Here is a 222,922-nt window from a genome sequence, read left to right on the forward strand (position 1 = left end):
TGCCCGGGAGTCTTCGACCCCCACGTACGCAACGCCTTCAGGTCCTCCAGCTCCAACCCGAACCCACCGAGGTACAACTGCACGTACTGCGTCAACGACGAGTGCCCCGCCGACAGGATGAACCGGTCGCGCCCCAACCACCCGGTGTCCGCCGGGTCGTGGCGCAGCACCCGCTGATACAGCAGGTACGCCGCCGGCGCCAGGCTCATCGCCGTGCCCGGATGACCGTTCCCGACCTTCTCCACCGCATCCGCAGCCAGCACACGAGCGGTATCCACCGCGCGCCCATCGATCTCATCCCAACGCAAATCCGACACCCGGCTGCCTTTCCTCGAGTAGCTCTGGCGCCCGGGAAACAGGCCGGTCCGCGGCCCTCATCCGAGCGGAGAAGGGGGAAACGGCGCGGGGCGCGCGTGTGGTCTCAGCATAGCGAAGGGCGATTCCGGCCCGGCTATGTGAAGCCGCTGTGTGACGCAGTTTGTCTCGCGCCGTCGGGCCGCCGGTGTCGCCCGCATGTCGCCGCCGTGACTTTCTGCTCACCCGCGCGGCGCATCGGTTGTGAGGGCGGGGCGGCCCCTGCGCCACGGCGGGGCCGGGGGCGGCGATGGCATAGACTGAGGGGGTTCTGCAGGCGGCGATTGCGGGGGCGATGGACATCACGACCACGGCGGGCGCACCGGCGACCGCCCGGCCTCCGCGTGCCGCCTCGGGGACCTTCGGCCGCACCGTCCGCGCCTACATCGCCCTCACCAAGCCGCGCGTCCTCGAGCTGCTCCTGGTGACCACGGTTCCGGTCATGCTGCTCGCCCAGGGGGGTCTGCCCTCGCTGCCGCTCGTGCTGGCCACCGTCATCGGCGGGTCCATGAGCGCCGGTTCGGCGGCCGCGTTCAACATGTACCTCGACCGCGACATCGACGCGCACATGCAGCGGACGGTCAACCGCCCGCTCGTGACCGGCGAGGTGTCGCCGCGCGGCGCGCTGATCTTCGCGTGGACGCTCGCCGTCGTCTCGACGGTGTGGCTGTGGGTGACCACCAACTGGCTGGCGGCGACGCTGTCGGCGGCCGCGATCTTCTTCTACGTCGTCATCTACACGATGGTGCTCAAGCGCCGGACCGAGCAGAACATCGTGTGGGGCGGCATCGCGGGGTGCTTCCCCGTCCTCATCGGCTGGACGGCGGTCACCGGCTCGCTGGCCTGGCCGCCGGTGATCCTGTTCGCGCTCGTGTTCCTCTGGACGCCCCCGCACTACTGGCCGCTGTCCATGAAGTACAAGGACCAGTACGACGAGGTCGACGTCCCCATGCTGGGCGCGACCCGCGACGGGTCGCAGGTGGGCCTGCAGGTCATCCTCTACGCGTGGGCCACCGTGGCCTGCTCGCTGCTGCTGATCCCGGTGGCCGGGATGGGCATCGTCTACACCGCTTCGGCGGCGGTCTTCGGCGGCTGGTTCATCTACGAGTCGCACCGTCTGTACAACCGCGCGGTGCGGGGGACCGAGCCGCGGCCGATGCGTGTCTTCCACGCATCCATCTCGTACCTGACGCTGCTGTTCGTCGCCATCGCGGTCGACCCGCTCCTGCCGTTCTGAGCGGGCCGCCGCGCGGCCGTCAGCGGCTCGCGCCGACCGGCTCGGCCTCGTCGGCCAGCGACTCGGGCTGCGTGTAGCCCAGCTCACGGTCGTACCCGAACGCGGCATCCTCGTCACGGACGATGTCGGCCTCGGGGGTGCCGGCCGTCGTGTGCGCGCGCAGCGATGCGAGTGTGGCGACGGTGAGGGCGAGAAGGATGCCGAGGACACCGGCCCCGACCAGGATGGCGCCCAGCACTGCGACGGACTGACCCACGTACACCTCGACGCCCGTGGCGGTGCCGTCGGTGAGGGTGGCGGTCATGATGTTCAGCTTGTCGGCCAGCAGTGCACCGCCGACGCCGGCGCTGGCCAGCGAACCGGCGACCAGTCCCCAGAACGGGATGCGGGTGATCAGGCGGGGGCGGGAAGCGGTGGAGACACGGGTGGTCATGGGAGATTCCTCTCGACGGACGAAACCGGGGTCGTCCGACCCCGGCATCCCTCACGGTGCCACCGTGACTCGGGAGGTTCCTCGGATGCGCCTATGCGTCCGCTGTGGACGCCGCGGGCTCGCGGAGGCGCAGGATCACCAGCGTCATGGCGGCCGCGGCCACCGCGGCGAGCACCATGTGGGCCCCGACGGCCAGTTCCGGCAGGCCGTTGCGGGCCTGGTAGAGGCCGATGGCGATCTGCACGAGCTCGATGCCCAGCAGGGCGGTCGTCCATCGCAGCAGGCGCGCGGCGGCGGCCCCCCGGCGTCGCACCGCGATCAGCAGCAGGACGGTGAGCAGCAGCAGGGCGTAGCCCGGCCAGGCGTGCACGTGCTCGAGCAGTTCGGCGTCGAAGCCGTTGCGTCCGGCCGCGGCGTCGCCGGAGTGGGGGCCGGCTCCGGTGGTGAGCACGCCCATCGCGATGGTGAGGACCATGGCCACCGACGTGGCGTGGGCCAGCAGGGCGGTGGCGCGCGGCACCACGCGGGTGCGCGGGCCCGCCGGCTCGTCCATGAGCGCCAGGAACGCCGCCGTCACGCAGACCAGTGCGAGCGAGGCGACGTAGTGGAAGCCGACGATGAAGGGATTCAGGCCGGTGAGGACGGTGATCCCGCCCACCACGGCCTGCGCGACCACGCCCGCGACGACGACGGCGGCCAGCACGAGCAGCCGGCGACGGCGCCGGTAGCGCGCGATGACGATGACGAGGACGACGACGGCGAGGATGCCGACCAGGCCCGTCATCAGGCGGTTCCCGAACTCGATGGCGCCGTGGATGCCCATCTCGGGGGTGGCCACGAGGGACTCCGCGGTGCACGTCGGCCAGGTCGGGCAGCCCAGGCCCGAACCGGTCAGGCGCACCGCCCCGCCGGTGCCGATGATGATGACCTCGGACAGGAAGGACAGCCACGCGAACACCCGCAGCGCGCGTCCTACGCGCCCGCCCGTACCGGTCGCGGCGGCAGCGGAGCGTGCGGGAGGCGTCGTGGCGGTGTCCGCGGGCATGTGGAGTCTCCTCGGCTCGGGTTCGAGATGAAGGCCCGTGTCACAGGTCGTACGGGGCGGGAGCGGAACCTGTAGAATCGTGGGGTCGGCTGCGGGCGCTCGGAGCGTCGCGAACCACTGACAGTCTAGGCGCGAAGGTCAGCGCCGAATGAGAGGGCCCACCAGCGGCATCCCCTTCCGGTAACTCCATCGGGAGAGCAGGAATGCCGGGGCGGATGACACCGTTGCGGCCCGGAGGAGAATCCGACCATGTCTGATGTGCTGATCGACCGCCCCGAACTCGAGAGCCTCGGCGTCTACGAGTTCGGCTGGCACGATCCCGACGCCGCCGGCGCGAGTGCCCGGCGCGGCCTGAGCGAGGCCGTCGTCCGCGACATCTCGGCGCTGAAGTCCGAGCCCGAGTGGATGCTGAAGACGCGGCTGAAGGCGCTGCAGCTGTTCGGCCGCAAGCCGATGCCGACGTGGGGCGCCGACCTGTCGGCCATCGACTTCGACAACATCAAGTACTTCGTCCGCTCCACCGAGAAGCAGGCGCAGTCCTGGGAGGACCTTCCCGAGGACATCAAGAACACCTACGAGCGGCTCGGCATCCCCGAGGCCGAGCGGGCGCGGCTCGTCGCCGGCGTCGCGGCCCAGTACGAGTCCGAGGTGGTCTACCACCAGATCCGCGAGGACCTCGAGGCGCAGGGTGTCATCTTCATGGACACCGACACGGCGCTGCGCGAGCACCCGGAGTTCTTCCAGGAGTACTTCGGCACCGTCATCCCCTCGGGCGACAACAAGTTCGCGGCGCTGAACACGGCCGTGTGGTCGGGCGGCTCGTTCGTGTACGTCCCTCCGGGAGTCCACGTGGACATCCCCCTGCAGGCGTACTTCCGCATCAACACCGAGAACATGGGCCAGTTCGAGCGGACGCTGATCATCGCCGACGAGGGCTCGTACGTCCACTACATCGAGGGCTGCACGGCGCCGATCTACAAGAGCGACTCGCTGCACTCGGCGGTCGTCGAGATCATCGTCAAGAAGAACGCCCGCGTGCGGTACACGACGATCCAGAACTGGTCGAACAACGTCTACAACCTCGTGACCAAGCGCGCCGTCGCCCACGAGGGCGCGACCATGGAATGGGTCGACGGCAACATCGGCTCGAAGGTCACGATGAAGTACCCGTCGATCTTCCTCATGGGCGAGCACGCCAAGGGCGAGACGCTGTCGGTCGCCTTCGCCGGTCCCGGGCAGCACCAGGACGCCGGCGCGAAGATGATCCACATGGCGCCGTACACGCAGTCGTCGATCGTGTCGAAGTCGATCGCCCGCGGCGGCGGCCGGGCGGGCTACCGCGGCGAGGTCCGCGTGGACGCCAACGCCCACCACTCCGCGAACACCGTGCGGTGCGACGCGCTGCTGGTGGACACCATCTCCCGCTCCGACACGTACCCGGCCATCGACATCCGCGTCGACGACGTGCAGCTCGGCCACGAGGCGACGGTGTCCAAGGTCAGCGAGGAGCAGCTGTTCTACCTGCAGTCCCGGGGGCTCCCCGAGGACGAGGCGATGGCGATGATCGTCCGCGGCTTCATCGAGCCGATCGCCCGCGAGCTGCCCATGGAATACGCGATGGAACTCAACAAGCTCATCGAGATGGGCATGGAAGGCAGTGTCGGCTAGATGACGACCACCACGCAGGCACCCGTGACGGTGCCGGGCTCGACCGCGCACACCGACGGGGCCGGGGCCTTCGTCCCCGTGCAGACCCGTTCCGAGCGGCCGAGGTCGTTCGACCCGTCCGACTTCGCCGCCCCCACCGGCCGCGAGGTGGACTGGAAGCACGCCCCGGTCGCGCGGCTGGCTCCGCTGTTCGCCGACGCGCCCACCGACGACCGTCCCGGCGACCCCGCCGTCTCGTACGACGTGGTCGCCGCCGAGCAGGTCCACGTCGGCACCCTCGCCGCCGCCGCGGCGCCCCGGGGCACCGTGTTCGCGCCCGAGGATCGCGTGGCCGCGCTGGCCTGGTCGCTCACGGACGAGGCGCTGCACGTGCGGATCCCCGCCGACGCGGAGCTGTCCGAGCCCGTGCAGATCCTCATGACCGGCAACGGCGCGGACCGCCGCGCCAACGCGCACATCGTCATCGAGGCGGGTTCCCACGCGCGGGCCACCGTGCTGCTGCGCCACACCGGCTCCGCGCGCTACGCGCAGAACGTCGAGATCGTCGTGGCCGACGGCGCCCACCTCGAGGTGGTCAGCGTCCAGCAGTGGGACGACGACGCACTGCACGCGGCATCCCACCAGGCCCGCGTCGGACGCGACGCCACCCTCCGTCACATCGTCGTCACCTTCGGCGGCGGCGTGGTGCGGGTCAATCCGGCCGTGGAGCTCGCGGGCACGGGATCGCGCGGCGAGCTGTACGGCTTGAGCTACGCCGACTCCGGGCAGCACTTCGAGAGCCAGGTCTTCCTCTTCCACAAGGGCGCCGAGACGTCCGGCGACGTGCTGTACAAGGGCGCCCTGCAGGGCGCGGGCGCACGCAGCGTGTGGGTGGGCGACGTGCTCATCGGGCCGGATGCCGTGGGCACGGACTCGTACGAGGCCAACCGCAACCTGGTGCTCACCGACGGTGCGCGCGCGGACTCGATCCCGAACCTCGAGATCGAGACCGGCGACATCCGCGGAGCGGGGCACGCCAGTGCCACCGGACGCTTCGACGACGAGCAGCTGTTCTACCTGCAGGCCCGGGGCATCCCCGAGGACGAGGCGCGGCGCCTCGTGGTCCTGGGGTTCCTGTCCGAGATCGTGCAGAAGATCGGCGTCGCCGATCTGGAGGCCGAGCTCTTCGCCGCGATCGAGACCGAACTGGCCCAGGAGGTGGACCGATGACCGCACAGCGCGCCTGCGCCCTGAGCGAGCTGGAACAGGACAGCGCCCTGCGCGTCGAGATCGACGGCGTCGCGATCGCCGTCGTCCTCGACTCCAACGGCGAGGTGCACGCCATCGGCGACACCTGCACGCACGGCGATATCTCGCTGGCGGAGGGCTTCGTCGACGGCGAGACGCTGGAGTGCTGGGCGCACGGCTCGGCGTTCTCGCTGCGCACCGGTAAGCCCCTCAACCTTCCCGCGTACGAGCCCGTCCCGGTCTTCGAAGTGACCATCGACGGCGACGACGTGCTGATCGACCCGACCCTGAAGAAGGAAGTCTGAATGTCTGTCCTCGAGATCCGCGACCTCCACGTGACGGTCGAGACGGATGCCGGCACCACCCCGATCCTCAACGGCGTGACCCTCACCATCACGACGGGTCAGACCCACGCCATCATGGGGCCCAACGGCTCGGGCAAGTCCACGCTCGCGTACACGATCGCGGGACACCCCAAGTACACCGTCACCAGCGGCTCGATCACGCTGGACGGCGAGGACGTGCTGGAGATGTCCGTCGACGAGCGGGCCCGCGCGGGCCTCTTCCTCGCGATGCAGTACCCGGTCGAGATCCCCGGGGTCACCGTGACGAACTTCCTGCGCACCGCCAAGACCGCTCTGGACGGTGAGGCGCCCTCGATCCGCACGTGGACCAAGGACGTCAAGGCCTCGATGAAGAACCTGCGCATGGACCCGAAGTTCGCCCAGCGCAACGTCAACGAGGGCTTCTCGGGCGGTGAGAAGAAGCGTCACGAGATCCTGCAGCTCGAGCTGCTGCGTCCGAAGATCGCCGTTCTCGACGAGACCGACTCGGGTCTGGACGTCGACGCGCTGAAGATCGTGTCCGAGGGTGTGAACCGCGCCAAGGCCGAGACCGACCTGGGCGTCCTGCTCATCACCCACTACACCCGCATCCTGCGCTACATCCGCCCCGACTTCGTGCACGTGATGGTCGGCGGGCGCATCGTCGAAGAGGGCGGGCCGGAGCTCGCCGATCGGCTCGAGGACGAGGGCTACGACCGCTACATCGCGCCGCTGGCCGAGGCCGCGGCCGAGTCCGGCGAATAGAATCGTCAGATGACCGCTACGCTCACGCCCGAGAAGTACGACGAGGTCACCGAGGCCCTGAAGGACGTCATGGATCCCGAGCTCGGGATCAACGTCGTCGACCTCGGGCTCATCTACGACCTCGCGTGGGATGACGAGAACGACGCGCTGGTCATCCACATGACCCTCACGTCGGCCGGCTGCCCGCTGACGGACGTGCTCGAGGAGCAGACCGCGCAGGCGCTGGACGATGTCGTGGAGCGGTTCCGCATCAACTGGGTGTGGATGCCGCCGTGGGGGCCCGAGCGGATCACCGACGACGGCCGCGACATGATGCGCGCGCTCGGTTTCGCCATCTGACGCCGGGGCGGCCCATCGGCGGCGCCGGTCGTTAGGCTCGACGGGTGAGCACGATCGCCCCTCTCGACGCCCTCCCCATCGATCAGCTGCGACGCCGTTCGAGCACGAAGTGGCGGAAGTATCCCGCCGACGTGCTGCCGCTGTTCGTCGCCGAGACCGATTTCGCGCTGGCGCCGGCGATCACCGAGACGCTGGCCGGCGCGGTGGAGCGGGGGGACACCGGCTATACGCCGCCGGATCCCGGCATCCGTGATGCGTATGCGGCGTTCGCCCGCCGGCGGTTCGGCTGGGACGTCGACCCGGCCCACGTGCGCACGACGTGCGACGTGATGATGGGCGTCGTCGAGATCCTGCGGGCCGCGATCGAACCGGGGGATCGGGTCGTCGTCACGCCCCCGGTCTATCCGCCCTTCTACGACTGCATCCCCGAGGCCGGCGGGGTGGTCGAACGCGTGCCGCTGCGGCAGACGGATGCCGGCTGGCAGCTGGACCTCGACGGCATCGAGGCGGCGCTGTCCGCCGGAGCGCGCGCGGTGCTGCTGTGCAACCCGCACAATCCCACGGGCACCGCGCACGAGGCGGCGGCGCTGGCGCGCCTGGCCGAGATCGCCGAGGCGCACGGCGCGGTGGTCGTCAGCGACGAGATCCACGCGCCGCTGGTGCAGCCGGGGGTCGCGTTCACGCCGTTCCTCGCCGCGTCCGCCGCGGCCGCGCGCGTGGGCTTCGCCGTCACCAGCGCGAGCAAGGCGTTCAATCTCGCGGGCCTCAAGTGCGCGCTCATGGTGACCGCGGGCGATGCCCCGGCAGCGCTCGTGCGAGGTCTCCCCGACGAGGTGGAGTGGCGCACGGGCCTGTTCGGCGCCCTCGCCGGCGTGGCCGCGTTCGACCCGGCCAGCGACGCCTGGCTGGACGCGCTGCTGGCGCGTCTGGACGCCAACCGCCGACTGCTCGCCGACCTGCTCGCCGAGCACGTGCCCGGCGCGCGCTACGTGATCCCGGATGCCGGCTTCCTCGCGTGGGTGGACCTCGGCGGGCTCGGCTGGGGGGACAACCCCGCGGTGAAGATCCTGCGCGACGCCAAGGTCGCGCTGCACTTCGGCCCCCACTTCGGCCCCGAGGGGCGCGGGCACGTGCGCATCAACTTCGGCTGCGCGCCGGATGTCCTGCGTGAAGCGGTCGAGCGGATCGGGGCGCTCGTCGCGCGCTGAGTTCAGTTCTCGGCGCGACCGAGCCGCCAGTACCCCATGAACGCCACGGCACGGCGGTCGATGCCGTGCTCGGCCACCAGCGCGCGGCGCAGCGTCTTGATCGCCCCGGCCTCGCCGGCCAGCCACGCGTAGAGCGGGGCGCTGCGCAGCGCCGCACCGCCCTTCGCCGTCCGCGGGACCTCCCACAGGATCTCGGTGTCCACGTCGATCTCGTGCACCTGACCGCCGCGGCCCGCAGGGGCCAGCCGCGCGGCGGCGGCCCGCGTCTCGCGCACCAGGTGGGTGTGGCGCTCTTCCTCGCCGCGGGCGGCGACGCGCACGTCGAAGCCCGGGTGCGCGGGGAGGTACGCGGCGTCGCCCGGGTGCGGGACCTCGAGGACGACGACCCCGCGTGCGTCCCGCGGGAGCTGCTCGAGGATCACCGCGATGGCAGGTGCCGCCGTCTCGTCGCCCGCGAGCAGCAGGGCGTCGGTCTGGGCGGGCGGGACGAAGTCGATCCCGAGGCTGACACCGGTGTGGTGGATCGTGGGGGCCAGCAGCATCACCTCGTCGCCGACGACGGCATCCTGGATCCACGCCGACGCCGGACCCGAGACCTCGTGCGCCACCATGTCGACGTCCACCTCGCGCAGCCCGGGGCGGACGTCGCGGGTGGTGTACGTGCGGAAGGGCGGTCGCTCCTCGCCGGCGAGCTCGCGCCAGCGCGCATACCAGTCGTCACCGGTGGGCATGGCGTCGAGGCCCGCGCCCGCGGCGGGGAAGACGACCTTGATCCGCTGGTCGTAGCCGGTGTCGCCGTACTCGTGCAGATCCTCGCCGGTGAAGGTGAAGCGGCGGAAGCTCGGGGTGAGGTCCGTGATCGCGGCCACCCGTGCGCGGAAGAAGCGCAGGGCGGGGCGTGCGGCGGGTGCGGTGGCGGTGGCGGTGCTCATGCGGTGCTCCTGGCGGTGGCGGGGACGAGGTCGTGGTGGCGACCGCGCGGGAGCACGATGGGCGCCCCCGAGGTCGGGTCCTCGACGATCAGCGACTCGATGTCGAAGACCTCGCGGATGAGGTCGGCGGTCATGATCCGGGCGGGCGCCCCGGCGGCGACGACGGCGCCGCGGCGCAGCGCGATCACGTGGTCGGCGTAGCGCGCGGCCATGTTCATGTCGTGCAGCACCATCACGACGGTCGTGCCGCGGTCGTGGTTGAGGTCGGTGAGCAGGTCGAGCACCTCGACCTGGTGCGCGACGTCGAGGAACGTCGTCGGCTCGTCCAGGAGCAGGACGTCCGTCTGCTGGGCGAGGGCCATGGCGATCCACACGCGCTGGCGCTGGCCGCCGGACAGCTCGTCGACGCAGCGGTCCGCGAGATCGGCGGTGTCGGTCGCCGCGAGGGCCTGGGCCACCGCCTCGTCGTCCTGCGTGCTCCAGCGCGACAGCGCCCCCCGGTGCGGGTGCCTGCCCCGGCCCACCAGGTCGGCGACGGCGATCCCCTCGGGAGCGATCGGGGACTGGGGCAGCAGTCCCAGCATCCGCGCGATCTCTCTGGTCGGGATGCGGTGCAGCGCCCGGCCGTCGAGGACGACGTCTCCCGTGCGCGGGCGCAGCAGGCGGGCGAGGGCGCGCAGCAGCGTGGACTTGCCGCATCCGTTCGCGCCGATGATGGCGGTGATGCGGCCGGGCGGGATCTCGAGATCGAGGTCGCGGACGACCGGGTGCTGGTCGTACCCGAGCGTCAGGGAGCGGGTCGCCAGGTGCGGCGTTCCCTGCGGGGCGGTGGTCACAGCGAACCTCCGGAACGGTGGATGCGGATGAGCAGGTACACGAGATAGGGGGCGCCGAGGACACCGGTCACGACACCCACGGGATAGCGGTCGCCGAGGGCGAACTGGCCGGCCATGTCGGCGATGAGGACGAGGGCGGCGCCCACGAGGCCCGAGGGCACCAGCGCGGATCCGCCCGCGCCCACCAGTCGTGACGCGATCGGACCCGCCATGAAGGCGACGAAGGCGATCGGGCCGGTGGCGGCGGTGGCCACCGCGAGCAGGGACACCGCCGCGAGGATCAGCAGGACGCGGGTGCGGGTGACTCCGACTCCCAGTGCGGCGGCGGAGTCGTCGCCGAGCCGCAGCATCCCGAGGCTGCGGTCCTGGATGAGCATGAGGGGAACGAGGACGGCGACCGCCAGGGCCACCGGGCCCGCCATCTGCCACGTGGCGCCGTTGAGACTCCCCGTCAGCCACCGCATCGCCGCCTGCAGGTCCCACGCCGGAGCCTGGGACAGGACGTAGGTGATGACGCTGTCGAGCATCGCCGCCACCCCGATGCCCATGAGGATCAGCCGCGCACCGGCGAATCCGCCGCGGTGGGACAGGGCGTACAGGACCACCGCCGTGATCAGCGCGCCGGCGAGGGCGAGCAGCGCGACGGTGGTCTCGTCGGCGGCCAGCACCACGATGCCGAAGACGGCCGCGACTCCGGCGCCCGAGCTGACCCCGATGATGTCGGGGGAGGCGAGCGGGTTGCGGAGGATCGTCTGGAAGGTCGCCCCGGCGATGCCGAACGCGAAGCCCGCGAGGGTCCCGAGCACGGCGCGTGGCAGACGCAGTTCGCCTACGGTGAAGCTCGCCCCCGGAACGCTCTGTCCGGCCACGACCCGCAGCACGTCGCCCGGCGGGTACAGCGTGTCGCCGAGCATGAGCGCGAGCAGGAAGGCGCCCGCCACGACGGCCGAGAGCGCGCCGACGACGACCGCGCGGCGGCGCGCCCGACGGCGCCGCCCGGTGAGGAGGACCTGAGCGGCGCTCACAGCTGGGGCACCTTCCGGCGACGGACGATCCAGATGAAGACGGGCGCGCCGATGAAGGCGGTGACGATCCCGACCGCGATCTCTTCGGGCCGCGCGACGACGCGGCCGACGACGTCCGCGGCGACGAGGAGTGCCGCCCCCAGCACCGCGGCGAACGGCAGCAGCCACCGGTGGTCCGGTCCCACCAGCAGCCGGCACGCGTGGGGGACGACGAGCCCGACGAATCCGATCGGGCCCGCGACGGCCGTGGCCGCGCCCACCAGCACCACCGCGCCCGCGGCGGCGATGAGCCTGGTGCGGGCCACCCGCTCGCCGAGACCCGTGGCGACGTCGTCGCCGAGTGCGAGCGCGTTCAGGCCGCGAGCGGAGTACAGGCAGATCGCGGTGCCCGCCAGCAGCAGCGGCGACACGGCGGCCACGCGGTCCCACGTGGCGCCCCCGACCCCGCCGATCTGCCAGAAGCGGAAGGTCTCGAGGATGTCGACGCGCGGCAGCAGGATCGCGCTCACCAGCGACGAGAACGCTGCCGAGACCGCGGCGCCCGCCAGTGCCAGCTTCAGAGGCGTGGCGCCGCTGCGGCCGAGCGAGCCGACGGCGTACACGAAGGCCGCGGCCCCGGCCGCACCCGCGATGGCGGCCGCCATGGTGGGGTAGGCGCCGCTCAGGCCGAAGAAGGCGATGCCGGTGACGACCGCCAGCGCCGCACCGCCCGAGACCCCGAGGATGCCGGGGTCCGCCAGCGGATTGCGCGTGACCGCCTGCATCATCGTTCCGGCGAGCGCGAGCGCGGCGCCGACGAGGACCGCCAGTGCGGTGCGGGGGAGCCGGGCGGCCACTGCCGCCTCGGCGATCCCGCCGGTGCCGCCCGTGAGCCCGGCGAGGATCTCGGAGACGGTGACGTCGCGGACCCCGAAGGCGACCGATGCCGCGCACAGTGCGGCGAGGACCGCGACGGCCGCGGTGAGGGCCGCCGTCCGCGCCGCGGCCGAGCGACGCGGCGAGGCGTCGACCGGCGGCGGCGTGCGCAGCGCTGCGGTGCTCACCCGTCCTGGGACAGCGCGTCGGCGAGGAGCGCGACGTACTCCTCGATGCCCCACCCGATCGACAGCGGAGACGGATTGGCCGAGGCGGCCAGGGGCGTGGAGTTCTCGAGGACCGCGATGCGTCCCTCGGCGATCGCCGGGATCTGCGACAGCAGCGGGTCCGCCTGAAGCTGCTCGACGATGTCCCCGTCCGGGTCGCCGTAGGTGACGAAGACGTCGACGTCCTCGAAGCGGTCCGCCTGCTCCGCGCTCACCGTGACGTAGAACGCGTCGGTGGATGCGGACTCCTCGGCGACGACCTCGGGGAGGGGCAGGCCGAGGCCGGCGAAGAAGCCGGGCCGCGTGTCGTGGCTCGTGTAGAAGCCGATCTGGCTGAAGTCGGCGGGGTCGATGTACGAGAAGAGCAGGCGCGCGTCGGCGAGCTCCTCGTGCGAAGCGAGAGCCGCCTCGACGTCGGCGTGCAGGTCGTCGATGAGCTGCTCGCCTTCGTCGGCGAGGCCGATGGCGGTCGCGTTCATCCGGATCATGTCCTCGTACGAGGTGCCCCACGCGACGTCGGGGAAGGCCACCACGGGGGCGATCTTCGAGAGCGTGTCGTACTCCTCCTGCGTCAGACCGGAGTACGAGGCGAGGATGACATCGGGCCGGGTGTCGGCCACCGCCTCGAAGTCGATCCCGTCCGTCTCGTCGAAGAGCACCGGGGTCTCGGCATCGAGATCGGCCAGGGCGTCCTCGACCCACGGCAGGACGCCGTCGGCGTCGTCGTCGCCCCACGTCGCCTTGCTCATCCCGACCGGGACGACACCCAGAGCGAGGGGAACCTCGTGGTTCGCCCACGCCACGGTCGCGATGCGCTCGGGCTCGGCGTCGATGACGGTCTCGCCGTAGGCGTGCTCGATCGTGACGGGGAAGCCTTCGGTCGCAGCCTGCGGGGCAGCATCCGGGGTCGTGCCGGCGGCGGAGGCGCAGCCGGCGAGCAGCAGGGACGTCGTCGCCGCGAGGGCGAGGGCGACGATGGGGCGGGTGGTGGGCACGATCTCTCCTCGAAAGTAAGGTACGCCTTACCTTACTCAGGGTCCCCTAACCTGCGAAATCGGCGGCGTCGTCGAAATAGAGGTGATGGTGCAGAGCGCATCGCGGATTGAATGCCGCCGCGCACCGCGGGCACCGGTCCACCAGACGGTATTCGGAGATGCGGAGGAGGTGCCCGCAGGGTCCGCAGAGCACAGCGCGCTCCTCGGCGGCGTCGTTCGGCCACGGCCGGGCGGCGTGGTCGGCGTACTCGGCATGGCAGAGGTGACACGGGTAGAACGATCCGCAGCAGGCGAACTTGATGGCGATGACATCGAGTTCGCCGGCGTAGTGGCGGCACCGCGTGTCGGCGTCGATCACGGCGCCGAGCACACTCGGGCCGTCAGGAGTCATCGCACGCCCCGTGCGCTCAGCGCCTCGCCGAGTTGATCGGCGTGCTTCAGCGCCACGATCAGAAACGGAACCACGAACGTCTGCAGACGTGCCGGCAGCCCTCGGGCGCGCTGCGCGTCGCGCACGTCGCCGGCCAGCCGCGCCAGGACGGGCACGGTTCCCAGGGTGACCACGAGGAGCAGGGCCATCCGGCCAGGGTCGACGCCGACGCGGCGCGCGGGGCGCAGTGCTCGTTCGAACGCCGTCAGGAGCTCGCTCACCCGCGTCGTGAGCACCAGCAGGGCGGCGAGGACGAGCGAGGCGCCCACGCGAGCGGTGTTCGCGATAGCGACATCCATTCCCAGGAATACCAGCTGCCCGGCGGCGGTGATCGCCAGCACCCAGCGCACGGCGAAGAGCTGGCGGCCGAGCGTGCGCATACCGAGCACGCCGTCGGCCACCCCCGAGAAGGCATACGAGATCACGACGATCACGCCCGCTGCCGCGGCCGCCCAGGGCTCTGAGGGCAGTGCGAGGATCACGAGCACCACGAGGAGGATCAGCAGCGTCTTCCTGCCGGCCGGCATCCGATGCAGCAGGCCGTCGCCCGGCTGGTAGAGGGTCAGCATCGGAGCTCTCGCTCATATCGAGCGATGACGCCACCGGGTTCTCCCACCGCCGCGATCCGGCCGCCCGCGAACAGCACAGCGGTCTCGCAGCGACGCGCGAGGGTCAGATCGTGGGTCACCATCAGCAGTCGATGTCCGGCGTCGGCCAACAGGTGGTCGGCGATGATCCGGGCGTTGCGCGCGTCGAGATACGCGGTGGGCTCGTCGGCGACCACGAGGTCCGGCCGACGGACGAAGGCGCCGCACAGCGCGAGCAGCTGCTTCTGGCCGCCGGAGAGATCATGGGCGGCCCGCTGGGCGAGGGGCGCCAGGCCGAACCGCTCGAGAGCCTCGCTGGTCCGTGCCCGGACCTCGGGGGCGGGCAGACGTTCTCCGCGAAGCGAGAAGGCCACGTCCTCGGCCACCGTCGGCATCACGATCTGAGCGTCGGGGTTGCTGAAGACGACGGCGGTGCGTCGTCGAAGCTGAGTCATGGTCCGCGCGCCATCGAGCCCGAAGACGCGCACCACGCCGGCGGTGGGGCGGATCAATCCGCCCACGAGGCGCGCGAAAGTGGACTTGCCAGAGCCGTTCTCGCCGATGACCGCGACCGTGCGCGCGTCCAAGCTCACCGAGACGTCGCGCATGACGTCCGCCTCTCCGATGCGCACATGGACCCCATCGAGGTGGATCGTCACCCGATCACCTCCATCACCGCCGCTACCCCCATGCCACCGCCGACCGACGCGGCGGCGACGCCGATCGATCCCGCCGGGCGGTTCACCCGCACCAGGCGGCTGAAGAGCCGCACCACAGCGACGGCGCCGCTCGCACCCCATGGATGACCGAGAGCCAGCGCGCCGCCGTCCGCGCAGAGGCGCGGGTCGTCGTCGGCCACGCCGATCCGGTCGACCACAGCGAGGCTCTGCGACGCGAACGCCTCGACGATCTCGAATGCCGTCACGTCGCCGACGGTGAGACCGGCGTCAGAGAGCGCCGCGTGCACGGCCCCGGCAGCCCCGACCCCCGGGAAGGCGGGATCGCACCCGACCATGGCCGACGCGCGGACCGCGAGGCCCTTCGCCGTCCCGGCCGGGGCCACCACGACGGCTGCGGCCCCGTCACCGATGCGGGTGGCGGTGCCGGCCGTCACGGTTCCCCCCGGAAACAGCGCGGGCAGTCGCGGAAGCAGCGCGCGTGCGGCGCCGATCGCATCGTCGCGGCAGGCGCCGCCGACCGGCACCAGCTCCGCGGTGAATCTGCCGGCAGCCGCGGCGACGATGGCGCGGTCGTGACTGCGTGCGGCATAGGCGTCCTGGCGCCCGCGTGAGATGCCGTCATGGCAGGCGAGATCCTCTGCGGCGCGGACCATATCGGGGTCCGCGAATCCGGGCGGCGTGAAGGGGGCGCGCTCGTAGGCGCGACCCTCGGCTATCCGGACAGGGGCGGTCGACGGGCTCTCGACACCGCCCGCGATCCGGACTCGCCCGTCGCCCGCGCGGACTGCCGCCACGGCATCCAGGACGGCTGCCAGACCGCTGCCGCACTGGCGATCGACGGTGCCGCCGGGAACGCGGGCGTCCAGTCCGGCGGCGAGCGCGGCTGCCCGGGCGGGGTTGCCGCCGGGGCCCATGCAGTTGCCCAGCACAACGTCGGCGACCTCGATGGGAGCCGCCGTCGCACGCGCTGCGTCGTCGAGAGCCGCGCGGATCACCGCAGCTCCGAGCTCCCAGACAGGGAATGCGGCCAGTGCCCGGCCACGGGTCGCGATCGGCGTGCGGCGGGCGGCGATGATGACGGGATCACGCTCAGACGTCAAGACGCGTCACCTCCCCGTCCGCGACACGCCGGATCGCCTCGGCTCGCGCCGGCTTGCCGGACGACGTGCGCGGCACGACGCCGCTGAACCACCGTCGGGGACGGTGCGCCGGAGCGAGGGCGGCCGTGATGCGATGACGCAGGTCGTGCGGAAGTGCGCCGCCCTCCACCTCCACGAGGGCAGCGACGAGCGCGCCCACATGGGCGGCCGGCAGGCCGAACACGACTGCGTCGCGTATCCCGGGGACGGTGCGCAGCATGGCTTCGACCTCATCGGGGACGATCGTGGCCGACGCGCTCAGGATCGCGTCGTCCGCCCGACCGAGAAGTCGCAGCCGCCCGTCGATGAGCTCCGCGCGATCGCCGACCGAGGCCCAGGCGCCCTCGCGCCGCAGCGGGCCAGCCGCTCCGGCGTAGCCCGAGCTGATGAAGGGGGAGCGCACCCACAGCACCCCGTGGCGCACGTCGATGTCCACCCCGGGGAACGCACGGAGCCCATCGCCGTGATCCAGTGCGACGAAGGACAGTTCCGCGGCACCGTAGTACGAGACGACGCGGATGCCGGCGGCCTCCGCTCGACGCCGGAGTTCGGGGTCGAGGTGCGATCCGCCGACCAGCGCGGAGCGCAGGGCTGTCGGGGCCCCGGCATCGAGGATGCGCGCGAGGGTCTGCGGTGTCGCGTGCAGCGAGGTGACGCCGGCGACGTGGACGCCGCCGGCGCCGAGGGCCGGGCGCGGGCCTCCGGCCAGCCCGTGTGCGATGGAGAACAGGGTGAGGGACGCCGAGGGAGGGACGGGAAGCGCCACCGCGCCGCCGTGCGTCGCTCCGAGAATCTCAGTCACCGCGGCGAACGACTGCTCCCAGGACGATGCGGTGCGGAGGACGAGACGGGGTGCGCCGGTGCTGCCCGACGTGAGGGTCGCCCAGGCGATGTCCCTGGAGGGACGGGCTCCCCCTGCCGCCTCACGGACGGCGTCCCGCTGCGCCCGAGGCCATCGCTCATCCGCGACGAGGGGGATCTGGCCGTCGGCCCGCGCATCGCGAATCCGTTCGACCAGCTCGGGTGCGCCGCCCGGAACGAGGACGATCACGCCACGGAACGGGGGGCGCCGTCGCGGGTTCGCGCAGGGGGTGCGGGCCACGTGCGCCCGAATGCACGGGGATACCCGCGGACGAGCGTGGTGACGATCGCCGTGGCGAGGGCTGCCTTGATCAGGTCGCCGGGGACGAAGACCAGGCTGGTCAACGCGGTCTCTGCCAGGGGAAGGCGGGTGACAAGACTCTGCACCGGAATGCCGAAGGCGTACACGACGAGGATGCCGCCGGTGACGACCCCCAGCAGAGTCCGCCAGGCGGCGGGCTTGCGGCCCCCGGCGTGGACGATGAGGCCGATCACGACCGCCGCGGCGATCCAGCCGATGAGGTAGCCGGCGGAGGGGCCGAAGAAGACGCCGATGCCCCCGCGACCGCCGGCCAGCAACGGCATCCCCACGGCGACGAGCGCCAGCAGCACCGTGACCGAGAGGGCCCCCAGCCAGGGGCCGAGGATCGCGCCGGCGAGCATCACGCCCAGTGTCTGGGCCGTGATGGGGACGGCCCCGAATACGGTGAAGCCGCCTGGCAGGCCGAGGACGGCGATGATCGCGGCGAAAACGGCCACGCGTGCGATCGCCGTGGCATCGAGGGTGTGGGCGGCACGATGCCCCAGGGCGGGGGCGGGGGAGTCGCTCATTGCGGGTCCTTCATCTCACAGCATCCTGAACAGCGTTCACTAGAACGGTGTTCACTATAGTGGGATGCGTGGCGCGAGAGGGAAACGGCCGCGGGCACACTCGCGAGGACGTCGTCCGGGCCGCCTTGCGGATCCTCGACGAATACGGTCTTCCGGACCTGACGATGCGTCGACTCGCGGCCTCGCTCGACGTCCAGCCGAGCGCGCTGTACTGGCACTTCCCGAACAAGCAGAGTCTGCTCGCGACCCTGTCGGACCGGATCGTCGCGCCGGCGGCGCCGGTCGCCCGCGAGGATGAGTGGGGGGCCCGCGTGGGCGCCGAAGCCACCGCCCTCCGCTCCGCATTGCTCGCCTGGCGGGACGGCGCCGAGGTGGTCGCCAGCACGTATGCGCTGGGGTTGGGTGCGTCAACGGCGAGCGAGCGCCTGGCGCGAGCGATCGAGGCGGGCGGCTTCGACGTCGAGACCGTCGATCGGGCCGCCACGGCGTTGCTGCACTTCGTGCTCGGTCACGTCCAGCACGAGCAGCAGCGCAGGCAGTACGACCGCCTCGGGCTGGCGGAGGGGACCACCGGTGCCCGGCCGGGAGATTCCGACGACGGTGCCTTCAGGTTCGGCGTCGACCTGCTGGTCCAAGGGTTGCGAGCCCACACAGCCGGGGTGGCCGTCAGCCCCTGACGAGCGCGCTCCAGGCGCGGAACCCGCCCTCGAGACTCGCCACGCCCGCGACGCCGAGCCGTTGCAGATGCGCGGTCGCCTGCGCGGAGCGCACACCGGACGCGCAGTACACGACGATGGCCCGGTCCAGCCGGACGCCGGCGGGGGGACCTTCCGAGATCAACTCCGCGAGCGGCATGTGCACGCTGCCGGGAAGATCGCCCGCGGCAAGCTCCGTGGACTCCCTGACATCGAGGAGAACCGGGGGTGAGGTCGAGGACAGCAGGCCCTGCAGCTGCCGGGCGGACACCGTCGGCACCGCGGAGCGGGAGCGATCGGTTCCCGCCGCCTCCGCGGCGCGGGGAACCGCTGCGCCGACGGCGGGAGGCACACGCCCCGCGCGGGCCAGCGTCACCGTGCGAACAGAGCCGGTGAGCGCGTCGATCACCTGCAGGCGACCGCACAGGCTCTGGCCGATCCCGGTCAGCAGCTTCAAGGTCTCCATCGCCATCACTGAGCCGACCATGGCGCAGACCGCGCCCAGAACGCCTGCCAGCTCGCACGGCGGGGCATCGTCGTCGGAGGGGGGTTCGGGGAACACGTCGCGGTACCGGAATCCATCGCGGCTGGAGAAGACGCTGACGTGGCCGGCGAAGCGCAGGACGGCCCCCCACACCACGGGGATCCCGAGTTCCTCGGCGGCGTCGGCGACCGTGTAACGAGTGGCGAACTCGTCAGATCCGTCCACGACGACATCGGCGCCCTCCAGCAATGCCGTCGCGTTCGCGGGGACGAGCCGGACGCGCCGAGGCTCGACGGTGACGAGCGGATTGGCCGCCGCCACCGCGCGCGCGGCTGATTCGACTTTCGGCGCACCCACCTCGTGCGTCCCGTGGATCACCTGCCGGCCGAGGTTGCTCATCTCGACGACGTCGTCGTCTATCAGGCGCAGTCGGCCGACCCCGGCCGCCGCGAGGTACGAGACCACCGGCGACCCGAGGCCGCCGGCGCCGACCACGGCGACGCGCGCCTGTTTCAACCGGCGCTGCCCTTCGTACCCGAGTTCGGGCAGCACGAGCTGCCGTGCGTAGCGAGCGACCTCCTCGGATGACAGGGCCGTGTCACCGTGCGTCACAGGTCGGCCCGCCCGGCCATCGAGGAGGACGCGAACGCGCTCTCGCGGCGCGGGATCCGTCCGGCCAGGCGAGCCGCGCGACCGGCTCGGACCGCGTCGCGGAACGCGCCTGCCATGACGACCGGGTCCGCCGCCCGCATCACCGCCGTCGCAAGCAGGACGCCGTCGCAGCCCAGCTCCATCGCGAGCGCCGCGTCGCTGGCGGTGCCCACGCCGGCGTCGAGGATCACCGGCACCGCCGCTCGCGAGGCTATCAGGGCGATGTTGCGCGGATTGAGGATGCCGAGTCCGCTGCCGATCGGTGCGCCCAGCGGCATCACGGCCGCGCAGCCGATGCGTTCGAGGTGCCAGGCGAGTGCGGGATCGTCGTTGGTGTAGGCGAGCACCGTGAAGCCGTCGGCCACGAGCCGCTCCGCGGCTTCGGCCAGCTGCAGAGGGTCGGGCAGAAGGGTGTCCTCGTCGGCGATCACCTCGAGCTTGACCCACCCGGTCCCCAGTGCCTCGCGCGCGAGGTGTGCCGTCATGACGGCCTCGCGCGCAGTGAGGCAACCCGCGGTGTTGGGGAGTACACGGATGCCGGCGGCGCGGACGACGTCGTACAGCGCACCGCCATCGCGAGGATCGAATCGCCTCATCGCCACGGTGGTGATCTCGGTGCCGCTCGCGCGAAGTGCGCGGCCGAGCACGTCGAGGTCGCGGGCGCCGCCGGTGCCGACGAGCAGGCGGGATCCGATCGCCTCGCCGTCCAGCATCCAGCAGTCGTGGTGATCGGACACGTCAGCCTCCCTGCATCGCGGTGAGGACCTCCACGGCGTCGCCGTCGCTCACGAGGGTGGAATCCCAGCCGTCTCGCGGCACCACCGACCCGTTGAGTGCGACGGCAATGCCGCGGAGCCGGCTCGTCGGAAGCGGCGGAGTCCGGTCGGTCGCCGGGGTCGGATCGTCGCGCACCACGGCGGCGATCAGCCGGTCGAGGGGGAGCGGGGCGCGGTCGTCGCGCGCCGTTCCGTTCACGTGGATGGTCATGCACTCCTCTTCTCGTCTTCCCAGCGGGAGGCAGCGACGGCAGCGGGCACGCGGACGGCGTCCAGCATCTCGTCCGCCACCGTCCGCGCGATCCAGGGACTCAGCAGCACCCCGTGCCGGTAGGCGCCGAGCGCGAGGACGAGGGTCGGCAGGTCGGCGCCCTCGTCGTCGACGGCGGCGCCGAGCAGCGGCAGGTTGTCGCGGGTGGCCGGTCTCGCCCGCGCCCCGACCTCGACCACCTCGCTCTCGGCGATCGAGGGGTAGATCGTCCGCGCGTCGTTGATGAGGTCTCCCACGGCCCCGGTGAGCGGGCCTGTGGCGCCGTCCTCGCGATCCGATGCGCCGAGGACGATTCCGCCGTCGGCCCGTGGCACCAGGTAGACCTGGCGTCCCCGCACGACACCCCTCACCGTATGGCGCAGCGGAACGCTCCAGCGGCTGCTGCGCAGGCGCAGCACATCGCCGTACACGGGGCGGATGCAGGTGCCCAGCCAACCGGGCGATCCGGTCGGCGGGGTCTTGTGGCCGGTCGCCAGGACGACGGCATCCACCGTCGTCCTGCCTCCCCGAGTATCGGTCACCGCGGCGGTCCCGTCGCGCCTTCCGGCGGACGGCGCGTCGATGCCGACGATCGCGGTCCCGGTGAGCCACGCCGACCGTGAGCCCGCGCGACGGTCGAGGTCGCGCATGATCGCGGCGGCGAGGGCACGAGGATCGACGGCATGGTCTGCGGGAGCGCGGAAGGCGGCGGATACGGGCGCGATACCCGGCTCCAGGTGTCTCAACTCTGCTGCGGGCACCGGATCGAACGCGGCACCGGCCGCGACGGCGCGATCGGTCGACTCTTCGATCGCCGCCCCGTCGGCGGCATCCCAGCCCACCGCGAGAGTCGGCTCGGGGCGGTAGCCGATTCGTGCGGGATCCGTGCCGAGGAGTGCGATGTGGCTCGGGAACATCGCCGCCGCCTCACGCGCCCACCCGCGGATCCCCCCTTCCCACGGCTGGAATTCGCTCGCGGGGGCCAGCATGCCGGCTGCCGCCCACGTCGCGCCGCCCGCGGGGTGCGGGTCCCAGACGTGCACCGATGCCCCCCGCCGCGTCAGCTCGTGGGCGATCGTCAGCCCGACGATGCCGGCCCCGACGACGGCGACCTTCATGGCCCGAACGCAGACACGCGGCGCGCGGTATCGGGAGGAGAGGCTGTCACCTCAGGCCTCCACGCGAACCGAGGGCGCGTCGAGATAGACCGTTCCGCCCTGGTCGCGGAACTCCGTCGCCTTCTGCTGCAGGCCGGCGGCGATCGCCGTCTGCGCCGCCTCGTCGCCGAACCGGCCGCGGATGTCCTGGGAGATGCGCATCGAGCAGAACTTCGGCCCGCACATCGAGCAGAAGTGCGCGGTCTTGGCAGGTTCTGCCGGCAGCGTCTCGTCGTGGAACGCCTCAGCGGTGTCGGGGTCGAGCGAGAGGGCGAACTGGTCCTTCCAGCGGAACTCGAAGCGCGCCTTCGAGAGTGCGTCGTCGCGTTCTCGGGCGCGAGGGTGCCCTTTGGCGAGGTCGGCGGCATGTGCCGCGATCTTGTAGGTGATGACGCCTGTCTTGACGTCGTCGCGGTTGGGCAGCCCCAGGTGCTCCTTGGGGGTGACGTAGCAGAGCATCGCCGTTCCCCACCGGGCGATCTCGGTCGCCCCGATCGCCGACGTGATGTGGTCGTAGCCGGGTGCGATGTCGGTGACCAGCGGGCCCAGGGTGTAGAAGGGGGCGCCGTGGCAGACCTCGATCTCGCGCTCGATGTTCTCACGGACGAGGTGGAGCGGGATGTGCCCGGGCCCCTCCACCATCACTTGGACGTCGTACTCCCAGGCGCGAGCGGTGAGCTCGCCCAGGGTATCGAGTTCCGCGAACTGCGCGGCGTCGTTGGCGTCGGCGACCGAGCCGGGACGCAGACCGTCGCCCAGCGAGAAGGCGACATCGTACTGGGCGAAGATCTCGCACAGTTCGTCGAAGTGCGTGTACAGGAAGTTCTCGCGGTGATGGGCGAGACACCAGCCGGCCATGATCGAGCCGCCACGCGAGACGATCCCCGTCACGCGTGCGGCGGTGAGGGGAACATAGCGCAGCAGCACGCCGGCGTGGATGGTCATGTAGTCCACGCCCTGTTCGCACTGCTCGATGACCGTGTCGCGGAACACCTCCCACGTGAGCGCGTCCGCCTCGCCGTTGACCTTCTCGAGCGCCTGGTAGATCGGCACTGTCCCGATCGGCACGGGAGAGTTCCGGATGATCCACTCCCGCGTGGTGTGGATGTCATCCCCGGTGGACAGGTCCATGACGGTGTCGGCTCCCCACCGCGTCGCCCACTTGAGCTTTTCGACCTCCTCCTGGATCGACGAGGTGACCGCGGAGTTGCCGATGTTGGCATTGATCTTGACGAGGAACTCCCGCCCGATGATCATCGGCTCGTTCTCGGGGTGGTTGATGTTCGCGGGGATGATGGCCCGTCCGGCCGCGACCTCGCGACGGACCAGTTCGACGTCGCACCCTTCCCGCAACGCGACGAAGCGCATCTCCTCGGTGATGACCCCGCGCCGGGCGTAGTGCATCTGCGTCACCCGCCGGCCTTTCGTCGCGCGCAGCGGACGGGTCCTCCGGCCGCGCCACTCCGCGGATGCCGCGCCGCGGCGCACCGCGGAGCGTCCGTCGTCGGCGAGGTCCCGGGTCCGCCCGCCGTACTCCTCGACGTCGTCGCGGCCCCGGATCCACCCGTGGCGCAGCGGGGGGAGGCCCTCGGTGGGTTCGCACTCGGGGCCGGCGGTGCGGTAGACCTCGACATCCGCGTTGGGCGAGCCGTCGGGCGAGGGGTCGAGCCTCACGCGCGTGACCGGCACCTGGATGCCGGACTCGGCGTCGACGCGGAATGCGCTTCGATGGCGTGGGTGTACGACGGACATGACCGTCTCCTTCTTCCTTCGCTGGTGCTAGCCAGACAGGTTCGAACGGTCCAGGGGGCTACACCCTGATCTCAGCCACTGCCGTGGTTCCCGCGGGATACTGGTGAGAAGGCTAGCAGGCCCGAGTCGCGATGCACGTGGCAGCGGGCGACTTATACTTGGGGGCTGGCCATCGGCCATTCTCCGCCCCCCACCGAACGAAACGGACATTCGCTGTGCTCTCCGTGCACGACCTCGAGATCCGCGTGGGAGCCCGCGTCCTCATGTCCGACGTCTCCTTCCGGGTCACCGGCGGCGACAAGATCGGCCTCGTGGGCCGCAACGGCGCCGGCAAGACGACGCTGACCAAGGTGCTCGCGGGCGACCTGCTGCCGGCGGAGGGTCGGGTCGACCGCAGCGGCGAGCTGGGATACCTGCCCCAGGATCCCCGCGCGGGGGACCCCGAGATGCTGGCCCGCACGCGCATCCTCGATGCCCGGGGCCTCGGGACGCTGGCCCTCGGCATGAGGGAGGCGTCGCTGGCGATGGCCGACGACGACGCCGATGTGGCTGCGCGCGCGATGCGCCGCTACGGCAACCTCACCGAGCGCTTCGAGGCGCTCGGCGGCTATGCCGCCGAAGCCGAGGCCGCCTCGATCGCCCACAACCTGTCGTTGCCCGACCGCATCCTGGATCAGCCGCTGAAGACGCTGTCGGGCGGTCAGCGCCGCCGCATCGAGCTCGCACGCATCCTGTTCTCGGATGCCGACACGATGATCCTGGACGAACCCACGAACCACCTCGACGCGGACAGCGTGGTGTGGCTGCGCGAGTTCCTGAAGGGCTACAAGGGCGGCCTCATCGTCATCAGCCACGACGTGGAGCTCGTCGGCGAGACCGTCAACCGCGTGTTCTACCTCGACGCGAACCGCCAGGTCATCGACATCTACAACATGAACTGGAAGAACTACCTGCGCCAGCGGGTCGCCGACGAGGAGCGCCGCAAGAAGGAGCGCGCGAACGTCGAGAAGAAGGCCACCGCCCTGCAGCAGCAGGCCGCCCGCTTCGGAGCCAAGGCGTCCAAGGCCGCCGCCGCGCACCAGATGGTCGCGCGCGCCGAGAAGATGCTGTCGGGCCTGGACGAGGTGCGCCAGGTGGAGCGCGTGGCGAAGCTGCGCTTCCCGAAACCCGCCCCGTGCGGCAAGACCCCCATCACGGCATCCAACCTGTCGAAGTCGTACGGGTCGCTCGAGATCTTCACCGACGTCGACCTCGCCATCGACCGCGGATCGAAGGTCGTCATCCTGGGTCTCAACGGCGCGGGCAAGACGACGCTGCTGCGCATCCTCGCGGGTGTCGACGCGCCGGACACCGGGCAGGTCGAGCCCGGGCACGGCCTGAAGATCGGCTACTACGCCCAGGAGCACGAGAACCTGGACGTCGACCGCTCGGTGCTCGACAACATGATGTCCGCCGCGCCGGACATCACCGCCACCGAGGCCAGGAAGGTGCTCGGGTCGTTCCTGTTCACCGGAGACGACGTGCTCAAGCCCGCGGGGGTGCTGTCGGGCGGCGAGAAGACCCGGCTGTCCCTGGCGACCCTCGTCGTCTCGAGCGCCAACGTGCTGCTGCTGGATGAGCCGACGAACAACCTCGACCCCGCGTCGCGCGAAGAGATCCTCGGCGCCCTCGCCCACTACGAGGGCGCCGTGATCCTGGTGTCGCACGACGAAGGGGCCGTCGAGGCACTCAACCCGGAGCGTGTGCTCATCCTGCCCGACGGCGTCGAGGACATCTGGGGCCGCGACTACGCGGACCTCGTGGCGCTGGCCTGAAGCCCGTCAGCGGCCCGCGGCGTCCAGCAGGGCGTCCTCGGTCTCGGCGTCCCGGTCGCGCCGGCGCGACCGCGGTCGGCGTGTCGGCGCGGCATCCTCATCGTCCCGGCGGTGCGCCCGCTCGGTGCGGATGACGTAGCCGATGAAGACGAACCCCATGACGGCGAACAGGATCCACTGGATCGCGTACGACAGATGCGGGCCGGGGTCCTCGGACGGGCTCTCGAGCGGCTGCGGCCGGGTCCCGGGGGCCGGATCCTCGCTGACCAGCAGGCCGTAGGCGCCGAGTTCCAGCGTCTGTCGGATGTCGCCGCCGATCTCGTCGGCGACCAGCGGCAGGTTGATGGTCGGGACCTGTCCCTCGGGTGCCGACCGGCCCGAGCGCGGAACGGGCTCGCCCGGCTGCAGCCGCGCGACGACGGTGACCTCACCGGAGGGGGCCGCGGGGACGGCGTCGGGCTCGGGGCCCTCTCCGGGCGGCACCCAGCCCCGGTTGATCAGGAGGACCCGGCCGTCGCCGGTGCGGAAGGGCACGAGGACCTCGAAGGCGCTGGACCCGCCGTGCGCGCGGTTCCGCACGAGCAGCTGCTCCTCGGGCAGATACGACCCGGTCATCACGACCGGGCGCCACTGGTCGCCCGGATCGAAGCCGGATTCCAGCAGCTCCGCCACCGGCACGGCCGGCGCGTCGTAGTTCTGCGCGACGAGGTCGAGCTGGGCGGAACGCTCCTCGTTCCTGGCGAACTGCCAGTTCGCCAGGAACGCGCACGCCACGGCGAACACCGCCGCGAGCGCGAGATAGATCGCCCACCGGCCGGCGGCGGGCAGGTCCTGCATGCTGACGGCGCGCCTGCTCATCGCGGATCCGTCTCGGGGAGGGGCACCACGGTGACGGGGAAGCTCCGAGCGGCGAGATGATCGCGCAGGTGGTCGCGGTGCTCGTCGCAGGCCGCCCAGCTCTTGCGGCGATCGGGGGAGTGGATGCGCGGGTTGCGCCAATCGATCCGCCAGCGCGCGACGCGGCGGCAGCCGGCGCGCGAGCACTCCGGCGGCGGGGGCGTGTCGCTCATCCGGCCCGATCCGCCGGAGGCTTGGACGGCGACTCGCCGATGCGGATCACGCGCACGTCCGCCGCGGCGGGGGGCAGCGGTGAGGTGGGCGCGGCGGGCAGCGCCCGCTCCGGGCTGATGGCCTCGGTGCTGCGGACATCCTCGCCGACATTGGCCGAGACCACGGCGATGTAGGGCAGCAGCACCGCGGCGGCGCCGAGCACCCACGTGTGCCAGCCGTAGGGCGTGATGACGACCATGAGGATGAAGCACAGCACGCGGACGGCCATCATGACCAGATACCGGCGCGAGCGCGCGTTCGCCTCCTCGCGCGGCGAACGCGGCAGGGAGGTCGCCGATTGGGCGTTGTGCGGACTCTTCACGGTGATTCCAGGGTACGCCGCCGCGCGTGGGGCGGCGCCGCCTGGAAGCACCGGATTTCAGCTGAAAGAGGTGTCGCGGACGGTGGTGAGGAACGCCGGCAGCACGGCGAACAGCAGCAGCAGTCCGAGCACGGCGAGTCCGATGCCGACCCAGCCGAGGATCGTCCCGGCGAGCGCGAGCCCGCGTCCGCCTTCGCCGGACTGCTTGATCTGCGACAGGCCCATGTGGCCGGTGATCACCCCCACGATCGAGCCGATGAAGGGGACCACGACGAGTCCGGCGATCGAGGCGATGAGCGACACGATCGGCAGGGTGTTGGTCTTCACGGCCTGGCCGTATCCGGCGTACGCGGGCGCCTGGCCGTAGGGGGTCGGAGCCTGGTAGGACCCCGGGGCGCCGTAGGCGGGCGGAGCCTGGTAGGCCGGCGGGGCCTGCGGTGCGGCGGGCGGGGGATAGGCCGACGGCGGGGGATACGCGCTCGGTGCGGCCGGGTTCGAGGGCTCGGCGGACTGCCCGCCGGGGGTGTTGTCGCTCACGCGCTTGCCTTTCTCGCAGGATCCACCCTCAGCGTTCCAGCGGGGCGGGGCGGGTGTCAAACGGCGCGCCGATAGGCTGGAGCCGTTTCGTCACGAACCCGGGAGCACCTCTATGTCCACCCCACGCGTCGTCCTGGTCACCGGAGGCAATCGCGGCATCGGCCGTGCCATCGCCGAGCGCTTCGTCGCGGAGGGCCACCGCGTGGCCGTGACCGCGCGCTCGGGTGAAGGGCCCGAGGGCACCCTCACGGTCCGCTGCGACGTCACCGACGCCGCCGCCGTCGACGCCGCCTTCGCCGAGGTGGAGCGCGAGCTGGGTCCTGTGGAGGTCGTGGTCGCCAACGCGGGCGTCACGAAGGACACCCTGCTGCTGCGGATGACCGAGGAGGACTTCGACTCCGTCGTCGCCACCAACCTCGGCGGCGCCTTCCGCGTCGTCAAGCGGGCGAGCAAGGGGATGCTGCGGGCACGGTGGGGCCGCGTGATCCTCATCTCGAGCGTGGTCGGGCTGTACGGTTCGGCCGGCCAGATCAACTACGCAGCATCCAAGAGCGGCCTGGTCGGGTTCGCACGGTCCCTCACGCGGGAACTCGGCGGCCGGGGCATCACCGCGAACGTCGTCGCGCCGGGCTTCATCGAGACCGACATGACCGCGGCGCTCCCCGAGGACACCCAGGCCGAGTACAAGCGGAACATCCCCGCGGGGCGCTTCGCCTCGGCCGACGAGGTCGCCGGTGTCGTCACCTGGATCGCCTCGGACGACGCCGCGTACATCTCGGGTGCCGTCATCCCCGTCGACGGCGGCCTGGGCATGGGGCACTGAGGACTGCTCAGGGCAGCAGCGGAACGACCTCGGCGAGATCCACGGGCCCGATGACCACGTCCGCGCGCGAGCGGACCGCGGGCTTGGCGTTGAAGGCGACGCCCAGGCCCGCCGCGGCCATCATCTGAAGATCGTTCGCCCCGTCGCCGATCGCGATGGTCCGCGACATCGGCACGCCGTGCGCGTGCGCCCACTCCCGCAGCGCGGCGGCCTTGGCGGCCGCGTCGACGATGTCGCCCTCGACCGTGCCCGCCAGCATCCCGTCGCGCACGCGCAGCCGGTTCGCGCGCCACACGTCCACGCCCAGCGCGGGGGCGACGGTGTCGAGGATCTCGTGGAAGCCGCCCGAGACCACGCCGACGACGCCGCCGCGCGCGTGGACCGCGGCGATCAGCTCGACGACGCCGGGGGTGGGATCGATACGCGAGAGAACGCGTGAGAAGCGCTCCACCGGCACGCCCTCGAGGGCGGCCACGCGCGTGCGCAGGCTCGCGGCGAAGTCCACCTCGCCGCGCATCGCCGCCTCGGTCGCCGCGGCCACCTCTGCGCCGCGGCCGGCCTCGTCGGCGATCAGCTCGATCACCTCGTTGCGGATGAGGGTGGAATCGGCGTCCAGGACGACCAGCAGGCGCGCGGGCGAGGGCATCCCCCTACCGTACTGCGCGCCCGCCGCACGGGCGGGCGCGCAGCACGCTCAGCGCTCGACGCGGATGCCCTTGCCGACGACGGTGATCCCGGAATCGGTGACCGTGAAGCCCCGCGCGATGTCCCGCTCGCGGTCGACGCCGACGGTGGCCCCGTCGGCGAGCACGACGTGCTTGTCGAGGATCGCCCGGTGGATGCGCGCGCCGGCGCCCACGTGCACGTGATCGAACAGCACCGAGTCCGTGATGGTCGACCCGCCGCCGGCCAGCGTCCACGGGCCCACGACGCTGCGCTCGAGATGCGTGCCCGACAGCACCGACCCAAGCGACACGACCGAGTCGATGGCGTTGCCGATGCGCCCCACCGAGTCGCGGACGAACTTCGCCGGCGGGGAGTTGACCGCCTGCGAGTGGATCGGCCACTGCATGTTGTACAGGTTGAAGATCGGCAGCGTCGAGATCAGGTCGCGGTGGGCGTCGAAGAAGGAGTCGATCGTTCCCACGTCGCGCCAGTAGTACCGGTCGCGATCGGTCGAGCCGGGGACGTCGTTGCGCTTCATGTCGTACACGCCGGCCTCGCCGCGCCCGACGAAATAGGGGACGATGTCGCCGCCCATGTCGTGATTCGACGCCGGCAGCTCGCCGTCCGCCTCGACCGCCTCGATGAGGGCGTCGGTGTCGAAGATGTAGTTGCCCATCGAGGCCAGGACCTCGCCGGGCGAATCCGCAAGACCGTTCGGGCTCTGCGGCTTCTCCAGGAACTCGCGGATCCTCGAGGGGTCCTCGGGGTCGACGTCGATGACGCCGAACTGATTGGCCAGCGCCAGCGGCTGCCGGATGCCGGCGACCGTCGCGCGCGCCCCCGACTCGATGTGGGCGGCCAGCATCTGGCGGAAGTCCATGCGGTACACGTGGTCGGCGCCGATGACGATGACGATGTCGGGCTGCTCGTCGTTGATGAGGTTCAGCGACTGCAGGATCGCGTCGGCGGAGCCCGAGAACCATCGCTTGCCCAGCCGCTGCTGGGCGGGGACCGAGGCGACATAGGAGTCCAGCAGCGCCGACATCCGCCAGGTCTGCGAGACGTGGCGGTCCAGACTGTGGGACTTGTACTGCGTCAGCACGACGATCTGTCTCAGCCCCGAGTTGATCAGGTTCGAGATCGCGAAGTCGATCAGGCGGTACTGGCCCCCGAACGGGACGGCGGGCTTCGCGCGATCCGCGGTGAGCGGCATCAGTCGCTTGCCCTCGCCGCCGGCGAGGATGATTCCGAAGACCTTCGGCGCTGCAGGCATGGCACCCACCCTAGGACGCGATCGGCACTGTGTACCAGCGGCGCGTTGTACTAGCGTCAGGCGCATGCGGGTCGACATCATCTCCAAGGAGTACCCCCCCGAGGTCTACGGCGGTGCCGGCGTCCACGTGGCGGAGCTCGTCAAGGCGCTTCGCGCCACCATCGACGTCCAGGTGCGCGCTTTCGGCGCGCCGCGGGACGAGGCGGGGACGACCGCCTACGGGGTTCCGGCCGAGCTAGGGGGCGCCAACGGCGCCATCCAGACGCTCGGCACCGATCTGGCGATCGTGACGGACGTGGCCGGTGCCGACGTCGTGCACAGCCACACCTGGTACGCGAACTTCGCCGGGCATCTCGCCTCGCTGCTGCACGGCATCCCGCACATCGTCACCGCGCACAGCCTCGAGCCGCTGCGCCCCTGGAAGGCCGAGCAGCTCGGCGGCGGGTACGCGGTGTCGAGCTACATCGAGAAGACCGCCTACGAGGGCGCGGCGGCGATCGTCGCGGTGAGCGAGGGCATGCGCGCGGACATCCTGCGCAGCTATCCGGCCCTGGACGCCGACAAGGTGCGCGTGATCTACAACGGCATCGACACCGAGGCCTGGGGCCCCACCGAGGACCCCGCCTTCCTGGCTGAGGCGGGCATCGACCCGGACCGCCCCTCGATCGTGTTCGTCGGGCGGATAACCCGGCAGAAGGGGCTGCCCTACCTGCTGCGGGCGGCCGAGCAGCTGCCGCCCGAGGTGCAGCTGGTCCTGTGCGCCGGCGCGCCGGACACGCCCGAGATCATGGCCGAGGTCGAGGGCCTCGTGCGCGGTCTGCAGCAGACCCGTCAGGGTGTCGTGTGGATCGACCGGGTCCTGCCCCGGCGCGAGCTGTGCACGATCCTGACGGCGGCGACCACCTTCGTCTGCCCGTCGGTGTACGAGCCGCTCGGCATCGTGAACCTCGAGGCGATGGCGTGCGGCGCCGCGGTCGTGGGGACCGGCACCGGCGGCATCCCCGAGGTGGTCCTCGACGGCGAGACCGGGCGCATCGTGCCGATCGACCAGGTCCAGGACGGCACCGGCACCCCCACCGACCCCGACCGGTTCGTGGCCGACCTGGCGCGCGTGCTGACCGAGGTCGCCACCGATCGCGAGACCGCGCGGCGGTACGGCGAGGCCGGTCGCCGGCGCGCCATCGAGGACTTCAGCTGGACGCGGATCGCCGAGCAGACGGCCGCGCTGTACACGGAGGTGGCCGCCGCCGGCCGATAGGCTAGAGCCCATGCCGCAGGTGCTCGAGTTCTCCGACGTCGTCGTCCGCAGGAACGCCCGGGACATCGTCGACCACCTGCAGTGGTCGGTCGCCGATGACCAGCGGTGGGTGATCCTCGGACCCAACGGCGCCGGCAAGACCACGCTCCTGCAGCTGGCGGCGACGCTCATCCATCCGACCTCGGGTGTGGTGTCGGTGCTGGGCGAGCAGCTGGGCCGGACCGACGTGTTCGAGCTGCGCCCCCGCATCGGTTTCGCCTCGACGGCCATGGCGCGGCGCGTGCCGCCCGAGGAGACGGTGCTCAACGTCGTCCTGACCGCGGCCTACTCGGTGCTCGGCCGCTGGCGCGAGACGTACGAGGACATCGACGAGCGACGCGCGCTGCGGGTGCTGGCGGAGTGGAGTCTGGACCACCTGGCCGACCGCACCTTCGGCACCCTCAGCGACGGCGAGCAGAAGCGCGTCCAGATCGCGCGCGCGGTCATGACCGACCCCGAGATGCTGTTGCTGGACGAGCCCACCGCGAGCCTCGACCTGGGCGCGCGCGAGGAGCTGCTGAGCCTGCTCGGCGGGTACGCCCAGGCGCCGACGACGCCCGCGATGATCATGGTCACCCACCACGTGGAGGAGATCCCCGTGGGGTTCACGCACGTCCTGCTGCTCCGCGACGGCCGGGCCGTCGCCGCCGGTCCGCTGGCCGAGACCCTGACCGCCGAGGCCCTCACCGATACCTTCGGGGCGCCGATCGCGCTCACCGAGGACGGCGGGCGCTACGCCGCCCGCGCGGCGCGCTGAGCCGGTCCGTGCGGGTGGGCTCACGGGCCTGGTAAGATCGACCCTTGGTGCATTCGCACCGCAGACTTTGACCGTCCTGGCAAAATCCAGGACACCACTTTCAAAGGACTTCCCATGAAGACTGACATCCACCCCGAGTACAAGGCCGTCGTTTTCCGCGACCTCGGCTCCGGCGAGACCTTCCTCACGCGCTCGACCGTCTCGAGCGACAAGACGATCGAGCTCGACGGCGTCGAGTACCCCGTCATCGACGTCGAGATCTCGTCCGCCTCGCACCCGTTCTACACGGGCAAGCAGCGCATCATGGACTCGGCCGGTCGCGTCGAGAAGTTCAACCAGCGCTTCAAGAACTTCGGTTCCAAGTAAGCCGGACCGACGAAGGGCCCCGCTGCGGCGGGGCCCTTCGTCGTGCCCGGCCGCTCACCGGATCGGCCAGCTGCCGTCCACGTGGCCGTCGGGGTCGAGCCGGCCGATCCTCACGAAGTACTCCGTCAGGCTCGCCGCCTGCTCGCGCGCCCATCCGATCTGGCGGGTGTGGAGCTCGGCGGCCGTCGCCGGAAGCCACGCGGCGTAGCGCTGCGCGAGCGCCTGCGCCACCCGCCCGGCGGCCACGGCATCCGCCGACGCCGCGTGGGCCTCGTCGAGTCGCACGCGGTAGTGCTCGGCGACCACGCTGAGCGTGCGCTTGCCGCGCCGCCACCGGTCGTAGGCCTTGTCGAGCACGAGCGGATCGATCACCGCCGCGGGCGCCGCGATCGGGTCCACGCCGTGGCGGAGCGCCTCGTTCTTGAGCAGCGAGAAGTCGTAGGCCGCGTTGTAGGCCACCACGGGGATGCCGGAATCGAGCAGACCGCGAAGCGCCCCGACCACCTCGGCGACGACCGTGCCCGCCGGTCGCCCCTCGGCTCGGGCCTGCTCGGTCGTGATGCCGTGCACGGCGGTCGCCGCCTCGGGGATGGGGATGCCGGGGTCCGCCGTCCAGTCGCGAGCGTCGATGACCGAGCCGCCGGCGTCGAGGAGCCCGACGTGGGCGGTGACGATGCGGTCGCGCGCGACGTCGACGCCGGTGGTCTCGAGGTCGAAGACCCCGATGACCTGCATCCACGCCGGTGGTTCGAACAGGGCGAGCGGCTGCGGCTGCCAGGGGTCCATCCCGTCACAGTACGAACACCCGCCGACATCGCCCGGCCGACCCTCCGTAGACGGTCAGGTGCGGCGAATAGACTTCCCGGGTGCCCACGAACCCCTACGCAGACATGCTGGCGGGCATCCCCGTCGAGCGGCGCGAAGCGCAGGTCCTCGGCGGCCTGACGGCGTACTGGGTCTACGGCGACGACGACGCCACGACGACGATCGTCGCGGTGCACGGCTTCCGCGGCGAGCACCACGGCCTCGAGCCGGTGGTGGCACACCTGCCCGGCATCCGGGTCGTGATGCCCGACCTTCCCGGCTTCGGCGAGACGCCGCCGCTGCCCGGCCGGCGTCACGATCTCGAGGCCTACGCGCGGTGGCTGAGCGAGTTCGCCGCCGAGGTGGCGCCCGGCGCCGTGATCCTCGGGCACTCGTTCGGCTCCATCGTGGCCGCGGCCTCGGTGGCCGAGGGGCTGGCGACGCCCGGCCTCGTGCTCGTCAACCCCATCGGCGCCCCCGCGCTCGAGGGGCCGCGGGGCATCATGACCCGCCTGGCGATCCTCTACTACACCGTCGCCGCCCGCCTTCCCGCCCGGGCCGGGGACGCGCTCCTGCGCAATCGAGCGATCGTGCGGGTGATGAGCGAGACCATGGCGAAGACGCGCGACCGCGGGCTGCGCTCCTTCGTGCACGACCAGCACGACACGTACTTCTCCCGGTTCGCCGACCGCGACGTGCTGCACGACGCCTTCGTCACATCGGTCTCGCACGACGTGCGCGCCTTCGCCCCCCGGATCGCCGTCCCGACGCTCCTCGTGGCCGCCGTGCGGGACGACATCACCCCGATCGAGAAGGAGCGGGAGCTCGCGCGCCTGTTCGACGACGTGCGACTGGTCGAGATCCCCGACGTGGGGCACCTCATCCACTACGAGACCCCCGCACCCGCGGCGCAGGCGATCGAGGGGTTCCTCGCCGAGCTCAGCCGGCGCTGACGTCCTCGGCCGCCTTGCGCCGGCGGTAGGCGTTGACGTGCATGCGGTTGCCGCAGTTGCCGGTGTCGCAGTACCGCTTCGAGCGGTTCTTGGAGTAGTCGATGTAGACGCTCAGGCAGTCGTCGGCCGCGCACACCCGCACGCGTTCGTACTCGTCGGCGCGGATCACGTCGACGAACGCCATCGCCGCCTCGACGAGGATGCGGGTCGCGAGCGGGGCGTCGGGGGGCGTGGCGTGGATGTGCCAGTCGAAGTCGTCGTGGATGACGAGCTGGGGGAGGGCGGCGCCGTCGCGCAGCATGCCGTTGACCAGAGGGACCGCGCCGGCGCGGTCGACGAGCCAGAGCTGCCGCAGCCGCGGCCGGATGCCGCGCAGCGCGTCGAGTTCGGCCCGGTCGCGGGAGATGCGGCCGGAGTACGGGTGCGAGCGCAGGTAGCGCGTGAGGTCGTCGAGGTCGGCGAGGGTGTCGGTGCCGGCGGTGTCGGTGGCCGGCAGGGTGTTGACCAGGTCGACCGTCGCCGCCAGGGCGTCGCGGGTGTCACGAATGAAAACCATGTTGACCCCTGACACTACCAGCCGCTAATGTCACGAGTGTAAAAGCATTTTGCTCCTGACGCACCCTGCTCCTGACCAGTTCGACACCCCGGGACCGCCGTGACTGCATCCGCCCTCTCCGCACTCGCGCCGGCCCCGACGCGCCACCGCTCGACCGGTCTGATCCTCGCCGTCGCCTCGGCACTGGCGTTCTCGTCGAGCGGTCCTCTGGTCAAGCCCCTGCTCGAAGCCGGCTGGTCGCTGGGCGCCGCCCTCACCGTGCGCATGGGCGTCGCCGGGCTCATCCTCGCCCCGGCGCTGATCCGGGCGCTGCGCCACGAGCGCGGGTTCCTGCGCCGGCACGGCGCCCTCATCGCCGGCTTCGGGCTCACCGGGGTCATGGGCTGCCAGCTGTTCTTCTTCTCGGCGATGCAGCGGATGCCGGTGGCGGTGGCCCTGCTGATCCAGTACGTCGCGCCGGTGCTCATCGTCATCTGGGTGTGGGTGCGCACCCGCCGTCGCCCCTCCCGCCTCGTCCTTCTCGGCACGGTCGTCGCGATGACGGGTCTCGTCCTGGTCGTCGACATCTCGGGCGCCCGCTTCGACGCGCTCGGGACCGTGCTGGCGCTGTGCGCGGCCGTCTGCGCGGCGGCGTACTTCGTCATCTCGGAGCGCGCCGGCGACGACCTGCCGCCGCTCGCGCTGGCCGCCGGCGGACTCCTCCTCGGCGCGGTCGTCATGGTCGTCCTCGGACTCACGGGGATCCTGCCCTTCCGCGCACCCGCCGTGTCGATCGAGGTGGCCGGGGTCACCGTGCCGTGGTTCGTGCCGCTGCTGTGGGTCGCGATGGCCTCGACCGCCGTCGGCTACGCGTTCGGCGTGATGGCGGTGCCGCGCATCGGCTCGCGTCTGGCGTCCTTCGTCGGATTGTCGGAGGTGCTGTTCGCGCTCGGGTTCGCATGGCTGCTGCTGGGCGAGACGCCCGGTGCGGTGCAGTTCGTCGGCGGTGCGCTGGTGCTGGCCGGCGTCGTGGCGGTGCGTCTGGATGCCGATGTCACGGGCGCGACGGCGGCTCCCGCCGTGCCAGTTCCATGAGCGGGACGACGCGATGGGCGATGACCTCGCCCATGACCAGCGAGGTCTCGGTGCGCTCGACGCCTTCGATGGCGAGGATGCGGGCATCCGTGTCGAAGAGATGCTGCGTGTCGCGGCACGCCACCCGGATGAGCAGATCGACCTGACCGCTCAGGCCGTGCGCCTGGACGATCTCGGGCACGCGCTCGAGCTGCTCGGTGATGCGCGGTAGTTCCGCCTGGCGCACCGTGACGCTGATGAACGCCTCGATCGGGTAGCCGAGCGCCGCTGACGAGATCGCCCGCTCGTACGACAGGAAGACGCCGGAGCGGTCGAGGCGGGACATGCGCGCCTGGACGGTGTTGCGCGATAGTCCGAGCCGTTCGGCGAGGGCGACGACGGTCGCGCGGGGGTCGTCCGCGAGGGCGGTCAGCAGCTCGAGGTCGACGTGGTCGAGTGCGCTCATAGTGCTAAACGATAGCACGCTGTATACCGCGCCTGATTGTCAACATGCTCAAGCGCGAGCCGGATGCTTGAGCCACATGCCCGATCGACGTATCGTCGGCACTGTCGGCGAGGACGCCGACGATCCACCCTGGAGCGCCCCACGAAGGTGCCTCCCGGAAGAGAGGGATGACGATGGCGCACACCCTGACACCGACCGCCGATCTCGCGACCGACACCGACGACGTCGCACGGCTGGTCAGCCCCGACGGCGAGCGACTCGCCGACCCCGACCTCGACCGCTGGGTCGCCGACGTCGACGCCGACATGATGCGCGCGCTGTACCGCGACATGGCGCTGGTGCGCCGCATCGACGCCGAGGGCGTCGCGTTGCAGCGTCAGGGCCAGCTGGGCCTGTGGGCCCCCTGCCGCGGGCAGGAGGGCGTGCAGGTCGGCACCGCGCACGGCCTGCGCGCGGACGACTTCGCCTTCCCCAGCTACCGCGAGATCGGCGTGAACTTCGTGCGCGGTGCCAAACCCGCCGACTTCGTGCTGGCGTGGCGCGGCGAGGAGCACTCGACCTACAACCCCTACGACATCAACACCGCCACCCCGCAGATCATCATCGGCGCCCAGTCGCTGCACGCGGTGGGATACGCGATGGGCATCCAGCGCGACGGCACCGACCAGGTCTCCGCCGCGTACTTCGGCGACGGCGCCTCGAGCCAGGGCGACGTGAACGAGGCCATGGTCTTCGCCTCGTCGTTCCGGGCTCCCGTGGTGTTCGTGTGCACGAACAACCAGTGGGCGATCTCGGAGCCGGTCACCGTGCAGGCGAAGTTCCCGATCGCCGGCCGCGCCCCGGGCTTCGGCATCCCGAGCCTGCGCGTGGACGGCAACGACGTGCTCGCCTGCCTCGCGGCGATGCGGTGGGCGGTGCAGAACGCCCGTCGCGGGGGAGGACCGGCCTTCATCGAGGCGGTCACCTACCGCATGGGGCCCCACACGACGTCGGACGACCCCACCCGCTACCGGGACGCCGCCGAGGTCGAGCGCTGGAAGGAGCGCGACCCGCTGGCCCGTGTCGAGGCGCTGCTGCGCGCCGAGGGCGAGTTCGACGACGCCTTCGCCGCCGATGTGGCCGCCGACGCCGACCGTCTGGCCGCCGAGGTCCGCGCCTCGGCGATCGGAGCGCGGTCGCGACCGCCGATCGGCGTCCTGGACCACGTCTACGCCGAGCCCCACTCCGGCCTCGACGAGCAGCGCCGCTGGTTCGGGGCCTACCTGGACGGCTTCGCCGACGACGACAGCGTGAAGGAGCAGGGACGATGACGCAGCTGACGATGGCCAAGGCCATCAACGAGGGACTGCGCCGGGCCATGGCCGACGACCCGAAGGTGCTGGTCATGGGTGAGGACATCGGCAAGCTCGGCGGGGTGTTCCGCATCACCGACGGCCTGCTGGGCGAGTTCGGCGCGAAGCGGGTCGTCGACACCCCGCTGGCCGAATCCGGGATCATGGGCACCGCTGTCGGGCTGGCCTTCCGCGGCTACCGGCCGGTGGTCGAGATCCAGTTCGACGGATTCGTCTACCCGGCGTTCGACCAGATCGTGTGCCAGGTGGCGAAGCTGCACTACCGCACGCGAGGAAACGTGAAGATGCCGCTCACGATCCGGATCCCGTGGGCGGGCGGGGTGGGTGCCGCCGAGCACCACTCCGAATCGCCCGAGGCGTACTTCGTGCACACCTCGGGGCTGCGCGTCGTCGCGGTCTCGAACCCGCAGGACGCCTTCGTCATGCTGCGCCAGGCGATCGCGTCGGACGATCCCGTGGTCTTCTTCGAGCCCAAGCGGCTCTATCACGCCAAGGGCGAGGTCGACCTCGACCTCGATCTGGCGGATGCCGCGCCGATGGGTCTCGCCCGCGTCGCGCGGCCGGGCTCCGACGTGACGCTGCTCACCTACGGCGCGCAGGTCGTGACGGCGCTGGACGCGGCCGCGGCCGCCGAGGACGAGGGCATCTCGATCGAGGTCATCGACCTCCGGTCGATCTCGCCGGTGGACTACCGGACGGTGACCGCCTCGGTGCGCAAGACCGGTCGCGTCGTGGTCACCCACGAAGCCGCCCGCGAGGCCGGGGTCGCCGCCGAGATCGTCGCCAGCGTCACCGAGCGCTGCTTCAACTACCTCGAATCCGCCCCCGCGCGGGTGACCGGGCACGACATCCCCTACCCGCCCGCCAAGCTCGAGAAGCATCACCTGCCGGATCTGGACCGCATCCTCGATGCCGTCGACCGGGTGCTCGACAAGCCCAACAGCCTGACGGGGGTGGACCTGTGATCGAGGACTTCCGACTGCCGGACCTCGGCGAGGGCCTGCCCGAGGCGGAGCTGGTGCAGTGGCTGGTCGCCGAGGGCGACGAGGTGGCCCTGAACCAGACGATCGCCGAGGTCGAGACGGCCAAGGCGGTCGTCGAACTGCCGTCACCGTACGCGGGGACCGTGACCACGCTGCACGCCGCCGCCGGCGACGTCATCGAGGTCGGCTCGGTGCTCATCTCGTTCGATCTCGGCGGTGACGCGGCTCCGGCCTCGAGCGACGAGCACGCGGCCGCGGCGCCCGCTGCTGCGCAGTCCGCCGCTGACGCCGCAGCAGGCCACGCCGCAGACGACGCAGCAGGCGACGATGCCGACGAGAAGGCGCAGCCGAACCTCGTCGGCTACGGCGCGGCCCCCCGCGGTGCGGCACGGCCCCGACGGCGTGCGCGCGCGACGTCGGCCGCCCCCGTCTCGGGGGTCGACACCGCCGTCCTCGAGGCGGCGCCGCACGATGCCGTCCACGCACCGGACCTGCTCGAGGACGCACCGCTGGAGCGGCCGCGGTCCACGCCGCCGGTGCGTGCGCTCGCGAAGAAGCTCGGCGTCGATCTGGCCCTGGTCGAGGCGACCGGGGCGACGGGGATCATCAGCCGTGACGACGTCGAGGCCTACGCCCGGCAGGTGGGCGCCGCGCCGGTCGCCCCGGCGGAGGCGGCGGCCGAGCCCGTCGCGTCGCCGGCCCGGGGCGTGACGCGAACGCCGATCCGCGGGGTGCGCAAGCACACCGCCGAGGCGATGGTCCGGAGCGCGTTCACGGCGCCGCATGTGACGACGTTCCTCACGGTGGACGTGACCGCGACGATGGACCTGATCGCGCAGCTCAAGGCGGACCGCTCCCTGGCCGAGCACCGCATCGGCATCCTGGCCGTCGCGGCCAAGGCCGTGAGCGCGTGCCTGCTGCGCCACCCCTCGCTCAACTCCCGCTGGGACGAGGCCGCGGGCGAGATCATCGAGTACGGCTACGTGAACCTCGGGATCGCCGCCGCCACGCCGCGCGGGCTGATCGTGCCGAACATCCGCGACGCGCACGCGATGACGCTGTCAGAGCTCGCCGACGCGATCGGCGAGCTCGCCCAGACCGCCCGGTCGGGCCGGACGGCGCCGGCGGACATGTCGGGCGGCACCTTCTCGATCACGAACGTCGGCGTCTTCGGCGTCGACGCCGGCACCCCGATCCTCAACCCGGGCGAGGCGGGCATCCTCGCGCTGGGTGCCGTGCGCCGGCAGCCGTGGGAGCACCGCGGCGAGATCGCGCTGCGCGACGTGATGACCCTGGCGCTGTCGTTCGACCACCGACTCGTCGACGGCGAGCAGGGAGCCCGCTTCCTGGCCGAGGTGGGTTCGATCCTGCGCGAGCCCGGGCGGGCGATGCTGGTGCGCTGACCGCGGGGGTGTGGGGGCGGGAGCCGCCCTCACACCCCGAGGGCGGCGAGCGCCATCGACTCCAGGATCGCCCGCGCGTCGCTGTCGGCGCCGGATCGGGCGGTGTGGGGTGTGGAGTTCATCAGGCCGAAGCAGGCGTGCGCGCGCACGCGCAGATCCTCGCGGGATCGGGTGGGATGCAGGGCGGCGAGCACGTCGATCCACGTCTCGACGTATTCGCGCTGCAGGCGGCGGACTGTCCGCCGGTCCTCGTCGCGGAGACGTGTGAGATCCCGGTCCTGCACGCGGATGACGTCGGAGTCCGCCAGGGCGAAGTCGACGTGGAACACCACGAGCGCACGCAGCCGGTCGGCGTCGGCGTCGTACTCGGCCGTCACCCCGCGCCCGCCGTCCCGCAGACGCTCGCTCACGCCGATGAGCAGGGCCCCCAGGAGCGCCTGCTTGTTGGCGAAGTGGCGGTACAGGGCGGGCCCGGACACGCCGACGGCGGCGCCCAGATCCTCCAGGCTCACGCCGCTGAAACCGCGCTCGGCGAACAGTCGCGAGGCCTCTCGCAGGATCGCCGCCTGACGCTCCGCCTTGGCCCGATCGCGCTCGGTCAGCCCACTTGTCATTTCAGTTAACCCTCGCTAACCTGGATGCTCAGTTAGTGAACACTAACCACTGTGATCGCGGCGCGACAACCGCCGTGATCCGATCGTGACGTCGATGGAGATGACATGAGCGTGCTGGTCAGCGCCGCGACACGCGATCCGCGGTTCGAGCAGGCCGAGAGCGGTCAGTCCGCGCTGGCCGCGGAGCTGCGGACCCGGCGCGCGCGTGCCGCCGAGGGCGGGCCGCCGGCAGCCCGCGAGCGGCATGTCGCGCGCGGCAAGATGCTGCCGCGCGACCGCATCGACCGGCTCCTGGACGAGGGCAGCCCCTTCCTCGAGATCGCGCCGCTGGCCGCCGACGGACTCTACGACGGCGAGGCGCCGGGCGCCGGTGTCATCGCCGGCATCGGCCTCGTCCACGGCCGGCACGTCCTGGTCATCTGCAACGACGCGACCGTCAAGGGCGGGACGTACTATCCGCTCACGGTAAAGAAGCACCTGCGGGCGCAGGAGATCGCCCGCGAGAACCGGCTTCCCTGCATCTACCTCGTCGACTCCGGCGGCGCCTTCCTGCCGCTGCAGGCCGAGGTCTTCCCCGACCGCGACCACTTCGGCCGCATCTTCTTCAACCAGGCCAGGCTCTCCGCCGACCGCATCCCGCAGATCGCGGCGGTCATGGGGTCCTGCACGGCGGGCGGCGCCTACGTGCCGGCGATGAGCGACGAGACCGTCATCGTGCGCGACCAGGGCACGATCTTCCTCGGCGGCCCACCGCTGGTGAAGGCCGCCATCGGCGAGGTCGTCACGGCCGAGGAGCTCGGCGGCGGCGAGCTGCACGCGCGCCGGTCCGGCGTCGTGGACCACCTCGCCGACGACGACGAGCACGCCCTCGAGATCGTCCGCGACATCGTCGCGACCCTCCCTCCCGCCGCCGCACCGGTGTGGCAGGTCGCCGACCCGCGGCCGCCTGCGGCGGATCCGGCGGAGCTGTACGGGGTCGTCCCCGTCGACGTCAACCAGCCCTACGACGTCCGCGAGGTCATCGCCCGGCTCGTGGACGACAGCGAGCTGCACGAGTTCAAGCGCGAGTACGGCGACACCCTCGTCACCGGCTTCGCCCGCATCCACGGGCATCCGGTGGGCATCGTCGCCAACAACGGCGTCCTCTTCGGCGAGTCGGCCCAGAAGGGCGCACACTTCATCGAGCTGTGCGACCAGCGCGGCGTGCCGCTGCTGTTCCTGCAGAACATCTCGGGCTTCATGGTGGGCCGCGATGCCGAGGCGGGCGGCATCGCCAAGGACGGCGCCAAGATGGTGACCGCCGTGGCCACCACCCGGGTGCCCAAGCTCACCGTCGTCATCGGCGGGTCCTTCGGCGCCGGCAACTACTCGATGTGCGGCCGGGCGTACTCGCCGCGGTTCCTGTGGACGTGGCCGGCCAGCCGCATCTCGGTGATGGGCGGTGCGCAGGCCGCCTCGGTCCTGGCCACCGTCAAGCGAGATCAGCTCGAGGCCCGCGGCGAGGAGTGGGCGGCCGCGGACCAGGCCGAGTTCGAGGCGCCGATCCGGGCCCGCTACGAAGAGCAGGGCAGCCCCTACTACGCCACCGCGCGCCTGTGGGACGACGGCATCCTCGATCCCGCCGACACCCGCGACGTCCTGGGGCTCGCGCTCGACGTCGTCTCGCGCACCCCCCTCCCCGAACCGCGCTTCGGCGTCTTCCGGATGTGATCGCATGACCGACCTGCTCTTCCACACCGTGCTCGTGGCCAACCGGGGCGAGATCGCGCGGCGCGTCATCCGGACGCTCCGACGCCTCGGCATCCGATCGATCGCCGTCTACAGCGACGCCGACGCCGGCGAGCCGCACGTCCGCGACGCCGACGCCGCCGTGCGGATCGGCCCGGCGGCGGCGGTGTCGTCGTACCTCGATGTCGACGCCGTCGTCGCCGCCGCCGTCGCGTCGGGTGCGCAGGCCGTCCACCCCGGCTACGGGTTCCTCTCCGAGAGCCCGGCGCTCGCGCGGGCGTGCCGCGCGGCGGGCCTGGCCTTCGTCGGGCCACCGGAGGCGGCGCTCGAGGTGATGGGGGACAAGATCCGTGCGAAGGAGCACGTCGCCTCGCACGGCGTGCCGACCGTCCCCGGCTTCAGCGCGGCGGGCATGACGGATGCCGAGATCGCCGCCGCCGCGGACGCCGCCGGCTACCCGCTGCTGGTGAAGCCCTCGGCAGGGGGCGGCGGCAAGGGCATGCAGGTGGTCCGGTCGGCGAACGAGCTCGGCGACGCCCTCGCCACGGCGCGACGCGTCGCCCGCGCGTCGTTCGGAGACGACACGCTGCTGCTGGAGCGTCTCATCGAGCGTCCCCGCCACATCGAGGTGCAAGTGCTCGCCGACGCGCACGACACCGTCGTCCACCTGGGGGAGCGGGAGTGCACGCTCCAGCGCCGCCACCAGAAGGTCATCGAGGAGGCGCCGTCGCCGGTCGTCTCGGCGGCCACGCGCGACCGGCTCGGGAAGGCGGCGTGCGCCGCTGCGCGGAGCGTCGACTACCGCGGCGCCGGGACGGTGGAGTTCCTGGTGTCGGGTGCGGCGCCGGACGACTTCTTCTTCATCGAGATGAACACCCGCCTGCAGGTCGAGCACCCCGTCACCGAGATGGTCACCGGGGTCGATCTCGTCGAGGAGCAGCTGCGGGCGGCCGCCGGCCTGGCGCTGTCCGAGCGGGCGTGCGCGATCGACCGCGGCGAGACGCCGCTCCACGGTCATGCCCTCGAGGCCCGGGTGTACGCCGAGACGCCCGCCCGCGGGTTCCTCCCCGCGACGGGCGACGTGCTGGCGTGGCGGGCGCCGGCGGGCGACGGCATCCGCGTCGAAGCGGGCGTCGCCACGGGGTCCCGCGTCGGCGCCGACTACGACCCCATGATCGCCAAGATCATCGCGTGGGGGCCCGACCGCCCGACGGCGCTGGAGCGCCTGGATGCCGCACTCGCCGGCACTGTGGTGCTCGGCGTCGACACCAACATCGCCTTCCTGCGCCGCCTGCTCGCCGACGAGGGCGTCCGCGACGGCGACATGGACACCGGCCTCATCGACCGGATGCCCGAGCCCGGGCACCCGGAGCCGTCGCCCGCCGCGCTGGCCGGAGCGGCCGCCGCCGACCCGCCCGCCCCCGCTCGCCCGGGGGCGTGGGGCGACGTGGCCCCCGGCTGGCGAGCGGGGCTGCCGGCGCGCGCCGCGCAGCGGTGGTTCGCCGACGACGCCGGCGCGGTCCGGATGGCCGAGGTCCCCGCCGAGCCGCCCGCCGCCGACGTCGCGCGGGACGCCGACGGCGCCGTCTGGGTGCATGTCGACGGCGCCGCCCATCGCCTGCAGCCGCTCAGCCGCCGGCAGGTCTTCGAGCTGAAGCGCCGCGGTGCCGCCGCCTCGGCCGGCGCCGTCGATCCGGATCTGCGCGCCCCCATGCCCGGCGCCGTCGTGGCAGTCCACGTCGCCGACGGCGACCGGGTCCGCGCCGGCGACCGGGTCGTCACGATCGAGGCGATGAAGATGGAGCACCCGGTCACCGCGCCGGCCGACGGCGTCGTGCGCGTGCGCGTCGTCCCCGGCGAGCAGGTGCGCCGGGACCAGACGCTCGCCCACCTCACGCTCGACGCGCCCGCCACCGAACCCGGTGCCGCGGCGTCCGCATCCTGAACCGAGGAGAACCATGGAACGCCAGAGTCTGTCGGGTTACGAGCTGGACGACACCGAGCGCGAGCTCGCCGCGATGGTGCGCGCCTTCGCCGACGAGGTCGTCGCGCCGGTGTCCTACGAGGCGGACCGCACGAAGACGCTGCCGCTGGACGTCGTCGCGCAGATGGGGGAGCTCGGCCTGTTCGGCCTGCCCTTCCCCGAGGAGGTGGGCGGTCAGGGCGGCGACTACTTCGCGCTGTGCCTGGTGGTCGAGGCGCTCGCCCGCGTCGACCAGTCCATCGCGATCACCCTCGAAGCCGGGGTGAGCCTGGGCGCGATGCCGATCCACCGCTTCGGCACCGACGCGCAGAAGGCCGAGCTGCTGCCCGACCTGCTCGAGGGTCGCGCCCTCGCCGGCTTCGGGCTCACCGAACCCGAGGCGGGCAGCGACGCCGGGGCGACCCGGACGACGGCGCGCCTGGACGGCGACGAGTGGGTCGTCAACGGGTCGAAGCAGTTCATCACCAACTCCGGTACCGACATCACGCGCTTCGTCACGGTGACGGCGGTGACCGGCAGCGGCGCCGACGGCCGCAAGGAGATCTCGACGATCATCGTCCCGAGCGGCACCCCCGGGTTCACCGTCGGGCCCGCGTACGACAAGGTCGGCTGGCACGCCTCGGACACCCATCCTCTCTCGTTCGACGACGTCCGCGTCCCCGCGGCCAACCTGCTGGGCGAGCGCGGGCGCGGGTTCGCCAACTTCCTGCACATCCTCGACGAGGGCCGCATCGCCATCGCCGCGCTGGGGGTGGGCGCGGCGGAGGGGTGCCTCGAGGCGGCCGTCGACTACGCCGCGTCGCGATCGGTCTTCGGGGCGCCGCTGTCGGGCAGGCAGGGCATCCAGTTCATGATCGCCCGGATGCGGGCGCGCGTGCACACCGCGAGGCTCGCGTGGCATCATGCCGCCCGCCTGCGCGATGCCGGCAAGCCCTTCAAAGAGGCGGCGGCCATTGCCAAGCTCGCCGCGAGCGACGCGGCCATGGACAACGCCCGCGACGCGACGCAGATCTTCGGCGGCAACGGCTTCATGAACGAGTACCCCGTCGCCCGCCACTACCGCGACTCGAAGATCCTCGAGATCGGCGAGGGCACGTCCGAGGTGCAGCTGCTGGTGATCTCGCGGGCGCTCGGGCTCGACGGGTAGCGTGACAGCGTGAGCGACATCGTCCAGCGCGGCCGCTACGTCGAGGAGCTGACCCCCGGCGACCGCTTCCTGCACCGCCCCGGCCGGACGGCGACCGAAGCCGACAACGTGCTGTTCTCGTCCCTGACCATGAACACGCAGGCGCTGCACCTCGACGCGGCCCACGCCGAGACGCAGCCCTTCGGCCAGCGGCTCATGAATTCCATGTGGACCCTCGCGACGATGGTCGGCGCTTCTGTCTCGCAGATCACGCAGGGGACCCTCGTGGCGCAGCTGGGCCTCAGCGACATCGCGTTTCCGGCGCCGCTCTTCCACGGAGACACGCTGTACACCGAGACCGAGATCGTCCAGACCCGCCTGTCCGCCTCGCGGCCGGGGCAGGGCATCGTGACGATGCGGCACACCGGCCGCAACCAGCGCGGCGAGGTCGTCGCCACGGCGACCCGGGTCGCGCTGATGTGGTGCCGGGATGCCGCACCCGCCGATGCCGCGTCCGCGGAGGCGGCCGGATGAGCGCGCCGTTCGAGCTCGGGCCGGCGATCCTCTTCTGCCCGGCCGACCGTCCCGACCGCTACCGCACCGCGGCGGAGCGGGCCGATGCGGTCATCCTCGACCTCGAGGACGCCGTCGCCCCCGGCGCCAAGGCCGCCGCCCGCGGCGCGCTCATCGAATCCGACCTCGACCCGGCGCGCGTCATCGTGCGGGTGAACCCCGTGGGGACCCCCGAGCACGAGGCCGACCTCGCCACCCTCTCGCAGACCGACTACCGCATGATCATGCTGGCCAAGGCCGAGTCCGCAAAGGCCGCCCGGCGCATCGACGGGCGCTTCGCGGTGGTCGCGCTGTGCGAGACGGCGCGGGGCGTCCTGGCGGCCGAGAAGCTCGCGGCGCTCGACAACGTCGTCGCCCTGATGTGGGGCGCCGAGGACCTCGTGGCCTCGCTCGGCGGCTTCTCCAGCCGCACGCCGACCGGCCGCTACCGCGACGTCGCGCGGACCGCCCGCTCGCGCGTGCTGCTGGCCGCCGGCGCGCACGGCAAGGCGGCGATCGATGCCGTGCACCTCGACATCGCCGACAGGAAGGGCCTGGCGCTCGAGGCGGCCGACGCCGCGGCATCCGGATTCCACGCCACCGCGTGCATCCACCCGGGTCAGGTCGACGTGATCCGCGAGGCCTACCGGCCCGACGAGGCGTCGCTCGCCTGGGCGCGGGGCGTCCTCGCCGCAGCCGAGGGACAGCGGGGGGTGTTCGTCCACGAGGGGCGCATGGTCGACGAGCCGGTGCTGCGGCACGCCCGCGCGCTGGTGGGCCGCGCGCGGTAGCCGGTCAGACGGGGGCGACCGCCGCGTACGAGCGCAGGCTGAGCCGGTCGCGCTCGTAGAGCACCTCGTGGGCCGAGCCGTTGGCGAGCCGCTCGCCGGGCAGCGGCAGCTCGCCGCCGGTGGCGTGCCCTATCACCTCTCGGATGAGGCCCCCGTGGGCGACGACGAGGAGGGTCGCCGGCGCGGGTGCGCTCAGCCGCCGCAGGTCGCGGACCACCTGCCGCAGGGCGCCGAGCGCGCGGCGCCGCAGCGCCTCGGGCTCCTCGGCGCCGGGCACGCCGCCGTGGAAGCTCGCGCCCCAGCGGGCGGTGAACTCGTCGATCCCCATACCCTCGGCCTCGCCGTAGGCGCGCTCCCGCAGCTGCGGGTACAGCCGCGGCGACGGCAGACCCAGCTCGCCGGCGATGATCTCGGCGGTCTCGCGGGCACGCGAGAGGTCGCTGGCGACGATCCCGACGCGGCCGGCACGGTCCAGGCGCTCCCGCAGCGCGGTCGCGGCGTCCCGCGCCTGCCGGCGGCCGGTGTCGTTGAGGGGGATGTCCGTCGCCCCCTGGATGCGCCGGTCGCGGTTCCAGTCGGTCTCGCCGTGGCGGATCAGGATGAGGCTCGTCACCCTTCGAGCCTACGTCCTGCCCGGCGCCGCCTCGCCCGCTGCCGCCTCGCCCTGCCGCCGCACGGTCGCCTCACGATGCCGGCAGGGCGTCCGCCAGCATCCCGAGCACTTCGCTCGTGCCCGCGTCGATCTTGACCGTCGCCCGCGCGTCGGCGCGGGTGGTGCCGCGGTTGACGATCACCACGGGCAGGCGCCGGCGACGCGCCCGCTCCAGCAGGCGGATGCCGGAATTGACCACCAGCGAGCTGCCGGCGATCACGAGCGCCTGGCTGGCCTGCACCAGCTGCTCGGCCTCGCGGAACTTCTCGAGCGGGATGTACTCCCCGAAGAAGACGACGTCGGGCTTGAGGACGCCGTCGCACACGCTGCACGCCGGCACCACGAACCCGTCGGTGCTCCGGGGGAGGACGTCGCCGTCCGGACCGAGCGCCACGGACTCCGGCACGGCGATCCACGGGTTCTCGGTCTCGACGCGGACCGCGAGGTCGCGCCGGTCGAACACCTGGCCGCAGCGCGTGCAGAAGACCCGCCGCATGGTGCCGTGGAGCTCCACGACGCGGCGGCTGCCGGCGCGCACGTGCAGGCCGTCGACGTTCTGGGTGATGACCCCGGTGGCGAGCCCCCGCTCCTCGAGGCGCGCGAGCGCGCGGTGCCCGAGATTGGGCTCCGCCGCGGCGAAGGTGCGCCACCCCAGATGACTGCCGACCCAGTACCGGCGCCGCGCGGCGTCGCTTCCGAGGAACTGCTCGACGGTCATGGGGGTGCGCACCGGTGCGCCCTTGCCGCGATAGTCGGGGATGCCGGAGTCTGTGGACACGCCGGCGCCGGTGAGCACCGCGATCCGCCGGCCGGCGAGGGCGTCGATCGCGCGCTGGACGGCGTCGGCGACGGCCGCGTCGTGCCCGGTCGCGAGCGCGGCCGGAGGCGATCCCGTGGACATCTGCCCCCTCTCGACCCTCCGAGTGTAGGCGTCGCGCTTTTCGGGCAGGTTACGGCTGGCAGAGTGGAGCGATGACGACGTCCCCCCAGTCGGTGACCGACGCCGGCGACCCGCGGCTGGCGGACTACCGCGACCTCACCGACGTGGCCTTGCGCCGCGTGCGCGAGCCGGCCGAGGGCCTGTACATCGCCGAGTCCGCCAAGGTGCTGCAGCGGGCCCTGCGGGCCGGTCACGTGCCGCGGTCCGTGCTCGTGCAAGAGAAGTGGCTGCCCGATGCCGAGCGGCTGCTGACCGGGCGCGACGTGCCGGTGTACGTCGTCAGCGCCGAGATCGCCGAGCAGCTCACCGGCTACGCCGTGCACCGCGGCGTGCTGGCCGCAATGCACCGTCCCGTCCTGCCCGAGCCGGCCGCGATCCTGGCGGGAGCGCGGACGGTGGTGGTGCTCGACGAGATCGTGGACCACACCAACGTCGGCGCCATCTTCCGCGCGGCGGCCGGACTCGGCGCCGACGCGGTCCTCATCGGCCCGCGGTGCGCCGACCCGCTGTACCGCCGCAGCGTCCGCGTGAGCATGGGGACGGTCTTCCAGGTGCCGTGGACCCGGCTCCCCGAGTGGCCCGCCGCGCGCGACGTGCTCGCCGCGGCGGGGTTCGAGCTGGCGGCCCTCGCGCTCGCCGACGACGCGGCGTCGCTGGCGGACTACTCCGCGCGGCGTCCCGAGCGCGTGGCGCTGCTGTTCGGTGCCGAGGGCGACGGGCTCTCGCGCGCGGCGCTGGCCGCCGCCGACGTCGTCGTGACCATCCCGATGGCCGGGGACGTGGACTCCCTCAACGTCGCCGCGGCCAGTGCCGTCGTCCTGTGGGAGCTGCGGGCGCGCTAGGGATCAGTCGCCGTCGCCGTCGCCGGCAGGCGCGTCCGACGGCGTGTCGATCGTCCGCAGCAGCACGGGGGAGACGTCCGGCCGCTTGGCGGTGATGTCGTCCCCGGACGACTGGTGGCGCAGCCGCCGCAGCACCCACGGCACGAAGTACTCGCGCGCCCACACCAGGTCGTGGGCCCGGGCCTGCCGCCACGTGCGCTGCGGCAGGACCCCCGGCTGCATCGGCTGCAGATCGTTGGGGACGTTGAGGGTGCGAAGCACCATGCGTGCCACCTCGTGATGACCGAGGGCGTTGAGGTGCAGCCGGTCGTCGTCGAAGAAGCGCGCGTCCTGGATCTCTTTCAGCGCCCACTGGTCGGCGACGATGCAGTCGTGCTTCTCGGCGATCGCCCGGATGTTCTCGTTGTAGATCGCGACCTTGCCGCGGATGCCGCGGAAGACGGGGGTGAAGTTCGTGTCGATGCCGGTGAACACCACGACGGTGGCGCCCTCCGAACCCAGCCGCACGACGGCATCCTCGAACTGCTCAGCGACGGCGTCGGGGTCGGAGGACGGGCGGATGACGTCGTTGCCGCCCGCCGAGAACGTCACCAGGTCCGGCTTGAGCGCCAGCGCGGGCTCGACCTGCGTCTGGACGATCTGGCCGATCAGCTTGCCGCGGACGGCGAGGTTCGCGTACGCGAAATCGTCGACCGAGGACGAGAGCACCTCGGCCACGCGGTCGGCCCATCCGCGGTGACCGCCGGGCGACGAGGGCTCCGGGTCGCCGATGCCCTCGGTGAACGAGTCGCCGATCGCCACGTAGCGCCGCCACGGATGGGGCTGGGCGTTGGGGACGTACGGGGTGCGCGCGGATTCGCTCGTGGGCATTCTCTTCCTCGGTTCGTGACCTCTCCCCAGCCTAGCGACGAGGCGTGCGGCGGCCCGGCCGCGCGGCCGGTGGGGGAGGTTTCGCCTAGGGTGGGTTCTCGCTGTCGAACGCGGGAGGGGGGATGCCGGTGGAGCAGGCCGACGTCCATCCGGAGGCCGCCGCGGCCGGCGCGCCGCACCTCGGCAGCTTCGCCGCCGAGCATCTGTCGCCGTCGTACCCGCAGCGCGCCCCGTGGGGCACGGCGCAGCGGCTGCGCGCGTGGCAGGCCGAGGCGCTGGACCAGTACTTCGGCATGGACGGTCCCGACGGCGAGGGCGCCGGCCCCCGCGACTTCCTCGCCGCGGCGACCCCCGGGGCCGGCAAGACCACGTTCGCCCTGCGTCTGGCGACCGAGCTGCTTCGTCGCCGGGTGGTCGAGCGCATCGTCGTGGTCGCCCCCACCGAGCACCTCAAGACGCAGTGGGCCGATGCCGCCGCACGCGTGTCGATCCGGCTGGATCCCGCCTTCAGCAACCGGCACTCCGCCCCTGCGCGCCACTTCCACGGCGTCGCCGTGACCTACGCCCAGGTCGCGGTGAAGGCGTCGGTGCATCAGCGCCTCGTGCTCGACAAGCGCACGCTCGTCATCCTCGACGAGGTGCACCACGGCGGCGACGCACTCAGCTGGGGCGACGCCCTGCGCGAGGCGTACGGCCGGGCGACGCGGCGGCTGCTGCTGTCGGGCACGCCGTTCCGCAGCGACACCGCCCCCATCCCGTTCGTGGAGTACCACCCCGACGACAAGGGGATCCGCCTCTCGCGCACCGACTACAGCTACGGCTACGGGCGCGCGCTCGAGGACGGCGTTGTCCGGCCGGTGATCTTCCTGGTGTACGCCGGTCAGATGCGGTGGCGCACGAAGGCCGGCGACGAGATGGAGGCCCAGCTCGGGCAGGACAACACCAAGGACATCACGTCGCAGGCGTGGCGGACGGCGCTGGATCCGGAGGGGGAGTGGATCCCCGCGGTGCTGCGCTCGGCGGACCGCCGCCTGAGCGAGGTGCGCGAGCAGATCCCGGATGCCGGGGGGCTCGTGATCGCGACGGATCAGACCGCCGCGCGGGCGTACGCCGCGATCCTGCGCGAGATCACCGGCGAGCAGCCGACGGTGGTGCTGTCGGACGAGGCCGAGGCGTCCTCGCGCATCGAGGAGTTCTCGGCGGGCACCAGCCGCTGGATGGTGGCGGTGCGCATGGTGTCCGAGGGCGTGGATGTGCCCCGACTGGCCGTCGGCGTGTACGCGACGTCGGCGTCGACGCCGCTGTTCTTCGCCCAGGCCATCGGGCGTTTCGTCCGCGCCCGCCGCCGCGGCGAGACGGCGAGCGTGTTCCTGCCGCACGTGCCGCAGCTGCTGGCCCTTGCCGGCGAGATGGAGCGGCAGCGCGATCACGCGCTGGACCGCGAGAGCGACGGCGACGACGACGGGCTGGACGACGACCTGCTCGACGCCGCCGAGCGCGAGGAGTCGGCATCCGACGCCCTCACCGAGGAGTTCAGCTACCAGGCGCTCGGCTCGCTCGCGCACTTCGACCGCGTGCTGTACGACGGACGCGAGTTCGGGCAGCTCGCCGTGCCGGGCACCCCCGAAGAGGAGGAGTTCCTGGGACTGCCGGGTCTGCTCGAACCCGAGCACGTCCACGAGCTGCTCATGCAGCGGCAGGCCCGGCAGGGACGCCACCGGCACGCCCGCGAGGCGCGCGAGGCCGCGGGCGAGGCGCCGTCGGCGCCCGCGCCCCCGGCCGCCCTGCATCGCACGCTGAAGGAGCAGCGGCAGCTGCTGAACAGCCTCGTCGGGCTGTACGCGCGACAGTCGGGCGAGCCGCACGGGGCGATCCACGCCGAGCTGCGGCGCGTGTGCGGCGGCCCCGCGGTCTCGCACGCGACGGTCGCACAGCTGCAGTCGCGCATCGACACGCTGCGTTCGCGGGTACGGGCCTGAGGCGGGTCGTTCGGGGATCCGAAATGCTGGCAATCCGCGGATCCGACGGGTTGCGGGCGCGGGCGGAAAGTAGCGTGAAGGCGTCCCCTTCCCCGTCCGCTTCGATTCGGAGTCCCTGTGAGCGCGCCCGCCGTCCCCGTCGCCCGTGACCGCCGTCGGTGGGCGCAGCACCTCGTGAACGAGCGCGCCGAGGCGCGCGTGTACCGCGAACTCGCCGCCCGCCGCGAGGGCGAGGAGCGGGCGATCCTCACCGCCCTGGCCGACGCCGAGGGACGCCACGAGGCGCACTGGCTGGAACTGCTCGGCGGGGAGCCGGACCGGCTGCCCAGACCGGACATGCGCACGCGGCTGCTCGGCTGGATGGCCCGCCGCTTCGGCTCGATCTTCGTCCTCGCCCTCGCGCAGAACGCCGAGGGACGCTCCCCGTACGCCGACGACCCGCACGCCACGGCCGCCATGGCCGCCGACGAGCGCATCCACCAGGAGGTCGTGCGGGGCCTCGCCGCGCGCGGGCGCCGCCGCCTGTCCGGAACCTTCCGCGCCGCGGTGTTCGGCGCCAACGACGGCCTGGTCTCCAACCTCGCCCTCGTCCTCGGCATCGGCGCCACCGGCGTCGCCCCCCAGTTCGTGCTCTTCTCGGGCATCGCGGGACTGCTCGCCGGCGCGCTCTCGATGGGGGCCGGGGAGTTCGTCTCGGTCCGCTCCCAGCGGGAGCTCCTCGCGGCGACCCAGCCGAACAACGACGCCGACCACGTCCTGCCGGACCTGGACCTCGACGCCAACGAGCTCGCGCTGGTCTACCGCACGCGGGGGATGAGCGAGGCCGACGCGCACGAGCGCGCGGGCCTCGTCCTCGCCGAGGCCCGCGCCGCAGAGGGGCCCGGACCGTACCGCCGGCACGACGAGTCCGGTGACGACCACGACGTCGTGGGCGGGGCGATGGGCGCCGCCACCTCGAGCTTCCTGTTCTTCGCGTCGGGGGCGATCATCCCGGTGCTGCCGTGGCTGTTCGGGCTCTCGGGGTTCGCCGCCGTCGTCCTCGCGCTCGTCCTCGTCGGCGTCGCGCTGCTGGCCACCGGCGCCATGGTGGGCCTGCTCTCGGGCGCCGCGCCGCTGCGACGCGCGCTTCGGCAGCTGGCGATCGGGTTCGGCGCGGCCGCGATCACCTACGCCCTCGGACTCGCCTTCGGTGTCAGCGTCGCCTGAGACCGGCATCCGGAAACGAAAAAGGCCCCGGTGACCGGGGCCTTTTCCATTCTGTGCGCGAGGGGGGACTTGAACCCCCACGCCCTATACGGGCACTAGCACCTCAAGCTAGCGCGTCTACCTATTCCGCCACCCGCGCAGGTGGTTTTCGGTTTCGCAACCGAGGATCGACACTACCACGTCCCCGCCCCCCGACCGAATCGCCCCGCCCCCTCCACCACATCACGTGATCTGCACGAACGCACCCGGTATTCGCGGTACGCAGCGGGTGATCTCGTGCGCATCACGTGATCCGTGCGGGGGTGGGGGTCAGGGTGGCGGTGCGCGGTCGGGGTGCCCTGCCGGTGCGGTGCGGGGCAGGGAAGGGGGAGAGGGCGCAGGGGGAGGGCGGGTAGGTTGGTCGGCATGCCCTCGCCCGAATCGACGCTGCCCGAGGTCGTGCGCATCGCCCGCGACCTCATCCGGTTCGACACCACCAACCACGGCGGCGGTCGCGCCGCCGGCGAGCGCGAAGCCGCCGAATACGTGGGGGAGTACCTGCGCGGGCTCGGCCTTCGCCCCGAGTACTACGAGCCGATCCCGCGGCGCACGAACGTCTGCGCCCGCATTCCCGGCCGCAACCCGGACAAGCCCGCGCTCGTCCTGCACGGCCACCTCGACGTCGTCCCCGCCGTCGCCGAGGACTGGTCGGTCGACCCGTTCGCCGGCGAGATCAGAGACGGGATGCTGTGGGGCCGGGGCGCCGTGGACATGAAGGACATGGACGCCATGATCCTCACCTCGGTCGCCGACCTGCTGCGGGCCGGCGAGCAGCCCGAGCGCGACGTCATCGTGACCTTCTTCGCCGACGAGGAGAACGGCGGCATCGAGGGCTCGGCGCTCGTCGTGCGCGATCGCCCGGAGTGGTTCGCCGGGGCGACCGAGGCGATCAGCGAAGTCGGCGGATACTCCATCGACGCCGGCGGCCGGCGCGCCTACCTGCTGCAGGTGGGCGAGAAGGCGCTGGTGTGGATCCGCCTCGTCGCCCGCGGCCGCGCCGCCCACGGCTCGAGCGTGCACGCCGACAACGCCGTCACCGCCCTGGCCGAGGCCGTCGCCGCGCTCGGGCGGACGGAGTGGCCCGTCACGCTCACCGACACCACGCGGCAGATGGTCGACGGCCTCGCGGCGCTCACCGGCGGCGACCCCGCCGATCCGGATGCCGTCGCCCGCGCCGCCGGGCCGGCCGCGGGCTTCCTGCGCTCGACGCTGCGCACCACGACCAACCCCACCGGCCTCACCGCGGGGTACAAGCACAACGTGATCCCCGATCGCGCCGAGGCGCTCATCGACGTGCGCGTCCTTCCGGGGACCGAGGAGTCCGCCCTCGCCGACATCCGCCGCATCGTCGGGCCGGGCGTCGAGGTCGAGATCGTCCACGCCGACATCGGCCTCGAGGTCCCCTTCGCCGGCGACCTGGTCGACGCGATGGTGGCGGCCCTCGGCCGCCACGACCCCGGCGTCCCGGTCGTGCCGTACCTCATGGGCGGCGGGACCGACAACAAGGCCCTCGCCGCGCTCGGCATCGCCGGCTACGGCTTCGCGCCGCTGCGGCTGCCCGCGGGCCTGGACTTCACGGGCATGTTCCACGGCGTCGACGAGCGCGTGCCGCTGGACGCCCTCGTCTTCGGACAGTCGGTGCTCACCGACCTGCTCCGCACGTACTGACAGCGGATGCCGGGCCCCCGGCATCCCTCACGAAAGGCACTGCATGCTGATCGAGGCGATCATCCTCGGCCTGGTGCAGGGACTCACCGAGTTCCTGCCGATCTCGTCGAGCGCGCATCTGCGGATCCTCGGCGAGTTCCTGCCGAGCGCGCAGGACCCCGGCGCCGCCTTCACCGCCATCACCCAGATCGGCACCGAGGCCGCCGTCGTGGTGTTCTTCTGGCGCGACATCGTCCGCATCATCGGCAGCTGGTTCCGGTCGCTCACCGGCCGCGTGCCGCGGAACGACCCCGATGCGCGCATGGGGTGGCTGATCATCGTCGGCAGCATCCCGATCGTCGTGTTCGGCCTGCTGTTCCAGGACCAGATCGAGACGACGCTGCGCTCCCTGTGGCTCGTGGCGGGGATGCTGATCTTCTTCGGCGTGCTGCTGGGGATCGCCGACATGGTCGGAGCCAAGAAACGCCGGCTCAACGACCTCACGGTCGGGCACGGCGTGGTCTACGGGTTCGCGCAGTCGCTCGCCCTCATCCCGGGCGTCTCACGATCCGGGGGCACGATCACGGCGGGCCTGTTCATGGGCTACGAGCGCGCCGCCGCCGCCCGTTACGCGTTCCTGCTGGCGATCCCGGCCGTCTTCGGCTCGGGGTTCTACCAGCTCGTGAAGAGCTGGAACGAGCCGGCGCTGTTCACGCTCGGCGAGACCGCGGCGGCCACCCTCGTCGCCTTCGTGGTGGCGCTGGCCGTCATCGCGTTCTTCATGCGGTGGATCTCGAAGCACAGCTTCCTGCCGTTCGTGATCTACCGCGTCGCGCTCGGGTCGCTGCTGCTCGTGCTGCTGAGCATGGGCGTGCTGCAGGCGTACTGAGCGCGCGGCGTCGCCGGTTCAGCGGCGCGGGTCGTCGCGGCCGGGCTTGTGGGGCCCTTCTCCGCCGCGCCGGAGGTAGCGCTCGAACTCCTGGGCGATGGCGTCGCCGGACGCCTCGGGGGAGTCCCACGTGTCGCGCGTGCGCTCGAGCTGGCGGATGTACTCCGTCATCTCTTCGTCGTCCGCGGCTGCTGCGTCGATGGACGCCTCCCACGCGGCGGCGTCGACGGCGAGCGACCCGCGGGGGACGTCGGCGCCGGTGAGGTCCTCGAGGCGGTCCAGCAGCGCGAGGGTCGCCTTGGGCGACGGGGTGTGGCCCGCGACGTAGTGCGGCACGCTCGCCCACAGACTCGCTGTCGGGATGCCGGCGGCGTCGGCGGCGTGTCCCAGCACGCTCAGGATGCCGACGGGGCCCTCGTACGTGCTCTTCTCGAGCCCGTGGCTCACCCGCAGCTGCTCGTTGTCGCTGCCGGCGAAGACCGAGATGGGCCGGGTGTGCGGGACGTCCGACATCATCGAGCCCATCGAGACGAAGCCGGTGATGTCCTCCCGCAGGGCGACGTCGATGAACTCCGCCGCGAACGCCTGCCACGCGCGGGCGGGCTCCACGCCCGTCAGCAGCCACAGCTGCGTCCCCCCGGCGTCCTCGGTCGGCCGCAGCAGGGTGGCCGAGGGCCAGGTCAGCACCCGTTTGCCCTCGGGGTCGGTGGAGATGCTCGGGCGCGTGTACTGGTAGTCGAAGTACAGCTCGGGGTCGACCGAGAACACCGGTTCGTAGGAGCCCTCGTCGCGCAGCTGCCCGATGGCGGAGGACGCGGCCTCGCCGGCGTCGTTCCATCCGTCGAACGCGGCGACCAGCACCCTGCGACCCAGTCCGTTCACGCGACCTCCTCCGCCCCCGGCGGGGGTTCACACCAGGATAGGCGTCGCGACCGTCCGGCGGGTCCGGCGCGCAGTCCGCCGCCGCCGCGCCCCCGTAGCATGGGCGGGTGACCCCGCCTGGAACCCTCGCCGCCGTCCTATGGGACATGGACGGCACCCTCGTCGACACCGAGCCGTACTGGATGGCCGCCGAGACGCCGCTCGTCGAGAGCTTCGGCGGTACGTGGTCTCACGAGCAGGGCCTGGCGATGGTGGGCCTCGGGCTCGAGGACTCCGCGCGCATCCTGCAGGAGGCCGGCGTGCGGATGGGCACGCACGAGATCGTCGACCACCTCACCGACGAGGTCATGCGGCGGCTGCGCGCCGACGGCGTCCCCTTCCGCCCGGGCGCCCGCGAGCTGCTCGCGGCGCTGCGCGAGGCGGGCGTCAAGACCGCCCTGGTGACGATGTCGATGCGGCGGATGGCGCAGTCCGTCGTCGACCTGATCGACTTCGACGCGTTCGACGTCGTCGTCGCCGGCGACGACGTCACCCGCCCCAAGCCCTACCCCGACCCCTACCTGAAGGCGTGCGAGACGCTCGGGGTGACCCCCGACCAGGTGGTCGCCATCGAGGACTCCCCGAACGGCCTCCGCTCCGCCGTCGCCTCGGGCGCCACGGCGGTGGGCGTGCCGCTCATGGTCTCGCTCGAGGGCGCCGGCGCCCACGTGCTGTGGCCCACTCTCGCCGGACGCACCCCCGCCGACCTCGCCGCGGTGCACGCCGCGCACCTCGAGCACATCGCCGCCCGTGCCGAGAAGGAGCACACCCGATGACCGCGCAGCCCCGAGGACCGTTCCGCGTCGGCGACCGCGTCCAGCTGACAGGCCCCAAGAACCGCCTGCACACCGTCACCCTGCGCGAGGACGGCGAGCTGCACACCCACCACGGCGTGCTCCGCCACAGCGCCCTCATCGGCCAGCCGGACGGCTCGGTCGTCGCCAACAGCGCCGGCCACGAGTACCTCGCCCTCCGGCCGCTGCTGCGCGACTTCGTCATGTCGATGCCGCGGGGCGCGGCGATCGTCTACCCGAAGGATGCCGCGCAGATCCTCGCGCAGGCGGACGTCTTCCCGGGGGCGACGGTCGTCGAGGCCGGCGTCGGCTCGGGCGCGCTGTCGCTCTGGCTGCTGCGCGCCGTCGGCGCCGACGGCCGGCTGGTGTCGTTCGAGCGCCGCGAGGAGTTCGCCGAGGTCGCGCGGGCGAACGTCGAGACGTTCACGGGCGGAGTGCCCGGCAACTGGGAGGTCGTCGTCGGCGACCTCGTGGAGTCGCTCCCGCAGGCGGTGGCACCGGCATCCGTCGATCGTGTCGTGCTGGACATGCTCGCCCCGTGGGAGTGCATCGACGTCGTGGCCGACGCCCTCGCGCCCGGTGGCGTGGTCGTCTGCTACGTCGCCACGGCGACGCAGCTGAGCCGGGTGGCGGAGTACATCCGCGGCACCGGGCTGTTCACCGAGCCCGACGCCAACGAGACGATGGTGCGCGGCTGGCACGTCGAGGGCCTGGCCGTGCGGCCGGACCACCGCATGGTCGCCCACACCGGCTTCCTGGTGTGGGCCAGGCGCCTCGCGCCGGGAGCCGTGCCGCCGGAGGTCAAGCGCCGGGCGTCGAAATCCAGCTACGGCGACGAGGACGTCGAGCTGTGGACCCCGGGGGCGGTCGGAGACCGCCAGATCACCGACAAGAACCTGCGCAAGCGCGTCCGCGAGGCGCAGCGCGCCGCCGACGGCGCCCGGCTGGCCGCCGCAGGCGAGGCCGGGGACGGATCCGCCGAGGCGTCGCTCTAGACTGTCACGGTGCGCAAGATCCTCGCTGCCTCCTCGGTCGTCGCCCTCGCCGCGGTCGGCCTGACCGGCTGCTCGCTGCCCGGGACCGCGGGGGACTGCCCGCGGCCGGCCGCCTCGGCCCCCGCCACCGACCTGATCACGGTCTCGGGACCCGTCGACAACGTGCCCGATGTGTCGGTCTACGCGCCGTTCCACACCCAGGCGACGGCCTTCCGCGACGTCGAGACGGGCACCGGCACCCCCATCCGCTCCGACGAGCAGCTGGCCGTCCTCGACGTCACGCTCGTCAGCGGTGAGACCGGCGACCTGATCGTCAGCACCCCGTACGACGGCAACTACTCCAGCCCCATCCCGCTCACGCAGTGGACGGCATCCTTCCCCGGCTTCGAGGACGCGCTGGAGTGCGCCGCCGAGGGTACGCGGGTCGCCGTCGCGCTGGCTCCCGGCGACATCGAGGAGCGCACGGCCCAGGGGCTCGGCATCGGCGAGGACGACTCGGCGGTCGCGGTCATCGACGTCCGCAAGGTGTACCTGCCCCACGCCGAGGGCGGGCTGCGCTTCAACGCCGGAAACGGCGTGCCGTCGGTCGTGCGCGCCCCCGACGGGCGGCCGGGCATCATCGTCCCCGACGGCGATGCGCCCGAGGACCTCGTCGTCCAGACCCTTATCGAGGGCGACGGCGAGGAGGTCACCGGCGACGTCCCCGTCCGCGTGCACTACACCGGCGTGACGTGGGCCGATCGCGAGGTGTTCGACAGCACGTGGGACTCCGCCCCCGCCTCGCTCACGCTCGACGGCGTGGTCCCCGGGTTCGCGCAGGCCCTGGAAGGGCAGCGCGTCGGATCCCAGGTGATGGTGGTCATCCCGCCCGAGCTGGGGTACGGCGACGCCGAGCAGGGCGCGATCCCCGCGGGATCGACGCTGGTGTTCGTGATCGACATCCTGGGTCTGGACGAACCCGCCGCCTGAGCCACCCGGGCTCCCCGCCCCCGCCGACCTAGGATGAGGGGGTGCCCGCGAACGTCCCTGCGAAGATCCCGCCCGAAGAGCGGCTGGTGAACCTCGTGGTCGCCCTCATGGCGACCGACCAGGGGATCACGAAGGACACCATCCTGGCCTCGGTCTCGGGCTATCGCGAGCAGGGCGAGTCCGGTGCATCGCGGGACGCGCTCGAGAAGATGTTCGAGCGCGACAAGGAGAACCTGCGACGGATGGGGGTGCCCATCCAGACGATCGGGGACTGGGCCGATCCGGACGACCTGCGCGAGGCGCGCTACCGCGTGCCCACCGCCGAGTACGAGCTGCCCGAGGACATCGACTTCACCCCCGCCGAGCTCGCGCTGCTGAACCTCGCCGGCGAGGTGTGGAGCGAGGGATCGATGTCCGGCGACGCCCGGACGGGGCTGCGCAAGATCCGCGCGCTCGGCGGGATCGCCGTCGACGCGCCCATCATCGGCTTCTCGCCCCGCCTGAGCGCCCGGGAGGCGGCGTTCGGCCCCCTCCACCGCGCCATCGAGCAGTGCCGCGTGGTCTCGTTCCCGTACTTCCGCCCCGGCGAGGCGGAGCCCCGCCGTCGCCGGGTGCAGCCGCTCGCGCTCGTCGAGTACGAGGCCCGCTGGCACGTCTTCGGCCACGACCTCGGGGTGGCGGCCGATCGCACCTTCCTGCTGTCCCGCATCGTCGGTCCCGTCGACCTCGAGCGCGACACGTTCGATGCGGCGCTCCGCGACGGCGCGGGGGAGCGGGCGCTGGCCGGACTCGAAGAGGTCGCCGCCCGCCAGTCGGCCCTGCTCGAGGTGGATCCCGGGACCGAGGCGGCGCTGCGGCTCGCGCGCCGCGCCCGGCCCGCCGAGCAGGGGGTGCACGTGCCGTACGTCGACCTGCACGTCTTCGCCGACGAGCTCGCCTCGTACGGCCCCGAGGTCCGGGTCGTCGAGCCGCCCGATCTGCGCGACGCCGTCATCGCGCGCCTGACCGCCGCGCTGAGCGTGCACGGAGGGGGACGATGAGCGCCGCCCGCGCCCCGCTGGCCACCGATCGCGCGGCCCTTCTGCTGCAGCTCGTGCCCTATCTCGTCGGCAAGGGCGAGGTGTCGCTGGCCGAGGCGGCCGCGGAGTTCGACGTCACGCCCGAGCAGATGCGGTCCATGGTCGAGAGCCTGACGGTGATCGGCCTCCCCGGCGACGGCGGCTACTGGCAGATGGCCAACGACCTCTTCGACATCGACTGGGACCTGCTGGACCAGCAGGACGCCATCGTCATCACGAACGCGGTCGGGCTGGAGCGGACGCCGCGCCTGAGCGCGCGCGAGGCCGCCGCGCTCCTGGCCGGGCTGCAGCTGGCCCGGGCGATCCCAGGGGTCGGCGACACCGAGGTGTTCGCGGGGCTGCTGGCCAAGCTCGCGCGCGGAGCGGCCAGCGCGCCGCCCGAGGTCATCGTCGCCCCGGGGCCCGTCGACGCCGTCCGCGACGCCGTCGCGGACGCCCTCCGCCGCGGTGTCGCGGTCTCGTTCACGTACCGTGCGCCCGATGCCGCTCCCACGACGCGGACGGTGGACCCCGTCAAGGTCCACATCGCCGACGGCCAGTGGTACCTGCAGGGGTGGTGCCACCTGCGGCAGGCGATGCGCACCTTCCACCTGGACCGGGTCAGCGACCTCGCCCTCACCGACGTCGCCAGCACCCACGGCGAGGAGCCGGTGCCGGACTGGTTCCAGCCGGGTGAGGGTGACGTCGTGGCCCGCTTGCGGTTCCCCAGCGCGCTCGCGCCGCTGGTGGGCGACTACCTCGAGCGGGCGACGATCGAGTCCGCTGCCGACGGGACGACCGTGGCGACCCTGCGCATCGCCGACGAGGCGAGTCTGCGGCGGCTCGCCGCGCGACGCGGCGGTGACGTCGAGATCCTCGAACCCGCGGGAGCCCGCCGCGCGGCCGCGGACTGGGCGGCCGCGGGCCTCGCGCTGTACGCCTGACGTTCACGGGCGGTTCGGGCGATCCCGCGGCATCCGCGCCGGGCGTGATTAGACTGGCACCACCCTGTTGGCAAGAAGACGGAGCGCACCATGTTCGGCAACCTCAACGGCTGGCACCTGCTGATCCTGCTCGCCGTGATCCTCCTGCTCTTCGGTGCGGCCAAGCTTCCGGCCCTCGCCAAGAGCGTCGGGCAGTCCGCCCGCGTCTTCAAGGGCGAGATGAAGGCCATGAAGGACGAGGATGCCGCATCCGCCGGCTCCACGTCCGCCGACGGCCGCACCGCCGCGACACCCGACGCCACGCCCTCGGTCACGCCGCCGCCGCCCGGCGACGGTTCCGCGGACAACCGCGCCTGAGGCCGGTGGTCACCGCCGGGCCGCCGCGGACCGAGGAGCCCGACGTCCCGCGGCGCGACAAGCGGATGTCGCTCGGGGCGCACCTGATCGAGCTGCGCCGCCGGCTCATGTTCGCCGCCCTCGCCCTCGTCGTGGGGATGGTGGTCGCGTTCATCATCACCGACCCGATCATCCACTGGATCACCGGGCCCATCCGTGAGATCACCGAGCGTCGCGGCGACGAGTTCTCGGCGCTGAACTTCACCAACGTCACCAGCGCGTTCGACATGCGCATGCGGATCGCCTTCTCGATCGGCATCTTCCTGTCTGCGCCGGTGTGGCTCTGGCAGATCTGGGCGTTCATCATGCCCGGCCTCACCCGCAAAGAGATCCGCTACACGATCAGCTTCGTCGCCGCCGCGGTGCCGCTGTTCTTCGCCGGCTGCTGGGTGGGGGTCCTCATCGTCCCGCACGTGATCGAGCTGATGTGGGGGTTCACCCCCGAGGGCGGCGTGAACTTCTACAACGCCGCCGAGTACTACGACTTCGTGTTCAAGCTGATGGTCGTCATCGGCGTCGCCTTCGTCCTGCCGGTGTTCCTGGTCGCCCTCAACGTCGCCGGCATCATGTCCGGCCGGGCGATCCTCAAAGGCTGGCGGGTGGCGATCCTCATCGCCACCACCTTCGCCGCCCTGGCCACCCCCGCGGCCGACGTCGTGAGCATGCTGATGCTCGCCGGCATCCTGACCGTGCTCTTCTTCGCCGCCGGCGGCCTGTCGCTGCTCTTCGACCGCCGCCGCGCGAAGCGTGCGGCGACGCTGCTGCCCCCCGAGGCGGGCGCATGAGCGGACCGGGCCCCGCCGATCGCTACGCGCGGGCCCGGCAGGCCGGCGAGGACGCGCGCAGCCATCCGCTGACCGCCGCCTTCGCCGCGGCCCAGCGGTTCGAGCTCGACCCGTTCCAGCTGGCCGGATGCCGGGCGCTCGAGGCCGGTCGCAGCGTGCTGGTGGCCGCGCCCACGGGGGCGGGCAAGACGATCGTCGGCGAGTTCGCGATCCACCTCGCCATGCAGGAGCCCGGCGCCGCCGGCGACAAGGCGTTCTACACCACGCCGATGAAGGCGCTGTCGAACCAGAAGTTCCGCGAGCTCCAGGACGTCTACGGCGCCGATCAGGTGGGGCTGCTCACCGGCGACACCAACATCAACGGCTCCGCGCGCATCGTGGTGATGACCACCGAGGTCCTGCGCAACATGCTCTACGCCGACTCCCCGGCGCTGCGCGGGCTGCGCTACGTGATCATGGACGAGGTCCACTACCTCGCCGACCGGTTCCGCGGCGCGGTGTGGGAGGAGGTCATCATCCACCTGCCGCCGTCGGTGCGGCTGGTGTCGCTGTCGGCGACGGTGTCCAACGCCGAGGAGTTCGGCGACTGGCTGGACGCCGTCCGCGGCGACACCGAGGTCATCGTTTCGGAGACCCGCCCGGTGCCGCTGGAGCAGCACGTCCTGGTGCGCGGCGACCTGCTGCCCCTCTTCGACGACCGCGCGGGCATCGCCACCGCCCAGGTCAACCAGGAGCTCATGCGCCTGCGCTCCTTCAAGGGCCCGGCCTTCGAAGGCAACCGCAGCGCGCAGGCGTCCCGCAGCGCCGCCCACCGCGACGGCCACTCCTCCCGGCGCCCGCAGCGCGGGGGTAGGCGCCCGGTGCGCCCCTCCAACGTCCGGCGCATCGAGCGGCTCGACCGCCCCGACGTCGTCGAGCTCCTGGGCAGATCGAACCTGCTGCCCGCGATCTTCTTCATCTTCAGCCGTGCCGGCTGCGACGCCGCCGTCCAGCAGGTGCGGCGCTCGGGCCTGCGGCTGACCTCGCACGAGGAGCGCCTCGAGATCCGTGCCATCGTCGAGGAGCGCACCCGCACGCTGCCCGACGAGGATCTCGCCGTCCTCGGCTACTACGAGTGGCTCGACAACCTCGAACGGGGCGTCGCCTCCCATCACGCCGGCCTGCTGCCGGCGTTCAAAGAGGTCGTCGAGGAGCTGTTCCAGCGGAAGCTGGTTCGCGTCGTCTTCGCCACCGAGACCCTCGCGCTCGGGATCAACATGCCCGCGCGCACCGTCGTCCTCGAGAAGCTCGAGAAGTTCAACGGCGAGGCGCGCGTGGCGATCACGTCGGGGGAGTACACCCAGCTGACCGGCCGCGCCGGCCGGCGCGGGATCGACGTCGAGGGCCATGCCGTGGTGCAGTGGACCGAGGGGCTGGACCCGCAGGCGGTCGCCGCCCTCGCCTCGCGCCGCACCTACCCGCTGAACTCCAGCTTCCGCCCGACCTACAACATGGCCGTGAACCTCATCGACCAGTTCGGCCGGCCGCGGGCGCGCGAGGTGCTGGAATCCTCCTTCGCGCAGTTCCAGGCCGATCGCGCCGTGGTGGGCCTTGCCCGGCAGGTGCGCGAGAAGGAGGAGTCCCTCGCCGGCTACGCCGCGGCGATGACGTGCGATCGCGGCGACTTCGAGGAGTACGCCGGCATCCGCCGCGCGCTCAGCGACGCCGAGAAGCTCAACCGCAAGGATGCCGGCGCCTCGCGGGCGACCCGGGACGCGCGCCTGCGCGAGATCGCGGGGCTGCGCAAGCGTATGCAGCGGCATCCGTGCCATCAGTGCCCCGACCACGAGCTGCACGCGCGCTGGGCGGAGCGGCACGAGAAGCTGCGCCGCGAGATCGAGCGCACGCGGCGCCAGATCGACACGCGCACCGGAACCGTGGCACGCGTGTTCGACCGCGTCGTGGACGTCCTGACGGCGCTGGACTACGTCCGCACCGACGAGCACGGGGCGGTGACCCTGACCGAGGCCGGTCGCACGATGCGCCGCATCTACGGCGAGCGCGACCTGCTCGTGGCCGAGAGCCTGCGCCTGGGACTGTGGCGGGACCTGGATGCCGCGTCGCTGGCCGCCCTCGCGTGCGCGCTGGTCTACGAGCCCCGTCGTGACGAGGCCGGCCCGGGCGAGCACCGCCTGCCGCGCGGACCCCTGCGGCCGGCCCTCGCCGCCACCGAGGACCTGTGGCAGCGGCTGGACGACCTCGAGCGCGACCACCGGCTGCCCGGGTCCGAGCCCATCGCGACGGGGCTCGTGCAGGCCATGCACGGCTGGGCGCGGGGTGCGGCGCTTGACCGCGTGCTCGCCGACGCCGACATGGCCGCCGGTGACTTCGTCCGGTGGACGAAGCAGACCATCGACCTGCTCGACCAGCTGTCCCTCGTGGCGCCCGCCGAGCTCGCGCAGACCGCGCGGCGCGCCCTCGACCAGGTGCGGCGGGGCATCGTCGCGTACAGCTCGCTGTGAGCGGTCAGAGCCGGATGCCGGCGGTCACGGCGGCCGGACGCGAGCGGGTGCGGCCGCTGCTGCCGCTGTGGCTGGCGGTCCTGGTCTCGGCGGCAGGCGGGTGGGTGCTCGACCTCGCCTTCCCGGATGTGGGGTGGTGGCCGCTGGCGCCGGTGGGCGTGGGGATGGCGCTCGTCGCCCTCATCGGGCGACGACCCGGCGGCGCGCTGCTGGTGGGACTGGTCTTCGGCGCCAGCTTCTACCTCATCCACATCGTCTGGATCACCCGCTACCTGGGCCTCATCCCGTGGTTCGCCCTCGCGGGCATCGAGACCGTCTTCATGGGCGCGGGATCCCTGCTCCTCGCCGCCGCGTACGCGTGGGTGCCGCGGATCTCGGATCGGCGGGGGGTGCGGCTGGTCGCCCTCCCGGCGCTCGTGGCGGGCCTGTGGACCGCGCGGGAGCTGTTCATGGGGTCCTGGCCGTACACCGGCTTCCCGTGGGGGCGGATCGGGATGAGCCAGTCCGAGAGCCCGCTGGCGCACGTGGCCTCCTGGACGGGCGTCGCCGGCCTGACCTTCCTCATCGTGTTCCTGTCGGCGGCGGTGATCGAGTGGGGGCGGGCCCGGCGGTGGCGGGATGTCCGCACCGCCCTCCCCTCGGGCGTGGCAGCCCTCGTCCTGCTCGTCACGCCGGCCTTCCCGACGACGCCCGCCGGCGACCTGCGGGTCGGGGCGGTGCAGGGGAACGGGCCCTCGGGCTACTTCGACGAGCGGGCGCCCGACGCGGTGCTGGACGCCCAGCTCGCGGCATCCGCCCCTCTGCTGGGTGAGGACGTGGACGTCGTGCTGTGGCCCGAGGGCGGCATCGACTCCGACCCGCTCGCCGACACCGGGACGGCGGCGATCCTGGACGCGCTGTCGCGCCGGGTCGACGCACCCCTGGTCGTCAACGCCGCGACCACGCGCGGTGCCGACACCTTCAACACCTCGATGCTGTGGGTCGCCGGCGAGGGGGCGGTCGCGCTGCACGACAAGGCCAACCCCGTGCCGATGGGGGAGTACGTCCCCGACCGGTGGTTCTACGAGATGATCGTCCCCGACCTCGTGGGACTCATCCAGCGGGAGTACACGCCCGGGTCCAACCCCCCGTATCTCGACGTCGCCGGAGTCGGTGTGGGACTGGCGATCTGCTTCGACGTCATCTACGACGCCGTGATCTGGGAGGGCGCGCGCTCCGGCGCCGAGGTCTACATGTTCCAGACCAACAACGCCGACTTCCGGGACACCGACGAGAACCTGCAGCAGCTGGCCTTCGCGCGGATGCGCGCCATCGAGACGGGCCGGTCGGTAGTCAACATCTCCACCGTCGGCACCAGCCAGGTGATCGCGCCGGACGGCACGACGATCGACGGCCTCGGTGCGGGCGAGGCGGGGCACCTGCTGGTCGATGTCCCGCTGCGAACCGGCCTCACGCCCGCCGTCCTCGCCGGGGGTGCGGTCAAGCTCGTCCTCGGGTGGGGGAGCCTGCTCGCCCTGGTAATCGCCGGCCTCGTGCACCATGGGCGCACACGCAGAACGCCGGCCCCCGAAGGGACCGGCGCGCAGAGGACGCGTTGACTCAGGCGGTCTTCTTGTCCGCGGTCGAACCGGCGCCGCGGCGGGCGCGGAGCAGGGCCAGGCGCTCCTCGAGGAGTTCTTCGAGCTCGGGCAGGGTCCGGCGCTCGAGCAGCATGTCCCAGTGGCTGCGGGGGGTCTTGTCCCCGGAGTGGTCCACTGTCGCGGTGCCCTCGCCGATGCGGAGGAGGGCTTCGGCGCCGCACGTGCGGCACTCCCACGCCTCGGGCACCTCGGCGTCGGCCGCGAAGGTCAGGGTGGTGTCACGTCCACAGGACGTGCAGCTGTAGACGTGCTGTGCACGCTCATGGAAAACGACGCCCTCTTCGCTCTGTAGGCTCTGGGCGCCGAGTCGGATGCCGCGCAGGCTGCGGTCTGCCATTGTGTGGTCCTCTCGTCGCTGATCAGGTATAACGAACACACCTGGGCGGATCATCCGAACTGGCGGGGCGAAACGGCCATTCACAGCCGATGCTCAGCGGTCGGCGCTCTGCGTCAGCGGCCCGCGCGCGAAGCCACGACGCGCAGCGCTCGCGCGGTGTCGTCGGTGACCAGGCCGTCGACCCCGAGGTCCAGCAGCCGGGACATGCGGGCCGGTTCGTTCACCGTCCACACGTGCACCTCGGCGCCCGCCCGGTGCGCCGATTCGACCAGGCCCCGCGTGACCACCCGGACCCGGCCGTGGTGCTCGGGAACCTGCAGCGCGTCCACGCCCGCGAGTGCGCGGCGGGTGAGGACGTGCGAGCGCAGCCGGACCGCCGCGACCACGCGGGCGACCGTGGCCGTTCCGGCCGACGTCGCCGGGCGGATCGCGGCGCCCGCGCGCTCGGCGGCGGCGAGCGCCGCCCGGCGGCGCGCATCCGAGAAGCTCGTCAGCAGCACGCGCTCGGCGTGCGGCGCCACGAGCGCGCCGACGGCCTCTGCCGCGGTCGCGGCCTTGACGTCGAGGTTGAACCGCGAGTCGGGGAAGGCCTCCAGCGCCTGGCGAAGCGTCACGAGGCCCCCGCGCTCGGACATGATGTCTTCGAGCTCGCGAAGGACGACCGCGGCGACGGGGCGCGGATCGCCGGCCACGCGCACCAGGTCGTCGTCGTGGAAGAGGACGGCCTCGCCATCGGCGGTGAGGTGGCAGTCCGACTCCAGGTACTCCGCACCGGCGGCGTGCGCGGCGGCGAGGGCGAGGAAGGAGTTCTCGGCGATCCCGTGCGCGGCATCGGCGGGCGTCAGGTAGCCGCGGTGGGCGAGGACGCGGGGATGGTCCCCGCCGAACCAGGGATGCCGGGGGTCACGCCCCGTCATCGCGGAGCCCCGGCGCCGACGCCCGCGCCTCGGAGGCGATGTCGTCCGCGGCGGTCGCCGCCTCGCGTGCCGCGGCGACGGCCGCGTCGGCGGCGCGCGTGCTCTCGGCGTCCGGCGTGGCGCGGACGCGCGGTCCGCCGCCGGGCGCCGCGCGGCCCCCGAAGGCGTCGCCGATGCCCTTCAGGGCCTCGGTGAACTCGCTCGGGATGATCCACATCTTGCTCGACGAGCTCTCGGCGATCTTCGGCAGGGTCTGCAGGTACTGGTAGGCCAGCAGCTTGTCGTCCGGGTCGCCGACGTGGATCGCGTTGAAGACCATCTCGATCGCCTCGGACTCGCCCTGGGCGCGCAGCACGGCCGCCTGCTTGTCACCCTCGGCGCGCAGGATCTCGGCCTGACGCCGCCCCTCCGCCTCGAGGATCTGGGACTGCTTGGACCCTTCGGCGGTGAGGATGGCGGCGCGGCGGTCGCGCTCGGCGCGCATCTGCTTCTCCATCGAGTCCTGGATCGACGCGGGCGGGTCGATCGCCTTGAGCTCGACGCGCGAGACGCGGATGCCCCACTTGCCGGTGGCCTCGTCCAGGACCACGCGGAGCTTGCTGTTGATCTCGTCGCGGCTGGTGAGCGCCTCTTCGAGATTCAGGCCGCCGACGACGTTTCGAAGCGTCGTGGTGGTCAGCTGCTCGACGGCGCCGAGGTAGTTGGCGATCTCGTACGTCGCGGCGCGGGCGTCGGTGACCTGGAAGTAGACCACGGTGTCGATCGACACCACGAGGTTGTCCTCGGTGATGACCGGCTGCGGCGGGAAGGACACCACCTGCTCGCGCATGTCGATGAGCGGGCGGAGCCGGTCGATGAACGGCACCAGCAGGTTCAGCCCCGGTGAGAGCGTGCGCTGGTAGCGGCCGAGGCGCTCGACGATGCCGGCGTTGGCCTGCGGGATGATGCGGATCGCGCGGAAGAGCACCACCACGACGAAGATCGCGATGACGACCAGCAGGATGACGACGAAGATCTGTCCCACGAACTGCCCGATGTCCACCATGATGTTCCCCCTCAGTCGGTGCGATGGTCCGCGTCCAGCGGTGACACCTCGACGGTCGCCCCGCGCACCGCGCGCACCCGCACGCGGTCGCCGACGCCCGGCGCGGCATCCGGTCCGTCCGGCGCCAGGCGCGCCGTCCACGTCTCGCCGTTGTCGAGCTTGACCGACCCGGCGCCGTCGACGAACGCTGTCATGACCCGCCCGCCCATGCCGTACAGCGCGTCGACGTTCATCGGCACCGCGGCGGAGCTGCGCCGGAGCGCCCGCAGCAGCAGCGGCCGGATCGTGAACAGCAGCAGCGCCGACAGCGCCGCGGCGGCGCCGATCTGCAGCCACCACGGCCCGCCGAGAAGGTTCACCCCGAGCCCGCCGACGAGGGTGCCCGCCGCGAGCATCAGGAAGGTGAACTCCAGGCTCAGCAGCTCGATGATGACGAAGACGAACGCCAGCGACAGCCACAGGATCCACAGGTACTGCGTCAGATCCGGCAGCATCGAGCGGTCCCTTCGGCCTGGTGTGGCTCGACCCTATCAACCCCCCGGCCGGCGGGGCCGGGATTGATAGGGTCGACTCGGCCCGCCCGTCGCGCGAGCCCCCGCACCGAGCCGATGGAGCACCCATGACCCAGCCACTCGCCCCCGGATCCCTCGCCGGCCGCACCGCCCTCGTGACGGGCTCGTCGCGGGGCATCGGCGCCGACACGGCGCGCTACCTGGCCGAGGCCGGCGCGAACGTGGTCATCAACTACCGCAACAAGGCCCCGCGCGCCGAGAAGCTCGCCACCGAGCTGCGCGGCCTGGGGGTGGAGGTCCTCGTCGTCGGCGCCGACCTCACCGACGCCGAATCGGTGCAGGCCATGTTCGACGCGGTGCGCGAGGCCTTCGGCTCGCTCGACGTCCTCGTGCTCAACGCTTCGGGGGGCATGGAGGCGGGCATGGGGGAGGATTACGCGCTGCAGCTGAACCGTGACGCGCAGGTGCGGGTGCTCGAGACCGCCCTGCCGCTGCTGTCCGACGGGTCGCGCGTCGTCTTCGTCACGAGCCACCAGGCGCACTTCATCCGGACCACGCCCACGATGCCCGAGTACGAGCCGGTCGCGCTGTCCAAGCGCGCCGGCGAGGACGCGCTCCGCGAGCGCATCCCGGCCCTCACCGAGCGCGGCATCGAGTTCGTCGTCGTCTCGGGCGACATGATCGAGGGCACCATCACCGCGACGCTGCTCGAGCGGGCGAACCCGGGCGCGATCGCCTCGCGCCGGGAGTCGGCGGGCAAGCTGTACAACGTGCAGGAGTTCGCCGCCGAGGTCGCCCGGGCGGCGGTGGAGCCCGTCCCCGCGGACAACACCCGGCTCATCGGCGACACCGGCTCGTTCGCGGGGGAGTGAGGTCGTGCGAGCGCGGGACATCGAGACCCTCGTCGCCCTCGGCCGCCCCGCCCTCGCCCCGGACGGGTCGTTCGCGGTCTTCGCGTCGTCCCGGCCGGACATCGCCGCCGACCGCGCGGTCGGGCAGCTGTGGCGTGCGGAGCTGCCGGGCGGCACGGTCCGCCGGCTGACCCGCGGCGTCGCCGACAGCGCTCCGAGGCTCTCGCCGGACGGCACGCGCGTGGCCTTCCTGCGCGCCGACGGCAAGGGCAAGGCGCAGCTGCACGTGGTCGAGGCGGCCGGCGGCGAGCCCATCCAGGTGACGGATGCCGCGCTGGGCGTGTCCGAGGCGGCGTGGTCGCCCGATGGGCGCACGCTGGCGTTCGTCGCGCGCGAGCCCGAGCGCGGGCGCTACGGGACCGTGGAGGGCCTGGATGCCGGAGCGGAGCCGCCGCGGCGGATCACCGGCATCCGGTGGCACGCCAACGGACTGGGCTACACGATCGACCGGCCCTCCCATGTCTTCCTCGTCGCCGCTCCGGGCCGCGATGACGAGCCGCTGTACGACCACGCTCCCGATCCCGATGCCGACGCGTCCCCGCGACGGGTCGTCCGTCATGACGCCCGCCGGGTGAGCGGCGGCGAGCTCTCGCACAGCGGGTGCGTGTTCACGCCCGACGGCAGCGAGATCCTCACCGTCGTCGACGATCTGCAGCCCGCGCGGGCCGATCTGCGCAGCCGCGTGATCGCCCTGCCGGTCGACGGCGAGGCGCAGCCCCGCGAGGTCATCGGCGCCCACGCCGGGCTCGGCGTCCAGGACGTCGTCGTCGCCGATGACGGGACGATCGCCCTGCTCGCGCACGACGTGGGCGAGTCGGGCGTCGACTTCATCGCGCCGGGCGTCGGGCTGTGGCTGCTCGAGGACGGCGTTCCGCGGGCCCTCACCGATCTCGAGACCGTCGACCTCGGTGAGGTGGGCAGCCACCTGACCGCGGTCGGCGACGACTTCCTCGTGCAGGATCGGGCGCGCGGGCGCGTTCGGCTGCTGCGCGTATCGCGCGACGGCGCGGCCACGGAGCTCCTGGACGGCGACGTCGAGGTGCTCGGGCACGCCGCCGCCGCAGGTGTCGTGGTGGCCACCGCCGCCAGCCCGACCTCGGCGGGCGAGCTGCGCGTGGTGGGGGAGGGCGAGCTCACCGACTTCGGCGCCGCCGCCCGCGCCGCGGGGATCGTCGCGCCGCGCGAGCTCACCGCCGAAGGGCGCGACGGCTATCCGGTGCACGGCTGGGTCGCCGTCCCGGCGGGGGAGGGGCCGTTCCCGGTCCTGCTCCAGATCCACGGCGGACCGTATGCGTCCTACGGCATACACCTCTTCGACGAGACCCAGGTACTCGTCGATGCCGGCTACGCGGTCGTGTACTGCAACCCCCGCGGATCGGCGGGATACGGGCGCGCCCACGGGCGCAGCATCCGCCAGCGGATGGGTACCGACGACTTCGCGGACGTCATCGACTTCCTCGAGGCGGCCGTCGCGTCCGATGCGCGACTGGACGGCGCACGCGTGGGCGTGATGGGCGGCTCCTACGGCGGCTACCTCACCGCGTGGGTGATCGCCCACGACCACCGGTTCGCCGGCGCGATCGTCGAGCGCGGCTTCCTCGACCCGGTCAGCTTCCAGGGGACGAGCGACATCGGTTCGTTCTTCGGCGACGAGTACGTCGGAGTGGACCCCGAGCAGATCGCGCGGCAGAGCCCCATGGCCGTCGTCGACCGCGTCCGCACGCCCACCCTCGTGCTGCACTCGGAGCTCGACTACCGGTGCCCGCTCGAGCAGGCGACGCGCTACTACTCGGCGCTGCGCCGGCACGGCGTGGATGCCGAGATGCTCGTCTTCCCGGGCGAGAACCACGAGCTCACGCGCTCCGGACGGCCGAGGCATCGCGTGCAGCGGTTCGATGCCGTGCTGGAGTGGTGGGACCGGCACCTGCCGGTGCACGCCGCCGGCGCCGTCAGCTGAGCAGGAGCGTCACGGCCAGGAGCACCGGCAGGCAGCCGACCGTGGTGAGGAAGACGGTGTCCCGCGAGATCGTCTCGCCGATGCCGTAGCGCTGGGAGTAGTTGAAGACGTTCTGCGCGGTCGGCAGCGCCGCCAGGACCACGACGACCAGCACTTCGGCGGGGGAGAGGCCGAACCAGACGGCGACCGCCCACGCGATCGCCGGCATGACGAGCAGCTTCAGCGCGGTCGCCAGCAGGATGTCCCGGCGCCGGCCGCTCGGGCCCAGCACCCGCTGGCCGTGCAGCGAGATGCCGTAGCTGATGAGCAGCACCGGCACGCAGGCCGCGGCGATGAGACGCGCCGGCTCCATCACGATCGGTGGCAGCGTGACGCCGGTCACCGACACCAGCGTCCCGAGGGCGGACCCGAGGACGATGGGGTTCGACAGCGTCCGCCCGAGCGTGCGCCACAGCGACGACCGGCCCGACGTGACGGCATCCAGGATCGCCATCGTGATGGGCGTGAACACCAGCAGCTGCATGAGGATCACGGGTGCCGGGAACGCGGCGCTGCCCAGCAGATACAGCGACAGCGGGATGCCGATGTTGTTGGAGTTGACCTGGCCGGCGCTGAGCGCGCCGATGACGGTCTCGCCGACCGAGCGCCGCCACAGCAACCGGGCCACGACGATGTAGACGGCGAACACCGCCACGGCGGCGATCGCCGACACGGGCAGCAGCGCCGAGAACAGCGTGCGGACGTCGGCCTCGGCGAGCACGACGAACAGCAGGAAGGGCGACAGGACGAAGAACGTCAGTCGTGCGAGCACCGGCCGCGCATGCTCACCCAGCAGATCGATGCGCCCGAGGATGTAGCCCACGACGATGGCGACACCGACCACGACGAAGCCGGTGAGCGATTCGAGCACGATCCGAGCCTACGACCCGTCGCTACGCCCGAACGTGCGCTTGCCGATAATGCACATTATGTCACCTCATTGAGCGACTGCACGAGAACGGGGCGGCGCCCATCCGGCGCCGCCCCGCTGCTTCGACCGCTGGGTTACAGGCCCGCGGTGTCGTCGGTGGTGCTCGTGCGCTGACGCGTCACGCGCTGGTTGGTGGCGGGGTCGATCTCGGTGCGCGAGATGCTCTCGCTCTGACGGCGGCGCAGCATCAGGATGAGGCCGATGAGGAAGACGACGACGCCGGCGCCCATCAGGATGTAGCCGATCAGATCGAGGTTCACAGCTTCGACCTCGACGTTCACCGCGAACGTGAGGATGGCGCCGATGACGAACAAGACGATTCCGGTTCCGATGCTCATGCGAGGTTCCTTTCCGGGGCGGCGGGGGTGCTCCCCTGGCGCGAGGCGACAGCGCGCCTCATTCCGCAGGATGGCAGTCGGGCGGATCACCATGCACGGGCTTGACAGGACCCGCGATGATGTGATCCGGATGCCGCTGTCTGAGCCCATCGCTAACGTCGGAGCATGGCAGTCTCTCCCCCGCACGTGGTCTTCTTCACCGCCGCGACGCTCGACGGGTACCTCGCCGACGACGTCGATTCGCTGGCGTGGCTCTTCGCGGTGCCCGGCGCCGCCGAGGCCGAAGAGGGCATCGGCGGCTTCCTCGACGACGTGTCCGTGCTGGTCATGGGATCCACGACGTACCGCTGGGTGGTCGAGCACGAGGACCTCGACGCGCATCCGGAGCGATGGCCGGCGATGTACGGCGACCGCCCGACCTTCGTCTTCTCGTCGCGCGTGCAGCCCTCGCTCGGGGACGCGGACATCCGGGTGCGGCAGGGCGACGTCGACCTGGTGTGGGACGAGATCGCCGAGGCGGCCGCGGGCGGCGTGGTGTGGCTCGTCGGCGGCGGCGACCTCGTCGGCCAGTTCGCCGACCGCGGCCACCTCGACGAGATCCGCGTCTCGATTGCACCCGTGACCCTCGGCGGCGGTCGCCCGCTCCTCCCCCGGCGCCTCGAGTCGGATCGCCTGACGCTGACATCCGTCGGGCGGACGGGTCAGTTCGCCGAACTCCGCTACGCCGTCGCGCCGCCCGGAGCCACCTGAGACCACGTCGCGTGCTTCGGCTCGCGGCCGTCACCGGAGGACGTGCCGGTGATCCGGCGGCGCACCCACGGCCCGACGTGTTCGCGGTAGTAGGCCGCCTGGCCGACCCCGATGGCGGGCAGCTCCGGGAGGGACCACCACTCCCCCGGAGCGCCCACACCGAGGGCGTCGAGCACCCGTGCCGCGACCCGGTGATGCCCCCGGCTGTTCATGTGGAGTCGATCCGCCGACCAGTACGGCGGGGTGGATAGCTCGGGATCGTGCCAGTTGAATGCCCGCACGATGTCGTCGCGGTCGGCGATCGCGGCGGTGACGGCCGCGGTCAGCAGGTCGCCCCGGCGCTGGATCACGCGGCTGAACGGCAGCTGCCCCGACGGGTTGGCCCCGGCCAGGAGGATCAGCCGCACACCTTCCTCATCGCAGCGCCGGATGACATGCGCGAACGCCTCGACGATGTGCGCGATGCTCGTGCGCGGCCGCAGCATGTCGTTGCCGCCGCCGTTGAACGACAGATGCGTGGGCTTCAGAGCGAGTGCGGGCTCGAGCTGCTCCTCGACGATCGGCCACACGAGCCTGCCGCGGATGGCGAGGTTGGCGTAGGACACCGGCTGACCGGCCGCGTCGGCCCAGCCCTGCGCGACGAGGTCCGCCCACCCGCGCGTACGGCCGTCCGGCAGCTCGTCGCCGACGCCCTCGGTGAACGAGTCGCCGAGCGCGACGAAGCGGATGTCCTTCATCCGCCCAGCGTACGTCGTGCTCAGCGGTCGTCGAGCGCGAGCCCGCGCCGGTCGATCAGCCCCCACGCGGCGCTGGCGCCGACGGCGAAGAACGCCGCGAAGACGATGAACAGCACCGGGGCGCCGCCGAGGGCCAGCAGCGGCGGCACGCTCAGCGGGGCGAGTATCGACGCGATGCGTCCCGCGCCCGCAGCCCACCCCGAACCCGTCGCCCGCAGCGACGTGGGATACATCTCCGGGGTGACGGCGTACAGCGCCCCCCACGCGCCCAGGTTGAAGAAGCTGAGCGCCATCCCGGACGCGATGACGGCGGCCTCGGTCGAGGAGGTGCCGAAGAACACCGCCGCGATCGCGGATCCCACCAGGAACACCGAAAGGGTCAGTCGCCTGCCCCACTTTTCGATCAGCCACGCGGCGGCCGCGTAGCCCGGAAGCTGGGCCAGCGTGATCACGAGCGTGAAGCCGAACGACCGGACCAGGTCGTAGCCCTGCGACACCAGGATCGAGGGGATCCAGATGAAGGCGCCGTAATACGAGAAGTTCACGCAGAACCACACCGCCCAGAGGGATGCCGTGCGCACACGGAACTCTCCCGACCACAGCGCGCGCAGCCGCTCGCCCGTGGTCGTCGCCGCCGGCGGTGCGGCGACTGCAACGGCAGCAGTGCGGCGGGCGGCGGAGGTGCCCATCGCCGCCGACTCCTCGAACGAGCGCACCACCTGCTCCGCCTCGGTGTGGCGTCCCCGGCGCTCCAGCCACCGCGCCGACTCCGGCAGGCCCCACCGCACGACCAGGGCATAGGCGGCCGGGACGGCGCCGATCGCGAACGCCCAGCGCCAGCCGTCGTCGGAGCCCGGGATCACGAGGAATCCGATCAGAGCCGCCGCGGTCCATCCCAGCGCCCAGAAGGCCTCGAGGATCACGATGAGGCGGCCGCGCATGCGCGCGGGCGCGAACTCGCTGACGTACGTCGAAGCGACGGGCAGCTCGGCGCCGAGGCCGAGGCCGACGAAGAAGCGCAGGACCAGCAGCGCCGCCAGGCCGCCGACGAGGGCGCTCGCGCCGGTGGCGACGCCGTAGATCAGCAGCGTCAGAGCGAACACCTGGCGGCGGCCGATCCGGTCGGCCAGCAGGCCGCCCAGCGTGGCGCCCACGGCCATCCCCACGAACCCGATCGACGCGATCCACGAGGTCTCCCCCGGCGTCAGCTGCCACTGCACGGCGACCGCGGCGAGGATGAAGGAGATGAGCCCGACGTCCATCGCGTCCAGCGCCCAGCCGATGCCCGAGCCGGTCAGGACGCGAGCATGACGTCGGGTGAAGGGCAGCCTGTCGAGGCGCTCCGAAGGGCCGACCGCGGTGTCTGACATGACGCTCATGGTACGGAAACGGCGACTGTTCGGGATCTTCGAATGGATCAGTTCGAAGTCATGCGCTTTTCACAGGGCATTCACCTGCACCACACTTGCCACAACGCCCATACACATCGCCGTGTGCGCTGAGCCCCGTGAGCGCCCGAACGAAAGGCTCCCCCCGTGACCCCCCACACCTGGCTGATCATCGCGCTGGTGATCTACTTCGCCGCCATGATCGGTATCGGCGTCTACGCCGCGACCAAGACGAAAGACCACGAAGACTACATGCTGGGCGGCCGGAACCTGCCGCCCGCCGTCGCGGCCCTCTCGGCCGGCGCGTCGGACATGTCCGGCTGGCTCGTGATGGGCCTTCCCGGCGCGATCTACGCAGCGGGTCTCGTCGAGGCGTGGATCGCCGTCGGCCTCACGATCGGCGCCTTCCTCAACTGGAAGCTGGTCGCTCCGCGTCTGCGGGCCTACACCGAGGTGGCCAATAACTCCATCACGATCCCGAGCTTCTTCGAGAACCGCCTGCGGGACAAGACGCGACTGCTGCGCATCCTCTCGGCGGTCGTCATCCTCATCTTCTTCACCCTTTACGTCTCGAGCGGCATGGTCGCCGGCGGCGTCTTCTTCCAGAGCGCCTTCGGTGGCGACTACCTCGTGGGCATGCTGCTTGTCGGCGGCGTCACGGTGTCGTACACCCTCTTCGGCGGCTTCCTCGGCGCGTCCCTCACCGACATGGTGCAGGGCATCATGATCCTCGCCGCCGCCCTGATCGTCCCCGCCCTGGCGGTGGTCGCCCTCGGCGGGTTCGACGAGGTGGGCCCGGCCCTCGACGCCGAGCACCTCTCGCTGCTGGGCGGAGACGCCCTGACCGGCGCGACCGTCATCGGCATCATCTCCGCTCTCGCGTGGGGCCTCGGCTACTTCGGCCAGCCGCACATCATCGTGCGGTTCATGGCGCTGCGCAACGCCCAGGAAGCCAAGGTCGCCCGCCGCATCGGCATGACGTGGATGATCGTTTCGCTGATCGGGGTGATGTCCGCCGGCTTCATCGGCATCGCCTTCTTCGAGCAGCGCGGCACGCCGCTGGACAACCCCGAGACGGTGATCCTCGAGATGGCGCAGCTGCTGATGCACCCGCTCATCGCCGGCCTCGTCCTCGCCGCCGTCCTCGCGGCCATCATGTCCACGATCTCGAGCCAGCTCATCGTCACCTCGTCCGCCCTGGTGGAGGACGTCTTCCTGGCGATGCGCAAGCCGAAGCCGTCGCAGCGCGTGCTGGTGATCCTCGGCCGGGCGTGCGTGCTCGTCGTGTCGACCATCGCCGTCGTCCTCGCGCTGAACCCCGAGTCCTCGATCCTCGAACTTGTCTCGTTCGCCTGGGCCGGCTTCGGCGCCGCGTTCGGCCCGACGGTGCTGCTGTCGCTCTTCTGGCGGCGCCTGACCGCGTGGGGCGCCCTGGCCGGCATGGCCGCCGGTGCCGCGACGGTGCTGCTGTGGCCGCTGCTGAACACCGGGCTCTACGAGATCGTCCCCGGCTTCGGGCTCAACCTGCTGGTCGCGTGGATCGTCAGCCGGCTCACGTACCGCCACGAGCCCGAGATCGACGAGGAGTTCACCCGCACCGGCGCGATCGTGACCATCGGCACGCCGCAGCCTGAGCCCGCCGCCAAGGGCGAGTGAGGGCGCGTGGCGTCACGCGAGCATGTCGTGCACGAGTGGCGCCACGCGGGTCCCGTAGAGCTCGATCGAGCGCATCATCCGGTCGTGCGAGAGCGTGCCGGTCGAGAACTTCATGTCGAAGCGGTCGGCGCCGAGCGTCGTGACCGTCGCCGCGATCTTTCGGGCGACCGTCTCGGGTGAACCGACGTACAGTGCGCCCTCCGGCCCGACATCGTGCTGGAAGCGCATGCGGCTGTACGGCGGCCACCCGCGCTCGCGTCCGATGGTGTTGTTCATCGCCTCGAAGCCCGCGTACGCCTCGTCCCACGCCTGCTGATCGGTCTCGGCGATGTGGCCTGGCGAGTGCACGCCGACGGGCAGGACGGGACGGCCGAGTGAGGCCAGGGACCGGCGGTAGAGGTCGGCGAAGGGTCGGAAGCGCTCGGCCGGCCCGCCGATGATCGCGAGCATGAGGCCGTAGCCGTAGCGGGCGGCGCGGACGACGGATTCCGGAGAGCCTCCCACGCCGACCCACGCGGGGAAGCCCGCGGCGGTCTTCGGGTACACATCTGCGTTCTCCAGCGGCGCGCGCAGCGTCCCCTGCCACGTCACGGGGCGCTCGTCGCGGAGCTGCGAGAACAGGTCCAGCTTCTCTTCGAAGAGGGTCTCGTAGTCTCGCAGGTCGTATCCGAACAGCGGGAAGGACTCGATGAACGACCCCCGGCCGAGGATGACCTCCGCGCGGCCGTGAGAGACGGCATCCAGCGTGGCGAATCGCTCATAGACCCGGACGGGGTCGTCGCTGGAGAGCACGGTGACGGCCGTGCCGAGCCGGATCCGCTTCGTCCGCGCGGCGGCGGCGGCCAGGACGATCTCGGGGCTCGAGATCGCGAACTCCTTGCGGTGGTGCTCCCCCACGCCGAAGAAGGCCAGCCCCACCTCGTCGGCCAGCACCGCCTCGTCGACGACGTCTCGGATGGTCTGGTCGTACGACACGAGGTCCCCCGCCTCGTCGCGGGTGATGTCGCCGAAGGTGTCGAGGCCGAGCTCGACCGGTGCGGTGGCGGTCATGAGGACGATCCTTCCATTCATGCGAATGAACCGCGCGACCGTCGCGCACATTCCCGCCGCGCGGGCATCGATCCGGCGTACCGTGGCGCCCATGGCGTTGTTCGACGATCGCGCGGATGCCGGCCGGCAGCTCGCCGCCGTGCTGCAGCAGGCCGGGACCGAGGTCTTCCGCGTGTACGGCATCCCCCGCGGCGGCGTGGTCGTCGCTGCCGAGGTGGCGCGGGTCCTCGGGGTCCCGCTGCGCGCGATCGGCGTGCGGAAGCTGGGGACGCCCGGGCACGAGGAGTTCGCGGTCGGTGCGATCGCCGAGGACGTTCGCGTCGTCCACGCCGACGCCGTCCGCCGCGACCGCGTCACGGCGGAGCAGCTGGACGAGGTGGAGCGGCGGGAGCGGGCGGAGCTCGCGCGCCGGCGCCGGCTGTTCGAGCCCGAGGCCGACGATGTCGGGGGCCGGGCCGTCCTCGTCGTCGACGACGGGGTGGCCACCGGTGCCACCGCCGAGGCGGCCTGCCGCTCGCTGCGCGCGCGGGGCGCGGCATCCGTGATCCTCGCCGTCCCCGTCGCGCCGTCGCGCTACGAGCCGGCGACCGGGGTGGCCGATGCGTACGTCTGCCCGAACCGGATGCCGGACTTCTGGGCGGTCGGACCGTTCTACCGCGACTTCACCCAGGTGGAGGACGCGGAGGTCGCCGCGCTGCTGCGCGACGACCTCCGCGGAAGCGACGGCTGACTCAGCCGACGAGCGCCATGCGCAGGGTGTCCAGGCCCACGCCGCCCACGTCCAGCGCGCGCTTGTGGAACTGCTTGATCGAGAAGGCGTCGCCCTCGCGCTCGGCGACCTCGTCGCGCAGCTGCTCCCAGATCCGCTGGCCGACCTTGTAGGCCGGCGCCTGGCCCGGCCAGCCGAGGTAGCGGTTGACCTCGAAGCGGACGAACTCCTCGGGCATGTTCACGTTGGCGAGCATGAACTGCAGCGCGTAGTCGGCATCCCACACGGCCTCGCCGTCGGGTCGCGGCTTCTCGAGGTGCACGCCGATGTCGAGGACGACGCGGGCCGCCCGCATCCGCTGACCGTCGAGCATGCCGAGGCGGTCCGCCGGGTCGTCGAGGTACCCGAGCTGCTCCATCAGCCGCTCGGCGTACAGCGCCCAGCCTTCGGCGTGGCCGCTCGTGCCGGCCAGCAGACGCCGCCACGAGTTCAGCTGGGCGCGGTTGTAGACCGCCTGCGCGATCTGCAGGTGATGTCCCGGCACGCCCTCGTGGTACACGGTGGTCAGTTCCCGCCACGTGTCGAACTCGGTCACCCCCTCGGGGACGGACCACCACATCCGGCCGGGACGCGAGAAGTCGTCGGTGGGGCCGGTGTAGTAGATGCCGCCCTCGTTGGTCGGAGCGATCATGCACTCCAGCCGCCGGATCGGCTCGGCGATGTCGAAGTGCGTGCGCCCGAGCTCCTCCACCGCGCGGTCCGAGGTCTGCTGCATCCACTTCTGCAGCGCCTCGGTGCCGTGGAGCTTGCGCGAGGCGTCCTGCTCGAGGAACTCCACGGCCTCTTCGACCGACGCGCCCGGCTTGATCTCGTCGGCGATCGCCTCCTGCTCGGCGACCATGCGGGCCAGCTCCTCGAGCCCCCACTCGTACGTCTCGTCCAGGTCGATGGTGGCGCCCAGGAAGCGACGCGAATGCAGGGCGTACAGTTCGCGGCCGACGGCGTCCTTCTCGGGCGCGGCGGGCACGAACTCGGTGCGCAGCACCTCGGCGAGGTGGTCGTAGGCGACGCGGGCCGCGTTGGCGTTGTCGGCCAGATCGCGAGCGAGGGCGGCCGGCAGCTGGCCCTCGGCGGGGGCCGCGTCACCGGCGAACTCCGCGAAGAAGCCGGCCTTGGCGGTGTAGCGCGCGATCTGGGTGATCACCTCGCTCACCTGCCTGCGGGCAGGCAGGGAACCCGAGGCGGCGCCCGCGCGCAGCGTCTCGATGTAGCCGTTCACCGCGGTCGGCAGTGCCCCGAGCCGGGTCGAGATGACGGACCAGTCCTCGGCGGTGTCGGTGGGCATGAGGTCGAACACCGCCCGCAGGTTCTGCGCGGGGCTGGCGATCACGTTGAGATCGCGCAGGTGCCAGCCGGCGTCGTGCAGGTCGAGGTCCAGTTCCAGCTCGCGCACGAGGTCGGCCTTCGTGACGACGTCGATGTCGTCCACGGGCTCGGCGGCCTTCAGCTCGGAGAGCGTCCGGCGCGCGGCGTCTGCGAGGCGGTCGTGGCCGGCCGGGGAGGTGTCGCCGAACCGGTCGTTGTACTCGAAGCGTCCGATATAGGTCGCCACGGTGGGTTCGAGCTCGACGAGGGTGTCCACCCACGCATCGGCGATCGTGTCGACCGGCGTGGGGGTGCGTGCAGGTTCAGTCATCCCTCGAGCCTAATCCGGGCGGGCGCGCGTCGGCGAGTGCGCGCTGCGGGGCGGTGGCGCGAGACCGCCTCAGTGCCCCGCTTGGTTCCAGTCCTGCCCGCGCCCGATCTGCACCTCGAGCGGCACCGAGAGGGCGGCGGCGTCGCCCATGCGCTCGCGCACGATCCGCTCGGCGGCATCCCACTCCCCCGTGGCGACCTCGATGACGAGCTCGTCGTGGATCTGCAGCAGGACGCGCGAAGCGAGGCCCGCGGCCGCGAAATCGTCGTGGATGTGGACCAGGGCGATCTTCATGATGTCGGCGGCGCTGCCCTGGATGGGCGCGTTCAGCGCCGCCCGCTCGGCGTTCTCGCGGAGCACCCGGTTGGGACTGGCGAGGTCGGGGAACGGCCGCCGCCTGCCGAAGATCGTCTCGGTGTAGCCGTCGATGCGGGCCTGCTCCACCGACGATCGCAGGTAGTCCCGCACGGCGCCGAACCGGGCGAAGTACTCCATCATGAGCTGCTTGGCCTCGGACTGCTCGATGCGCAGCTGCTTCGACAGACCGAACGCCGAGAGGCCGTACACCAGGCCGTACGACATCGCCTTCACCTTCGTGCGCATCGGGGCGGTGACGTCCTCGGGGGCGACGCCGAACACCCGCGCACCGACGAAGCGGTGCAGGTCCTCGCCGGAGTTGAACGCCTCGATCAGCCCGGGGTCCTCGGACAGGTGGGCCATGATCCGCATCTCGATCTGCGAGTAGTCGGCCGTCAGCAGCGTCTCGTACCCCTCGCCCACTTCGAAGGCCGCGCGGATGCGCCTGCTCTCTTCGGTGCGGATCGGGATGTTCTGCAGGTTGGGGTCGGTGCTCGACAGCCGGCCGGTCTGACTGCCCGTCTGGACGTAGGTGGTGTGGATCCGCCCGTCCGGCCGGATCGACGTGTCGAGGGATTCGATGATCTGCCGGAGTTTCGTCGCCTCGCGATGCTGGAGCAGCAGGTCGAGGAAGGGATGCGGCGCCGTCTCTTGCAGATCGGCGAGGACGGCGGCGTCGGTGGAGTACCCGGTCTTGGTCTTGCGGGTCTTCGGCAGCTGCAGCTCTTCGAACAGCACCTCTTGGAGCTGCTTGGGCGAGCCGAGGTTCACCTCGCGGCCGATCGCCGCGAACGCGCGCTCGGCGATCCCGTCGGCGCGTTCGCCGAGGTCGCGAGAGAACGACGACAGCTTGTCGTGCGAGACGGCGACGCCCGCCAGCTCCATGTCGGCAAGCGCCGTGAGCGTGGGCAGTTCGATGTCGGCGAGGACCGCGGCCACGCTCGGCGCCATCTCGCCGCGCAGCGCCGCGGTCACCCGCACGGCGAACCACGCGAGCTGGCCCGGGGTGGCTCCCTCGGTCTCGGGGACGAGCTGGCTCGGGTCGGCCTCGGGAAGCTTCTCGTTCAGGTAGCGCTCCACCAGGTCGGCCAGCGTCTTGTCGGGGAAGCTCGGCCGCAGCAGCCAGCCGGCGAGGATCGGGTCGAACGCCAGTCCCCCCGGGCGCAGGCCCGCTCGGCGCAGGGCCTTCACCTGCGTCTTGCCGTCGCTCATGATCTTCGGCGCGGCCGACTCCAGCCACGGACCGATGGCGGCGGCGACGTCGTCGCTCCAGGTCGCCTCGGCCGCGGCATCCGCCGTGGCCACGCCGATCCGGCGGGGCAGGCCGTTCTCGACGACGAGGGCCACGGCCACCTCGCCCCCGGCGGCCGCGAGCCACGCAGCGAGTCCGGCCGGGTCGGGTTCGGCGGGCGCCGGCATCGGCTGGGCGGGCGACGTCGCCTGGGGCGCCATCGCCTCGTCGACGCCGGCGGCCTCGAACACGCGCGGCAGCAGGGTGCGGAACTCCAGCCGGGCGAAGATGTCGCGCACGGCCTGGGCGTCGATGGGGCGGACGGCGAGGTCGGCGGGTCCCACCGGCAGCTCGACGTCGGTGAGCAGCCGGTTCAGCGCGCGGTTGCGGCGGACGTCGTCCAGATGCTCGCGCAGATTGCCGCCCACGACGCCCTTGATCTCGTCGGCGCGGCGAAGCAGCTCTTCGAGGGACCCGAACTGGGTGAGCCACTTGACGGCGGTCTTCTCGCCGACTTTCGGCACACCCGGCAGGTTGTCGCTGGTCTCCCCCACCAGCGCCGCGATGTCGGGATACTGCGCCGGCGGCAGACCGTACTTCTCCACCACGGCGGCGGGGTCGTAGCGCTTGAGCTGGGACACCCCCTGGACGTTGGGGTACAGCAGCGTGATGTCGTCGGTGACCAGCTGGATCGTGTCCCGGTCGCCGGAGCACACCAGCACGTCATAGCCCTCGGCGGCACCCTGCGTCGCCAGCGTGGCGAGGATGTCGTCGGCTTCGATGTCCTCCTGCGCGAGCACGGTGATGTTCATCGCGGCGAGGCACTCCTGCAGCAGCGGGATCTGCCCCTTGAACTCCGCCGGGGTCTCGGAGCGATTGGCCTTATACTCGCTGTACTCGCGCGTGCGGAAGGACTGCCGCGAGGTGTCGAAGGCCACCGCCAGATGGGTGGGCTTCTCGGCCTTGATGAGGTTCACGAGCATCGCCAGGAACCCGTAGATCCCGTTGGTGTGCTGGCCGTCCTTCGTCGAGAAGTTGTCGACGGGCAGAGCGTAGAACGCGCGGTACGCCAGCGAATGGCCGTCGACGACGAGGAGGGTAGGCTTTGCGGAGTCCGTCACCCCGACAGCCTAGTCGCGGGCACCGACGCCCCTTCCGTCGGGCCCTGAGGAGAACCATGTCCGACCACTCCCCCGCCGACGTCGACGGACTGCAGTGGGCGGCCGACCGCGGCATGGGCGCCCTCGCCGAGCGCATGGGCATGCGCTTCACCGAGTTCTCGGCCGAGCGGTGCGTCGCGACGATGCCGGTCGAGGGCAACACGCAGCCGGTCGGCCTCATGCACGGCGGTGCGTACGTCGTCCTCGGCGAGTCGCTCGGGTCGATGGCGGCGAACCTCCACGCCGGACCGGGCAGGCTCGCGGTGGGCGTGGACATCAACGCCACGCACACCCGCTCGGCGACCTCGGGGATCGTCACGGGCGTGTGCACGCCGGTGCACCTCGGCCGCACGATCACCGTGCACGAGATCGTCGTGTCGGACGATCAGGGAAGGCGCTGCTCCACCATCCGCATCACCAACCACATCAAGGCGATGCCGCGCGAGTAGTCCTACTTCTTGGGTGCGAGCTGCTCGATGATCGCCTTGGCGACGTCCTGCATCGTCAGACGGCGGTCCATCGACGCCTTCTGGATCCAGCGGAACGCCTCGGGCTCGCTCAGGCCCATCTTCTCGTTGAGCAGGCCCTTCGCGCGGTCGACGAGCTTGCGGGTCTCGAAGCGTTCGACCATGTCGGCGACCTCGGCCTCGAGCGTGATGATCTGCTCGTAGCGGGCCAGGGCGATCTCGATCGCCGGCAGCAGGTCGTTGGGGGTGAAGGGCTTCACCACGTAGGCCAGGGCGCCGGCCTCGCTGGCGCGCTCGACGAGCTCCTTCTGGCTGAACGCCGTCAGCAGCACGACGGGGGCCACGTGGTTCTTGCTGAGCTTCTCAGCGGCCGAGATGCCGTCGAGCTGCGGCATCTTCACGTCCATGATCACCAGATCCGGGCGCAGCTCCGTCGCCAGCTGGACGGCTGTCTCGCCGTCTCCGGCCTCGCCGACGACGTCGAATCCGTTGTCCCGCAGGATCTCGACGATGTCGAGGCGGATGAGCGACTCATCCTCGGCGACGACGACCCGACGGGGAGTCGGCGGGGCTGCGGGGGCGGTCTGCTCTTGCTCAGTCACCATTGAATCCTACGGTATGGTCAATCGCGGACGCGCGGCCCGCCGTGCGCGCCGGTGTGGCGGAATGGCAGACGCGACCGACTCAAACTCGGTTGCCCGCGAGGGCGTGTGGGTTCGACTCCCACCACCGGCACCACCACTGCTTCACGAAGAGCGGATGCCCCGACAGGGGGCGTCCGCTCTTCTGCGTCTGCGACAGCCGGCCGCGCTCGGGGGCTTGCCCGCATCCGCTACCTAGTGATACTTTGTACCGGTATTCAGTGTCACTGAGTAGCGGTTCCGAGGAGGGGCGATGGGCAAGCAGGAGACGGAGATGCTCAAGGGCACGCTCGAAGGGATCGTGCTGGCGGTCCTGTCCGATCGTGCGGCCTACGGGTACGAGATCACCGGGTGGCTCCGCGATCAGGGCTTCCGCGACATCGCCGAGGGCACCGTGTACGCCCTGCTGGTGCGGATCGAGCAGCGAGGTCTGGTGGACGTCGAGAAGGTCCCGTCAGAGAAGGGTCCCCCGCGCAAGGTGTACTCCCTCAACGTGAAGGGCCGCGAGCAGCTCGCGGAGTTCTGGAGGACGTGGAGCTTCCTCGCAGAGCGCATCGGACGGCTCCACCGGGAACACGACGACGTGACGTCGAAGGAAGAGGTTTGACATGGCCGCCAAGTGGTACGAGCGGGTCACCGGCTCGCTCGAGCAGAAGAAGCAGTTCCGGCAGTACCGCACCCGCATCGAGGCGCTCCCCGAGCCCCATCGGGCCGCCGCCAAGGCCGTCGAACGGTACCTGATGACCGTCGGAGGGATGACGGACGGCGCCGCCCTCGCGCAGATGCTCAGCGACTCGGCCGACCTGTGGGAGCGAGCAGCGGTGGACGGCGCGCCCGTCCGCGACATCGTCGGCGCAGACCCGGCCGCCTTCGCCCAGGAGTTCGCCGCGGCGTACTCCGGCCGGCAGTGGACGGACAAGGAGCGCGATCGCCTGAACAAGGCCATCGACGACGTCGAGCGAGACGGCCGGTCATGAGCGCGGGGACCGCCCTCGAGGTCGCCGGCCTGGAGAAGTCCTACGGCACCGTGGAGGTGCTCCGCGGCGTCGACGTCGCCGTTCCGCGCGGGAGCATCTTCGCGCTCCTCGGCTCCAACGGCGCCGGCAAGACGACCCTCGTGCGCATCCTTTCGACGCTTCTCAGACAGGATGCCGGCACAGCGGCGGTCGCCGGGTTCGACGTCGCCCGGCAGCCGCAGCGGGTGCGCGAGGCGATCAGCCTCACCGGGCAGTTCGCCGCCGTCGACGAGGTGCTGGGCGGACGGGAGAACCTGACGCTCATCGCGCGGCTGCGCCACCTCCCGGACCCGGTCCGCCTCGCCGACGGACTGCTCGCCCGGTTCGTTCGGCATGCTGCTGTTGTTCACCCTGGCGCTGACATGGCTGGCGGTGATCCCGGGCCTGACGGCGAAGACGGTGGACGGCGCGAGCGCGTTCTCGTACCGCGGCGACGGCGATCTACCGCAGGAAGGTGAGCTGACCTGCGGACGCAGAACGCCCCGCATCGGATCCCTCGTGGCGAGGGCCCGCTGCGGGGCGTTCAGGCGTGCGATCAGTCGCGCGTCTTGTAGATCGGCGCCTTGCCGTGGACAGCGTCGCCGACCTTGTGGATGCGGATGTCGTTGGTCGACCCCTGGATTCCGGGAGGCGAGCCCGAGACGACCACGACCTTGTCCCCGACCTTGGCCATGTCGTTGGACAGCAGGTAGTCGTCCACCTGGATGAACATGAGATCGGTGTGGGCGACGTGCTCGACGAGGCTGGACTGCACGCCCCACGTGACCGCCATGCGGCGACGGATCGCCGGCTCGGGAGCGAACCCGATCATGGGGATGCGCGGGCGCAGCCGGGACATGCGCCGCGCGGTGTCGCCGGACTCGGTGAAGATGCAGAGGTACTTCGCCTCGACGAACTCCGCCACCTCCATCGCCGCGAGGGTGATCGCGCCGCCCTGCGTGCGGGGCTTCGTGGTGAGCGGCTGGATGCGCTCCAGGCCGTGCTCCTCGGTGGACTCGATGATGCGGGCCATCGTCTCGACGACGATGACGGGGTAGTCGCCGACGCTGGTCTCGCCCGAGAGCATCACCGCGTCCGCGCCGTCCAGGACGGCGTTGGCGACGTCGCTGGTCTCGGCGCGCGTCGGCACCGGGTTGTTGATCATCGACTCGAGCATCTGCGTCGCGACGATGACGGGCTTGGCCATCCGCCGGCACAGCTCCACCGCGCGTTTCTGCACGATGGGCACCGCCTCCAGCGGCAGCTCGACGCCCAGGTCGCCGCGGGCGACCATGATGCCGTCGAACGCGTCGATGATCTCTTCGAGATTGTCGACCGCCTGCGGCTTCTCGATCTTGGCGATGACGGGGACGTGGCGCCCCTCTTCGGCCATGATGACGTGGACGCGCTGGACGTCCTTCGCGCTGCGCACGAACGACAGGGCGATGAGGTCCGCGCCGGCGTTGAGTCCCCAGCGCAGGTCGGCCTCGTCCTTCTCGGACAGGGCCGGGACGTTCACGGCGACACCGGGCAGGTTGATGCCCTTGTTGTTGGACACCGGACCGCCGACGATCACCTTGGTGGTGACGACGGTGCCGTCGGTGTCGATGACCTCGACGCGGACCTTGCCGTCGTCGATCAGGAGGGTGTCGCCGGCCTTGACGTCCTGCGGCAGTCCCTTGAAGGTGGTCGAGCAGATCTCCTTGGTGCCGGGGACGTCCTCGACGGTGATCTTGAAGATGTCGCCCTCGGCGAGGTCGTGGGGGCCGTCGGCGAAACGGCCGAGGCGGATCTTGGGTCCCTGCAGGTCGACCAGGACGGCGACGGCGCGGCCGGCGTCGTCAGCGGCCTTGCGGACGTTGGCGAAGTTGTTCTCGTGGACCGAGTAGTCCCCGTGGCTCAAGTTGAAGCGGGCCACGTCGACTCCGGCGTCGATGATGGCTCGCACCATCTCGTACGACGAGGTCGCGGGTCCCAGCGTGGCGACGATCTTGGCGCGTCTCATTCCGTGCTTTCTTCGAGGGGTTTCGGGGTGGCCGAAGGCCGTGGCAAGCCTACGCGTGCTGCAGACCGATGGCGACATCGGTCGGACGGACCGGAGCGGGCAGCTCGGTCTCTCCCATGAGGTACTCGTCGACGCGCGCGGCGGCGGCGCGGCCCTCGGCGATCGCCCACACGATGAGCGACTGGCCCCGCCCGGCGTCACCGGCGACGAAGACGCCGGGCGCCGTGGCCTGGTAGTCGTCGTCACGGCGCAGCACGCCGCGGTCGGTGAACTGGGCGCCGAGCTGCTCTTCGAGCATCGCGCGCTCGGGACCGGTGAAGCCCATCGCGATGAGGACGAGGTCGGCGGGGATCTCGTGCTCGGTGCCGCTCTTCGGGACGCGCCGGCCGTCGACGAACTCGGTCTCGGCCACGCGCAGCGCGCGCACCTCGCCCGCGTCGTTGCCGAGGAACTCCACCGTCGAGGCCAGGTAGGCGCGCTCCCCGCCCTCTTCGTGCGCGGACTGCACCTCGAAGACGGTGGGCGCCATGGGCCAGGGCTGGTGGGTCGGGCGCTCCGACGGGGGCTGCTTACCGATGGCGAGGTTCGTCACGCTCAGCGCCCCGTGGCGGTGGGCGGTGCCGATGCAGTCGGCGCCGGTGTCGCCGCCGCCGATGACCACGACGTGCTTTCCCTCGGCCGAGATCTGGTGAGGCACGGAATCCCCGGCGACCGCCTTGTTCGACTCCACGAGGTACTCCATCGCGAAGTGGACGCCGGCGAGGTCCCGGCCCGGGATGGGCAGGTCCCGCGGGATCGTGGCGCCCGTGGCGACCACGACTGCGTCGTAGCGGGCACGCAGGTCCGCCCACGAGATGTCCTTGCCGACCTCCACGCCGGCACGGAAGCGGGTCCCCTCGTCCTGCATCTGACGAAGGCGCGACTCGAGGTGGCGCTTCTCCATCTTGAAGTCCGGGATGCCGTAGCGCAGCAGGCCGCCGATGCGGTCGTCCCGCTCGAACACCGCCACGGTGTGACCGGCGCGCGTGAGCTGCTGGGCGGCGGCCAGGCCGGCGGGTCCGGAGCCGACGACGGCCACCGTCTTGCCGGTGAGGCGCCCCGGGGGCTCGGGCTCGACCCAGCCGTTGGCGAAAGCCTCGTCGATGGTCGAGACCTCGATCTGCTTGATGGTCACCGCGGGCTGGTTGATCCCCAGCACGCACGCGCTCTCGCACGGTGCCGGGCACAGCCGGCCGGTGAACTCGGGGAAGTTGTTGGTCGCGTGCAGCCGCTCGATGGCCGCGCGTCCCTCACCCCGCCAGGTCAGGTCGTTCCACTCGGGGATGAGGTTGCCCAGCGGGCAGCCCTGATGGCAGAACGGGATGCCGCAGTCCATGCAGCGGCCCGCCTGGCGGCGGATCACGCCCGAGTCGGCGGACTCGTACACCTCTTTCCAGTCCATGATCCGGACCGGCACCGGCCGCCGCGGCGGGAGCTCCCGCTCGGTGACCTTCAGAAAGCCTTTCGGGTCAGCCACCCGTCACCTCCAGGATGCGGCTCCAGACGACGTCGCCGTCGGGGTCCAGCCCCTCGGCCACGGCCGCCTGTCGCGTTTCGAGCACGGCGGCGTAATCGCGCGGGACGACGCGCACGAAGCGGCCGAGCTCGATGTCGAAGTCGTCGAGCATCGCCTGCGCGAGCGTCGACCCGGTCTCGGCGACGTGCTGCTCCAGCAGGTCGCGCAGGATCTCGGCATCGCCCGAGCCCAGCTCGCCCAGGACGAGCTCGCCCGCGGCCAGCGCCTCGCGGTTCACCAGCTCGTGGTCCAGGCGGTACACGTACGCCGTGCCGCCGGACATGCCGGCACCGAGGTTGCGCCCGGTGGCGCCGAGGATGACGGCCAGGCCGCCGGTCATGTACTCCAGGGCGTGGTCGCCGACACCCTCGACGACCGCCGTGGCGCCGGAGTTGCGGACGAAGAACCGCTCCCCCACGACACCGCGCAGGAACATGGTGCCCTGCGTCGCGCCGTAGCCGATGACGTTGCCGGCGATGACGTTCCGCGAGGCGTCGAAGCGTGCGTCGCGAGGCGGGCGGACCACGATCTGCCCGCCCGACAGGCCCTTGCCGACGTAGTCGTTCGAGTCGCCCTCGAGGCGCAGCGTGATGCCCGCCGGCAGGAAGGCGCCGAAGGACTGCCCGGCGGAGCCGGTGAGGGACACCTCGATGGAGCCGGTGGGCAGGCCGTTCTCGCCGTGCGCGCGGGTCACGTGGTGGCCGAGCATCGTCCCGACCGCACGGGCGGTGTTGCGCACCGGCAGCGAGATCTCGACGTGACCGCCGTGGGCGATGACGTCCTGCGCGCGCTCGATGAGCGCGACGTCGAAGTGGTCCTCGAGCTCGTGGTCCTGCGGGCGCAGGTTGCGGCGCGGCTCCTCGGCGCTGAACACCGGGCCGCCGATGACGGGCGCGAGGTCCAGTCCGCTGGCCTTCCAGTGGCGGATGGCGCCGTCGACGTCCAGGAGCTCGGTGCGGCCGATCGCCTCGTCGAGCGTGCGGAAGCCGAGCTCGGCGAGGTACTCTCGGACCTCCTCGGCGATGAACTCCATGAAGTTCACGACGAACTCCGGCTTGCCGGTGAACCGCTCGCGCAGAACGGGGTTCTGCGTGGCGACGCCTACGGGGCAGGTGTCGAGGTGGCACACGCGCATCATGATGCAGCCGGACACCACCAGCGGAGCCGTGGCGAAGCCGAACTCCTCGGCACCCAGCAGGGCGCCGACGATGACGTCGCGGCCGGTCTTGAGCTGGCCGTCCACCTGCACCACCACGCGGTCGCGCATGCCGTTGAGCATGAGCGTCTGCTGGGTCTCGGCGAGGCCGAGCTCCCACGGGGTGCCCGCGTGCTTGAGCGAGTTCAGAGGGCTCGCGCCCGTGCCGCCGTCCTGACCCGAGACCAGGATGACGTCGGCGAGCGCCTTGGCCGTGCCCGCCGCGACCGCCCCGATGCCCGACTGGCTGACCAGCTTGACGTGCACCCGGGCGCGGGGGTTGGCGCGCTTGAGGTCGAAGATCAGCTGCTTGAGGTCCTCGATCGAGTAGATGTCGTGGTGGGGCGGCGGAGAGATGAGTCCCACGCCCGCCGTCGCGTGGCGCGTGCGCGCCACCCACGGGTACACCTTCGTCGGCGGCAGCTGACCGCCCTCGCCGGGCTTGGCGCCCTGGGCGAGCTTGATCTGGATGTCGTCCGACTCCGTGAGGTACATGCTGGTCACGCCGAACCGGCCCGACGCGACCTGCTTGATCGCGCTCCTGCGCTCGGGGTCGAGCAGCCGGTCGACGTCCTCGCCGCCCTCGCCGGTGTTGGACTTCGCCCCGATCCGGTTCATGGCGATCGCGAGGGTCTCGTGCGCCTCCTGCGAGATCGAGCCGTAGCTCATCGCTCCGGTCGAGAAGCGCTTGACGATCGACGCCACGGACTCGACCTCGTCGATGGGGACCGGCGTTCGTCCCTCGGTCTTCAGCCGGAACAGGCCCCGCAGCGTCTTCAGCTCGTGCGCCTGGTCGTCGACCAGCTTGGTGTACTCGCGGAAGATGTCGTACCGGCGGGTGCGCGTGGAGTGCTGCAGCCGGAACACCGTCTCGGGGTTGAACAGGTGCGGGGATCCGTCGCGGCGCCACTGGTACTCGCCGCCGGTCCACAGCCGCTCGTGGGCGCGCACGGCGGCGTCCTCGGGGTAGGCGTAGGCGTGGCGCGCGGCGTTCTCGGCGGCGATGACGTCGATCCCGACGCCCCCGAGCTTTGTCTCGGTGCCCGTGAAGTAGGCGTCGACGAAGTCCTGCGACAGGCCGATGGCTTCGAACACCTGCGCGCCGGCGTACGACGACACGGTCGAGATGCCCATCTTGGACATGATCTTCAGCACGCCCTTGCCGAGCGCGTAGATCAGGTTCTTGACCGCCTTCTTGGGCGTGACGCCGGTGATCGAGCCGGCGCGCACCAGGTACTCCACCGTCTCCATCGCGAGATAGGGGTTCACCGCCGAGGCGCCGTAGCCGATGAGCGTGGCGATGTGATGCACTTCCCGCACGTCGCCTGCCTCGACGACGAGGCCCACCTTCATCCGCGTCTGGTTGCGGATGAGGTGGTGGTGCACGGCGGCGAGCATCAGCAGGGACGGGATCGGGGCCAGGTCCTTGTTGGAGTCCCGGTCGCTCAGCACGATGAACTCGGCGCCGTCCTCGATGGCCTGGTCGACCTCGACGCACATCTGCGCGAGCCGCTTCTGCATGCCCTTGTGCCCGGCCTCCACGCGGTAGAGCCCGCGGATGGTGACCGAGCTGCGCCCCCGCAGCGCCGTGTCGATGTGCTGGATCTTGGCCAGCTCGTCGTTGTCGATGACGGGGAAGTCGAGGGTCACGGTGCGCGTGTGGTCCGGGCCCCACGTCAGCAGGTTCCGCTCCGGACCGAGCCCGAGCGACAGCGACGTCACCACCTCTTCGCGGATCGAGTCCAGCGGCGGGTTGGTCACCTGGGCGAACTGCTGGGTGAAGTAGTCGAACAGCAGGCGCGGGCGGTCGCTGAGGACGGCGACGGGGGTGTCGCTTCCCATGGCGCCCAGCGGCTCGGCGCCGTTCTGGCCCATCGGCGCGAGGAGGATCCTGACCTCTTCCTCGGTGTAGCCGAAGGTGCGCTGGCGGCGGGTGATCGAGGCGATGGGGTGGACGATGTGCTCGCGCTCGGGCAGGTCCGCCAGGCGCACCCGGCCGGCATCCAGCCATTCCTTCCACGGCTCGAGAGTCGCGAGCTGGCGCTTGATCTCGTCGTCCTCGATGACGCGGCCCTCGGCGGTGTCGACGAGGAACATGCGTCCGGGACGCAGGCGCCCGCGACGCTTGATGCGGGCCGGCTCGAAGTCGAGCACGCCCGTCTCGCTGCCGATGACGATGAGGCCGTCGGTCGTCTCGGTCCAGCGACCGGGACGCAGGCCGTTGCGGTCCAGCGTCGCGCCCACCAGGGTGCCGTCGGTGAAGATCAGGGCGGCGGGGCCGTCCCACGGCTCCATCTGGCCGGAGTGGTACTCGTAGAAGGCGCGCAGGTCGGGGTCCATCCCGGCCTGCTTCTCGTATGCCTCGGGCACCATCATCATGATCGCGTGCGGCAGGCTGCGACCGGTGAGGGTGAGTAGCTCCAGCACCTCGTCGAAGGATGCCGAGTCGCTGGCGCCCTCGGTGCAGATCGGCAGGAGCGGCTCGATGTCGCCCAGCAGCTCGGACTCGAGCTGGGACTGCCGTGCGCGCATCCAGTTGCGGTTGCCGTTGACGGTGTTGATCTCGCCGTTGTGCGCGAGCATGCGCAGCGGCTGCGCCAGGGGCCATGACGGGAAGGTGTTGGTGGAGTAGCGGGAGTGGACCACCGCCAGCTCCGAGGCGAACCGCTCGTCCTGCAGGTCCGGGTAGAACGGCTCGAGCTGGAGCGTGGTGACCATACCCTTGTAGCCGAGCGTCCGCGAGGACAGCGAGACGAAGTAGGCGCCGAGCTCGTTGCGGGCGCGCTTGCGCAGCCGGAACGTGCGGCGGTCCAGCGCCAGTCCGGACAGCGCGGGGGTGTCCCCCACGGCGGGGCGCGAGACGAACAGCTGCTCGAAGACGGGACGGGCGGCGAAGGCGAGCTTGCCGAGGTTCTCTTCGGCGGTGGGGACTTCGCGCCAGCCGAGCACGACGAGGTTCTCGGCGGCGGCGATGCGCTCGATGCCCGCCTTCTGCGCCGCGCGCTCCTCGTCGTCCTGCGGCAGGAAGATCATGCCCGCGGCGTACTGCCCCACGTCCGGCAGGTCGAAGTCGACCACGGCGCGCAGGAAGGCGTCGGGCATCTGCGTCAGGATGCCGGCGCCGTCACCGGTTCCGGCATCCGAGCCGATGGCGCCGCGATGCTCGAGGTTGCGCAGCGCCGTCAGCGCCAGGTCGATGATGTCGTGACCGGCGTGACCGCGCAGCGTCGCGACCATCGCCAGGCCGCACGCGTCCTTCTCGAAATCGGGGTTGTACATGCCCTGCTTGGCGGGGAACGCGTCCAGTCGGGTCGCGTTGCTCGCCTGCGCAGAGGCGTCGTGACGGGGGCTCGAAGCCATACCAACCGTCCTCACGTTGATGCTCAGATGGGACGACGTCGGCCCGGGGTGCTCCGCGACGCGGAGCATGCGTTATTTCGGGGTGGCGGTGCTTGTGGCTGCGCTCGCAGGGACCTCGGCTGTCGGCGGTTCGCTGACGTCGACGAAGTCATCGGTTTCCTGTGATTGTACAGAATCTTCGGGAGTCCATTCCCGGCCGGGGACGTACGGCGAGGGCTCGTAGCCGGGGTGCCGCCGCTTCTGCACGACGATGATCGCCAGGCCGATGACGACGCCGAAGATGGCCGCCCACACGTTGGTGCGCAGCCCCAGGATGATCTCGCTGGGGTCGATGCGGATGGACTCCCACACGATGCGCCCCGCGCTGTACCACGCCAGGTACGCCCCGAACAGGCGCCCCCACTGCATGCGGCGGCCGCGGCCGAGCCACAGCAGCACGATCACGCCGGCGACGTTCCAGACGACCTCGTACAGGAAGGTGGGGTGGAAGAGGGTGTCGGCGGCGAGTCCCGGCGGGAAGGCGGCGTTGTCGCTGTCGATCTCGAGGCCCCAGGGCAGATCCGTGGGAAGGCCGTACAGCTCCTGGTTGAACCAGTTGCCGAACCGGCCGATCGCCTGGGCGAGCAGGATTCCGGGGGCCAGCGCGTCGGCGAAGGTCCAGAAGCGGATGCCGGTCCAGCGGCAGCCGAGCCATGCCCCGACCGCACCGCCGAGGAGGGCGCCGTAGATCGCGATGCCGCCCTCCCAGATGTACAGCGCCGTGAGGGGGTCCGCTCCGGGACCGAAGTAGAAGTCCCAGTGGGTGAGCACGTGGTAGATCCGGGCCGCGACGATCGCGACGGGCACCGCGATCAGGGCGATGTCGATGACCACCCACGGCTCGGCGCCCCGCTTGGTCAGACGGTGGTTGGTCAGCAGGACGGCGACGATGATGCCCGCGATGATGCACAGCGCGTAGAAGTGGATGCGCAGGGGCCCGAGGTCGATGTAGCTGACGGACGGGCTCGGGATGCTGGCAGCGACGCTGCCGGCGAGCGTGTGAGCGGCATGGATCATGGCGGATCGAGTCCTTGGCTGTCGAGGGCGTCGGCGTCGGCCGACGAGGAGAGTCTAGAGCGCCGGGGCCGCGGTGCCCGCGGTGAGGGCGGCCGCCTCGGCGCGCAGCGCGTCGAGGCCCCCGTCGCGGAGCGCCCGCACGAGGGCGGTGCCCACGATCGCGCCGTCGGCGTACTCCAGCACGCCGGAGACCTGATCGGGGGTGGAGATCCCGATGCCGACGCACGCGTGCCCGGCGCCGTGGGCGCGCAGGCGCTCGACGAGTCTGCGCGCGGCCTTGTCCAGCTCCGCCCGCTCCCCCGTGATCCCCATCGTCGAGACGGTGTACACGAACCCGGTGGAGTGCGAGACGATCAGGTCGAGGCGCTCGTCGGTGGACGTCGGCGCGGCGAGGAAGACGCGGTCGAGCCCGGTCCGGGTGCTCGCCGCGATCCAGTCCCCCGCGGCATCCGGGGTGATGTCGGGCGTGATGAGCCCGGCGCCGCCGGCGGCCAGCAGATCGTCGGCGTAGCGGTCGACGCCGTACTGCAGCACGGGGTTCCAGTAGGTCATCACGAGGACCGGGGCGTCCACGCGCCGCGTGATCTCGCGGACGGCGGTGAAAGTGTCGCGCAGCTTGAACCCCGCCTCCAGGGCGACCTGCGTGGCCTCCTGGATCACGGTGCCGTCCATCACGGGGTCGGAATAGGGCGGACCGAGCTCGAGGATGTCCACTCCGGCCTCCACGAGGGCGACCGCCGCCTCGATGCTCGTCTGCAGGTCCGGGAACCCGAGCGGGAGGTAGGCGACGAACGCGCCGCGGCCCTCGGCCTTCGCGGCGTCGATGGCCGCCGCCACGCGCGAGGTCACAGCTTCATCCCCTCGCCCTTGGCTTCGTCGGCGGCCGGCGTCTCGGGCACGGCTTCGGCGTCGTAGAGGTGGAAGTAGCGGGCTGCGGTGTCCATGTCCTTGTCGCCGCGGCCCGAGAGGTTCACGGCGAGGACGGCGTCGGGGCCGAGCTCTCGCCCGATCCGCAGCGCCCCCGCGAGGGCGTGGGCGGACTCGATCGCGGGGATGATCCCCTCGGTGCGCGAGAGCAGGCGCAGTGCCTGCATCGCCTCGTCGTCGGTGGCGGGGATGTAGGTGGCGCGGCCGATCGAGGCGAGCCACGCGTGCTCGGGGCCGACGCCCGGATAGTCCAGGCCCGCCGAGATCGAGTGCGACTCCACCGTCTGGCCGTCCTCATCCTGCAGGACGTAGGTCTTCGCCCCGTGCAGGATGCCCGGGCGGCCGCGTTCGATGGATGCGGCGTGACGGGGGGTGTCCACGCCGTCGCCGGCCGCCTCGACGCCGTAGAGGGCCACGCCCTCGTCGTCCAGGAACGCGTCGAACATGCCGATGGCGTTGGAGCCGCCGCCCACGCACGCCAGGACCGCGTCGGGAAGGCGTCCCACCTCGGCCAGCAGCTGCTCGCGCGCCTCTTCGCCGATCACCTTCTGGAAGTCGCGCACCATGGCGGGGAACGGATGCGGTCCCGCGGCGGTGCCGAAGATGTAGTTCGTCGTCTCGACGCTGGCCACCCAGTCGCGGTACGCGTCGTTGATGGCGTCCTTGAGGGTGCGCGAGCCGGTCTTGACCGGCACGACCTCGGCACCCAGCAGGCGCATGCGGGCGACGTTGAGAGCCTGCCGCTCGGTGTCGACCTCGCCCATGTAGATGGTGCAGTCGAAGCCGAACAGGGCCGCGGCGGTCGCCGTCGCCACGCCGTGCTGGCCGGCGCCGGTCTCGGCGATCACGCGCGTCTTGCCCAGGCGCTTGGTCAGCAGCGCCTGCCCGAGGACGTTGTTGATCTTGTGCGAGCCGGTGTGGTTGAGGTCCTCGCGCTTGAGGAAGATGCGCGCTCCCCCGGCGTGCTCGGCGAAGCGGGGCACTTCGGTGATGATCGACGGGCGGCCGGCGTAGCTGCGCAGCAGGTGCGAGAACTCGGCCGCGAACGCCGGGTCCGCCTTGGCCGCGTCGTACTCCGCGGTCAGCTCGTCGATGGCGGCGATGAGCGACTCCGGCATGTAGCGGCCGCCGAACTCGCCGAAGAACGGACCGGTCGCCTCGCGGAGAGTCACTGTCCTGCCTCCAGGAATCGGGTGAGGGTGGCGACGGGGTCGCCCGTGACGAGCGCCTCGCCGATGAGGACGACGTCGGCGCCGGCGCGCCGATAGTGCGCGACGTCGTCAGGGGTGAGCACCGCCGACTCGGCGATCTTCACCGCGTCGGCCGGCAGCTTGTCCGCCAGACGGCCGAAGAGGTCGCGGTCCAGCTCGAACGTCGACAGGTCGCGGGCGTTCACGCCGACCAGTCGTGCGCCGAGATCCACGGCACGGTCGACCTCGTCCGCCGAGTGCGTCTCGACCAGCGGGGTCATGCCGAGCTGGCGGGTGAACTCGTGCAGTCGCCGAAGCAGCGGCTGCTCGAGCGCGGCGACGATGAGCAGGACCATGTCCGCGCCCGCCGCCCGCGCCTCGAGGATCTGGTACTCGGTGGCGATGAAGTCCTTGCGCAGCACCGGGACGCCTACGGCGGCCCGCACGGCCTCGAGGTCGGCGAGGCTGCCCTTGAAGCGCCGGCCCTCGGTGAGGACCGAGATCGCCGAGGCGCCGCCGGTCTCGTAGAGCGAGGCCTGGCGGGCGGGGTCGGGGATGTCGGCGAGGTCGCCGCGCGAGGGGCTCGCGCGCTTGACCTCGGCGATGATCTTCACCCGGGATGCAGGTGCCAGGGCGGCGAGGGCGTCCAGCGCGGGCGGCCGTGACAGCGCAGCCGCCTCGACGTCTCGTTGCGGGCGCTCGGATGCGCGCGTACGGGCATCCTCCACCGCGCCGGCCGTGAGGTCGGCGAGCATGATCAGTGCTCTTTCGCCGCGTACTTCGCGCCGCCGACACCGTAGCCGGCCCGGGCCATCGCCCAGCCGACGATCGCACCGACGACCACGAGAGCCGCCGATGCCCACACGAGCCACTCGATCGCGAAGAAGAAGGCGACCGTGCCGATCGCGATGGCGACGAGCATGATCACGACAGCGGTCCAGGCGGCGGGCGAGTGTCCGTGGCCGGGGTCGCCGATGGGGTGGCTCATTGATCTCCTCCGGAGGTGTCGGGCGGTGAAAGTCTAGCGGGTTCACGCCGTCGGATCGTCGCCGCGGGACAGGTCGTCCCACGAGTCGATCGCGTCGACGCGGCGTCGGGCGGTCTCGCCGGCGGCCGGCATCCGTGCCTCGCGCGCCCCGCTCCCGGCCTCTGCCGCCGAGCGGTAGCGGCGGTCGCTGGCGCTCCACCGGTGGGCGGTGAGCAGCACGAGGACGCCCGCGGAGAGCAGCACGAGCCACGCCGCCAGGGCGATCGCCGGCCACGGCGTCGCCACGAGCGAAACCACCAGCTCGGCGACGGCGGCCAGCCCCGTGATTCCGGTCGCCTCGGTCACCGAGGACGCCACCGAGCTCACCGGGGGCGCCGCGACGACGGGGACGGTGAGGGCGCCGAGCGCCGCGGCGAGCAGCACGCAGAGCACGCCGAAGGCGTAGCGCAGGATCCTGCCGGCGATGCTCAGTGCGGCTCCCAGGGCGAGCGCCGCCAGGCTCAGCGGCGTGAGCAGGGGGACCGCGTCCGCGCCCGCGACCTGCAGCGGCTCCGCGGCGCCGTCCGCGAGGGTCGCCGTCACCCACACCTGGGTCGCCGAGACGACCCCGAGGGCGGCTGGGGCGAGGATGCCGACGACGGCGAGCAGACGCGCGCGGCGGATCACGTGGCGGGGACCGCCTCGAGGTCGACCGCGTCGAAGCACGTGCGGGTGCCGGTGTGGCAGGCCGCGCCCACCTGCTCGACCGCGACCAGGATCGCGTCCCCGTCGCAGTCCAGGCGGGCGCTCTTGACGAGCTGGATGTGCCCCGAGGTGTCGCCCTTCCGCCAGTACTCGCGACGCGAGCGGGACCAGAACGTCACGCGACCCTCGGTCAGCGTGCGGCGCAGGGCCTCGGCATCCATCCAGCCGAGCATGAGGACCTCGCCGCTGTCCCACTGCTGGATGATCGCGGCGACCAGGCCGTCGTCGTCGAAGGCCACGCGATCGATGCGCTCCTGCAGCGACGCGCTCACGAGCGTGCCCCGTCCACGGCGGCCTGACGGACCTCGATGCCGGCGGCCTGCATCGCGTGCTTGACATCGCCGACGGTGAGCTGACCGGAGTGGAAGACGGATGCCGCGAGCACCGCGTCCGCTCCGGCGCGGATCGCGGGGCCGAAGTCCTCGGCCCTGCCGGCACCGCCCGAGGCGATGACCGGGACGCTGGAGACCTCGCGCATGAGCGAGACGAGCTCGAGGTCGAAGCCCTGCTTCGTGCCGTCGGCGTCGATGGAGTTGACCAGCAGCTCGCCGGCGCCGCGCTCGATCGCCTCGCGCGCCCACGCGAGGGCGTCGAGGGTCGTCTCGGTCCGGCCGCCGTGGGTGGTCACGACGAAGCCGGAGTCGGTGGTCGGCGAGCGCTTCACATCGAGCGAGAGCACGAGCACCTGCGCGCCGAACCGGTCGGCGATGTCATCCAGCAGCGACGGGCGGGCGATCGCGGCGGAGTTGACGCCGATCTTGTCGGCCCCCACCCCGAGCAGGCGCGCCACGTCGTCCGCCGTGCGCACTCCCCCGCCCACTGTCAGCGGGATGAACACCTCTTCGGCGGTCCGCCGGACGACGTCGTAGGTGGTCGATCGCTCGTCGACGGTGGCGGTGACGTCGAGGAACGTCAGCTCGTCCGCGCCCTGGCGGAAGTACTCGCGGGCGAGCTCGACGGGGTCCCCCATGTCGCGGAGGTTCTCGAAGTTCACGCCCTTCACCACGCGCCCGGCGGCGACGTCGAGACAGGGGATGACGCGGCACACCAGGGCCATCAGAGCCTCGCGTTGTGGATCGCGGTCACCAGGATCGCGCGCGCGCCGAGGGCGTACAGGTCGTCCATCACGCGGTTGACGGTCGTGCGGGCGACCATCACGCGCACCGCGACCCACTCGGGGTCGCGCAGCGGCGAGATCGTGGGCGACTCCACTCCCCCGGCGATCTCGACGGCACGGTCCACCAGGGCGACGGGCAGGTCGTAGTCGACCATCACGTAGCGGCGGGCGACCATGACGCCGCGCAGGCGGCGAAGAAGCGTATCGGTGCCGGGGACCTCGGTGGGCCCGGCGACCAGGACGGCCTCGGAGCGGAGGATCTCGGGTCCGAAGACCTCGAGGCCCGCCTGACGCAGGGTGGTTCCGGTCTCGACGACGTCGGCGACGGCGTCCGCGACGCCGAGGCGCACCGCCGACTCCACCGCGCCGTCCAGCGGCACGAGGTCGACGGCGATGCCGTGGCCGTCGAGGAAGGAGTCCACCAGACCCGGGTACGAGGTGGCGATGCGGACGCCCTCGAGGTCGGCGAGCTCGCGGAAGCGTCCCGGAGGAGCGGCGAAGCGGAAGGTCGACCCGGCGAAGCCCAGGGCCTCGATCTCACGAGCCCCCGGCATCCGCGCGTCACGCAGCAGGTCGCGTCCGGTGATGCCGACATCCAGCGCCCCCGACCCGACGTAGGTGGCGATGTCCTTGGGGCGCAGGTAGAAGAACTCGACCTCGTTGGCCGGGTCGATGATGTGCAGATCCTTGGGGTCGCGCCTGCCGGTGTAGCCGGCCTCGGTGAGCATGTCGGCGGCGGTCTCGGCGAGCGAACCCTTGTTCGGCACGGCGATGCGGAGCATGGTGGGCTTTCTGGAGGGGGACGGGCGGGCGGGACGGCTCACAGATGTCGGTAGACGTCCTCGAGGGTCAGGCCCTTGGCGACCATGAGCACCTGCAGGTGGTAGAGCAGCTGCGAGATCTCCTCGGCCGCGGCGTCCGACGACTCGTACTCCGCCGCCATCCAGACCTCGGCGGCCTCTTCGACGATCTTCTTGCCGATGGCGTGGACGCCCGCGTCGAGCTGCGCCACGGTGCCGGAACCCTCGGGTCGCTCGGTGGCCTTGGCCGTCAGCTCCGCGAACAGTCCGTCGAACGTCTTCACTCTGCAAGGGTAGCGAACCGCGCGGCGCCGCGACGCCGGACGACCGCTCAGCCGTGGTGGTGACGGGCCGCGGCGGCGCGCAGGCCCGCGATGGCGGCATCCGGGTCCGACGCGCCGAAGACCGCCGATCCGGCCACGAACGTGTCCGCGCCGGCCTCGGCGGCCTGCGCGATCGTGGACTCGCCGATGCCGCCGTCGACCTGGAGCCAGACCTGTGAGCCCCGGCGCCGCGCCTCGTCGGAGAGAGCGCGCAGCTTCGGCATCGTCTCGGGCATGAACGACTGACCGCCGAAGCCCGGCTCCACGGTCATCACCAGGATCTGATCGAACTCGTCCAGCACGTCGAAGAGGGACTCCACGGCGGTCGCGGGCTTGACCGCGACGCCGGCGCGCGCTCCGCGGGTGCGGAGCGCGCGGGCGAGGGCGACCGGCTCGCTCGCGGCTTCGAGGTGGAACGTCACCGAGGCCGCGCCGAGTTCGGCGTACTCCGGGGCCCAGCGGTCCGGCGCGTCGATCATCAGGTGCACGTCCAGCGGCACGGGGCTGGTCTGCTGGATCCGCCCGACCATCTGGGGGCCGAAGGTCAGATTCGGCACGAAGTGGTTGTCCATGACGTCCACGTGCACGAAGTCGGCGCGTGCGATGCGCGCGAGCTCCGTCTGCATGTTGACGAAGTCCGCCGCCAGGATGCTGGGGTTTATGCGGATGCCGGAGCCGGTGTTGTCGTCGAGGTGGCGCACCCGACCATTATGCCGAGGCGCCGCGCGGTGGCCGGCGCCGGCCGGGTCAGCGGCGGCGCAGGAGCGAGATCGACATGGCGTCGGTGTTGTGCCGGTGCGGCCACAGCTGCGCGCGGCCGGAGCCGTCCACCTGCGGGAGCAGGGCGAGCCCGTCCCCGGCGATGCGGGTGAGCACGTCGCGGGCCGACACCTCTTCGACCGCCTCGCCCCATTCGCGCCGGACTTCGGCGACGACGCCGGACGTCTCGGCCAGGTGCGGGGAGCACGTCACGTAGGCGACGACGCCGCCCGGCGCGAGCGCACCGAGCGCGGCGCTGAGCAATCCCGTCTGCAGCCCGGTCAGCTCGGGGACGTCGGCGGGCGACTTCCGCCATCGCGCCTCGGGCCGTCGGCGCAGGGCACCGAGGCCGGTGCACGGCGCGTCGACGAGGATGCGGTCGTACGACCCCGGCGACTGCTCCGCGCGGATCCTGCCGTCGAGTTCGCTGACGGGGACGTCGGCGGGCACCGCCGACACGGCGGCGCGGACCAGCCCGGCCCGTGCCGGCGAGATCTCGTTCGCCTCGAGGTGCGCGCCGTGGGCGAGGGCCTCGGCGGCGAGGACCGCGGTCTTCCCGCCGGGGCCCGCGCACAGGTCGAGCCAGCGTTCGCCCTCACGCACCGGCGCGAAACGGGTGAGGGCGAGCGCGGCCAGCTGCGATCCTTCGTCCTGCACGCGGATCCTGCCGTCGGATTCACGGACGATCTGCTCGGGATCCCCGCCGGGGAGCCGGAACCCCAACGGCGAGAACGAGGTGCGGCGCACGTCGCCGGGGACCTCGGCGAGTCCCGGCAGCGCCGCCATCGTCACGCGGGGCGAGATGTTGTCCGCCGCCAGCAGCGCCTCGAGCTCGTCGGCGCGCCCCTCGGCGGCCAGGGCGCGGCGGAAGGCGCGGACGACCCAGACCGGGTGCGAGTGCAGCATGCCGAGACGTTCGTCGTTGGACCGCGCGGTCTCGGCGATGCGCGTCATCCACTCCCCGGGGGTGTCCCGCGAGATGCGCCTGAGGACGGCGTTGGCGAATCCCGCCGGCCCGCGGCCGAGGACGGAACGGGCGAGCTCGACGGACTCGTTGACGGCGGCGTGGCTGGCCACGCGCGTCGCCAGCAGCTGGTGGGCGCCCAGACGCAGCGCGTCCAGCACCTCGGGATCGATCTCGTGGATGCCGCGGTCCGCGGCCATCGCGATGATCGCGTCGTAGGTCCCCTGGCGCCGCAGCGTGCCGTAGGTCAGCTCCGTCGCCAGTCCCGCGTCCGCGGGCGACAGCGAGGCGCGGTCGATCGCCTTGGGCAGCAGCAGATTGGCGTACGCGTCGGACTCGTGCACGGCGCGGATGGTGTCGTACGCGACCCTGCGGGCCTGGCTCACGCGGCTCATGACCCCGCCACCGGATCGTCCGTGCGGAGTCCGCGCCACCAGTCCGCGGCGGGCATCACGCCCTTGCCGGCCGGCTGCACGGCGACGAGGCGCACCGGCTCCGTCGCCGTCCCTACCAGCACCTCGGCGCCGTGGCGGGCGAGGCGGCCGGGGGCGAGGCGCGGTGCGTCGGCGGCCGCCGGGAGGGCGCCTGCGATCTTCAGCCGGGCGCCCGAGATCGTCGTGTGGGCGCCGGGCTCGGGCGTCGTGCCGCGCACGCGCGCGAGCACCTCGGCGGCGGGACGCGACCAGTCGACGAGACCGTCGGCGAGCGTCAGCTTCGGCGCGAAGGATGCTTCGCCCCGCTGCGGCACGGGCCGGGCCGCACCGCCGGCGACGGCGTCGACGACCTCGTGCAGCAGGGACGCGCCGTCGTGGGCGAGCGCGTGCAGGACCTCGCCCGCGGTGGCGTGCGCCGGGATGTCGTACGGCCGCTCGGCGTACACGTCTCCGGCGTCGAGCTCGGGGACGAGCCGGAAGACGCTCGCGCCGGTCACGGCGTCCCCCGCGATGATCGCGTGCTGCACCGGCGCCGCCCCGCGCCAGCGCGGCAGCAGCGAGAAGTGCAGGTTGATCCAGCCGTGGGCAGGGAGGGACAGCAGCGGCTCGCGCACGAGGCCGCCGTAGGCGACGATGACGCCCAGGTCGGGCTCGACCTCGGCGATCCGGGCGGTGGCGTCGGCATCGAGCCGGTCGGTCTTGATCGTCGGGATGCCGAGTCCGGCGGCCGCGGCGGCGACGGGCGAGGGGGTCAGCACGCGCTTGCGTCCGAGAGGGGCGTCCCGCCGCGTGACGACGGCGGCGACCTCGTGGTCGGTGGCGGCCAGGAGCCGCAGCGACGGGACCGCCGCGTCGGGGGTCCCCGCGAAGACGAGGCGCATCGCGCTCCTCACACGTCGATGTCGGGCACGTCCACGCGCACCCGGAGTGTCTGGCGGGGGCCGGCAGGGCGTCCTTTGGTCCGCCGTGAGGCGAGGGCGTCCGAGACCACCGCGGCGCGCAGAGTCTGCGTCACGCGCGCTCCCACAGCGTAGTCGAACCGCAGCACCGCGCGGACGCCTTCCGCTGCCGGGACGGGGCCGAGGACCGCCGTGTCATCGAGCTCCGGGACGGCCGCGCGCACCTCGCGCAGCGCCGTCTCGACGGCGGCCCGCGCGCCCTCGACGACGGCGACGCGGACCGTCGGCGGGAGCCGGAGGGGTCCGCGGTCCGCGAGCTCCGCCTGCGCGTAGGCGGCGGGCGTCCACGTGGCCAGGGCGCGTGCGACGGGGCCGGCCACCCCGACCAGGTGCACCGGCGCGCCGGGGGCGGCGAGGGATGCCGCGTGCGTCCACCAGCGCAGGCACGACTCGCCGATGCGCAGATCCTCGGCCAGCAGCATCCGTTCGCCGTCTAGCAGGATGACGGCGCGGTAGCCGCCCGCCGCGATCGGCTCGGCGCCGCGGGTGGCCACCACCAGTGCGGGCCGGGCGTCGACGTGCGCGACGGGGTGATCGCCGTCGGCGACGATGACGCGGATGCCGGGGAACGCCCTGCCGAGCTCGTCCGCGGTCCGCTCGCTGCCCGAGGCCGCCATCCGCACGCGGGTGGCGGCGCAGTGGGGGCACGCCCAGCCGGTGGCCGTCCGGGCGCACCACGAGCACTGCGGCGCCGCTCCCGGTCGCGCCGCCCGCAGCGGTCCCCCGCAGTGGGTGCAGCGTGCCGGCTTGCGGCAGTCGGCGCACACCAGCACGGGGGCGTAGCCGGGGCGGGCGACCTGGACGAGCACGGGTCCGCCGGCGAGCGCCTCGCGCGCCGCCGCATAGGCGCTGGAGGGGACGCGCGCCCCGCGGGACTCCCCCTCGCGCGTCGCGCTGAGGATGACCCGCGGTGACTCCCGGCGCTTCGCCGCGATCTCGCGCACCCAGCCCATCGCGACCAGGCGCTGGACGTCGGTCGTGCGGGTGTGGCCGGCGAACAGCAGCGCGCAGGACTGCATCCCCTGGCGCACGAGCGCGGCGTCGCGGGTGTGCACCCCCGGGCTCAGCGGCTCGTCCAGGAGCGGGTCCCCGTCGTCCCAGACCGCGATCAGCCCGCAGTCCGCGACAGGCGCGTAGACGGCGGAGCGGTTGCCGAGGACGATGCACGGCGCGTCCGCGAGCGTCCGCAGGAACCCGGCGTAGCGCGCCGGCGAGCTCTGCCGCGAGTCGTCGCGGACGACCGCGGCCGGGTCGACGCGACCCTCGAGCGCCGCCTCGAGCTGGGCGAGATCCCGGTGGTCGGGCACGACCAGGACGGCGCTCCTGCCGCGCGCGAGCGTCTCGAGGGCGGCCGCGGCCAGCAGCAGCGCCCACGCGCCGACGTCCGCCCCCGAGAGGGCGACCGCGGGCCGTGGCGGGGCGTCGACGGCGACGCGGCCGTCTGCGGCGAGGGCCTCGTCCAGGCCCGGGTAGGCGGACAGCTCGGCCCGCGCCCACTCGGCGGTCTCGGCGGAAACGTGGGGCGGTTCCGGCGGCGGGGCGGCCCGGAAGGCTTTCTCGGCGCGCACCATCCGCTTGGGGACGGCCAGGCGCAGGATGTCGCTGGCGGATCCCGCCGCGCGGTCGGCGACGCGCCGGGCGAGGTCGTAGAGGGATGCCGGGAGCACCGGCATCGGTGAGACGACCGCCTCGAGGTCGGACAGCGGCCGGTCGGCGGGCGCGGCGGGGACCACCTCGATGATCCAGCCTTCGACGACTCGCCCCGCCGAGCGGAGCGGCACCTTCACGCGGACGCCTGCCGCGGCATCCTGCTCGAGGTCTGCCGGGATGGCGTAGTCGAACAGGCGGTCCAGCTGCGGCAGCGGTGAGTCGATGAGGACGCGCGCGACGCGTCGCGCGGTCACGTCAGAGTCCGGCGGCGGCGCGGAGCGCGTCGATGCGGTCGGTGCGCTCCCACGTGAAGTCCGGCAGCTCCCGGCCGAAGTGTCCGTACGCGGCGGTCTGGGCGTAGATCGGGCGGAGCAGGTCCAGGTCGTCGATGATCGCCTGCGGGCGCAGGTCGAACACGTCGAGGATCGCGTGGGTGATCGCCTCGTCGGACACGTGGCCGGTGCCGAACGTCTCGACGTACAGGCCCACCGGGCGGGCGCGCCCGATCGCGTAGGCGACCTGCACCTCGAGCCGGTCGGCCAGACCCGCCGCGACGGCGTTCTTGGCGACCCAGCGCATCGCGTAGGCGGCGGAGCGGTCGACCTTCGAGGGATCCTTGCCGCTGAAGGCGCCGCCGCCGTGGCGGGCCGCCCCGCCGTAGGTGTCGATGATGATCTTGCGGCCGGTCAGCCCGGCGTCGCCCTTGGGCCCGCCGATGACGAAGTCGCCCGCGGGGTTGATGATGGCGTCGACGTGGCCGACGTCCAGCCCGGTCTCGGCGAGCACCGGGTCGATGACCTCGGCGCGGACGGCGGCGCGCAGCGCCGCGATCGAGATGTCCGGGTGATGCTGCGTGGACAGCACCACCGTCTCGACGGTGCGCGGGACGACTCCGTCGTAGCCGATCGTGACCTGGGTCTTGCCGTCGGGCCGCAGGAAGGGCAGCGCGCCGCTGCGGCGGGCGCCGGCCAGGCGCTCGGCGATGCGGTGGGCCGTCCAGATCGCCACCGGCATCAGCTGCGGTGTCTCGTTCGTGGCGTAGCCGAACATGATGCCCTGGTCGCCCGCGCCCAGCGCGTCCAGCGGGTCCACCGAGCCGCCCTCTCGGTGCTCGATGGCGGTGTCCACGCCCGTGGCGATGTCGCTGGACTGCTCGCCGATCGACACGCTCACACCGCACGAGTCGCCGTCGAAGCCGGTCTCGCTCGAGGTGTAGCCGATGCGGTTGACCACTTCCCGCACGATCCCGGCGATGTCGACGTAGCCCTCGGTGCGCACCTCGCCGGCCACGTGCACGAGGCCCGTGGTGACGAGGGTCTCCACCGCGACGCGGCTGTGGCGGTCCACGCGCAGGAGCGCGTCGAGGATGCTGTCCGAGATCTGATCGCAGATCTTGTCGGGGTGGCCCTCGGTGACGGATTCCGAGGTGAACAGGCGCAGTTCTGACATCGATGCTCCCGGGTCGTGGCGGGGGTGCGGGTCGGCACCAAGTATGCCGCTGACGAACGACACCGCCGGCGCCGGACGCCACGTGGCGTCACGGTGCCGACGGTGTCGGCTGATTCACTCGGCGCTGCGAAGGCGCAGCTTGTCCTCGTGGATCTCGTGCATCGCGATGGTGAGGGGCTTGTCCTCGACGGTCGAGTCGACCAGCGGGCCGACGTTGTCGAACAGGTTCCCCTCGTGCAGGTCGGAGTAGTAGTCGTTGATCTGGCGGGCACGCTTGGCCGCGTAGATCACCAGCTGGTACTTCGAGTCGACCTTCTCGAGCAGACTGTCGATGGGGGGCTCGATGATGCCCTGGTTCGTTCCGGCCATGCGAAACCTCCTGATTCGGGCTCCGGCGCAGGATGCGGGAGCCGGTGGACGTGGGCGGCGCGTCAGCCGTCGCGCGAGGGATGCGCGGGCGCCTGCGCCAATTCTACGACCTCGCGCGCCGCCGAGGCGACGTCGGCGTTGACCACGCGGTAGTCGAACTCGCTCTGCGCGGCCAGCTCGCCCTTGGCGGTGCGCAGGCGCCGCGCCCTCTCCTCGGGTCCTTCGGTGCCGCGTCCGACGAGGCGCTGGACCAGCTCGTCCCAGCTCGGGGGCAGCAGGAACACCAGGGTCGCGGACGGGTCGGCCTCGCGAACCTGCCGGGCGCCCTGCAGGTCGATCTCGAGCAGCGCGGTCCGTCCCGCCTCGAGCGCGCGCTCGATGGGGCCGCGCGGCGTGCCGTAGCGGTGGGCGTTGTGCACGGTCGCCCACTCCAGCAGCTCGCCGTCGGCGATCAGCCTGTCGAACTCCGCCTCGTCGACGAAGTAGTAGTGCTCGCCCTCGACCTCGCCCGGCCGCGGGGCCCGCGTGGTGGCCGAGACGGACAGGTGGATCTCGGGGTGGTGCTCCTTGATGTGGGCGGCGACGGTCCCCTTGCCCACCGCGGTGGGTCCGGCGAGCACCACGAGACGGCTCCGTCCGCCGCGCGGTCCCTGCTCGGGCCAGCGCACGTCCAGGAACGCCCGCAGGGCATCCCGCTGGCGTGAGCCGAGGCCGGCGAGGCGCTTGACCGGCGAGATGCCGAGATCGGCGAGGATCCGGTCGCGCTTGCCCTCGCCGATGGCGGGGATCGCGGTGAGGAACTCCGTCACGCGCATGGCACCGGCCGGCGACTCCGGCTCGGCCAGCGCCCGGCGCAGCAGCTCCTGCGGGGTGATCACCCGCATCGCGACATCCTTCTTCAGCGCCGCGCGCGCGCGGCGCGCGGCGACGGCGCGGCGGGATGCCGCCGCCCGGTCGACGTCCGGCGGGGTCCGCGAATCAGCCACCGAGCACCTCCCGGTACAGCCCGGCGCGCTCGTCGATGCGCGCGACGAGTCCCCCGGGTCCGGCCGACAGGATGCTGCGGCTCTCGGACGCGATGACGTTGCGGGTCACCGCGCCGAACAGCGACGGCAGGTCGGCGGGGTCGGCTCCCTGCGCGCCGAAGCCGGGCGCGAGGATCGGCGCGCCGCGGAGGACGTCGTCCGAGAGCCCGAGCGGCTCGCGGTCGACGGTGGCGCCGACGACGAGGCCGACCGGCCCGAGGCCGCCGGCGAAGGCGGCCGAGGAGTTGACCCACGTGACGTCGCGGGCCACGCGCGCAGCGACGGTCTGGCCCTCGTGCGCGGACACGTCCACCGGCTGCGCGCTCTGCAGCGCGGCCGCCTCGGGATTGCTCGTGGCGGCGAGGACGAAGACGCCCTTGCCGTCGCGCACGGCGGCGGTGAGGGTGTCGCGGAGCGAATCGGGGCCGAGATAAGGGCTGACGGTGACGGCGTCGGCCTCGAGCGGCGAGCCCGGCTGCAGCCACGCGTCCGCGTACGCGGCCATCGTGCTGCCGATGTCGCCGCGCTTGGCGTCGGCGATCACCAGCAGCCCGGCCGCGCGCGCGGCGGCGAGGGTCTGCTCCAGCGCGGCGAATCCGGCGGAGCCGAAGCGCTCGAAGAAGGCCACCTGGGGCTTGACGACGCCGACGCGTCCGGCGGCGGCATCCACCGTCCGCAGCGCGAACTCGCGCACGCCCTCGGCGGAGTCCGGCAGCCCCCATCCGGCCAGCAGGTGGGCGTGCGGGTCGATCCCCACGCACAGCGGACCGTGCGCGGCCAGCGCGCGGGTCAGCCGCTCGGCGAACCCCGTCACGACGCGGACGACCGATCCGCGGCGTACTCCTGCAGGCTCTTCACCGCGAAACCCTCGCGCAGCACCGGCAGGGCGCTGACCGCCGCGCCGAGGACGGCCATCGTGGTGAACAGCGCCTTGTCGCCGGCGACCGCCGCCGCGCGGATCTCGTAGCCGTCGGCCCGGGCCAGGCCCCCGCTCGGGGTGTTCACGACGATGTCGATCTCGCCGGCGTTGATCAGGTCGACGATGTTGGTCTCGCCGGTCTGCTGCGTTTCGGAGTATTTGCCGACGACCCGCACGTCGATGCCGTTGCGGGCGAGGATCTCGGCGGTCCCCTCGGTGGCCACCAGGTCGAAGCCGAGCTCCTGCAGGCGGTGGGCCGGCAGGATCACCGCGCGCTTGTCGCTGTCGGCGACCGAGATGAACACCGTGCCCTCCAGCGGCATGCCGCCGTACGCGGCCTCCTGGGACTTCGCGAACGCGGTCGGGAAGTCGCGGTCGATTCCCATGACCTCGCCCGTGGAGCGCATCTCGGGGCCGAGCACGGAGTCCACCGTCTGGCCGTCCGCGGTGCGGAACCGCTTGAAGGGCAGCACGGCCTCCTTCACCGCGACCGGAGCGTCCAGCGGTACGCGGGAGCCGTCGACCTCGGGCAGGAGGCCCTCGGCCTTCAGCTCGGCGATGCCGGCGCCGGCCATGACGCGGCTGGCGGCCTTGGCGAGCTGGATGCCCAGCGCCTTCGAGACGAACGGCACGGTGCGGCTGGCGCGGGGGTTGGCCTCGATGACGTAGAGCACGCCGGCGCTGATGGCGAACTGGACGTTCAGCAGGCCGCGCACGCCGATGCCGCGAGCGATGGCCAGGGTGGCCTCGCGGACGCGGTCGATGTCGCTGCGACCGAGGCTGACCGGGGGCAGCGTGCAGCTGGAGTCGCCCGAGTGGATGCCGGCCTCTTCGAGGTGCTCCATCACGCCGCCGATGAACAGCTCGTCGCCGTCGAACAGCGCGTCGACGTCGATCTCGATGGCGTCGTCCAGGAAGCGGTCCACCAGCAGCGGCAGGCCCGGGCCGATGATGGCCTGGTCGGCGATGCGCACGAAGTAGTCGCGCAGGCTGTCGGTGTCGTAGACGATCTCCATGCCGCGGCCGCCGAGCACGAAGCTCGGGCGCACCAGCACCGGATAGCCGATGTCCTCGGCCACCGCGACGGCGCCGTCGACGTCGATCGCCGTGCCGTGGCGCGGGGCGACCAGGCCGGCGGCGTCCAGGATGCCGCTGAACAGGCCCCGCTCCTCGGCGAGGTCGATGGCCGCCGGGCTGGTGCCGAGGATCCGGTAGCCGGCCTCCTCGATGCCCTTGGCCAGCCCCAGCGGCGTCTGCCCGCCGAGCTGGCACACGACGCCCAGGATCTCGCCCGAGCGCGACTCGGCGTGCAGCACCTCGAGGACGTCCTCGAGCGTGAGGGGCTCGAAGTAGAGCCGGTCCGAGGTGTCGTAGTCGGTGGAGACGGTCTCGGGGTTGCAGTTGACCATGATGGTCTCGAAACCGGCATCCGCCAGCGCGAACGACGCGTGCACGCACGAGTAGTCGAACTCGACGCCCTGGCCGATGCGGTTCGGCCCGGAGCCGATGATGACGACCTTGGTGCGCTCGGACGGCGAGACCTCGGTCTCGGCGTCGTAGCTGGAGTAGTGGTACGGCGTGAGCGCCGGGAACTCCCCCGCACACGTGTCGACGGTCTTGTACATCGGGCGCAGGCCGAGTCCGTGGCGGATGCCGCGCACCTCGGTCTCGGCGATGCCGCGCAGCTGCGCGATCTGGGCGTCGCTGAATCCGTGATCCTTGGCCAGTCGCAGCGTCTCGAGGTCCAGGTCGGCGGCCGCGGCGATGAGGTCGGCGACCTCGTTGATGAGGACCATCTGGTCGATGAACCAGGGGTCGATCTTGGTCGCCTCGAAGGCCTGCTCGGGCGTGGCTCCCTTGCGGAGCGCCTGCTGGAGCACGACGATGCGGCCGTCGGTCGGGGTCTCGGCGATCTTCAGCAGTTCGTCGACCGAGCGCTCCTCGGCACCCCAGTGGAAGCTCGAGCCGCGCTTCTCGAGGGAGCGCAGCGCCTTCTGGAGGGCCGTGGTGTAGTTGCGCCCGATGGCCATCGCCTCGCCGACGGACTTCATGGTCGTGGTGAGCGTCGTGTCCGCGGCCGGGAACTTCTCGAAGTTGAAGCGCGGCACCTTCACCACGATGTAGTCCAGCGTCGGCTCGAAGCTTGCCGGGGTGACCTTGGTGATGTCGTTCGGGATCTCGTCCAGGCGGTAGCCGATGGCGAGCTTGGCGGCGATCTTCGCGATGGGGAAGCCGGTGGCCTTCGAGGCCAGCGCCGACGAGCGCGAGACGCGCGGGTTCATCTCGATGACGATGATGCGGCCGGTGGCGGGGTCCACCGCGAACTGGATGTTGCAGCCGCCGGTGTCCACGCCCACGGCGCGGATGATGTCGATGCCGATGTCGCGGAGCTTCTGGTACTCGCGGTCGGTGAGGGTGAGCGCGGGTGCGACGGTGATCGAGTCGCCGGTGTGGACGCCGACGGGGTCGACGTTCTCGATCGAGCAGACCACCACGGTGTTGTCGGCGGTGTCCCGCATCAGCTCGAGCTCGTACTCCTTCCACCCGAGGATCGACTCCTCCAGGAGCACCTCGTGGGTGGGCGAGTCGCGCAGACCCGCGCCGGCGATGCGGCGGAGGTCGTTCTCGTCGTAGGCGAAGCCGGACCCCAGCCCGCCCATCGTGAACGACGGGCGAACGACGAGCGGGTAGCCGAGCACGGCCGCGCCCGCGAGCACCTCGTCCATGGAGCGGCAGATGCGGCTGGCCGCGACGTCCGCGCCGGCCTCGATCACCAGCTCCTTGAAGATCTGGCGGTCCTCGCCCTTGCGGATGGCGTCCACCTTCGCACCGATGAGCTCGACGTCGTACTTGACGAGGATGCCGCGGTCGTGGAGCGCCATCGCGGCGTTCAGCGCGGTCTGCCCGCCCAGGGTCGGCAGGATCGCGTCGGGCTTCTCCTTCGCGATGATCGTCTCGATGACCTCGGGGGTGATCGGCTCGATGTAGGTGGCGTCGGCGAAGTCCGGGTCGGTCATGATCGTCGCCGGGTTGGAGTTGACGAGGATGACGCGCACGCCCTCCTCGCGCAGCACCCGGCAGGCCTGGGTGCCGGAGTAGTCGAACTCGCAGGCCTGGCCGATCACGATGGGGCCGGAGCCGATCACCAGGACGCTGCGGATGTCGTCGCGCTTGGGCATTACTGGGCGTCCTTCTTCTCGAGGTGGGCGGTGACCATGTGGGCGAAACGGTCGAAGAGGTAGTTGGCGTCGTGGGGGCCCGCCGCCGCCTCGGGGTGGTACTGCACCGAGAAGGCGGGGATGTCGAGGGCGCGGAGCCCCTCGACGACGTTGTCGTTGAGGCCGACGTGGCTCACCTCGACGCGGCCGTAGCCCTGGGGGCTGTCGAACTCGCCCTCGAGGGGCGCGTCGACGGCGAAGCCGTGGTTGTGCGCGGTGATCTCGACCCGGCCGGTGGTCTTGTCCAGCACCGGCTGGTTGATGCCGCGGTGGCCGAACGGCAGCTTGTACGTCCCCAGGCCCAGCGCCCTGCCGAGCAGCTGGTTGCCGAAGCAGATGCCGAAGAAGGGCAGCCGGTCATCGAGCACGGCGCGGAGCACCTGGACGTGCGCGTCCGAGGCGGCAGGGTCGCCGGGGCCGTTGGAGTAGAAGACGGCGACGGGATCGATCGCCCGGATGTCGTCGATCGTCGCCGTCTGCGGCAGCACGTGGACGTCGAAGCCGCGCGCGGCCAGGTTGTCGATCGTGGCCTGCTTCACGCCGAGGTCCAGCACGGCGAGGTTGCCGATGCGCTCGCCGGTCGCGGGGGTGATCTCGGCAGCGGCGACCGACACCTGCGCCGACAGGTTCTGGCCGGCCATCTGCGGTGCCTCGCGGACGAGGCGCAGCTGCTCGTCCTGGTCGAGCGAGGCGGCCGGTCCCGAGAAGATGCCGCCGCGCATGCTGCCCGCCGAGCGGATGTGGCGGGTGACGGCGCGGGTGTCGATCCCCGAGATGCCGACGATGCCGTCGGCATCCAGGGCCTCGTCGAGGGACTGCTCGGAGCGCCAGTTCGACACGACGCGGGAGGGGTCGCGCACGATGTAGCCGGCGACCCAGATCCGCCGGGACTCGACGTCCTCGGAGTTCATGCCGGTGTTGCCGATGTGCGGCGCCGTCTGCAGGACGATCTGGCCGGCGTACGAGGGATCGGTGAGCGTCTCCTGGTAGCCGGTCATGCCGGTGGCGAAGACGACCTCGCCGAGGGTCGTGCCCACCGCGCCGTAGGCGCGGCCGCGGTGGCGGGTGCCGTCCTCGAGGACCAGGACGGCCGGTTCGGTGGAGAAGAGTGCAGTCATGCGTCGTTTCCCGTCGGGAGGGGGCGGATGCCGCGGACGGCGTCGGCGAGCGCGCGCGCCGACGCCTCTTGCGGGCGGAGGTAGGAGTCGACGACGGTGTCGTCGTCGATGCGCCAGGACAGTCGCACCAGGCCGTCGCGCTCGACGACCCGGTCGATGGCGAGCGTCGCCTGCTCGACGCCGGTGATGTCGGCGGCGGGGATCGTCACGCGCGGTCGGCCGGTGAGGTCGAGTGCGACGCCGGCGGTCGCGACGGTCACGTCGGCGCGGGAGCGGAAGTCGAGCCCCGCGATCGCCAGACGCTCCATCGGCTCGTCGTGGCGGGTGGTGGCCACGTACAGCGCACGGAAGGTGCCGGTGATGGCGGACTCGGCGGGCAGCTCGCCGACCGGGGCGTGCAGTCCGGCATCCCGCCGCGCCCTGCGGCGCCACGACCACGCCAGGGCGGCGACGGCGAGGACGGTCACCGCGAGGATGACCAGCAGCGCGCCCTCGCGGGTCATGCCCGCTCCCCCAGGGTCTCGACGAGGGCGCCGTCGGCGAGGGTCACGCGTCCGCGGTGGACCGTCCAGCGGACGTCGCCCGGGAGTTCGCGACCGAGGTAGGGCGAGTTGACGCTCCGGCCCCGCAGGTCCGCGGTCTCGAAGGGGCGCACCGGCGCCGGGTCGTAGAAGGTGAGGGATGCCGGCTGCCCGGCGGTCAGCGGCGTGCCGTGGCCGGCGAGCCGGCCGATGCGCGCGGGTTCGCGCGACATCACCCGCGCGACGTCGGCCCACGTGATCAGGCCCGTGTCGATCATGGCGGCGTGGACGACGCGCAGCGCGCTCTCGAGCCCGACCATGCCGTTGGCCGCCGCCTGCCACTCGCACGCCTTGGCCTCGGCGGGGTGGGGCGCATGGTCGGTGGCGACGATGTCGATCGTGCCGTCGGCCAGTCCCTCCCGGACGGCGTGGACGTCCTCGCTGCGGCGCAGCGGCGGGTTGACCTTGAACCGCGCGTCGTAGCCGCGGGCCAGCTCGTCGGTCAGGAGCAGGTGGTGAGGCGTGACCTCGGCGGTGACGTCGATGCCGCGCTTCTTGGCCCAGCGGATGATGTCGACCGAGCCGGCCGTGGAGACGTGGCAGATGTGCAGGCGCGAACCGACGTGCTCGGCCAGCAGGACGTCGCGGGCGATGATCGACTCCTCGGCGACGGCCGGCCACCCGGTGAGCCCGAGCTCGGCCGAGACCACGCCCTCGTTGAGCTGTGCGCCCTCGGTGAGGCGCGGATCCTGCGCGTGCTGGGCGATGACGCCGTCGAACGCCTTGACGTACTCGAGGGCGCGCCGCATGATCAGCGGGTCCCACACGCAGAACCCGTCGTCGCTGAAGACCCGCACCCGCGCGCGCGAGTCGGCCATCGCGCCGAGCTCGGCCAGACGCTCGCCGCGCTGCCCGACGGTCACGGCGCCGATCGGCTGGACCGTGACGTAGCCGGCCGCCTCGCCGAGGGCGAGCTCCTGCTCGACGACGCCGGCGGTGTCGGCGACGGGCGAGGTGTTGGGCATCGCGAAGACGGCCGTGTAGCCGCCGGCGGCCGCGGCGCGCGACCCGGTCAGCACCGTCTCGGATGCCTCGTACCCCGGCTCGCGCAGGTGCGTGTGCAGGTCGACGAGGCCCGGAAGGGCGATCAGCCCCGACGCGTCGACGACCGTGGCGCCCGCACGGTGCCCGATGGAGCCGATCTCGGCGATGAGTCCGTCCTCGACGAGGATGTCCGCCGCGGCGGATCCGTCGATTCCGGCACCGCGGAACAGCAGGACCTCGCTCATCGTGCGTCCTCCTTCTCGTCGTGCGCGTCGCTGCCGGCCAGCAGCAGGTACAGCACGGCCATCCGCACCGAGACGCCGTTGGTCACCTGTTCGAGGACCGTGGAGCGGGGGGAATCGGCGGCCTCGGCCGAGATCTCGAGGCCGCGGTTCATCGGCCCCGGATGCATGACAATGCTACCGGCGGCGAGGGCGTCCAGCCGACGGGCGTCCAGCCCCCAGCGGCGGGAATACTCCCGCTCAGTGGGGAAATACGCGGCGTTCATGCGCTCGCCCTGGATGCGCAGCATCATGAGGACGTCGGGCCCGGCGCCGATGGCGCGGTCGAGGTCGTACTCGACCCCGACGGGCCACGACGAGACGTCCTGCGGCACCAGCGTCGGGGGCGCGACCAGAGTCACCTCGGCTCCCATCGCGTGCAGCAGCCACACGTTGGAGCGCGCGACGCGCGAGTGCAGCACGTCCCCGACGATCGTGACCCGCACGCCGTCGAGGCCGCGGCCCCGGCTGTCCGCCCCGTGCCGCCGCTTGCGCATCGTGAAGGCGTCGAGGAGCGCCTGGGTGGGATGCTCGTGCGTGCCGTCGCCGGCGTTGACGACGCCCCCGCTGATCCAGCCGCTCGTGGCCAGGGTCCGCGGCGCCCCGGACGCGCCGTGGCGGATGACCACCGCGTCGGCGCCGAGGGCCTCGAGGGTCTGGGCGGTGTCCTGGAGCGACTCGCCCTTCGAGACGCTCGAGCCCTTGGCCGAGAAGTTGATGACGTCGGCCGACAGGCGCTTCGCCGCGGCCTCGAACGAGATGCGCGTGCGGGTGGAGTCCTCGAAGAACAGGTTGACGACCGTCTTGCCGCGCAGCGTCGGGAGCTTCTTCACCTCACGCTGCTGGGTGAGGGCCATGTCCTCGGCCACGTCGAGGATGCGCACGGCCTCGTCGCGCGTCAGCGAACGGGTGTCCAGCAGGTGCCTCATGATCCGATCGTCACCTCCTCGGCGCCGTCGACCTCGGCCAGGCGCACGTTGACGCGCTCGTCGCGGGCGCTCGGCAGGTTCTTGCCCACGAAGTCGGGGCGGATGGGCAGCTCGCGGTGGCCGCGGTCGACGAGCGTCGCCAGGCGGACGACGGCAGGCCGGCCGATGTCCTGCAGCGCGTCGAGGGCGGCGCGGATGCTGCGGCCCGAGAACAGCACGTCGTCGACGAGGACGACGGTGCGTCCGTCGATGCCGCCGGCGGGGATGCGGGTCGGCTGCGGCGCGCGCGTGGGGTTGCGGTGCAGATCGTCGCGGTACATCGTCACGTCCAGCGCGCCGACGGCGGGTCGGGTACCGCTGAACTCGGCGATCAGATCGGCGATCCGAGCGGCCAGCGTCACGCCGCGCGTGGGGATCCCCAGGAGGACCAGCCCCTCGGGGCCCTTGTTGGACTCGAGGATCTCGTGGGAGATCCGAGTCAGGGCCCGGGCGATGTCGGCCTGGTGCAGCACGGTGCGCGTGCTCATCCGCCGCTCCCTTCTCCGCCTCACGGGACGGGGTTAAAGGTTGCTGTGGTGCGCGTCCATGCTACCGGACGCGCGGCGGGGGTCACGCCGCCGGCCGCTCCGCGTCCGTGCCGTCCGCCTCGTCGACCTGCGATGCCCGGATGGGGTGGCCCTGCGTGGTCAGGCAGCGGCCGGAGGCGAGATCCCACTTCCAGTCGTGCAGCGAGCACGTGAGCACGCCGTCCTCGATCTTGCCCGTCTTCGTCAGGTCGGCACGCAGGTGCGGGCAGCGGCGCTGTACGATCCAGTCGCCGAGCTGGGCGTCCTCGGTCTGGTCGGACTGCTCGGCGTACCAGTTCTCGACGTATTCGATCCGGTCGCGCGAGAGGCACTTGAGGAAAGTCGTGAGGAACTCGTTGAACTTGCCGCTGCGGCCGACCTCGAACTGCATCGACAGGAAGATCGAGTTCGACCAGTCGATCTCGTGATCGGCGATGTTGGTCGACACTAGGTCGGCGGGGATCGTGTACCAGTACACGCACTCCTCCCCCGCGTACTCGCGCACCTTGGCCTTGGGGAAGTCCACGACCATGTCGAGCTCGCCGATGCGGAAGCGCACCATGCCGCCCACCCCGTTGCGGATCGTCCGGGCGCGGCGCAGCAGCGGCTCCCACCACTCCCTGATCGCCTCGAGCATCTCGGCCGGGGGCAGGACGGCGGCGCGCGCGGCCTCCTCGGCACGGATCTCGTCCTGGCGGCTGTCCCGCTGTTCGGCGAGGTAGGCCCACTTGTCGTCGAAGATGCGGTCGATCTCGGCATCCGTGTACAGGGTCTGCGTCACCGAGATGCGTCCGCCGTCCAGCTCGACCACGGTTCCGGGGACGAACTCGTACCCCTTCTGCTGCGGGCGCTCCTCGGCCATGAACGACAGGAACTGCCGCTGATCGGTGAAGATCGCGTCGTTGTGGAGGCCGTACCCGTTGTAGCGGAAGAGCTCCTCGCGCAGGAACATGGGGGGCCCCGCCATCGGGAAGACGTGCTCGGCGTCGACCTTCTCGATGTAGTACATCGCGCGCTTGTTCTGCGCGTCCCGCTTGAGCTTGGCGAAGTTCTGCTTGGCCTCCTGCGGCAGGTCGTACACCATCGGCCACCAGATCGCCCCGGACACCTGCGTGAAGTACGCGTCGGGCTTCGAGAACCCCAGCAGCTTCTCGAGATCCAGCGGATGCGCGTCGTTCTGGTTCAGGATGCTCGCTGTGCCGTCGTCCACGCTCAGCGACGAATCGCCGATGGGGCCGTCGCTGGGCGCCCGCAGCGGCGTGACCATGAGCTTCAGGTCGCCGAACTCCAGCGGGACGCCGGCCTGCGTGTAGACGATGTTGTCGTAGCCGAGGCGGCGCAGATCCTGCTCAAGGTCGTCGGTGGGGTACTCCGGCAGCAGCACGCGGATGCTCTTCGGGACGTGCCGCTCCAGCAGCGCCGGATCGAAGTGATCGCGATGGCGGTGCGAGATGTACAGGAAGTCGGCGCTGCCGAAGCGGTCCCAGTCCAGCGCCCGGTTGTCCGGGAAGGGGAACCATGAGCCGAAGAACGACGGGCCCACGACAGGGTCGCACAGGATGCTGCCGCCCGCCGTCTCGATGAACATCCCGGCGTGACCGAGGCCCGTGATCCGCATGATCTCCTCCTGAGTAGAACCGCCCCCGAGTCTACGACGACCCTCGGCGCGCACCTGGGACCGCGCCCGGGCGCGCGCCGGCTCCGTCAGTCTGCGAGGAGGGCGCGGATGTCGTCGGCGCCGAGCGCCTGCGAGAACGCGTCGTGGTCGAGGACGGCGCCGACCAGCCGCGCCTTGCGCTGCTGCAGGGCGAGCACCTTGTCCTCGATGGTGCCGGCGGCGATCAGCCGGTAGACCAGGACCGGCTTGGTCTGCCCGATCCGGTGGGTGCGGTCGATCGCCTGCGCCTCGGCGGCCAGGTTCCACCACGGGTCGGCGACGAAGACGTAGTCGGCCTCGGTGAGGGTGAGGCCGAAGCCGCCCGCCTTCAGCGAGATCAGGAACACCGGGTCCGTCCCGTCGCGGAACCGCTCGACGACCCGATCGCGGTGGCGGGTGGACCCGTCGAGGCGGACGAAGCCGAGACCCTCTTGCGCGAGTCGTGCCTCCACCAGATCGAGGAACGAGGTGAACTGGCTGAACACCAGGCTGCGGTGGCCTTCTGCCGCCGCTTCGCGCAGATGCTCGACGAGCACATCGACCTTCGCCGAGCCGATCGCCGCATCGGCGGGATCGACCAGGCCCGGCGCCATGCTGAGCAGCCGCAGCAGCGTGAGCGAGCGGAAGACGATGAACCGGGTCCGGTCGAGGTCCGGCAGCAGGCCCATGATCTTCTGGCGCTCGCGCTGGAGCACGAGGTCGTAGCGGGCGCGGTGGGCGGGCGAGAGCTCCACCGGGAGGATCTGCTCCTGCCGGGGCGGCAGGTCGGCTGCGACCTCGTCCTTGGTGCGGCGGAGGAGGAACGGACGCAGGCGCCGCCGCAGCCGGTCGAGGCGCTCTGCGCGGAAGGCGCCGCCCTCCTGGTTCTCGGGAACCTTGCCCTTCTCGATGGGGCCGACGTAGTCCCGTCGGAACCGCGCCGCCGAGGGGAAGAGGCCGGGTGCCGTCAGTGCGGTCAGGGCCCGCAGCTCGGTGAGGGAGTTCTCGATGGGGGTGCCCGTGAGGGCGAACACCGCGTCGGCGTCCAGCGCGGCGGCCGCGCGATGGATCTGAGTGTCGGGATTCTTCGCGAACTGCGCCTCGTCGAGGATGACGATCCCCCACCGCCGGGCGGCGTAGGACCCGGCATCCCGGCGGAGCACCGTGTACGAGGTGACCACCACGTCAGCGTCCGCCGCCGACTCGCCGCTGGAGGCGGCCACGTGCACCCGGAGCCCCGGGGCGAACCGGGCGGCCTCGTCGCGCCACACCGCGGTCACGCTCGTCGGCGCGACGACGAGGAAGGGGCGGCCCTCGCCGTGCTCGCGCGCATGGACGAACAGTGCGAGGACCTGCAGGGTCTTCCCCAGCCCCATGTCGTCGGCGAGGATGCCGCCCAGCCGGTGACGCCACAGCGTCGCCAGCCACGAGAATCCCGCGCGCTGGTAGGGGCGGAGGGTCGCCGAGAGCCCCGGCGGCTCGGGCGCCGTGGCATCGCCGCCGCCGGCGCGCAGGTCCGCGACGCGCTCCCGCCACGCCACCGCCGGCAGCGATTCGTGGGCGAGGTCCTCGAAGTCCGCCCACAGGTCCACCTGGTACCTGCTGAGGCGAGGGCCGGCCTGCCACTCGGCGAGGTCGCCGGCCTCGTCGATGAGCTCGCGCAGGCGCTGGAGGGCGGGGTGGGCCAGCGAGAACGAGGTGCCGTCGGCGAGCCGCAGCGTGGTGCGCCGCTGCGTCAGGGCGGCGAACAGCGGCGCGAACGGGATCCGGTGCCCGTCGATCGTGACGAGGATGCCGAGGTCCAGCCAGTCCGGATCGGTCGACTCGACCGCGGTCACGGTGATCTCGGGCGTCCCGGCGAGCTCGCGGTGCCGGTGCGGCGGCGGGGGCACCGCGACGGCGCGGGAGGTGCGGACGCTCTCGCGCGCCGTGAGCTCGTGGTAGTGCTCGCCGAGGAACTCCGCCGTCTCGGCGAGGGGGATCCGGGCGCGCCCGCCGGCGTCGAGCAGCCTCGCCGCGGCGGGGCCGACGGCCGCGGGGGCGAGGTCGATGCTCCCGGCCTCGAGGTCGAAGGCGTAGATGCCGCTGCGGCCCACGACTCCCCCGACCTCGGCCGCCGAGTCGCCGATCCGGCCGCGCGCGATGAGGTCCAGTCCTCCCCCGTCGGCCGGCATCACCTCGACAGCGGTCTCGCCGTCGGCGTGCAGCGTGACGACCACCCCGCCCCGCGCACCCGTCAGCGGGATGCCGCAGCGCCCCGCGGCCGCCAGGTGATGCCACACCAGTGCGGACTCGACGGTGTCCAGCACGAGCCAGTCCGCGAGATCCGCATAGGTGGCGAGGGTCCGCACCTCGCGGGCGATGCTGTGCAGCTCGGCGAACCACCGGGCCTGCTCGGGGCGGAAGCGGTCGCCGGGGCGCCGCACCTGCTCCCACGACACGCCGGTGCGCACCCAGGCGGACGTGCGGTCGCTGTGCACCAGCGGCCGCAGGCCGAGAACGACGTCCTCGGGCCGGGCGCGCGCCGATGCCGCCGTCGCCGGGCGCAGCGCGCGGGGGGCCCACGGGGATCGACCGGCGGCGGCCCGCTGCAGGACGTCCACGCCGAGGGCGAGAGCAGTCCCGCCCGCGGCCTCGGCGGGCGCGACGATGTCCCGCCAGTCGCGGCCGGCGCGCGCAGGTGAGGGCATCACCGCATCCTGCCGTGCGCCTCCGACCTCACCGGCACGACGTGCGCGTCAGGCCCCGCGCGCCACGCGTGCCAGGACGCCGTGGATGAACGCGCCGGACTCATCGGTCGAGAACTCCTTGGCGAGTTCGACGGCCTCGTCGATGGCGACCCCGGTGGGGACGGCGTCGTTGAAGAGGATCTCCCACACCCCGATGCGCAGCAGCGCCCGGTCGACGGCGGGCATGCGCGCCAGCGTCCAGTCTTTGGCGTAGGTCGTGATCTGCTCGTCGATCTCGTCGCGGTTGTCGTCGATGCCGTCCACGATCTCGCGGGCGTACAGCCACGACGCCTCGCGGGCCGGCTCGCTCGCGGCGCGCGTGGCCTCGGCGGCGATGATCGTCGCGAGCTCCTCGCCGCGCACGTCGCTCTGGAACAGGATGTCGAGGGCGCGCTTGCGCGCCTTGGTGCGTGCGCTCATCGGGTCAGGCCGCCCGCGTGCTCAGTTGACGCGGCCGAGGTAGTCGCCCGTGCGGGTGTCGACCTTGACCTTGGTGCCCGTCTCGAGGAACAGCGGCACCTGGATCTCGTAGCCGGTCTCGACCGTCGCGGACTTCGTGCCGGCCGACGAGCGGTCGCCCTGCAGACCGGGCTCGGTGTAGGTGATCTCCAGGACCACCGACGCGGGAAGGTCGATGTACAGCGGGTTGCCGTTGTTGAGGGCGATGGTGACCTGCTGGTTCTCGAGCAGGAAGTTCGCCGCGTCGCCGACGGTGGCGGCCGGGACGTTGATCTGGTCGTAGTCCGTGGCGTCCATGAACACGAAGCTCTCGCCGTCGTTGTACAGGTAGGTGAAGTCGCGGCGGTCGACGTTCTCGATGTCGATCTTGGCGCCGGCGTTGTAGGTCTTGTCCACGACCTTGCCGGTGATGACGTTCTTGAGCTTCGTGCGCACGAACGCCCCGCCCTTGCCGGGCTTGACGTGCTGGAACTCCACGACGCTCCAGAGCTGCCCGTCGATGTTGAGGACGACGCCGTTCTTGATGTCTGCGGTGGATGCCATGAGGGTGCGAATCCGTTTCGTTGAAGGGAGAGGGCGGTCGCCGCCCGTGAGGATGCCCGGGGGCCCGACGCGCCGACGTCCGATTCTACGGGATGCCGCGTCGCGGCCGGATCGTCAGCCCTCGGCCTGCCCGGTGAGCGCGTCGATCAGCAGCCCGACGGCCCGGCCGTAGCCCGCCACCCCCTCGCCGATCACGTGGACGGTCGCGACGTCGGCGACGTACGAGAAGCGGCGGAAGTTTTCGCGCGCCGTGACGTCCGAGATGTGGACCTCGGCCACCGGCAGGGCCACACCCGACAGCGCGTCGCGCAGCACGACCGACGTGTGGGTGAGCCCGCCGGGGTTGATGACGATTCCGGCGCAGTCCTCGCGTGCGGCGTGGATCGCGTCCAGCAGCACGCCCTCGTGGTTGCTCTGGACGGCGCGGACGTCGAAGCCGCGGCGGGCCGCGGCCTCCGTGGTCAGTCTCTCGACGTCGGCGAGGGTGGCGGTGCCGTAGACGGCGGGCTCGCGCGTGCCGAGGAGGTTCAGGTTGGGCCCGTTGACAAGCAGCAGGCGGCGGGGCGTGGTCATGGCCGCACGATATCAGCGCCCGCGGCGGCGCCGGCCTGCGCCGTGAGCCGGACCGGCGCGTTGGCGACCCCGTAGCCGTCGTACCGGCCGCGACGCTCGACGAACTCGCAGAACAGGTTGCCGACCGTGGCGGTGTAGAAGTGCAGATATTCGCCGTCCTCGTCGCGGTCGAAGACGAGGTCGAGGTCGCGCAGCATCCCGACGAAGCCGTCGTCGAGATCGAACCGAGCGGTGAGGTCCTCGTAGTAGTTCTGCGGAATGGGCAGAGGTGTCAGGCCCCGCTCGCGCGCCGACCGCGCGAGGGCGACGATGTCGTCGCACGAGAACGCGACGTGCTGCGGCATCGCCGTGGCGTCGTCCTCGAGGATCGGCGGTGAGACGTTCAGCGGGATGCGGACGGCCCCGTCCGCCGATCGCATGACCCGGCTCGCCACGAGGCCGTGCGGGCTGGCCACCTCGGCCGAGCTCGCCGCGGTGAGCTCCAGCATCGCCGAGAAGAACAGCACGGCCTCGTCCTCGGCCTGCCAGGGCTGGCCGAGGCTCACGTGGTCCACCGCGAGGATCCGGCTCGTACCCGGCGCCGACCCATGCTCGAACTCGGCGGTCCATTCCGGCTCGGTGCGCGAGCCCGCCGGACTCCAGTAGATCTCGGTTCCGTCCGGCGCGATCGCGCCCTCCAGCTGCTGCTCCCCCGCGTAGGTGCGACGGTGCGCCGGGGGTGTGCCGAGCTGCCGCGCCCGTGCGGTGAGGCCCGAGGTCGAGGGGACCGTCAGGCCGATGGCGGCGATGTGCGGCGCGTGCTCGCGGACCTGCTGCTGATTGAGCACGACGCGCGCCTCGCCGGCCGTCCACAGCGTGACGGGCTTGGTGCGATGCTTCCCCCTCGGCGTGAACCCGGCCGCCTCCAGCAGCGCCTCGATGCCGGAGGTGTCTTCGACTTTGATCTCGACGAAGTCGAACCCGGACACACCGCCGCTGCCGGGCAGGCGCGCGTAGTCCGCGGGTGCCTCGTGCTCCCGCTCGCGCGCGACGGCATCCTCCAGCCAGCGCAGCGAACGGCGCGCGTGCACCGCCGTCCGCCGCACGTCGATCTGACGGAAGGTGTCGTTGAAGACCTCGAGCGAGACCGGCCCGCGGTAGCCGGTGCGCACGACGAGCGAGAGGAACCGGGTCAGATCGAAGCTCCCCTCCCCGGGGAACAGGCGGTGATGCCTGCTCCAGCGTGTTCACCGCGGTCATCTCGCTGATCGCCGCCGTGAGCGCCCTCACGGCACGCGAGTCGAAGGGCATCCCGACCGCCGAGCTCGGGCTGACGTCCGAGAAGCGCGAAGATCTCGTGCCCGCCATCTGACGATCGCGGCACGCTGGTCGCCGCCGTCTGATCGCAGCCGTCCGAGGCCCCGCTCCGTGTGGAGAGCGGGGCCTCGGTTCACGTGCGTCGGGGGGGCGCTGCGGCAACGGCGCTCAGCCCGCGACCTCCTGGTAGGCCGCGAACAGCAGCGATTCGTCCGGCGCCTGCAGCACGGTGGGCTTGGCGATGTCGTCCAGCACGATGAAGCGCAGCATCCCGCCGCGGCTCTTCTTGTCCCGCTGCATCGTCGCCAGCAGCTGCGGCCAGGCGCCGGGGCGGTAGGTCGTCGGCAGGCCGAGCGAGGTCAGGGTGTCGCGGTGGCGCTGGGCGGCGGCATCCGGAAGCCTGCCCGCGAGCCGCGACAGCTCGGCGGCGAAGACCATGCCCACCGAGATCGCCGCGCCGTGGCGCCAGCGGTAGCGCTCGGCGTGCTCGATGGCGTGGCCGAGCGTGTGCCCGTAGTTGAGGATCTCGCGCAGGCCCGCCTCGCGCAGGTCCTCCCCCACGACGCGCGCCTTCATGTCGATGGCCAGCTCGATGGTGCGGCGGAACTCGGCGCTGCGCGGATCGGTCGCCGTCTCGGGATCGCGCTCGATGATCTCGAGGATCTCGGGCGAGTGGATGAACCCCGCCTTGACCACCTCGGCGTAGCCGGCGACCCGCTCGTTGCGCGAGAGCCCGTCCAGCAGATCGAGGTCGCACACGACGGCGCGCGGAGTCCAGAAGGCGCCGACGAGGTTCTTGCCCTCGGCGGTGTTGATCCCGGTCTTCCCGCCCACGGCGGCGTCCACCATGCCGAGCACCGTCGTGGGCACCTGCACGACCTCGACCCCGCGAAGCCACGTGGCCGCCACGAACCCGGCCAGATCGGTCACCGCGCCGCCGCCGAAGCCCACGACGGCATCCGTGCGGGTGAAGTCGGCCTTGCCCATCACCTGCCAGCAGAACGCCGCGACCTCCACCCGCTTCCCGGCCTCGGCGTCGGGGATCTCGGCCAGCAGCACCTCGCGGTCGCCCACGAGAAGCGCGCGCAGGCGCTCGGCCTGCTCGGCGAGCGTCGGCGGGTGGATCACCAGCACCTTGCGCGCCGCGGCGGGCAGCGCCTCGCCGACGGTGGACAGGATGCCGTGGCCGACGGTGATGCCATAGCTGGCGTCGCCGCTCACGGTGATGGTGGTGGCATCGGTCACGTCGACTCGCTCCGCTCGTTGGTTCCGGTCCCCGCGGTCTGCTCCCGGGGGTGCCCGCCGTCGCGGATCCAGGCCACGACGGCGTCAACGACGTCCTGCAGCGGACCGCTCGAGGTGTCGAACGTCGCATCCGCCAGCTGCTCGTAGACCGGGCGCCGCTCCTCGAAGATCGCGATCCAGCGCGCGATCGCGTCGTCGCCCTTCAACAGCGGCCGGTTGGAGTCCCGGACCCGCCCGGCGACGACCTTCGGCGACACCGTGAGCAGGACGACGCGGTGGCCGGCGAGCTCGCGTCGCGTCTCGGGATCGAGCACCGCGCCGCCGCCGAGCGACACGATCCCGCCGCCCGAGAGCGCCTCGACGACGGCCTCGCGCTCCACGGCGCGGAAATGCGCCTCGCCGCGTTCGACGAACAGCCGGTCGATCGGTCCGTGCTCGCGGACGACCGCGGCATCCGTGTCGAAGAAGGGCACGCCCAGGGCGCGCGCCGCCTTCTTGCCGATGCTGGTCTTCCCCGCCCCCATCGGGCCGATCAGCACGACCGCGTCAGAGCGCGAGGTCATGGTCTGCGAGGGCGACGTCGCTCTCGGTCGCGCTGCGCAGCGTCCCGGGGATCGCGGCGAGGTAGGACTCGACGTTCCGCCGGGTCTCGCCGACGCTGTCGCCGCCGAACTTCTCCAGCACCGCCTCGGCCAGGACGATCGCCGTCATCGCCTCGGCGACCACGCCCGCCGCCGGGACCGCGCAGACGTCGGAGCGCTGGTGGTGGGCGGCGGCGGTGTCACCGGTGGCCACGTCCACGGTGCGCAGCGCGTGGGGCACGGTGGCGATCGGCTTCATGCCGGCGCGCACGCGCAGCACGGTGCCGGTGGACATCCCGCCCTCGGTGCCGCCCGCACGATCGCTTGCGCGGGTGATGCCGCCGTCGGTGGCGAAGAGCTCGTCGTGGGCGCGCGAGCCGCGCCGTGTCGTGGTGAGGAAGCCGTCCCCTACCTCGACGCCCTTGATGGCCTGGATGCTCATGAGCGCCTGGGCCAGCTTGGCGTCGAGGCGCCGGTCCCAGTGCACGTGCGAGCCGAGTCCGGGCGGCAGGCCGTAGGCGAGGACCTCGACGACACCCCCCAGCGTGTCGCCGTCCTTCTTGGCGGCGTCGACCTCGGCCACCATCGCGGCCGAGGTCTCGGCGTGGAAGCAGCGCAGCGGATCGGCGTCCAGCGCGTCCACGTCCTCGGGGCGGGGAAGGTCGGCGTCCTCGGGCACGCGCACGGGTCCGATCGACAGCGTGTGGCTGACCAGACCGATGCCGAGCTCCGAGAGGAAGCTGCGTGCCAGCGCGCCCAGGGCGACCCGCGCGGCGGTCTCGCGGGCGCTCGCCCGCTCGAGGATCGGCCGGGACTCGTCGAAGCCGTACTTCTGCATGCCGACGAGGTCGGCATGCCCGGGTCGCGGGCGCGTCAGCGCGGCGCCGCGGCCGCGGGAGCGCTCGGTGAGCTCGACGGGCTCGGGGCTCATCACCTCGACCCACTTCGGCCACTCAGTGTTGCCGATGCGCAGCGCGATGGGGCTGCCGAGCGTCAGGCCGTGGCGGACACCGCCCGAGATGCTGAGCTCGTCCTCCTCGAACTTCATGCGCGAACCCCGGCCGTAGCCGAGCTTGCGGCGCGCGAGGTCCGCCTGGATGGCGGCGCGCGTCACGGGCACGCCCGCGGGCAGGCCCTCCATGATGGCGACGAGTTCAGGGCCGTGCGATTCGCCGGCAGTCAGCACGCGGAGCATTGATCTAGTCTCCCATGAGCGCGGAGCGCATCGCGGCGACGACCGCCGGCTCGTCCGCGAGCGGATCGTCGGGGCTTCCCGACACGAAGATGCGGATCTGCAGCACGGCCTGGTGAAGCAGCATCCCGAGCCCGGAAGATGCCGGCCCGCCCACCCGCTCCCAGGCGCGCGAGAGCCCGGTGGGCCAGTGGCCGTACACGACGTCCAGCAGCCGGCCCCCGGACTCCGCCAGCGCGTCCGCGATGTCGCCGGCCAGCACCGCGTCCCCGGGCAGCGCGGCGATCGTGAGCGGGACGGCCTCACGCCGGGGCGCCTCGAAGGCGGAGCGGGTGAGACGGATGCCGATTTCGTCGGCGAGCCGCGCGAGCGCCTCGACGGCCTCGGGGCGGCGGGCGACCACGTCGACCTCGCGCGCGCCGAGTTCGCCCAGCGCGACCAGCGTCGAGGTCGCCGTCGCCCCGGCGCCCACGATGCGCGCGCGGGCCACATCCGAGACGCCGGTCTCGTGAAGGGCGGCCACGATCCCGCCGACATCGGTGTTGAAGCCCCGCGGGGCGCCGTCGGCGAGCAGCAGCGTGTTGACGGCGCCGGTCAGTTCGGCGCGGCGGTCCCGCACGGCCGCGGCGCGGAACGCGACGCCCTTGAGGGGCATCGTCAGCGACAGCCCGCGCCAGCTCGAATCCAGATCTGCGAGCGCCGCCGCGAAGCCGTCCTCGGCCACGCGCCGGCGGCCATAGGTCCACTCGAGGCCGAGGACGTCGTACGCGGCGGCGTGCAGCTGCGGGGATCGGCTGTGCGAGATGGGGTCGCCCCACACCGCGAGCCGATGGGCCGAGCTCGTCAGCACCCCGAATCCGGGTTCTCGACGCACCACGCTTGCCACTGCGCCACCCCGCGGTTGTGATCGGCGAGGTTGGAGGTGAACAGCGTCTCTCCGGTGTCGAGGTTGACCGTGACGAAGTACAGCCAGTCCCCGTCGGCGGGGTGCATCGCGGCGTCGATGGCGGTGTCCCCCGGGTTGGAGATGGGGCCGACGGGCAGGCCGGGCTTGACGTAGGTGTTCCACGGGTTGTCGTCGTACTGCGCCTCGGCCGACGTACTGGCGCTGCCGGCGTGCATCTCGCCGTAGCCGTACTGCGCGGTGGAGTCCATCTGCAGCATCCCGAACGTCTCCTGATTGCCCGGGTCGAGCCGGTTCTGGATGACGCGCGAGACCTTGTAGAAGTCCTCCTCGAACCGCGCCTCGCGCTGGATGATCGACGCGATCGTCAGCACGCGGTGGCGCTCGTCGGCGGGCACGCCCGCGTCGTCGAGCGAGCGGATCGTGCGGTCCACCATCCGCTTGATCACGTCCGAAGCGGTCATCCCGGGGTCGAACGTGTACATCGCCGGGAACAGCCACCCCTCCAGGGTGTCGGCGTCGACGCCGTACGCCGACGGGTCCGCCGCCGCCTTCTCGAAGTCCTCCAAGGGCAGCCCCAGACCCTCGGCGAGGATGGGGAGCGTCTGCTCGACGGTGAGCCCCTCGCGCACGAGCGCCGAGTCCTCCATCTTGTTGTCGGGGTTCTCCAGGGCCTCCAGCGCCGCCGCGGAGGTCATGCGCTGCTGCAGCTTGTACACCCCCGGATAGAACGTCGGGCTCTGGCCGGTCTTGATGAGCATGTCGTAGAAGGCGCCCGGGGTCATCGTCACGCCCGCGTCGAACAGCGTCTGCGAGATGGTGGACGGCACGTCGCCCGAGCTGATCGTGACCAGGGCCTCTCCGGTGGCGAGGCCCTCCTCGTAGTCCTTCGGCTCCTCCCAGCCCATGAGCTCGCGGATCTGGGTCTCGTAGGTGTTCCACACCCACAGGCCGCCGGCGGCGATGCCGCTCACCAGCGCCACGACGATGCCGAGCGCGATCCAGCCGCCGGTGCGTCGCCGGCGGCGGTCGGGCTCCGGGGGCAGGTCGCCGAGTTCGTCGGTGGTGCCCTCGCCGCTGAAGAGGTCCTCGAGCGTGGAGGTGCGCGCGGCGGTCGCGACGCCGCCGGCGGACGCTCGGGATGCGGTGGGTGCAGGTGTCGTCTCGCGAGACACCGGTGCGGGGACCGGGGCGGACACGGACTCCCCCACCAGATCGCCCACGGGGTCGGCGGCGGGCGCCCGGTCGGGGGCGGGAGCGTCTGCGGCGGGAGTGCGACGCGCGGCGGCCGCGCGCGCGGCGCGTCGGGACTGCGGCACGTCGGCGCCGCCGGCGGCGGCCGACCCCGAGGGCGGCTCGCCCGGCTCGGTGCGCGGGGCGCGGTGCCGGTCCGCGGAGCGGGGGTCCGGCAGCTTTCCGTACAGGTCGGCGAACGGATCGTCGAACGGGTCGTGGGGCATGTCAGGCGGACTCCAGGGGGATGGGCGTTCCGGCGGGGCGTCCCGTGCGCTTCTCGACGTCGAGGGCCTGCTGAAGGAGCACGACCGCCGCAACCTGATCAACCATGCTACGAGACTCACGCTGGGACCGTCCCGAATCGCGCAGCGCCGCATGGGCGGAGACCGTGCTCAGCCGCTCGTCGACCAGCCGGACGGCCGCGCCACCGCGCGCCGCGAGGGCGGCGGCGAACTCCCGCGCATCGGTCGTGGACGGCGTGTCCTCGCCGCGCAGATTGAGCGGCAGGCCCACCACGATCTCGAACGCGTCGTACTCGGCGGCGAGGGCCGCCACGGTCGCGACGGATTCGTCGGTGCGCGCCACGGTCTGCACAGGCGTGGCCAGCAGCCCGTCGGGGTCGCACCGGGCGACGCCGACGCGGGCCTTGCCGACGTCGACGCCGAGCCGGACGCCGCGGCGGAATCCGCTCACCGCGTCAGCGCCTCGCGGATCGCCGCCAAAGCGCCGGGGATGGCCGCGGCATCCGTGCCGCCGCCCTGCGCGACGTCATCGCGCCCGCCGCCGCCGCCGCCGAGCGCGGCCGCGGCCGCCTTCGCGAGCGGACCGGCCTTGGCACCCGCCGCGCGCGCGGCCTCGTTGGTCGCGACGATCACCACCGCCCGGCCGGCGATCTCGCCGGCCAGTGCCACGACACCGGCATCCGTCCCGAGCCGATCGCGGACCTGCAGGGCGAGCGAGCGGACGTCGTCGGCGGACCCTGCGGCCCCCACCGACTCGGCGACGACGCGGAAGGAGCCGGCGGCAGCTGCGGTGGCGGCCAGGGCGGGGACGCGGTCGCCGAGGGCCTTGGCCTCGAAGGCGGCGATCTTCTTCTCGGCCGCCTTGAGGCTCGCAGTCAGCTCGGCGATGCGGGCCGGCAGCTGCTCACGAGGCGTCTTCAGCGAGCCCGACAGCTGGGACACCAGGGCGCGTTCAGCGGCCAGCGACCGGAACGCGTCGAGGCCGACGAGCGCCTCGACGCGGCGGTTGGCCGCGCCCACGCTGGACTCCCCCACGAGGTTGATGAGGCCCACCTCGGCGCTGGTGGCGACGTGGGTGCCGGCGCACAGCTCGCGCGACCAGGGTCCGCCGATGTCGACCATGCGCACGGTGTCGCCGTACTTCTCGCCGAAGAGGGCCATCGCGCCGAGGGACTTCGCCTCGTCGAGCGCCAGCACGCGCGTGGTGACCTCGAGGTTGTCCCGCACGGCGTTGTTGGCGATCTCCTCGATCTCGCTCTTCGTGGCATCCGACAGCGCCTGGCTCCACGAGAAGTCGAATCGCAGGTAGCCCGCCCGGTTGAGCGAGCCCGCCTGGGTCGCCGTGCGGCCGAGCGTGTCGCGCAGGGCGGCGTGGACGAGGTGGGTGGCCGAGTGGGCCTGGCGCGCCGCGCGGCGGTTGGCCGCGTCCACGACGGTGCGCGCGGGCTGACCGACGCCGACCTCTCCCGAGGTGACCTCGACGGTGTGGCTGACGAGCCCCGGCACGGGCTTCTGGACATCGAGCACCTCGAGCTCGTAGCCCGGGCCGAGGATGATGCCCTTGTCGGCGACCTGCCCGCCGGACTCGGCGTACAGGGCCGTCTCGGCGAGGATGACCTCGGCGATCTGCCCCTGCGCGGCGCGGTCGACCGCCTGCCCGTCGACGAGGACGCCGAGGACGCGCGACTCGGTCTCGAGTTCGGTGTAGCCGGTGAAGGCCGTCTCGCCGAGGGCGCGGAACTGGCGGTACACGCTCTGGTCGGCGATGGCGCGCTTGCGCGACTTCGCGTCCGCCTTTGCCCGCGCTCGCTGCTCCTGCATGAGCGTGTCGAACGCGGCGCGGTCCACCGACAGCCCGGCCTCCTCGGCGATCTCGAGTGTCAGATCGATGGGGAAGCCGTAGGTGTCGTGCAACAGAAACGCCTCGGCGCCTGCCAGCGCGGTGCCGCCGGCATCCTTCGTCTGCTCCACGGCGAGGTCGAGGATCGTCGACCCGGCCGCCAGCGTCCTCAGGAAGGTCTCCTCTTCGGCGAAGGCGGCCTGCGAGATGCGCTGCCAGTCCTCCACGACGACGGGGTAGGCGGTGGCCATGGCGTCGCGCGAGGCGGGGAACAGCTGCGGGAACGTGGGGCCGTCCACGCCCAGGAGCCGCATCGCACGGATCGAGCGGCGCATGAGACGGCGCAGGATGTAGCCGCGGCCGTCGTTGGAGGGCATCACGCCGTCCGACAGCAGCATGAGCGAGGACCGGACGTGGTCGGCGATGACGCGGAAACGCACATCGTCCTCGTGAGACGCGCCGTAGCGGCGGCCGGAGAGGTCGACGGCGCGGTCGAGGACGGGACGGACCTGGTCGGTCTCGTACATGTTGTCCACGCCCTGCTTGATGAAGGCGACGCGCTCCAGGCCCATGCCGGTATCGATGTTCTTCGCCGGCAGCTCCCCCACGATGTCGAAGTCGACCTTCGAGCGCACGTTGGTGATCGCGTCCTGCATGAACACGAGGTTCCAGATCTCGGTGAACCGGCTGTCGTCGACCGCGGGTCCGCCGTCGCGGCCGTACGCCGGGCCTCGATCGAAGTAGATCTCGGAGCACGGGCCGGCGGGACCCGGCTGGCCGGTGGACCAGTAGTTGTCCTCACGGCCCATGCGCTGGATGCGCTCGGCGGGAAGGCCGGCGACCTTCTGCCACAGCGCGGCGGCCTCGTCGTCGTCCTGATAGACCGTGACCCACAGGTCGCGCTCGGCGAAGCCCAGGCCGCCGTCGGACTCGGACGCGGTGAGAAGCTCCCACGCGTACGAGATGGCGCCTTCCTTGAAGTAGTCCCCGAAGGACCAGTTGCCCAGCATCTGGAAGAAGGTGCCGTGGCGGGCGGTGTGGCCGACCTCTTCGATGTCGTTCGTGCGGATGCACTTCTGCACGTCGGCGGCGCGCGGGTAGGGGGCGGGGACGACGCCGGTCAGATACGGGATGAACGGCACCATGCCGGCGACCGTGAACAGCAGAGAGGGGTCATCGGTCACCAGCGACGCGGACGGCACGATGACGTGGTCGTTCTTCTCGAAGTAGTCCAGGTAGCGCTGGGCGATCTCCGCGGTCTTCATTCAGGTCCTCGCAGTGGGCGGTCTTCTCCCCGGGAAGCGGGGCGGGGGATGTCAGTCGGCGTTCTTGCGCGCGGCGTCGGCGACGGCGACCGCCGCGGCGTCCTTGACCTCGTCGACGAGGCCGGCGAAGCGGGCCTCCTGCTCGCGGTAGGCGTCGCCGATGCGGTCGGTGAACTCGGTGATGCGTGCATCGACCTCGGCCAGCACCTCGTGTCCGCGCGGGTCCTTGTTGACCAGGTGGGCCAGGACGAACCCGCCGGCGATGCCGAACAGGAACCACAGCACGTTCTTCATGTCACCACTCCTCGGCCGCGGGCACGGCATCGCTCCATCGTATGCGCAAACGCCGGAGGGCGCCGGGTCTCCCCGACGCCCTCCGGGCTTGCGACGGAACGTCAGCGCGCCGCGTAGTACTCGACGACCAGCTGGACGTCGCAGACCACGGGAACCTCGGCGCGCTTCGGGCGACGCACGAGGCGCGCCTGCAGCTTGTCGAGCTCGACCTCGAGGTAGCCCGGAACCGGGGGGAGCACCTCGGCGTGACCGCCGGCGGCTGCCACCTGGAAGGGCTCCATGCCCTCGCTCTTGGCCTTGACGTGGATGAGCTGACCCGGCTTCACGCGGAACGACGGGCGGTCGACGGTCTGGCCGTCGACGAGGATGTGGCGGTGCACGACCAGCTGGCGGGCCTGCGCGGTGGTGCGGGCGAAGCCGGAGCGGACGACGAGGGCGTCCAGGCGCATCTCGAGCTGCTCGACCAGGTTCTCACCGGTCAGGCCGTCCTTGCGGCGGGCCTCGTTGAACGCGATGCGCAGCTGCTTCTCGCGGATGCCGTACTGCTCGCGCAGACGCTGCTTCTCGCGCAGCCGGACGGCGTAGTCGCTGTCGGCCTTGCGCTTGGTGCGGCCGTGCTCACCCGGAGCGTAGGGGCGCTTCTCGAGGTAGCGGGCGGCCTTCGGGGTCAGGGCGACGCCGAGGGCGCGGGACAGGCGGACCTTGCGGCGGTCCTGGGACTTCGTGGGCACGAAGACTTCCTTCCGATGACGTGGCCGCGTCTTTCACGGCTCACGGGCGTATCTCCCCGACGTCGCCCGCCGGGCCGCACGCCGGGGCGGCACCGATCGGTAGGTGAAGAAGAAGGGGGATGCCCGAAAACACGGTTTCGAGCCGATCCATGCTATCAGACGCCTTGGATCAGCCCGGGGGGTCCAGCAGGCGCCGGATCTTCTCGAGCCGCGCCTGCACGTCGCGCTCCGCGCCGCGGGCCGTGGGCTGGTAGTAGCGGCGCCCGCGCAGCTCGTCGGGAAGATACTGCTGACGCGCCACCCCCACCTCGCTGTCGTGCGGGTACACGTAGCCCTTGCCGTGCCCGAGCCGCTTGGCTCCGGGGTAGTGCGCGTCCCGAAGGTGTGCGGGGACCCGGCCGAAACCGCCCGCGCGGACGTCGGCGATGGCCGCGTCGATGGCGAGGTACGCGGCGTTCGACTTCGCGGTGGTGGCCAGGTACGCGGTCGCCTCGGCGAGCGGAATCCGCCCCTCCGGCATCCCGATCAGCTGCACGGCGTCGGCGGCGGCCACGGCCAGGACCAGCCCGTGCGGGTCGGCGAGCCCGATGTCCTCGGCGGCCGAGATGATCAGCCGCCGCGCGATGAACCGCGGGTCCTCCCCCGCTTCGATCATGCGCGCGAGGTAGTGCAGGGCCGCGTCCGGGTCGGAACCGCGGATGGACTTGATGAAGGCGCTGATGACGTCGTAGTGCTCGTCCCCCTGGCGGTCGTAGCGCAGGAGCGCCCGGTCCACCGCCTGGGCGACGTGGTCGGCCTCGATCCGGGGGGCGGCGCCGTCGTCCGGCACCGGGGCGAGCGTCGCGGCCGCCTCGAGCGCGGTCAGCGCCCGCCGCGCGTCACCCGACGCCAGCCGCACCAGCGCGTCCCGCGCCTCGCCGGCGAGCTCGACCGCGCCGGCGAGCCCGCGAGGATCGGCCACGGCACGATCGACGAGCAGCCCGAGATCGTCGTCGGTGAGCGGGCGCAGGGTCAGCAGGAGCGAGCGGGACAGCAGTGGCGCGATCACCGAGAACGACGGGTTCTCGGTGGTGGCGGCGATCAGCACGACCCAGCCGTTCTCGACGCCGGGCAGCAGCGCGTCCTGCTGCGCCTTGGTGAACCGGTGGATCTCGTCGAGGAAGAGGATGGTCGACTGGCCGTAGAGGTCGCGCTGGGTGAGGGCCTCCTGCATGACCTCGCGGACGTCGCGCACACCGGCCGTGATGGCGGAGAGTTCGACGAAGCGGCGCCCGCTCGAACGCGCGATCGCCTGCGCGAGCGTCGTCTTGCCCGTCCCCGGCGGTCCCCACAGGATGACCGAGGTGGCGGTCGTGCGGGCGTCCGGATCAGCGAGCGAGACCAGCGGCGAGCCGCGCCGCAGCAGATGCGACTGCCCGGCGACCTCGTCCAGCGACGTCGGCCGCATGCGCACCGCGAGCGGGGTCTGCCCCGAGAACAGCGCGCTGGATGTCGTCACCGGATCAGGCTAGCTCCCGCCGCGGACGACCGGCGGTTTGCCGGTCCCTCGGGCCCGGCCCTAGGATCGTCACCGCCCGGGACGGCCCCGGATGCAGGAGGTTTCGCGTGGCGAAGGCAGGCAGGGATCGCGCGTCCAGGGCGGTCCGCGACCGCGCTCGGCTGTACCAGGCGCGCCGGGCCTTCCACGAGACGCGCGCTCGGCGTCGTACGCGCGACAACATCGTGGCCGGTGTCGCCGGCGGCCTGCTGATCCTCGGGATCGCCGCCGCGCAGACGGTCTACTTCACCGCGGGCCCGGGCGCGCCGGAGCCGACGCCGACCTCGACGCCGATCCGCACGATCGCACCGACGCCGGGCGAGACGCCCGCCGAGACGCCCGCGCCCGACCCGTCCGCGTCCCCCGCGCCCACACCCTGAGACCGAGAGCCCGCGGCCGGACCCCACGAGACCGCGTCGAGGCCGTACTAGGCTGGGCCCGTCCATCCCCCCACAGGCGGCGCCGGCCGCGATGAGGTGCTAACCGTGACTGCCGACGCAGAGACCACTCCCGAGACCGCCACCGACGAGCCCTGGGGCCGCGTCGACGACGACGGCACCGTGTCGGTGCGAGAAGCGGGCGAATGGCGGGTGGTCGGCCAGTTCCCCGACGGCACGCCGGCGGAGGCGCTGGCCTACTTCGAGCGCAAGTTCGCCGACCTCGCCGGCGAGGTGACCCTGCTCGAGGTCCGGCATCGCCGGGGCGGCGCATCCGCCGCGGACCTGCGCAAGGCCGCCCGGGCGGTGTCCGACAAGCTGACGGATGCCGCGGCGGTGGGCGACCTCGCGTCGCTTCGCTCCCGCGTCGACGCGCTGCACTCCACCCTGGACGAGGCCAGTCAGACCGAGGCTCGCGAGGCCAAGGAGGCCGTCGAGGACGCCGTGCGGGAGCGCACCGAGATCGTCGAGAAGGCCGAGGCGCTGGCCGCCCGCGATCCGAAGTCGGTGCAGTGGAAGCAGGCGTCGGCCGAGATGAGCGAGCTCTTCGAGCGCTGGCAGCACCACCAGCAGAACGGGCCGCGCCTGCCCCGCGCGACCGGGCAGCAGTTGTGGAAGCGGTTCCGCGACGCGCGCGGCACGGTGGACCGCCACCGCCGCGAGTTCTTCGCCGGGCTCGACGAGGCGCACAAGGCGGTCCGCGATCGCAAAGCCCGGCTCGTGGAGCGCGCCGAGGCGCTGGCGCCGCGGGGCGAGGACGGCATCGGCGCTTACCGGGATCTGCTGGACGAGTGGAAGTCCGCCGGGCGGGCCGGCAAGAAGGCCGACGACGCGCTGTGGGCTCGTTTCAAGGCCGCCGGCGACGCGCTGTACGAGGCTCGTGGCGTCCGCGAGGCCGCCGAGGTCGAGGCGTCCCGCGAGAAGATCGCCGCTCGGCGCGAGCTGCTCGCCGAGGCGCAGGCGGTCGCCGACGAGCGCGACCTCGCGAAGGCGCGTGCCCTGCTCACCGGCATCCAGCGCCGCTGGGACGACCTCGGTCGCGTGCACCCGCGAGAGGTGGAGCGAGCGCTCGATGACGACCTGCGCAAGATCGAGAACGGCCTACGCTCCCGTGAGGAAGCGGACTGGAAGCGCAACGATCCCGAGACGAAGGCGCGCGCCAACGACATGACGCGTCAGCTCACCGACGCGATCGACAAGCTCGAGCAGGAGCTCGAGCAGGCCCGCGCCACGAAGGACCAGAAGGCGATCGCCGCGGCATCCGAGGCCCTCGAAGCGCGCCGCGCCTGGCTTCGCGCCCTCGGCGGCTGATCCGCGGCGAGTTGTCCACAGGCCGCCGCCGTCCGCATCGGACGGCGGCGCCGATGCGGCACACTGCCGCCATGCGCTCGATCTTCGTCTACCACGTCGATGACCGGCTGTCGGCGGCCGAGCTGTCCGCAGCCCGCCTCGACGGCCACGTCGTCGAGCTCGGCGACGCCTTCATCCCCGCGGATGCCGTCGAGACGGCCGCGCTGCGCGCCGCGTCGCTGCACCGCATCGTGGGCGACGACCTCGCCGCCTCGCACCTGACGGCCGCCTGGATCCACGGGGCGCTGGACCATCCGCCGCCGCGGCACACCGTTCAGCGGGCCGCCGCGCGCCGGCTGCACCACGTCATCGGTCGGCGCTTCGTGTACCGGGACCCCGTCGTCCCGGCCGAGGACCTGGTCCGGATGGGCGGCGTCCAGGTCACCACGCCCGCCCGAACGCTGGCCGACCTCGCCCGCCAGTCCGGCGACGACGAGCTGCGCGCGGCGCGCACGATGGCGGCCCGCCTTCCCGCGGTGGTCGCCGAGGCGCTCAGGTGGTTCGCCTCGGCCGGCAGGCTCCCCCGCAAGCGCGCCGCGATCGCGCTGCTGGAGTCCTGCGCGGCCGGCGCGGTCAGGACGAGGTGACGCGGTAGACGTCGTACACCGCGTCGATGCGCCGCACGGCGTTGAGCACGCGGTCCAGGTGCACGATGTCGCCCATCTCGAACACGAAGCGGCTGATGGCCAGGCGGTCGTTCGAGGTCGCGACGTTGGCCGACAGGATGTTCACGTGGTGCTCGCTGAGGACCCGGGTGACGTCGCTGAGCAGCCCCGACCGGTCCAGCGCCTCGACCTGGATCTGCACCAGGAAGACGCTCTTGCTCGTCGGCGCCCACTCCACGTCGATCAGGCGCTCGGGGTCCTGCATGAGCGCGGCGACGTTGGTGCAGTCCGCCCGGTGCACCGAGACGCCGCTGCCGCGCGTGACGAAGCCGATGATCTGATCACCGGGGACGGGCGTGCAGCACTTGGCCAGCTTCACCAGGATGTCCGGCGCGCCGCGCACCAGCACCCCCGAATCGCCCCCGCGCGGGGCGCGGCTGCGTCCCACGTGTGGCAGGTCGATCGGGCCGGTCGAGGTGTCGCTCGCGCTGACGAGGGCGGTCACCTTCTCGATGACCGACTGCGTCGAGACGTGACCCTCGCCCACGGCGGCGTACAGAGCCGAGACGTCCTCGTAGCGCAGCTGCTGCGCGACCTCGGTGAACGAGTCCTGGCTCATCAGGCGCTGCAGCGGCAGGTTCTGCCGGCGCATCGCGCGGGCGATGGCCTCCTTGCCCTGCTCGATGGCGTCCTCGCGGCGCTCCTTGGTGAACCAGCCGCGGATCTTCGACCGCGCCCGCGTCGACTTCACGAAGCTCAGCCAGTCCTGGCTGGGGCCGGCGTCCGGGTTCTTGGACGTGAGGACCTCGACCACGTCGCCGCTCTTGAGCTCGGTCTCCAGCGGCACCAGGCGGCCGTTGACCTTGGACCCCATCGTGCGATGGCCGACCTCGGTATGCACCGCGTAGGCGAAGTCGACCGGCGTGGCGCCCGCCGGCAGGCCGATCACGCGGCCCTTCGGCGTGAAGACGTAGACCTCTTTCGCGCCGATCTCGAAGCGCAGGGAGTCCAGGAACTCCCCCGGGTCGGCGGTCTCGGCCTGCCAGTCCGAGATGTGGGCGAGCCAGGCCATGTCCGCGTCCAGGGCCTTGGCGTCCGAGCGGCCGCCGCCGGCGATCTGCTCCTTGTACTTCCAGTGAGCCGCGACACCGAACTCCGCCTGCTGATGCATCTCGTGCGTGCGGATCTGGATCTCGACGGTGCGGCCGCCCGGGCCGATCACCGTGGTGTGCAGCGACTGGTAGAGGTTGAACTTCGGCGTGGCGATGTAGTCCTTGAAGCGGCCGGGCAGCGGCGTCCACCGGGCGTGGATGGCGCCGAGCACCGCATAGCAGTCCCGGACGCTGCCCACGAGGATCCGGATGCCGATGAGGTCGTAGATGTCGTCGAACTCGCGACCGCGGACGATCATCTTCTGGTACACCGAGTACAGCTGCTTCGGGCGCCCCATCACGCGGCCTCGGATGCGCAGATCCCGCAGATCGGCGTCGACCGCGTCGATGACCTTCTGGACGTACTGCTCGCGCTGCGGCGTGCGCTGCCTGACCAGGCTCTCGATCTCGGCGTAGAGCTTGGGGTGCAGCACCGCGAACGAGAGGTCCTCGAGCTCGGACTTGATTGTCTGGATGCCGAGGCGGTGGGCCAGCGGCGCGTAGATCTCGAGTGTCTCGGTCGCCTTCTTCGCCGCCTTCTCGGGCGGGACGAATCCCCACGTGCGGGCGTTGTGCAGCCGGTCGGCGAGCTTGATCAGCAGCACCCGGATGTCCTTGGACATCGCCACGATCATCTTGCGGACCGTCTCGGCCTGCGCGCTCTCGCCGTACTTGACCTTGTCTAGCTTGGTGACGCCGTCCACGAGCATCGCGACTTCGTCGCCGAACTCCGCGGTGAGGGTGTCCAGACCGTACCCGGTGTCCTCGACGGTGTCGTGCAGGAGCGCGGCGGCGATGGCCTTCGGACCGAGCCCCAGGTCGGCGAGGATCTGGGCGACGGCGAGCGGGTGCGTGATGTACGGCTCGCCGCTCTGCCGGCTCTGCCCGGCATGCGCGCGGTCGGCGACCGCATAGGCGCGCTCGATGATCGTCAGATCGCCCCTGGGATGGTGCGTGCGCACCGTCCGCAGGAGCTTCTCCACATCGTCGCGGCGCGCCGCACGGGAGAAGATCCTCGGGACCAGCCGCCGCAGCGACGACGGTGCCGGAGGAACGGTCTCGGCCATGCGGTTCTCCCTCCGGGCGGTCGGACAATCCTACGCCCGCGGGCGCGGCGGATCAGACCGGCTGACCCGCCAGCTCCCGCGCCGCCAGCACGCGCTCGTCGCGTGTCTTCATGCCCGGCTCGTTCTCGCGCAGCAGCGAGTACAGCGGCGCGGCGACGAAGATCGTCGAGTACGCCGCGACGATCGTCCCGACGAAGATCGACAGCGAGATGTCGGTGAGCGTCTGCGCGCCCAGCCACAGCGCGCCGATGAACAGGATCGCCCCGGTGGGAAGCACGGCGACGACCGTGGTGTTGATCGAGCGGACCAGGGTCTGGTTGACGCCGAGGTTCACCGATTCGCCGAACGTGCGGCCGGAGACTTCGCCGTCCTCGCTGGTGTTCTCGCGGATCTTGTCGAACACCACGGTGGTGTCGTAGAGCGCGTACGAGAGGATCGTCAGGAAGCCGATCACGGCCGCCGGCGAGATCTCGAAGCCGAACAGCGCGTAGATGCCGACCGTGATGACGAGCACGTCCACCAGGCCGATGATCGCGGCGATCGACATCTTCACCGTGCGGAAGTACAGCGCCAGGATCAGGAAGGTCAGGGCGAGGAAGATCGCCAGGCCCCACAGCGACTGCCGGGTGACGTCGGCTCCCCAGCTGGGGCCGATGAAGGAGTAGCTGACCTCGTCGCCGGGCACCTGGTAGGCGTCGGCGAGGGCCGCGGTGACCTCACGGCTCTCGGCATCCGTCATCTGATCGGTCTGCACGCGGATGGTGTCCTCGCCGACCGTGACGACCTTGGTCGTGGCGCCCGGGACGACCGTGCGGACGGCGTCGGTGGCCACCGCCTGGTCTGCCTCGGCCACGCCGCTGACGGTGAACTGCGAGCCGCCGGTGAACTCGATCGAGAACTGGATCGGCCGCACCAGCGGCACGAGGGCGGACCCGATCACCAGGATCGCCGCGATGATGAACCACAGTCGCCGCTTGCCGACGAACGGGATGGACGTGCGACCGGTGTAGAGGTCGTTGCCGAACTGGCTCATGGAGCGCATCAGCGGTCCCCCTCGGTGTCGTTCGTGCGCTTCTTGCCGCCGTCTGCCGCCGCCAGTTCGGCCTGCTTGCGCTCGGCGATGGTCTGCCGGCGCACCGCCTCGCCGCGCGACTTCGACGCGCGACGGCCCGAGGGCGTGGTCGCCGTGGCGGCCACGGGTGCGCGGAACTGCGCGCGTCCGCGGTACACCGCGCCCAGGGCGGCCGGGTCCATGCCGGACAGCGGGTGGCCCGATCCGAAGAAGCGCGTGCGGGCCAGCAGCTGGAGCACGGGGTGGGTGAACAGGATGAAGATGAGGACGTCGATCGCCGTGGTGAGCCCGAGCGTGAACGCGAAGCCCTTCACGGTCGAGTCGGCGAGGATGTACAGCACGATCGCCGCGAGGACGTTGATCGACTTCGAGATGTAGATCGTGCGCTTGGCGCGTCCCCAGCCGTCCTCGACGGCGCTCGTGATCGACTTGCCGTCGCGGAGCTCGTCGCGGATGCGCTCGAAGTAGACGATGAAGGAGTCCGCCGTGAAGCCGATCGTCACGATGAGGCCCGCGACACCGGCCAGCGACAGGCGGAAGCCCATGCGCCAGGCCAGGATGCAGAGGGTGACGTAGGTGAGGACGGCCATCACCGCCAGCGAGGCGATGATGATGAAGCCGAGCGCGCGGTAGACCACGAGCGAGTACAGCGCCACCAGCGCCAGGCCGATGAGACCCGCGATGAGGCCGATCTGCAGCTGCTGGGAACCGAGGGTGGCCGAGATGGAGTTGGAGCTCTCGACGGTGAAGCTCAGCGGCAGGGCGCCGTACTTGAGCTGGTCAGCGAGGACCTTCGCGGTCTCCTGCGTGAAGCTGCCGGTGATGCTGGGCTTGCCGTCCAGGATCACGCCGTTCATCGACGGCGCCGACAGCACCGAGCCGTCGAGCACGAACGCGAACTGGTTCAGCGGCGGCTGGGCCCCGTACAGGCGCTGGCTGATCTCGCCGAAGGTCTGCGTGCCCTCGCCGTCGAAGACGAGGTTGACCGCCCACAGGCCGTTGGTCTGCTGCAGGCCGAACGTGGCGTCGTTGATCGACGAGCCGTCCAGCTCGACCGGTCCGAGGATGTACTTCACGGTGCCGTCGGCGTCGCACGTGATCAGCGGCTCGTCGGTGGGCGCCGAGGCGGGGTCGTTGGCGGGGTCCGCGCAGTCGTACGCGAGGAACTCCGCCGACAGCCGCTCGGTGATCCACGACGGGTCGCTGCCGTTGGTGGGCGCGGCCGTGGGCGTCGCCGACAGCGTCTCGGCGGGTGTCGGATAGGGCGTGGCGTTGCCGTCCTCGCCGACGAACGTGTTGGCGGGCTCACCCGCCAGCAGGACCGCGCGCAGCTGCAGCTGGGCCGAGGCCTCGATGCGCTGACGAGTCTGCTCATCGGCCTGGCCGGGGATCTGGACGACGACGTTGTTGCCGCCCTCCGTGGTGACGTCGGCCTCGCCCACGCCCGACGCGTCCACGCGCTGGCGGATGATCGTGACCGCCTGGTTCATCTGCTCCGCAGAGGGCGCGGCGCCGTCCTCGGTCTGGGCCTGCAGGATGATCTGCGTGCCGCCCTGCAAGTCCAGGGCCAGCTCGGGAGTCCACGAGCTCTGCTGGAAGACGTGGACGCCGAGGGCGTTGATGCCGAACAGCACCGCGGTGACGGCCACGAGGCCGGTCAGGGCGCGCCAGGCATGCCGGACAGGGGTGGGTGTCGCCACGAGTCAGCTCTTTCCGTGCCCGAGGGCGCTCAGACGTTGGGCTTGCGGTCCGCGTCGGTGTCGGGCTCGATGGTGCCGCTGCCGTCGGTCAAGTCGGTGCCGGCGGGCTCCGCCGGGGCGACGTCGGCGTCGGCGACCGGCTCCGACGGCGACACGATGCGCAGGATGGCCTGGCTGTGGACCTTGATGTCCACTCCGGGCGCGATCTCGACGATGGCGGGCTGGTCCAGGTTGTCGGCGTCGTACGAAACGATCGTGCCGTAGAGACCGCCCTGCAGCAGGACCTCGGCGCCGGGGACCGTCTGGCGTGCGCGCTCCTCCTGCTCGAGCTTCTGCTTCTGCATCCGCCGGCGCGAGCTCCAGAACATGAAGACCAGGAGGACGGCGAGCAACAGGATGAGGCCGTAGTTGGCGAAGAAGTCGGCGAAGCTCATGGAGAAGGGGGCGCCTTTCGGTTCCGGCTCGCGCCAGAGCGGCACTGCCTGTGCAGGAGAAGGGGGCGGGCCGAAGCCCTCAGCGATTATAGGTCATCGATGTCGAGCATCGATTCCGGCGAGGGCACGCCGAGGTGGCGATAGGCCTCGGGAGTGGCCACTCGGCCCCGCGGCGTGCGCCCCATGAATCCGATGCGCACGAGGTAGGGCTCGACGACGGATTCGATCGTCTCGGCCTCCTCGCCCACCGTCACCGCGAGCGTGGACAGGCCCACGGGACCCCCGCGGAACCGGCGGATGAGCGCGTCGAGCACGGCGCGGTCCAGGCGGTCCAGGCCGATCGCGTCGACATCGTAGAGGTCCAGGGCGGCGTCGACGGTGGCGTGGTCGGCATCCCTCCCGTCGCCGTGCACGATCGTGTAGTCGCGCACGCGGCGCAGCAGCCTGTTCGCGATGCGCGGCGTCCCGCGGGACCGGCGCGCGATCTCGGCGCGCGCCGCCGGGGGGATGCCCACTCCGAGCATGATCGCGGAGCGCTCGATGACCCGCTCGAGCTCGGCGGGCTCGTAGTACTCCAGGTGCGCGGTGAATCCGAAGCGGTCCCGCAGCGGGTTGGGCAGCAGGCCCGACCGGGTGGTCGCCCCCACCAGCGTGAACGGCGCCAGATCCAGCGGGATGCTGGTGGCACCGGCGCCCTTGCCCACCATGATGTCGATGCGGAAGTCCTCCATCGCCAGGTACAGCATCTCTTCGGCGGAGCGGGCCATGCGGTGGACCTCGTCGATGAAGAGGACCTCGCCGGGCGTGAGGCTGGACAGCAGGGCCGCGAGGTCGCCGGCGTGCTGGATGGCCGGGCCGCTCGAGAGCCGCAGGGGCCGCTCGCTCTCGTGGGCGACGATCATCGCGAGAGTCGTCTTGCCCAGGCCTGGGGGGCCCGAGAGCAGGATGTGGTCGGCAGGCCGCTGCTGCAGGCGCGCGGCGTCCAGCAGCAGCTGGAGCTGACCGCGGACCTTCTGCTGGCCGACGAACTCCGACAGCGAGGACGGCCGCAGGGCGCCCTCGATCGCGAGCTCGGCGTCGTCGGTGGACTCGGCGGCGACGTCTCGCACGTCATCCATTCACGGTCTCCTTCCGGGCGGGGCCGAGCACCGCCAGCGTGCGACGCAGCAGCGCGGGCACCGAGGCGAGGTCGGCGTCGGACGCGTCCGCGACGACGCCTGCGACGGCGTCGGCGGCTACCCGCTCGGACCAGCCCAGCCCCGCGAGCGCGACCACGACCTGCGCCGAGACGTCGGCGGCTCGCGCGGCGGGGGCCGGACGCGTGCCCGCCGGAGCGGCCAGCTTGCCCGCCAGCTGCACGACGATGAGCTTGGCCGTCTTCGGGCCGATCCCCGACACGCGGCGGAACGGCGCGTCGTCGTCGTCGGCGACCGCGTCGGCGATCTGGGCCACCGTCAGCGAGGACAGCACGCCCAGAGCGGACTTCGGCCCGACGCCGGTGACGCCGAGTAGCAGCGTGAAGGCGGCGAGCTCGTCGCGCGAGGCGAACCCGTACAGCGCGAGCACGTCCTCGCGGACGATGAGCGTGGTGTGGAGCATCGCGGTGTGGCCCACCGCGAGCGACCGTGACTGCTGCGGCGTGACGGCGACGGCGAGGCCGACGCCGCCGACCTCGACGACGACCGACTCGTCCTCGATGTGGATGACGGTCCCCCGGACGGACGAGATCATGAGGCGAGCCTAGACGGGGTTTCGCAGGTTTGTTCGAGCGACACGCTCAGCGGCGGGACGCGCGCTCGGCGAGGGCCCACGCGCGCTGTGCCGGCGTCAGCGCCGACGCGCCCGCCGCGGAGCGCGCGGGCTGCCAGGCGTGGCACAGGGCGAGAGCCAGCGCGTCCGCGGCGTCGGCGGGTGTCGGCGGGGCGTCCAGCCGCAGGATGCGCGCGATCATCGCCTGAACCTGGCGCTTGTCCGCCGCGCCGTAGCCGGTCACCGCGGCCTTGATCTCGGTCGGGGTGTGCGTGGCCGCCGGAAGGCCCCGCTCCCCCGCGATCAGCAGTGCCACGCCGCTGGCCTGGGCCGTGCCCATCACCGAGTGCCGGTTGTGCTGCGAGAAAACCCGCTCCACGGCGACGACGTGCGGCTCGTGCTCGTCGATGACGGCGCGGATGCCGCGCGCGATCGCCGCGAGCCGCTCCTCGATCGGCGCGTCGGGAGCCGATCGGACGACCCCGACATGGACGAGGGTCGCCGAGCGGTCCGGCAGGACGTCGACCACGCCGACCCCGCAGCGCGTGAGCCCGGGGTCGACGCCGAGCACGCGCCGGGCGCCGCGGGCTGCTGACCTGTCCACCCGACCACCGTAGGCGTCCGCCGGGACACCGCCCGTCAGGCGCGCCCGGGGCTGCTAGTCGTCGGCCTCGAGCTCGGCCTGGACCTCGGGGGTCAGGTCGAAGTTGCTGAAGACGTTCTGCACGTCGTCGCTGTCCTCGAGCGCGTCGATGAGGCGGAACACCTTGCGGGCCGTCTCGGCGTCGACCTCGACCTTGAGGTTCGGGACGAACTCCACGTCGGCGGACTCGTAGTCGATGCCGGCGTCCTGCAGCGCCGTGCGGACGGTCACGAGGTCGCCCGCCTCGGTGATGACCTCGAAGCCCTGCGCGTGGGGTTCCACCTCTTCAGCGCCCGCTTCGAGGACGGCGAGCATCACGTCGTCCTCGCTGGTCCCCTCGCCCGACACGACGATGACGCCCTTGCGGGTGAAGTTGTAGGCGACGCTGCCGGGGTCGGCCAGCGTGCCGCCGTTGCGCGAGAGCGCCGTGCGCACCTCGGCCGCGGCGCGGTTCTTGTTGTCCGTGAGGCACTCGATCATCAGGGCGACCCCGTTGGGGCCGTATCCCTCGTACATGATCGTCTGGTACTCGACCGCGTCGCCCGAGACCCCCGCGCCGCGCTTGATGGCGCGATCGATGTTGTCGTTGGGGACCGACGTCTTCTTCGCCTTCTGGACGGCGTCGTAGAGGGTCGGGTTGCCTGCGAGGTCGGCACCGCCGAGCTTCGCGGCGACCTCGATGTTCTTGATGAGCTTGGCGAACGACTTGGCACGGCGCGCGTCGATGACGGCCTTCTTGTGCTTGGTCGTCGCCCACTTGGAGTGGCCGGACATGGGCTCCAGTCTAAATGGGCTCAGAGGGCGAATTCGAAGCCGAAGCGGGCGGCCAGGAGCGCCACCAGGTCGCGCGGGATCTTCGCGATGTACGCGGGCGCCGGTGCCAGGGTGTCGGCGCCGCCGATGAAGGGGAAATACACGGGGCCGTCCGTCTGAGCCTCGATGTCGTCACGGATCGCGGTGATCTCCGAGCCGATGCGGCGCAGCGCCGGCAGGGTGATCGGCGACGCCAGGCGCAGGGTGTCGCTCACCGGCATCCGCCAATGAGGGATGCGGGCGCCATGGCGCTCCCGCTCCTCATCGCCGAGCGGCCCGAGGATGCGGCCCCACGCGCCGATCCCGGGGACCGGAAGGGTGCGGTCCCACACGAAGAGGGTGTCGCCCGGCCGGGTCATCGCCACGAGCTCGTGGGACCACTCGAAGCGTCGCTCCGATCCCGCCTGCGGCGCGATCAGAGCCTCGCCGACGACGCCGCGCGAGGGCGCGATCATCCAGTACCGCTCCTCGGGCCGATCACGCCACCAGTCGTTGATCGTCATGTATGCAACCTAGCGGTCGGCCCCGTCGTTGAGGCGTCGCGCACCGCCGCGAGCAGGAGCCCGTGGAAGCGGTGCTCGCCGGTCACCTCGGGGTGGAACGCCGTGGCCAGCAGGGGCCCCTGGCGCACCGCCACGATGCGGCCGTCGTCGAGGCGGGCGATCGGCTCGACCCCCTCGCCGGTGTCGACCACCAGCGGAGCCCGGATGAAGGCCGCGTGCACCGGCGGGTCGCCGAGCACCTCGACCCGCAGGTCGGTCTCGAACGAGTCGACCTGGCTGCCGAAGGCGTTGCGGCGGACCGTCACGTCCAGCCCGCCGAAGGTCTGCTGGCCCTCGATGCCGTCGAGGATGCGATCGGCGAGGAGGATCATGCCGGCGCATGTGCCGTAGACCGGCATCCCGGCCGAGATCGCCGCCCGGATGGGCTGCTGCATCCCGAACGCGCGCGCGAGCTTGTCGATGACGCTCGACTCGCCGCCCGGGATCACCAGCCCGCGGACGGCCGCGAGCTCGTCGGGGCGGCGCACCGTGACGGCATCCGCCCCCAGGTGGTCGAGGACGCGAAGGTGCTCGCGCACGTCCCCCTGGAGGGCGAGGACGCCGATGCGGGGTCTGGCGGTCATCGGCGCCAGGTCACCAGCCGCGCTCGGCCAGGCGATGCGGGGCGGGCAGGTCGGCGACGTTGATGCCGACCATGGCCTCGCCGAGGCCGCGCGAGACGTCCGCGATGACCTTGGGGTCGTCGTAGAACGTGGTCGCCTTCACGATCGCGGCGGCCCGCTCGGCGGGGTTGCCCGACTTGAAGATGCCGGATCCGACGAACACGCCGTCGGCGCCCATCTGCATCATCATCGCCGCGTCCGCCGGGGTGGCGACGCCGCCGGCGACGAAGAGGACGACGGGGAGCTTGCCGGTCTCGGCGACCTCGGCGACGAGCTCGTACGGCGCCTGCAGCTCCTTGGCCGCGACGTACAGCTCGTCCTTGGTCATCGAGCGCAGGACGTTGATCTCGCCGGTGATCTTGCGGATGTGCTTGGTGGCCTCGGAGACGTCGCCGGTGCCGGCCTCGCCCTTGGAGCGGATCATCGCGGCGCCCTCGTTGATGCGGCGCAGCGCTTCGCCCAGATTGGTCGCCCCGCAGACGAAGGGGACGGTGAAGCCCCACTTGTCGATGTGGTTGACGTAGTCGGCCGGCGACAGCACCTCGGACTCGTCGATGTAGTCCACGCCGAGCTGCTGCAGCACCTGCGCCTCGACGAAGTGCCCGATGCGCGCCTTGGCCATCACCGGGATCGAGACGGCCTCGATGATGCCGTCGATCATGTCGGGGTCGCTCATCCGCGAGACGCCGCCCTGCGCGCGGATGTCCGCCGGCACGCGCTCGAGCGCCATGACCGCGACCGCGCCGGCGTCCTCGGCGATCCTGGCCTGCTCGGGGGTGACGACGTCCATGATGACGCCGCCCTTCAGCATCTCGGCGAGGCCGCGCTTGACGCGGGAGGAACCGGTGGCGGGTGCGGACATGACTACTCCTTGTTTGACCTATGCCAAAAGATAGCATGCCTGGTACATAGACTGTGGCCGGGAGGGCACGATGACGACACACGCCGAGATCTCGGGCTCGTCGGCGATCGAGATCGCCGAGAGCGTGCGCGAACTCAGCGACCGGGGCCTCCTGCGCCCGGGCGAGCTGCTGCCCTCGGTCCGCGACCTCGCCCACCGGCTCGGCGTCAACCGCAACACCGTCGTGGCCGCGTACCGGCAGCTCGCGCAGGCCGGTCTCGTGCGCTCACGCGGACGAGGAGGCACGCGCATCGCGGACCCGGATCCGATCGCCCAGGAGGGCTACGCGGCGGACACCGTGCTGCGCGACGTCGGCACCGGCAACCCCGATCCGGCCCTCATCCCCGACCCCTGGCCGGCCCTGTCGGGCATGGCCGGCCGGCCCGTGCTCTACGGCGAGCCCGTCATCGACGCGGCGCTGGAGGGCTGGGCCGATGCGTGGATGCGGGAGTCGGTGGATCCGGCGCTGGAGCTGCGGCTCACCGTCACCAGCGGGGCATCCGATGCCATCGAGCGGCTGCTCGCCCAGTCCCTCACCCGCGATGACGCCGTCGCCCTCGAGGACCCGTGCTTCCTGACGAGCAAGAACATCGTGCGGCAGGGCGGCTACCGCGCCGTCGCCGTGGCGGTCGACGACGAGGGCATGACGGTGACCGGGCTGCGCGCCGCGCTCGAGGCGGGCGTGCGCGCGGTGGTGTGCACCCCGCGCGCGCAGAACCCCACCGGGGCGAGCCTCACAGCCGAGCGCGCCCGAGCGCTGCGCGACGTGCTCCGCGACCACCCCTACGTGCTCGTCATCGAGGACGATCACTTCTCGATGCTCTCGGCGCGGGCGCACCACTCCCTCATCGGTCCGGGCCACCGGCGCTGGGCGCTCGTACGCTCCGTGTCGAAGTTCCTGGGCCCGGACATGTGCGTCGCGGTGACCGCATCGGATCCGGTGACCGCCGACCGCCTCGCGATGCGGCTGAGCCCGGGGACCACCTGGGTGAGTCATCTGCTGCAGCGGCTCGCCGTCGCGCTCCTGACGGACGAGACGGTGCGCGCCGGCATCCGCCGCGCAGGCGATCACTACGCCGAGCGCAACGCCGCCTTCTGCCGCGCCCTGCACGCCGAGGGGCTGAAGGTGGCGCCCGGGGACGGCCTCAGCGTGTGGGTGCCCCTTCCCGTGGCCGGACGCGACGTCGTCCCCCACCTGATGCGGCGCGGGTGGCTCGCGCGACCCGGCGAGGACTTCGTCCTGGGGGACGAGTCGGCCGCCCGGCACGTGCGGCTGACCGTCCACGACCTGGACGACGAGGGGCAGCAGCGGCTCGCGGCGGATCTGGCGGCGGCCGTCCGGGCCGCCGGCGGCGTCGTGGCATGATCGAGCGGTGAAGATCCTCTCGATCCAATCTGCGGTCGCCTACGGCCACGTCGGCAACTCCGCGGCGGTGTTCCCCCTGCAGCGCATCGGCGTCGAGGTGCTGCCGGTCTACACGGTCAACTTCTCCAACCACACCGGATACGGTGCCTGGCGGGGACCCCTCATCGCTCCGGAGCAGGTGCACGAGGTCATCCTCGGGATCGAGGAGCGCGGCGTCCTCGGCGACATCGATGTCGTCCTGTCGGGCTACCAGGGCAGCGAGGGGATCGCCGACGTGATCCTCGACGCCGTGGCGCGCGTGAAGGCCGCCAACCCCGGCGCGGTCTACGCGTGCGACCCGGTGATGGGCAACGCGACGTCCGGATGCTTCGTTGCTCCGGCGATCCCGGACCTGCTTCGCGATCGCGTGGTGCCGGCCGCCGACATCATCACCCCCAACCAGTTCGAGCTGGGGTTCCTCACGGGGATGCCGGTGGACACGCTCGAGCAGACGCTCGACGCGGTCGAGAGCGTGCGCGCCCGCGGCCCGCGAACCGTCCTGGTCACCAGCGTCGTGCGCCCCGGTGCGCCGGAAGGCTCGATCGAGATGCTGGTCGTGGACGACGACGGCGCCTGGATCGTGACGACGCCGCGGCTGCCCCTCAAGGCGAACGGCTCGGGGGACGTCACCGCGGCGCTGTTCACCGCCCACTACCGGCGCGAACGAGACGCCCGGGCGGCGCTGGCGCGTACGACCTCGAGCGTGTTCGACCTGCTGCAGGCGACGCTCGATTCGGGCGAGCGCGAGCTGCAGCTCATCGAGGCGCAGCAGTTCTATGCCGAGCCTCGCCTGCAGTTCGAGGTCGCGCGCCTGGGCTGAGCGCGCCCCGCCCCGGGATCAGGCCGGCCACGCCTCGGCGACGGCGGCGCGGACCTCGCCGAGCAGCTGCGGCAGGGCCTTCGTGCGGGCGATGATCGGGAAGAAGTTCGCGTCGGCCGACCAGCGGGGAACGACGTGCTGGTGCAGATGCTCGTCCACACCGGCCCCGGCCACCGCTCCCTGGTTCATGCCGATGTTGAACCCGTCGCACCGCGACACCTCGCGCAGCACCCGCATCGCGGTCTGGGTGAGGTCGCCGATCTCGGCCACCTCCTCAGCCGTCGCCTGGTCGTAGGTGGCGATGTGCCGGTACGGGCACACCAGCACGTGGCCGGAGTTGTAGGGGAAGAGGTTCAGCAGCACGTAGGCCGTCCGGCCGCGGGCGACGATGAGCCCGTCCGCGTCGGACTTGTCCGGCGCCGCGCAGAACGGGCACGTCTCGCGGAGCACCTCCGGCCCCGCCGCGATGTACGCCATGCGATGCGGCGTCCACAGGCGCTGGAAGCCGTCGGGGACCCCGGCCAGGTCGGCCTCGGTCTCGGTCCCGGTGTCGTGGACCTGCTCGCTCACGGCAGGTCCTCGGCGGTGTCGACGAGGACCTTGCCCTCGATGGCCCCCCGCACGCGGGCGACGGCCTCATCCACGGGGATGCCGTTGAGCTGGGTGCCGTCGCGGAAGCGGAAGGACACCGTCCCGGCGGAGCGGTCCTGCTCCCCCGCGATCAGCATGAGCGGCACCTTCTGGGTGGTGTGCGTGCGGATCTTCTTCTGCATCCGGTCATCGCTCAGATCGATCTCGGCGCGAACCTGCGCGCCGCGCAGGCGGTCGACGATCCCGCCCAGGTAGTCGGCGTACTCGTCCGCTACCGGGATGCCCATCACCTGCACCGGCGCCAGCCACACCGGGAACGCGCCGGCGTAGTGCTCGAGCAGGATCGCGAAGAAGCGCTCGATGGAGCCGAACAGCGCACGGTGGATCATGATCGGGCGATGCTTCTCGCCGTCCGAGCCGGTGTACTCCAGGCCGAAGCGCTCGGGCAGGTTCGGGTCGACCTGCACCGTGGACAGCTGCCACGTCCGGCCGATGGCGTCGCGCGTCTTGAGGTCGATCTTCGGCCCGTAGAAGGCGGCTTCGCCCGGAACCTCGGTGAGCTTGAGCCCACTGGCCAGGGCGACGTTGCGGAGGGCGTTCGTGGAGTAGTCCCAGAACTCCTCGGTCCCGATCCACTTGCCCTTCTCGTCATCGCGCATCGACAGCTCGAGCTCGAAGTCCTCCAGCCCGAAGTCGCGCAGCATCGAGATGACGAACTCCAGCACGCGCGTCGCCTCGCCCTCGAGCTGCTCGGGGGTGACGAACAGGTGCGAGTCGTCCTGCGTGAAACCGCGCACGCGGGTCAGCCCGTGCAGGGCGCCCGAGAGCTCGTTGCGGTACACCGTCCCGTTCTCGGCCAGCCGCATGGGCAGGTCCCGATAGCTGCGCGCGCGCTCCTTGTAGATCAGGATGTGCATCGGGCAGTTCATGGGCTTGAGGTAGTAGTCCTGGCCCTGCTTGACGACGTGACCGTCCTCGTCCACCTCTTCATCCATGCGGATCGGGGGGAACATGCCCTCCCGGTAGGTGACGAGGTGGTTGGAGGTCAGGAACAGATCCTCCTTCGAGATGTGCGGCGTGTACACGTAGGTGTAGCCGCCCTCGACGTGGCGACGGCGGGCGTGCTGCTCCATCTCGCCGCGGACGACACCGCCCTTGGGGTGCCACACCGACAGCCCAGAGCCGATCTCGTCCGGGAACGAGAAGAGGTCGAGCTCCTTGCCGAGCTTGCGGTGGTCGCGCTTGGCCGCCTCCTCGAGGCGGTGCTGATAGGCGCGCAGCTCGTCCTTGGTGGGCCACGCCGTGCCGTAGATGCGCTGCAGCTGCGGGTTCTTCTCGCTCCCGCGCCAGTAGGCGCCGGCGATGCGGGTGAGATCCCAGCCGTTGCCGACCATGCGGGTGCTCGGCACGTGGGGACCGCGGCAGAGGTCCTTCCACGCGGTCTCGCCGTCGCGGGTGACGTTGTCGTAGATCGTCAGCTCGCCGGCCCCCACCTCGACCGAGGCTCCCTCCGTCGAAGCGGCGCTGCCCTTCAGCCCGATCAGCTCGAGCTTGAACGGCTCGTCGACGAGCTCGGCGCGCGCCTCGTCCTCGGTGACGACGCGGCGCACGAAGCGCTGGCCCTCGCGGACGATGCGCTCCATCTCCTTCTTGATCGCCTTGAGGTCATCCGGGGTGAACGGCTCGGCGACGCCGAAGTCGTAGTAGAACCCGTTCTCGATCGGCGGACCGATGCCGAGGTTCGCCTGCGGCTTCACGCGCTGGACCGCCTGGGCCAGCACATGTGCCGTCGAGTGGCGCAGGATGTCCAGGCCGTCGGGGCTGTCCGCCGTCACCGGCTCGACGTCGTCCTCGGCGGTCACGGTCGTCGCGAGATCCATCAGCCGGCCGTTGACCCGCAGTGCGATCACGGTGCGGTCGGGGAAGAGGGCGAAGCCGTCGGCGGGGAAGGTCACGTCCGAGGGGACGGCGGCATCGGTCACAGCGAATCTCCTGTACAAGCGGGGACCACCAGGCTACCGGCCCGCCGGGGCGAGCCTCGCCGGAAGACGACGAAACCCCCGGCGGACCGGGGGTTTCAGGTGGTGGGCGATACTGGGATCGAACCAGTGACCTCTTCCGTGTCAGGGAAGCGCGCTACCGCTGCGCCAATCGCCCGAGTCGTGCTCCGGTCGGGACCGGGAGTGGAGGTGGCGACGGGATTCGAACCCGTGTAAACGGCTTTGCAGGCCGGTGCCTAGCCGCTCGGCCACGCCACCGTGTGTGGTTCGACCCACGTGTTGACGATCCCGAGGGATCCCCGCACTCGAGCGGATGACGAGACTCGAACTCGCGACCCTCACCTTGGCAAGGTGATGCGCTACCAACTGCGCTACATCCGCATTTCGTTCCCGGAATCTCTCCCGGGCACTTGAAAGACTCTAGCCGATCCTCGGCGTCATGCAAAACCAGACGCACCCCGGGAGTGTTCGTCCCGATGGTCGGCGGCGGGTTCCGGCATCCGGTAGGATCGTCTCTCGTGCCCCTCGGGTGCACGGGCGATTGGCGCAGTTGGTAGCGCGCTTCCTTCACACGGAAGAGGTCATCAGTTCGAGTCTGGTATCGCCCACCGCAGAAGCCCCCGGGATCGTGAATCCCGGGGGCTTCGTCGTGCGGCGCGTGTTCGCCCGCCCGCGAACCAGGGGATCGACCGCGAACCCCAGGACCACGCCCCCGGTCTCGCGGCGAATCCCCTGGGTCGCCGGTTCCGCCAAGCAGCGCCGCGCACGACGACGGGGCGCCCGGTCCGAAGACCGGCACGCCCCGCCGTCGTGCTGTGCGCCGAGATCAGACGCGCTCGTCGAGCAGGTAGCCCTCTTCGCCGTGCACGACGGTGTCGACGCCGGCGAGCTCGTCCTCGTTCTTGATCCGGAAGCCAAGCGTCTTCTGGATCGCGAAGCCGATCAGCAGCGCGACGACGAAGGAGTAGATCAGCACGCCCAGCGCCGCGACGACCTGCGAGAGCAGCTGGCCCGCGCCGCCGCCGAGGAACAGGCCGGTCCCCGTGGCGAAGAAGCCCAGGTAGAGGGTGCCGATCAGGCCGCCGACGAGGTGGATGCCGACGACGTCGAGCGAGTCGTCGTAGCCCAGCTTCCACTTCAGCTCGATGGCCAGGGCGCAGACGGCGCCGGCGAGCGCGCCGAGCAGCAGGGCCCAGCCGGGCGTCAGGTTGGCGCACGCGGGCGTGATCGCGACCAGGCCCGCGACGGCGCCCGAGGCGGCGCCCACCGAGGTGGCCTTGCCGTCCTTGAGCTTCTCGACGATCAGCCAGCCGAGGATCGCCGCGGCGGTGGCACCGAGGGTGTTGACCACGATCAGGCCCGCACCGGTGTTGTCCTCGCCCAGCAGGCCGAAGGTGCCCTCGGCGCCGGCGTTGAAGCCGAACCAGCCGAACCACAGGATCGAGGCGCCCAGCAGCGTCAGCGGCACGTTGTGCGGCTTCTGGATGCCCTTCTGGAAGCCGATCCGCTTGCCCAGGACGAGCGCCAGCGCCAGAGCGGCGGCGCCGGCGTTGATGTGCACGGCGGTGCCGCCGGCGTAGTCGATGACCGCCGGGAGGCCGGTGTTGTCACCCCAGTTGAAGATCCAGCCGTCGCCCCACACCCAGGCCGCGACAGGGAAGTACACGATCGTCGCGAACAGGCCGGCGAACAGCATCCACGAGCCGAACTTGGCGCGGTCGGCGATGGAGCCCGAGATCAGGGCGACGGTGATGATGGCGAACGTCGCGCCGAAGGTCGCGCCGACCAGCGTCGCGCTGTCGGCTCCGCCGAGTCCGAAGTCCGAGAAGGGGTTGCCCGAGAAGGCGAACGTGCCGCCCCCGAGGCTCATGTTGAATCCGTAGAGGATCCACAGCACGCTGATCAGACCGAGGGCGCCGAAGCTCATCATCATCATGCTGACGACGCTCTTGGCCTTCACCAGTCCGCCGTAGAAGAAGGCCACGCCCGGGGTCATGAACAGAACCAACGCGGTTGCTGTGATCGACCACGCGAAATTTCCGCTATCCATGAGATTCCTCATCCATGTGTCGTGTTACTCGAGGCGCCGGATGAGGCCGCAGGTCGGGTCGCGGCTGTTCCGGGCGATGCCCAGTGTCCCGAGCCGCGGTTTCCGCCGGGGGGCGAGTCGTGTTTCGGCGTCGTTACGGCATGGGCGCCGACGTAAACATCACATTTCGCGGAGTCAGGCGAGCGTCGACGCGACGAGCCGCGAGACCGCGCGCAGGTACTTCTTGCGATAGCCGCCGGCCAGCATCTCGTCGGGGAAGATGCGGTCAAGGGTGACGCCGGTGGCGCGCAGCGGGATCTGGGCGTCGTAGACCCGGTCGACGAACGCCACGAAGCGCAGGGCCGAGGACTGGTCGTCGAACACCGTCACGTCGCGGAGCCCGACGGTGCCGACGCCGTCGATGAGGCGGATGTAGCGTGACGGGTGCACGCGGGCGAGGTGCGCGACGAGCCGACCGAAGTCGTCGTCGCTGGCGACCGACGCGGCGGCAGCCGCGGCGATCGCGGCGTCGTACCCGGCCTCGTCGAGCGCCACGGCGTGGCCGTCGACAGCGCGATGGCGGTAGTCGGTTCCGTCGATGCGGATCGTCCGGAAGCTCTCGGCCATCGCATGGATCTCCCGCAGGAAGTCCTGTGCGGCGAACCGGCCCTCGCCGAGCGCGTTGGGCGGCGTGTTCGAGGTCGCCGCCAGCTTGGTGCCCGATGCGACCAGCTCTCCGAGCAGCCGCGTCATGACCATGGTGTCGCCCGGATCGTCCAGCTCGAACTCGTCGATGCACAGCAGCTCGGTGCCGCGGAACAGCTCCACGGTGTTCTTGTAGCCGAGCGCGCCGACGAGCGCGGTGTACTCGATGAAGGACCCGAAGTACTTCCGGCGAGCCGGCATGGCGTGGTAGACGGCGGCGAGCAGGTGGGTCTTGCCAACCCCGAAGCCGCCGTCGAGGTAGACGCCGGGCTTGGTTTCGGGGAGCCGCTTCGGACGCCGGAAGAACCCGCCTCGCGCGGCGGGCGCGCCGACGCCCGCGAAGGCCATGAGCAGCTCCTTGGCCTCCTGCTGCGACGGGTACTGCGCGTCGGCGCGGTAGGAGTCGAAGGTCGCGCCGGCGAACTGGGGCGGCGGCGTCAGCGCGGCCACCATCTCGGCCCCGGCCAGTTCGGGATTGCGGTCGGTGAGGTGGACGATCCCGGAACCTGCGGCGCTCATGTCGAGTCCACCCTACGGCGCACGGAGCGTCCTCGGCCACGCGGCACCCGCGCCACCGACCCGCTGCGTTCGCCCCGCTCGTCTCCCCTCGCGGCAAGATGGAGCGATGACCGAGGCCCCGCTCCCCCACGCACTGGCTGAGCTCCGCGAGGACTTCGCCGCCCTCCCGCCGTCCGAGCGGCTCGAGCTGCTGCTGGAGTTCGGCCGGGACCTGCCGCCGGTGCCGGAGCGCCTGCGCGGACGCGAGGACCTCTTCGAACGCGTCACGGAGTGCCAGTCCCCCGTCTTCGTGCGCGTCGAGGGCTCCCCTGCGGCGGTCGAGCTGTACGCCGTCGCCCCGGTGCAGGCACCCACCACGCGGGGTTTCGCGGGGATGCTGGTGCGCTCGGTCGACGGCCTGGCGACCGACCAGGTGCTCGCCGTCCCGGACGACTTCCCGCAGACCCTCGGGCTCGAGACCGCGGTCTCGCCGTTGCGCCTGGCGGGGATGGCCGGAATGCTGCGACGCGTGAAGCGTCAGGCCCGCGCTCTAGCGGACTGACGCCGCCGCCTCACTCGGGGAGGCTCACTCCGGGATCGCCTCGTCGGGAGTCGACTCGGTCAGCGCGTGCTGCTCGAGCCATTGCCGGATGCCGGTGCTCCAGCGCTCCTGGTCGTAGTTCCACAGCTTCGCGTGGCGGGCGACGTCGAACACCCGCATCTGGACCAGGTCGGGCCGCGCGACGACGAGGTCGTGCGAGGCGTCGGAGGGGACGAAGCCGTCGTCGTCGCTGTGGAGGATGAGCACTGGATGCCGCAGCTCGGACGCGCGGGCGACGATGTCGAGCCGGTCGAACGGGATGGCCCCGCCCGCATGCGTCAGCGGGGCGGCCCACTCGGTGCGCAACGCACCGACGGCGAGCTTGGCCACCGCGGGCGGGATCCGTTGCTCGTGAGCCTGGTAGTCCAGGACGACCCGCCAGTCGATCACCGGGGACTCCAGCACCACGCCGGCGATCGCCGACCGGTGGGCGGAGTGCAGCGACAGCTGCAGCGCGATGGCGCCGCCCATCGACCATCCCATGAGCACGATGCGGCGGGCGCCGCGGCGGCGCGCGAAGCCGACGGCGGCATCGACGTCGCGCCACTCGGTCGCGCCGAGCGTGTAGGTGCCCTCGCGGCTGCGCGGCGCTTCGCCGTCGTTGCGGTAGCTGACCAGCAGCGACGTGATGCCGAGCGCGTGGAAGACGGGCACGGCGCGCAGGCATTCGGCGCGCGTGGCGCCCCGGCCGTGGATATGGATCACCCACACCTCGCCGCTTCCCGAGGGGAAGAGCCACGCGGGGCACGGGCCGGAACCGGCGCCGATCAGCTCCGGGCTGAAGGGCAGGTGCAGTTGCTCGGGACGGTCGTAGTACCAGCCGCTGAAGGACGCCTCCGGCTCGAGCCGGGCCGTCGCCGGCACGTGCGTCAGCAGTTTCCGGGTCACGCTCAGCTCATCCTCGGACAGCACGGATCCGAGCTTGAGGTACTCGGCCGAGCCGCGCGTGAACAGCCCGTAGCGCCCCGGCAGGACGGTGTCGGGGGTGCGGGTGAGCGTGATCGTCTGCGCAGCGGTGTCCAGGGCGAGGATGCGCGTGTCCGGGATGCGCGCGGCAGGCGTCACGACCTTGCGCGCCATGCGGAGGGAGGCATATGCCAGGGCCGCGCTCGCGAGGGCGAGGGACGCGCTGAGCACCGTGACCGCCGCCCGCAGGCCGGCGATCACGGCGGGAGAGGCGCCGCTCGCGGCGCGCCTGGAGTCGACCATCGCGGCCCCACTCTAGTCTGTGCGGGTGGCTGAGCATGGTGCGGGCGAGACGCCGACCGCATTCGACGCGGCGGTGGACGAGATCCTCGCGGTGCGCTTCCGGGACGATCTGATCGTCGAGCGCATCCCCGCACCTTCGGGGCTCGCCCCCTACGCCCTCGCACTCTCGGCCGACGTCCGGCCGGACGAGGACGGCGAGTCGGCCTACGGCACGGGGCGCTTCATCCTGCTGCACGACCCCGACGAGCCCGGTCCCTGGGACGGGCCCTGGCGCGTGGTGTGCTTCGCGCAGGCGCCCCTCGAACCCGACCTCGGGACCGACCCCCTCATGGCGGATGTCGCGTGGTCGTGGCTCACCGACGCGCTGGGCACCCGCGGCGCCGTCTACCACTCCGAATCGGGCACCTCCACCAAGACGCTCTCGAAGGGCTTCGGGTCGCTCGCCGCCGAGGGTGAAGGCGCCCAGATCGAACTGCGCGCCTCGTGGTCGCCCGAGGGATCCCTCGCGGCGCATGTGGAAGCATGGGCTGAGGTGGTGTGCATGCTCGCAGGGCTCCCGCCCGGGTCGGAAGGGATCGCCATGCTCGGATCGCGCAGGTCGCCGCGTGGCTGAGTACATCGTCATCGCGGATGCCGCGGGGCTCGCGTCCGCGTGCGCCGCCCTCGCCGCGGGTGAGGGCCCGGTCGCCGTCGACGTCGAGCGCGCCTCCGGCTTCCGCTACTCCCAGCGCGCATACCTGATCCAGGTGTTCCGGCGCGGAGCGGGCGTGTTCCTATTCGATCCCCCGCCGATCGGCGACTTCACGGCTCTGCAGGATGCCATCGGCGATGAGGAGTGGGTGCTGCACGCCGCGAGCCAGGACCTGCCGTCGCTGCGGGAGCTCGGGCTGGAGCCGCGGGAGATCTTCGACACCGAACTGGCTGCGCGTCTGCTCGGTCACGAGCGCGTGGGGCTCGGCGCCGTCGTCGAGGACACTCTCGGCATCGCCCTGGCCAAGGCCCACTCCGCATCCGACTGGTCCACGCGCCCGCTGCCGCAGTCCTGGCTGGAGTACGCCGCACTCGACGTCCTCCACCTGGTCGACGTGCGCGACGTCCTCGTCGCCGAGCTCGAGGAGCAGGGCAAGCGCGCGTTCGCCGCGGAGGAGTTCGCGGCGGTGCTCGAACGTCGTCCGAAGCCCGTGCGCGAGGATCCGTGGCGCCGGCTCAGCGGCCTGCACACCGTGAGGGGCCGCCGGGCGCTGGCGGTGGCGCGGGAGCTGTGGCTGGCGCGCGAGGCGTACGCGCAGGAGCAGGATGTGGCCCCGGGAAGGCTGGTGCCCGATCGCGCGCTCGTGGCCGCGGTGCTGGCCGACCCCGCGTCCAAGCAGGCGCTCGCGGGCGTGAAGGAGTTCACCGGCCGTGCCAGCCGGAGCCAGATCGACCGCTGGTGGGATGCCATCCAGGCGGGGCGGGCCAGCACCGACCTGCCGCTCGAGCGCGCCCGCGGGGGCGACGCGCTGCCGCCGCCGCGGGCGTGGGCGGATCGCAACCCCGAGGCGGATGCCCGCCTGAAGGCGGCCCGTCCGGCCGTCGAGGGGCGTGCGGCCGAGCTGGCGATGCCGACCGAGAACCTGCTGACGCCCGAGACCCTGCGCCGTGTCGCGTGGTCTCCCCCGTCTCCGCTCGAGTCCGAGGCGGTCGCCGATGCGCTGCGCGAACTCGGCGCGCGCGAGTGGCAGATTGCGCAGACTGTACAGGTGATCGTCGATGCCTTTGTGGAATCCGTGCAAGAGCCCGGCGAGGGCGCGGAAGCCGCTTCGTAGGTTGCGGCCAACCGATTCGGAGCGCTCCGAGAGCGGTTCCTAGTCTTTCGGCATCCCAACCATTGGAGGCAGTGTGGCCGAGCTTTCGGACGTCTTCTTCATCGACGGCATGCGCACCCCGTTCGGGCGCGCCGGCGAGAAGGGCATGTACTGGAACACCCGATCCGACGATCTCGCCGTCAAGGCGACGATCGGAGTCATGGAGCGCAACCCCGCCGTGCCGGCGGAGCGCGTGGACGACGTCGCCATCGCCGCGACATCGCAGACCGGCGACCAGGGGCTGACCCTCGGCCGCAGCGTCGCGATCCTGGCGGGGCTGCCCCAGACCGTGCCGGGGTTCGCGATCGACCGCATGTGCGCGGGCGCCATGACGAGCGTCACGACGATGGCGGCATCCATCGGCGTGGGCATGTACGACGTGGCCCTGGCCGGCGGCGTCGAGCACATGGGTCACCACCCGATCGGCGGCAACGCCGATCCCAACCCGCGGTTCGTCGCCGAGAAGATGGTGGACCCGGGTGCGCTGAACATGGGCGTGACGGCGGAGCGGATCTTCGACCGCTTCCCCCACCTGACCAAGGAGCGGTCGGACCGCTTCGGCATGCTCAGCCAGCACAAGGTGCAGGCCGCCTACGACGCCGGCAGAATCCAGCCGGACCTCGTGCCCGTCGCGGTGAAGGACACCGACGGGTCGTGGGGTCTCGCCACCGAGGACGAGGGCCGCCGTCCCCAGACGACCATGGCCGATCTCGCGGCGCTGAAGACGCCCTTCCGCCCGCACGGCCGGGTGACCGCGGGCACGTCCTCGCCGCTCACCGACGGCGCGACGATGTCGCTGCTCGCCGGCGGCGGGACGGTGAAGGAGCTCGGACTTCAGCCGAAGATGCGCCTCGTCTCGTTCGCCTACGCGGGCGTCCAGCCCGAGATCATGGGGATCGGGCCGATCCCCTCGACCGAGAAGGCGCTGCGCAAGGCGGGGCTTTCCATCGAGGACATCGGGCTGTTCGAGCTCAACGAGGCCTTCGCGATCCAGGTGATCTCGCTGCTGGACCACTTCGGCATCGCCGACGACGACCCCCGGGTGAACCCGTGGGGCGGGGCGATCGCCTTCGGTCACCCCCTGGCTGCCTCGGGCGTGCGGCTGATGATCCAGCTCGCTGCCCAGTTCGCCGAGCGCCCGGACGTCCGCTACGGCCTCACCGCGATGTGCGTGGGCCTCGGGCAGGGCGGCTCGGTCATCTGGGAGAACCCGCACTACGACGGTAAGAAGCGCAAGTAAGGGCACGGACGGATGACGAACTACGACACCATCGACTTCTCGCCCCTGCAGGCCCTCGCCGACGGCGAGGTCGTCACGCACTCCCGCGTGCGGGACATCACCCTTCCCTCCGGCAAGGTGCTGGCGCTGATCACCCTGGACAACGGACGCGATCACACCCGTCCCAACACCCTCGGCCCCGCCACGCTGACCGAGCTCGGGGCGACCCTGGACACGCTCCGGGCACGGGCCGCGGGCGGCGAGATCCACGCCGTCGGGATCACCGGCAAGCAGTACATCCTCGCCGCGGGCGCCGACCTGTCGGACATCTCGCGCGTGGGATCGAAGGACAACGCGCGGCTCATCGCCCAGCTCGGCCACCACGTGCTCGGCGGGCTCTCGGAGCTGGGCGTTCCGACCTTCGCGTTCGTCAACGGCCTCGCCCTCGGCGGCGGTCTCGAGATCGCGCTCAACTCGACCTATCGCACCGTCGACTCCTCGGCGGCAGCGATCGCGCTGCCCGAGGTGTTCCTCGGCATCATCCCGGGCTGGGGCGGCGCGTACCTGCTGCCCAATCTGATCGGCATCGAGAACGCCCTCGAGGTCGTCATCTCCAACCCGCTCAAGCAGAACCGGATGCTGAAGCCGCAGCAGGCGTTCGACCTGGGGATCGTCGACGCGATCTTCCCCGCGGCGAACTTCCTCGAGAACTCGCTGCGCTGGGCCGACGGCGTCCTCGCCGGGAAGACGAAGGTGGTCCGCAAGAACGAGCCGGGCAAGATCGAGCGCCTGACCAAGTGGCCCATCGCCGTGAAGATGGCCCGCTCGATGCTGGAGTCCAGAATCGGAACGGTCCCCCGCTCCCCCTACGTCGCGCTCGACCTGCTGGACAAGGCGCGCGGCGGCACCCGGGCCGAGGGATTCGCCCGCGAGGACGAGGCGCTGGCCGAGCTCGTCGCCGGAGACCAGTTCGCCGCATCCATGTACGCCTTCGACCTCGTGCAGAAGCGCGCGAAGCGGCCGGTGGGCGCACCCGACAAGTCGCTGGCCAAGAAGGTGACGAAGGTCGGCGTGATCGGCGCGGGACTGATGGCGAGCCAGTTCGCGCTGCTGTTCGTGCGGAAGCTGCAGGTTCCCGTTCTCATCACCGACCTCGACCAGGCGCGCGTGGACAAGGGCGTGGCCCACATCCACGACGAGATCGGCAAGCTCGAGCAGAAGGGCCGCCTGGATGCCGACACCGCCAATCGGCTGAAGGCGCTGGTGACCGGCACCACGGACAAGAGCCTCTATGCGGACTGCGACTTCGTCATCGAGGCCGTCTTCGAGGAGGTCGGCGTGAAGCAGCAGGTCTTCGGCGAGATCGAGGCGATCGTCGCCGAGGACGCCATCCTCGCCACCAACACCTCGTCGCTGTCGGTCGCCGAGATCGGCGCGAAGCTCGCCCACCCCGAGCGCCTGGTGGGGTTCCACTTCTTCAACCCCGTGGCCGTCATGCCGCTGATCGAGGTCGTGAAGACGCCGGTGACGTCGGATGCCGCGCTGTCGACGGCGTTCGTGGTGGCCAAGGGCCTCGGCAAGAACGCGGTGCTCACCGCCGACGCGCCCGGGTTCGTGGTCAACCGCCTGCTGGCCAAGGTCATGGGCGAGGCCGCGCGCGCCGTCTACGAGGGGACCCCCGTCGACGACGTCGAGAAGGCGTTCGTGCCGCTCGGCCTGCCGATGGGGCCGTTCCAGCTGATCGACCTGGTGGGCTGGAAGGTCGCCGCCCACGTCCAGGACACGATGGTGCGGGCGTTCCCCGAGCGCTTCTACGCCAACGAGAACTTCCACGACCTGGCCGAGCTCGACCAGGTCGTGGAAAAGGACAAGGGTGGGCGGGTCACCGGCTGGACCAAGGCCGCCGAGAAGGTGCTGCGTCCCGCCGTCGGCTCCTCGCCGGCATCCGCGGACGAGATCCTGCGCCGCGTGCAGGACGGTCTCGCGCACGAGATCCGGATCATGCTCGACGAGGGCGTGGTGCCCGAGGTCGAGGACATCGACCTGTGCCTCATCCTCGGTGCGGGCTGGCCTTTCATCGACGGCGGCGCCTCGCCGTACCTCGACCGCGAGGGGGCGTCCGAGCGCGCCTTCGGCGACACCTTCCACCACCCGGTGATCGCAGGAGTCGGCGGCTGACCGCAGCCAGAGGCGCGCGAGCGCGCGAGACTCCCTCGAGTCTTGCGCGCTCGCGCGCTTCTCGGCACCGGGGGCGTCGGCCAAGTGCCGCCGCGGGGACGTGGCACCGAACGGTCCGGGACGGATCGGTGAACTCTGGCCCGAGAAGGCCCTCGGCGGACGTTCGGGGGTTCGGGGCACGGCATCCTGGCATCGTCGCCGTCACGGCGCGAACGGAGGGCATGACCGGATGCTGGATGCCATCAGCGGGATGTTCAGCGGCAGCGCGCTCAGCGTGCTGGTCAAGACGAGCGGGGCGGCCCTGACGCTGCTGGTGGTCGTCCCCGCGCTCATGAAGCTCTTCCTCGTCACGATCGACGAGGGCTCCGCGGCCATCCGCACGCGCAACGGCAGGCCCATCATCCGGAAGGGCTCACGGGCGGGCGGGGACGGTCGCGGCGAGGTGGTGGTCCTGCGTCCTGGCACGCACGGCGCCTTCCCGATCCTCGCCTGGTACCGGATGGTCGATGTCCGGGCGCGGTCCACCGACCTGCCGGCGCGTGCCCTGACGGGCGCCGACGGCCACCAGCACCTGGTGCACGCGTCCTTCGACTGGCGTCCGTTCGTGTCCGGTCACGACCTGCGCGTGCTGGAGCTCGACGTCGTCGACGGCCGGGAGCGGGCCGGCAACATCGTCGGGGCCGCCCTGCGCGATCGCGTGCATACTCTGCCGGGCGCCGTGCTGCCCGACAACGCCGGCCTGTCCGCCGATGTCGTGGCCGACTGCGCCGAGACGGTCCGCCGCGAGTGCGGCATCGAGCTCCTGGCGGTCATGGTCACGGGCGACGCGCTGACCGACGGCTATCTGCTCTCGCAGGCCCTGCGCGGCGGTCCGGTGGGTCCGCAGGACTCGTGGGATGCCGCGTCCGCCGTGTACGCCGCGCGGCTGAGCCCCGTGGGCTGACCCCCGTCGGCTGAGCCCCGTCGGCGTCGCTACTGCGGTCGGGCCGCGGACCACTCCCGCACGTCGGGCAGCTCGTGGACGGCCGCGCGCGCGACGGGGATGCGGGTGCCGAGCACCTGGGACACCACGTCCTGGGCGATCTTGGCGGCCGTGAGGCCGGCATCCTCGAGGATCTGCTCGCGGCTGGCGTGGTCGATGAAGGTGTCCGGCACGCCGAGCTCGTCGACGGCGGTGTCCACGCCTGCCTCGCGCAGCACCTGACGCACGCGGGTGCCGATGCCGCCGACCCGGATGCCGTCCTCGATGGTGATGACGAGGCGGTGCGCTGCCGCGAGCTCCACGATCGACGGCTGCACGGGCACCGCCCAGCGGGGGTCGACCACGGTGGCCCCGATCCCCTGCGCGCGCAGGCGCTGGGCGACGTCGACGGCGATGTGCGCCATGGGGCCGATCCCCACGATGAGGACGTCCTGCGCATCCGAGCGCGCGAGGATGTCGACGCCGTCGGCCAGGCGCTCGAGTGCGGGCAGGTCCGCGCTGACGGTGCCCTTGGGGAATCGCAGGACGGTGGGGGCGTCGTCGACGGCGACGGCTTCGTTCAGCTCCTCGCGGAGCGTCGCGGCGTCACGGGGAACGGCGATGCGGATGTTCGGCACGATCTGGAGCATCGCGAGGTCCCAGATGCCGTGGTGGCTGGGCCCGTCGGGGCCGGTCACCCCCGCACGGTCCAGCACGAACGTGACGCCCGCGCGGTGCAGCGCGACGTCCATGAGGACCTGGTCGAAGGCCCGGTTCATGAAGGTCGCGTAAATCGCGACGACCGGGTGCAGTCCCCCGAACGCGAGCCCGGCTGCGGACGCGACGGCATGCTGTTCCGCGATGCCGACGTCGTAGACCCGGCTGGGGAAGCGCTCGGCGAAGGGCAGCAGGCCCGTGGGGCGGAGCATGGCGGCGGTCATCGCGATGACGTCGTCGCGGTCCTCCCCCACGGCGACGAGCTCGTCCGCGAACACGTCCGTCCAGGCGGTCGAGCCGCTCGCCGCGCCCACCGTCTGCCCGGTGACGGGATCGATGCGGCCGACCGCGTGGAACTGATCGGCCTCGTCGTCCCGTGCGGGCTGGTAGCCACGGCCCTTCTCGGTGATCGCGTGGACGATCACGGGGGCGCCGTACGACTTGGCCAACTCGAGGGTCTCGATGAGCGATTCCAGGTCGTGCCCGTCGACGGGCCCGAGGTACTTGATGTCGAGGTTCGAGTAGAGCGCGGCGTTGTTGGTGAACCGCGACAGGAACCCGTGCGTGCCACCGCGCACCCCGCGGTACACGGCGCGCCCCACGGGGCCCAGCAGGCGGAAGAAGCGGTCCGAGCCCTGACGGAGCGTGCGGTACGTCGTCGCGGTGCGCACGCGGTTCAAGTAGCGCGCCATGCCGCCGATCGTCGGGGCGTACGAGCGGCCGTTGTCGTTGACGACGATTACGAGATTGCGGTCGTTGTCGTCGCTGATGTTGTTCAATGCCTCCCACGTCATGCCCCCCGTGAGGGAGCCGTCGCCGACGACGGCGACGACATGACGGTCGCGGCGCCCGGTGAGCGTGAGCGCGCGCGAGATCCCGTCCGCCCAGCTCAGCGAGCTGGAGGCGTGGGAGGACTCCACGACGTCGTGCTCGCTCTCGGAGCGCTGCGGGTAGCCGGCGAGCCCGCCGCGACTGCGCAGCAACGAGAAGTCCTGCCGTCCGGTCAGCAGCTTGTGCACGTAGGACTGATGCCCGGTGTCGAAGACCATCGGGTCGTTCGGGGAGTCGAAGACCCGGTGGAGGGCGATCGTGAGTTCCACGACGCCGAGGTTGGGCCCGAGGTGGCCGCCGGTGCGGGCGACGTTCTCGATCAGGAACGCTCGGATCTCGTCGGCGAGTTCGGAGAGCTCGGACGCGGTGAGCGCGTCCAGATCGCGGGGACCCGTGATGCGTGCGAGCAGCGACATCCTCGCTCCTTTCGCGACTGTTGGCCCGGCCAAGTCTATCCGGGCACAGCACGACGGGCCGGGAGGAGACCCCCGGCCCGTCGGTGTGATACGTCTCAGACGAGCGAGCGCAGCACGTACTGCAGGATGCCGCCGTTGCGGTAGTAGTCCGTCTCACCGGGCGTGTCGATGCGCACGACGGCGTCGAACTCGACGGTCGCCTTGCCGGGCGCCGAGAACTCGCTGGGCGCGGCGGTGACGTGCACCGTCTTCGGAGTGACACCCTCGTTGAGCTGCTCGAGCCCCGTGATGGACACGATCTCGGTGCCGTCCAGGCCGAGCGACTCCCAGCTCTCGCCCGCGGGGAACTGCAGCGGCACCACGCCCATTCCGATCAGGTTCGAGCGGTGGATGCGCTCGAAGCTCTCGGTGATCACGGCCTTCACGCCCAGCAGGCTGGTGCCCTTGGCCGCCCAGTCGCGCGACGAACCCGAGCCGTACTCCTTGCCGCCGAAGATCACCAGCGGAGTGCCGGCGGCCTGGTAGTTCTGGCTGGCGTCGTAGATGTACGACTGCGGTCCGCCCTCACGGGTGAAGTCGCGGGTGTAGCCGCCCTCGACGACCGCGCCGTCGGTGACGGCGCTCACCAGCAGGTTCTTCAGGCGGATGTTCGCGAAGGTGCCGCGGATCATGACCTCGTGGTTGCCGCGACGCGAGCCGTAGGAGTTGAAGTCCTTGCGGTCCACGCCGTGCGCAGCGAGGTACTGCCCGGCGGGGCTGTCGGCCTTGATGTTGCCGGCAGGGCTGATGTGGTCGGTGGTGACCGAATCGCCCAGAGTGGCCAGCACGCGCGCGCCGGCGATGTCGGCCACCGGGGTGAGCTCCATCGTCATGCCCTCGAAGTACGGGGGGCGGCGGACATAGGTCGAGGACTCGTCCCACTCGAAGACGTCGCCGGTGGGCGTCGGCAGGTTCTGCCAGCGCTCGTCACCTGCGAACACGGTCGCGTACTGCCGGGTGAACATCTCCTCGTTGATGGACGAGTCGATGGTCGCCTGCACCTCGGCGGCGTCGGGCCAGATGTCGCGCAGGAACACGTCGTTGCCGTCGCGGTCCTTGCCGAGCGCGTCCGTCTCGAAGTCGAAGTTCATCGAGCCGGCCAGGGAGTAGGCGATCACCAGCGGGGGGCTGGCGAGGTAGTTCATCTTGACGTCGGGGTTGATGCGACCTTCGAAGTTGCGGTTGCCCGAGAGCACCGCCGTGACGGCGAGGTCGTTCTCGTTGACTGCCGCCGACACCTCTTCGATGAGCGGCCCGGAGTTGCCGATGCAGGTGGTGCAGCCGTAGCCGACAGTGAAGAACCCGAGGTCCTCGAGGTCCTTCGTCAGGCCGGCCTTCTCGTAGTAGTCCGTGACGACCTTCGACCCGGGAGCGAGCGTGGTCTTCACCCACGGCTTGGCCTTCAGCCCCTTCTTGACGGCGTTGCGCGCGAGCAGGCCCGCCGCGAGCATCACCGACGGGTTGGAGGTGTTCGTGCACGAGGTGATCGCGGCGATCGTGACGGCGCCGTGATCGAGCGTGAACGCCTCGCCGCCGGCCAGCTGCACGCGCGTGGGCTTGCTGACCGTCGCCGGCGCGTGCGAGTGGTGGTGGTGCTCGTGGTGGCTGCCCTCGTCCTCGGGCGAGAGCCCGGGCGGGTCGGATGCCGGGAACGACTCCGAGATCGTCAGGTCGACGAGGTCGTGGTCGACATCGGCGTAGTTGGTCAGATCGGCCTCGAACTGCTCCTTGGAGCGAGACAGCTCGATGCGGTCCTGCGGGCGCTTGGGCCCGGCGATCGAGGGCACCACGGTCGAGAGGTCCAGCTCCATGTACTCGCTGAAGACCGGCTCGCGGGAGGGATCGTGCCACAGGTGCTGCGCCTTGGCGTACGCCTCGACCAGGGCGAGGTTCTGCTCGCTGCGACCGGTGAGGCGCAGGTAGTCGATCGTGACGTCGTCGATCGGGAACATCGCGGCGGTCGAGCCGAACTCCGGGCTCATGTTGCCGATGGTGGCGCGGTTGGCCAGCGGGACCGAGGCGACGCCTTCGCCGTAGAACTCGACGAACTTGCCGACGACACCGTGCTTGCGGAGCATGTCGGTGATGGTCAGGACCACGTCGGTGGCGGTGACGCCGGTGGGGATGGAGCCGGTGAGCTTGAAGCCGACCACGCGCGGGATGAGCATCGACACCGGCTGGCCGAGCATCGCGGCCTCGGCCTCGATGCCGCCGACGCCCCAGCCGAGCACGCCCAGGCCGTTGACCATCGTGGTGTGGGAGTCGGTGCCCACGCAGGTGTCCGGGTACGCGCGCAGGACGCCCTGCACCTCGCGGTCGTAGATCACCTTCGCGAGGTGCTCGATGTTGACCTGGTGGACGATGCCGGTCCCCGGCGGCACGACCTTGAAGTCGTCGAACGCCGTCTGGCCCCAGCGCAGGAACTGGTAGCGCTCGCCGTTGCGCTCGTACTCGATCTCGACGTTGCGCTCGAGGGCGTTCTCGGTGCCGAAGAGGTCCGCGATGACGGAGTGGTCGATGACCATCTCCGCGGGCGAAAGGGGGTTGATGCGGCTCGGGTCGCCGCCCAGCGCGGCCATGGCCTCGCGCATGGTGGCGAGATCCACGATGCAGGGCACGCCGGTGAAGTCCTGCATGACCACGCGCGCGGGCGTGAACTGGATCTCGGTGTCGGGCTCGGCCGCGGCATCCCAGGACCCGAGCGCCTGGATCTGCTCCTTGGTGACGTTCGCGCCGTCCTCGGTGCGAAGCAGGTTCTCGAGGAGCACCTTCAGGCTGAACGGGAGCTTGTCGTAGCCCTCCACCGTCTCGATGCGGAAGATCTCATAGTCGGTGCTGCCGACCGTCAGGGTGCCCTTGGCACCGAAGCTGTCAACCGTGGACACGCGTGTCTCCTTCGTCGGCGGAGGTTTATCTTGATGTCGAGATAAACGTATCAGGTAGATCGTCGGGGATAGAGGGCTCGGACCGCAAGCCATGTGACGGCGACCATCGGCGCGAACAGCGGCAGGCCCATGACGATCTTGAGCGTGCCGAGCGCCGTGACGTCGCCGGCGAAGTAGAGCGGCAGCTGCACGATCAGGCGGGCCGCGAACAGCCCCGCCCACGCGATGGCGAGCCAGAAGAACGTGCGGCGCTTGCGCGGGTCGGCGCGCCACGCGGTGCCCTCCCCCATCAGGAAGCCGGCGGCCAGGCCGATGAGCGACCAGCCCACGAGGGCCGAGACGAGGAAGGCCGAGCCGTACACGGCGTTGGTGATGAAGCCGGGGACGAAGGTGTCCTCGCCTCGCCCGGTGAACAGCGCCAGCGCGGCGGCGACACCGGCCGCGACCAGGCCGCCGATGGCCGCGCTCGGCTGCGAGCGCTGCAGCAGCCGCACGACCGTGAACACCGCGGCCAGACCCACCGAGAGCCCGAGGCTCAGCGGCAGATGCCCGCGGGAGGTCTGCGGGTCGAGCGTGAGCGTCCACATCACCACGAACGCCAGGCTGGGAAGGACCGACTCCAGGATGCCGCGCCAGCCGCCCATGGCGGACCACACGACGTGGCCGGTGCCGGCGTGGCGGGCGGGGTCGATTCCGGCACGGCGCGCAGCGCTCCCCAGCGCCGCGCCGAGGAGGTCGGACGGCGAGGCGGGCTCCTCCCGCGGCGTCCCGGGATCCTCGGGCGCGGGCGGGGTCACACTCACGCGGAGCCGGGGGTCGCCGGCATGCGCAGCGGGATGAGGTCGCGCGGCGGCATGGGCGAGCCGCCGCGGACCACGACGATCGAGCGGAAGAGGTCCTCGACCCGCTCGGCCGCCTCGACGTCGGAGGTCGCCGCGCCGCCGATGACGCCGCGCAGGAACCATCGGGGCCCGTCCACGCCCACGAAGCGGGCGAGGCGCATGCCGGCCGTCCCGTCGGCGGCGGCGGCGGGCACCTCGGCGAGCAGCTCGGGTCCGAGCGGCCCGTCGCGTTCCTCGACACGCCCGCCCTGCTGGCGGATCTGACCGCGGATCTGCTCCCGGGTCTCATCCCACAGCCCGCTGGAGCGGGGAGCGGCGAACGGCTGGACCTGCAGCGTGGATCCGGCGTAGTCCAGTCCGACCGCCACGATCCGCTTGGTCTGCTCCTCGACCTCCAGGCGCAGGTTGAGCCCTTCGCGGGGCAGGACCTTGATGCCGCCCAGGTCGATGTAGGGGCGGACGGGGTTCGCCTCGCTCTCGTCGAAGGGGCCGGACTCCGCCCGCCCGGCGGGCGCGCTCTTGCCCTGGGGGTCGTCGGGGATGATCTCGCTCATACGCGGGCCTCCTTGCTCTGGTAGCCGGTGGAGCCGAAACCGCCCTCGCCGCGGACGCTGCCGGGCAGCTCGTCCACGGGGATGAACCTCGCGCGCGGCACCGGCATGACGATCAGCTGTGCGATCCGGTCCCCCACGGCGATGTCGAAGGGCTCGGCGCGATCGGTGTTCAGCAGCGACACCTTGATCTCGCCCCGATAGCCCGCATCGACGGTTCCGGGAGCGTTGACGATCGTGATGCCGTGCTTGGCGGCCAGTCCGCTGCGCGGCACCACGAAGGCGACGTAGCCGTCGGGCAGGGCGATGCGCACGCCCGTGCCGACGAGCGCGCGCTCGCCAGGGGCGAGCCGCACCGCTTCGGCCGCGGTCAGATCGGCGCCGGCGTCGCCGGGGTGGGCGTACACGGGGGCCGCCGACGCGATAATGGGGACGTCCACGGTTTCAGACACGCAACGAGGGTAATGCAGAACGCATCCGGCGAAGACTCCGCTCCCCGCTACCGGGAGCGGCTGAGCCCGTCCCTGCGCGTCCTGGCGGCCGCCGCGGTGGCCGCCCCGATGGCGGCCCTCGTGCTGGCGCCGCTGGACAGGGCGCTCGCGCTCACCGCGGGAGCAGCTGTCGGCGTCGCGCTGGTGGCGGCGATGGTGCTGCTGTCCCCCGTCATCGAGGTCTCGCAAGGCGTCCTGCGCGCCGGAAGAGCGCGCATCGACGTCGGTCTTCTCGGCGCGCCGCGGGTCCTTCAGGGTGATGCTGCGCGCGCGGCGCGGGGAGTCGGTCTGGACCCGCGGTCGTTCCACGTGATCCGCGGCGGCATCGAGCCGGTGCTGGTCGTCCCGATCACCGATCCGGACGACCCGGCGCCGTCGTGGGTGCTGTCCTCCCGGACGCCGGATCGCCTGGCCGCCGCGGTGCGGCGGGCTCAGGCGGCCGAGGTCACGCGGCGCATTCCCGGCAGATAGGGCCGTCGGCGCCGTCGTGGTCGAGCTGCGACCGGTGCTTGACGAGGAAGCAGTTCATGCACGTGAACTCGTCCTCCTGCGGCGGCAGCACGACGACGTCCAGCTCCAGGTCCGACAGGTCCGCACCCGGCAGCTCGAAACCCGAGGGGTTGTCGGCGTCCTCGACATCGACCGACCCCGACATCTTGTCGGGAACGCGCTCCTTCAGAGCCTCGATCGACTCGCTGTCGTCGTCGGTCTTGCGGGGGGCGTCGTAGTCGGTGGCCATGCGTGAATGTCTCTACTTCCAGGAGGTGCGGGGGTGCGCCCGCCGGTTCGGGCGGCCATAGTTTGCATGACCGGCGGATGAATCGCAAATGCGGATCCGGGTGCGGGCGCTGCGATCGGGCAAACGGGCGGCGCGCCCGTGATATTCCCGGCCTCGGCCAGGCGCTGTGACAGCATGGGCGCACATGGCTGGATGGAGAGGCGTTCGCATGGAACAGCTCAAGGTCATCGGCACCGAGGACGACCGTCTCGTCCTGGCGACCGAGGCGGGTGACAGGTTCTCGCTCGCGGTGGACGAAGTGCTTCGCGCGGAACTGCGCCGCGCCCGCCGGGACGAGCACGCCGACGCCGGGGCGACCCGCCCGAGTCCGCGAGAGGTCCAGGCGCACATCCGGGCGGGCATGACCGCTCGCGAGGTCGCCGAGCTCCTGGGCGCCCGCATCGAGGACGTCCAGCGCTTCGAGGGTCCGGTGCTGGCAGAGCGCGAGCACGTCGTGGGTCAGGCGCTGGCGGTGCCGGTGCTGCTGGGCGGCGACTTCGAGGCGGACGCGCAGCACACCTTCGGTGCCGCCGTCCGCGCCAAGCTGAGCGAGGCCGGCGCCGTCGGCGAGCGGTGGACCAGCTGGAAGGAACAGGCGGGCTGGGTCGTCAAGCTCGAGTTCACCGCCGGCGACATCGATCACGACGCGCGCTGGGGGTTCGAGCCCCGCCGCAGCACGCTCACCCCGCAGAACGCCGACGCCATTCAGCTCTCGCGACAGGGGTCGCTGCCGGAGGGGCTCATCCCCCGCCTCCGCGCGCTGGATGCGACTCCGGCCAAGGACGACTCCCGCTTCGACAGCGGCGCATTCGGCCCCCGTCGCCACCCGGAGGCGGACGTCGAGGCGCCCGAGCTGCCGGTGGCCCCCACGCCCGCGCAGGAGGCCGCGATCAAGCGCCGCAGCGAGCCGGTCGCGACGTCGGCCGAGACCGCAGACCTGCTCGAGGCGCTCCGGCGCCGCCGCGGTCAGCGGGAGCCGCTGCCCGGCGCCGACGAAGCGGCACAGGTGTCGTCGTCCTCGCCGGTCGCCCTCTTCGACGCCCCCGAGAGCCGTGTCGATGACGACGGCGCCGACGCGCCGGGCGAAGCGACCGCCGTCGCCGAGGGCGGTCGACGCAAGGGACGGACGTCCATGCCGTCGTGGGACGAGATCGTCTTCGGAGCCCGGACCGACGACTGATCGGTCAGGGCGCGAACGCCCCCAGGGGGATGAGCGGGACGACGCGCTCCTCGTCCGTCAGCGAGCCGTGCTGGCCGACCATCCGCTGCGGTCCCTTGTCGCTCTCTCGGTCGTCGTAGTACGCGATGCCCCCGCGGGCGGCCACGAGGACATCGCCGATCCGCGCACGCACCTCGGGTGCCACGCTCTGACCGAACAGCCCGGCGCCGACCGCCTCGTCGCGGGACATCACCCAGGAGCGGTGCGATTCGGCGCCCCGCCACCGCTCGAGGACCCCGGCCTCGGCGCCCGGCTCGGCGTACAGGTGGAGCATCCGCGGCTCGCCGCCGATGAGCATCACGCCGTCGGTCAGGCCGTCGCCGTCGCCGAGCAGCACGTGGCGATGCCGGGGGACGTCGACCATGCCGTGGTCGGCCGTGACGACCACGCCGACCTCCGTGCCACTGCGACGGTGCAGGTCCGCGGCCGCCGCGTCCACCCGCTCCAGCGCCGCCGTCCACTCGTCGGACTCCCAACCCAGCCGGTGACCCAGCGCATCCAGGTCCGGGGTGTACAGGTACGTGAGCGATCCGGGGGTCGTGGCGGCGAGGTCCGCGGCGGTCGCCACGCGCTCCTCCAGGTCGTCCACCCCGTGGAAGCGGGCGCCGCCGAGGGTGACGGCGGTGAATCCCGTGCCTTGGTACTCCGCCTTCGACACGGCGAAGAACGGCCGCTCGCCCTCGGTGTGCGACGTCGACCGGAACCACCCCTCGGGCAGCTCACCGGTGTCCCACCCGCGCAGCTGATTGGCCGCCCGCGCCGTGCCGGGAATGCGGGCGCGGTAGCCGACGATGCCGTGCTCCCCCACGCCTCGCCCCGTCAGCAGGCTCGACAGTGCGCTGGCCGTGGTGCTCGGGAACACGGTCCGGGCCGTCGCGCGCCTGCCGGCGGCCCGTGAGAGGAACCGTGCGTGGCCCGCGCGAGCGGACAGATTGCGGGCGCCGAGCCCGTCCACGACGAACACGATCGCACTGCGCGCAGGACCGAACCACGTGGATTCGCCGTCGAGGGCCGCGGCCATCTCGCCGACGAGGCCGGTGAGGCTCCGGGAGCCGGAGGGGTCCGCGGGTAGGCTGAGGGACATCCGGGCCAGTCTCCCACACGGCGGATTCGGCCCCTCGCAGTTCGCCGTCCCCGAGGCCACACCGTCATGCCTGCATCCCGCACCGATCCCGCTCCCGCCGATCACGGCCGCATCGAGGACGTCGACGTCTCGACCGAGATGCAGGGGTCGTTCCTCGAGTACGCCTATTCGGTCATCTACTCCCGCGCCCTGCCGGACGCCCGGGACGGACTCAAGCCCGTCCAGCGCCGCATCCTCTTCCAGATGGCGGACATGGGGCTGCGGCCCGACCGCGGTCACGTCAAGAGCGCACGCGTCGTGGGCGAGGTGATGGGGAAGCTGCACCCCCACGGGGACGCGGCCATCTACGACGCGCTCGTGCGCCTCGCGCAGCCGTTCTCGCTGCGCGTGCCGCTCGTGGACGGCCACGGCAACTTCGGTTCGCTCGACGACGGTCCCGCCGCCGCGCGGTACACCGAGGCGCGCCTGGCCCCGCCGGCGCTCGCCCTGACCGAGAACCTCGACGAGGACGTCGTCGACTTCATCCCGAACTACGACGGGCAGTTCCAGCAGCCGGAGGTCCTGCCCGCGGCCTTCCCCAACCTGCTCGTCAACGGCGCCACCGGGATCGCGGTCGGCATGGCCACCAACATGGCGCCCCACAACCTCGTGGAGGTCGTGGCGGCCGCCATCCATCTGCTCGACAACCCCGACGCCGGGGTCGAGGAGCTGATGGAGTTCGTGCCGGGACCCGACCTGCCCTCCGGCGGCATCATCGTCGGCCTCGACGGCATCAAGGACGCCTACACGACCGGGCGCGGCACGTTCCGTACCCGCGCGAAGGTGTCCATCGAGTCGCTCGGGCCGCGTCGCACCGGGCTCGTCGTCACGGAGCTGCCGTACCTGGTCGGTCCCGAGCGGGTGATCGAGAAGATCAAGGATGCCGTGGGGTCCAAGAAGCTCCAGGGCATCGCCGACGTCGTCGACCTGACCGATCGCCACAAGGGACTGCGGCTGGTCATCGGCATCAAGACGGGCTTCGATCCGCAGGCGGTGCTGGAGCAGCTCTACCGGGTGACGCCGCTGGAGGACTCCTTCGGCATCAACAACGTCGCCCTCGTCGCCGGTCAGCCGCAGGCGCTGGGCCTGCGCGAGATGCTGCAGGTCTACCTCGGCCACCGCATCGAGGTCGTCACACGACGCAGCCGCTACCGCCTGGACCGCCGCCGCGAGCGGCTGCACCTGGTCGAGGGCCTGCTGATCGCCATCCTCGACATCGACGAGGTCATCCAGGTGATCCGCTCGTCGGACGACAGCGAGCAGGCCCGGACGCGGTTGACCGAGGTGTTCGACCTCTCGACGGTGCAGGCGGAGTACATCCTCGAGCTGCGGCTACGGCGTCTCACCCGGTTCTCGCGCATCGAGCTCGAGGCCGAGCAGGACGAGCTGAAGGCCGAGATCGCGCGGCTGGAGGAACTTCTGGGCAGCGACGTGCTGCTGCGCGCGCAGGTGGCTCGTGAGCTCGAGGCGGCGGCCGAGACCTACGGCACGCCCCGCCGCACCCTGCTGCTGAACGGCGGGGTGGCGGCGTCGAAGGCGTCACGGTCCAAGCAGCCGGCGGATCTGCAGATCGCCGACTCCCCGTGCCGGGTCTTCCTGTCGGCCACCGGCCGCATGGTGCGTGCCGACCTCGGCGGCGACGACTCCCGTGGGATCGTCCCGCCGTCGCGCCGCTCCAAGCACGACGCCATCCGCTCCGCCGTGGACGCGACGACGCGCGGCGACCTCGGTGCCGTCACCTCTGCGGGCCGTCTCATCCGCTTCTCACCCGTGGACCTGCCGTCGGTGCCTCCCCATGCGGTGCAGCCGGCCGCGGGCACGCGCGCCGACCACTACCTCACGCTCGGTGCGGACGAGCACGTCGTCGCCCTCGTCCCCCTGGCCGACGCGCCCGTGATGGCGCTCGGGACGGCGCAGGGCGTGGTCAAGCGCGTCTCGGCAGCCGAGCTGGCCGGCAAGCACGACATCGAGGTCATCGCGCTCAAGCCCGGCGACCGGGTCGTCGGGGCGGCGCCCGCCGCGGACGACGCCGAGCTCGTCTTCGTCACCTCGGATGCCCAGCTGCTCCGTTTCGACGCCGGGAGTGTCCGTCCTCAGGGGCGCGCGGCGGGCGGCATGGCCGGGATCCGGCTCTCTGCCGGCGCCCACGCGGTCTACTTCGGTGTCGTGCCGGCTGCCGACGCCGACACCGTCGTCGTCACCGTCGCGGGCTCCACGAGTGCGATCGCGGGGACGGATGCCGGGACGGCCAAGGTCTCGGCGTGGGAGGAGTTCCCCGCCAAGGGCCGTGCGACCGGTGGTGTGCGCGTGCAGCGCTTCCTCAAGGGCGAGGACGCCGTCACCCTCGCGTGGGTGGGCGTCGAGCCGCGCGCCGTCGGCGGCGACGGAAGCGTCCGGGCGCTGCCGTCGGCGGGCGCCAAGCGCGACGCCTCGGGACAGCCGCTGGACGCGGTGGTCGGCGCCATCGGCACCACCGTGCGGTAGTGGACGCCGGGCGGTGACGACCACCGCGCGGTGAGAGACCGTCGCCCGTCGGCGGCGGTCGGTGCTCAGGCGTCGATGCGCTCGCGCGCGAGGCGGTCGGACGCGTCGATGATGAACTCGCGGCGCGGGGCCACCTCATTGCCCATGAGGAGTTCGAACACGGTCGTGGCCGCCTCGGCATCCGACACCTGGACACGGCGGAGGAGTCTGCCGGCGCGATCCATCGTGGTCGTGGCCAGCTGCTCGGCATCCATCTCGCCGAGCCCCTTGTAGCGCTGGATCGGCTCGTGCCAGCGCCGGCCGGACTTGCGGAGCTTGGCCAGCAGCGTGTGCAGCTGGTTCTCGTTGTAGGTGTAGATGGTCTCGTTGGGCTTGGAGCCGGGGTTGATCACGATGACGCGGTGCAGCGGCGGCACCGCCGCGAACACGCGGCCGTCCTCGATGAGCGGTCTCATGTACCGGAAGAACAGCGTCAGCAGCAGCGTGCGGATGTGCGCGCCGTCCACGTCGGCGTCGCTCATGAGGATCACCTTGCCGTACCGGGCGGAGGCGAGGTCGAACGTGCGCCCGGAACCGGCGCCGATCACCTGGATGATGGAGGCGCACTCGGCGTTGGAGAGCATGTCGCTGACCGACGCCTTCTGGACGTTGAGGATCTTGCCCCGGATCGGCAGCAGCGCCTGGTACTCGCTGTTGCGGGCGAGCTTCGCGGTGCCCAGTGCCGAGTCGCCCTCGACGATGAACAGCTCGGACTCGGCCACATCGGTCGATCGGCAGTCCACCAGCTTGGCCGGCAGCGACGACGACTCCAGGGCGTTCTTGCGGCGCTGGGTCTCTTTGTGGGCGCGCGCCGAGATGCGCGCCTTCATCTCGGCGACCACCTTGTCCAGCAGCTGCGCCGCCTGCGACTTGTCGTCGCGCTTGGTGGAGGTCAGCCGGGCGGTGAGCTCCCGCGTGACCACCGACGTGACGATCTGGCGCACGGCGGGAGTGCCGAGCACCTCTTTGGTCTGACCTTCGAACTGCGGCTCGGGAAGGCGCACGGTGAGCACGGCGGTCAGGCCCGCGAGGATGTCGTCCTTCTCGAGCTTGTCGCCGCCGACCTTCAGCCGGCGGGAGTTCAGGGCGACCTGCTCGCGCAGGACCTTCATGAGCGCCTGCTCGAAGCCCTGCTGGTGCGTCCCGCCCTTCGGGGTGGCGATGATGTTGACGAATGAACGTGTGACCGTCTCGTAACCGGTTCCCCAGCGGACGGCGATGTCGACGTGGCACTCGCGCTCCACCTCGGTGGGCACCATCGCCCCCGAGGGCTGCAGCACCGGGACGGTCTCGATGAAGGTGCCGGACCCGGTCAGGCGCCACGTGTCGGTCACCGGCGCGTCGGGCGCCAGGAACTCCGCGAACTCCGAGATGCCGCCGTCGTAGCGGTGGGTGGTCTCGACGGGATCGCCGGACCGCTCGTCGCGGATGACGATCTCGAGACCCGGCACGAGGAAGGCCGTCTGGCGGGCGCGCTGCTCGAGCTCGGCGACGGCGAACGCGGCATCCTTCGTGAAGATCTGCCGGTCCGCCCAGTACCGGATGCGCGTGCCGGTGACGCCGCGCGCGGCCTTGCCGACCACGCGCAGCTCACTGCTGCGCTCGAACGGCTGGAATGCGGAGTCCGGCGTCGGGCCGTCGAAGATGCCGGGCTCGCCGCGGTGGAACGACATCGCCCACGTCTTCCCGCCGCGGTCGACCTCGACGTCCAGTCGCTCCGAGAGCGCGTTGACGACCGACGCGCCCACGCCGTGCAGACCGCCCGATGCGGCGTACGACCCGCCGCCGAACTTTCCGCCGGCGTGCAGCTTGGTGAAGACGACCTCGACACCGCTCAGGCCCGTGCGCGGCTCGACGTCGACCGGGATGCCGCGCGCGCGGTCGCGGACCTCGACGCTGCCGTCGGCATGCAGGACGATGTCGATCCGCTCGCCGTGCCCGCCGAGGGCCTCATCGACGGAGTTGTCGATGATCTCCCACAGGCAGTGCATGAGACCGCGCGAGTCGGTCGAGCCGATGTACATACCGGGCCGCTTGCGGACCGCCTCGAGACCCTCGAGCACCTGCAGGTGGTGGGCGGAGTATTCGACGGTCACAATCCTCAAGCGTATCCGCGCCGCCGACACGCCCGTGCACGCCACACGGCTGTCACGGGTCGACGTACGCGCTCAGCGAACTGTCACCCGATCGGGGCATCCACCCCGCGCGCGCGTGGTTGTATGTCATGACCGATACCCGAAGCACCACGCGCACGAGGAGGCACCGACATGAACACGCTCTCGACACCGACCGAGCCCGCGGCCGTCCTCGAGCACCGCCTCACCGCGACCGACCGCTGCGACTCATGCGGCGCGCAGGCCTACATCGCCGCCGAGGTCAACGGCAGCGAGCTGCTCTTCTGCGCGCACCACGGCCGCAAGTACGAGGAGAAGCTCCGCGCGGTCGCCACGTCGTGGCACGACGAGACCGCCCGGCTGCACGAGACTCTCTGAGTCCGCGCGCAGCCGTATCCGACGACGCCGAGACCCGATCAGGCCCGCAGGCCCGGTCGGGTCTCGGCGTTCTCGCGCGGAATCCCCGGTGACAGGCGCACGGCGATCTCTTCGCCGATGGTCCCGATCGCCTCGGCGAGCCCCGTCGCGGTGGTCTCGCCCCACTCCCCCGGCCCGTAGATGCGCACATCGTCGCCGGCTCGTGCCCCCGGCCAGGGCTGGACGTCCGACGTCTCGCCCACATGCAGCAGTCGCCGCGGCCCGCCGGGGGTGCCGACCGCGACACGCCCGCCCAGACTCGAGGGCAGACCGTCCAGCATCCCGATGTCGACGCGCGCCGATCCGTCGGTCACGGCCGTGACCGACGCCGTCAGCGTCGCCACCGGCGTGACCCCCAGCGCCCGCGCGTCCGGGCCGCCCGCCGGCGCGATGCCGTAGCAGAAGGCGCCGACCCGCACCATGTCGTAGCGGAACTCCGCTCGCGCGGTCCCGGCGGCGCTGGCCGCCAGGTGCCGCAGACGCGGCCGCAGGCCGGCCTCGCGCGCGACGTCCACGGCGCTGTCGAAGAGCGCCCGGGCGGCGTCGTCCTCGGCGTCGGAGGCCTCGGCGATGTGGCTCCACACGCCGACCACGTCGATCCGCCCCTCCTGCTCGAGGGCCCGCGCGCGCCGCACGACGGCCGGCCATTCCTCGGGCCGGATGCCGTTGCGGTGCAGGCCGGTGTCGATCTTCAGGTGCACGCGGGCCACGGCCCCGGCGGTGCGAGCGACCTCGGCCGCGTCCTCCAGCAGGGCGGCGTCGCCGACCCCCAGGTCGAGGTCCATCGCGACGGCGGCGGTGACGTCGTCGCCCTCGGGCAGCACCCACACGAAGATCCGGATGCCGTCGCCCGCGATCCGCCGGACCGCCGCCGCGGTGGCGACGTCGAAGGCGCCGATCCACGTGATCCCGCGGGCGACCGCGCACGGAACCACGCGTTCCACACCGTGTCCGTACGCGTCGTCCTTGACCACGAGCATCAGCTCCGCCGGGGCGACCAGGCCCCGGACGTGGTCGATGTTGCGCTCCAGCGCGGCGAGGTCGACCGTCAGCCGGGCGCTCACTCGAGCACCCGCTTCGCGTGGCTGCCGACCGCCGCGACGAGCTCGGCCGCATCGAGGCCGGTCGCGCGCTCCCACTCAGCCAGAGCGGGGTGTCCTGCGGCGGGGTCGCCGAAGAACCACGCGACGTCGCCCCGCTGCACCGGCGCGTCGCCGATCTCGACGACGCACACGTCCATGGCCACGCGGCCGAGGATGGGGCAGCGGATGCCGCGGATGCTCACCGACGCCGACTCACCGAGGGCGCGCACGACGCCCTGCGCGTAACCGCCGGCGACCAGAGCGATCCGCGTGTCGGCGTCGGCCCGGTGGAGGTAGCCGTAGGACACGCCTTCGCCGCGGCGCAGGAGCTTGGTGCTCAGCACCGTCCCGGACAGGCGCATCACGGGCGTGCCGGCACCGTCCAGCCCGTACAGCCGGCGGGGATCGATGCGGGTCGCGCCCGGCGGGATCCTGTCTGCGACATCGTGACCGGCGGCGCGGAGGCTCTCAGCCACGGATGCGTCCGCGACGACCGTGCGGGGCCCCAGCGGCCGGAGCACCGACGCCACGACGTCCGCGCCGTGGCCCCACGCGTCGGCGCGCAGGTCGAGGACGGCATCCGGGGCCGCGTCGAGGGCGTTGCGGCGCAGCGCGTCGGCCGCGATGCGGGCGAGGACGCTCATCGTCGGAGGGCGTCACCCATCGCGCGCTCGTGCCGCGGGCGCGAGCCTTCGCGGATGCCCGTGGCGCTCACGCGCGTCTCGTACAGCCCGGGCGTCCAGTTGCCCTCGATGAGCACGGGCGCCTCGGGCCCGACCGCGACGTCCCACCCGACATAGGGCACGTCGGGGATGCGGCGGGCGGCCTCGTCGACGAGCGCGATGACCTGGTCCCACAGGGGCACCTGGAAGTCCACGATCGACTGCTCGGAGTCGGGGTGCTCGAGGTAGCGGCTCTTGTGCTTGCCGGTGTGCCCGGGGCCGACGGAGTGGCCGTCGTCGTCGAGCATCGTGAAGAAGCCGCCCCACGTGAACTGATCGCTCACGGCGCCGCGGCCGAACTTCTGCACCATCACCAGCGGGTGCACGCGCTCGCCGTCGAAGTAGGTCGTGATCCGGGTGGTGTTCACTGTGCCGGCGCAGTACGACGCGAGGTACGGATGCTGCACGATGGGCTGCTCGATGAGCACCTGCCCCTTCGCGATCAGCTCCGCCCGGTAGGCCTCCCAGTCCGTCACGTCCGACGTGTCGTAGCGGAAGACGCCCTTGCCCTCTCGGCTGACGGGCACCTTGGCGATGATGACCGGATGCCGCTCGGCGAATGCGCGCAGCCCCTCGGCGTCGGTGTCCTCGAGGGAGATCCACTCGCGCCCGAGCAGGTCGCCGAACGCGCGGTTGAAGCTGATCTTGTTCTCGAGCGTCTTGGCCGACTCGCGGTCGTTGAGCGCGTTCGCCAGGTGGTGCTGCAGCAGCGACGTCATGAACGTCCGGCGCTCCCGCCGGTTGAGCAGCGCGAAGTCCGCCTCGTAGTAGTCGAGGTAGGCGGTGTCGCGGAACGCGGCCGACCACAGCATGTCGAAGAAGATCGGGACGGCCCACTTGCCCTGCTCGTCGGAGATCTGGCGGGCGAAGCCCCACACGCGGGACGGCCGGAAGGCGGCGGCGCGCTTGAGGAAGTAGCCGGCGCGGGCTTTGAGCGAGATGTCCATAGAACTGCCGATTATACGAGGCCGACCGCGCGCGGCCGGGCTCCCGGGGCGGCGGCCCGCGCGTGTTAGCGTGTCCGGGTGTCACAGGTCTCGTTGCGCGTGCGCTATCTGTTCCAGCGGGCGAGGCGCCTCAGCCCGGCCAACGTGATCGAGTTCGCCCGTCAGGTCAAGCGCGTCTCGCGGGCTCCGCTGCCGGTGATCGTCGCCGACATGCTGTGGTGCTCGGTCCGGTACGAGATGGGCTTCCGCGACTACGCGGTGTGGGACATCCGGCTGCTGTCGGGACGCGAGCGTGCGACGTGGATGACCCATCCCAAGGCGATCCGCCTCAACAACACCCTCAACGGCCCCGACTCGGCCGCGCTCCTCGGGGACAAGCCCAGGTTCTACCGCGACTTCGCCGACATGATCGGGCGGGAGTGGATCGACGCCGCCGATGCCGAGCCCGCGGACCTCGCCGACTTCCTCGGCAGGCACGACCGGGTCCTGGTCAAGCCCGCCCGAGGCGAGGGCGGGCGCGGCATCGCCGCGTTCACGACGGCCGACATCGCCGACATCGACGCGTGGCGGCAGCAGCTGGTCACCGACGGCCGGACGCTGGTCGAACAGCTCCTCCCCCAGCACGAGCGCATGTCCGAGCTGTACGCCGGCAGCGTCAACACCCTGCGCATCATCACCTATCGGGCTCCGGACGGCGTCTTCCATGTCATCGCCTCTGTGCTGCGCATCGGCAACGGCGGCGTCGTCGACAACTTCGCCGGCGGCGGCATGTTCACGATGCTGGACGACCGCGGCGTCGCCAAGTGGGCGGGCGTCGACAAGAACTCCCACGTCTTCGACCGGCATCCGGTCACGGGCGTCGCGATCGCGGGCTTCGAGGTCCCCTTCTACCGCGAGGCGCTCGCCATGGTCGAAGAGGCCTCGCGACGGCTCCCCACGGTGCCCTACGTCGGGTGGGACGTCGCGATCACGCCGACCGGTCCCGCACTCATCGAGGCGAACCACAACTCCAGCGTCTTCCAGATGAAGCCGAGCGTCTCGGGCGTGCGCACGGGCCTGCTGTCGCGCTACCGCGACGCCGTCGGCGCAGGGGTGCTCGACCGCCGAGGCTGACCGCGGGTCAGCGCGAGAAGCGCTCCCGGACGAGGCCGATCGCGCCCGACAGCTCGGGGGTGCGCATCGCGGCGAGGACACCGAGGTACGCGGCGCCGCTGACGACGCCGATGAGGGCGGTCCCCGCGGCAGCCGTGAACACGTTGTGCAGCATCCAGCCGCCGGTGCCCCCCGACCAGGCGAACACCGCGTATCCGAGCGCGCCGCTGGGGAGGCCGGCCACGAGGAAGCGGGCGAGGGCGAGGACGGGCGCGCGCAGTCCGAGCAGGCCGAGCTTGCGTCGCAGCAGCCAGATCGCCAGCAGCAGCTCGATGATGCCGCACGCGGTCTGGACGGCCGCGACGGAGGCCGTGAGGTACTCGGCGGGGACGGTGTGGACCGCCGCGATCGTCAGCACGACCACGAGGATCCCCTGGACGAGCGTGAAGAAGAACGGCGTCCGGGTGTCGCCGTAGGCGTAGAACGTGCGCTGGATGATGAACAGCACCGCCATCGGGACGAGCGAGAACAGGAACGCCACCAGCACCGGCGCCGCCAGTTCGGCGTCCGACGCGGCGTTGGTGAAGATGCGGGATGCCGGCACCGCCGCGGCGATGAGGGCCGCCGCCGCGACGACGACGAACAGGCCGAGGGTCCGGATGGCCGCGGCGATGTCGTCGCGCACCGCCTGGTCGCGGCCGGCCGTGGCGTGTTCGCTGATGCGCGTGAAGTAGGGAGTGCCGATCGAGAGCACGATCAGGGCGTACGGGACCATGTACACCAGCCACGCGTTCCCCCAGACGGTGACCGAGACGTTGTCGCCGGAGGCCTCGGACATCGCCCGGACCTGGACGATCCCGGCGCCGAGGGTGACCAGCACCATCCCGAACGTCCAGGTGGCAAGGCCCCCCATGCTCCCGAATCCGACCCCGCGCCAGCGGAAGTCGGGGCGCAGCGGGATCCCCGAGCGTCGCCAGACGACCGCCAGCACGACGGCTTGAGCGATGATGCCGAGCGTCGCCGTCCCGCCCACGAGGGCGATCGCGCCCGGCGTCCAGCCGTCCAGCCCGCTCCGGTCGCCGCCGAAGAGCAGGATGAACGCGGCGAAGCCGGCGATCGAGACGATGTTGTTGAGCACCGGCGCCCACGCGTACGGCGTGAAGATCCGGCGGGCGTTGAGACTCTCGCCGATGAGGGCGAACATGCCGTAGAAGAAGATCTGCGGCAGGCACCAGTAGGCGAACGCGGTAGACAGCGCGCGCTGCTGCTCGGAGAACCCCTCCGCGAGGATCCAGATCAGCCACGGCGCGAGGAGCATGGCCACGGCGGTGGCCGCCAGCAGGATGCAGGCACCCGCCGTGAGGAGCTTGGGCAGGAAGACGCGGCCGCCGTCCGCCTGGGTGCTGGCGGCGACCACGCGAGGGACGATCACCGCCGTGAGCAGCCCCGTCGAGATCAGCGTCAGAACGGTGTTGGGCAGCTGATTGGCGACGTAGAACGCGTCACCGGCGGCGTAGATGCCGATCGCGCTGACGAGCACGACCGTCCGGATGAGCCCGGTGATGCGGGACGCCAGGGTGCCGGCGGCGATCAGCGAGCTCGCGCGCGCGAGATTCATCCGAGGATGTCGCTCACGCGGCGCGGACGATGCCCAGCGGCGTCGACTGGTGCCCCTGGCCGAGCGGGTTGTCGCGCAGGATCGCGACGAGCCGGCGCTCGGTCTGGCGGTCCACGGTCGAGCCGAGGATGTTCCCGCCGAGGTCGTTGATGTCGACCACCGCCACCTCGCACACGCCGCCGAGCAGCGCCTTGAGGTGCTCGGCGACCTCGCGCGGTCGCTCCGGGCCCAGGACGACGGCCTTGTTGTACGGCGGAATGGTTCCGCTGGTAGGTCCGTCGATGGCGCGGGCCTTGTCGCCGGCGATCCGGTAGAAGTCGCCCTTGCGACCGAAGGCCTTCGTCACGGCCGAGACGGCCGCGGCCAGCAGGATGCGCGGCGTGCCGCATTCCCGGAGGGCCATCTCCATCGTCTCGGGCATGCCCAGGCCGATGCCGTAGGGCGTGCGCGTGACGTACTTCGAGAGAAAGAGCGCCAGGCGACGCGGCCTGATCTCCTCGACGAGGTACGACCGCCCCTGCGTGATGGCGACGATCTTCTCGGTCACGAACAGCAGGTCGCCGGGCCGGACCTCGGCGGCGGCGTACTCGCGGACGAACGCGTCGAGGTCGTCGCCCGGCATCACCACGCGCGTGCGGATGGGGACGCGGGCGTACGACGCGCCGTCGATCTGGACCGTGAGCGCCTTCCCGGCGTTCGCCTCGCTCACTCGAGGTAGTCCCGCAGCGACTGCGAGCGGCTGGGATGGCGCAGCTTAGCCATCGTCTTGGACTCGATCTGGCGGATCCGCTCGCGGGTCACGCCGAAGGTGTCGCCGATCTGGTCGAGCGTCTTGGGCTGCCCGTCCCCGAGGCCGAAGCGCATGCGGATGACGCCCGCCTCACGCTCCGAGAGGGAGTCCAGCAGCGATTCGAGCTGGCGCTGCAGCATGGTGAAGCCCACCGCGTCGGCGGGCACGACAGCCTCGGTGTCCTCGATGAGGTCGCCGAACTCGCTGTCGCCGTCCTCGCCCAGCGGGGTGTGCAGCGAGATCGGCTCACGGCCGTACTTCTGGACCTCGATGACCTTCTCAGGCGTCATGTCCAGCTCGCGGCTGAGCTCCTCGGGCGTGGGCTCGCGACCGAGATCCTGCAGCATCTGACGCTGGACGCGCGCGAGCTTGTTGATGACCTCGACCATGTGCACCGGGATGCGGATGGTGCGCGCCTGGTCGGCCATGGCGCGGGTGATGGCCTGGCGGATCCACCACGTGGCGTAGGTCGAGAACTTGAAGCCCTTGGTGTAGTCGAACTTCTCGACGGCGCGGATGAGACCGAGGTTGCCCTCCTGGATGAGGTCCAGGAACTGCATGCCGCGGCCGGTGTAGCGCTTGGCGAGGGAGACCACCAGGCGCAGGTTCGCGCCCAGCAGGTGGGACTTCGCGCGCTGGCCGTCGCGGGCGACCCACTGCAGGTCCAGACCCAGCTGGCTGGTCTTCTCGGCGGCCGACATGTGCGACAGCTTCTCTTCGGCGAACAGGCCCGCCTCGATCCGCATCGCCAGCTCGACCTCTTCGGCCGCGTTGAGCAGCGGCACCTTTCCGATCTGCTTCAGGTAGTCCTTGACGGGGTCGGCGGTGGCACCCGTGATCTGCGTGGAGTAGACCGGGACATCGTCTTCGTCGCTCGAGGACAGCACGATCGCGCCGGTGGGCAGCGGCTCGGTGAAGGCAGGCTTCGTGCTCTCTTCGTCCTCGTCGCCGTCGCCGGCCGACTTGTCGTCGGCCTTGTCCGTGGCATCGGCGTCATCGGTGTCGTCGGCGGCGTCGGCCTGGTCCTCCAGCTCGACGTCCGCTTCGATCTCGTCGTCGTCCTCGTCGTCCGCGCGCTTCTTGGCGGCCGTCTTCGGGGAGGCCTTCGCGGTCTTGGCCGCGGGCTTCTTGGCGGCGGGCTTCTTCGCTGCCGGCTTCTTCGCAGCCGTCGCGGGCCCTTCGGCGGAGGTGGGCTCGACGTCGGTGTCCTTCGCCGCCGCCGCGCGGTCCTTGGTGTTCGTGCCTGGAGTCACGTTTCGCCTTTCACCAGCGGGTGCCGACAGCACATCCCCCGGTCGATCTCGGACACTAGTAAGACCCTTGTCAAGTCGATCGGCCCTCGCGCGGAGCGCGTCGGACGATCCTGACAACGGGTCGGAAGGTCCATTGTCTCATACTCCCCGCGCGCGCCCCGTCTGCGGGTGGCCGGTGTTCCGTCTCCGAAGACAACGCCCCCGCCCGCGCCGGCATTCCGTGCTCAGGAGCCCCGCTTGTCCTCGTCGGAGGGACGGGTGGCCAAGAACCGCTCGAGTTCCGCTGCCAGCTCCTCGGCGCTGGGCAGGTCGCCGGTGTGGACCATGGGGGTCGCCGTGGTGGAGCCGGCCATGTAGGAGTCGTACCGCTCCTCCAGCGCGCTCACCATACGTGAGAGCTCGTCGCTGGCCTCCACCTGCTCGTCGACCTTGCCCAGATATTCGCGGTTCTCATCGCGCAGCACGTCGCCGGCGAAGACGAGCCCGGTGGCGACGGTCAGGCTGTCCAGCGCCGCCAGCGCCGCGGCGGGGTACTCGGTGTCGCCGAGATAGTGCGGCACGAGCAGCACGAAGCCTGCCACGGCAGCCCCCGACTCGGCGAAGCGCAGCTCCAGCAGGTGACCGGCGGTGGCGGGGACCTGCGTCTGGGGCTGCCAGACCGAATGCGCCGCCGTGAGCTCTGTCCGGGTGCCGCTGACCGTCGTCCCGAGCGGGCGGGTGTGAGGGACGGGCATCGGGATGGCGTGCACCCACGTGACCGTGCTGACGCCGTACTCGTCCGCCAGTGACACCACGGACTGCGCGAACGCGTCCCAGGCGAAATCGGGCTCGTACCCGGCCAGCAGCAGGAACGGCTGGCCGAGGGTGTCGTGCGCGAGCGAGAGCTCCAGGCGGGCGGGCCGGTAGTCGCTGAGGTGGTCCTGGTCGAACGAGATGACAGGTCGGCGTGCGCGGTAGTCCAACAGGACGTCGTTGCTGTAGACGGCCAGCGGCACCGGATCGGTCTCGTCCCGGAAGTACTGCACCAGGCGAGAGACGGCGCTGCCGGCGTCGGTGAAACCGGTCAGGGCGATCACGAGGGGGAGCCCGCGCGCGACCGCCGGGGCGGCGGCGGAGCGCTCGAGGATCGGGCCGGGGAACAGCATGACCTCCATGCTACGAGCAGCCCGTCACCGGCGGATCCGGCCGCGTCCCGCTCACAGCGAACAGCGGCGTCCATAGGATGGAGCCCATGTCGCACCCCGACCTCGAATATCGTTCCGATCCCCCCCGAGAGGCCGGCGCCGACGCCGTGCTGCTCGCCCTCCCGCCCGTCACCGACGCCGAGGACCCGGCGCTCGCGGACTGGCCGGGACTGCGCGAGGCCCTCCTGGCCACCGGCTTCACCGGCTCCCCGAACTCCTTCGTGCGCGTCCACGCCCCGCAGTCCACGACGCTTCCCCTCGCGGTCGTCGGCACCGGTGCCGACCCCGACGCGGCTGCCGTGCGGGATGCCGTCGGCACCGGCATCCGGTCCCTCACGGGGTTCACGACGGTGTCGGTCGCCCTGCCGGCGGCGCCCGCCGCGTCGTGGCGTGCGGCCGCGGAGGGGGCGCTCCTGGGCGGGTACCGGTTCGACGGCTACAAGACCGAGGCCCCCAAGCCCCGCGCCGCGCGCGTGCTCGTGCACGGCGTCGAGGACCACGCGGACGAGGCGGTCCTCGACGAGGTGCGCGCCGAGGCGGCGGCCGTCGCCCTCGTGAAGGATCTCGTCCACACGCCCGCCGAATGGCTGGGCCCGGCCGATTTCGCCGAGCGCGCCGCCGAGGCCGTCGCGGGCCTGCCCGTGACGGTGGAGGTGCTCGACGAGGACGCGCTCCGCGAGGGCGGCTACGGCGGGATCCTGGGGGTGGGCCAGGGCTCGGACCGCCCGCCGCGTCTCATCCGGCTGGACTACTCCCCCGACGGCGCGCGAGGCCACATCGCGCTGGTGGGGAAGGGCATCACCTTCGACACCGGAGGCCTCTCGCTCAAGCCGGCGGCCTCGATGGTGGGGATGAAGTACGACATGGCAGGCGCCGCGACCGCGCTGGCGGTCCTGCGGGCGCTGGCTGCGACCGCTTCTCCGGTCCACGCGACGGCGTGGCTGTGCGTGGCCGACAACATGCCGTCGGGCCGGGCGACGCGACCCGGGGACGTCCTGCGGATGCTGGACGGCACGACCGTGGAGGTGCTCAACACCGACGCCGAGGGCCGCCTCGTGCTCGCCGACGGCCTCGTCGCCGCCAGTCGCGAGAAGCCCGACGTGATCGTCGACGTCGCCACCCTCACCGGTGCGATGGTCGTCGCGCTCGGCAACCGCCACACCGGCGTCATGGGCGACGACCAGGCGGTGGAGGCGTACCTCGCTGCGGCGGCGCAGGCCGGAGAGCAGGCGTGGCAACTGCCGCTGCCGGATCACATGGTCGATGAGCTCGATTCCCCTATCGCCGACCTGCAGAACGCCAAGATCGGCGATCCCGCGGGCGGTGCGCTGTTCGCAGGACTCTTCCTGCGCCACTTCGTCGGGCGGTCGTCGGACGCCCCCGACGCGGCCCGCATCCCGTGGGTGCACCTGGACATCGCCGGATCGGGGACGAACAAGGGTCCCGCGTACGGCCACACCGACAAGGGACCCACCGGGGCGACCGTGCGCAGCCTCATCCGCTTCGCCGCGGGGGTGGGCGCATGAGCGAACACGTCTTCGACCTCGTCGTCCTCGGCGGCGGCAGCGGGGGCTACGCCGCCGCGCTGCGCGCGTCGGAACTCGGCCGGCGTGTCGCGCTGGTCGAGAAGGACCTGCTCGGCGGCACGTGCCTGCATCGTGGGTGCATCCCCACCAAGGCGATGCTGCACGCGGCGGAAGTGGCCGAGAGCGCGCGCCACGCCGCGCAGATCGGCATCCGGGCCGCCTTCGACGGCGTCGACCCCGCGGGGGTGCGCGCGTACCGCGAAGGCATCGTGAGCAAGAAGTTCAAGGGACTGCGCGGCCTGATCACCGCGCGCGGCATCACGGTCGTCGCCGGCGAGGGACGACTCGAAGCCGGCCCTGCGGTGCGCGTCGGCGACGACGTCTACCGGGGCACGGACGTGGTCGTGGCCAGCGGCTCCTACAGCCGCACGCTGCCGGGCCTCGCGCTCGGCGGGCGCATCCTCGACAGCGAGGCGGCTCTCGCCCTCGACGTCGTGCCCTCCTCGGTGGTGATCCTGGGCGGCGGGGTGATCGGTGTGGAGTTCGCCAGCGTCTGGCGCTCGTTCGGCGTCGAGGTCACCATCGTGGAGGCGCTGGACCGGCTCGTGCCCACCGAGGATCCGAGCTCCAGCACCGCCCTGCAGCGCGCCTTCCGGAAGCGCGGCATCACCGCGCGCACCGGAGTGCGCTTCGCTGCGGCGTCTCAGGACGATGAAGGGGTGACCGTAGAACTCGAGGACGGCGGCGCCCTGCGGGCGGACTACCTGCTTGTCGCGGTGGGGCGGGGGCCCGCCACCGGCGGCATCGGCCTCGACGAGACCGGAGTGGAGCTCGACCGCGGATTCGTCGTCGTCGACGAGCGGCTGCGCACGACCGTCCCGCACGTGTGGGCGGTCGGGGACGTCGTCCCCGGCCTGCAGCTGGCGCATCGCGGATTCCAGCAGGGGATCTTCGTCGCCGAGGAGATCGCGGGGCTGACACCGGTGCCCGTCGACGATCTGCACGTGCCCCGCGTCACCTACAGCAGCCCCGAGGTCGCCTCGGTCGGCCTCACTGAGGAGCGCGCGCGCGAGCGCCACGGCGCCGAGAGCGTGTCGGTGCACGAATACAACCTGGCGGGCAACGGCAAGAGCGAGATCCTCGGCACGGCCGGCATCGTCAAGGTGGTGCGCGTCGTCGACGGCCCCGTCGTCGGCGTCCACATGGTGGGCGACCGCGTCGGAGAGTTGATCTCTGAGGCGCAGCTCATCGTCGGCTGGGAGGCCCACCCCCAAGACGTCGCGCCGTTCCTGCACGCCCACCCCACTCAGAGCGAGGCGCTCGGCGAGGCGCTCCTGGCTCTCGCGGGCAAGCCGCTTCACACGCTCTGACGAACCGACCCACCCGCATCACTAAGCTAGACGCCAATCGGCATCTTTAAGGAGACAAGCCCATGAGCACTTCCGTGGTCCTCCCCGCTCTCGGAGAGAGCGTCACCGAGGGAACGGTGACCCGCTGGCTCAAGCAGGTCGGCGACACCGTCGAGGCCGACGAAGGACTGCTCGAGATCTCGACCGACAAGGTCGACACCGAGATCCCCTCGCCGGTCGCCGGCGTCATCGAGGAGATCCTCGTCCAGGAGGACGAGACAGTCGAGGTCGGCGCGGTCCTGGCGAAGATCGGCGACGGCTCCGGCGCCGGCGCCCCGGCGCAGGAGGCGCCCGCCGCCGAGGCTCCCGCCCCGGCCGAGGCCCCCGCGGCCGAAGCCCCCGCCCCGGCCGAGCAGCCCGCAGCCGAGCAGCCCGCAGCCGAGCAGCCCGCAGCCGAGCAGCCCGCACCCGAGCAGCCCGCACCCGAGCAGCCCGTACCCGAGCAGGCGGCCCCCGCCGCACCGGCCGCGCAGCCGGCGGCATCGGGCGGCAAGGACGTCGTCCTCCCCGAGCTCGGCGAGTCGGTCACCGAGGGCACGGTGACGCGCTGGCTGAAGCAGGTGGGCGACGACGTCGCCGAGGACGAGCCGCTGCTCGAGATCTCGACCGACAAGGTCGACACCGAGATCCCGGCGCCGTTCGCCGGGGTCCTCCAGGAGATCCTCGTGAAGGAGGACGAGACGGTGGCCGTCGGCTCACCGCTCGCCCGCATCGGTGACGGCGCTCCCGCTGCCGCGCCGGCCGAGGCGCCTGATCAGGAGGCGTCCGCGCCGGCCGAGGCTCCGGCCGAGGCCGCGCCCGCACAGGCTCCCGCGCAGGAGGCACCCGCCCAGCCCGCGCCCGCCGCGGCTCCCGCACCCGCTGCAGCTCCCGCCCCGGCGCCCGCTGCCCAGCCTGCTGCCGCTCCGGCGCCTGCCGCTCCGGCCCAGGCCGGCGGTGACGACGAGGGTGTCACCTACGTCACTCCGCTCGTTCGCCGCCTGGCTCAGCAGCAGGGCGTGGACCTCAGCACGATCTCCGGGTCGGGCGTGGGTGGCCGCATCCGCAAGGAGGACGTCCTGAAGGCGGCCGCCTCGACGGCGGCTCCCGCGGCGGACGCACAGGCTGCTGCCGCTCCGCAGGTCGAGGTCTCGCCGCTGCGCGGCACCACCCAGCCGATGTCGCGGCTTCGGAAGGTCCTCGCCGAGCGCGCGGTCGCGTCCATGCAGGCCACGGCCCAGCTGACCACGGTCGTCGAGGTCGACGTCACGAAGCTCGCCGCCTACCGCGACGAGGTCAAGGCGGACTTCCACGCGAAGACCGGCGACAAGCTGTCGTTCCTGCCCTTCTTCGCCCTCGCCGCCGCCGAGGCCCTCCAGGCGCACCCCGTCATCAACGCCACGGTCGACGGCGACAAGATCGTCTACCCGGCGACCGAGAACCTGTCGATCGCGGTCGACACGGAACGCGGCCTGCTGACGCCGGTCGTCCGCGACGCGGGGACGAAGAACATCGCGCAGATCGCGCACGAGATCGCCGATCTCGCCGCGCGGACCCGCGAGAACAAGCTGAAGCCCGACGAGCTGGCCGGCGGAACGTTCACGCTGACCAACACCGGCTCCCGCGGTGCGCTGTTCGACACGCCGGTGGTCTTCCTGCCGCAGTCGGCGATCCTCGGGACGGGAACCGTCGTCAAGCGGCCGGGTGTGGTGAAGATCGACGGGCAGGAGGCCATCGCGGTCCGCTCGTACGTCTACCTCGCACTGTCCTACGACCACCGCATCGTGGACGGCGCGGATGCGGCCCGATTCCTCGGCGCCGTCAAGGCGCGCCTCGAGCAGGCCTCCTTCGCCTCGCAGCTGGGGGTCTGAGCGGGGGCCGGAAGGCCTCTCGATCATGGCTGCTGCGCGACGTCGTGAACGTCGCGCAGCAGCCATCTCTCGTTCTGGCGCGCCATCACGACCAGCTGCCGGCGGCCATCCGTCCCTGCGACCTGGAGGATGACGACATCGCCGAGGTCGTCGACGAGCTGTACTGCCAGCCGGTCGGCGGGCTCGTCGATGGGACCGGCCGGCAGTGTGCGAGCCGGGTCGTCCTGGATCCCCGCCAGGCACGCGACATCGCCCTCGCACGCGCGCCGTGCGGTCAGCAGCGCCACGAGCCGGTCGCCGATCGCCACGGAGTCGCCCGGCCGAGCGCGCGCCTCGGCGTCACCGGCATCCGTCTCCGTCACGGGTGGCGTCTGGTGCGGATGCGGCGCAGACTCGGTCGGGCTCGCCCGCACCGCCGGCTCCGCGGCCGAGGGCTCCCCCGGTGCCGGCCACATCATGCCGGCTACCACCACCACGCCGGCGGCCGCGCCCGCGAGTGCCCACGGGCGGCGGGACCCCGGCGGCCGGCCGGCCCGGCGCCAGAGCCCCGTCGTCGCCTTGGACACGAGATCGGCCAGGTCGGCGTCGACGTGGCGCACCAGGCGTCCCGTCCAGGGCTCGGCGGCCGGTTCGCCGCCGAACATCGGCTCGTCCCGGCGGGCGGAAGCGGCCAGTCGGGGTGCGGGGACGGCGAGGACGAGGGGAGCCGGCTCCGCCTCGTCGAACAGCGCATCCTCGGCGCGCGCGAGTTCGAGCCCCGAGAGACGGTCGGCGCCCGCCGCCTGACGCACCTCGTCCCAGCAGGCCAGGGCGACGTCGCCGCGAAGGCGGTCGAGCAGGGCGAGGCAGGACGCGCGGGCGGGGTCGTCGCCGACCCCTGCCGCGAGGAGGGGACGCCCGTCCGCAGCCACCCACCACTGCCCGGGTTCCTCGGGTGCGTCCCGCAGCTCGGCCAGGGCTCGCAGTGCGCTCACCGCCAGCGTCACCGCCTCTCCCGCGCCGATCGCGATACCGGCGCGCGCACGCCGGTCCAGGAGGCCGGCCACGGTCTCGTCGCACGCGGGGAGCACGACGTCGTGCCCGCCGGGCCGGCGCACCACGTCGTGAGGGGCGAGGAGATGACCGTCCGCCTCGGCGCGCCAGCCGGCCCAGTCCGCCGGCAGCGTCGCCGCGTCGACCACGTGCACGCGCTCGCCCTCGGCGTCGTGGCACAGCATGCCCGGCCAGGGGGCGTCGGTGCCGCCCGAGATGGCGCGGACGCGACGGAAGATGCGCGACGCGTCGGAAGGAGAGGACATGCGCACCAGCGTCGCCGTGCACGATCGGACCGCGGCGACCCGGGCGGGCATCTGTGGACGATCGTCGCGTCGCGCCCACCTGGGGAGGAGAGGTTGCGGGACCGGTTGAAAGGTAGGCTTGTCGGCATGGCAGCCCGCACCACCTCCCCCGAGAAGCGCCCCGGCTTCTTCTCGCAGATCCGCACGCTCTACACCTTCACCCAGAAGGAATATCGCTGGCTGCCCTTCCTGCTGATCGCCGTCCTGCTGGCCGGCATCGCGCTCGGCGTCGGCCTCGGGTTCCTCCTCCCCCCGGTCCAGCCGTGGAGCGTCGTGCTGTGGGGTATCACGGGCCTCATGCTGGGCATCCTGGCCTCGCTCATGACGATGACGCGCCTGTCGACGCTGGCGATGTACAAGAAGATCGACGGGATGCCGGGAGCCACCGGTCACGTCCTGTCGACGTCCCTCGGCCGTAAGTGGCAGTCCAGTGAGATGCCCGTGGGGATCAACCCCAAGACGCAGGAGGCGGTCTACCGCGCGATCGGGCGCGGCGGGGTCGTCATCGTGGGCGAAGGCGCGCGCGGGCGGCTGACCCGGCTCGTCGCCGATGAGCGCTCGAAGGTCCAGCGCGTGGCCGCAGGCGTCCCCGTGCACGTGTTCTACGTCGGTCACGGTGAGGACGAGGTGACGATCGACAAGCTCGCGTCGACCATCAAGTCGCTTCCGAAGAAGATCGATCGCGCCACGATGGCGGCCGTCATCCGTCGCGTCGACTCGGTGTCGCAGTCGCTCGCCTCGCTGCCGATCCCCAAGGGCATCGACCCGACGAAGGTCCGCGCCCCGCGCCCGCGCTGATCGGCCGTCAGGAGCGGATGAGCACCGTTCCTGCCGCCTTGTCGTGCAGACCCCGCTGATCGGCGTCCCAGATCAACGCGGGGATGACGAGGATCAGCAGCAGCGTCCGCAGGATGGGCCGCCACAGGCCCGTCCACGCGCCGTCGAGGCGCACGAGCCGCATGCCGAACAGGCGATGGCCGGGGCTTCCCTGGAGCGTCGGGATGAACACGATCTGGATGATCGCGAAGATGGTGAGGATCGCCAGAGCGTCCCAGCCGAAGAATCCCGACAGCAGGTACGCCGCCCCGTAGTCGAGGAAGAGCGCGGCGACGCGCCGACCGACCCGTGCGAGGGACCCGGCGCCTTCACGCGGCATCCCGAGACGTTCGCCGGGATACTGCTGCACGCTGTCGCTCACCGTTCCAGCCTAACCAGCGGCGTGTAACATGCCGGAAACAATGGTGTCACTGTCGGGCAACGGGCCCGCGGTACCGTGCCTGACATGCTCGCCCTGCGAGCGGCAGTTCCCGATGCCCTACCTCTGGAGAGTTCATGTTCAGTGATTCATCCGAGGTGCTGAAGTTCATCAAGGACGAGGACGTGAAGTTCCTCGACATCCGCTTCACGGATCTTCCTGGTGTGCAGCAGCACTTCAACATCCCGGCAGCCACCGTCGACGAGGAGTTCTTCACCGTCGGCCAGTTGTTCGACGGCTCCTCCATCCGGGGCTTCGCCAACATCCACGAGTCGGACATGCAGCTCATCCCGGATGTCTCGACGGCCTACATCGACCCGTTCCGCGAGGCGAAGACCCTCATCATGGTCTTCGACATCTACAACCCGCGCAACGGCGAGATCTACTCCAAGGACCCGCGTCAGGTCGCCAAGAAGGCGGAGAAGTACCTCGCCTCCACCGGCATCGCCGACACCGCGTTCTTCGCACCCGAGGCCGAGTTCTACATCTTCGACGACGTCCGCTACGAGGTGAAGCAGAACGCCAGCTTCTACTCGGTGGACTCCGAAGAGGGTGCGTGGAACACCGGTCGCGTCGAAGAGGGCGGGAACCTCGCCAACAAGACCCCCTTCAAGGGCGGCTACTTCCCCGTCTCGCCCGTCGACAAGCAGGCTGACCTGCGCGACGACATCAGCCTCAAGCTCATCGAGGCCGGCCTCCACCTCGAGCGCGCACACCACGAGGTGGGCACCGGCGGCCAGGCCGAGATCAACTACCGCTTCGACACGATGGTCCACGCGGCGGACGACATCCTGAAGTTCAAGTACATCGTCAAGAACACCGCCGAGCAGTGGGGCAAGGTCGCGACCTTCATGCCCAAGCCGCTCTTCGGGGACAACGGCTCGGGCATGCACACCCACCAGTCGCTGTGGAACGACGGCAAGCCGCTGTTCTACGACGAGAAGGGCTACGGCGGCCTGTCCGACGTCGCCCGCTGGTACATCGGCGGCATCCTGGCACACGCCCCCGCGGTCCTGGCCTTCACCAACCCCACCCTCAACAGCTACCACCGCCTGGTGAAGGGCTTCGAGGCGCCGGTCAACCTGGTGTACTCGGCGGGCAACCGCTCGGCTGCCATCCGCATCCCGATCACCGGCACCAACCCGAAGGCCAAGCGCATCGAGTTCCGCGCGCCGGACGCATCGGGGAACCCCTACCTGGCCTTCGCGGCACAGCTGATGGCCGGCATCGACGGCATCATCAACCGCATCGAGCCGCACGAGCCGGTGGACAAGGACCTCTACGAGCTGCCGCCCGAGGAGGCCAAGAACATCCCGCAGGTGCCGAACTCGCTGCTGGACTCCCTCGAGGCCCTCCGCGCGGACAACGAGTTCCTCACGCGCGGGAACGTCTTCACGCCCGAGCTCATCGAGACGTGGATCGAGTACAAGATCGAGAACGAGATCCAGCCGATGGCCCAGCGCCCGCACCCGTTCGAGTACGAGCTGTACTTCGGGGTCTGATCGCGCCGCGACCACGCGAAGAGGCTCCGGACGGATTCCCGTCCGGAGCCTCTTCGCGTTGCGTCAGCCGTAGAAGAGCTTCTCGAAGACGCGGCGCGCGCGCCGGGTGGCCCCGAAATAGTCCTCCTCGACGCGCGTCGCCGAACGGGGCGGGTAGCCGAGCAGCCTCCCGATGCCGTCCAGCCGCGCGCGATCGGAGGGCAGGACGTCGCTGGTCTGCCCCGAGAGCAGGGTGTTGGCGGAGCGGAGCCTGCTCGAGAGCCGCCAGGACTCGGCCAGCAGGTCGGCGGCCGGAGCGGGGAGGAGTCCCTCGGCCTGAGCCGCGCGCAGCGCCGCGATCGTCGAGGTGGTCCGCATGCCGGGCACCCGGTGCGCGTGCTGGAGCTGCAGGATCTGCACGAGCCACTCCACGTCCGAGAGCGAGCCGGGGCCGAGCTTCAGGTGGCGCGCGGGGTCGGCGCCCTGCGGCAGGCGCTCGTTCTCGACGCGCGCCTTGATCCTCTTGATCTCGCGCAGCCCCTGCGGGTCCGCCGCGACGGGGAAGCGGACTTCGTCAGCCAGCTCGGTGAAGGCGTCGATGAGCTTGACGCTGCCGGCGACGCCCCGCGCACGCAGCAGGGCCTGCGCCTCCCACGACAGCGACCAGCGCCGGTAGTACGCCTCGTAGCTCTCGAGCGATCGTACGAGCGGACCGCTCCGGCCCTCCGGACGCAGGTCCGCGTCGAGGTCGAGCGGGACGCGGTGATCCTCGGACTGATTGCGCAGCTCCGAGACGATCTGCAGCGCGAGCCGCGCCGCGCGCTCGGGGTCGACCGAGTTCGCCCGGTAGACGTACATGACGTCGGCATCCGATCCGAAGCCGAGTTCGCGCCCGCCGAAGCGTCCCATCGCGATGACCGAGAAGTCGAGGTCGTCGTCCTCGGGCGGCACCACCTCGCGCCGCACCGCCCGCAGCGCCGCCTGGATCGTCACCTCGGTGATGGTCGTCAGCGCATCCGCGATCTGCTCGATCGTGATGCTGCCGAGGATCCCCGCCATCGCCACGCGCAGCAGCTCCCGCCGCCGGAGCGCGCGGACGGCCCGCATCGCCTCGGTCATCCCGGAGTGCCGCGTCTGGATCGCCCGCGCCTCCTGCTGCAGCGCCGCACCGGATCTCGGCTGCAGCAGCTCCTCGTCGTCGAGCCAGGCCGCGGACTCCGGGATCCACTCCATCAGCTCGCCGACGTAGCGCGAGCCCGACAGCACGCGGGTGAGGCTCTCGGCGGCGCCGGAGGAGTCCCGCAGCATGCGCAGGAACCACGGGGTGCTGCCCAGACGCTCGCTCAGCCGGCGGAAGGCGATGAGTCCGTAGTCGGGGTCGACGCCGTCGGCGAACCAGCGGATCATGACGGGCATCAGGTGACGCTGGATCGTGGCCTTGCGGCTGATGCCGCTGGTGAGAGCCCCGATGTGGCGGAGAGCCCCGTTCGGGTCGGCGAAGCCGATGGCGGCCAGACGGTCGTGGGCCTGCTCGGTGGACAGCACTCGCTCGTCGGCGGGGAGGGCGGCGACGGCCGAGAGCAGGGGACGGTAGAACAGGCGGACGTGGATGTCGCGCACCTCGCGCTTGGTCGCCTCCCACAGCTGCCACACCTCATCGCCGGACGGCGCCAGGCCGCTTGCGCGGGCGAGCACGCGCCGGTCCTCCGGCCGGGCCGGCATCAGGTGGGTGCGGCGCAGCGACCGCAGCTGCACGCGGTGCTCGAGCAGCCGCAGCACACGGTAGTGCCGGGCGAATGCGGCCGCCTCGCTGCGGCCGATGTACCCCTCGGCGACCAGCGCGTCCAGCGCCTCGAGCGTCCCGCGCTGGCGGATGCGGTCGTCGCTCAGTCCGTGCACGAGCTGCAGGAGCTGCACGGTGAACTCGATGTCCCGGATGCCGCCCGGGCCGAGCTTCAGCTGATACGGGACGTCCTCGGCGGGGATGTGCTCGGTGACCCGCTCGCGCATGCGCTGGACGGAATCGACGAAGTTCTCGCGGGCCGCGCTGGTCCACACCTTCGGCTGGACCGCACGGACGTAGTCGGCGCCCAGCTGCGGGTCGCCCGCCAGCGGTCGGGCTTTCAGCAGGGCCTGGAACTCCCAGCTCTTGGCCCATCGGTCGTAATAGGACAGATGGGACTCGAGGGTGCGCACCAGCGCGCCCTGCTTTCCCTCGGGACGCAGGTTCGCGTCCACCTCCCATAGCGGCGGCTCGATCTCGACTCCCGAGATCCCTCGCATCGTCTGCATCGCCAGCCGCGTGGCGATGTCGACGACGCGTGCGTCGTCGAGGTCCTCGGGAGCGGCAGCGGCGGCGCCGGCGACGAAGATGACGTCGACGTCGCTGACGTAGTTCAGCTCGCGCGCCCCGGTCTTGCCCATCCCGATGATCGACAGCGCCGTGGCGGCGACCTGCTCGCGCGGGCAGGCGCCCACCCCCGGAACGCCCCGCGACACGCGCGTGCGGGCGACGGCGAGCGATGCCTCGAGCGCCGCTCCGGCGAGGTCGGCCAGCGCGGCGGCGACCCCCGGGAGCTCGTCCACCGGCGAGGGGCTGAGCAGGTCGTAGCCCGCGATGCGCGCGAGCAGCCTGCGGTACCGTACCCGCAGCGCCACCCAGGCCTCCTCGCCGCCGGTGGCCGCGAAGCCTTCGACGGCGGCGACCGAATCGAGCATCGTCGAGCGGAGCTCATCCTCGTCGGGCAACGCCGCGCCGGCGCCGCGCAGCGAAGCGATCTCGTCCGGATGCCGGAAGAAGAAGTCCGCGAAGCCGGAGGAGGCGCCCACCAGTGCCCACAGTGCCCGCCAGCCGGCGTCGTCTTCGTGTATCCCGCCGACGGCGGCGGCGTCCCGCCGGGCGATGCGGACCACGGCCGTCAGCGCGGCATCGGGGTCCGCGGTGTCCGAGGCCCGCAGGGCGAGCTCATCGCGATCGAGCGAGAGCGTGCCGGCGAGCTCGTCGAGCAGGGCGTCCGCCTCGCCGAGGGAGCTGAAGCCCAGGCGCGCCAGGCCGGTGAGCGAGGTGGAGCGGTCCGACGCCGACATGGGATCGGCTCAGAGCATCTCGAGGTTGCTCTTCAGCTCGAAGGGCGTGACCTGGGAGCGGTACTGCTGCCATTCGCGCCGCTTGTTCAGCAGCACGTAGTTGAACACCTGCTCCCCCAGCGTCTCGGCCACCAGCTCGGAGTCCTCCATGTACTCCAGGGCATGGTCGAGGCTCGCGGGGAGCGGCGCGTAGCCGAGCGCGCGACGCTCGGCATCCGTCAGCGACCACACATTGTCCTCGGCCTCGAGGGGCAGCTCGTACTCCTCTTCGATGCCCTTGAGCCCCGCGGCCAAGAGGAGGGCGTAGGCGAGGTAGGGGTTGGCGGCGGAGTCGAGCCCGCGGTACTCCACGCGCGTGGACTGGCCCTTGTTCGGCTTGTACATCGGCACCCGGACGAGCGCCGACCGGTTGTTGTGGCCCCAGCAGATGAAGCTCGGCGCCTCGTCGCCGCCCCAGATCCGCTTGTAGGAGTTGACGAACTGGTTGGTCACCGCCGCCATCTCGTTCGCGTGGCGGAGCAGGCCGGCGATGAAGTGCCGTCCGGTCTTGGACAGCTGGTACTGCGCGCCCTCTTCGTAGAACGCGTTGACGTCGCCCTCGAACAGCGACATGTGGGTGTGCATGCCGCTGCCGGGCTGCCCGCCGAGCGGCTTGGGCATGAACGTCGCGTACACGCCCTGCTCGATGGCCACCTCTTTGATGACCGTGCGGAAGGTCATGATGTTGTCGGCCGTGGCCAGCGCATCGGCGTAGCGCAGATCGATCTCGTTCTGGCCGGGGCCGCCCTCGTGGTGGCTGAACTCCACCGAGATGCCGAGGTCCTCCAGCATCCGGACCGAGCGCCGGCGGAAGTCGTGCGCGGTGCCACCGGGGACGTTGTCGAAGTATCCGGCGGAGTCCACGGGGATCGGCCCCTCGGGGCCGTAGGCCGAGGACTTCAGCAGGTAGAACTCGATCTCGGGGTGGGTGTAGAAGGTGAAGCCGGCGTCGGCGGCGCGCGCCAGCGTGCGCTTGAGGACGTTACGGGGATCGGCCACCGCCGGCTGCCCGTCCGGGGTGGTGATGTCGCAGAACATGCGGGCGGTGGGGTCGATCTCGCCCCGCCACGGGAGGGTCTGGAACGTCGTCGGGTCGGGGTGGGCCAGCAGATCCGACTCGTAGGAGCGGGTCAGGCCCTCGATGGCGGAGCCGTCGAATCCGAGACCCTCCGCGAACGCGCCCTCGACCTCGGCGGGGGCGATCGCGACGGACTTGAGCGTGCCGATGACGTCGGTGAACCACAGGCGGACGAACTTCACGCCCCGTTCCTCGATCGTCCGAAGCACGAAGTCACGCTGCTTGTCCATTGCATCCTCTCCCGGGCCGGCTCCAGCCAGACTACTGGTCGGCGTCGGCGGGGCCCGACGACGAGCCGCGCGCCGGCCAGGCGTCATCGCGGGCGTCGTCCTCGGCCCACGCCCGGGAGCGTTCGCGCATGAGGCGCGGCGCGTCGGCCGCCTCCTCCTCGGTGTCGAAGGGACCGGCGCGGTCGACAGCCGGAGACGCGAATCCGCGCTCGACCTGTCCCGTCGTCAGGTTGTACCAGTACTTCTCGCTGTCGGTGGTCACGGTTCCTCCCAGGTCCCTCGTCGGCTCCGGTGCTCCGATCCTACTGAGGGAGCGCCCCGCGCTGACTAGGCTGTCGATCATGGCTAGTGAGGCGACGCAGGCTGTCGGAGTCGACATCGGCGGGACGGGGATCAAGGCCGGGCTGGTCGACCTCGCCAAGGGCGAGCTGATCTCGGACCGCATCAAGGTGGCCACGCCCCGCGGGGCGGAGCCGGCCGACGTGCTGGATGCCGTGCGCGGTGTCCTGGAGCGTCTCGGCGTCACCGATCCAGCCGTGCCCCTCGGCGTGGCCTTCCCCGCCATCGTCAAGCACGGCCGCACGCTCTCGGCCGCGAACGTGTCGAAGGCCTGGATCGGGTTCGAGGCCGAGCGGTTCTTCGAGGAGGGGCTCGGCCGCGACATCCACTTCGCAAACGACGCCGACGTGGCCGGCATCGCCGAGCTTCAGTACGGCGCAGCGAAGGGTCGCGACGGCCTGATCATCCTCACCACCCTGGGGACCGGCATCGGATCGGCCCTGCTGCACGAGGGCATCCTGATCCCCAACTCCGAGCTGGGGCACCTGCAGCGCGCGCAGCACGACGGTGACGCCGAGACGTACTCCGCCTACTCAGCGATGGAGCGCGAGCAGCTGTCGTGGGAGGACTGGGCGGCGCGCCTGCAGTGGTACTACCGGTACGTCGAGTTCCTGTTCAGCCCCGATCTGTTCATCGTGGGCGGCGGCGTGTCCAAGCACGCCGACAAGTTCCTGCCGCTGCTCGATCTGAACACGCCCATCGTCCCGGCGGTCCACCGCAACAACGCCGGGATCATCGGCGCGGCGGCACTGTCGCTCCTGGGCGCGGGGGCGCTGCGCGACGACACGGCCTGAGGGGCGAATGGGCCGGCCTGTACGCCGGGTTCTGTCCGAGGGCCGGAGCCCCGTGGACGGTCATCTCTCTCGGCGACACGTTGCCGTGCCGCTCCAGCGGCCTACCCGGGGACTCGGCGGGCCGCGTCGTCATCCCCTGTCTGGCCTTGCTCCGGGCGAGGTTTGCCGTGCGGATCGTGTCACCACGATCCCGGTGGTCTCTTACACCGCCCTTTCACCCTTACCGCGGCGAGGCCGCGGCGGTCTGCTCTCTGTGGCACTGTCTCGCGGATCGCTCCGGGTGGGTGTTACCCACCGCCCTGCCCTGTGGAGCCCGGACGTTCCTCGGCGCCCACGTGCCGTGGGCGACGCGACCGTCCAGCCGACCCATTCGCGTGGTCGATTCTAGCGGCGCGCAATTGGCCTCACGCGCCGCCGGCGGACGCACCGATGCGGACCTCGACGGGGAAATCGAGCGGGAAGTCCCCGAAGAGCAGGCGGCCCGCGGTGTCGGCGGCGGCGCGCACGGCTTCGGCCGCGGCCTCGGCGTGCTCGGCCGGCGCGTGGATGAGCACCTCGTCGTGCAGGAAGTATGCAAGGTGCGCCCGCCGCGAGAAGACCGGCCCCGAGGCGGTGGCCTCTACGGTGGCGAGGGGCAGGGCGTGCAGGCGGCCGCGCAGGTCGGCGAGCCAGGCGGCCGCCCACTCCGCGGCCGTCCCCTGCACGATGAAGTTGCGTGTGAAGCGCCCGCGCTCCCGCGCCTGCGCAGCGGCCCGCTCGCCGGGGGCCCCGTGATCGGATGCCGAAGGAAGGGACGCGGGCGGGGTCGTGCGGCCCAGCAGCGTCGAGACCGCTTCACCGCGTTCGCCGCGGGTCGCGGCGCCGTCCACCAGCGCCATCGCGCGGGGGAAGGAGCGCCGGAGGTGCGGGACCAGACGCCCCGAGGCACCGCTCGTGGCCCCGTACATCGCTCCCAGCATCGCGATCTTCGCCTCGGCGCGGGTGCGGAGGGGCGTGGAGCGGACGATGCCCTCGTAGAGATCCCGGCCGCGGGCGGCGCGCGCCAGGGCGAGATCGCCGCTCATCGCGGCCAGGACCCGCGGCTCCAGCTGGGCCACGTCGGCACTGACGATGAGCCAGCCGTCGTCGGCGCGGACCGCCTCCCGAAGCAGTCGCGGGATCTGCAGCGCCCCTCCGCCCGCCGACGCCCATCGGCCCGTCACCACGCCGCCCGGGATGTACACCGGCCGGAATCGGCCGCCACGGACCCACGTGTCCAGCCACGTCCAGCCGTTCGCCGAAAGCAGCCGCGTGAGGCGCTTGTACTCCAGCAGGGGTTCCACGACCGGATGCCGGTGCTCCCGCAGCTCCCACTTGCTCGTCGACCGCGTGAACACCCCCGCGCGATGCAGGGCGCGCAGCAGCTGCGGCGGGGAGTCGAGCTGCGCATCGGGCTGGCCGAGGGCGTCGCGCACGGCGGCCGCGCTCTGGGAGATCCGTGCAGGGATGCCGCCCGGCCCGCGGGATCCGAGCACGTCCACGAGGATCCGGTCGTGCTCGGTCGCGTCCCACGGGATGCCCGCGGCCGACATCTCGGCAGCCACGAGTGCCGATGCGGATTCGGCCGCGAGCAGCAGCCGGAGCGCGCCCGGTGAGGAGGACGACGAGACGACGGCGCGCTGACGCGAGAACTCGGCGATGAGCACGTCCGCCCCGGACGGTCGTCGTGCACCCTCGCCGTCCCACTCGAACAGAGTCGCGTCGGACGGCGTCCCCGCCGTCGCGGGCGCTTCCCATCGGTCCGCGACGTGCGGCGCGGCATCCGCGCGATCGGGCCAGCGCAGGATGGCCTGGCCGGACCTCAGGTCGTGGCAGCGCGCCACGCGGACGCCGTCGGCGAGCAGGCGTGGATAGATCGACGCGGTGTCGGCCCACACCCAGCGCACCGGGCCGGCGCTCTCGCGCCGCGCCACCGCCTCGGCGAGGGCCTCCCCTGTCACGGCCCGGCGCGCCCCGCCCGTGCCGTCCGCGAGCACGTCGACCAGATCGACGCCGTCCTCGGTGGGTGCGAGGACGACCGTGACCTCGGCGGCCGGGGAGCGGTGCGGTTCAGCCACGCCCGGCCCGCGGGAGCCGGAGTGCCCTCACAGCCCCGATTCTTCGGTGCGCACGAGCACGCAGCCGCACTCGGGGCAGAACAGCACGTCGTCGTCGGCCGCCTGCCGCATCGTCCCCAGGTCCGTGCCCGAGAGCATCATCCGGCAGCCTTCGCACGTGCGCTGCACGAGGAGCGCGGCTCCGGTCCCCCGCGACGCCAGTCGCTCGTAGAGGGCGAGCAGGTCACCGGGCACCTGCGCGGCGACCGCTTCGCGATCGCGAGTGGCCGCGTCGTGGGCGGCCTGCGCCTCGGCGACGGCCTTCTTGCCGTCCGCGCTCAGCCGCGCGCCCTCGGCGTTGGTGTCGGCGATGAGCGCCTCCTGCTCGGCGACGGCGCGCTCCGCGGTCTCGAGGTTCTCCATCACCTCGAGCTCGGCATCCTCGAGAGCGCTCTTGCGTCGGGCGAGCGCCGCGAGCTCGCTCTCGAACCCCTGCGCCTCCTTCGGGTTGGACGACGCGGCCAGCCGCTGGGCGTCACGCGCGGATCGCGCATCCACCACGGCCACGTCGGATTCGATCCGCGCGAGCTCCGCGCGCAGGTCGTCCCGCGCGCCCTGGCGCGAGGTCAGCTCCTGCGAGAGCCGCTGCCGCTCGGCCAGCAGCTCCTTGACGCGCTCGGCCTGAGGCGGGTGCGAGCGCGCGTGGTCGGCCCGAGTGATGCGGGTGTCCAGGTCGGCGAGGTCGACGAGTCGGCGCTGGTCTGCGGGGCTGGCTTTCACGCGATCAAACCTACCCGCCGCGCGCTTGTGCCGGAGTGGGCCCTGCCGGGATCGAACCGACGACATCCACGGTGTAAACGTGGCGCTCTACCAGCTGAGCTAAAGGCCCCCGCCGCTCAGTCTACGAGGATGACGGCTCCGGGCCTCGGCGAGCCCGCCGACTGGGTAGGCTGGGGGGCGGTGTGTTGTCCGGCGTGAACAACGATCGGCCCCACCTGTTGCGATTCCCTGGCACGATCTGCCAGACGACGAAAGGTCTTCTGTGACTGTCAACGATCAGGATCCGTACTCGCAGGAACCCCTCGACAGCGATCCCGAAGAGACCGCCGAGTGGCAGGAGTCCCTCCAGCAGCTCGTCCAGGCCAAGGGCCGCGGCCGCGGCCGCGAGATCATGCTCAGCCTGCTGCAGTCCTCGCACGACCTGCAGCTGAACGTGCCGCAGGTACCCACGACGGATTACATCAACACGATCACCCCCGATCGCGAGCCCGAGTTCCCGGGCGACGAGGAGCTCGAGCGCCGGTACCGGCGCTGGATCCGGTGGAACGCCGCCTTGACGGTCCACCGCGCCCAGCGCCCCGGCATCGGCGTCGGCGGGCACATCTCCACGTACGCCTCGTCGGCGTCGCTCTACGAAGTCGGCTTCAACCACTTCTTCCGCGGGCTCGACGACCCCAACGGCGGCGACCAGGTGTTCATCCAGGGGCACGCCTCCCCCGGCATCTATGCGCGCTCGTTCCTCGAGGGTCGCCTCAGCGCGGCGCAGCTGGACGGCTTCCGCCAGGAGAAGTCGAAGGCTCCCGAAGGAATCCCGTCCTACCCGCACCCGCGCCTCATGCCCGAGTACTGGCAGTTCCCCACGGTGTCGATGGGCATCGGACCGATCAACGCCATCTACCAGGCGATGACGAACAAGTACCTCACCAACCGCGGCATCAAGGATCTGTCGTCCTCCCACGTTTGGGCCTTCCTCGGCGACGGCGAGATGGACGAGGTCGAGAGCCGCGGCCAGCTGCAGGTCGCCGCCAACGAAGGACTGGACAACCTGACCTTCGTGGTGAACTGCAACCTGCAGCGCCTCGACGGGCCGGTGCGCGGCAACGGCAAGATCATCCAGGAGCTCGAGAGCTTCTTCCGCGGCGCGGGCTGGAACGTCATCAAGGTCGTGTGGGGCCGCGGCTGGGACGAGCTGCTGTCGCAGGACGTCGACGGCGCCCTGGTGCGCCTCATGAACACCACCCCCGACGGCGACTTCCAGACCTACCGGGCCGAGGACGGCGGGTTCATCCGCGACCACTTCTTCGGTCGGGACGAGCGCACCGCGAAGCTGGTCGAGACCTGGTCGGACGAGGACATCTGGGGCAAGCTCCGCCGAGGCGGGCTGGACTACCAGAAGGTCTACGCCGCCTACAAGACGGCCGTCGAGCACAAGGGACAGCCGACGGTCATCCTCGCCAAGACCATCAAGGGCTACGGCCTCGGCCACCACTTCGAGGGGCGCAACGCGACGCACCAGATGAAGAAGATGACGCTCGAGGACCTCAAGCACTTCCGGGACTCGATGCGCATCCCGATCACGGACGAGCAGCTCGAAGAGAACCCGTACGAGCCGCCCTACTACCACCCGGGCGACCAGGACGAGACCATCCAGTACATGCTCGAGCGCCGCCGCGCGCTCGGCGGCTTCCTGCCCGAGCGGCGCTCGCACCACGTCGGGCTGGAGCTGCCGGGCGACGCCGCGTACGCACTGCCCAAGAAGGGCTCGGGCACGCAGGAGATCGCCACCACGATGGCGTTCGTCCGCCTGCTGAAGGATCTGCTGCGGGCCAAGGACTTCGGTCACCGCATCGTCCCGATCATCCCGGACGAGGCGCGCACCTTCGGCATGGACGCCTACTTCCCGACGGCGAAGATCTACAACCCGCACGGCCAGAACTACACCTCGGTCGACCGCGAGCTGCTCCTGGCGTACAAAGAGAGCCCGCAGGGGCAGATCATGCACGTCGGCATCAATGAGGCCGGGGCCGTCGCGGCCTTCACCGCCACCGGCACTTCATACTCCACCCACGGCGAGCCGCTCATCCCGGTCTACGTCTTCTACTCGATGTTCGGCTTCCAGCGCACCGGTGACGCGCAGTGGGCCGCCGGCGACCAGATGGCCCGCGGGTTCATCATCGGGGCGACCGCCGGGCGCACCACGCTGACCGGAGAGGGGCTGCAGCACGCGGACGGCCACTCGCAGCTGCTGGCCTCCACCAACCCCGCGACGGTGTCGTACGACCCCGCCTACGGGTACGAGATCGCCCACATCGTCCGCGACGGCATCGAGCGGATGTACGGCGGCACGCACCCCGACCCGAACGTCATGTACTACCTCACGGTGTACAACGAGCCGATCGTGCAGCCCGCCGAGCCCGAGGGCGTGGACGTCGACGGCATCCTCCGCGGCATCCACCGGATCTCGTCGCCCGAGGGCGACGGACCGCGTGCGCAGATCCTCGCCTCCGGCGTGGGCGTGCCGTGGGCGCTGGAAGCCCAGCAGCTGCTGCGCGACGACTGGGGCGTCCACGCCGACGTGTGGTCGGTGACGTCCTGGACCGAGCTGCGCCGCGACGGCCTGGCCGCCGACGAGCACAACTTCCTGCATCCGGATGAGGAGCCCCGCACGGCCTACATCACGCAGAAGCTCGCCGGCACGCCGGGTCCCGTGGTGGCCGTCAGCGACTTCATGCACGCCGTCCAGGACCAGATCCGCCCGTGGGTGCAGCACCAGTTCGTCACCCTCGGCGCCGACGGCTTCGGCTTCTCGGACACGCGCGCCGCGGCCCGCCGCTACTTCAAGATCGACGGCCCGTCGATCGTGGTGCGGACGCTGCAGGCGCTGGCCGCCGAAGGCACCGTCGACCGGTCGCTCGCCGCGCAGGCGATCGAGAAGTACCGGCTGCACGACGTGACCGCCGGCACCAGCGGGAATGCGGGCGGCGAGAGCTGATCGACGCGATGCCCGCCTCTCCGGCCCCGATGGACAAGGCCGAGACGCTCGCCTGGCTGCGACGCATCTCGGGTGACCTGGCGACGGTCACCATCAAGCGGCTCGAGGACACCCTTCCGTGGTACGCCGAGATGCCACCGGCCCGACGCTCCGCCGTCGGGCTGGTGGCCCAGGCGGGCATCACCTCTTTCATCCAGTGGTACGACGATCCCGGATCCACGCCGTGGATCGCCGCCGACATCTTCGCCGCCGCTCCCCGCGAGCTGCTGCGCAGCGTCAGCCTGACCCAGACGCTGCAGCTCATCCGCGTGACCGTCGAGGTCACCGAGGAGCGCGTCACCGGCAAGGGCGAATCGCTGCGCGAGGCCATCCTGCTGTACTCGCGTGAGGTGGCCTTCGCCGCCGCAGACGTCTACGCCCGCGCCGCCGAGGCGCGGGGGCTGTGGGATGCACGCCTCGAAGCCCTCGTGGTCGACTCGATCCTCACCGGCGAGGCCGACGAGGAGCTCCCCAGCCGCATCGCCGCCCTCGGCTGGCACGGCCACGGCGAGTGCGCGGTGCTGGTGGGGACCACTCCCCCGCAGTTCGACGTCGACCAGCTGCGCCGGACCGCCCGCAAGCTCGGGGCGGACGTCCTCATCGGCGTCCAGGGCTCCCGGCTCGTGCTCGTCGTCGGGCGCTCCGAGACCGCCGCGAAGGACGACTCGGCCGGCGAGCTGCCGTTCACCGAGATCGCCAAGCGGCTGGAGCCCGGCTTCGGCAGCGGGCACCTCGTGCTCGGTCCCGCCGTGCCGGCGCTCGTGGAGGCCGGCCAGAGCGCCCGCGCGGCCCTGGCCGGGTTCGCCGTCGCGCGATCGTGGCGCCACGCGCCGCGGCCGGTCGAAGCCGACGACCTGCTGCCGGAGCGGGCGATGGCGGGCGACCCCCTCGCCAAGCAGACGCTGGTGGAGCGCATCTACCGTCCGCTGCAGGCGCACAGCGCAGACCTCGTGGCCACCCTGTGGAGCTACCTCGACAACGGGCGCTCGCTGGAAGCCACCGCTCGGGAGCTCTTCGTGCACCCGAACACCGTCCGCTACCGGTTGAAGAGGGTCTCCGAGGTGATCGGCTGGGATGCCACCGGTCCCCGCGAGGCCCTCATCCTGCAGACCGCGCTGATCCTGGGGTCGATCGGCTCTGACGCGACACGCCGCCGGACGGCCCCGTCGCGGCGGCAGCCGGCCTCCGCGCTGGCCTGAGCCACCCGCGCGACATGCCGCGCGTTTAGTGCGGTAGCGACAAACGAACCGCCCATTTCTGTGAGGGAGTCGCCAGAAGCGCCCGGTCGATCCTTGGCAGGATGGATGGGTGATCATCGCGGTGTTCCCCGGCCAAGGCTCGCAGACTCCCGGCTTCCTCGCTCCGTGGCTCGAGCAGCCGGGAGCCGCGGACAAGCTGGCCGCCTACTCCGAGTGGGCCGGCGTCGACCTGGTCGCCGCGGGCACCGAGTGGGATGCCGACCGCATCCGCGACACCCAGGTCGCTCAGCCGCTGATCGTCGCGGCGAGCCTGCTGTCATGGAATGCGCTGGACTCGCGCGACCACATCGGCGGCGTCGCCGGCCACTCCGTGGGCGAGTTCGCCGCGGCAGCGGCCGCCGGCATCCTGACCGACGAGGAGGCCCTGCGGCTGGTGGGCATCCGCGGACGCGCGATGGCCGAGGCGGCCACGGCGACCCCGACCGGCATGGCCGCCGTGCTCGGCGGCGACCAGGACGCCGTCGTCGCGCGTCTCGAGGAGCTCGACCTGACCCCCGCCAACTACAACGGCGGCGGCCAGCTCGTGGCCGCCGGCTCGCTCGACGCGCTCGCGGCCCTCGCCGCCCAGCCTCCGGCCGCGACGCGGGTCATCCCGCTCCAGGTCGCCGGCGCCTTCCACACCCGCTACATGCAGCCGGCCGTCGCGGTGCTGCGCGAGGCCGCAGCCGCCGTCCGTCCCGCCGATCCCGACGTCACCATCTGGACCAACCGCGACGGCGCGGCCGTGGCCGGCGGCCAGGCATTCCTCGACGCGCTGGTCGACCAGGTGGCCTCGCCGGTCCGCTGGGACCTGTGCATGGCGTCCTTCGCGGATGCCGGGGTGCACGGCCTTATCGAGCTCTCGCCCGCCGGGACGCTGACGGGCCTGGCCAAGCGGGCGCTGCGCGGAACACCCGCGGTCGCCGTGAAGACTCCCGAGGACCTCGCAGCCGCGCGGGACCTCGCCCGATCCACCGACGAACGACCGGAGACCGCATGACCGCCGCACTCATCCAGCCGCGTGGCGCCGCGCACACCCGCATCCTCGCCTACGGCGCGGCGCGCGGTGAGATCGCCGTCCCGAACGAGGACCTCGTCGGGCCCATCGACTCCAGCGACGAATGGATCCGCCAGCGGACCGGCATCGTGACGCGTACGCGCGCGGTCGCCGAGACCGACGCGATCGATCTGGCCACCGACGCCGCCCGCGAGGCGATCGAGAGCTCGGGATTGGCCGCGTCGGAAATCGACGCCGTGATCGTCGCGACGATCAGCAACCCCAAGCAGACCCCCTCGGTCGCCGCCATCGTCGCCGACCGGGTCGGGGCCAACCCTGCCGCGGCGTACGACCTCAACGCCGCGTGCGCCGGGTTCGCCTACGGCATCGCGCAGGCCGACGCGCTCATCCGCGCGGGCGCCGCCCACCACGCCCTCGTCATCGGCACCGAGAAGCTCAGCGACATCGTCGATCCCGCCGACCGCAGCATCTCGTTCCTGCTCGGCGACGGCGCCGGCGCCGCCGTGGTGGGACCCAGCGACACGCCCGGAATCGGACCGACCGTGTGGGGCTCGGACGGCTCCAAGGCGGATGCGGTGGGAATGGACCACACCCTCACCGAGTTCCGCGACGGCACCGCCCCCTGGCCGACCCTGCGCCAGGAGGGCCCCACGGTCTTCCGGTGGGCGGTGTGGGAGATGGTGAAGGTCGCCCGGCAGGCACTCGAGGCGGCCGGCGTGACTCCCGCCGATCTCGCCGCGTTCGTCCCCCACCAGGCCAACATGCGCATCATCGACGAGTTCGCCAAGCAGCTCGGCCTGCCCGAGACGGTCGTCGTCGGCCGCGACATCGAGACGACGGGCAACACCTCGGCCGCCTCGATCCCGCTTGCGACGCACCGGCTGCTCCAGGAGCACCCCGAGCTCAGCGGCGGTCTCGCCCTGCAGATCGGGTTCGGCGCCGGGCTGGTGTTCGGCGCCCAGGTCGTGGTCCTCCCGTGACGGCGCAACCGGCGACCCTAGACTGAATCCCGGCCCGCCCGGGTCCGCGAACCCCGAAGAAACAGGAGAAACCATGGCATTCACCAACGACGAGGTCCTCGCCGGACTCGCCGAGCTCATCACCGACGAGACCGGCATCTCGGCCGACGAGGTCGCGATGGAGAAGTCGTTCACCGACGACCTCGACATCGACTCGATCTCGATGATGACGATCGTCGTCAACGCCGAGGAGAAGTTCGGCGTCACCATCCCCGACGACGAGGTGAAGAACCTCAAGACCGTCGGCGACGCCGTCACCTACATCACGTCCAACCAGGCGTGAGTGCCACCGGTGGGGGCACCAGCCCCCACCGGTCGCTCCGCTCCACCCCGAGGAAACCCATCGCATGAGCACCCCCCGCATCGTCGTCACGGGCATCGGCGCGACCACCCCGGTCGGCGGCACCGCCCCCGAGAGCTGGTCGGCCCTGCTGCAGGGCGCCTCGGGCGCACGCAGCCTCGAGTACGACTGGGTGGAGCAGTATCAGCTGCCGGTAACCTTCGCCGCCGAGGCGAAGGTGCGCCCCGAAGAGGTCCTGGCCCGGCCCACGGCCAAGAGGCTGGATCCCGCCTCGCAGTTCGCTCTCGTCGCGGCCATGGAGGCCTGGGAGGACGCCGGCGCCCCCGACGTCGAGCCCGAGCGCCTCGGCGTCGACTTCGCCACCGGGATCGGCGGCGTGTGGACCCTCCTCGACGCGTGGGACACCCTGCGCGAGAAGGGGCCCCGTCGCGTCATGCCGATGACGGTGCCGATGCTGATGCCCAACGCCGCCGCCGGCAACCTGTCCCTGCACTTCGGTGCGCGCGCCTACGCCCGCACCGTCGCCAGCGCCTGCGCGTCGAGCACCGAGTCGATCGTCAACGCCGTCGAGCATCTGCGTCGCGGGTTGGCCGACGTCGTCATCGCGGGGGGAACCGAGTCGGCGATCCACCCCATCACCGTCGCCTCGTTCGCCTCGATGCAGGCCCTGTCGCGGCGCAACGACGACCCGGCCACGGCCTCGCGGCCGTGCAGCGTCGACCGCGACGGCTTCGTCATGGGCGAGGGGGCGGCCTGCCTCATCCTCGAGACTGAAGAGCACGCCCGGGCGCGCGGCGCGAAGATCTACGCGGCAGTCGTGGGCGGCGGGGTCACCGCCGACTCGTACCACATCACGGCGAACGACCCCGAGGGGCTGGGCGCGGCCCGCGCGGTGCGGATGGCGCTGGAGGAGGCGGGAGCCTCCCCCGACGACGTCACCCACATCAACGCGCATGCCACGTCGACGCCGGTGGGCGACCCGAACGAGTACCAGGCGCTCAAGGCCGTCTTCGGCGACCGCATCGACGAGATCCCCGTCTCGGCGACGAAGGCCTCGACCGGGCACCTGCTCGGCGGCACGGGGGCGCTCGAAGCGATCTTCACGGTCCTTGCCCTCCGAGACCGCAAGGCTCCGCCGACGATCAACATCACGACGCAGGATCCCGCCGTGCCCTTCCGCATCTCGGGGAGCCCCGCCGACCTCGGGTCGGGCGATCAGCTCGCCATCAGCAACTCGTTCGGCTTCGGCGGGCACAACGCCGTCGCCGCCTTCACCTCGGTCTGAGCGTTCCGCACGCCGAGACGCCCCGGGTCGAACCCGGGGGCGTCTCGCGGTGTCAGGGGGGATTCGCTTCCTCGCCGCCCGGGAAATCGTCCTCCGAGCGTCGGTACCGGCGCCTCCCCGCCTGGACGTCTGTGTGCGGTCAGCCGACCTTGTGCAGCCAGACCACGGGCGCGTCGTCCCCGGCGTGGCGGAACGGCTCCAGCTCCTCGTCCCACGCCGATCCCAGGGCCACGTCCAGTTCGCGCTGCAGCTCGAAGGCATCGCCCGCGGCGACCTCCATCGCGTAGCGGATGCGGTCCTCGCCGATGACGACGTTGCCGGCGGCATCCGTCTGGGCGTAGTGGATGCCGAGCCCCGGCGTGTGCAGCCAGCGCCCGCCGTCGCTGCGCGGCGTCGGGTCTTCGGTGACCTCGAACCGCAGATGCTCCCAGCCGCGGATGGCGGTGGCCAGCGCTGCGCCCGTGCCTGCCGGCCCCTCCCAGTAGAACTCCGTGCGCCGGCTGCCGGTGAGCACCGGCTGGTCGGCCCAGTCGAAGTTCACGGCACGGCCGAGCGCGCGTCCTGCCGCCCACTCCAGGTGGGGACACAACGCTCGTGGCGCGGAGTGGATGAAGATCACGCCGCGCGCCTGGGTTGTCGCCATGATTTCTCCGTTTCCTCAGGTACGTCTTCCCCTACGACCTGACACGGATCCCGTGGCGAACTGCTGAAGTTGTGGGCCCATTATCGCGAACCCGCGCACGAATCACAACCATGTAAGAAGCGACACGCGCCCCGGCCGTGCGAGCCGGGGCGCGTGTCGGTGGATCGGCCGCTCAGGCCTCGCTCATGGCCTGCAGATCGGCCTTGCCCTTGGCGGCGTAGTACGCGGCGCGTGCCGCGTCGCGACGGGCCTGCTCGGCCTGGCCGGCGTCGCGGGTCTCCTGGTCGACCTCGACGTAGTCCGTCGTGGGGTGACCGTGGTACTTCTCGATGTACGCATCGAGCTCGGGGCCGGATTCCCACGAGGTGATCAGGCAGTAGCGCGGCTCGTCGCCGGTGTGGTGGACGGCGTGCCACAGGCGCTGCGTGTCGACGATCAGCTGCGCTCCGGCGGGCAGGGCGATCCGGTACTCGACGCTCGGATCCGTGCGGTTGTCGCGCAGGACGAAGTAGCTGTCCTTGTCGTCGGTGAGGTTGAAGAACCCGCGGACGATCCAGCCGGTGCCGTCGGGGTTCAGCCGGTTGTTGTCGTCCTGGTGCAGGTTGTACAGCGCATCGGCGTACGAGTTTGGCTGCAGCTCGATGATGCGGCAGCGGCCGACGTTGGAGCCCGGCTCCTTCGCGCGCGCCGTGAGCGTCGGGGCGATGTCGGTCTGCGCGTCGATCCAGACGCCGTCCTTGTCGGTGCGCGGCGGCGTGTGGTTCCAGAAGCCGTTGCACTCGATCTCGCCCTTGGCCGAGGCGAGCGGCGCGAAGCGGGTGTCACCCGAAGACTTCCAGTCGACGTACTCGAGGTCGAGCCACTCCTTGGGGTCGACGGGCTCGGTGTACGGATCGAGCACCACGAAGCCGGTCTCTTCGAGAGCGGCGGACTTGATGTAACCCATGCGGATCATGCCTTTCGGTCAGCGGGCCAGCACGTTTCAACAGGCCTCGCGCAGGCAAGCCTACTGCGTCGACTAAACTCGACGACGGCGTGCCCGGCCGTGCCGTGGCCGGCGAAGACGCCGTGCGCGAGCCCCGAAGGACGTCCCCGAAGCATGGTCACAGCCGTCACCGCCACCAACGTCGACGCCACTGCGGTGAACACCGTGGGCTGGCTGGCCGGGGGCGAGGGCAGCATCGTCGTCCCGGTCTATCAGCGGCAGTACCGATGGGACATCGGCGCCTGCGAGCAGCTTCTCGCCGACATCCGCGCGGTCGCCGATGACGACGAGACGCACATGCACTTCATCGGGTCGATCCTCTCGTCGGTCTCGCCCGACGGGCGCGAGCGCGTCCTCATCGACGGCCAGCAGCGCACCACCACGCTCATGCTGCTCGTGGCGGCCCTGCACCACACCGTCGCGGAGTCCGACGCGGCACTCGCCGCCGAGATCCGGCGCGTGCTGGTGCGGGCGGATGATCCCGCCCGGACGAAGCTGCGCCCGCACCCCGCGTGGGCGAGGACCTTCGAGAGCATCGTGCTCTCTCCCACGAGCGCGTCGGGCGCGGCGTCGAGATTCGCCGACAACTACGCGTTCTTCCGCAGCCAGGTCGGCCGGGACGAGGCACCCCGGATCTGGCGCGGACTGCAGAAGCTCGAGCACGTCGCCATCACCCTCGGCGCCGGCGCCAACGCTCAGCAGATCTTCGAGAGCCTCAATTCCACCGGTGAGCCGCTGCGCGATCACGAGCTGATCCACAATTACGTGCTGATGGGTCTCGGGCACGCCGAGCAGCGCGAGGTCGAGGAGCAGTACTGGCTCCCGATCGAGCGGGACACCGGTGAGGCGATCGCCGAGTTCTGGCGCCACTACCTGATTATGAGCGGCGGCCGCGACGTGCCGCCCACCGGCGGCAGGACGGTCTACGACGCCTTCCGCCAGCGCTTCCCGCGGCTGGACGTGGACGGACTGCGGCACAACGCCGCCGAGTGGCGCGCGCTGGCCGCCGCGTACCGGACGCTGCTGGATCCCGCGACCGAGGTCGACGGCGAGATCGCCGCGGAGCTCGCCGGCATCGCGGTCTTCGGCACGAGCATGCACCCGGTGGTGCTCCGCGCCTACCGCGATCACCAGCTCGGGCGCCTCCCCCGGCAGGACTTCACGACCCTGCTCGGGATGCTGCAGTCCATGCTGCTGCGCCGCGTGCTGGTCGGCGTGGGGACGGACCGCCTCGTCGCCCGCCTCTGCCGGGCGTACGCCGAGGGCTTCGGCGAGTTCGTCGCGGTGGTCTCCCGCGTCACGCCGTCGGACGAACGGGTGCGCGTGGCGCTGAAGTACTCCGAGCTGCGCCACCCCGCCTACGTGCTGTCGCGGCTCGCCGGGCTCCCCACGGCGGACGGCGTGGGAGTGGACCACGTGGTCCCCCTCGCGCCGCAGGACGGGTGGGAGGGCGGGTCGGGGCGGCCGTGGGCCGAGCTCACCGAGGACGAGCAGAACAGCCTGCGGGCTGTGGCGGGGACTCTCGGCAACCTCGTGCTCCTCGAGGAGGACCTCGCGATCGAGGCCTTCGACCGGTCCTTCGCCGACAAGGCACGGGTGTTCGCCCGCAGCGGGGTGGGCCTGACGCGCGCGGTCGCCGACGCGCCGGAGTGGAGCACCGCGAAGATCGCCGAGCGCAGCGCGAGACTGAGCGACGAGTTCGTGCGGATCTGGCCGCGCCCGGGCGGCCGCGTCATCGACGACGACGGGCTGACGCCGATCCTCGACGCGGTGCGGCGTGCCGGCTGGCCGCGCGGCTGGCAACGCGAGTGGGCCTATGTCGAGTACCGGGGCGAGCACTGGGAGGTTCCGGACGTCAAGTACCTCTTCAACCGCGTGTTCAAGCGCCTGTGGTCCGATTCGCGTGAAGCCGTGGTGTCCTTCAGCGCGCGCCGCGGCGGACCCGTCTACCCCGACCCCTCCTGGAACGGGCAGTGGGATCGGCTCGACGACGCACACCACCTCTACATGGGCTGGGACTACGGCTACATGCTGGACGCCGTGCAGGGAGTGCTCCGCGAGGCGGGGATCGAGTCGGAGGTCTTCGTGAAGTACTCCTACATCGGCGAGGCGATGCAGGAGCAGTGAAACCGGCGGCGGGCCGTCAGACCCGCCGCCGGGAGGTAGGGCGGGTGGGACTTGAACCCACGATCGTCGGGTTATGAGCCCGCTGCCTTGACCAGCTTGGCCACCGCCCCTCGCCTACGAGCCTAGGCCACGCGAGCACGGCCAAAGCGGACCCTCAGCGCCGGTCCGGCCCGTCGACCTCGGGGTCGCGCACCGGAGGCTCCGGCCACACCCGCGCCACCGCCTCGGTCACCCGCAGCGAACCGGTGCTCGGGTGCGGTGCGTCGCCGGCATCGCTCCCCCGCGCGATCGGGATCTCCTGACTGTCGCTCAGGATCTGCGGGTGGTAGCGCGCCAGCTGCAGCACGCCCCACACCGCGATGGCGCCGACCACGCCGAAGGCGATGTAGGCCCACAGCGGGGCTCCCGAGGCCTCGCCGAGGACGAGCAGGCCGATGAGGATGGCGACCATCGGGTCGATCACGGTCAGGCCGGCGATCACGAGGTCCGGCGGGCCCGAGGAGTAGGCGGTCTGCACGAAATACGCCCCGAGGACGGTTCCGGCGATGAGAGCGGCCAGGCAGGCGAGCGTGAGCCACTCGAAGTCCCCGTCCTGGATACGCTTGATCACGACCTTGGCGAGGGTGGCGACGAAACCGTAGATGACCCCCGCCGCCATGATGTAGAACAGCGCGCCCATCCGGCGCCGCAGCCACGCCCACAATCCGCCGAAGACGACGGCGACGGCGGCCAGCAGCAAGAGGATCGTGATCAGCTGGGTGTTGCTGATGCGCTTCTCGGTGGCGTAGAGCGCGGCGATCGTGACGAACACGAAGATGCCGCCCACGCACGCGGCGATCGCGATGAGCGAGCGCTTGGTCGGCGTGTGACCGCTGATCCGGGCGTTGAGCAGCGTGGTGACGACCAGCGCGATCGCTCCCAGCGGCTGGACCACGATGAGCGGGGCGAAGCTGAGCGCGGCGAGCTGGCAGACGATGGCGCACGCCAGCATGAGCGTGCCGATGACCCAGGACGGGCGCGAGAGCAGCCGGAGCATCTGCGCGCGGCTCAGTCCGTGGCTGGCGACCGAGCCGCTGAGGACCTCGACCTTGAGCACGCCGCGGTGCTGGTACTGCGCGCCGAAGGACATGAAGACGGCGCCGAGCAGTGCAAGGGGGATGCCGATGAGGATGCCGGGGTTCTGGAAGGCGCCGACCAGCTGGTCGCCCACCTCTTCGAACTCGTTCGCCGACCAGATCACGACAGAACCCTAACCGTCCGGGTGGCTCGATAGGCTCAAGGCGTGGCCGTTCTCCCGATTCGCATCATGGGCGATCCCGTCCTCCATTCCCCCGCTGTCGCCGTCGACGAGGTGACTGACGACATCCGGCGCCTCGTGGCGGACATGTTCGAGACGATGGATGCCGCTCCCGGCGTGGGCCTGGCGGCGCCGCAGGTGGGCGTCGCCCTGCGCATCTTCACCTACTCGTACCAGGATGACGACGGTTCGCCGTGGCGCGGGGTGATCCTCAATCCCGAGTTGTGGATGCGGCCGAGCGAGCCCGGCGACCCCGACCCGGACGAAGAGAGCGAGGGGTGCCTCTCGTTCCCGGGCGAGCGCTTCCCGCTCCGTCGCTCCGATGCGGTCCTGGTCACCGGCACGGATCTCGAGGGCGCTCCGGTGCGCATCGAGGTGGACGGCTGGCGTGCCCGCATCATGCAGCACGAGTTCGACCACCTCGACGGCGTGCTCTACATCGACCGCATCGGCGACGGCGACTGGAAGACCGCCCAGAAGATCGCGCGCAAGCGCGGCTGGGGCAGGCCCGGGCATGCGTGGACTCCGGGGGTCGACGACCTCGAACCCTGATCGTCAGCGTTCGAGGCCGGTCGACCCCCGGCGTCGCCTATCGCTTGGCCCGATAGATGTCGCCCATGTTGGTGCCGAAGTAGAACACGCCGCCGACGACCGCGAGGCTGGTCGCCGTACCGCGCATCTCGGTGGTGATGGAGCCGCCGTGCCACGTGTAGGACCAGTTGGGCACGGGGATGTCGATGTTCATCACCGCCGACCAGGTGAGTCCGTCCGTGGACGCGTAGACCGTGTCGTCCGCCGTCGTCCCGTTTGCCCGCACGAGCGCGTAGACGGTGCCGCCGTCGACGTAGAAGTCGCTGAGCACCCCGCCGGTGCTGCCGAGGGTCGCCGACTGCGTCGTGGGCTTGCCGGTCGCCGCGGTGTTGTACACCCACACGGTGTTGTTGGCCGCCTTGCCGATGATCTTGCTGCCGAACGAGACGACCGTGTGCGCGTCGTGGATGCCGGCGGCCACGCTCGACGGCATCGTGAGGGTCGACCAGGCGCCGTTGGAATAGACGTCCATGACCTTGTTGCGCATACCGTACTGGTCCGCGACGGTCGCCGACGCGTAGAGCTTGCCGCCCGCGACCGACAGCCAGTAGTAGCGGTCCTGGTCGTGCGAGCCGATCTGGGATGAGCGGACTTTCGCGATCTGCCAGGTCTTGCCGCCGTCCGCGGACTTCTTGATGGCCGCAAGATACGGGGCGCTGCCGTATACGGCCGTGTTCGGGTTGACGATGCTTCCCGCCAGGAAGATCTCGGTTCCCAGCGTCGCCACGTCGAAGACGTGGACGAACGGCGTCGCGGCGGCGTACGCCCACGCCCCGCCCCGGTCGGCGGCGAAGCCCGCGTTCGAGGTCCAGCCGACCTTGGGATCCACGTCGGCGGTGTAGATCGATCCGTCGAATACGCGCAACGCGTCCAGCTCCTCGCCGTTCACGGTCAGATGCCGGGTCTGCGCGCCGGTGGACAGGCTGTGCGAGTTCAGCGCGATGGGTCCGATGTTGTCGGTGTAGCTGCCCCACGATGAGTAGAGTTCGCCGCCCGACGAGGCGAGGTCGTGCAGCGAGCGATTCCAGTGGTCGGTGAGCGACGCCGCGTCGGTGTTGACCGCGAAGCGGGTACCCGAGATGGTGGGAGGAGCGGCGGGGGCGGGCGCTGTCTGGGCGGAGCCGCCCTTGCCGCCTTTGCCACCAGAGGGTTTGCCGGCCCAGGCGGGCGCGGCTCCGCCTGCGAGGACGGCGACGAGGGCGGTCGCGACGATGACGGATGCGAGGGGAGGTCGACTCATGTCTCTGAATATGTCGACCGGCGATTCCGCTGTCTGTAGGCCTTATGGGGGACATTCACCGCGAAATGGAAAAGCCCCGAGGTGGAGCTCGGGGCCTTCCGCTCCCCCACTTGGACTCGAACCAAGAACCTATCGGTTAACAGCCGATTGCTCTGCCAATTGAGCTATGGAGGAATGCGTCCCGCTCGTGCGGGCAACCACACCATCGTAGCAAAGGCCGGAGGGTGCTCCGTACGTCACGTGACGATGAGCCGCCGATCCAGGGGCGTCCCGGGTGTCCACAGCAGTTCGTCGGGGTCGTGACCGAAGGCCACGGGATGGCCGGCGTCGAGCACGAGCACGTCCGCGTCGAGCTCTCGGATGACGGCGGCGTCGTTGGTGACGACGAGCGCCGCCATCGCGTCCTCGCGACGGCGGCGGAGCACCGCGTCGCGGGCGGCGCGGCGCACCTCCACGTCGAGATTGGCGAAGGGCTCGTCGGCCACGAGCAGCCGAGGCTGCAGGACCAGGGCGCGCGCAAGTGCCACCCGCTGGCGCATCCCCGCACTCAGCTCGTAGGGATACTTCGCCGCGGTGCCGAGGGGAAGCATCAGCTCGTCCAGCAGGGCCGCGACCCTCACGGCCAGTGCCCGCTGGTTCACGCGGCGGTCGCGACCGGTGATCGGCTCGGCGATCACCTCGGACACGGTGAGCCGGGCCGGCAGCTTCGCTCCCGCCGACTGCGGGAGGTAGCCGGTGGCGTAGTCCAGATAGCGGTGGGCGCGGCCGGGATGACGCACCGAGACGCCCTCCACGAGCGCGTCGCCGCCCACGACACTGAGGCCGTCCTCGTCGACGCCGGCCAGCACCGCCGCCAGCGACGACTTGCCTGACCCGGTCGCGCCGACGACGGCCAGCGCGCCCCCGTGCGGCACCACGAAGGACACCCCGTCGATCACGCGCTGATCATCGCCCCGGCGGGAGTTGCGGACGATCGACAGATCCACGCAGCGGATGGCGGCATCCGGGTCTCGACGGCGGGACATGCCCTCATCCTGCCGTGCGCGCCACCCCCACGCCACCCGACGCGCTCACCCGTCGGCGGCCACGCGCTGCCGCTCGAGGTCGAGCTCGCGCAGCTGGAGCCGGATTCTGCGGCCTTCCGTGCTGTCGGGGGCGACGCGCTGGACCGCGCCGAGCAGCTCCGCCTTCTGCCGGTCGAGGCCGCGAACCAGGATGCGGCGGGCGAGGTCGGTCGTCGAGGCCAGCGCCGCGGCGTCGGTGAGGGCGGGGAAGTCGGCCGCGAGGAGCTCGGCCGCGAGGGTGCGGTACGGCTCGCGCACGGCGCCGACAGCC

The 222,922-nt window shown here is 71.6% G+C and carries 206 protein-coding genes, 9 tRNA genes, 1 other RNA gene and 4 pseudogenes (1 of these 220 cut by a window edge); 80 read left to right on the forward strand and 140 right to left on the reverse strand.

Going from position 1 to position 222,922, the window contains the following annotated elements; genetic code table 11:
- Positions 1–317, reverse strand: a pseudogene (locus ACYVF4_RS00005) (transketolase); the annotation flags it as partial.
- A 332-nt stretch (positions 318–649) separates the two neighbouring features.
- Between ACYVF4_RS00005 and ACYVF4_RS00010 the strand changes: the two are divergent.
- Positions 650–1,591: a heme o synthase gene (locus ACYVF4_RS00010; RefSeq protein WP_460718518.1), complete on the forward strand. Its 942-nt coding sequence runs from the start codon at positions 650–652 to the stop codon at positions 1,589–1,591.
- Between the two features lie 19 nt (positions 1,592–1,610).
- Here ACYVF4_RS00010 and ACYVF4_RS00015 read toward each other — a convergent pair whose 3' ends face one another.
- Both ACYVF4_RS00015 and ACYVF4_RS00020 read right to left on the reverse strand, forming a co-directional pair.
- On the reverse strand, positions 1,611–2,024 hold the full coding sequence (locus tag ACYVF4_RS00015) for a dinucleotide-utilizing enzyme (protein ID WP_460718520.1): 414 nt from the start codon (positions 2,022–2,024) through the stop codon (positions 1,611–1,613).
- Between the two features lie 91 nt (positions 2,025–2,115).
- Positions 2,116–3,069: a COX15/CtaA family protein gene (locus tag ACYVF4_RS00020; protein ID WP_460718522.1), complete on the reverse strand. Its 954-nt coding sequence runs from the start codon at positions 3,067–3,069 to the stop codon at positions 2,116–2,118.
- A 249-nt stretch (positions 3,070–3,318) separates the two neighbouring features.
- On the opposite strand from ACYVF4_RS00020, the gene sufB reads away from it, so the two are divergent.
- The 6 genes from sufB to ACYVF4_RS00050 are packed head-to-tail and all read left to right on the forward strand — an operon-like array spanning position 3,319 to position 8,599.
- Entirely contained in the window at positions 3,319–4,737 is a 1,419-nt protein-coding gene (gene sufB, locus ACYVF4_RS00025; RefSeq protein WP_460718524.1) for a Fe-S cluster assembly protein SufB, read from the forward strand.
- Positions 4,738–5,946, forward strand: a complete 1,209-nt coding sequence (gene sufD, locus ACYVF4_RS00030) for a Fe-S cluster assembly protein SufD (protein WP_460718526.1) — start codon at positions 4,738–4,740, stop codon at positions 5,944–5,946.
- Entirely contained in the window at positions 5,943–6,269 is a 327-nt protein-coding gene (locus tag ACYVF4_RS00035; protein ID WP_460718529.1) for a non-heme iron oxygenase ferredoxin subunit, read from the forward strand. Before sufD ends, ACYVF4_RS00035 begins: the two co-directional genes overlap by 4 nt.
- The gene (sufC, locus tag ACYVF4_RS00040) at positions 6,270–7,052 is read left to right on the forward strand and encodes a Fe-S cluster assembly ATPase SufC (RefSeq protein WP_460718531.1); all 783 of its coding nucleotides are present in this window, start codon (positions 6,270–6,272) and stop codon (positions 7,050–7,052) included. It abuts the gene before it with no gap.
- A 9-nt stretch (positions 7,053–7,061) separates the two neighbouring features.
- Positions 7,062–7,391: a metal-sulfur cluster assembly factor gene (locus tag ACYVF4_RS00045; protein ID WP_018170657.1), complete on the forward strand. Its 330-nt coding sequence runs from the start codon at positions 7,062–7,064 to the stop codon at positions 7,389–7,391.
- 53 nt (positions 7,392–7,444) lie between these two features.
- A complete protein-coding gene (locus ACYVF4_RS00050; protein ID WP_460720687.1) occupies positions 7,445–8,599 on the forward strand; it encodes a MalY/PatB family protein in 1,155 nt (384 codons plus the stop codon).
- A 2-nt stretch (positions 8,600–8,601) separates the two neighbouring features.
- On the opposite strand, the gene ACYVF4_RS00055 is transcribed toward ACYVF4_RS00050, so the two are convergent.
- Genes ACYVF4_RS00055 through ACYVF4_RS00105 form a run of 11 tightly spaced genes read right to left on the reverse strand, consistent with a single transcriptional unit; the run spans position 8,602 to position 17,997 of the window.
- Positions 8,602–9,531: a siderophore-interacting protein gene (locus ACYVF4_RS00055; RefSeq protein WP_460718534.1), complete on the reverse strand. Its 930-nt coding sequence runs from the start codon at positions 9,529–9,531 to the stop codon at positions 8,602–8,604.
- Positions 9,528–10,367, reverse strand: coding sequence for an ABC transporter ATP-binding protein (locus ACYVF4_RS00060; protein WP_460718536.1), 840 nt, complete (start codon positions 10,365–10,367; stop codon positions 9,528–9,530). Before ACYVF4_RS00060 ends, ACYVF4_RS00055 begins: the two co-directional genes overlap by 4 nt.
- Positions 10,364–11,392: a FecCD family ABC transporter permease gene (locus ACYVF4_RS00065; RefSeq protein ID WP_460718538.1), complete on the reverse strand. Its 1,029-nt coding sequence runs from the start codon at positions 11,390–11,392 to the stop codon at positions 10,364–10,366. The genes ACYVF4_RS00060 and ACYVF4_RS00065 overlap by 4 nt, the downstream gene beginning before the upstream one ends.
- Complete coding sequence (locus tag ACYVF4_RS00070; protein ID WP_460718539.1) at positions 11,389–12,435, reverse strand: FecCD family ABC transporter permease; 1,047 nt, start codon at positions 12,433–12,435, stop codon at positions 11,389–11,391. The genes ACYVF4_RS00065 and ACYVF4_RS00070 overlap by 4 nt, the downstream gene beginning before the upstream one ends.
- On the reverse strand, positions 12,432–13,469 hold the full coding sequence (locus ACYVF4_RS00075) for an iron-siderophore ABC transporter substrate-binding protein (protein ID WP_460718541.1): 1,038 nt from the start codon (positions 13,467–13,469) through the stop codon (positions 12,432–12,434). Before ACYVF4_RS00075 ends, ACYVF4_RS00070 begins: the two co-directional genes overlap by 4 nt.
- Positions 13,470–13,515: 46 nt before the next feature.
- Entirely contained in the window at positions 13,516–13,860 is a 345-nt protein-coding gene (locus ACYVF4_RS00080; protein WP_460718543.1) for a CHY zinc finger protein, read from the reverse strand.
- Positions 13,857–14,468, reverse strand: coding sequence for a CbiQ family ECF transporter T component (locus ACYVF4_RS00085; RefSeq protein WP_460718545.1), 612 nt, complete (start codon positions 14,466–14,468; stop codon positions 13,857–13,859). The genes ACYVF4_RS00080 and ACYVF4_RS00085 overlap by 4 nt, the downstream gene beginning before the upstream one ends.
- On the reverse strand, positions 14,462–15,094 hold the full coding sequence (locus ACYVF4_RS00090) for an energy-coupling factor ABC transporter ATP-binding protein (RefSeq protein WP_460720689.1): 633 nt from the start codon (positions 15,092–15,094) through the stop codon (positions 14,462–14,464). The genes ACYVF4_RS00085 and ACYVF4_RS00090 overlap by 7 nt, the downstream gene beginning before the upstream one ends.
- A gap of 47 nt (positions 15,095–15,141) precedes the next feature.
- Positions 15,142–16,266: an acetyl-CoA C-acyltransferase gene (locus tag ACYVF4_RS00095; RefSeq protein ID WP_460718547.1), complete on the reverse strand. Its 1,125-nt coding sequence runs from the start codon at positions 16,264–16,266 to the stop codon at positions 15,142–15,144.
- Positions 16,256–17,407: an ANL family adenylate-forming protein gene (locus ACYVF4_RS00100; protein WP_460718549.1), complete on the reverse strand. Its 1,152-nt coding sequence runs from the start codon at positions 17,405–17,407 to the stop codon at positions 16,256–16,258. Before ACYVF4_RS00100 ends, ACYVF4_RS00095 begins: the two co-directional genes overlap by 11 nt.
- On the reverse strand, positions 17,353–17,997 hold the full coding sequence (locus ACYVF4_RS00105; RefSeq protein WP_460718551.1) for a biotin transporter BioY: 645 nt from the start codon (positions 17,995–17,997) through the stop codon (positions 17,353–17,355). Before ACYVF4_RS00105 ends, ACYVF4_RS00100 begins: the two co-directional genes overlap by 55 nt.
- 68 nt (positions 17,998–18,065) lie before the next feature.
- Between ACYVF4_RS00105 and ACYVF4_RS00110 the strand changes: the two genes are divergently transcribed.
- Positions 18,066–18,674, forward strand: coding sequence for a TetR/AcrR family transcriptional regulator C-terminal domain-containing protein (locus ACYVF4_RS00110; RefSeq protein WP_460718553.1), 609 nt, complete (start codon positions 18,066–18,068; stop codon positions 18,672–18,674).
- Here the strand turns inward: ACYVF4_RS00110 and ACYVF4_RS00115 are convergent.
- Genes ACYVF4_RS00115 through thiC form a run of 5 tightly spaced genes read right to left on the reverse strand, consistent with a single transcriptional unit; the run spans position 18,664 to position 23,762 of the window.
- Positions 18,664–19,788 (reverse strand): ThiF family adenylyltransferase, encoded by a 1,125-nt coding sequence (locus tag ACYVF4_RS00115; protein ID WP_460718555.1) that lies wholly within the window; start codon positions 19,786–19,788, stop codon positions 18,664–18,666. The genes ACYVF4_RS00110 and ACYVF4_RS00115 overlap by 11 nt on opposite strands.
- On the reverse strand, positions 19,785–20,540 hold the full coding sequence (locus ACYVF4_RS00120; RefSeq protein WP_460720691.1) for a thiazole synthase: 756 nt from the start codon (positions 20,538–20,540) through the stop codon (positions 19,785–19,787). The genes ACYVF4_RS00115 and ACYVF4_RS00120 overlap by 4 nt, the downstream gene beginning before the upstream one ends.
- Positions 20,541–20,565: 25 nt before the next feature.
- Positions 20,566–20,814, reverse strand: a complete 249-nt coding sequence (gene thiS, locus ACYVF4_RS00125) for a sulfur carrier protein ThiS (RefSeq protein ID WP_460718557.1) — start codon at positions 20,812–20,814, stop codon at positions 20,566–20,568.
- Positions 20,811–21,971, reverse strand: a complete 1,161-nt coding sequence (locus ACYVF4_RS00130; protein WP_460718559.1) for an FAD-dependent oxidoreductase — start codon at positions 21,969–21,971, stop codon at positions 20,811–20,813. Before ACYVF4_RS00130 ends, thiS begins: the two co-directional genes overlap by 4 nt.
- Before the next feature lie 51 nt (positions 21,972–22,022).
- Entirely contained in the window at positions 22,023–23,762 is a 1,740-nt protein-coding gene (thiC, locus tag ACYVF4_RS00135; RefSeq protein ID WP_460718561.1) for a phosphomethylpyrimidine synthase ThiC, read from the reverse strand.
- Between the two features lie 215 nt (positions 23,763–23,977).
- Between thiC and ACYVF4_RS00140 the strand changes: the two genes are divergently transcribed.
- Positions 23,978–25,576 (forward strand): ABC-F family ATP-binding cassette domain-containing protein, encoded by a 1,599-nt coding sequence (locus ACYVF4_RS00140; RefSeq protein WP_460718563.1) that lies wholly within the window; start codon positions 23,978–23,980, stop codon positions 25,574–25,576.
- Between the two features lie 6 nt (positions 25,577–25,582).
- On the opposite strand, the gene ACYVF4_RS00145 is transcribed toward ACYVF4_RS00140, so the two are convergent.
- From ACYVF4_RS00145 to ACYVF4_RS00160, 4 genes are read right to left on the reverse strand one after another with little or no spacing between them, the layout of a single operon-like run.
- Complete coding sequence (locus ACYVF4_RS00145) at positions 25,583–26,434, reverse strand: SURF1 family cytochrome oxidase biogenesis protein (RefSeq protein ID WP_460718565.1); 852 nt, start codon at positions 26,432–26,434, stop codon at positions 25,583–25,585.
- A complete protein-coding gene (locus ACYVF4_RS00150) occupies positions 26,431–26,646 on the reverse strand; it encodes a hypothetical protein (RefSeq protein ID WP_460718567.1) in 216 nt (71 codons plus the stop codon). The genes ACYVF4_RS00145 and ACYVF4_RS00150 overlap by 4 nt, the downstream gene beginning before the upstream one ends.
- Entirely contained in the window at positions 26,643–27,008 is a 366-nt protein-coding gene (locus ACYVF4_RS00155; RefSeq protein ID WP_460718569.1) for a DUF3099 domain-containing protein, read from the reverse strand. The genes ACYVF4_RS00150 and ACYVF4_RS00155 overlap by 4 nt, the downstream gene beginning before the upstream one ends.
- 57 nt (positions 27,009–27,065) lie before the next feature.
- Entirely contained in the window at positions 27,066–27,545 is a 480-nt protein-coding gene (locus tag ACYVF4_RS00160; protein WP_460718571.1) for a DUF4190 domain-containing protein, read from the reverse strand.
- Positions 27,546–27,657: 112 nt separating this feature from the next.
- On the opposite strand from ACYVF4_RS00160, the gene fabG reads away from it, so the two are divergent.
- Complete coding sequence (fabG, locus tag ACYVF4_RS00165) at positions 27,658–28,368, forward strand: 3-oxoacyl-ACP reductase FabG (RefSeq protein WP_460718573.1); 711 nt, start codon at positions 27,658–27,660, stop codon at positions 28,366–28,368.
- 7 nt (positions 28,369–28,375) lie between these two features.
- Here the strand turns inward: fabG and serB are convergent, their stop codons facing one another.
- On the reverse strand, positions 28,376–29,014 hold the full coding sequence (gene serB / locus ACYVF4_RS00170; protein ID WP_460718575.1) for a phosphoserine phosphatase SerB: 639 nt from the start codon (positions 29,012–29,014) through the stop codon (positions 28,376–28,378).
- A 48-nt stretch (positions 29,015–29,062) separates the two neighbouring features.
- Entirely contained in the window at positions 29,063–30,307 is a 1,245-nt protein-coding gene (locus ACYVF4_RS00175) for a glucose-1-phosphate adenylyltransferase (RefSeq protein ID WP_460718577.1), read from the reverse strand.
- A gap of 64 nt (positions 30,308–30,371) precedes the next feature.
- Between ACYVF4_RS00175 and glgA the strand changes: the two genes are divergently transcribed.
- The 3 genes from glgA to ACYVF4_RS00190 all read left to right on the forward strand — a co-directional run bounded on the left by glgA (position 30,372) and on the right by ACYVF4_RS00190 (position 32,727).
- Positions 30,372–31,565 (forward strand): glycogen synthase, encoded by a 1,194-nt coding sequence (gene glgA, locus ACYVF4_RS00180; protein ID WP_460718579.1) that lies wholly within the window; start codon positions 30,372–30,374, stop codon positions 31,563–31,565.
- 10 nt (positions 31,566–31,575) lie between these two features.
- Positions 31,576–32,361, forward strand: coding sequence for an ABC transporter ATP-binding protein (locus ACYVF4_RS00185; RefSeq protein WP_460718581.1), 786 nt, complete (start codon positions 31,576–31,578; stop codon positions 32,359–32,361).
- 114 nt (positions 32,362–32,475) lie between these two features.
- Positions 32,476–32,727, forward strand: a complete 252-nt coding sequence (locus ACYVF4_RS00190) for a type B 50S ribosomal protein L31 (RefSeq protein ID WP_360136335.1) — start codon at positions 32,476–32,478, stop codon at positions 32,725–32,727.
- Between the two features lie 54 nt (positions 32,728–32,781).
- On the opposite strand, the gene ACYVF4_RS00195 is transcribed toward ACYVF4_RS00190, so the two are convergent.
- Complete coding sequence (locus ACYVF4_RS00195; protein ID WP_460718584.1) at positions 32,782–33,513, reverse strand: exonuclease domain-containing protein; 732 nt, start codon at positions 33,511–33,513, stop codon at positions 32,782–32,784.
- A gap of 104 nt (positions 33,514–33,617) precedes the next feature.
- Between ACYVF4_RS00195 and ACYVF4_RS00200 the strand changes: the two genes are divergently transcribed.
- The gene (locus ACYVF4_RS00200) at positions 33,618–34,484 is read left to right on the forward strand and encodes an alpha/beta fold hydrolase (protein WP_460720693.1); all 867 of its coding nucleotides are present in this window, start codon (positions 33,618–33,620) and stop codon (positions 34,482–34,484) included.
- On the opposite strand, the gene ACYVF4_RS00205 is transcribed toward ACYVF4_RS00200, so the two are convergent.
- A complete protein-coding gene (locus ACYVF4_RS00205) occupies positions 34,471–35,040 on the reverse strand; it encodes a CGNR zinc finger domain-containing protein (protein WP_460718586.1) in 570 nt (189 codons plus the stop codon). The genes ACYVF4_RS00200 and ACYVF4_RS00205 overlap by 14 nt on opposite strands.
- A 99-nt stretch (positions 35,041–35,139) precedes the next feature.
- Here ACYVF4_RS00205 and ACYVF4_RS00210 point away from each other — a divergent pair, with 99 nt between their 5' ends.
- A complete protein-coding gene (locus ACYVF4_RS00210) occupies positions 35,140–36,114 on the forward strand; it encodes an EamA family transporter (protein ID WP_460718588.1) in 975 nt (324 codons plus the stop codon).
- On the opposite strand, the gene ACYVF4_RS00215 is transcribed toward ACYVF4_RS00210, so the two are convergent.
- The gene (locus ACYVF4_RS00215; RefSeq protein ID WP_460718590.1) at positions 36,074–36,559 is read right to left on the reverse strand and encodes an Lrp/AsnC family transcriptional regulator; all 486 of its coding nucleotides are present in this window, start codon (positions 36,557–36,559) and stop codon (positions 36,074–36,076) included. The two genes, ACYVF4_RS00210 and ACYVF4_RS00215, sit on opposite strands and share 41 nt — an antisense overlap.
- A 167-nt stretch (positions 36,560–36,726) precedes the next feature.
- On the opposite strand from ACYVF4_RS00215, the gene pdhA reads away from it, so the two are divergent.
- The 3 genes from pdhA to ACYVF4_RS00230 are packed head-to-tail and all read left to right on the forward strand — an operon-like array spanning position 36,727 to position 40,297.
- Positions 36,727–37,869, forward strand: coding sequence for a pyruvate dehydrogenase (acetyl-transferring) E1 component subunit alpha (gene pdhA / locus ACYVF4_RS00220; protein ID WP_460718592.1), 1,143 nt, complete (start codon positions 36,727–36,729; stop codon positions 37,867–37,869).
- Positions 37,866–38,876: an alpha-ketoacid dehydrogenase subunit beta gene (locus ACYVF4_RS00225; protein ID WP_460718594.1), complete on the forward strand. Its 1,011-nt coding sequence runs from the start codon at positions 37,866–37,868 to the stop codon at positions 38,874–38,876. The genes pdhA and ACYVF4_RS00225 overlap by 4 nt, the downstream gene beginning before the upstream one ends.
- On the forward strand, positions 38,873–40,297 hold the full coding sequence (locus tag ACYVF4_RS00230) for a dihydrolipoamide acetyltransferase family protein (protein ID WP_460718596.1): 1,425 nt from the start codon (positions 38,873–38,875) through the stop codon (positions 40,295–40,297). The genes ACYVF4_RS00225 and ACYVF4_RS00230 overlap by 4 nt, the downstream gene beginning before the upstream one ends.
- Before the next feature lie 29 nt (positions 40,298–40,326).
- On the opposite strand, the gene ACYVF4_RS00235 is transcribed toward ACYVF4_RS00230, so the two are convergent.
- The gene (locus ACYVF4_RS00235; protein WP_460718598.1) at positions 40,327–40,911 is read right to left on the reverse strand and encodes an SACE_7040 family transcriptional regulator; all 585 of its coding nucleotides are present in this window, start codon (positions 40,909–40,911) and stop codon (positions 40,327–40,329) included.
- Positions 40,912–41,016: 105 nt separating this feature from the next.
- On the opposite strand from ACYVF4_RS00235, the gene ACYVF4_RS00240 reads away from it, so the two are divergent.
- From ACYVF4_RS00240 to ACYVF4_RS00260, 5 genes are read left to right on the forward strand one after another with little or no spacing between them, the layout of a single operon-like run.
- Positions 41,017–42,621: a carboxyl transferase domain-containing protein gene (locus ACYVF4_RS00240; protein ID WP_460718600.1), complete on the forward strand. Its 1,605-nt coding sequence runs from the start codon at positions 41,017–41,019 to the stop codon at positions 42,619–42,621.
- 4 nt (positions 42,622–42,625) lie between these two features.
- The gene (locus ACYVF4_RS00245) at positions 42,626–44,584 is read left to right on the forward strand and encodes an acetyl/propionyl/methylcrotonyl-CoA carboxylase subunit alpha (protein ID WP_460718602.1); all 1,959 of its coding nucleotides are present in this window, start codon (positions 42,626–42,628) and stop codon (positions 44,582–44,584) included.
- A gap of 13 nt (positions 44,585–44,597) precedes the next feature.
- A complete protein-coding gene (locus tag ACYVF4_RS00250; protein WP_460718604.1) occupies positions 44,598–45,770 on the forward strand; it encodes an acyl-CoA dehydrogenase family protein in 1,173 nt (390 codons plus the stop codon).
- A gap of 9 nt (positions 45,771–45,779) precedes the next feature.
- Positions 45,780–46,283, forward strand: coding sequence for a MaoC family dehydratase (locus ACYVF4_RS00255; RefSeq protein ID WP_460718606.1), 504 nt, complete (start codon positions 45,780–45,782; stop codon positions 46,281–46,283).
- Entirely contained in the window at positions 46,280–47,092 is an 813-nt protein-coding gene (locus tag ACYVF4_RS00260; protein WP_460718608.1) for an HpcH/HpaI aldolase/citrate lyase family protein, read from the forward strand. Before ACYVF4_RS00255 ends, ACYVF4_RS00260 begins: the two co-directional genes overlap by 4 nt.
- 4 nt (positions 47,093–47,096) lie before the next feature.
- On the opposite strand, the gene ACYVF4_RS00265 is transcribed toward ACYVF4_RS00260, so the two are convergent.
- Positions 47,097–47,705 (reverse strand): histidine phosphatase family protein, encoded by a 609-nt coding sequence (locus ACYVF4_RS00265; RefSeq protein ID WP_460718610.1) that lies wholly within the window; start codon positions 47,703–47,705, stop codon positions 47,097–47,099.
- 70 nt (positions 47,706–47,775) lie between these two features.
- Positions 47,776–48,645, reverse strand: coding sequence for a Sir2 family NAD-dependent protein deacetylase (locus tag ACYVF4_RS00270; RefSeq protein ID WP_460718612.1), 870 nt, complete (start codon positions 48,643–48,645; stop codon positions 47,776–47,778).
- 71 nt (positions 48,646–48,716) lie between these two features.
- Here ACYVF4_RS00270 and ACYVF4_RS00275 point away from each other — a divergent pair, with 71 nt between their 5' ends.
- Entirely contained in the window at positions 48,717–49,526 is an 810-nt protein-coding gene (locus tag ACYVF4_RS00275; protein ID WP_460718614.1) for a TrmH family RNA methyltransferase, read from the forward strand.
- 3 nt (positions 49,527–49,529) lie between these two features.
- On the opposite strand, the gene ACYVF4_RS00280 is transcribed toward ACYVF4_RS00275, so the two are convergent.
- On the reverse strand, positions 49,530–50,396 hold the full coding sequence (locus ACYVF4_RS00280; RefSeq protein ID WP_460718616.1) for an SGNH/GDSL hydrolase family protein: 867 nt from the start codon (positions 50,394–50,396) through the stop codon (positions 49,530–49,532).
- 122 nt (positions 50,397–50,518) lie between these two features.
- Between ACYVF4_RS00280 and ACYVF4_RS00285 the strand changes: the two genes are divergently transcribed.
- On the forward strand, positions 50,519–52,375 hold the full coding sequence (locus ACYVF4_RS00285; protein ID WP_460718618.1) for a DEAD/DEAH box helicase: 1,857 nt from the start codon (positions 50,519–50,521) through the stop codon (positions 52,373–52,375).
- A 117-nt stretch (positions 52,376–52,492) separates the two neighbouring features.
- The gene (locus ACYVF4_RS00290) at positions 52,493–53,581 is read left to right on the forward strand and encodes a VIT1/CCC1 transporter family protein (RefSeq protein WP_460718620.1); all 1,089 of its coding nucleotides are present in this window, start codon (positions 52,493–52,495) and stop codon (positions 53,579–53,581) included.
- A gap of 54 nt (positions 53,582–53,635) precedes the next feature.
- Here the strand turns inward: ACYVF4_RS00290 and ACYVF4_RS00295 are convergent.
- Positions 53,636–53,720 (reverse strand) — tRNA-Leu (locus ACYVF4_RS00295).
- A gap of 266 nt (positions 53,721–53,986) precedes the next feature.
- Here ACYVF4_RS00295 and ACYVF4_RS00300 point away from each other — a divergent pair.
- Both ACYVF4_RS00300 and ACYVF4_RS00305 read left to right on the forward strand, forming a co-directional pair.
- A complete protein-coding gene (locus ACYVF4_RS00300; RefSeq protein ID WP_460718622.1) occupies positions 53,987–55,288 on the forward strand; it encodes a M20/M25/M40 family metallo-hydrolase in 1,302 nt (433 codons plus the stop codon).
- Positions 55,289–55,331: 43 nt separating this feature from the next.
- Positions 55,332–56,156 carry an undecaprenyl-diphosphate phosphatase gene (locus tag ACYVF4_RS00305; protein ID WP_460718624.1) on the forward strand — a complete coding sequence of 275 codons (825 nt, stop codon included), beginning with the start codon at positions 55,332–55,334 and terminating at the stop codon, positions 56,154–56,156.
- Between the two features lie 18 nt (positions 56,157–56,174).
- Here ACYVF4_RS00305 and ACYVF4_RS00310 read toward each other — a convergent pair whose 3' ends face one another.
- Positions 56,175–57,038: a PAC2 family protein gene (locus ACYVF4_RS00310; protein ID WP_460718626.1), complete on the reverse strand. Its 864-nt coding sequence runs from the start codon at positions 57,036–57,038 to the stop codon at positions 56,175–56,177.
- A gap of 146 nt (positions 57,039–57,184) precedes the next feature.
- Here ACYVF4_RS00310 and ACYVF4_RS00315 point away from each other — a divergent pair, with 146 nt between their 5' ends.
- From ACYVF4_RS00315 to lnt, 9 genes are all read left to right on the forward strand, one after another.
- On the forward strand, positions 57,185–57,853 hold the full coding sequence (locus tag ACYVF4_RS00315; protein ID WP_460720695.1) for an HAD family hydrolase: 669 nt from the start codon (positions 57,185–57,187) through the stop codon (positions 57,851–57,853).
- The gene (locus tag ACYVF4_RS00320; RefSeq protein ID WP_460718628.1) at positions 57,850–58,866 is read left to right on the forward strand and encodes a tRNA (adenine-N1)-methyltransferase; all 1,017 of its coding nucleotides are present in this window, start codon (positions 57,850–57,852) and stop codon (positions 58,864–58,866) included. Before ACYVF4_RS00315 ends, ACYVF4_RS00320 begins: the two co-directional genes overlap by 4 nt.
- 9 nt (positions 58,867–58,875) lie before the next feature.
- Entirely contained in the window at positions 58,876–59,835 is a 960-nt protein-coding gene (locus ACYVF4_RS00325; RefSeq protein ID WP_460718630.1) for an FKBP-type peptidyl-prolyl cis-trans isomerase, read from the forward strand.
- A 41-nt stretch (positions 59,836–59,876) separates the two neighbouring features.
- Positions 59,877–60,875: a helix-turn-helix transcriptional regulator gene (locus ACYVF4_RS00330; RefSeq protein ID WP_460718632.1), complete on the forward strand. Its 999-nt coding sequence runs from the start codon at positions 59,877–59,879 to the stop codon at positions 60,873–60,875.
- On the forward strand, positions 60,872–61,837 hold the full coding sequence (locus ACYVF4_RS00335; RefSeq protein WP_460718634.1) for a helix-turn-helix transcriptional regulator: 966 nt from the start codon (positions 60,872–60,874) through the stop codon (positions 61,835–61,837). The genes ACYVF4_RS00330 and ACYVF4_RS00335 overlap by 4 nt, the downstream gene beginning before the upstream one ends.
- Before the next feature lie 90 nt (positions 61,838–61,927).
- Positions 61,928–62,194, forward strand: a complete 267-nt coding sequence (gene tatA / locus ACYVF4_RS00340; RefSeq protein ID WP_460718636.1) for a Sec-independent protein translocase subunit TatA — start codon at positions 61,928–61,930, stop codon at positions 62,192–62,194.
- 65 nt (positions 62,195–62,259) lie between these two features.
- A complete protein-coding gene (gene tatC / locus ACYVF4_RS00345; protein ID WP_460720697.1) occupies positions 62,260–63,018 on the forward strand; it encodes a twin-arginine translocase subunit TatC in 759 nt (252 codons plus the stop codon).
- Entirely contained in the window at positions 63,015–65,519 is a 2,505-nt protein-coding gene (locus ACYVF4_RS00350; protein ID WP_460718638.1) for a DEAD/DEAH box helicase, read from the forward strand. The genes tatC and ACYVF4_RS00350 overlap by 4 nt, the downstream gene beginning before the upstream one ends.
- Positions 65,520–65,533: 14 nt before the next feature.
- On the forward strand, positions 65,534–67,117 hold the full coding sequence (lnt, locus tag ACYVF4_RS00355) for an apolipoprotein N-acyltransferase (protein ID WP_460720699.1): 1,584 nt from the start codon (positions 65,534–65,536) through the stop codon (positions 67,115–67,117).
- 1 nt (position 67,118) lies between these two features.
- On the opposite strand, the gene ACYVF4_RS00360 is transcribed toward lnt, so the two are convergent.
- The 4 genes from ACYVF4_RS00360 to ACYVF4_RS00375 form a co-directional block, all read right to left on the reverse strand.
- Complete coding sequence (locus tag ACYVF4_RS00360; protein ID WP_460718640.1) at positions 67,119–67,496, reverse strand: RNA polymerase-binding protein RbpA; 378 nt, start codon at positions 67,494–67,496, stop codon at positions 67,119–67,121.
- Positions 67,497–67,609: 113 nt separating this feature from the next.
- Positions 67,610–68,413 carry a glycerophosphodiester phosphodiesterase family protein gene (locus ACYVF4_RS00365; RefSeq protein WP_460718642.1) on the reverse strand — a complete coding sequence of 268 codons (804 nt, stop codon included), beginning with the start codon at positions 68,411–68,413 and terminating at the stop codon, positions 67,610–67,612.
- The gene (locus tag ACYVF4_RS00370) at positions 68,400–69,458 is read right to left on the reverse strand and encodes an SPFH domain-containing protein (RefSeq protein WP_460718644.1); all 1,059 of its coding nucleotides are present in this window, start codon (positions 69,456–69,458) and stop codon (positions 68,400–68,402) included. The genes ACYVF4_RS00365 and ACYVF4_RS00370 overlap by 14 nt, the downstream gene beginning before the upstream one ends.
- A gap of 11 nt (positions 69,459–69,469) precedes the next feature.
- On the reverse strand, positions 69,470–69,952 hold the full coding sequence (locus ACYVF4_RS00375) for an NfeD family protein (RefSeq protein WP_460718646.1): 483 nt from the start codon (positions 69,950–69,952) through the stop codon (positions 69,470–69,472).
- A 125-nt stretch (positions 69,953–70,077) separates the two neighbouring features.
- On the opposite strand from ACYVF4_RS00375, the gene ACYVF4_RS00380 reads away from it, so the two are divergent.
- Positions 70,078–70,842, forward strand: coding sequence for an SDR family oxidoreductase (locus ACYVF4_RS00380; RefSeq protein ID WP_460718648.1), 765 nt, complete (start codon positions 70,078–70,080; stop codon positions 70,840–70,842).
- 4 nt (positions 70,843–70,846) lie between these two features.
- Positions 70,847–72,838 (forward strand): S9 family peptidase, encoded by a 1,992-nt coding sequence (locus ACYVF4_RS00385; protein ID WP_460718650.1) that lies wholly within the window; start codon positions 70,847–70,849, stop codon positions 72,836–72,838.
- Here the strand turns inward: ACYVF4_RS00385 and ACYVF4_RS00390 are convergent.
- Together ACYVF4_RS00390 and ACYVF4_RS00395 are read right to left on the reverse strand one after the other, a co-directional pair.
- Complete coding sequence (locus ACYVF4_RS00390) at positions 72,831–73,748, reverse strand: AEC family transporter (protein WP_460718652.1); 918 nt, start codon at positions 73,746–73,748, stop codon at positions 72,831–72,833. The genes ACYVF4_RS00385 and ACYVF4_RS00390 overlap by 8 nt on opposite strands.
- A gap of 134 nt (positions 73,749–73,882) precedes the next feature.
- On the reverse strand, positions 73,883–74,146 hold the full coding sequence (locus ACYVF4_RS00395) for a DUF6458 family protein (protein ID WP_460718654.1): 264 nt from the start codon (positions 74,144–74,146) through the stop codon (positions 73,883–73,885).
- Positions 74,147–74,311: 165 nt separating this feature from the next.
- Here ACYVF4_RS00395 and ACYVF4_RS00400 point away from each other — a divergent pair, with 165 nt between their 5' ends.
- Positions 74,312–74,896 carry a dihydrofolate reductase family protein gene (locus ACYVF4_RS00400; protein ID WP_460718656.1) on the forward strand — a complete coding sequence of 195 codons (585 nt, stop codon included), beginning with the start codon at positions 74,312–74,314 and terminating at the stop codon, positions 74,894–74,896.
- Here ACYVF4_RS00400 and ACYVF4_RS00405 read toward each other — a convergent pair.
- Together ACYVF4_RS00405 and ACYVF4_RS00410 are read right to left on the reverse strand one after the other, a co-directional pair.
- Positions 74,866–75,633, reverse strand: coding sequence for an SGNH/GDSL hydrolase family protein (locus ACYVF4_RS00405; RefSeq protein ID WP_460718659.1), 768 nt, complete (start codon positions 75,631–75,633; stop codon positions 74,866–74,868). The genes ACYVF4_RS00400 and ACYVF4_RS00405 overlap by 31 nt on opposite strands.
- Before the next feature lie 20 nt (positions 75,634–75,653).
- Positions 75,654–77,003, reverse strand: a complete 1,350-nt coding sequence (locus ACYVF4_RS00410; protein WP_460718661.1) for an MFS transporter — start codon at positions 77,001–77,003, stop codon at positions 75,654–75,656.
- Positions 77,004–77,168: 165 nt separating this feature from the next.
- On the opposite strand from ACYVF4_RS00410, the gene putP reads away from it, so the two are divergent.
- Entirely contained in the window at positions 77,169–78,677 is a 1,509-nt protein-coding gene (gene putP / locus ACYVF4_RS00415; RefSeq protein WP_460718663.1) for a sodium/proline symporter PutP, read from the forward strand.
- A 12-nt stretch (positions 78,678–78,689) separates the two neighbouring features.
- Here putP and ACYVF4_RS00420 read toward each other — a convergent pair whose 3' ends face one another.
- Positions 78,690–79,727 carry an LLM class flavin-dependent oxidoreductase gene (locus tag ACYVF4_RS00420; protein WP_460718665.1) on the reverse strand — a complete coding sequence of 346 codons (1,038 nt, stop codon included), beginning with the start codon at positions 79,725–79,727 and terminating at the stop codon, positions 78,690–78,692.
- Between the two features lie 91 nt (positions 79,728–79,818).
- On the opposite strand from ACYVF4_RS00420, the gene ACYVF4_RS00425 reads away from it, so the two are divergent.
- Positions 79,819–80,457 (forward strand): phosphoribosyltransferase, encoded by a 639-nt coding sequence (locus ACYVF4_RS00425; RefSeq protein WP_460718667.1) that lies wholly within the window; start codon positions 79,819–79,821, stop codon positions 80,455–80,457.
- Between the two features lies 1 nt (position 80,458).
- Here ACYVF4_RS00425 and ACYVF4_RS00430 read toward each other — a convergent pair whose 3' ends face one another.
- Together ACYVF4_RS00430 and polA are read right to left on the reverse strand one after the other, a co-directional pair.
- Positions 80,459–82,132 carry a DUF885 domain-containing protein gene (locus ACYVF4_RS00430; protein WP_460718669.1) on the reverse strand — a complete coding sequence of 558 codons (1,674 nt, stop codon included), beginning with the start codon at positions 82,130–82,132 and terminating at the stop codon, positions 80,459–80,461.
- A gap of 69 nt (positions 82,133–82,201) precedes the next feature.
- Positions 82,202–84,841, reverse strand: a complete 2,640-nt coding sequence (gene polA / locus ACYVF4_RS00435; RefSeq protein ID WP_460718670.1) for a DNA polymerase I — start codon at positions 84,839–84,841, stop codon at positions 82,202–82,204.
- Between the two features lie 56 nt (positions 84,842–84,897).
- Here polA and ACYVF4_RS00440 point away from each other — a divergent pair, with 56 nt between their 5' ends.
- Positions 84,898–85,329 carry a hotdog fold thioesterase gene (locus tag ACYVF4_RS00440; RefSeq protein WP_460718672.1) on the forward strand — a complete coding sequence of 144 codons (432 nt, stop codon included), beginning with the start codon at positions 84,898–84,900 and terminating at the stop codon, positions 85,327–85,329.
- 2 nt (positions 85,330–85,331) lie between these two features.
- On the opposite strand, the gene ACYVF4_RS00445 is transcribed toward ACYVF4_RS00440, so the two are convergent.
- Positions 85,332–85,952, reverse strand: coding sequence for an ANTAR domain-containing response regulator (locus ACYVF4_RS00445; RefSeq protein WP_460718674.1), 621 nt, complete (start codon positions 85,950–85,952; stop codon positions 85,332–85,334).
- Between the two features lie 47 nt (positions 85,953–85,999).
- Between ACYVF4_RS00445 and ACYVF4_RS00450 the strand changes: the two genes are divergently transcribed.
- From ACYVF4_RS00450 to ACYVF4_RS00470, 5 genes and pseudogenes are all read left to right on the forward strand, one after another.
- Positions 86,000–86,085, forward strand: a tRNA-Leu gene (locus ACYVF4_RS00450).
- 156 nt (positions 86,086–86,241) lie between these two features.
- Positions 86,242–86,595 carry a PadR family transcriptional regulator gene (locus ACYVF4_RS00455; protein WP_460718676.1) on the forward strand — a complete coding sequence of 118 codons (354 nt, stop codon included), beginning with the start codon at positions 86,242–86,244 and terminating at the stop codon, positions 86,593–86,595.
- 1 nt (position 86,596) lies between these two features.
- Positions 86,597–86,965 carry a DUF1048 domain-containing protein gene (locus ACYVF4_RS00460; protein ID WP_460718678.1) on the forward strand — a complete coding sequence of 123 codons (369 nt, stop codon included), beginning with the start codon at positions 86,597–86,599 and terminating at the stop codon, positions 86,963–86,965.
- Positions 86,962–87,330: pseudogene (locus ACYVF4_RS00465) on the forward strand (ATP-binding cassette domain-containing protein); the annotation flags it as partial. The gene ACYVF4_RS00460 and the pseudogene ACYVF4_RS00465, both read left to right, overlap by 4 nt.
- A 4-nt stretch (positions 87,331–87,334) precedes the next feature.
- Positions 87,335–87,430: pseudogene (locus tag ACYVF4_RS00470) on the forward strand (ABC transporter permease); the annotation flags it as partial.
- Between the two features lie 109 nt (positions 87,431–87,539).
- On the opposite strand, the gene pyk reads toward ACYVF4_RS00470, so the two are convergent.
- From pyk to ACYVF4_RS00635, 33 genes are all read right to left on the reverse strand, one after another.
- Positions 87,540–88,988, reverse strand: a complete 1,449-nt coding sequence (gene pyk / locus ACYVF4_RS00475) for a pyruvate kinase (protein ID WP_460718680.1) — start codon at positions 88,986–88,988, stop codon at positions 87,540–87,542.
- Positions 88,989–89,037: 49 nt separating this feature from the next.
- Positions 89,038–90,504: a glutamate synthase subunit beta gene (locus ACYVF4_RS00480; protein WP_460718682.1), complete on the reverse strand. Its 1,467-nt coding sequence runs from the start codon at positions 90,502–90,504 to the stop codon at positions 89,038–89,040.
- Positions 90,497–95,098 (reverse strand): glutamate synthase large subunit, encoded by a 4,602-nt coding sequence (gene gltB, locus ACYVF4_RS00485; protein ID WP_460718684.1) that lies wholly within the window; start codon positions 95,096–95,098, stop codon positions 90,497–90,499. The genes ACYVF4_RS00480 and gltB overlap by 8 nt, the downstream gene beginning before the upstream one ends.
- A gap of 72 nt (positions 95,099–95,170) precedes the next feature.
- The gene (gene lgt / locus ACYVF4_RS00490) at positions 95,171–96,154 is read right to left on the reverse strand and encodes a prolipoprotein diacylglyceryl transferase (RefSeq protein WP_460718686.1); all 984 of its coding nucleotides are present in this window, start codon (positions 96,152–96,154) and stop codon (positions 95,171–95,173) included.
- 54 nt (positions 96,155–96,208) lie between these two features.
- Complete coding sequence (gene trpA / locus ACYVF4_RS00495) at positions 96,209–97,003, reverse strand: tryptophan synthase subunit alpha (RefSeq protein WP_460718688.1); 795 nt, start codon at positions 97,001–97,003, stop codon at positions 96,209–96,211.
- Positions 97,000–98,199: a tryptophan synthase subunit beta gene (gene trpB, locus ACYVF4_RS00500; RefSeq protein WP_460720701.1), complete on the reverse strand. Its 1,200-nt coding sequence runs from the start codon at positions 98,197–98,199 to the stop codon at positions 97,000–97,002. Before trpB ends, trpA begins: the two co-directional genes overlap by 4 nt.
- 50 nt (positions 98,200–98,249) lie before the next feature.
- Positions 98,250–99,026 carry an indole-3-glycerol phosphate synthase TrpC gene (trpC, locus tag ACYVF4_RS00505; RefSeq protein WP_460718690.1) on the reverse strand — a complete coding sequence of 259 codons (777 nt, stop codon included), beginning with the start codon at positions 99,024–99,026 and terminating at the stop codon, positions 98,250–98,252.
- Positions 99,027–99,028: 2 nt separating this feature from the next.
- A complete protein-coding gene (locus tag ACYVF4_RS00510) occupies positions 99,029–99,259 on the reverse strand; it encodes a DUF6704 family protein (RefSeq protein ID WP_460718692.1) in 231 nt (76 codons plus the stop codon).
- 42 nt (positions 99,260–99,301) lie between these two features.
- Positions 99,302–99,925, reverse strand: a complete 624-nt coding sequence (locus tag ACYVF4_RS00515) for a Trp biosynthesis-associated membrane protein (protein WP_460718693.1) — start codon at positions 99,923–99,925, stop codon at positions 99,302–99,304.
- Positions 99,922–100,275, reverse strand: a complete 354-nt coding sequence (hisI, locus tag ACYVF4_RS00520) for a phosphoribosyl-AMP cyclohydrolase (protein ID WP_460718695.1) — start codon at positions 100,273–100,275, stop codon at positions 99,922–99,924. Before hisI ends, ACYVF4_RS00515 begins: the two co-directional genes overlap by 4 nt.
- Positions 100,272–101,060, reverse strand: a complete 789-nt coding sequence (gene hisF, locus ACYVF4_RS00525) for an imidazole glycerol phosphate synthase subunit HisF (protein ID WP_460718697.1) — start codon at positions 101,058–101,060, stop codon at positions 100,272–100,274. Before hisF ends, hisI begins: the two co-directional genes overlap by 4 nt.
- On the reverse strand, positions 101,060–101,902 hold the full coding sequence (hisG, locus tag ACYVF4_RS00530; RefSeq protein ID WP_460718699.1) for an ATP phosphoribosyltransferase: 843 nt from the start codon (positions 101,900–101,902) through the stop codon (positions 101,060–101,062). The genes hisF and hisG overlap by 1 nt, the downstream gene beginning before the upstream one ends.
- A gap of 38 nt (positions 101,903–101,940) precedes the next feature.
- Positions 101,941–102,204: a phosphoribosyl-ATP diphosphatase gene (locus tag ACYVF4_RS00535; protein ID WP_460718701.1), complete on the reverse strand. Its 264-nt coding sequence runs from the start codon at positions 102,202–102,204 to the stop codon at positions 101,941–101,943.
- Between the two features lie 47 nt (positions 102,205–102,251).
- Positions 102,252–102,944, reverse strand: a complete 693-nt coding sequence (gene rpe / locus ACYVF4_RS00540) for a ribulose-phosphate 3-epimerase (protein ID WP_460718703.1) — start codon at positions 102,942–102,944, stop codon at positions 102,252–102,254.
- A gap of 46 nt (positions 102,945–102,990) precedes the next feature.
- Positions 102,991–104,361 (reverse strand): RsmB/NOP family class I SAM-dependent RNA methyltransferase, encoded by a 1,371-nt coding sequence (locus ACYVF4_RS00545; RefSeq protein WP_460718705.1) that lies wholly within the window; start codon positions 104,359–104,361, stop codon positions 102,991–102,993.
- Positions 104,358–105,281 carry a methionyl-tRNA formyltransferase gene (gene fmt, locus ACYVF4_RS00550; RefSeq protein ID WP_460718707.1) on the reverse strand — a complete coding sequence of 308 codons (924 nt, stop codon included), beginning with the start codon at positions 105,279–105,281 and terminating at the stop codon, positions 104,358–104,360. The genes ACYVF4_RS00545 and fmt overlap by 4 nt, the downstream gene beginning before the upstream one ends.
- Before the next feature lie 8 nt (positions 105,282–105,289).
- On the reverse strand, positions 105,290–107,263 hold the full coding sequence (locus ACYVF4_RS00555) for a primosomal protein N' family DNA-binding protein (RefSeq protein ID WP_460718709.1): 1,974 nt from the start codon (positions 107,261–107,263) through the stop codon (positions 105,290–105,292).
- 1 nt (position 107,264) lies between these two features.
- Complete coding sequence (gene metK, locus ACYVF4_RS00560; protein WP_460718712.1) at positions 107,265–108,458, reverse strand: methionine adenosyltransferase; 1,194 nt, start codon at positions 108,456–108,458, stop codon at positions 107,265–107,267.
- 114 nt (positions 108,459–108,572) lie between these two features.
- A complete protein-coding gene (gene rpoZ, locus ACYVF4_RS00565; RefSeq protein WP_276179910.1) occupies positions 108,573–108,827 on the reverse strand; it encodes a DNA-directed RNA polymerase subunit omega in 255 nt (84 codons plus the stop codon).
- Between the two features lie 62 nt (positions 108,828–108,889).
- Complete coding sequence (gmk, locus tag ACYVF4_RS00570; protein WP_460718714.1) at positions 108,890–109,813, reverse strand: guanylate kinase; 924 nt, start codon at positions 109,811–109,813, stop codon at positions 108,890–108,892.
- A complete protein-coding gene (pyrF, locus tag ACYVF4_RS00575; protein WP_460718716.1) occupies positions 109,806–110,666 on the reverse strand; it encodes an orotidine-5'-phosphate decarboxylase in 861 nt (286 codons plus the stop codon). The genes gmk and pyrF overlap by 8 nt, the downstream gene beginning before the upstream one ends.
- A complete protein-coding gene (gene carB, locus ACYVF4_RS00580; protein ID WP_460718718.1) occupies positions 110,663–113,950 on the reverse strand; it encodes a carbamoyl-phosphate synthase large subunit in 3,288 nt (1,095 codons plus the stop codon). The genes pyrF and carB overlap by 4 nt, the downstream gene beginning before the upstream one ends.
- The gene (gene carA / locus ACYVF4_RS00585) at positions 113,950–115,107 is read right to left on the reverse strand and encodes a glutamine-hydrolyzing carbamoyl-phosphate synthase small subunit (protein ID WP_460718720.1); all 1,158 of its coding nucleotides are present in this window, start codon (positions 115,105–115,107) and stop codon (positions 113,950–113,952) included. Before carA ends, carB begins: the two co-directional genes overlap by 1 nt.
- Positions 115,104–115,610, reverse strand: a complete 507-nt coding sequence (locus tag ACYVF4_RS00590; protein WP_460718721.1) for a PH-like domain-containing protein — start codon at positions 115,608–115,610, stop codon at positions 115,104–115,106. The genes carA and ACYVF4_RS00590 overlap by 4 nt, the downstream gene beginning before the upstream one ends.
- Positions 115,607–116,917, reverse strand: coding sequence for a dihydroorotase (locus ACYVF4_RS00595; protein WP_460718723.1), 1,311 nt, complete (start codon positions 116,915–116,917; stop codon positions 115,607–115,609). Before ACYVF4_RS00595 ends, ACYVF4_RS00590 begins: the two co-directional genes overlap by 4 nt.
- Entirely contained in the window at positions 116,914–117,882 is a 969-nt protein-coding gene (locus ACYVF4_RS00600) for an aspartate carbamoyltransferase catalytic subunit (protein WP_460718725.1), read from the reverse strand. The genes ACYVF4_RS00595 and ACYVF4_RS00600 overlap by 4 nt, the downstream gene beginning before the upstream one ends.
- Positions 117,879–118,409 (reverse strand): bifunctional pyr operon transcriptional regulator/uracil phosphoribosyltransferase PyrR, encoded by a 531-nt coding sequence (gene pyrR, locus ACYVF4_RS00605; RefSeq protein ID WP_460718727.1) that lies wholly within the window; start codon positions 118,407–118,409, stop codon positions 117,879–117,881. Before pyrR ends, ACYVF4_RS00600 begins: the two co-directional genes overlap by 4 nt.
- A gap of 82 nt (positions 118,410–118,491) precedes the next feature.
- Positions 118,492–120,066, reverse strand: coding sequence for a Rieske 2Fe-2S domain-containing protein (locus ACYVF4_RS00610; protein ID WP_460718729.1), 1,575 nt, complete (start codon positions 120,064–120,066; stop codon positions 118,492–118,494).
- Between the two features lie 86 nt (positions 120,067–120,152).
- A complete protein-coding gene (locus tag ACYVF4_RS00615; protein ID WP_460718731.1) occupies positions 120,153–122,774 on the reverse strand; it encodes a DEAD/DEAH box helicase in 2,622 nt (873 codons plus the stop codon).
- Between the two features lie 48 nt (positions 122,775–122,822).
- Complete coding sequence (gene nusB, locus ACYVF4_RS00620) at positions 122,823–123,233, reverse strand: transcription antitermination factor NusB (protein WP_460718733.1); 411 nt, start codon at positions 123,231–123,233, stop codon at positions 122,823–122,825.
- A 21-nt stretch (positions 123,234–123,254) separates the two neighbouring features.
- Entirely contained in the window at positions 123,255–123,815 is a 561-nt protein-coding gene (efp, locus tag ACYVF4_RS00625; protein WP_460718735.1) for an elongation factor P, read from the reverse strand.
- A gap of 114 nt (positions 123,816–123,929) precedes the next feature.
- The gene (locus ACYVF4_RS00630; protein ID WP_460718737.1) at positions 123,930–124,388 is read right to left on the reverse strand and encodes a type II 3-dehydroquinate dehydratase; all 459 of its coding nucleotides are present in this window, start codon (positions 124,386–124,388) and stop codon (positions 123,930–123,932) included.
- Positions 124,385–125,539 carry a 4-hydroxyphenylpyruvate dioxygenase family protein gene (locus tag ACYVF4_RS00635; protein WP_460718739.1) on the reverse strand — a complete coding sequence of 385 codons (1,155 nt, stop codon included), beginning with the start codon at positions 125,537–125,539 and terminating at the stop codon, positions 124,385–124,387. The genes ACYVF4_RS00630 and ACYVF4_RS00635 overlap by 4 nt, the downstream gene beginning before the upstream one ends.
- Positions 125,540–125,589: 50 nt before the next feature.
- On the opposite strand from ACYVF4_RS00635, the pseudogene ACYVF4_RS00640 reads away from it, so the two are divergent.
- A pseudogene (locus ACYVF4_RS00640) lies at positions 125,590–125,739 on the forward strand (MFS transporter); the annotation flags it as partial.
- Between the two features lie 113 nt (positions 125,740–125,852).
- On the opposite strand, the gene aroB reads toward ACYVF4_RS00640, so the two are convergent.
- The 10 genes from aroB to ACYVF4_RS00690 form a co-directional block, all read right to left on the reverse strand.
- A complete protein-coding gene (gene aroB / locus ACYVF4_RS00645; RefSeq protein ID WP_460718741.1) occupies positions 125,853–126,929 on the reverse strand; it encodes a 3-dehydroquinate synthase in 1,077 nt (358 codons plus the stop codon).
- Complete coding sequence (locus ACYVF4_RS00650) at positions 126,926–127,492, reverse strand: shikimate kinase (RefSeq protein ID WP_460718743.1); 567 nt, start codon at positions 127,490–127,492, stop codon at positions 126,926–126,928. The genes aroB and ACYVF4_RS00650 overlap by 4 nt, the downstream gene beginning before the upstream one ends.
- The gene (aroC, locus tag ACYVF4_RS00655; RefSeq protein ID WP_460718745.1) at positions 127,476–128,705 is read right to left on the reverse strand and encodes a chorismate synthase; all 1,230 of its coding nucleotides are present in this window, start codon (positions 128,703–128,705) and stop codon (positions 127,476–127,478) included. Before aroC ends, ACYVF4_RS00650 begins: the two co-directional genes overlap by 17 nt.
- A gap of 4 nt (positions 128,706–128,709) precedes the next feature.
- Positions 128,710–129,552 carry a shikimate dehydrogenase family protein gene (locus ACYVF4_RS00660; protein WP_460718747.1) on the reverse strand — a complete coding sequence of 281 codons (843 nt, stop codon included), beginning with the start codon at positions 129,550–129,552 and terminating at the stop codon, positions 128,710–128,712.
- On the reverse strand, positions 129,546–131,066 hold the full coding sequence (mltG, locus tag ACYVF4_RS00665; protein WP_460718748.1) for an endolytic transglycosylase MltG: 1,521 nt from the start codon (positions 131,064–131,066) through the stop codon (positions 129,546–129,548). The genes ACYVF4_RS00660 and mltG overlap by 7 nt, the downstream gene beginning before the upstream one ends.
- Position 131,067: 1 nt before the next feature.
- Positions 131,068–131,535 (reverse strand): Holliday junction resolvase RuvX, encoded by a 468-nt coding sequence (gene ruvX / locus ACYVF4_RS00670; RefSeq protein WP_460718750.1) that lies wholly within the window; start codon positions 131,533–131,535, stop codon positions 131,068–131,070.
- On the reverse strand, positions 131,532–134,189 hold the full coding sequence (gene alaS, locus ACYVF4_RS00675) for an alanine--tRNA ligase (RefSeq protein ID WP_460718752.1): 2,658 nt from the start codon (positions 134,187–134,189) through the stop codon (positions 131,532–131,534). The genes ruvX and alaS overlap by 4 nt, the downstream gene beginning before the upstream one ends.
- A 51-nt stretch (positions 134,190–134,240) precedes the next feature.
- Complete coding sequence (locus tag ACYVF4_RS00680) at positions 134,241–134,483, reverse strand: ATPase (RefSeq protein ID WP_460718754.1); 243 nt, start codon at positions 134,481–134,483, stop codon at positions 134,241–134,243.
- A 101-nt stretch (positions 134,484–134,584) separates the two neighbouring features.
- Positions 134,585–135,214, reverse strand: coding sequence for a 30S ribosomal protein S4 (rpsD, locus tag ACYVF4_RS00685; protein WP_460718756.1), 630 nt, complete (start codon positions 135,212–135,214; stop codon positions 134,585–134,587).
- A 169-nt stretch (positions 135,215–135,383) separates the two neighbouring features.
- Positions 135,384–136,661, reverse strand: a complete 1,278-nt coding sequence (locus ACYVF4_RS00690) for a replication-associated recombination protein A (protein ID WP_460720703.1) — start codon at positions 136,659–136,661, stop codon at positions 135,384–135,386.
- A gap of 158 nt (positions 136,662–136,819) precedes the next feature.
- Between ACYVF4_RS00690 and ACYVF4_RS00695 the strand changes: the two genes are divergently transcribed.
- From ACYVF4_RS00695 to ACYVF4_RS00705, 3 genes are all read left to right on the forward strand, one after another.
- Positions 136,820–137,131 carry a dioxygenase gene (locus tag ACYVF4_RS00695; RefSeq protein WP_460718758.1) on the forward strand — a complete coding sequence of 104 codons (312 nt, stop codon included), beginning with the start codon at positions 136,820–136,822 and terminating at the stop codon, positions 137,129–137,131.
- Between the two features lie 105 nt (positions 137,132–137,236).
- Positions 137,237–138,499, forward strand: a complete 1,263-nt coding sequence (locus ACYVF4_RS00700) for a DUF349 domain-containing protein (RefSeq protein WP_460718760.1) — start codon at positions 137,237–137,239, stop codon at positions 138,497–138,499.
- A gap of 71 nt (positions 138,500–138,570) precedes the next feature.
- Positions 138,571–139,125: a type IV toxin-antitoxin system AbiEi family antitoxin gene (locus ACYVF4_RS00705; protein WP_460718762.1), complete on the forward strand. Its 555-nt coding sequence runs from the start codon at positions 138,571–138,573 to the stop codon at positions 139,123–139,125.
- Here the strand turns inward: ACYVF4_RS00705 and ACYVF4_RS00710 are convergent.
- The 11 genes from ACYVF4_RS00710 to pdxS all read right to left on the reverse strand — a co-directional run bounded on the left by ACYVF4_RS00710 (position 139,112) and on the right by pdxS (position 149,799).
- Entirely contained in the window at positions 139,112–141,361 is a 2,250-nt protein-coding gene (locus ACYVF4_RS00710; RefSeq protein ID WP_460718764.1) for a RelA/SpoT family protein, read from the reverse strand. The genes ACYVF4_RS00705 and ACYVF4_RS00710 overlap by 14 nt on opposite strands.
- A gap of 52 nt (positions 141,362–141,413) precedes the next feature.
- Entirely contained in the window at positions 141,414–142,403 is a 990-nt protein-coding gene (gene secF, locus ACYVF4_RS00715) for a protein translocase subunit SecF (RefSeq protein ID WP_460718766.1), read from the reverse strand.
- Complete coding sequence (gene secD, locus ACYVF4_RS00720; protein ID WP_460718768.1) at positions 142,403–144,133, reverse strand: protein translocase subunit SecD; 1,731 nt, start codon at positions 144,131–144,133, stop codon at positions 142,403–142,405. Before secD ends, secF begins: the two co-directional genes overlap by 1 nt.
- 29 nt (positions 144,134–144,162) lie before the next feature.
- A complete protein-coding gene (locus tag ACYVF4_RS00725) occupies positions 144,163–144,567 on the reverse strand; it encodes a preprotein translocase subunit YajC (RefSeq protein ID WP_460718770.1) in 405 nt (134 codons plus the stop codon).
- An 86-nt stretch (positions 144,568–144,653) separates the two neighbouring features.
- On the reverse strand, positions 144,654–145,685 hold the full coding sequence (gene ruvB / locus ACYVF4_RS00730) for a Holliday junction branch migration DNA helicase RuvB (RefSeq protein WP_460718772.1): 1,032 nt from the start codon (positions 145,683–145,685) through the stop codon (positions 144,654–144,656).
- Positions 145,678–146,298, reverse strand: coding sequence for a Holliday junction branch migration protein RuvA (ruvA, locus tag ACYVF4_RS00735; protein ID WP_460718774.1), 621 nt, complete (start codon positions 146,296–146,298; stop codon positions 145,678–145,680). Before ruvA ends, ruvB begins: the two co-directional genes overlap by 8 nt.
- Before the next feature lie 46 nt (positions 146,299–146,344).
- Complete coding sequence (gene ruvC, locus ACYVF4_RS00740) at positions 146,345–146,920, reverse strand: crossover junction endodeoxyribonuclease RuvC (protein WP_460718776.1); 576 nt, start codon at positions 146,918–146,920, stop codon at positions 146,345–146,347.
- 54 nt (positions 146,921–146,974) lie between these two features.
- Positions 146,975–147,733: a YebC/PmpR family DNA-binding transcriptional regulator gene (locus tag ACYVF4_RS00745; RefSeq protein WP_460718778.1), complete on the reverse strand. Its 759-nt coding sequence runs from the start codon at positions 147,731–147,733 to the stop codon at positions 146,975–146,977.
- Between the two features lie 20 nt (positions 147,734–147,753).
- Positions 147,754–148,275 carry a hypothetical protein gene (locus ACYVF4_RS00750; RefSeq protein ID WP_460718780.1) on the reverse strand — a complete coding sequence of 174 codons (522 nt, stop codon included), beginning with the start codon at positions 148,273–148,275 and terminating at the stop codon, positions 147,754–147,756.
- Positions 148,272–148,898 carry a pyridoxal 5'-phosphate synthase glutaminase subunit PdxT gene (pdxT, locus tag ACYVF4_RS00755; RefSeq protein ID WP_460718782.1) on the reverse strand — a complete coding sequence of 209 codons (627 nt, stop codon included), beginning with the start codon at positions 148,896–148,898 and terminating at the stop codon, positions 148,272–148,274. Before pdxT ends, ACYVF4_RS00750 begins: the two co-directional genes overlap by 4 nt.
- A gap of 10 nt (positions 148,899–148,908) precedes the next feature.
- Positions 148,909–149,799, reverse strand: coding sequence for a pyridoxal 5'-phosphate synthase lyase subunit PdxS (gene pdxS, locus ACYVF4_RS00760; RefSeq protein ID WP_460718784.1), 891 nt, complete (start codon positions 149,797–149,799; stop codon positions 148,909–148,911).
- Between the two features lie 70 nt (positions 149,800–149,869).
- Between pdxS and ACYVF4_RS00765 the strand changes: the two genes are divergently transcribed.
- Complete coding sequence (locus ACYVF4_RS00765) at positions 149,870–151,204, forward strand: aminotransferase class I/II-fold pyridoxal phosphate-dependent enzyme (protein ID WP_460718786.1); 1,335 nt, start codon at positions 149,870–149,872, stop codon at positions 151,202–151,204.
- A 7-nt stretch (positions 151,205–151,211) separates the two neighbouring features.
- On the forward strand, positions 151,212–152,063 hold the full coding sequence (gene pdxY, locus ACYVF4_RS00770; protein ID WP_460718788.1) for a pyridoxal kinase PdxY: 852 nt from the start codon (positions 151,212–151,214) through the stop codon (positions 152,061–152,063).
- A gap of 18 nt (positions 152,064–152,081) precedes the next feature.
- Here the strand turns inward: pdxY and ACYVF4_RS00775 are convergent, their stop codons facing one another.
- The 5 genes from ACYVF4_RS00775 to ACYVF4_RS00795 all read right to left on the reverse strand — a co-directional run bounded on the left by ACYVF4_RS00775 (position 152,082) and on the right by ACYVF4_RS00795 (position 155,035).
- Positions 152,082–152,633, reverse strand: a complete 552-nt coding sequence (locus tag ACYVF4_RS00775) for an HIT family protein (RefSeq protein ID WP_460718789.1) — start codon at positions 152,631–152,633, stop codon at positions 152,082–152,084.
- Positions 152,630–154,636, reverse strand: a complete 2,007-nt coding sequence (gene thrS, locus ACYVF4_RS00780; RefSeq protein WP_460718791.1) for a threonine--tRNA ligase — start codon at positions 154,634–154,636, stop codon at positions 152,630–152,632. The genes ACYVF4_RS00775 and thrS overlap by 4 nt, the downstream gene beginning before the upstream one ends.
- Before the next feature lie 100 nt (positions 154,637–154,736).
- Positions 154,737–154,811 (reverse strand) — tRNA-Val (locus tag ACYVF4_RS00785).
- 27 nt (positions 154,812–154,838) lie between these two features.
- A tRNA-Cys gene (locus tag ACYVF4_RS00790) sits at positions 154,839–154,912 on the reverse strand.
- 50 nt (positions 154,913–154,962) lie between these two features.
- Positions 154,963–155,035: transfer RNA gene (locus tag ACYVF4_RS00795), tRNA-Gly, on the reverse strand.
- A 154-nt stretch (positions 155,036–155,189) separates the two neighbouring features.
- Here ACYVF4_RS00795 and ACYVF4_RS00800 point away from each other — a divergent pair.
- A tRNA-Val gene (locus ACYVF4_RS00800) sits at positions 155,190–155,262 on the forward strand.
- Positions 155,263–155,480: 218 nt separating this feature from the next.
- Here the strand turns inward: ACYVF4_RS00800 and ACYVF4_RS00805 are convergent.
- Positions 155,481–156,704 (reverse strand): ammonium transporter, encoded by a 1,224-nt coding sequence (locus ACYVF4_RS00805; RefSeq protein WP_460718793.1) that lies wholly within the window; start codon positions 156,702–156,704, stop codon positions 155,481–155,483.
- Positions 156,705–156,878: 174 nt separating this feature from the next.
- A complete protein-coding gene (gene zapE, locus ACYVF4_RS00810; protein ID WP_460718795.1) occupies positions 156,879–157,907 on the reverse strand; it encodes a cell division protein ZapE in 1,029 nt (342 codons plus the stop codon).
- Positions 157,908–158,013: 106 nt separating this feature from the next.
- On the opposite strand from zapE, the gene ACYVF4_RS00815 reads away from it, so the two are divergent.
- Entirely contained in the window at positions 158,014–158,448 is a 435-nt protein-coding gene (locus ACYVF4_RS00815) for a SufE family protein (RefSeq protein WP_460718797.1), read from the forward strand.
- A gap of 24 nt (positions 158,449–158,472) precedes the next feature.
- Here ACYVF4_RS00815 and ACYVF4_RS00820 read toward each other — a convergent pair whose 3' ends face one another.
- Positions 158,473–159,696 carry an alpha/beta hydrolase gene (locus ACYVF4_RS00820; RefSeq protein WP_460718799.1) on the reverse strand — a complete coding sequence of 408 codons (1,224 nt, stop codon included), beginning with the start codon at positions 159,694–159,696 and terminating at the stop codon, positions 158,473–158,475.
- 25 nt (positions 159,697–159,721) lie between these two features.
- Here ACYVF4_RS00820 and ACYVF4_RS00825 point away from each other — a divergent pair, with 25 nt between their 5' ends.
- From ACYVF4_RS00825 to ACYVF4_RS00845, 5 genes are all read left to right on the forward strand, one after another.
- Entirely contained in the window at positions 159,722–160,309 is a 588-nt protein-coding gene (locus ACYVF4_RS00825; RefSeq protein ID WP_460718801.1) for a DUF3000 domain-containing protein, read from the forward strand.
- Positions 160,302–161,501: an HRDC domain-containing protein gene (locus tag ACYVF4_RS00830; RefSeq protein WP_460718803.1), complete on the forward strand. Its 1,200-nt coding sequence runs from the start codon at positions 160,302–160,304 to the stop codon at positions 161,499–161,501. The genes ACYVF4_RS00825 and ACYVF4_RS00830 overlap by 8 nt, the downstream gene beginning before the upstream one ends.
- 73 nt (positions 161,502–161,574) lie before the next feature.
- Complete coding sequence (locus ACYVF4_RS00835) at positions 161,575–162,780, forward strand: thiolase family protein (RefSeq protein ID WP_460718805.1); 1,206 nt, start codon at positions 161,575–161,577, stop codon at positions 162,778–162,780.
- 12 nt (positions 162,781–162,792) lie between these two features.
- Positions 162,793–164,937, forward strand: coding sequence for a 3-hydroxyacyl-CoA dehydrogenase NAD-binding domain-containing protein (locus tag ACYVF4_RS00840; protein ID WP_460718807.1), 2,145 nt, complete (start codon positions 162,793–162,795; stop codon positions 164,935–164,937).
- A 229-nt stretch (positions 164,938–165,166) separates the two neighbouring features.
- Positions 165,167–165,880 carry an SPFH domain-containing protein gene (locus ACYVF4_RS00845; RefSeq protein WP_460718809.1) on the forward strand — a complete coding sequence of 238 codons (714 nt, stop codon included), beginning with the start codon at positions 165,167–165,169 and terminating at the stop codon, positions 165,878–165,880.
- A 29-nt stretch (positions 165,881–165,909) separates the two neighbouring features.
- Here the strand turns inward: ACYVF4_RS00845 and dxs are convergent, their stop codons facing one another.
- The 5 genes from dxs to dut all read right to left on the reverse strand — a co-directional run bounded on the left by dxs (position 165,910) and on the right by dut (position 172,631).
- Positions 165,910–167,862 carry a 1-deoxy-D-xylulose-5-phosphate synthase gene (gene dxs, locus ACYVF4_RS00850; RefSeq protein WP_460718811.1) on the reverse strand — a complete coding sequence of 651 codons (1,953 nt, stop codon included), beginning with the start codon at positions 167,860–167,862 and terminating at the stop codon, positions 165,910–165,912.
- 95 nt (positions 167,863–167,957) lie between these two features.
- Entirely contained in the window at positions 167,958–170,786 is a 2,829-nt protein-coding gene (locus tag ACYVF4_RS00855; protein ID WP_460718813.1) for an aconitate hydratase, read from the reverse strand.
- A gap of 50 nt (positions 170,787–170,836) precedes the next feature.
- Entirely contained in the window at positions 170,837–171,583 is a 747-nt protein-coding gene (locus ACYVF4_RS00860) for a DUF3159 domain-containing protein (protein WP_460720705.1), read from the reverse strand.
- A gap of 2 nt (positions 171,584–171,585) precedes the next feature.
- A complete protein-coding gene (locus ACYVF4_RS00865) occupies positions 171,586–172,182 on the reverse strand; it encodes a DUF3710 domain-containing protein (RefSeq protein WP_460718815.1) in 597 nt (198 codons plus the stop codon).
- Positions 172,179–172,631: a dUTP diphosphatase gene (gene dut, locus ACYVF4_RS00870; protein WP_460718817.1), complete on the reverse strand. Its 453-nt coding sequence runs from the start codon at positions 172,629–172,631 to the stop codon at positions 172,179–172,181. The genes ACYVF4_RS00865 and dut overlap by 4 nt, the downstream gene beginning before the upstream one ends.
- Before the next feature lie 12 nt (positions 172,632–172,643).
- Here dut and ACYVF4_RS00875 point away from each other — a divergent pair, with 12 nt between their 5' ends.
- The gene (locus ACYVF4_RS00875; RefSeq protein ID WP_460718819.1) at positions 172,644–173,141 is read left to right on the forward strand and encodes a DUF3093 family protein; all 498 of its coding nucleotides are present in this window, start codon (positions 172,644–172,646) and stop codon (positions 173,139–173,141) included.
- Here the strand turns inward: ACYVF4_RS00875 and ACYVF4_RS00880 are convergent.
- Entirely contained in the window at positions 173,116–173,409 is a 294-nt protein-coding gene (locus ACYVF4_RS00880) for a DUF4193 domain-containing protein (protein ID WP_460718821.1), read from the reverse strand. The genes ACYVF4_RS00875 and ACYVF4_RS00880 overlap by 26 nt on opposite strands.
- Positions 173,410–173,617: 208 nt before the next feature.
- Between ACYVF4_RS00880 and sepH the strand changes: the two genes are divergently transcribed.
- Positions 173,618–174,628 carry a septation protein SepH gene (gene sepH, locus ACYVF4_RS00885; RefSeq protein ID WP_460718823.1) on the forward strand — a complete coding sequence of 337 codons (1,011 nt, stop codon included), beginning with the start codon at positions 173,618–173,620 and terminating at the stop codon, positions 174,626–174,628.
- Between the two features lie 4 nt (positions 174,629–174,632).
- Here sepH and ACYVF4_RS00890 read toward each other — a convergent pair whose 3' ends face one another.
- The gene (locus tag ACYVF4_RS00890; protein WP_460718825.1) at positions 174,633–175,751 is read right to left on the reverse strand and encodes an alkaline phosphatase family protein; all 1,119 of its coding nucleotides are present in this window, start codon (positions 175,749–175,751) and stop codon (positions 174,633–174,635) included.
- 66 nt (positions 175,752–175,817) lie between these two features.
- On the opposite strand from ACYVF4_RS00890, the gene ACYVF4_RS00895 reads away from it, so the two are divergent.
- A complete protein-coding gene (locus tag ACYVF4_RS00895) occupies positions 175,818–178,274 on the forward strand; it encodes a DNA gyrase/topoisomerase IV subunit A (protein WP_460718827.1) in 2,457 nt (818 codons plus the stop codon).
- A gap of 65 nt (positions 178,275–178,339) precedes the next feature.
- On the opposite strand, the gene ACYVF4_RS00900 is transcribed toward ACYVF4_RS00895, so the two are convergent.
- On the reverse strand, positions 178,340–180,409 hold the full coding sequence (locus ACYVF4_RS00900) for a DNA gyrase/topoisomerase IV subunit B (protein ID WP_460718829.1): 2,070 nt from the start codon (positions 180,407–180,409) through the stop codon (positions 178,340–178,342).
- Positions 180,410–180,580: 171 nt separating this feature from the next.
- Here ACYVF4_RS00900 and ACYVF4_RS00905 point away from each other — a divergent pair, with 171 nt between their 5' ends.
- The gene (locus ACYVF4_RS00905; RefSeq protein ID WP_460718831.1) at positions 180,581–180,805 is read left to right on the forward strand and encodes a DUF7455 domain-containing protein; all 225 of its coding nucleotides are present in this window, start codon (positions 180,581–180,583) and stop codon (positions 180,803–180,805) included.
- 38 nt (positions 180,806–180,843) lie between these two features.
- Here ACYVF4_RS00905 and ACYVF4_RS00910 read toward each other — a convergent pair whose 3' ends face one another.
- From ACYVF4_RS00910 to ACYVF4_RS00920, 3 genes are read right to left on the reverse strand one after another with little or no spacing between them, the layout of a single operon-like run.
- The gene (locus ACYVF4_RS00910) at positions 180,844–181,908 is read right to left on the reverse strand and encodes an alanine racemase (RefSeq protein ID WP_460718834.1); all 1,065 of its coding nucleotides are present in this window, start codon (positions 181,906–181,908) and stop codon (positions 180,844–180,846) included.
- Positions 181,905–182,570, reverse strand: a complete 666-nt coding sequence (locus ACYVF4_RS00915) for an alanine racemase C-terminal domain-containing protein (protein ID WP_460718836.1) — start codon at positions 182,568–182,570, stop codon at positions 181,905–181,907. The genes ACYVF4_RS00910 and ACYVF4_RS00915 overlap by 4 nt, the downstream gene beginning before the upstream one ends.
- Entirely contained in the window at positions 182,567–183,595 is a 1,029-nt protein-coding gene (locus ACYVF4_RS00920; RefSeq protein ID WP_460718838.1) for a sugar-transfer associated ATP-grasp domain-containing protein, read from the reverse strand. The genes ACYVF4_RS00915 and ACYVF4_RS00920 overlap by 4 nt, the downstream gene beginning before the upstream one ends.
- Before the next feature lie 78 nt (positions 183,596–183,673).
- On the opposite strand from ACYVF4_RS00920, the gene ACYVF4_RS00925 reads away from it, so the two are divergent.
- Complete coding sequence (locus ACYVF4_RS00925) at positions 183,674–184,708, forward strand: sugar-transfer associated ATP-grasp domain-containing protein (protein ID WP_460718840.1); 1,035 nt, start codon at positions 183,674–183,676, stop codon at positions 184,706–184,708.
- A 7-nt stretch (positions 184,709–184,715) separates the two neighbouring features.
- Here the strand turns inward: ACYVF4_RS00925 and murJ are convergent, their stop codons facing one another.
- The 4 genes from murJ to ACYVF4_RS00945 all read right to left on the reverse strand — a co-directional run bounded on the left by murJ (position 184,716) and on the right by ACYVF4_RS00945 (position 189,493).
- Positions 184,716–186,305 carry a murein biosynthesis integral membrane protein MurJ gene (gene murJ / locus ACYVF4_RS00930; RefSeq protein WP_460718842.1) on the reverse strand — a complete coding sequence of 530 codons (1,590 nt, stop codon included), beginning with the start codon at positions 186,303–186,305 and terminating at the stop codon, positions 184,716–184,718.
- A gap of 13 nt (positions 186,306–186,318) precedes the next feature.
- Positions 186,319–187,014: a coenzyme F420-0:L-glutamate ligase gene (locus ACYVF4_RS00935; protein WP_460718844.1), complete on the reverse strand. Its 696-nt coding sequence runs from the start codon at positions 187,012–187,014 to the stop codon at positions 186,319–186,321.
- Positions 187,011–188,348 carry an RNA polymerase sigma factor gene (locus ACYVF4_RS00940; protein WP_460718846.1) on the reverse strand — a complete coding sequence of 446 codons (1,338 nt, stop codon included), beginning with the start codon at positions 188,346–188,348 and terminating at the stop codon, positions 187,011–187,013. The genes ACYVF4_RS00935 and ACYVF4_RS00940 overlap by 4 nt, the downstream gene beginning before the upstream one ends.
- Positions 188,349–188,572: 224 nt before the next feature.
- Positions 188,573–189,493, reverse strand: a complete 921-nt coding sequence (locus tag ACYVF4_RS00945) for a proteasome assembly chaperone family protein (protein WP_460718847.1) — start codon at positions 189,491–189,493, stop codon at positions 188,573–188,575.
- An 86-nt stretch (positions 189,494–189,579) separates the two neighbouring features.
- Here ACYVF4_RS00945 and ACYVF4_RS00950 point away from each other — a divergent pair, with 86 nt between their 5' ends.
- From ACYVF4_RS00950 to sucB, 3 genes are all read left to right on the forward strand, one after another.
- A complete protein-coding gene (locus ACYVF4_RS00950) occupies positions 189,580–191,058 on the forward strand; it encodes a leucyl aminopeptidase (protein WP_460718850.1) in 1,479 nt (492 codons plus the stop codon).
- The gene (gene lpdA, locus ACYVF4_RS00955) at positions 191,055–192,428 is read left to right on the forward strand and encodes a dihydrolipoyl dehydrogenase (protein ID WP_460718852.1); all 1,374 of its coding nucleotides are present in this window, start codon (positions 191,055–191,057) and stop codon (positions 192,426–192,428) included. The genes ACYVF4_RS00950 and lpdA overlap by 4 nt, the downstream gene beginning before the upstream one ends.
- A 62-nt stretch (positions 192,429–192,490) precedes the next feature.
- Entirely contained in the window at positions 192,491–194,317 is a 1,827-nt protein-coding gene (gene sucB, locus ACYVF4_RS00960; protein ID WP_460718854.1) for a 2-oxoglutarate dehydrogenase, E2 component, dihydrolipoamide succinyltransferase, read from the forward strand.
- A gap of 23 nt (positions 194,318–194,340) precedes the next feature.
- On the opposite strand, the gene ACYVF4_RS00965 is transcribed toward sucB, so the two are convergent.
- Complete coding sequence (locus ACYVF4_RS00965) at positions 194,341–195,615, reverse strand: hypothetical protein (RefSeq protein ID WP_460718856.1); 1,275 nt, start codon at positions 195,613–195,615, stop codon at positions 194,341–194,343.
- Between the two features lie 126 nt (positions 195,616–195,741).
- Here ACYVF4_RS00965 and ACYVF4_RS00970 point away from each other — a divergent pair, with 126 nt between their 5' ends.
- Positions 195,742–196,452, forward strand: a complete 711-nt coding sequence (locus tag ACYVF4_RS00970; RefSeq protein ID WP_460718858.1) for a DUF4191 domain-containing protein — start codon at positions 195,742–195,744, stop codon at positions 196,450–196,452.
- A gap of 7 nt (positions 196,453–196,459) precedes the next feature.
- Here the strand turns inward: ACYVF4_RS00970 and ACYVF4_RS00975 are convergent, their stop codons facing one another.
- A complete protein-coding gene (locus tag ACYVF4_RS00975; protein ID WP_460720707.1) occupies positions 196,460–196,810 on the reverse strand; it encodes an RDD family protein in 351 nt (116 codons plus the stop codon).
- A 176-nt stretch (positions 196,811–196,986) separates the two neighbouring features.
- Between ACYVF4_RS00975 and glnA (ACYVF4_RS00980) the strand changes: the two genes are divergently transcribed.
- On the forward strand, positions 196,987–198,411 hold the full coding sequence (glnA, locus tag ACYVF4_RS00980) for a type I glutamate--ammonia ligase (RefSeq protein ID WP_460718860.1): 1,425 nt from the start codon (positions 196,987–196,989) through the stop codon (positions 198,409–198,411).
- Positions 198,412–198,474: 63 nt separating this feature from the next.
- Here glnA (ACYVF4_RS00980) and ACYVF4_RS00985 read toward each other — a convergent pair whose 3' ends face one another.
- The 3 genes from ACYVF4_RS00985 to ACYVF4_RS00995 are packed head-to-tail and all read right to left on the reverse strand — an operon-like array spanning position 198,475 to position 203,086.
- Positions 198,475–201,477, reverse strand: a complete 3,003-nt coding sequence (locus ACYVF4_RS00985) for a bifunctional [glutamine synthetase] adenylyltransferase/[glutamine synthetase]-adenylyl-L-tyrosine phosphorylase (protein WP_460718862.1) — start codon at positions 201,475–201,477, stop codon at positions 198,475–198,477.
- Positions 201,478–201,486: 9 nt separating this feature from the next.
- Positions 201,487–202,824, reverse strand: coding sequence for a type I glutamate--ammonia ligase (gene glnA / locus ACYVF4_RS00990; protein ID WP_460718864.1), 1,338 nt, complete (start codon positions 202,822–202,824; stop codon positions 201,487–201,489).
- 31 nt (positions 202,825–202,855) lie between these two features.
- Positions 202,856–203,086 carry an SPOR domain-containing protein gene (locus ACYVF4_RS00995; RefSeq protein ID WP_460718866.1) on the reverse strand — a complete coding sequence of 77 codons (231 nt, stop codon included), beginning with the start codon at positions 203,084–203,086 and terminating at the stop codon, positions 202,856–202,858.
- 79 nt (positions 203,087–203,165) lie between these two features.
- Between ACYVF4_RS00995 and ppgK the strand changes: the two genes are divergently transcribed.
- The gene (gene ppgK, locus ACYVF4_RS01000) at positions 203,166–203,957 is read left to right on the forward strand and encodes a polyphosphate--glucose phosphotransferase (protein WP_460718868.1); all 792 of its coding nucleotides are present in this window, start codon (positions 203,166–203,168) and stop codon (positions 203,955–203,957) included.
- Between the two features lie 4 nt (positions 203,958–203,961).
- Here the strand turns inward: ppgK and rnpB are convergent.
- The 4 genes from rnpB to ACYVF4_RS01020 all read right to left on the reverse strand — a co-directional run bounded on the left by rnpB (position 203,962) and on the right by ACYVF4_RS01020 (position 206,921).
- An RNA gene (gene rnpB / locus ACYVF4_RS01005) (RNase P RNA component class A) lies at positions 203,962–204,326 on the reverse strand.
- Between the two features lie 35 nt (positions 204,327–204,361).
- Entirely contained in the window at positions 204,362–206,053 is a 1,692-nt protein-coding gene (locus ACYVF4_RS01010) for a bifunctional 3'-5' exonuclease/DNA polymerase (protein ID WP_460718870.1), read from the reverse strand.
- Positions 206,054–206,080: 27 nt separating this feature from the next.
- A complete protein-coding gene (locus tag ACYVF4_RS01015) occupies positions 206,081–206,812 on the reverse strand; it encodes a zinc ribbon domain-containing protein (protein WP_460718872.1) in 732 nt (243 codons plus the stop codon).
- Positions 206,813–206,848: 36 nt separating this feature from the next.
- Positions 206,849–206,921, reverse strand: a tRNA-Val gene (locus tag ACYVF4_RS01020).
- Between the two features lie 153 nt (positions 206,922–207,074).
- On the opposite strand from ACYVF4_RS01020, the gene aceE reads away from it, so the two are divergent.
- From aceE to ACYVF4_RS01050, 6 genes are all read left to right on the forward strand, one after another.
- On the forward strand, positions 207,075–209,804 hold the full coding sequence (gene aceE / locus ACYVF4_RS01025) for a pyruvate dehydrogenase (acetyl-transferring), homodimeric type (protein ID WP_460718874.1): 2,730 nt from the start codon (positions 207,075–207,077) through the stop codon (positions 209,802–209,804).
- An 8-nt stretch (positions 209,805–209,812) separates the two neighbouring features.
- Entirely contained in the window at positions 209,813–211,042 is a 1,230-nt protein-coding gene (locus tag ACYVF4_RS01030; RefSeq protein ID WP_460718876.1) for a PucR family transcriptional regulator, read from the forward strand.
- 109 nt (positions 211,043–211,151) lie between these two features.
- Positions 211,152–212,081: an ACP S-malonyltransferase gene (locus tag ACYVF4_RS01035; RefSeq protein WP_460718878.1), complete on the forward strand. Its 930-nt coding sequence runs from the start codon at positions 211,152–211,154 to the stop codon at positions 212,079–212,081.
- On the forward strand, positions 212,078–213,079 hold the full coding sequence (locus ACYVF4_RS01040) for a beta-ketoacyl-ACP synthase III (protein ID WP_460718880.1): 1,002 nt from the start codon (positions 212,078–212,080) through the stop codon (positions 213,077–213,079). The genes ACYVF4_RS01035 and ACYVF4_RS01040 overlap by 4 nt, the downstream gene beginning before the upstream one ends.
- Before the next feature lie 73 nt (positions 213,080–213,152).
- The gene (locus ACYVF4_RS01045; protein WP_322409028.1) at positions 213,153–213,401 is read left to right on the forward strand and encodes an acyl carrier protein; all 249 of its coding nucleotides are present in this window, start codon (positions 213,153–213,155) and stop codon (positions 213,399–213,401) included.
- Positions 213,402–213,465: 64 nt separating this feature from the next.
- A complete protein-coding gene (locus ACYVF4_RS01050) occupies positions 213,466–214,704 on the forward strand; it encodes a beta-ketoacyl-[acyl-carrier-protein] synthase family protein (RefSeq protein WP_460718882.1) in 1,239 nt (412 codons plus the stop codon).
- A gap of 139 nt (positions 214,705–214,843) precedes the next feature.
- On the opposite strand, the gene ACYVF4_RS01055 is transcribed toward ACYVF4_RS01050, so the two are convergent.
- The gene (locus ACYVF4_RS01055) at positions 214,844–215,347 is read right to left on the reverse strand and encodes a DUF3145 domain-containing protein (RefSeq protein ID WP_460718884.1); all 504 of its coding nucleotides are present in this window, start codon (positions 215,345–215,347) and stop codon (positions 214,844–214,846) included.
- A 172-nt stretch (positions 215,348–215,519) separates the two neighbouring features.
- Positions 215,520–216,293, reverse strand: a complete 774-nt coding sequence (locus tag ACYVF4_RS01060; protein WP_460718886.1) for a hypothetical protein — start codon at positions 216,291–216,293, stop codon at positions 215,520–215,522.
- Positions 216,294–216,446: 153 nt separating this feature from the next.
- Here ACYVF4_RS01060 and ACYVF4_RS01065 point away from each other — a divergent pair, with 153 nt between their 5' ends.
- A complete protein-coding gene (locus tag ACYVF4_RS01065; protein ID WP_460718888.1) occupies positions 216,447–218,459 on the forward strand; it encodes a DUF262 domain-containing protein in 2,013 nt (670 codons plus the stop codon).
- A 36-nt stretch (positions 218,460–218,495) separates the two neighbouring features.
- Here the strand turns inward: ACYVF4_RS01065 and ACYVF4_RS01070 are convergent.
- Positions 218,496–218,569: transfer RNA gene (locus tag ACYVF4_RS01070), tRNA-Ile, on the reverse strand.
- Between the two features lie 44 nt (positions 218,570–218,613).
- A complete protein-coding gene (locus tag ACYVF4_RS01075; protein WP_460720709.1) occupies positions 218,614–219,696 on the reverse strand; it encodes a DMT family transporter in 1,083 nt (360 codons plus the stop codon).
- Positions 219,697–219,741: 45 nt separating this feature from the next.
- On the opposite strand from ACYVF4_RS01075, the gene def reads away from it, so the two are divergent.
- On the forward strand, positions 219,742–220,308 hold the full coding sequence (gene def / locus ACYVF4_RS01080) for a peptide deformylase (RefSeq protein WP_460718890.1): 567 nt from the start codon (positions 219,742–219,744) through the stop codon (positions 220,306–220,308).
- 37 nt (positions 220,309–220,345) lie between these two features.
- Here the strand turns inward: def and ACYVF4_RS01085 are convergent, their stop codons facing one another.
- The 4 genes from ACYVF4_RS01085 to dnaG form a co-directional block, all read right to left on the reverse strand.
- Entirely contained in the window at positions 220,346–221,587 is a 1,242-nt protein-coding gene (locus tag ACYVF4_RS01085; protein WP_460718892.1) for a hypothetical protein, read from the reverse strand.
- Positions 221,588–221,688: 101 nt separating this feature from the next.
- Positions 221,689–221,761, reverse strand: a tRNA-Asn gene (locus tag ACYVF4_RS01090).
- Positions 221,762–221,823: 62 nt separating this feature from the next.
- Positions 221,824–222,612, reverse strand: a complete 789-nt coding sequence (locus tag ACYVF4_RS01095; RefSeq protein WP_460718894.1) for an ATP-binding cassette domain-containing protein — start codon at positions 222,610–222,612, stop codon at positions 221,824–221,826.
- Positions 222,613–222,657: 45 nt separating this feature from the next.
- Positions 222,658–222,922, reverse strand: partial view of a DNA primase gene (gene dnaG / locus ACYVF4_RS01100; RefSeq protein ID WP_460718896.1) — the end only. It continues 1,595 nt past the right edge of the window; only the last 265 of its 1,860 coding nucleotides appear in the window; its start codon lies beyond the right edge, outside the window — the gene reads right to left on this strand; the stop codon is at positions 222,658–222,660.

Source organism: Microbacterium aureliae, from assembly GCF_054780155.1.

What these genes read in the sequence shown, in the direction of transcription:
- ACYVF4_RS00010 (WP_460718518.1), top strand. Translation starts at nt 650, where the DNA reads ATGGACATCACGACCACGGCGGGCGCACCGGCGACCGCCCGGCCTCCG.
- ACYVF4_RS00015 (WP_460718520.1), bottom strand. Translation starts at nt 2,024, where the DNA reads ATGACCACCCGTGTCTCCACCGCTTCCCGCCCCCGCCTGATCACCCGC.
- ACYVF4_RS00020 (WP_460718522.1), bottom strand. Translation starts at nt 3,069, where the DNA reads ATGCCCGCGGACACCGCCACGACGCCTCCCGCACGCTCCGCTGCCGCC.
- sufB (WP_460718524.1), top strand. Translation starts at nt 3,319, where the DNA reads ATGTCTGATGTGCTGATCGACCGCCCCGAACTCGAGAGCCTCGGCGTC.
- sufD (WP_460718526.1), top strand. Translation starts at nt 4,738, where the DNA reads ATGACGACCACCACGCAGGCACCCGTGACGGTGCCGGGCTCGACCGCG.
- ACYVF4_RS00035 (WP_460718529.1), top strand. Translation starts at nt 5,943, where the DNA reads ATGACCGCACAGCGCGCCTGCGCCCTGAGCGAGCTGGAACAGGACAGC.
- sufC (WP_460718531.1), top strand. Translation starts at nt 6,270, where the DNA reads ATGTCTGTCCTCGAGATCCGCGACCTCCACGTGACGGTCGAGACGGAT.
- ACYVF4_RS00045 (WP_018170657.1), top strand. Translation starts at nt 7,062, where the DNA reads ATGACCGCTACGCTCACGCCCGAGAAGTACGACGAGGTCACCGAGGCC.
- ACYVF4_RS00055 (WP_460718534.1), bottom strand. Translation starts at nt 9,531, where the DNA reads ATGAGCACCGCCACCGCCACCGCACCCGCCGCACGCCCCGCCCTGCGC.
- ACYVF4_RS00080 (WP_460718543.1), bottom strand. Translation starts at nt 13,860, where the DNA reads ATGACTCCTGACGGCCCGAGTGTGCTCGGCGCCGTGATCGACGCCGAC.
- ACYVF4_RS00085 (WP_460718545.1), bottom strand. Translation starts at nt 14,468, where the DNA reads ATGCTGACCCTCTACCAGCCGGGCGACGGCCTGCTGCATCGGATGCCG.
- ACYVF4_RS00090 (WP_460720689.1), bottom strand. Translation starts at nt 15,094, where the DNA reads ATGCGCGACGTCTCGGTGAGCTTGGACGCGCGCACGGTCGCGGTCATC.
- ACYVF4_RS00105 (WP_460718551.1), bottom strand. Translation starts at nt 17,997, where the DNA reads ATGAGCGACTCCCCCGCCCCCGCCCTGGGGCATCGTGCCGCCCACACC.
- ACYVF4_RS00120 (WP_460720691.1), bottom strand. Translation starts at nt 20,540, where the DNA reads ATGCTGGACGGCGAGGCGATCGGATCCCGCCTGCTCGTCGGCACCGGC.
- thiS (WP_460718557.1), bottom strand. Translation starts at nt 20,814, where the DNA reads ATGACCATCCACGTGAACGGAACGGCGCGCGACGACCGCGCCCCGCTC.
- ACYVF4_RS00130 (WP_460718559.1), bottom strand. Translation starts at nt 21,971, where the DNA reads ATGAAGGTCGCCGTCGTCGGGGCCGGCATCGTCGGGCTGACGATCGCC.
- thiC (WP_460718561.1), bottom strand. Translation starts at nt 23,762, where the DNA reads ATGTCCGTCGTACACCCACGCCATCGAAGCGCATTCCGCGTCGACGCC.
- ACYVF4_RS00145 (WP_460718565.1), bottom strand. Translation starts at nt 26,434, where the DNA reads ATGAGCAGGCGCGCCGTCAGCATGCAGGACCTGCCCGCCGCCGGCCGG.
- ACYVF4_RS00150 (WP_460718567.1), bottom strand. Translation starts at nt 26,646, where the DNA reads ATGAGCGACACGCCCCCGCCGCCGGAGTGCTCGCGCGCCGGCTGCCGC.
- fabG (WP_460718573.1), top strand. Translation starts at nt 27,658, where the DNA reads ATGTCCACCCCACGCGTCGTCCTGGTCACCGGAGGCAATCGCGGCATC.
- serB (WP_460718575.1), bottom strand. Translation starts at nt 29,014, where the DNA reads ATGCCCTCGCCCGCGCGCCTGCTGGTCGTCCTGGACGCCGATTCCACC.
- ACYVF4_RS00175 (WP_460718577.1), bottom strand. Translation starts at nt 30,307, where the DNA reads ATGCCTGCAGCGCCGAAGGTCTTCGGAATCATCCTCGCCGGCGGCGAG.
- glgA (WP_460718579.1), top strand. Translation starts at nt 30,372, where the DNA reads ATGCGGGTCGACATCATCTCCAAGGAGTACCCCCCCGAGGTCTACGGC.
- ACYVF4_RS00185 (WP_460718581.1), top strand. Translation starts at nt 31,576, where the DNA reads ATGCCGCAGGTGCTCGAGTTCTCCGACGTCGTCGTCCGCAGGAACGCC.
- ACYVF4_RS00190 (WP_360136335.1), top strand. Translation starts at nt 32,476, where the DNA reads ATGAAGACTGACATCCACCCCGAGTACAAGGCCGTCGTTTTCCGCGAC.
- ACYVF4_RS00195 (WP_460718584.1), bottom strand. Translation starts at nt 33,513, where the DNA reads ATGGACCCCTGGCAGCCGCAGCCGCTCGCCCTGTTCGAACCACCGGCG.
- ACYVF4_RS00200 (WP_460720693.1), top strand. Translation starts at nt 33,618, where the DNA reads ATGCTGGCGGGCATCCCCGTCGAGCGGCGCGAAGCGCAGGTCCTCGGC.
- ACYVF4_RS00205 (WP_460718586.1), bottom strand. Translation starts at nt 35,040, where the DNA reads ATGGTTTTCATTCGTGACACCCGCGACGCCCTGGCGGCGACGGTCGAC.
- ACYVF4_RS00215 (WP_460718590.1), bottom strand. Translation starts at nt 36,559, where the DNA reads ATGAGCGCACTCGACCACGTCGACCTCGAGCTGCTGACCGCCCTCGCG.
- pdhA (WP_460718592.1), top strand. Translation starts at nt 36,727, where the DNA reads ATGACGATGGCGCACACCCTGACACCGACCGCCGATCTCGCGACCGAC.
- ACYVF4_RS00225 (WP_460718594.1), top strand. Translation starts at nt 37,866, where the DNA reads ATGACGCAGCTGACGATGGCCAAGGCCATCAACGAGGGACTGCGCCGG.
- ACYVF4_RS00235 (WP_460718598.1), bottom strand. Translation starts at nt 40,911, where the DNA reads ATGACAAGTGGGCTGACCGAGCGCGATCGGGCCAAGGCGGAGCGTCAG.
- ACYVF4_RS00240 (WP_460718600.1), top strand. Translation starts at nt 41,017, where the DNA reads ATGAGCGTGCTGGTCAGCGCCGCGACACGCGATCCGCGGTTCGAGCAG.
- ACYVF4_RS00245 (WP_460718602.1), top strand. Translation starts at nt 42,626, where the DNA reads ATGACCGACCTGCTCTTCCACACCGTGCTCGTGGCCAACCGGGGCGAG.
- ACYVF4_RS00250 (WP_460718604.1), top strand. Translation starts at nt 44,598, where the DNA reads ATGGAACGCCAGAGTCTGTCGGGTTACGAGCTGGACGACACCGAGCGC.
- ACYVF4_RS00260 (WP_460718608.1), top strand. Translation starts at nt 46,280, where the DNA reads ATGAGCGCGCCGTTCGAGCTCGGGCCGGCGATCCTCTTCTGCCCGGCC.
- ACYVF4_RS00270 (WP_460718612.1), bottom strand. Translation starts at nt 48,645, where the DNA reads ATGTCCACGGGATCGCCTCCGGCCGCGCTCGCGACCGGGCACGACGCG.
- ACYVF4_RS00275 (WP_460718614.1), top strand. Translation starts at nt 48,717, where the DNA reads ATGACGACGTCCCCCCAGTCGGTGACCGACGCCGGCGACCCGCGGCTG.
- ACYVF4_RS00280 (WP_460718616.1), bottom strand. Translation starts at nt 50,396, where the DNA reads ATGCCCACGAGCGAATCCGCGCGCACCCCGTACGTCCCCAACGCCCAG.
- ACYVF4_RS00285 (WP_460718618.1), top strand. Translation starts at nt 50,519, where the DNA reads ATGCCGGTGGAGCAGGCCGACGTCCATCCGGAGGCCGCCGCGGCCGGC.
- ACYVF4_RS00300 (WP_460718622.1), top strand. Translation starts at nt 53,987, where the DNA reads ATGCCCTCGCCCGAATCGACGCTGCCCGAGGTCGTGCGCATCGCCCGC.
- ACYVF4_RS00305 (WP_460718624.1), top strand. Translation starts at nt 55,332, where the DNA reads ATGCTGATCGAGGCGATCATCCTCGGCCTGGTGCAGGGACTCACCGAG.
- ACYVF4_RS00315 (WP_460720695.1), top strand. Translation starts at nt 57,185, where the DNA reads ATGGACGGCACCCTCGTCGACACCGAGCCGTACTGGATGGCCGCCGAG.
- ACYVF4_RS00320 (WP_460718628.1), top strand. Translation starts at nt 57,850, where the DNA reads ATGACCGCGCAGCCCCGAGGACCGTTCCGCGTCGGCGACCGCGTCCAG.
- ACYVF4_RS00335 (WP_460718634.1), top strand. Translation starts at nt 60,872, where the DNA reads ATGAGCGCCGCCCGCGCCCCGCTGGCCACCGATCGCGCGGCCCTTCTG.
- tatA (WP_460718636.1), top strand. Translation starts at nt 61,928, where the DNA reads ATGTTCGGCAACCTCAACGGCTGGCACCTGCTGATCCTGCTCGCCGTG.
- tatC (WP_460720697.1), top strand. Translation starts at nt 62,260, where the DNA reads ATGTCGCTCGGGGCGCACCTGATCGAGCTGCGCCGCCGGCTCATGTTC.
- ACYVF4_RS00350 (WP_460718638.1), top strand. Translation starts at nt 63,015, where the DNA reads ATGAGCGGACCGGGCCCCGCCGATCGCTACGCGCGGGCCCGGCAGGCC.
- lnt (WP_460720699.1), top strand. Translation starts at nt 65,534, where the DNA reads ATGCCGGCGGTCACGGCGGCCGGACGCGAGCGGGTGCGGCCGCTGCTG.
- ACYVF4_RS00360 (WP_460718640.1), bottom strand. Translation starts at nt 67,496, where the DNA reads ATGGCAGACCGCAGCCTGCGCGGCATCCGACTCGGCGCCCAGAGCCTA.
- ACYVF4_RS00365 (WP_460718642.1), bottom strand. Translation starts at nt 68,413, where the DNA reads ATGACGGGGCGTGACCCCCGGCATCCCTGGTTCGGCGGGGACCATCCC.
- ACYVF4_RS00370 (WP_460718644.1), bottom strand. Translation starts at nt 69,458, where the DNA reads ATGGTGGACATCGGGCAGTTCGTGGGACAGATCTTCGTCGTCATCCTG.
- ACYVF4_RS00375 (WP_460718646.1), bottom strand. Translation starts at nt 69,952, where the DNA reads ATGCTGCCGGATCTGACGCAGTACCTGTGGATCCTGTGGCTGTCGCTG.
- ACYVF4_RS00380 (WP_460718648.1), top strand. Translation starts at nt 70,078, where the DNA reads ATGACCCAGCCACTCGCCCCCGGATCCCTCGCCGGCCGCACCGCCCTC.
- ACYVF4_RS00395 (WP_460718654.1), bottom strand. Translation starts at nt 74,146, where the DNA reads ATGAGCATCGGAACCGGAATCGTCTTGTTCGTCATCGGCGCCATCCTC.
- ACYVF4_RS00400 (WP_460718656.1), top strand. Translation starts at nt 74,312, where the DNA reads ATGGCAGTCTCTCCCCCGCACGTGGTCTTCTTCACCGCCGCGACGCTC.
- ACYVF4_RS00405 (WP_460718659.1), bottom strand. Translation starts at nt 75,633, where the DNA reads ATGAAGGACATCCGCTTCGTCGCGCTCGGCGACTCGTTCACCGAGGGC.
- ACYVF4_RS00410 (WP_460718661.1), bottom strand. Translation starts at nt 77,003, where the DNA reads ATGTCAGACACCGCGGTCGGCCCTTCGGAGCGCCTCGACAGGCTGCCC.
- ACYVF4_RS00420 (WP_460718665.1), bottom strand. Translation starts at nt 79,727, where the DNA reads ATGACCGCCACCGCACCGGTCGAGCTCGGCCTCGACACCTTCGGCGAC.
- ACYVF4_RS00425 (WP_460718667.1), top strand. Translation starts at nt 79,819, where the DNA reads ATGGCGTTGTTCGACGATCGCGCGGATGCCGGCCGGCAGCTCGCCGCC.
- ACYVF4_RS00430 (WP_460718669.1), bottom strand. Translation starts at nt 82,132, where the DNA reads ATGACTGAACCTGCACGCACCCCCACGCCGGTCGACACGATCGCCGAT.
- ACYVF4_RS00440 (WP_460718672.1), top strand. Translation starts at nt 84,898, where the DNA reads ATGTCCGACCACTCCCCCGCCGACGTCGACGGACTGCAGTGGGCGGCC.
- ACYVF4_RS00445 (WP_460718674.1), bottom strand. Translation starts at nt 85,952, where the DNA reads ATGGTGACTGAGCAAGAGCAGACCGCCCCCGCAGCCCCGCCGACTCCC.
- ACYVF4_RS00455 (WP_460718676.1), top strand. Translation starts at nt 86,242, where the DNA reads ATGGGCAAGCAGGAGACGGAGATGCTCAAGGGCACGCTCGAAGGGATC.
- ACYVF4_RS00460 (WP_460718678.1), top strand. Translation starts at nt 86,597, where the DNA reads ATGGCCGCCAAGTGGTACGAGCGGGTCACCGGCTCGCTCGAGCAGAAG.
- pyk (WP_460718680.1), bottom strand. Translation starts at nt 88,988, where the DNA reads ATGAGACGCGCCAAGATCGTCGCCACGCTGGGACCCGCGACCTCGTCG.
- gltB (WP_460718684.1), bottom strand. Translation starts at nt 95,098, where the DNA reads ATGGCTTCGAGCCCCCGTCACGACGCCTCTGCGCAGGCGAGCAACGCG.
- lgt (WP_460718686.1), bottom strand. Translation starts at nt 96,154, where the DNA reads ATGATCCATGCCGCTCACACGCTCGCCGGCAGCGTCGCTGCCAGCATC.
- trpB (WP_460720701.1), bottom strand. Translation starts at nt 98,199, where the DNA reads ATGCCGGAGTCGCTCATCGCCGCCATCGACGAGCTGACCGCGGAGTAC.
- trpC (WP_460718690.1), bottom strand. Translation starts at nt 99,026, where the DNA reads ATGCTCGCCGACCTCACGGCCGGCGCGGTGGAGGATGCCCGTACGCGC.
- ACYVF4_RS00510 (WP_460718692.1), bottom strand. Translation starts at nt 99,259, where the DNA reads ATGAGCCACCCCATCGGCGACCCCGGCCACGGACACTCGCCCGCCGCC.
- hisF (WP_460718697.1), bottom strand. Translation starts at nt 101,060, where the DNA reads ATGGCCCTGGTGTGCCGCGTCATCCCCTGTCTCGACGTCGCCGCCGGG.
- hisG (WP_460718699.1), bottom strand. Translation starts at nt 101,902, where the DNA reads ATGCTCCGCATCGCCGTGCCGAACAAGGGTTCGCTCGCCGAGACCGCC.
- ACYVF4_RS00545 (WP_460718705.1), bottom strand. Translation starts at nt 104,361, where the DNA reads ATGAGCCGCGTGAGCCAGGCCCGCAGGGTCGCGTACGACACCATCCGC.
- fmt (WP_460718707.1), bottom strand. Translation starts at nt 105,281, where the DNA reads ATGCGCCTCGTCTTCGCGGGGACCCCCGACGCGGCGGTCCCGTCGCTG.
- metK (WP_460718712.1), bottom strand. Translation starts at nt 108,458, where the DNA reads ATGTCAGAACTGCGCCTGTTCACCTCGGAATCCGTCACCGAGGGCCAC.
- rpoZ (WP_276179910.1), bottom strand. Translation starts at nt 108,827, where the DNA reads ATGGCCGGAACGAACCAGGGCATCATCGAGCCCCCCATCGACAGTCTG.
- carB (WP_460718718.1), bottom strand. Translation starts at nt 113,950, where the DNA reads ATGCCCAAGCGCGACGACATCCGCAGCGTCCTGGTGATCGGCTCCGGC.
- carA (WP_460718720.1), bottom strand. Translation starts at nt 115,107, where the DNA reads ATGACTGCACTCTTCTCCACCGAACCGGCCGTCCTGGTCCTCGAGGAC.
- ACYVF4_RS00590 (WP_460718721.1), bottom strand. Translation starts at nt 115,610, where the DNA reads ATGACCCGCGAGGGCGCGCTGCTGGTCATCCTCGCGGTGACCGTCCTC.
- ACYVF4_RS00595 (WP_460718723.1), bottom strand. Translation starts at nt 116,917, where the DNA reads ATGAGCGAGGTCCTGCTGTTCCGCGGTGCCGGAATCGACGGATCCGCC.
- ACYVF4_RS00600 (WP_460718725.1), bottom strand. Translation starts at nt 117,882, where the DNA reads ATGAGGCACCTGCTGGACACCCGTTCGCTGACGCGCGACGAGGCCGTG.
- pyrR (WP_460718727.1), bottom strand. Translation starts at nt 118,409, where the DNA reads ATGAGCACGCGCACCGTGCTGCACCAGGCCGACATCGCCCGGGCCCTG.
- ACYVF4_RS00610 (WP_460718729.1), bottom strand. Translation starts at nt 120,066, where the DNA reads ATGCGGATCACGGGCCTCGGTCACGCCGGGATGTTCATCGAGACGGCG.
- ACYVF4_RS00615 (WP_460718731.1), bottom strand. Translation starts at nt 122,774, where the DNA reads ATGCCCTCACCTGCGCGCGCCGGCCGCGACTGGCGGGACATCGTCGCG.
- nusB (WP_460718733.1), bottom strand. Translation starts at nt 123,233, where the DNA reads ATGAGCGCACGCACCAAGGCGCGCAAGCGCGCCCTCGACATCCTGTTC.
- efp (WP_460718735.1), bottom strand. Translation starts at nt 123,815, where the DNA reads ATGGCATCCACCGCAGACATCAAGAACGGCGTCGTCCTCAACATCGAC.
- ACYVF4_RS00630 (WP_460718737.1), bottom strand. Translation starts at nt 124,388, where the DNA reads ATGACCACGCCCCGCCGCCTGCTGCTTGTCAACGGGCCCAACCTGAAC.
- ACYVF4_RS00650 (WP_460718743.1), bottom strand. Translation starts at nt 127,492, where the DNA reads ATGACCTCGCGCTCTGACGCGGTCGTGCTGATCGGCCCGATGGGGGCG.
- aroC (WP_460718745.1), bottom strand. Translation starts at nt 128,705, where the DNA reads ATGCTCCGCGTGCTGACTGCCGGCGAATCGCACGGCCCTGAACTCGTC.
- mltG (WP_460718748.1), bottom strand. Translation starts at nt 131,066, where the DNA reads ATGCCCCACGACCCGTTCGACGATCCGTTCGCCGACCTGTACGGAAAG.
- alaS (WP_460718752.1), bottom strand. Translation starts at nt 134,189, where the DNA reads ATGAAGACCGCGGAGATCGCCCAGCGCTACCTGGACTACTTCGAGAAG.
- ACYVF4_RS00680 (WP_460718754.1), bottom strand. Translation starts at nt 134,483, where the DNA reads ATGAAGAACGTGCTGTGGTTCCTGTTCGGCATCGCCGGCGGGTTCGTC.
- ACYVF4_RS00690 (WP_460720703.1), bottom strand. Translation starts at nt 136,661, where the DNA reads ATGCGGCCGACGTCGCTGGACGAGGTCGCCGGGCAGTCGCATCTGCTG.
- ACYVF4_RS00705 (WP_460718762.1), top strand. Translation starts at nt 138,571, where the DNA reads ATGCGCTCGATCTTCGTCTACCACGTCGATGACCGGCTGTCGGCGGCC.
- ACYVF4_RS00710 (WP_460718764.1), bottom strand. Translation starts at nt 141,361, where the DNA reads ATGGCCGAGACCGTTCCTCCGGCACCGTCGTCGCTGCGGCGGCTGGTC.
- secF (WP_460718766.1), bottom strand. Translation starts at nt 142,403, where the DNA reads ATGCGCTCCATGAGCCAGTTCGGCAACGACCTCTACACCGGTCGCACG.
- ACYVF4_RS00725 (WP_460718770.1), bottom strand. Translation starts at nt 144,567, where the DNA reads ATGAGCTTCGCCGACTTCTTCGCCAACTACGGCCTCATCCTGTTGCTC.
- ruvB (WP_460718772.1), bottom strand. Translation starts at nt 145,685, where the DNA reads ATGGATGACGTGCGAGACGTCGCCGCCGAGTCCACCGACGACGCCGAG.
- ruvA (WP_460718774.1), bottom strand. Translation starts at nt 146,298, where the DNA reads ATGATCTCGTCCGTCCGGGGGACCGTCATCCACATCGAGGACGAGTCG.
- ACYVF4_RS00745 (WP_460718778.1), bottom strand. Translation starts at nt 147,733, where the DNA reads ATGTCCGGCCACTCCAAGTGGGCGACGACCAAGCACAAGAAGGCCGTC.
- ACYVF4_RS00750 (WP_460718780.1), bottom strand. Translation starts at nt 148,275, where the DNA reads ATGACGATCAACGACTGGTGGCGTGATCGGCCCGAGGAGCGGTACTGG.
- pdxT (WP_460718782.1), bottom strand. Translation starts at nt 148,898, where the DNA reads ATGACCGCCAGACCCCGCATCGGCGTCCTCGCCCTCCAGGGGGACGTG.
- pdxS (WP_460718784.1), bottom strand. Translation starts at nt 149,799, where the DNA reads ATGTCCGCACCCGCCACCGGTTCCTCCCGCGTCAAGCGCGGCCTCGCC.
- ACYVF4_RS00765 (WP_460718786.1), top strand. Translation starts at nt 149,870, where the DNA reads ATGACGACACACGCCGAGATCTCGGGCTCGTCGGCGATCGAGATCGCC.
- ACYVF4_RS00805 (WP_460718793.1), bottom strand. Translation starts at nt 156,704, where the DNA reads ATGGATAGCGGAAATTTCGCGTGGTCGATCACAGCAACCGCGTTGGTT.
- zapE (WP_460718795.1), bottom strand. Translation starts at nt 157,907, where the DNA reads ATGAGCGCCGCAGGTTCCGGGATCGTCCACCTCACCGACCGCAATCCC.
- ACYVF4_RS00815 (WP_460718797.1), top strand. Translation starts at nt 158,014, where the DNA reads ATGACCGAGGCCCCGCTCCCCCACGCACTGGCTGAGCTCCGCGAGGAC.
- ACYVF4_RS00820 (WP_460718799.1), bottom strand. Translation starts at nt 159,696, where the DNA reads ATGGTCGACTCCAGGCGCGCCGCGAGCGGCGCCTCTCCCGCCGTGATC.
- ACYVF4_RS00840 (WP_460718807.1), top strand. Translation starts at nt 162,793, where the DNA reads ATGACGAACTACGACACCATCGACTTCTCGCCCCTGCAGGCCCTCGCC.
- ACYVF4_RS00845 (WP_460718809.1), top strand. Translation starts at nt 165,167, where the DNA reads ATGCTGGATGCCATCAGCGGGATGTTCAGCGGCAGCGCGCTCAGCGTG.
- dxs (WP_460718811.1), bottom strand. Translation starts at nt 167,862, where the DNA reads ATGTCGCTGCTCGCACGCATCACGGGTCCCCGCGATCTGGACGCGCTC.
- ACYVF4_RS00865 (WP_460718815.1), bottom strand. Translation starts at nt 172,182, where the DNA reads ATGAGCGAGATCATCCCCGACGACCCCCAGGGCAAGAGCGCGCCCGCC.
- ACYVF4_RS00875 (WP_460718819.1), top strand. Translation starts at nt 172,644, where the DNA reads ATGCAGAACGCATCCGGCGAAGACTCCGCTCCCCGCTACCGGGAGCGG.
- ACYVF4_RS00880 (WP_460718821.1), bottom strand. Translation starts at nt 173,409, where the DNA reads ATGGCCACCGACTACGACGCCCCCCGCAAGACCGACGACGACAGCGAG.
- sepH (WP_460718823.1), top strand. Translation starts at nt 173,618, where the DNA reads ATGGAACAGCTCAAGGTCATCGGCACCGAGGACGACCGTCTCGTCCTG.
- ACYVF4_RS00890 (WP_460718825.1), bottom strand. Translation starts at nt 175,751, where the DNA reads ATGTCCCTCAGCCTACCCGCGGACCCCTCCGGCTCCCGGAGCCTCACC.
- ACYVF4_RS00895 (WP_460718827.1), top strand. Translation starts at nt 175,818, where the DNA reads ATGCCTGCATCCCGCACCGATCCCGCTCCCGCCGATCACGGCCGCATC.
- ACYVF4_RS00905 (WP_460718831.1), top strand. Translation starts at nt 180,581, where the DNA reads ATGAACACGCTCTCGACACCGACCGAGCCCGCGGCCGTCCTCGAGCAC.
- ACYVF4_RS00915 (WP_460718836.1), bottom strand. Translation starts at nt 182,570, where the DNA reads ATGAGCGTCCTCGCCCGCATCGCGGCCGACGCGCTGCGCCGCAACGCC.
- ACYVF4_RS00920 (WP_460718838.1), bottom strand. Translation starts at nt 183,595, where the DNA reads ATGGACATCTCGCTCAAAGCCCGCGCCGGCTACTTCCTCAAGCGCGCC.
- murJ (WP_460718842.1), bottom strand. Translation starts at nt 186,305, where the DNA reads ATGAATCTCGCGCGCGCGAGCTCGCTGATCGCCGCCGGCACCCTGGCG.
- ACYVF4_RS00945 (WP_460718847.1), bottom strand. Translation starts at nt 189,493, where the DNA reads ATGCTGTTCCCCGGCCCGATCCTCGAGCGCTCCGCCGCCGCCCCGGCG.
- ACYVF4_RS00950 (WP_460718850.1), top strand. Translation starts at nt 189,580, where the DNA reads ATGTCGCACCCCGACCTCGAATATCGTTCCGATCCCCCCCGAGAGGCC.
- lpdA (WP_460718852.1), top strand. Translation starts at nt 191,055, where the DNA reads ATGAGCGAACACGTCTTCGACCTCGTCGTCCTCGGCGGCGGCAGCGGG.
- sucB (WP_460718854.1), top strand. Translation starts at nt 192,491, where the DNA reads ATGAGCACTTCCGTGGTCCTCCCCGCTCTCGGAGAGAGCGTCACCGAG.
- ACYVF4_RS00965 (WP_460718856.1), bottom strand. Translation starts at nt 195,615, where the DNA reads ATGTCCTCTCCTTCCGACGCGTCGCGCATCTTCCGTCGCGTCCGCGCC.
- ACYVF4_RS00970 (WP_460718858.1), top strand. Translation starts at nt 195,742, where the DNA reads ATGGCAGCCCGCACCACCTCCCCCGAGAAGCGCCCCGGCTTCTTCTCG.
- ACYVF4_RS00975 (WP_460720707.1), bottom strand. Translation starts at nt 196,810, where the DNA reads ATGCCGCGTGAAGGCGCCGGGTCCCTCGCACGGGTCGGTCGGCGCGTC.
- glnA (WP_460718860.1), top strand. Translation starts at nt 196,987, where the DNA reads ATGTTCAGTGATTCATCCGAGGTGCTGAAGTTCATCAAGGACGAGGAC.
- ACYVF4_RS00985 (WP_460718862.1), bottom strand. Translation starts at nt 201,477, where the DNA reads ATGTCGGCGTCGGACCGCTCCACCTCGCTCACCGGCCTGGCGCGCCTG.
- glnA (WP_460718864.1), bottom strand. Translation starts at nt 202,824, where the DNA reads ATGGACAAGCAGCGTGACTTCGTGCTTCGGACGATCGAGGAACGGGGC.
- ppgK (WP_460718868.1), top strand. Translation starts at nt 203,166, where the DNA reads ATGGCTAGTGAGGCGACGCAGGCTGTCGGAGTCGACATCGGCGGGACG.
- ACYVF4_RS01030 (WP_460718876.1), top strand. Translation starts at nt 209,813, where the DNA reads ATGCCCGCCTCTCCGGCCCCGATGGACAAGGCCGAGACGCTCGCCTGG.
- ACYVF4_RS01040 (WP_460718880.1), top strand. Translation starts at nt 212,078, where the DNA reads ATGACCGCCGCACTCATCCAGCCGCGTGGCGCCGCGCACACCCGCATC.
- ACYVF4_RS01045 (WP_322409028.1), top strand. Translation starts at nt 213,153, where the DNA reads ATGGCATTCACCAACGACGAGGTCCTCGCCGGACTCGCCGAGCTCATC.
- ACYVF4_RS01050 (WP_460718882.1), top strand. Translation starts at nt 213,466, where the DNA reads ATGAGCACCCCCCGCATCGTCGTCACGGGCATCGGCGCGACCACCCCG.
- ACYVF4_RS01055 (WP_460718884.1), bottom strand. Translation starts at nt 215,347, where the DNA reads ATGGCGACAACCCAGGCGCGCGGCGTGATCTTCATCCACTCCGCGCCA.
- ACYVF4_RS01060 (WP_460718886.1), bottom strand. Translation starts at nt 216,293, where the DNA reads ATGGGTTACATCAAGTCCGCCGCTCTCGAAGAGACCGGCTTCGTGGTG.
- ACYVF4_RS01065 (WP_460718888.1), top strand. Translation starts at nt 216,447, where the DNA reads ATGGTCACAGCCGTCACCGCCACCAACGTCGACGCCACTGCGGTGAAC.
- ACYVF4_RS01085 (WP_460718892.1), bottom strand. Translation starts at nt 221,587, where the DNA reads ATGAGTCGACCTCCCCTCGCATCCGTCATCGTCGCGACCGCCCTCGTC.
- ACYVF4_RS01095 (WP_460718894.1), bottom strand. Translation starts at nt 222,612, where the DNA reads ATGTCCCGCCGTCGAGACCCGGATGCCGCCATCCGCTGCGTGGATCTG.